Source organism: Enterobacter sp. UCD-UG_FMILLET (assembly GCF_000762975.1).
Lineage (GTDB): Bacteria > Pseudomonadota > Gammaproteobacteria > Enterobacterales > Enterobacteriaceae > Enterobacter > Enterobacter dykesii.
The window spans coordinates 517807-748492 of sequence record NZ_JRJC01000036.1 but is presented as its reverse complement, the minus strand read 5'-3'; the positions used below and the strand labels follow the sequence as shown (position 1 = coordinate 748492).

The following is a 230686-nucleotide window of genomic DNA, read 5'->3' as shown; positions in this document are numbered from 1 at the left end:
GCCAGCAGAGCCTGGAAGAAGCGATGACCGACCCTAACGTTCACGCCGTGCTGATCGCCTCCGCGACCGATACCCACGCGGATCTGATTGAAATGGCCGCCCGCCACGGCAAGGCCATCTTCTGCGAAAAGCCGGTACATCTCGACCTCGCCCGCGTGCGCGACTGCCTGAAGGTGGTCAAAGAGTACGACGTGCCGCTGTTTATCGGCTTTAACCGCCGCTTTGACCCGCAGTTCCGCCGCGTGAAAACCGACGCGCAGGCCGGGCGCATCGGCAAACCGGAATCGCTGCTCATCATCTCCCGCGACCCGTCTCCCCCGCCTGCTGAGTACGTGCGCGTCTCCGGCGGCATGTTCCGCGATATGACCATTCACGACTTTGACATGGCGCGCTTCATCATGGGCGAAGAGCCGGTGTCGGTGTATGCCCAGGGCAGCAACCTGGTGGATCCGGCGATTGGCGAGGCGGGGGATATCGATACCGCGTTTATCGTTCTGAAATATGCCTCCGGCGCGATGGCGACCATCGTCAACAGCCGCCGTTCATCTTACGGCTACGACCAGCGCCTGGAGCTGCACGGCTCCGAAGGGCTGCTGTGCGCGGGCAACATTCTGGAAAACCAGGTGCAGCACTACGGCAAACAGGGCTGCACCAGCGCGCTGCCGGAACATTTCTTCCTGCAGCGCTACAAATCCGCTTACGCCGCGGAATGGGAACACTTTGTCGCGGTCCTGCGCGGGGAAGCGGTGCCTGACTGCAGCGGCGATGATGGTGAACGTGCGCTGTACCTCGCGGATAAAGCGCTGGAGTCACTGCGCAGCCAGCGCGAGATCGTCCTCTAAACACAACAACCCTACACAGAGAGACATAATAATGAAAAAACTGATCGTAGCCGCCCTCATCGCCATGACGTCCGGGGCCGCCCTCGCCGAAAACGAGCAAATCGTCTTCAGTACGCCAAACCTGGCCATGCCGTTTGAAGTTCACATGCAGCGCACGGCGGTGAAAGCCGCAAAAGAGATGGGCGTGAAGCTTCAGGTGCTGGACGGGCAGGGCAGCTCGCCGAAGCAGGTAGCTGACCTGGAAAACGCCATCACCCGCGGGGCGCAGGGCTTTATCGTCTCCCCGAACGACGTCAACGCGGTCTCCAGCGCGGTGGATGAAATTCAGGATGCGAAGCTGCCGGTGGTCACCCTTGACCGCTCCGTCGACAGCCAGAAGAAAGTGCCGCACTTTGGCGCCAACAACTACAAGGGCGGCCAGGCGATTGGCGATTTCGTCAAAACCAAATTCCCCAACGGCGCGGAGATCATTCTCCTCACCGGCCAGCCGGGCTCCTCTTCCAATATTGAACGCACCAAAGGGATCCGCGACAGCCTGAAGGCGGGCGGGGATAAGTACAAGATCGTCGCCGATCAGACCGGCAACTGGATGCGTTCTGAAGGGATGCGCATCGTTGAAAGCGTTCTGCCTTCGCTGCCGAAACGTCCGCAGGTAATCCTCTCCGCCAACGACGACATGGCGCTGGGGGCGATTGAAGCCCTGCAGAGCCAGGGCGTGAAGCCGGGCGAAATCCTCGTGACCGGGTTTGATGCGGTGCCGGAAGCGCTGGCCCGCGTGCGCGACGGCTGGCTGGCGGTAACGGCGGATCAGCGTCCGGGCTTTGCGGTGCAGACGGCGATGAGCCAGCTGGTGGCCAACGTGCGCGAGAAGAAAGCCATTACCGGGGCCGACTACCCGCCGACGCTGATCACCAAAGAGAACCTGCAGCAGGCTGAGCGTATCGGTGAGGCCGGTAACTGATATGTCCCGAGCCGCCTCCGGCGGCTCAACATGAGGAGGAGCAGACCGATGTCGCAACCCTTACTGAAAGTGACCGACCTGGCAAAAAGCTTTTCCGGCGTCTGGGCGCTGAGCAGCGCCCAGCTGACCGTCGGCGCGGGGGAGATCCACGCCCTGCTGGGGGAAAACGGAGCGGGAAAATCCACGCTGCTGAAGGCGCTCGCGGGCGCGCAGCCGCAAACGCGCGGGGAGATCTGGTTCAACGGCGAAACGCTGCCGGTGGACGACTCCCCGGTGGAACGGCAGAACAAGGGCATTATCACCATCTATCAGGAGTTCAACCTGCTGCCCAACATGACCGTCGCGGAAAACATGTTTCTCGGACGCGAGCCGCGTAAACGGAACCTGATCGTCGACGAAAGGGCGGTCAACCAGGAGGCGCAGGTCATTCTCGATTACCTGCAACTGAACGTTGCGCCGACCACGCCGGTCGCCCGCCTGAGCGTCGCCCAGCAGCAGATGGTGGAGATCGCCCGGGCGCTGACCCTCAACGCCCGCCTGATCATCATGGACGAACCCTCCGCCGCGCTGAGCGACAGCGAGGTGGAAAGCCTGCACCGCGTGGTGCGGGAGCTTAAAAACCGCGGCGTGAGCATTATTTACGTTACCCACCGTCTGCATGAAGTTTTCCAGCTCTGCGATCGCTTCACCGTTTTCCAGGACGGCCGCTTTACCGGCACCGGCGCGGTGGCGGAGACCAACGTCGAGCAGTTGATTCGCCTGATGGTCGGGCGCGACGTGGCCTTTAACCGTCGCCCCGCCAGCGAAACCCATCATGAAGACAAGCCCGTCCGCCTGGCGGTGAAGGGGCTGAGCCGCGAAAAGCCGCCGCTGGATCCGCACGGCATCGCCCTGCACGACATCAGCTTCCACGTCCACGCCGGGGAAGTTCTGGGCATTGCCGGGCTGGTGGGCGCGGGACGTACCGAAGTGGCGCGCTGCCTGTTTGGCGCAGACGCCTTTACCGCCGGGAGCTTTGAGCTGGACGGCGTGCCGTACCAGCCGCGCGACCCGCTCTATGCCCTCGATCAGGGCGTGGCGCTGGTACCGGAAGACCGCAAAAAAGAGGGGGCGGTGCTGGGGCTGTCGATTCGCGACAACCTGTCGCTCTCCTGCCTCTCCTCGCTGCTGCAGTGGCGCTGGTTCGTAAACACCCGCAAGGAGGACGACCTGATTGAGTCCTACCGCAAGGCGCTGCAGATCAAAATGGTCGACAGCGCGCAGGAGGTGCGCAAGCTCTCCGGCGGCAACCAGCAAAAGGTGATCCTCGCGCGCTGCATGGCGCTCAACCCGCGGGTGCTGATCGTCGATGAGCCGACGCGCGGCATCGACGTGGGGACCAAATCGGAAGTGCACCAGGTGCTGTTTGACATGGCGAAAAAGGGCGTGGCGGTGATCGTGATCTCCTCCGATCTGCCTGAGGTGATGGCGGTGTCCGACCGGATCATCACCCTCAGCGAAGGCCGGGTGACCGGCGAGATCCACGGCGACGACGCTAACGAAGAACGGCTGATGACGATGATGGCCATCAACCACAACGCCCTGAACGCGGCATAACGGAGTTTCTCATGACGCAGATGATTTCTAAAACGCAGGCCCCGGCCAAACGCGCCGGACGCATCGATCCCATCGCCTTCTTCGAGCGCTTCGGGGTGCTGATTTTCATGATCCTGCTGCTGATCTTCTTCCAGTCGCAGAACAGCAACTTTTTCTCTGAACGCAATATTTTCAACATCCTAACCGAAGTCTCCATCTACGGGATCATGGCCGTGGGGATGACCTTCGTTATTCTGACCGCCGGGATTGACCTCTCCGTGGGCTCCATTCTGGCGGTGTGCGCCATGACCGCGGCGTACGTCATTAAGGGCGACAACTTCACCACCGTCGATCCGAACGCCTGGGGGGGCATGAGCTGGCTGATTGGTCTGGGGATTTGTCTGGCGATGGGCACGGCGATTGGCTTCCTGCACGGTCTGGGCGTGACCCGCCTGCGCCTGCCGCCGTTCATCGTGACCCTCGGCGGGATGACCATCTGGCGCGGCCTGACGCTGGTGATCAACGACGGCGCGCCGATCGCCGGTTTCGACCCTGGCTACCGCTGGTGGGGGCGCGGGGAGCTGCTCGGCATCTCCATTCCGATCTGGATCTTCGCCATCATCGCCCTCGGCGGCTATCTGGCGCTGCATAAAACCCGCTGGGGCCGCTTCGTCTACGCCATCGGCGGTAACCCGGAGGCGGCTCGCCTGGCGGGGGTGAACGTGAAGCGCGTGCTGGTTAGCGTCTACGTGCTGATCGGCTGTCTGGCCGGGCTGGCGGGCTTCATTCTGAGCGCGCGTCTGGGGAGCGCCGAGGCGGTGGCCGGGATCTCCTTTGAGCTGCGCGTCATCGCCTCGGTGGTGATCGGCGGCACCTCGCTGATGGGCGGCTACGGGCGCATCGGCGGCACCATTATCGGCTCCATCATCATGGGGATTCTGATTAACGGCCTGGTGCTGATGAACGTCTCGGCCTACTACCAGCAGATTATCACCGGATTAATTATCGTTCTGGCGGTGGCATTCGATACCTATGCCAAAAGCCGTCGCGGCGCACTGTGAGGATCACGATGAAAGAGGTTCGTATTGGATTAATTGGCACCGGTTATATCGGCAAGGCGCACGCTATCGCCTATGCCCAGGCCCCGACGGTGTTCAACCTGCGCGGCAGGCTGGTGCGCGAGATGGTGGCGGAAGTCACGCCGGAGCTGGCGGCAGAGCGCGCGCGGGCGTTTGGCTTCAACCGCTCCACCGGGGACTGGCGGGCGCTGGTGGCCGACCCGGCCATTGACGTGGTGGATATTTGCTCGCCGAACCACCTGCATAAAGAGATGGCGCTGGAGGCGATCCGCCACGGCAAGCACGTCTACTCGGAGAAGCCGCTGGCGCTGAACGCCCACGACGCGCGCGAGATGGTAGACGCGGCGAAGCGGGCCGGGGTGAAAACGCTGGTGGGGTTCAACTACATGAAAAACCCGACGGCGCAGCTGGCGAAGGAGATTATCGCGCGCGGCGAGATTGGCGAGGTGATCCACTTCTACGGCACCCACAACGAAGATTATATGGCCGACCCGCTCTCGCCTGTTCACTGGCACTGCTTCAAAGAGACCGCCGGGCTGGGGGCGCTGGGCGACCTCGCGGCTCATATCGTCAATATGGCCCAGTACCTGGTCGGGGAGATTGAGCAGGTCTGCGGCGACCTGAAGATTGTGGTCCCGGAACGTCCGGCGAAGGCCGGATCGTCTGAGATGATTGCCGTCGAAAACGAGGATCAGGCCCACGCGATGGTGCGCTTCGCGGGCGGGGCGCAGGGCGTGATTGAAACCTCCCGCGTTGCCTGCGGCCGCAAGATGGGGCTGTCGTACGTCATCACCGGGACGAAAGGTGCCATCAGCTTCACCCAGGAGCGCATGGCCGAGCTGAAGCTCTATTTGCATGACGATCCGGTGAACCGTCAGGGGTTCCGCACGCTGCTCGTCGGCCCGGCGCATCCGGACTACGCCGCGTTCTGCATGGGCGCGGGCCACGGGATTGGCTTTAACGATCAAAAAACGGTGGAGGTGCGCGACCTGGTGGACGGGATTGCCGCCGACGCGCCGATGTGGCCGGACTTCGAAGAGGGCTGGAAGGTGTCGCGCGTGCTGGACGCGATTGCGCTCTCGCACCGGGAAGGCCGCTGGCTGAACGTGAACGACATTGTCTGATGAGGTATCAACGTGGAAAAGCAGTTTGATGTGATATGCATGGGCCGCGTGGCGGTAGACCTCTACAGTCAGCAGATTGGTGCCCGTCTGGAGGATGTGTCGAGCTTCGCCAAATACCTCGGCGGGTCGTCGGGTAACGTGGCGTACGGCACCGCGCGCCAGGGTTTACGTTCGTCGATGCTGGCGCGCGTCGGCGATGAACATATGGGCCGCTTCCTGCGGGAAGAGCTCAACCAGGTGGGCTGCGATACCAGCCATCTGATTACCGATAAACAACGCCTCACGGCGCTGGTGCTGCTCGGCATTAAAGACCGGGACACCTTTCCACTGATTTTTTATCGCGATAACTGCGCGGACATGGCGATTACCGCCAGCGATGTGGACGAAAGCTACATTGCCTCCGCACGTTGTCTTGCCATCACCGGGACTCATCTTTCTCATCCGCAAACCCGCGAGGCGGTGCTGACGGCGCTGGGCTATGCCCGCCGTCACGGCGTGCGCACGGTGCTGGACATCGACTATCGTCCGGTGCTGTGGGGGCTCACCGCCTTAGGCGACGGTGAAACGCGCTTTATCGCCGCCGATAAGGTCACCCGCGAGCTGCAGGAGGTGCTGCACCTCTTCGACGTCATTGTCGGCACCGAGGAGGAGTTTCACATTGCGGGCGGCAGAACGGATACCCTGCAGGCGCTGGAGCAGGTGCGCGCCGNGCTGACGGCGCTGGGCTATGCCCGCCGTCACGGCGTGCGCACGGTGCTGGACATCGACTATCGTCCGGTGCTGTGGGGGCTCACCGCCTTAGGCGACGGTGAAACGCGCTTTATCGCCGCCGATAAGGTCACCCGCGAGCTGCAGGAGGTGCTGCACCTCTTCGACGTCATTGTCGGCACCGAGGAGGAGTTTCACATTGCGGGCGGCAGAACGGATACCCTGCAGGCGCTGGAGCAGGTGCGCGCCGTCAGTGAAGCAACGCTGGTCTGCAAACGCGGCGCGCTCGGCTGCTCGGTCTATACCGACGCCATTCCGTCGCGGCTGGACGACGGCCTGACGGTGACCGGCGTGCGCGTGGAGGTGCTGAACGTCCTCGGGGCGGGGGACGCGTTTATGTCCGGCCTGCTGCGCGGCTACCTGAACGACGAAGGCTGGGAGCAGGCGTGCCGCTACGCCAACGCCTGCGGCGCGCTGGTGGTTTCGCGCCACGGCTGCGCCCCGGCGATGCCGAGCAAAATCGAGCNCGGCGCGCTCGGCTGCTCGGTCTATACCGACGCCATTCCGTCGCGGCTGGACGACGGCCTGACGGTGACCGGCGTGCGCGTGGAGGTGCTGAACGTCCTCGGGGCGGGGGACGCGTTTATGTCCGGCCTGCTGCGCGGCTACCTGAACGACGAAGGCTGGGAGCAGGCGTGCCGCTACGCCAACGCCTGCGGCGCGCTGGTGGTTTCGCGCCACGGCTGCGCCCCGGCGATGCCGAGCAAAATCGAGCTGGATGACTATCTCTCCCGCGCCGCGAACGTGCCGCGCCCGGACCTTGACCCGCGTCTTAACCACCTCCACCGGGTGACCACCCGCCGCCGCGAATGGCCGGAGCTGTGCGTGATGGCCTTCGACCACCGCAGCCAGCTTGAGGACATGGCATTGCAGTGCGGCGCGTCGCTTAAGCGCATTCCCGTGCTGAAGCAGCTGATCCTGCAGGCCAGCCGCGAGGCGGCGAGCCGCGCCGGGCTGGAGGGCAAAGCCGGCCTGCTGTGCGACGGCACCTTTGGTCAGGACGCGCTGAACGCCATCACCGGGGAAGGGTGGTGGATTGGTCGTCCCATTGAGCTGCCGGGCTCTAGGCCGCTGGAGATGGAGCACGGCAACATCGGTACCCAGCTTATCAGCTGGCCGCAGGAGCACGTGGTGAAGTGCCTGGTCTTCTTCCACCCGGAAGATGCCCACGGCCTGCGCCTGGAGCAGGAGCAGAAAATAGCCGAGGTGTACCACGCCTGCTGCCGGTCCGGGCACGAGCTGCTGCTTGAGGTGATCCTGCCCGCGACCATGCCGCGCAGCGACGAGCTCTACCTGCGCGCTATATCCCGCTTCTACAACCTGGGCATTTACCCGGACTGGTGGAAGCTGCCGCCGCTCTCCGCCGACGGCTGGACGGCGCTGAGCGAGATTATCGAACGCCGGGACCCGCACTGCCGAGGGGTGGTGATCCTCGGCCTGGACGCCCCGGCGGAACAGCTGCGCGCGGACTTCAAAGCCGCAGCGGGGCAGACGGTAGTAAAAGGCTTCGCCGTGGGGCGCACGCTGTTTGGCGATGCCTCCCGCGCGTGGCTGAAGCACGATATTGACGATGCGCAGCTGGTGGCGCGCATCCGGGACAACTACCTGCAGCTTATCGCCTGGTGGCGCGAGCGCGGACACGCATAATGGAGACGACAATGAGTGTGCAATTAGGCATTAACCCGCTGACGTGGACGAACGACGATCTGCCTTCTCTCGGCGCGGAGACGTCGCTGGAGACCTGTCTGAGCGAAGGTAAAGAGGCCGGTTTTGCCGGCTTCGAGCTGGGCAATAAATTCCCGCGCGAAGCGCGCCTGCTTGGCCCAATCCTGCAGCGTCACGACCTGCAGCTGGTCTCCGGCTGGTACTCCGGCCGCCTGCTGGAGCGCAGCGTGGAGGAGGAGATCGCCGCCGTGCAGTCCCACCTGACGCTGCTGCGCGAGCTGGGGGCGAAGGTGCTGGTGTTTGCGGAAGTGAGCGGCTGCATTCACGGCGAGCAGCAGACCCCGGTGCATCTGCGCCCGCGCTTCCCGCAGGAACGCTGGAAGGAGTACGGCGAGAAGCTCACCGAATTTGCCCGCTATACGCAGCAGCAGGGCGTGCAGATTGCCTACCATCACCATATGGGCACGGTGATTGAGTCTGCCGAGGACGTGGACAATCTGATGACTCACACCGGGGAAGCGGTCGGACTGCTGCTGGATACCGGCCATCTGACCTTTGCCGGGGCCGATCCTCTGGCGGTGGCGCAGCGCTGGGCGTCGCGCATCAATCACGTTCACTGCAAAGACGTGCGCGCCGACGTGCTGGCGGACGTCAAAAACCGCAAAACCAGCTTCCTCGATGCGGTGCTGAGCGGCGTGTTCACCGTGCCGGGCGACGGCTGCGTCGATTACCCGCCGATTATGCGGTTGCTGAAGGCGCAGGATTATCACGGCTGGCTGGTGGTCGAGGCCGAGCAGGATCCGGCGATTGCCCATCCGCTGACCTACGCCCGTCTGGGGTATAACAACCTGAGCCGCCTGGCGCGCGACGCCGGACTGATTTGAGGAGGGAACATGTCACGTCTGTTATCAGGCTGGCAACAGCCGAACGCGGAGGGGCGCACCCAGTCCGTTACGCCGGAAAGCGCAGGGTGGGGCTACGTCGGCTTTGAGGCGTATGAGCTGCAGGAGGGGCAGACGCTGACGCTGCCCGCCGTTAGCGAAGAGCGCTGTCTGGTGCTGGTCGCCGGACGCGCCTCCATCCGCACGCCTTCCGCACAGTTTAACGACATCGGCGAGCGGATGAGCCCCTTCGAGCGCATCAAGCCGTGGGCGGTTTACGTCACCCCGCAGGAGTCGGTGCAGGTGAAGGCGCTGACGACGCTGGAGCTGGCGGTCTGCGCCGCGCCGGGCAAAGGCACCTATCCGACGCGGCTGATTGCCCCGCAGGATATCGACGGTGAAGCGCGCGGCAAATGTCATAACCAGCGCTACGTGCATAATATTTTGCCGGAAGATAAGCCCGCCGACAGCCTGCTGGTGGTGGAGGTGTGGACCAGTGAAGGCTGCACCAGCTCGTACCCGAGCCACAAGCACGACACGGATAACCCGCCTCAGGAGACCTATCTGGAGGAGACCTACTACCATCGCCTCAACCCGGAGCAGGGGTTCTGCATGCAGCGCGTCTATACCGACGACAGAACGCTGGATGAGTGTATGGCGGTTTATAACCGTGACGTGGTGATGGTGCCTAAGGGCTACCACCCGGTGGCGACGATGGCCGGGTATGACAGCTACTACCTCAACGTGATGGCCGGTCCGGTGCGTAAATGGATGTTTACCTGGGAAGAGGACCACGCGTGGATTAATCGGGATTATCCCGCGAACAGGGAGCGCTGAAGCGGTCTTTTTTGCCGGGTGGCGCCGTGCTTACCCGGCATAAAGTCCGCAAAAATACTACTTTGCTTCAACCGCCTGCGCAATCGTCCGGGCGATAGCCTCCGGCTGGCTGACCATAGACACGTGGCTTGCCGCCACCTCGGCGGTTTTCGCATGGATCGTCTTCGCCATCGCCCGTTCAAGATCGGGGTTGATCATTCGGTCATTCTTGCTGACCACATACCAGCTAGGTTTGTCATGCCACGCCGCGTGGGCAACCTTTTCACCAAACGCCTCGGCCTTAATTGGCCCCTGCGTGGCCGCAATGGTCTGTTGTTCTACCGGTTTCGCGTCAGGCGCGAAATCCTTCCTGACGGCGTCCGCTGGCAGGTATAAATAGCCGTCCGCCGATTTAGCAATGCCCGCGCTGCCCGGCGGGGCAGGGAAGCTTCCTGCCAGATCCGCCGTCGACTGGCCGGAGTTCGGCGCGAACGCCGCCACGTACACCAGCGATTTTACCCGCGCATCGTTGCCCGCCTCGCTAATCACGGTGCCGCCCCAGGAGTGGCCTACCAGCACCACGTCACCCTCGGCGCGGGCGATGGCCCGCCGCGTGGCCGCAACGTCATCCTTAAGCGACGTGAGCGGAAGCTGGACGGCAATGACTTCTGCGTGCTGCTTCTGCAAAAGGGTAATTACCTTATTCCAGCTGCTGCCGTCGGCAAACGCGCCGTGCACCAGCACGACGCTGGTATTACTCTGCGCAAAGGCGCTGGCGGAAAGTGCCAGCAGGCCTGCCGTGACTACAGACAGTGCTTTCATCTTCAGACTCCTTAAAAATGGTGGACCGCCGCATGGGGCGGGACGGTGAATTCAACGGTTTTGTGGTCGAGCGGCTTATGCGTCGGGTCGGCCAGAATTATCGTCACCTTGTGTTTACCGGCGGGCAGCCCTACCAGGATCACCGGTTCTCCGCTGGCGTCAGCCCAGTGCCATGGCGCGTCATCCACCACCACGTGAATGTGCCCGATGCGCGGGGTGACCTTGAGCGCGTCGGGGCCGAATACCGGCTCGATGCGCAGGTTTTCGGCCCGATACTGTATAAACACCGCGCCTTTGCTCAGCGGCCCGGCAAGCGGGGGATCGACGATCAGCCTGGCAGGCGGCTGCGGGTGTTCCAGCGGCGCAACGGCTGCGGGGCCGTTCACGTCCGCGGCGCTCAGGTTGTCCAGCGGTGTGGCCTGGGCATGGGCTACAGAGGCCAGGACAAGCAGGGGGATAAGTGCATAGCGATGAATCATGGGTTCTCTCCTCATCGGTTCTGAATGGCGACAGGGAAAGAAAACCATTTTTATGTATCGGAGATATTTGCCGGAGGCGGGGTTTTGTACCCGTTTGTCAGCGTGGCGCTCTGGATACAGTGCGATACAGTTTGCCTGCGTGGACGGCGCACAATCGCTATCGCCAGCCCGGCAATCACCAGCGTCAGGCCCGTTGATATCCACATTGCACCCGCTATCCCCAGCGTTTTATTCAGCCACGCATAGGCGAACGGTGAGGCTGCCGCCATCAGCTGGCCGGGGATAAGCAGCATGCCCGTGCGGCGGGCATAGCTTTCGGTACTAAACAGCTCCAGCGGCAGGGTGGCTTTTACGATGGTGACCAGCCCGTTGATGGCGCCATAGCCCAGCACAAACCCGGCCGCACACCACGCAAACAGGGCGCTGCTCATCCCCAGAAGAAAGCAGAGCGGCATGGCGAGGGCGGTGAAAAGGGTCAGCCTGAACGGCGTTAAGCGAGCGCCCGCCAGCACCTCCACAGAACGAGCGCCCGTCTGGCCGATCCCCCACAGCATCCCGATGGCGACCGGCAGGCCGAAGTGGGCAATAAACTCCGGCAGATGGGTGGACGTGCCGTTAGAGACAAAGGTGATGAGGGCAATGAAGGCGGCATAAAGCCAGCCGTTACGCCGCTCGTTGTCCCGCGGCGGCGCGGCGACCCTTGTCGTCACCGTCAGCCGCTGTCGGGGAAGCGTTCGAATCAGCATCGCGCTCAGCAGGCCGAAGAGAGCGTAGACGCGCAGCGCCTCCTGCCAGCTCATGACCTGAAGCAGAGCATCGCCCAGCGGCCAGAAAACCGCGGAGGCCAGCCCGCCCGCCAGCGTGACGCGTGAGATCGTTCTTCGCGCCTGCTGCCCGTAGAGGTTTACCAGCGCGGCGAACAGCGCATCGTACAGCGACAGGCGCATCCCTGTGCCGCCGATAAGCCAGGCGCAGTACCAGCCAAAAAGCGTCTGGCTGTACGCCATCCCCGCGCAGCTTGCGGCGATCAGCAACGTGCCGCTCATTACCACCTTCTGACCGCCAAAGCGTGCCAGCAGGCGGGCGACAAATGGAGAAATCGCCGCCATCACCAGCATCGCCAGCGTCAGACCGAGGTAAATCTGCGGTGATGACCATCCCCGGTCGGCTGAAATCGCCAGCGCAAAGGTGCCGGGCATATAAAACGAGATCCCCCAGTTGATGAGCTGATGACATCCCGCCGTGAGGGCGAGGCGGCGTGGCAGGGCGGGTGTTTCCATTAGTTTTCATTCCGTTATGCAGTTGTCCTGAGCATAACTCGCGCGCTATTGTGCTGGCAGGGCAGCAACCTTATGCGCGGTATAAGAGAAACTTTGAATGACAACGCTTAATCTGGGCTATCTCGCCACGTTCCGTCTGGTGATCCAGCGCGGCAGTTTTTCAGCGGCAGCGGATGCGCTGGGTATCTCCCAGCCCGCCGTCAGCCTGCAAATACGCCAGCTGGAGCAGTTTCTGCAAACGCGGCTGGTGGAGCGTACCGGGCGGGGGATTAAGGCGACGGCTGCCGGGCAGGCGTTGCTGGCGCACGGAGAGCGTATTCAACTGGCGGTGGATGACGCCATCCGGTCCGTGAGCGCATTCAGCCACGATGTGAGCGGCACCATTACGCTTGGCACGGGGGCAACGGCCTGCATCCATCTTCTGCCGCCGCTGCTGGAGAAGTTGCGGCGCGACTATCCGCTCCTGAGGGTGGGGGTGACGACGGGCAACACGCTCGATATCGTCAGGGCCATCGAAGAGAACCGGCTCGATATGGGACTGGTGACGCTGCCGGTAAGTGGCAGATCGCTGGACGTCATGCCGGTAATGGACGAAGAGTTTGTTTTTATCGCGTCGCGTGAGCAGCAGGATGCTTTCAGGGACTTTACCCCGGAGGCGCTGCACGCTCAGCCGCTGATTGCCTTTGAATCAGGCAGCGGTACCCGGGCGCTGATCGATGGCTGGTTTGCGGCTAATGGATTAGCGATCGCACCGGTGATGCAGCTTGGCAGCATCGAGGCGATCAAACGCATGGTTCGCGCGGGACTGGGCTACAGTATTGTGCCGCGAATGGCGGTCGAAAAGGATGTCGATCGCGAAGGGCTACGCGTGATGTCGCTTACGCCCATGCTGCAGCGGCAGCTGGCGGTGGTAATGCGGCAGGATAAAATCCTCAGCAAAGGGATCGCGGCCATTATTCGGCTCGTGCAACATCCTTCGGCTGTTTAGCGATCGGCGGTGTCGACGGTCAGGCTGGATTGCTGCGACTGGGTTTTGTCCTGATGGTGGTACCAGGCGCCAATTGAAGAGTAAACGAAGCGGCCAAAGAAAAACAGGAAGCTGATGAGCAGTATGATGCGGGTCATTCGGGTATTAAATTGATGTCGTTTTCGCATACGCGTGACCTGACTCACTCTGTTTTTCCTGGATAAGCCCTTTTGGGCGACAAGGATATTAAGGCACAGCGGGAAGACGGGGTCAATTCTGCTGTGTGTAAATAACCGTCAATGTTTACATTAATTAGTGTTATTGAAATTAGTTAAGGCATTTACCACATTGATAATATGAAGAAAATGATTTCAAAAAAACGCCGCAAACAGATATTTGCGTAAAATAGTTTGATTTAAGTCAACGGCTTCCCGGCCCTTATATTTAAAATCCTTCCTCCACACAGTTCGCCCGCACGCTGCCGGGCGGCGCGTACGTCAGGTTGGATGCCTGTCTTTATTTTCCCTCTGGAGCGAAAGGGGTTTAACCGGGCATCTATGAACATTCTGGCTTTCCTGAAAAAAAATGAAAACCGCTGGTGGGCATTACCGCTTATTTTGCCTGTGGTTTTACTTCCCGTGCTGAGTATCGCGAATACCTTCACACAGCTGGGCGACGGCATTGCGGCACTCTATTATTTACCCCTCTCATTTTTGCTTTCGCTGATGATGTTTTTTGGCCTGGAAGCGCTGCCCGGGATCGTATTGTCGCTGTTTATCCGCTATTACCCGTCGGTCGGGATGTTTGAAACCTTCGCGGGGATCCTCCATTTTGTCGTTCCATTAGTGCTGAGCTGGGGTGGCTACCGGGTATTTGCGCCCAGACGGAATATGACCGCGTACGGCGACGTGCGGCTGATGGCGCAGCGCATCTTCTGGCAGGTATTCTGCCCCGCGACGCTGTTTCTGGTGCTGTTTCAGTTTGCGGTGTATTTAGGCGTGTATGAGAGCCGTCAGAGCCTTGCGGGATTAAACCCCCTTAATGTTCGCACGCTTATCAACTATCAGACGCTGCTGGTCAGCGGTCTGACGGGCGTGCCGCTGAGCTATCTGCTGATCCGCCTGCTTCGTCATCCGCGCTATCTCAAAAGCCTTCTCTCGCAGATCCGTTCCGGGATAGACAAAAAGGTGACGGTCGTTGAGTTGTTGGTGTGGGCTATAGCGCTTGGCGGACTGCTTTCGCTGCTGCTGATTCCGATGAATGAGAACAGCTCCATTTTCACCACCAACTACACCCTTTCCCTGCTGATGCCGGTGATGCTCTGGGGCGCGATGCGTTTTGGCTATAAGCTGATTTCGCTTATCTGGACGCCGATACTGCTGGTATCTATTCACTATTTTTACCGCTATATCCCGGTGAACCCGGGGTATGACATTCAGCTGGCGATCACCTCTTCCAGTTACCTGGTCTTCTCGTTCGTGGTGATTTATATGTCGATGCTGGCGACCCGGCAGCGCGCGGCGAACAAACGCTCCCGCAGGCTGGCGCTGCTCGACCCGGTCGTCCATATGCCTAACCTGCGGGCGCTGTCGCGCGATCTGGCGAAAAACCCGTGGTCGGCGCTCTGCCTGCTGCGCATTCCGGAGCTGGAAATTCTCGGCCGAAATTACGGTGTGTTGCTGCGGATTCAGTACAAGCAGCAGCTGGCGCAGTGGGTGAATGGCATTCTCCAGCCCAATGAGCTGGTCTATCACCTGACCGGGTATGACCTGGCGGTACGGCTTAACGCGGAATCGCACCAGCAGCGTATTGAAGCCCTGGACGAGCATATCAAGCAGTTCCGCTTTGTCTGGGACGGCATGCCGCTGCAGCCGCAGGTGGGCGTGAGCTATTGCTATGTCCGGTCCCCGGTTAACCATCTTTATCTGGTGCTGGGCGAGCTGGGCGTGGTCGCCGATCTGTCGCTCTCCTCCAACCATCCGGAAAATCTTCAGCAGCGTGGGGCCGTCCATTTGCAGCGCAACCTTAAGAATAAAGTCGCAATGATGAGCCGCCTGCAAAAGGCGCTGGATAACGACGAATTCACCCTGCTGGTTCAACCCGTTCGCGGCATGCGTGGCGATTGCTATCACGAGGTCCTGCTCCGGATGCCGGATATCAACGGGCTATTGATTTCCCCCGACCAGTTCCTGCCCGTCGCGCAGGAGTTTGGCCTCTCCTCGCGGGTAGATTTGTGGGTGCTGGAGCACACCCTGCGCTTTCTCGCCGCGCATCGCGAAAGACTGCCCGGCCAGCGCTTTGCCATTAATCTTGCCCCGTCGACCGTGTGTCGGGTGCAGTTTCCGCTTGAGGTGAGTCGCCTGCTGGCGAAATACGCCATTGAGCCGTGGCAGCTGATCTTTGAAGTGACGGAGTGCAGCACTTTTTGCAATGCGGAGCAGGGGCTCTACATCCTCCGGCAGCTGCAGAAAATGGGGGTACGTATTGCGATTGATGATTTTGGCACCGGCTATGCGAGCTATGCGCGGCTGAAAAGCGTGGACGCGGATATTCTCAAGATTGACGGCAGCTTTATCCGAAATATCGTCAACAACAGCCTGGATTATCAGATTGTTGCGTCTATCTGCCATCTTGCGCGCATGAAGAAAATGCTGGTGGTGGCGGAGTATGTCGAAAGCGAAGAGATACGTAGCGCGGTTCAGGCGCTAGGCATCGATTATGTGCAGGGTTATCTGGTTGGCAGGCCGGCACCGCTTGAGTCACTGCTGGAAGCAGAGGCGTCCACCGCGGACGCCTGATCCGTTACGCGGCGACGTCGGCGCTCTCTTCTTCAATTTTGAGCAGCCAGCCGGTGACGGCTTCCCAGTACTGCTGCTCTTTTTCCAGATCCAGCAGGACCAGCGCGTTCTGGCTGAACCAGTCGTGCGGGAAGCTCAGCGTCCAGTGATGGTCGTCTGTTTTCAGTTTTAACGTTGGCGGCGTCGTTGTCGCCTGACGCTGGTTATTGAGCAGCACGCCCAGACGCAGCAACTGAATAAGCGGCAGGAACTGTTTTTTCTTGAACAGCGTAAAGCGCGGCAGGTCGTCGAGCTTGATGGCCTTGCGGTGATAACGCACCAGGGTCGCCATCATGGTTTGCTGCTCCTGGTTGAAGCCAGGCAGATCGCTGTTTTGCAGAATGTAGGCCGAATGGCGGTGCATCCCGCTGTGGTTGATGTTCAGCCCCACCTCGTGCAGCATCGCGGCCCATTTCAACAGCGCGGCAAGCTGCGGGTGCGCGAGCTTCGGATTCTGCTCCTGCCACTGTTCGTACATCTGCACCGTGGTGTCCAGCACGCGCTTCGCCTGTTCACGGTCGATGTTGTACTGGTTGGCGAGACTTTGCGCGGTGCGGCTGCGAATATCCTGATGGCGGAAGCGGCCTTCCATCTCATACAGCACGCCTTCACGCAGCGCGCCGTCCGACAGACGCAGCTCTTTTATGGCGAGGGCATCAAACACGCCGCAGAGAATAGCCAGCCCCGGCACGAATACCGCTTTACGCTCGTCGGAAAGACCCGGCAGGCTTAAGGCGTCAAAACTTTTATGCTTCAGCACCTCTTCGGTCAGCAACGTCAGGCGTTCGGGCGTGATAAACCCGTCTTTTTCACCCATCGCCAGCAGCACTTCATGCGCCGCCTTGATGGTGCCCGACGCGCCCAGCGCCACGTTCCAGCCCTGAATACGGTACTGCCAGGCCAGGTTTTCCAGCTTCTGGACGGCCGCCATACGCGCGCGCTGGAAGTTCTCGCGGGTGATGGTGCCGCCCGGGAAATACATCTGCGCGAAGCTGACGCAGCCCATACGGCGGCTTTCCACCAGGCGCGGCTCAAAGTCTTCGCCGATCACCAGCTCCGTTGAGCCACCGCCGATATCGATAACCAGCTTGCGCCCTTTTTCCGGCTGGGTGTGCTCAACGCCCATGAAAATCAGACGCGCTTCTTCGTTGCCGGAGATGATCTCAATCGGGTAGGGGATCACCTTTTCGGCCCGCTTGAGGAACTCCGGGGCATTCAGGGCCTGGCGCAGGGTGTGGGTGCCCACGATGCACACGCTTGAGGGAGAGAAGCCCTGCAGGCGTTCAGCAAACAGCGACAGGCAGTTTAACCCGCGCTCCATCGCCTCTTCGCTGAGCATGCTGCGTTCATCAAGACCATCCGCCAGGTGTACGCGCTGCTTCAGACGACCGATGATCTGCAGCGCGCCATCCACCTCACGGGCGATGACCATGTGGAAACTGTTAGAGCCAAGGTCGACCGCGGCGAATTCCTGCGGGCGTGGGGTCTTATCATTTATCGGCATAGGTTAATCGGGTTGCTCGAGTGATTTGATATAGTCGTAAATCGCCAGTTGCGACCGCACTTTGCGGCGGTTGCCGCGCGGTACATAGCGGTTACTGAGTTCTTTGTCGATATAGCGTGCTTTCACGGTATCGCTGAACAGAATCTCGATGATGTCGAGGATCTGCTGCTTCAGACGCGGATCCAGCAGCGGTGCCGCGACTTCAATACGGTAGTCAATATTGCGCGTCATCCAGTCTGCCGAAGAGAGATAGACCTGTTTATCACCCGCATTATCAAAAATATAGATCCGATCGTGTTCCAGGTAACGGTCAACAATGCTGATCACGCGAATATTGTCGCTGATGCCTTCCAGTTCTGGGATCAGCGAGCACATGCCGCGGATCAGCAGGTTAACCGGCACGCCTGAGCTGGACGCTGCATACAGCCTGTCCACAAGCCCTTTGTCGACAAGGTTGTTAAGCTTCAGCGTGATGCCGGACGACAGCCCTTTCTGGGCATTGGCGATCTCTTTATCGATCATATCGTACAGCAGGCGGCGCGAGTTCTGCGGCGAGACCAGCAGATAGTCAAAGCTCACCGGACGGTACGGGTTTTCGATAAAGTTAAAGACCCGGCGCACTTCGTTAGTGATGCGGGCGTCGGCGGTTAAGAGCGAGTAGTCGGTATAAATTCGCGCCGTTTTCTCGTTAAAGTTCCCGGTACCGATGTGGGCATAACGCACCACATCGTCTCCCTCTTTACGGGAGATCAGGAACAGCTTGGCGTGAATTTTCAGCCCCGGCGCGGAGAAGATGACGTGTACACCGGCTTCCGTCAGACGGCGCGCCCAGTGAATGTTGGCCTCTTCGTCGAAGCGCGCCTGCAGCTCAACCACCACGGTGACCTTTTTGGCGTTGTGCGCCGCGTGGATCATCGCATCGATGATGCGGGAATCTTTTGCCACGCGGTAAATATTGATTTTAATCGCCAGCACGCTCGGGTCGAACGAGGCCTGACGCAGCAGTTCCAGCACGTGCTCAAACGTGTGGTACGGATAGTAGAGCAGCACGTCACGTTCGCGAATGGCGTCAAATCCATTGCGGAATTTATCGAACCACAGATGGCGCAGGCGCGGCAGCGGTTTATTGACCAGATTGGCTTTGCCGACGTTCGGGAAGCCAATAAAGTCTTTAAAGTTGTGGTAGCGACCACCCGGCACGATGGAGTCATAGCGCGAAATGGTCAGTTTCTCGCGCAGCATCTCCACCATGGCGTCCGGCATATCGCGCTGATAGACAAAGCGAACCGGTTCGGCCGTCAGGCGCTGTTTCAGGCTGGAGGACATCAGCTCCATCAGGCTGGCTTCCATCTCGTGCACCAGGTCATATTCGGCGTCACGGGTCATCTTCATCGAGTAGGCGTTTAACGCATCGTAATCGAAGAAGCCTTTGAAGATGTCGTCCAGACAGTAGCGCAGGATGTTGTCCAGCAGGATCATCGGCTTGCGTCTGCGCGGGGTTTCCGGCGGCAGGTTCACAAAGCGCGGCACCTTGTCGGACGGGATCTCCAGCAGCGCGTAACGGATGGATTCACCGCGAATAATTTCCACCGCCAGGTAGGTGTAATCATCTTTCAGGAACTGAACCAGATCGGTTTCGCGGTTGATCAGAATCGGGGTAATGTGCTGGCGCAGATAGTGTTTGAAGTAGTGGCGCAGCCAGTTTTGTTGGTTAACGGAAAGCTGACGTTCGTTAATGAGGAAGATTTGATTGCGCGCCATCTCCAGCAGCAGTTCGTTATACAGGCCGTCAAATTCCTGATCGGCTTTCAGCACGCGGGACTGGATTTTACCCAGCAAATGCCGCGAGTGCGAGTTTAAGCCCTGTTCTTCACTGATGATGATGCGTCTTTTCAGCTCGGCAAAGCGAACCTTGTAGAACTCATCCAGGTTGTTGGAATAAATGCCCAAAAAACGCATGCGCTCGATCAGCGGGTTACTTTTGTCTGCCGCTTCCTGGAGTACACGTTCGTTGAATGCTAACCAGCTTAGCTCTTTCTCGATATATAACTTTTCCTGACCCATTACAGCTCACACTCCAGTTCAATCACAGGACGTGGTAAATCCGTCTCGTCCTTATTATGGCGAGCATTTCCACGATATGTCCAACAGTGCCAGAAAAGTATGACAGTTATTTTTTTTGTTGGGGATTTTAGAAGGTTGGAGAAGGGAATATCGGGTAATGCAATGAACAGGTCGGGTAAGCGCAGCAGCGCCACCCGACATAGCAAACTACTCTTCGGCCGCATAACCCTGCGGGGGTAACTTCACGCCGTCCAGCCAGGCTGCGCCGTCGCGCATCTCGAGACGCCCGTCGACAAACCAGCTGACCACCAGCGGGTAAATGGCGTGTTCCTGGGTCTGCACGCGTTCGGTCACGTCTTCTTCGCTGTCGCCGTCAAAGACCGGAACTTTGGCCTGCAGGATCACCGGGCCGCCGTCCAGCTCGTCGGTAACGAAATGCACGGAGGTGCCGTGCTCCTCATCGCCGTTTTCCAGAACCTGACGATGGGTGTGCAGGCCGGGATATTTCGGCAGCAGGGAAGGGTGGATATTCAGCAGACGTCCGGCGAAGTGTTCGACGAAGGCCGGGCTTAGAATACGCATATAGCCCGCCAGCACGACCACGTCCGGCGCGTAGGCATCAATCTCCTGAACCAGCTCGCGGTCAAAGGCTTCACGCCCGGCGAACTGGCTGGCCTCCAGCGCGTGCGCGGGAATGTTCGCTTCCCGCGCGCGCTCAAGGCCGAACGCGTCGGCCTTGTTGCTGAAAACTGCCCGAATGGTGCCATTGATTTTCTTCTGTTTGCAGGCGTCTATGATGGCCTGCAAATTGCTTCCGTTGCCGGAAATGAGCACCACGATGTTTTTCATTCAATGACCACGCGCTGTTCGGAATCGGAAGCTTTAATCGTACCGATTTTCCACGCGTTTTCACCTTTTTCAGTCAGCAGCTTAACCGCTTTATCCGCTTCGCTTGCCGGCAGGGCGATAACCATGCCCACGCCGCAGTTAAAGGTGCGGTACATTTCGTGAGAGCTCACGTTACCCGCGGTCTGCAGCCAGTTAAACACGGCTGGCCACTGCCATGAGGATTCGTCGATCACCGCCTGGGTGTTGTCCGGCAGGACGCGCGGGATGTTTTCCCAGAAGCCGCCGCCGGTCAGGTGAGCGATAGCGTGAACCTCGACGTTCTCGATAAGCTCAAGCACGTTTTTCACGTAGATGCGGGTCGGCGCCAGCAGATGGTCAGCCAGCGGTTTACCGTCAAGCTCGGTAGTCAGCGGATCACAACCGCTCACTTCGAGGATTTTACGCACCAGGGAGTAGCCGTTGGAGTGCGGGCCGCTGGAAGCCAGCGCGATCAGCACATCGCCATCGGCCACTTTGCTGCCGTCGATAATTTCTGATTTTTCTACTACGCCGACGCAGAAGCCCGCGACGTCATAATCTTCGCCGTGATACATGCCCGGCATTTCTGCGGTTTCACCACCGACCAGCGCACAGCCGGACTGCAGACAGCCTTCGGCGATACCGTTAATCACGCTGGCAGCGGTATCCACGTCCAGTTTGCCGGTTGCGTAGTAATCGAGGAAGAACAGCGGCTCTGCGCCCTGTACTACCAGGTCATTCACGCACATCGCGACCAGATCGATACCGATCGTGTCGTGACGTTTTAAATCCATCGCCAGGCGCAGTTTGGTGCCTACACCGTCAGTTCCCGAGACCAGAACAGGTTCACGATATTTTTGCGGCAGCGCGCACAGTGCGCCGAATCCACCCAGACCACCCATCACTTCCGGGCGGCGGGTTTTTTTCACCACACCTTTGATTCGGTCAACCAGCGAATTACCTGCGTCAATATCAACACCGGCATCTTTGTAGCTGAGAGAAGTTTTGTTGGTCACGGCTTAAATCCCCACGCGATTGCATAGCTAGTAAGAAAAATCGGCGCAATTCTAACAGTCCAGGCAAACGTTTGCGAGCCTATTCTGGACGTAGGGATCTTTTTTTCTGCGTACCTTGTGAATGCAGCCAAACTTGACTCTGTTCACGAAAATGAAACCGGTTTCTGAGAACTGCTTGCAACAGCTATGCCCTTTGCACATCATCGAACTGAAACCGGTTTCTGTAATTGTTTTTGCAGAAAATAACGCAGAATGAGGGAAAGCGAATGTCAGGATTTAAAGCAGATTTTCTGTGGGGCGGGGCCGTTGCGGCGCACCAGCTGGAAGGCGGCTGGAAAGAGGGCGGCAAGGGCGTGAGCGTCGCCGACGTCATGACCGCGGGGGCGCACGGCGTGCCGCGTGAAATCACCAACGGCGTGCTGGACGGGAAAAATTACCCTAACCATGAAGCCATCGATTTCTACCACCGCTATAAAGAAGACATCAAACTCTTTGCCGAGATGGGGTTCAAATGCTTCCGCACCTCTATTGCCTGGACGCGGATCTTCCCGAAAGGCGACGAGCTTGAGCCTAACGAGGCTGGCCTGAAATTCTATGACGATCTGTTCGACGAATGCCTGAAGTACGGCATCGAACCGGTGATCACTCTTTCTCACTTCGAGATGCCTTTCCATCTGGTCACTGAATACGGCGGCTGGCGCAACCGTAAGCTGATCGACTTCTTCGTTCGTTTTGCAAAAGTGGTGTTCCAGCGCTACCAGCATAAGGTGAAGTACTGGATGACCTTCAACGAGATCAACAACCAGGCTAACTTCCACGAAGACTTTGCGCCATTCACGAACTCCGGGCTGAAGTACGCGCCGGGTGAAGACCGTGAACCGGTGATGTTCCAGGCGGCGCACTACGAGCTCGTGGCCAGCGCCCTGGCGGTGAAGGCGGGGCGCGAGATTAACCCATCGCTGCAGATTGGCTGCATGATTGCCATGTGTCCTATCTACCCGCTGACCTGCGCGCCGGACGATATGATGATGGCGATGAACGCCATGCACCGCCGCTACTGGTTCACCGACGTGCACGTGCGCGGCAAGTACCCGCAGCACCTGCTCAACTACTTCGAACGTCGCGGCTTCGCGCTGGATATTACCGAAGAAGATAAAGCCGCGCTGACGCAGGGCTGCGTCGATTACATCGGCTTCAGCTACTATATGTCCTTCGCCACCAAGGCGACGGCGGACAACCCGCAGCTGGATTACGACGAAAGCAAAAGCCTGGTCTCCAACCCGTACGTGCAGAAATCCGACTGGGGCTGGCAGATTGACCCGGTCGGGCTGCGCTACTCCCTGAACTGGTTCTGGGATCACTACCAGCTGCCGCTGTTTATCGTTGAGAACGGCTTTGGCGCGATCGACGTACAGGAGAGCGACGGCACGGTTAACGATCAGTACCGTATTGATTATCTGGCTGCCCACATCAGCGAGATGAAAAAAGCGGTGGAGGAAGATGGCGTAGACCTGATGGGCTACACTCCGTGGGGCTGCATCGACCTGGTGTCTGCCGGAACGGGCGAAATGAAAAAACGCTACGGCTTTATCTTTGTCGATAAAGATAATGAAGGCAACGGCACGCTGAACCGCAGTAAGAAGAAATCGTTCGACTGGTATAAGCAGGTGATTGCCAGCAACGGAGAGCAGCTCTAAGCGCCGCCCGGCAGAACCCCGCAATTAAGCCGGAGCCCAGTCTCCGGTTTTTTTGTCTTTGCTTGATCCCTGTCAAGCAACATGGGTATGGCCTAATCTGAAAAAAGCGGTATAATCCCGCGATTTTTTTGCGGACGCCACCTCAGAGGAGAAAGAGAATGAAGATTGTGGAAGTGAAACACCCACTCGTTAAACACAAGTTGGGCCTGATGCGTGAGCATGACATCAGCACGAAGCGTTTTCGCGAACTGGCATCTGAAGTCGGCAGCCTGCTGACCTACGAAGCGACCTCTGATCTGGAAACCGAAAAAGTCACCATCGAAGGCTGGAACGGCCCGGTGCAGGTTGAGCAGATCAAAGGTAAGAAAATTACCGTGGTGCCAATCCTGCGTGCCGGTCTCGGTATGATGGAAGGCGTGCTGGAGCACGTGCCAAGCGCGCGTATCAGCGTGGTGGGTATCTACCGTAACGAAGAGACCCTCGAGCCGGTTCCTTACTTCCAGAAGCTGGTGTCTAACATCGACGAGCGCATGGCGCTGGTGGTTGACCCAATGCTCGCGACCGGCGGCTCAATGATCGCCACCATCGACCTGCTGAAAAACGCGGGCTGTAACAGCATTAAGGTGCTGGTACTGGTTGCCGCTCCGGAAGGGATCGCGGCGCTGGAAAAAGCGCACCCGGACGTTGAGCTGTATACCGCCTCTATCGACCAGGGCCTGAACGAGCACGGGTACATCATCCCGGGGCTCGGCGATGCCGGCGATAAGATCTTTGGTACGAAATAATCAAATAACGATAAATAAGCCGACTTTGATAGTCGGCTTTTTTTTGAATAAAACACCAACAATACTACACAGAGGAAAACACTATGACGCGCCGTGCTATCGGGGTGAGTGAAAGACCGCCGCTTTTACAGACTATCCCGCTTAGTTTGCAGCACCTGTTCGCCATGTTTGGCGCAACCGTGCTGGTGCCAATCCTGTTCCACATTAACCCGGCCACCGTGCTGCTGTTCAACGGCATCGGTACGCTGCTGTACCTCTTTATCTGTAAAGGCAAAATCCCGGCGTATCTCGGGTCGAGTTTCGCCTTTATCTCGCCGGTGTTACTGCTGCTGCCGCTGGGTTATGAAGTCGCGCTGGGCGGCTTTATCATGTGTGGCGTCCTGTTCTGCGTGGTGTCCTTCATTGTGAAGAAAGCCGGTACCGGCTGGCTGGACGTGATGTTCCCGCCTGCGGCGATGGGCGCCATCGTTGCGGTTATCGGTCTGGAGCTGGCGGGTGTGGCGGCGAATATGGCCGGCCTGCTGCCTGCTGACGGTCAGTCACCGGATTCCAAAACCATTATCATCTCGCTGGTAACGCTGGGCGTGACGGTGTTTGGCTCCGTGCTGTTCCGCGGCTTTATGGCGATTATCCCGATCCTGATCGGCGTGCTGGCGGGCTATGCGCTCTCCTTCGCGATGGGCGTGGTGGACACCACTCCGATCGCTCAGGCGCACTGGTTCGCCCTGCCAACCTTCTACACGCCGCGCTTCGAATGGTTTGCTATTTTCACCATTCTGCCTGCGGCGCTGGTAGTGATTGCGGAGCACGTCGGCCACCTGGTGGTGACGGCGAACATCGTTAAGCGCGATTTAATCCGCGACCCGGGCCTGCACCGCTCCATGTTTGCGAACGGTTTCTCCACCATCATTTCCGGTTTCTTCGGCTCGACGCCAAACACCACCTACGGCGAGAACATCGGCGTGATGGCGATTACCCGCGTCTACAGTACCTGGGTTATCGGCGGCGCGGCGATTATCGCCATTCTGCTCTCCTGCGTCGGTAAACTGGCGGCAGCGATTCAGATCATTCCGGTGCCGGTAATGGGCGGCGTTTCTCTGCTGCTGTACGGCGTGATCGGCGCCTCCGGTATTCGCGTGCTGATTGAATCCAAAGTGGATTACAGCAAGGCGCAAAACCTGATCCTGACCTCCGTTATCCTGATCATCGGCGTGAGCGGTGCGAAGGTGCACATTGGTGCGGCCGAGCTGAAGGGCATGGCGCTGGCGACCATCGTCGGCGTGGGCCTGAGCCTGATCTTCAAGCTGATCTCGGTCATTCGCCCGGAAGAAGAAATTCTGGACGCGGACGAAAGCGAAAAAGCGTCACATTGATCGTATTACCGGGCGAGGGATCGCCCGGTTCTCTCCTTGCAGGTTCCGTGTTAAACTCCATTCCGATTTTACGTAGGATCTCTGGTTGAGGTATTTCTGAACGGACCGGCACAGCTCTCTCTGCCACTCTATCTCCCTGACGACGAAACTTTTGCGAGTTTCTGGCCGGGTGATAACCCCTCTTTACTGGCTGCACTGCAAAACGTGCTGCGCCAGGATCACAGCGGATACATCTATATCTGGTCACGCGAAGGCGCGGGGCGCAGCCATCTGCTGCATGCCGCCTGCGCGGAGCTTTCGGCGCGCGGTGATGCGGTAGGCTACGTGCCGCTGGATAAACGCACCTGGTTCGTACCTGAGGTGCTGGAGGGAATGGAACATCTCTCGCTGGTCTGCATCGATAATATCGAATGCGTGGCGGGGGACGAGCCGTGGGAAATGGCGATCTTTAACCTCTACAACCGCATTCTGGAATCGGGTAAAACCCGACTGCTGATCACCGGCGATCGTCCACCGCGTCAGCTCAATCTGGGGCTGCCGGACCTGGCGTCTCGTCTGGACTGGGGGCAAATCTACAAGCTCCAGCCGCTGTCGGATGAAGATAAGCTTCAGGCGTTACAGCTGCGCGCAAAGCAGCGCGGGTTTGAGCTGCCGGAGGACGTGGGGCGTTTCCTGCTCAAGCGTCTGGATCGCGAAATGCGCACGCTGTTTGACACGCTCGATCAGCTCGATCGCGCCTCCATTACCGCCCAGCGCAAGCTGACCATTCCGTTTGTGAAAGATATTCTCAAGCTGTAGTTGTGCCGGGTGGCGGCTAAAGATCTCCCATCAGGTGTTCAACCAAAAGTGGAATTGGTCTTCCCGATGCCACGCTCCTGCCGCTCTCTCGCCACAGCGCCGTACCGCTGATATCCAGATGCGCCCACGGAATGGTCGGTGGGCAGAAGTGGTGCAGCAGCCACGCCGCCGAGGCGCTGATCGCCGCATTGTTGGTCGGCGTGTTGCACAGATCGGCAATGGCGCTGTCGGTCTGTTTTTTCAGCCGCGCGTCCAGCGGCAGGGACCACACTTCATCGCCGCTCTGCTTACCCGCCAGCGTCAGCGCCGCGCGCAGCGGTTCATCCTGCGTCATCAGCCCGCTCAGCTCATACCCCAGCGCCTTAACGACCGCACCGGTTAATGTCGCCATATCAATAATATAGCGCGCCTGCGGATGGCGCTGGCTGGCCCAGGCGATGGCATCCGCCAGCACCAGTCGGCCTTCGGCATCGGTATTGTTGATTTCAACCGTGGTGCCATTGCAGGCCGTCGCCACCGTGCCGGGCTGCATGGCGTCCGGGCCAATGGCGTTTTCCGCCAGCGCCAGCACGCCCATGATGCGTACGGGCAGCGCCAGCTCTGCGACGGTCAGCATCAGGCCCAGCACGTTAGCCGCACCGCACATGTCGTATTTCATGGTGTACATGCCCGCGCCTTCCTTCAGCCACAGGCCGCCGGTATCGAAGGTAATGCCTTTACCCACATAGCAGCGCACCGGGCCGTCGTTGACACCGTCATAATGAAGAGCCAGCAGGCGCGGCGGACAGGTCGCCCCTTTGCCAACGGCGTGCAGCAGCCCCAGACCCTGCTCAGCAATAGCCTTTTCGTTCAGCACTTCGCAGCGCAGGGCGGGGAAGGCGGCACAGAGCCTTTGCGCCTGTTCCACCACAAACTGCGGCGTGCAGCGATCAGACGGGATATCCGCCAGACGTCGCGCCGCGACCATGCCGTGGGCGATGGCCTGCTGCTGGCGGAAGATCCCCTCCAGTTTTGCCTGCTGTTCCGGCAGGCAGAGGGCGGTAATGTGCGTAAGGCGCACCGCCGATTCATCCGTTTGCTTCAGCTTCAGGTCGCTCAGCCTGTGCGCCTGATTAAAGAGAAAGCGCAGCACCTGCGCCAGCACCACATCGTCGATATCGGTAACGTCCAGTATCAGCTCGGGACTGGCGGGCGAGGCCAGCAGCGGGCGCAGCGCCGTAAGCAATCCTTCGGTCAGGCTGTCCAGCCAGAGGGCATCCGGCAGCAGGGTGATCCGGGCAAACGGGGCGCAGCCAAAGCGGGTATCAGCGATGCTGGCAGACTCGCGCATTTCCGCGACAAGCGCCGTTTCGGGTAGGTACGTACAGGAGGCGGCCGCAATCAAATGGCTTTGCGGAGCCGCGTCGGAAAGCGCACTGATAAACTGATACGTAATCATCATGACTCCTCAATCGGCGCGCGGATCCGCGCGGCATAGGCCTGCATCCACGCATCGTCTACCGGGTGATAATGCGTTTTCTCCCGCAGGCGTTCGGTACGAAAAACGGTGAGGGGCTGGCGAGCTGTCGCCACCACAAACGAGAAGGTTTTGATGTTGGTGGCGGCCCCGAATTCGCCCCTGTTGTTCATGCACACCACGGAGAGATCGCCCGCGCGGCCAAAGCGCGACATCAGCTTATCTTCCAGCTCGAACACCATCGAATCCGCCGCCTGCTGCGGCGTCATACCCTGCGCCATGCGGCGGACAATTTCGTAGCTGGTGCACCCTTTCATCAGATCTTCACCGACGCCCGTTGCGGTGGCAGCGCCGGTTTCACTGTCGCAGTAAAAGCCGGAACCAATAATCGGCGAATCCCCGAGTCGGCCGCGCTTTTTCATGAACAGGCCGCTGGTGGAGGTGGCGACGCTCATTGACCCCTGTTTATCGAGGCCGATAACGCCGACGGTGTCATGCCCGTCGTAAGGGCTTAAGCCCTTATCCAGCGTCTCGCGGCAGCGTTTGCGGTAGTGCTGCATGGCGCGCTCGGTGAGCATAGTTTTGTCGGCAAAGCCCTGGCTCAGCGCCCATTCCCGCGCGCCCTGGCCGACCAGCAGGCTGTTGTAGCGCTGGCGGCTAAGCGCCTGCGCCACGCGCACCGGGTTGGCGATATCCACCAGGTTGCCCACGGCGCCAAACGCCAGCGTATCGCCGTCCATGTAGGCGGCGTCCAGCTCCACTTCGCCATTTTCGGTGGGCAGCCCGCCGTAGCCGACGGATTTATAAAACGGAAAGTCTTCGACGGCGGCGACGGCATCCACCACCGCTGCAGAGACTGGTTTACCCGCAGCCAGCGCAGACGCAGACTCCGTAACGCCTTCAAGCGCCATTCTCCAGGTCGCGATAATTCCCCACATGCTTTACTCCTGTTTTGCAAGGGTGGTGTCGGTTTGCGTAACGGTGGCCATTTCCGCCGCGCGGTACTGTTTGTCCACGATACGCATAAAAGGCAGGTACAGCATGGCGCCAATCAGCAGATTGATAAGCTGCATGACGCTGCCGCTCAGGTGTCCGGTGACGATAAAACCGCTGATGACCGGCGGCAGCGTCCAGGGAATAAACACCCCGGTGGTGACGGCAACCGCGCCAATCTTCATCGCCGCATACTGCACGGTGACCAGCACCAGCGGCACCAGGTTGAACGGGATAAGCATGATCGGGTTCATGATCACCGGCAGGCCAAACAGGATCGGTTCGTTGATGTTAAACACCGACGCTCCGGCGCCGAGGCGCGCCACTTCACGCATGTTTTTGCTGCGGGCGAAAATCAGCATCGCAATCACCAGCGACAGCGTGGCCCCCGCGCCGCCCATCCAGATCATGTCAAAAAACTGTTCAGTGATAATGTGCGGCGGCGTCGTGCCTGCCTGAATCGCGGCGATGTTGTCGGTCTGGTTCTCCATCCACAGCGGGCGAATGATGCCGTTGATCATCGAGCCGGAGTTAATGCCCACTGACCACAGAATGGTGATACTGAATACCGTCATCAGCGCGCCAAAGTAAGAGGTGCCGTAGTGGCGCACCGGCGTGGCAACCACTTCGTAAATAAACTGGTGGATGGTGTTGTAGTGGGTGTTTTCAAACACGATGCGGATACCCAGCACCAGAATCATCACCAGCAGGGCCGGGATCAGCGCGGCGAACGACTCCTGCACCGCCGGAGGCACGCCGTCCGGCATTTTGATCACCAGTTTTTTGCGCTTGAGCCAGCAGAACAGCTCCGTCCACAGCAGGGAACCAATCATCGCTACGAACAGCCCTTTGCTGCCAATCCACTCCACCGGAATGACGGTAATACCGCCGTTTTCCGCCACTTTGATAAAAGGCGTCAGGATGAGAAAGGCGACCAGCGCCAGGATACCGCAGGAGATGCGGTCTTCACCGTAGTGTTCCGCCAGGCGGAAGGCGACCAGGAAGCTGATGAACAGCGACATGGTGGAGAACACCGCGTTGAAGGGGATTTCAATAATGGCGCTCCAGCTCTCACCAAAGGCCTGAGACATAAACTGCTGGTAGGCTTGATTCGGGAACGACGAAATCACCAGCAGAATAGAGCCGACGATGATAAACGGCATGAAGGACACGTAAGCGCCGCGAATGGCCCCGAGATGACGCTGCTGGGCCGTTTTGGCCGCCAGCGGCATCAGTTTTGCTTCAAGAAATCCCAGAACATTGTTCATTGTGAACTCCGTACAAGATTGAGGGGTGTTGTTTGTGTTATGTCTTAGGATTATCAGTGAAGCGCGGCGAGCGAAAGGTGAAATCGGTCACAAAGCAATCGCTGGTGTAGTATAAATCTCATAAGATTGGTTCTGAGGATCCTGCGATGGAAATTAAACTGCATGCTAATGCCACCACGACGCCGCGCATCCGTCGCTATCTTCAGCAGTCAGATAAAAGCGACAGGGAGCTGGCTACCGAGCTGGGCATTTCGGTCACTACCGTCAGGCGCTGGCGCAACCGCGACCAGGTTTCGGATAACCACACGACGCCAAAAGTGATACACAAAGCATTGAGACAGGAACAAGTTGCGCTGGTCAATGCCCTGCGGGATATCACGGGCGCCCCGCTGGACGAACTGCTGCAGATGGTCAATAGCGGATTCGGGATCGCCGTGTCCCGCGCGACCCTGAACCGCTACCTCAAACCGGCTTCGATAAAGCAGAAGGGCGCGACGTTGCGGGGAAAAAAGGCGCTGAAGGCAGGTATCGTGCCGCAAAAACTCCTTTTACATCATCAGCCTCTGTCGCTGCATATGGACGATGGCGGAGAACAGTATCTGCTGTGGGCGCGTGAACCCGTGAGTGGCTGGTGCTACGCCCGGCTGTACGCGGGCATTTCTCCGCAGCTGCTGGCCCGCTGGGCGAACGACGCGCTGGAAGCCTGTCCGGCTGATATTCAATCTGTTGAGACTTTTGGTTTTGAGGTGAAGCTTGAGGAGCGTAATACCACCGTAACGGTGCATCCGCAGCAGTACCGCACCGTTCAGGTTGATCTGCCGCTATGTGAAATCATCCCACGTCTGAACAGCGAACCGGCAGGCGAGCTGTTGATCCAGCTGTGCGAATTTTACAACCGCGGAAAAGCGCAGAAAAAGCTGGGAGAGAGTACGCCGCAGGCCTTTCTGGAAGCGCTGCGGCATAAGGACTAGAGGATCTCGAGCACGTCTTCCGGCGGGCGTCCAATGCGCGCCTGGCCGTTCGCCACCACAATCGGGCGCTCAATCAGCTTTGGATTTTCAACCATCGCCTGGATCAGCTCAGCCTCGGTGAGACGGCTGTCATCCAGGTTAAGCGACTTATACAGATCTTCTTTCTGGCGCATCAGCTCTCTTGCACTGCCCATTCCCAGCATGTGCAGCAGCTGGCGGAGGGTTTGCGCGTCAGGTGGGGTGTCGAGGTACAGCACCACTTCCGGCTCAACGCCGTTAGACTTCAGCAGGCTCAGGGTGTCGCGGCTCTTGGAGCAGCGAGGGTTGTGATAAATTTTTACGGCGTCTGTCATGACGTGAATTCTCCTTTATTACATCTTCTCGTACGGCTTAAAGCGCTGCTGCAGGCCGCGCAGCTGATCGATACGCGCGTCGTAACGGGCCTGCTGTAGGCTGCCGAGCTTGACCTGCGAGCTGGCGCTGCTGAGCGCGGAAATCGCCTGATCGAGACGGCCCACCAGGGCAAAACCTTCGGCACGCGCCGCCAGCTCCTGATCGCGATTGCCAAGCTGCGCTTGCGCCTGAGCGAGCAGATCCCAGCCGTTTTGATCGTCTTTATTATTAAAGGTGTAGCGGTTCAGAATGGTCGCCGCTTCGCCAGGCTGGCCGCCCTGTAAGTAAGCGTTCGCCAGGTTAAGCTGCAGCACCGGGTTGGTACGGACGTCTTTCGCCCCTTTCAGACGGTTAATCGCATCGGCCGTTTTCTTCTGCCCCAGATCGATATCCGTCGAGAGATCGAGATACCACGGGTTGTTCGGGTCGGCGGCCAGGAGCGGTTGCAGCGCTTTACGCGCCTCGTCGTATTTGCTGGCTTCCATCGCCTGGAGCGCCTGACCATACTGCGCGGCGTTTTTCTCACGCACGTTGCCTTTCGCCAGGGTATCCAGCAGGTCGCTGGTGAGCTGGTTACGCCCGGAATTGTACATTCCAAGCGTTCTCACTTTCGCCATGTAGAAATCCTGCGAAGACTGGACCACCACCGGACGCATCTGGTTGGCACGGTTACGCGCGTCCGACAGTCGGCTTTCCGGCAGCGGGTGAGTGAGCAGAATTTCCGGCGGACGGGAAGAGTAACGCGCCTGATCGAGCAGTTTTTCCAGGAAACTCGGCATGGCCTGCGGGTCAAAGCCCGAACGCTGCAGCACCTGAATCCCGATGCGGTCCGCTTCCTGTTCGTTTTGCTGGGTAAAGCTGATCATCCCCTGGCGCGTTCCCGCCAGCGTACCGGTCAGAGCCGCCATCCCGGCCTGCGGGCTGGCCATCGCCAGCAGAATAGAGCCCAGCGCGCCCACCCAGGTGAGGGGGGCGTTACGTTTCTGGTCTTCCATCGCTCGCGCCAGGTGGCGCTGGGTAACGTGCGAAATTTCGTGCGCCATCACCGAGGCCAGCTGGCTTTCGTTGTCAGAGTAACGGAATAATGCCGAATGCAGCACCACGTTACCGCCAAAGAAGGCGAAGGCGTTGATTTCGTCATTATTGATTAAATAGAAATGGAAGGGCGTTTTTACCGAGTCGGCGTGCGCCACCAGACGCATTCCCAGCCCGTTGATGTACTGTACCAGCAAAGGGTCGTTGATCAGCGGGGCGCTGCCGCGCAGCTGGCGAACATAGTAATCCCCCATTTGCATCTCTTGCCCAATAGAGAGCGTGCTTCCTGCTGTGGTGCCCATGTCCGGCAATGAATCGGACGAGTCAGCAAAAGCGGGCAACACCTGACCGACCGTCACCGCGGCAATCAGCGTTGCAACCAGTGTTTTTCTCAACTGCCTGAACATAACCACTGTCCTGTATGTTGGATGTGCTAATTTGACCGATGAACCGGCATAACGTTCATCTCTGCTGCTCTGCGAGTGTAGCCGTGTTACAGCATGAAGAAAATCCCATTCATCAGGCTTTTGCGGATTACGATCGGGATACAAAAAGCGAAAGTCTTTTTTGTGACAGTTAGATACAATTCACCGTCTCACTCCCGCCATTCGATTCAGGGAAGGGTTGTATGCTCGAAATGTTAATGCAGTGGTACCGGCGTCGGTTCAGCGACCCGGAAGCCATTGCTTTGTTGGTTATTCTGGTTGCCGGGTTCGGTATTCTGTTCTTCTTCAGCGGCCTGCTCGCTCCCCTGCTGGTGGCGATCGTGCTGGCGTACCTGCTGGAGTGGCCGACGGCGCGCCTGGAGCATATCGGCTGTTCCCGCCGCTGGGCGACCAGCATTGTGCTGGTGCTGTTTGTCGGCATCCTGCTGTTGATGGCCTTTGTGGTGATGCCGGTCGCCTGGCAGCAGGGCATTAACCTGATCCGCGATATGCCCGGCATGTTGAATAAACTCTCTGATTTTGCCGCCACGCTGCCGCGCCGTTACCCGGCCCTGATGGATGCCGGGATTATTGACGCGATGGCCGAAAATATGCGCGCCCGCATCATGACGATGGGCGATTCGGTGGTGAAGTACTCTCTGGCCTCGCTGGTCGGGCTGCTCACGCTGGCGGTTTACCTTGTGCTCGTGCCGCTGATGGTCTTCTTCCTGGTGAAAGATAAAGATCAGATGCTCAACGCCGTGCGCCGTATTCTGCCGCGCAACCGCGGGCTGGCAGGGCAGGTCTGGGAAGAGATGAACCAGCAGATCACCAACTACATTCGCGGCAAGGTGCTGGAGATGATTGTCGTGGGGGTAGCTACCTGGATTGGCTTCCTGATTTTCGGCCTGAACTACTCGCTGCTGCTGGCGGTGCTGGTCGGATTTTCGGTTTTGATCCCCTACATCGGCGCGTTTGTGGTGACCATTCCTGTTGTTGGCGTCGCGCTGTTCCAGTTTGGGCTGGGGACAGAGTTCTGGAGCTGCTTTGCGGTGTACCTGATTATTCAGGGCCTGGACGGTAACCTGCTGGTACCGGTGCTGTTCTCTGAAGCGGTGAACCTGCATCCGCTGGTGATTATCTTATCGGTTGTGATTTTCGGCGGGCTGTGGGGATTCTGGGGCGTGTTCTTTGCGATTCCGCTGGCGACGCTGATCAAAGCCGTGGTCCACGCGTGGCCGGATGTGCCGGCGGTGGAAGAGAAGTAGGTTTTGTGAGGCCTGATGCCCTCACTCCGACCTTCTGGGGAAAACACGAAAAACGGCAACCTGGGTTGCCGTTTTGCTGTTTATCAGGCGCTTGCTTTCAGCCAGTTCAACACCACGTCGTGGTGGTTGCTGGTTTTGAAGTCGTCAAACACATGTTCAACTTTACCGTCAGCGTCAATCAGGAAGCTGATGCGGTGAATACCGTCGTAGGTTTTACCCATAAACGTCTTTTCGCCCCAGACGCCGAACTGCTCGCACACCTGATGATCTTCATCGGAAAGCAGCGTGAAGTTCAGTAGCTCTTTTTCAGCAAATCGTGACAGCTTTTCTGGTTTATCCGTGCTGATACCCAGCACTTCCACGCCGACTTTTTTCAACTCGTCCATGTTGTCGCGTAAGCCGCAGGCCTGTACGGTGCAGCCGGGGGTCATGGCTTTCGGGTAGAAATAGACCAGAACACGCTGTCCCTGGAAGTCGGTCAAATTTACTTGCTCGCCGTCTTGATCCGGTAAGCTAAATTTCGGTGCGATGTCACCGGCTTTCAGTGGGTTCATTACTCAACTCCATCCTGTTCGTGCTGCGAATAATTGACGACGCTTATACTGCCCTGCGCGTTTAATTCTGTACAGAGGGCTTTGAACGCTTGCTCGATATTTGACGCATCCTGTGAGGCAGGGCTGTGCGCGGTAATTTGAATAAACAGCACCGGAAGACCATGGTCATCGCTTGTCTGCGTACGGGAAACCAGTTCGGCAATATTCATCTGATGATTGTCAAAAAGCGCGGTGAAACGCTCAATCAGATGCGGTGAATCAGGCACTTCAACCTGCACCCAGACGGTAGAAGGCAGTGCCGGACGCGGACGCGCAGTGGTGCGCTTCATGACAATCAGCAAATCCAGTTCGGCCCCCTTCAGCGGCAGGGTCGATTCAATCAACGTAATGGCGTTCCATGTCCCGGAAAGCAACATAATAAATGTGAACTCTTCGCCAAGCATCGCCAGACGGCTGTCTTCGATATTACAGCCGCAGCTGCTTACGTGACGGGTGATGGTGTTCACGATACCCGGCCTGTCGGCACCCAGCGCAGTGATAACCAGGTAATGTTGTGATGAGGTTGTCAAACCTGTTCTTCCTTTGCATGGTTAAGTCTTCCTAAGGAAAGCATAAAAAAAACATGCATACAACCGCCTGAGAGCCTCAGGTCGCTTGCTTTTATTACAGTTCCAAACGTAACATTGAGGCTCTTGTTCGCACAGAGGATGGCTCATGTTCACGGGAAGTATTGTCGCGCTTGTAACACCGATGGATGAAAAAGGTAACGTCTGCCGGTCAAGCATGAAGAAGCTCATTGATTACCATGTCGCCAACGGAACCTCGGCGATCGTTTCGGTAGGGACTACCGGTGAATCCGCAACGCTGAGCCACGACGAGCACGGCGATGTGGTTATGCTGACCCTGGAACTGGCTGACGGACGTATTCCGGTTATCGCGGGCACAGGCGCGAATGCAACCGCAGAAGCGATCAGCCTGACCAAACGTTTTAACGACAGCGGCATTGTTGGCTGTCTGACGGTGACCCCTTATTACAACCGTCCTACTCAGGAAGGTTTGTTCCAGCACTTCAAAGCCATCGCTGAACATACTGACTTGCCACAAATTCTGTATAATGTGCCGTCCCGTACCGGTTGCGATATGCTGCCGGAAACCGTTGGTCGTCTCTCGGAAGTAAAAAATATTATCGGTATTAAAGAGGCGACAGGGAACTTAAGCCGCGTTCATCAGATCAAAGAGCTGGTTTCAGACGACTTTATCCTGTTGAGTGGTGATGATGCGACCGCGCTGGACTTTATGCAGCTCGGTGGCCATGGCGTGATCTCCGTAACGTCAAACGTTGCGGCGCGCGATATGGCTGAAATGTGCAAACTGGCCGCAGCCGGTCACTTTGATGAAGCGCGCGTCATTAATCAGCGTCTGATGCCGCTGCACAATAAATTATTTGTCGAACCCAATCCGATCCCAGTGAAATGGGCATGTAAGGAGTTGGGGCTTGTAGCAACCGATACGCTGCGTCTGCCAATGACACCGATTACCGACCACGGTCGTGACATCGTCAGGGCGGCGCTGAAGCATGCCGGTTTGCTGTAGAGTTTAGGGAGATTTGATGGCTTATTCAGTACAGAAGTCGCGCCTGGCGAAGGTTGCGAGTGTTTCGCTTGTTATGCTGCTCGCTGCCTGTAGTTCAGATTCGCGCTACAAGCGCCAGGTGAGCGGTGATGAATCCTATCTGGATGCGACCCCGCTTGCTGAACTTCACGCACCGGCTGGTATGATCCTGCCGATTCAGAACGGCGATTATAATATTCCCGTGACCAACGGCAGCGGCCCGGTCGGTAAAGCGCTTGATATTCGTCCGCCAGCACAGCCTCTGGCGCTGGTCAACGGGGCGCGTACCCAGTTCACCGGTGATACGGCGTCTCTGATGGTTGAGAGCGCGCGCGGTAGCACGCTGTGGCCGCAGGTTGTCAGCGTCATTCAGTCGAAGAACTACACCATCGATAAACGCGATGACGCCAGCCAGACGTTAACCACCGACTGGATCGAATGGAACCGTCTGGATGAAGACCAGCAGTATCGCGGTCGTTATCAAGTCTCCGTTAAACCACAGGGTTACCAGCAGGCGGTTAACGTTAAGCTGTTGAACCTGGAGCAGGCGGGTAAACCGGTTGCGGATGCCGCGTCCCTGCAGCGTTACAGCACCGAAATGCTGAACGTCATTGCCGCAGGTCTGGATAAGACCGCTACCGATGCCGCCAACGCCGCGCAGAGCCGCAACGGCGCGACCTTCGATGTGCAAAGCGGTGCGGATGATACCGGCCTGCCAATGCTGGTGGTGCGTGCACCGTTTAACCAGACCTGGCAGCGTCTGCCAGCGACGCTTGAAAAAGTGGGCATGAAAGTGACCGACAGCACGCGTTCAACCGGCAGCATGACGGCAACGTATAAGCCGCTCTCCGACAGCGCATGGCAGGAACTGGGCGCGAAAGATCCTCAGCTTGCCTCCGGTGACTACAAGATTCAGGTAGGCGACCTTGATAACCGCAGCAGTCTGCAGTTTATCGATCCAAAAGGTCATACGCTGACCCAGTCGCAGAACGATGCGCTGGTCGCTGTCTTCCAGGCAGCATTCAGCAAATAAATACGAGGGCTGGTGAATCCAGCCCTTTTTATTTTAGTGCCACGCAAACGTGTGCGTGGCATAATATCCCCAGTTTTGAACACAAATCATCACACCAGGAGTAATGAAGATGCAGAAGCAAGCTGAGTTGTATCGTGGCAAAGCGAAGACCGTATACAGCACGGAAAACCCGGATCTGTTGGTGCTCGAGTTCCGCAATGATACGTCAGCAGGGGATGGCGCACGCATTGAGCAGTTCGATCGTAAAGGCATGGTGAACAACAAGTTCAACCACTTCATTATGACCAAACTGGCCGAAGCGGGCATCCCGACCCAGATGGAAGCGTTGCTGTCCGATACGGAATGTCTGGTGAAAAAACTGGATATGGTTCCGGTTGAGTGCGTTATTCGTAACCGCGCGGCGGGCTCCCTGGTGAAGCGTCTGGGCATTGAAGAAGGTATCGAACTGAACCCACCGCTGTTCGACCTGTTCCTGAAAAACGACGCGATGCACGACCCTATGGTCAACGAATCCTACTGCGAAACCTTCGGCTGGGTGAACCAGGAGAACCTGGCGCGCATGAAAGAGCTGACCTACAAAGCCAACGACGTGCTGAAAAAACTGTTTGATGACGCGGGCCTGATCCTCGTCGACTTTAAGCTGGAGTTTGGTCTGTTCAAAGGCGAAGTGGTGCTGGGTGATGAGTTCTCACCGGACGGTAGCCGCCTGTGGGATAAAGAAACCCTGGATAAAATGGACAAAGACCGTTTCCGTCAGAGCCTGGGTGGCCTGATTGAAGCGTACGAAGCGGTTGCTCACCGTTTAGGCGTTAAGCTCGACTAACTCCCTCACTTGCCAAAGGATGTTCCCATCCTTTGGCGTCTTACCCTTGTTTCCTATGGTAATCTTGCCGTTAACCGCCTACGATCATAGCTATTATAAATGGAATAGTTCGAGGTGGTTATGCGCTGGCAAGGGCGTCGTGAAAGTGACAATGTAGAAGACAGACGCGGTGATGGCGGCGGCGGTCCTTCAATGGGGGGACCTGGCTTCCGGTTACCCAGCGGCAAGGGCGGGATAATCCTGCTGATTGTCGTGCTGGTTGCGGGGTATTACGGCGTCGATCTCACTGGTTTAATGACCGGTCAGCCGCTGCAACAGCAGGAGCATTCTCAGCGCTCCATCAGCCCGAATGAAGATGAAGCGGCCAAATTTACCTCCGTTATTCTCGCCACAACAGAAGACACCTGGAGTCAGCTGTTCGAAAAGATGGGGCGTACCTACCAGCAGCCGAAGCTGGTGATGTACCGGGGGGCAACCCGCACCGGATGCGGTACCGGGCAATCTGTGATGGGACCGTTCTACTGCCCGGCAGACGGCACCGTCTATATCGATCTCTCTTTTTACGATGACATGAAACGCAAGCTTGGCGCTGACGGTGATTTTGCCCAGGGCTACGTGATCGCGCATGAAGTCGGCCATCACGTGCAAAAGCTGCTGGGGATTGAGCCTAAGGTGCGCCAGCTCCAGCAAAATGCGTCTCAGGCTGACGTGAACCGCCTTTCCGTTAAAATGGAGCTGCAGGCCGACTGCTTCGCGGGCGTCTGGGGTCACAGCATGCAGCAGCAGGGCGTGCTGGAATCGGGCGATCTTGAGGAGGCATTAAATGCCGCTCAGGCTATCGGTGACGACCGCCTTCAGCAGCAGAGCCAGGGGCGCGTCGTACCCGACAGCTTCACTCACGGTACCTCACAGCAGCGGTACACCTGGTTTAAACGCGGCTTCGACAGCGGCGATCCGGCGCAGTGTAATACCTTCGGCAAAGCGATGTAATGCTGGCGTTTGAACAGCTGATAAGCGAGCTTGAGCGCACCGGCCATCGTCGGCTGGTGGTGCTCAGCGGTGAGGCGCAGTGGACGTTAACCCAGGCGCTGGCCCTGCGTGATGCCTTGCCCGGAGACTGGGTAAGGCTTGACGAACATCCTTCAAAAGCCATCAGCGGCCTGCTGGGACGCGAGTTCCGGCATGCCGTTTTTGACGCCAGCGCCGGGTTTGATGTAGCCGCATTTGCCGCCCTGAGCGGAACGCTTAGCGCCGGAAGCCTTCTGGTGCTGCGGGTTCCGCCGCTCGACGCGTGGCCCGGGTTGCCTGACAGCGATTCACTACGCTGGAGCGACAGCGCCGAAGCGATAGCCACGCCGCATTTTGTCCACCATTTCTGCCGGACGATTGACGCCGATCCCGACGCGATTGTCTGGCTTCAGGGCCGCGCGTTTTCCCTTCCGCCTTTACCCGACGCGCCAGACTGGCAGCCTGCCAGCGGCGCCCCACAGCGCGAGCAGGCTGAGATCCTGGATGTGCTGCTGGGGATGCCGGGTGGCATTGTGGCCGTCACCGCCGCGCGCGGGCGCGGAAAATCAGCCCTGGCGGGCATGTTGCTGAACCGCATTGCGGGCAGCGCCGTGGTTACCGCGCCGTCGAAGGGGGCGACGGATATCATCGCCCGCTTTGCCGGAGATCGTTTTCATTTTATGGCCCCGGACGCGCTGCTTGCCTCTTCACGCCAGGCTGACTGGCTGATTGTCGATGAAGCTGCTGCTATCCCCGGACCTCTGCTGGAAAAGCTGGTTGCCCGTTTCCCTCGCGTGCTGTTGACCACCACGGTGCAGGGCTATGAAGGGACGGGCCGGGGATTCCTGCTTAAATTCTGCGGTCGGTTTACCGGGCTGCAGCGCTACAGCTTATCTACACCGGTACGCTGGGCGGCGGGCTGCCCGCTTGAGCGGGTCGTCGCCAGCGCGCTGCTGTTTGACGACACGCTGATCGACCGACGTCCGGAAGGGGAGGTGCGTTTAACGTCTTTGACGCCGACTGAATGGGAAAGCCGCCCGGCGCTTGCGGCGAGCGTATACGAGCTCCTCTGCGCGGCGCATTATCGCACCTCGCCGCTCGATTTACGCCGCATGATGGACGCGCCCGGGCAGCAGTTTTCCGTTGCCGAGACGAATCCCGTTATCGCCGGGGCGCTCTGGCTGGTGGAGGAGGGCGGGCTCTCACCTGAGCTTAGCCGCGCCGTTTGGGCAGGGTACCGGCGTCCGCGCGGTAACCTGGTGGCGCAGTCTCTGGCGGCGCACGGCGGCTCTCCGCTGGCGGCGACGCTCAGAGGACGACGGGTGACCCGCATTGCCGTCCATCCTCACCGTCAGCGGGAAGGGATTGGCCAGGCGCTTGTTCGCGGCGCCAGCGGTGAAGATTATCTTTCGGTGAGCTTTGGTTATACCGATGAGCTGTGGCGTTTCTGGCAGCAATGTGGGTTTGTTCTGGTGCGGATGGGCAGCCATCGTGAAGCCAGCAGCGGCTGCTACACCGCGATGGCGTTGCGGCCGCAGAGCGAGGCCGGGCGTCAGCTATGTGAAAAGGCGCAGCAGCGTCTGAAGCGCGATGCGCGGGTGTTATCGGCCTGGAACGGTGAAAAGATCCCCGTGGAAGACGGCTGGGAAGCTACCCTTAATAATGACGACTGGCTGGAGCTGGCGGGGTTTGCGTTTGCACACCGGGCGTTTTCAACCTCGGTTGCCGCGCTGACGCGGCTGTTGTTAGCCGTGGACATGCCGCTTCCGGCCCTGCGTGGGAAAATGGACGGAAAAACGGAAGACGTCGGGCGAAAAGCGTTGCTGGCAACGTTGCGAAATGAAACCGCGCAAGCGCTTGAAAGCCTTGATTATCCGCACTGCCAGCAGTTGAAAGAAGACATTTTGCAATGGCAATTTTTTCAATGACTTCTTCAGTAAAGTGGCATGGTCATTCACGTCGGGAGGCGTAGAATCCAGGTCATCTATTAAGGAGACCACCATGAAACACGACCATTTTGTTGTTCAAAGCCCTGACAAACCGGCTAAACAGTTACTGCTTCTGTTTCATGGCGTAGGTGATAATGCCGTCAATATGGGGCAGATTGGCAGCTGGTTTGCGCCCGTTTTTCCGGAGGCATTGATTGTCAGCATCGGTGGCGTAGAGCCATGTGGTCCGAACGGACGCCAGTGGTTCTCTGTGCAGGGCGTGACGGAAGAGAACCGTCAGGCTCGCATTGACGCCATCATGCCGACCTTTATCGACATCGTCCGCTACTGGCAGCAGCAGAGCGGCGTGGGTGCTGACGCGACCGCGCTGATTGGCTTCTCGCAGGGGTCAATCATGTCGCTGGAAAGCGTAAAAGCGCAGCCGGGTTTGGCTTCACGGGTGATAGCGTTTAACGGCCGCTTTGCGACGTTACCGACAAGCGCGACCACGCAGACCACGATCCACCTGATCCACGGTGGCGAAGACCGGGTGATTGAGCTCTCGCATGCGGTTGCCGCTCAGGAAGCGCTGATTCGCGAAGGGGGAGACGTGACGCTGGATATCGTGGACGATCTGGGCCACGCGATTGACGACCGTAGCATGCAGTTCGCGCTCGATCGTTTGCGCTATACCGTACCAAAGCACTACTTTGATGAAGCGCTCAGCGGCGGCAAGCCGGATAACGATGATATTGTAGAGTTTATGTGAGGTTTCCCCCTCTCCCGGGGAGAGGGGAAACTTAACGATTACTTCTTCTGGTCCTTGTTCGGCCAGTCGTCGTCATCGTCCCACTTGTCGTTAAAATCACGGTGCGGGGGAAGATCCGGTTTGTTGGCGAGAAATTTTTTATGGTCAACGCGCTTAAGATCTTTAATCACGTTAAGCAAAACGCCAACCAGAAAAACTAACACCAGAATCCACCAGTACTTTGAAAGCCAATCCATTCGCTATTCCTCTCAGAGCGTTCGTCAGGCGACGAGTTGCTCCATAATACGTTGATACATACGGGCCAGCAGTTGCAAATCTGCCGCATTGACACACTCATTGATTTTATGAATGGTTGCGTTCACTGGACCCAGTTCGACAACCTGGGCACCCATACGGGCAATAAAGCGTCCGTCTGAGGTGCCACCCGTTGTCAGCAGCTGTGGCTTAATTTCATTATAGTGCTCGATGGCGTTCACCACCGCATCCACCAGTTTGCCACGTTGCGTCAGGAACGGCTGGCCTGAAAGCCACCACTCCACGGTGTAGCGCAGGTGGTATTTTTCCAGCAGGGCGACGACGCGCGCCTTGATCATCTCATCGGTCAGTTCGGTGCTGAAGCGGAAGTTAAACTGGACGAAGTAATCACCCGGGATCACGTTATTGCTGCCGGTCCCGGCCTTGACGTTCGCAATTTGCATGCTGGTCGGCGGGAAGAATTCGTTGCCTTTGTCCCACTCGATACCCACCAGCTCGCTCAGCATCGGCGCAGCGCGATGGACCGGGTTATCGGCCAGGTGCGGATAAGCAACATGCCCCTGAACGCCGTGAATGGTCAGGTTACAGGTCAGCGAGCCGCGACGACCGTTTTTGACGACGTCACCCACCACTTCGGTACTGGACGGCTCACCGACCAGGCAGTAGTCGAGACGCTCGTTACGGGCCATCAGCGCCTCAACGACCTTCACGGTGCCGTTATGGGCGCTGGCTTCTTCGTCGGAGGTGATTAAAAACGCGAGACGGTTTTTGTGGTTCGGATGCTGAGCCACAAAGCGCTCTGCCGCCACGACCATTGCCGCCAGAGAGCCTTTCATGTCTGCCGCGCCGCGACCAAACAGCATACCGTCGCGGATAGTCGGCTCAAACGGTGGGTTAATCCAGCGATCCGCGTCACCGGCGGGAACGACGTCAGTATGCCCGGCAAAGGCCAGCGTTTCGCCCTGGCCGCGCCACGCCCAGAAGTTCTGGGTATCGCCAAAATCCATGCGTTCAACGGTAAAACCGATGGCACGCAGGCGTTCAATCATAAGAGCCTGACAACCTGCGTCGTCCGGGCTAAGGGAAGGACGGCGAATAAGCTGCTGAGTCAGCTCAATGACCGGGCATGACATAAACTACACCTCAACGAAAAAAGTCGGAATAAAGGGTTTCACTGAAACCCAGCAGCATAGGCTGCCCTGGCGCGCAGAGCAATGGGCGTTTGATAATTGCCGGCATCTCGAGCATCAGTTTTGCCGCGCTGTCAGCGTCGTTGATGCTGGCGCGCAGAGATTCGTCCAGTTTACGCCAGGTGGTACCGCGGGTGTTCAGCAGTGCTTCCCACCCCAGTTCGCCGATCGCGCTATGCAGAAATTCTGCATCAAGCCCGTCGGCTCGGTAATCGTGGAAGCGGTACTCTACGTTGTTTTCTTCCAGCCAGCGGCGGGCTTTTTTGATGGTGTCGCAATTTTTAATGCCGTACATCACAACCATGGTGAATCCTTTTGACCTAATGATGATTAAATGTTCAGTAAATTCGAAGATATATCCTTAAGTAGAATATAACACATTGAGGAATCGTCTGGATTTACGCTTCATCTTAATTCAACTCACATCTGTACGCTGAATATTCTTTCATCATTTAAGCATAGATGTCCATAAGGTTTAAATTTCGAATAAACTCAGCGGGTAAAATAAAACTCACCCGTCCGTGGGGTTATTTCAAAATATTGCTAGCCGTCACAAAAAATTGAGGCCTCTCCGTTCATATTTATCATAAATCCCCGCAGGACGTGGGGTACAATCACAGCAATTGGTTAAATAGTCTTCACAATGATGGTCCGTTTTTGTAGAATGCGCATAATAATAAGAGAGGTTGTTATGATTGAACGTGAACTGGGGAACTGGAAAGATTTTATCGAAGGCATGCTTCGTAAATGACATTCAGTAAGAATTGCAAGAGCACTAAAATAAGTAAAATAACCATAGTGTGAATTAATCACACAATAAAAAGGCGGCCGATAAAGCCGCCTTTTTTTATTTCAATCACTTACTCAGCACGTTCCTTTAGCGGGAAGCGGCGACGCACCAGCACAAAGAACAGCGGAACGAAGTAAATGGCCAGAATGGTGGCCGAAATCATGCCGCCCATGACCCCTGTGCCGACGGCATGCTGGCTGCTGGAGCCTGCGCCCGTACTGGTTGCCATCGGCAGCACACCAAAAATAAACGCCAGCGACGTCATCAGGATCGGGCGTAAGCGCTGACGGCAGGCGTGCAGCGTGGCGGCCATCAGTTCATGGCCTTTAGCATTCATCTCGTTGGCAAACTCAACGATCAGAATGGCGTTTTTCGCCGATAGCCCAATGACGGTGAGCAGGCCCACCTGGAAGTAAACATCGTTCTCGAGGCCGCGCATCCAGGTCGCGAGCAGCGCACCGATAACCCCAAGGGGCACGACCAGCATGACCGAGAACGGGACCGACCAGCTCTCATACAGTGCGGCAAGGCAGAGGAAGACCACCAGCAGCGAGAGCGCGTAAAGGGCCGGGGCCTGCGCCCCTGAGAGACGCTCCTGGTAAGACATGGCCGTCCACTCGAGACCAAAACCAGCCGGCAGCTGCTGGACCAGTTTTTCCATGGTGTCCATGGCGGTACCGGTGCTGACGCCCGGCGCGGCTTCCCCGACGATTTCAACCGCAGAATAGCCGTTATAGCGCTCCAGGCGTGGCGATCCGCTCTCCCAGTGCGATGTCGCAAAGGCAGAAAACGGCACCATGCCGCCAGCGTTATTCCTGACAAACCAGCGGTTTATATCATCCGGCAGCATGCGGAACGGCGCGGCGGACTGGACATACACTTTTTTCACGCGGCCGCGATCCATAAAGTCATTCACATAGCTCGAGCCCCACGCCGTTTGCAGGGTGTCGTTGATATCGTTGATCGACACGCCCAGCGCCTGCGCCTTACGCTGATCGATATCCACCTGGAGCTGCGGGCTGTCATCCAGACCGTTATGGCGAACGCGGGTCAGGCCGGGATCGTTGCCTGCCAGCGCTAACAGCTTATCGCGTGCCGCCATCAGCGCCGTGTGGCCCGCGCCGGCGTGATCCTGGAGCTCCATATCAAACCCGGCGGAACTGCCCAGCCCGCTTATGGCTGGCGGGCTGCTGGCAAAGACGCGCGCCTCTTTGATGTGCGCAAAGGCTTTTGTCGCGCGTTCAATAATGGCAAACGAGGTGCCCGTCCGGGTATCGCGCTCGTCCCAGTCCTTCAGGCGGACGAACATGCGGGCGACGTTCTGCCCGTTTCCACCCGGCCCGGAGCCGACGGTAGAGAAGACCGACACAACGTTATCTTTCTCTTTGGTGAAGAAGTACTGCTCCACTTTCTGGACCACTTTCAGCGTCTGCTGCTGCGTTGCGCCGCTCGGGAGCTGCACCGAGGTGGTGAACATCCCCCTGTCTTCCATAGGCAGGAACGAGGTGGGGAGATGCATAAACAGCCAGACCATGCCGCCCAGCAGCACAACGTAAATCATCATCCAGCGCAGGCTGCGATGGAGCACGCCACCGACGGCAGATTCATAGCGCGCGGCATTGCGGTTGAACATCCGGTTAAACCAGCCGAAGAACCCTTTTTGCCCGTGCTGCTCTCCTTTGTGCAGCGGTTTCAGAATGGTGGCGCACAGCGCGGGAGTGAGGATCAGCGCCACCAGCACGGAGAGCACCATCGCCGAGACGATGGTTATCGAGAACTGGCGGTAAATCGCCCCGGTTGTGCCGCCAAAGAAGGCCATCGGGATAAAGACGGCCGACAGCACCATCGCGATTCCAACTAACGCCCCCTGAATTTGCCCCATGGACTTGCGCGTCGCCTGGCGCGGAGAGAGTCCTTCTTCGCTCATGATGCGCTCGACGTTTTCAACCACCACGATGGCATCATCCACCAGAAGGCCAATCGCCAGCACCATCGCAAACATCGTCAGGGTATTAATGCTGTACCCGAACGCGTAAAGCACCGCAAAGGTCCCCAGCAGCACCACCGGGACGGCAATGGTTGGGATCAGGGTTGCGCGGAAGTTTTGCAGGAACAGGTACATCACCAGGAACACCAGCGCGATGGCTTCCAGTAGGGTCTTCACCACGTCCTCGATCGACGCTTTAACGAAGGAGGTGGTTTCATAGGCGACTTTGTACTCCAGCCCGTGCGGGAAATACTGTGAAAGCTCGTCCAGACGGTCTAACACCAGTTTCGCCGTGGCCATTTCGTTTGCGCCGGAGGCCAGTTTAATCCCCAGACCGGAGGCCTGATTGCCGTTAAAGCGGCTCAGGTAGTCGTATTTTTCGGCCCCCATTTCCACCGTGGCAACATCGCCCAGACGCACTTCCGACCCGTCCTGATTCACGCGCAGGGTGATGTTGCGGAACTGGTCCGGCGTCTGCAGCAGGGATTGCGAATTAATGGTGGCGTTAAGGGCCTGCTTATCGACGGAAGGCGTTCCCCCCAGTTGCCCCACGGCAATCTGGGCGTTCTGGGCCTTGATGGCATCCGTCACGTCGGTTGCCGTCATCTGATAGCTGTTGAGCTTGTTGGGATCGAGCCAGATACGCATGGAGTACTGTGAGCCGTAGGCGTCGATATCCCCGACACCGTTAATCCGGCTGATGGGATCCTGAATATTACTGGCGACGTAGTCCGCAATGTCCTGTTTATCCATCGAGCCATCCGTCGAGACAAACGCGATGGTCAAAATATTGGTATCGCCGGTTTTACGCACGGTCACGCCCTGGTTCTGCACCGCCTGGGGCAGCTTGCGCATGGCCGACTGCAGCTGGTTTTGCACCTGCTGCACCGCTTCGTCCGGGTCGGTGCCCGCCTTAAAGCTCAGGGTAACCGTCGCCTGACCCGTGGCGCTACTTTGCGAGGACATGTACATCAGGTTATCCAGACCCGTCATGTTCTGCTCGATAACCTGCGTCACGGTGTTTTCCAGCGTTTGTGCGGAAGCGCCGGGGTAGTTTGCTGTTACGCGCACGTTAGGCGGTGCCAGATCGGGGTATTGCTCAACAGGAAGTGAAGTAATCGCCAGGACACCTGTAAGACACAACAGGATGGCAAGCACCCAGGCAAAAATGGGGCGATCGATGAAAAAATTCGCCATGAAAGAGTGACCTCGTTTTGCTGCACGTCATTATTGTTTATTGCCCGCATAACTTTAGCGGTAAGGCCCAGGTCAAACGTGGAGAAATAAAGGAGATAATGTAAATTATCATGCGCTTTTTCCTGCGCGTCCTCCTTTACCGTTATTTACCCGTTAACGGCGCGGGCGCCGGGAACGTCACGCTGACCAGCGTGCCGCCGTTTTGCGGCTGCGAGAAGTGCAGCATCCCGCCGAGCCGTTGCGTGCGTTCGCGCATAATGTTCAGCCCATAGTGTCCCGGCGGCTCGCTGGCTTCGCCAATCCCGATGCCGTTATCGCGAATGCTGACGCTGTGCGTACCGTCCACGGCGGTCACGCAGCTTACGGTGATCTCGCTGGCCTGCGCGTGCTTAATGGCGTTCAGCACGGCCTCACGCACGATCTGCAGCAAATGCACCTGCTTTTGCGCGTCCAGCGCCAGCGAGGAGAGGCGGCAGTCGAGATGCAGCTTCGCCTGCGTCTGGCGCTGCAGGACGTCGAGGGACTCCTGCAGCGCCGCGGGTAAGTTCGCGTGGTTCAGCGTCAGGCGGAAGGTGGTGAGCAGCTCGCGCAGCTGCTGCCAGGCATTGTTCAGCTCGCGGGAGAAGTCGGTGATGATGGTCTGCGCCGGGGTATTTTCCTCGGGCACGGCGCGTTTGAGCAGCGCAAGCTGAATGCGCAGATACGACAGGACCTGCGCCAGCGAATCGTGAAGCTCGCGGGCAATGGTGGCGCGCTCTTCCATCAGCAGCAGCTGCTGGTAATGTTTTTGCGCCTGGTTAAAGTACAGCCCGCGCCCGAGCATGGTCGCCACGCTTCTCATCAGCGGAAGGGGAACGCTGTCCGTCTCGCTTTGCCAGCGCAGCTCGCCATAAAGGGTGTCCTGCATCAGTACCGGCAGGTGCTGCAGAGGAATGCCATGTGACTCCGTCCCTTCATACAGCCGCCAGTCGTCGCTGGTGCGCAGTTCGAGATAATTCATCTGCGTATAGTCATGGACAATCTGCAGGATATGCCGGAAGCAGTGGCTGTCTATCTGGCCGGTATTCAGCGCCTGAGAGCATTTGAACAGCATGTCGAGCTGCTGGTGGGCTTCATGCAAATGCCGCGTCTTTTCTGCGACCGAGGCTTCAAGCGAGCGGTAGAGCGTAGCCAGCTCGGCGGACATGTGGTTGAAGGCGCGCGAGAGCTGGCCCAGCTCGTTCGGCAGGGCGGTGTCCGGCGCCGGGGTTGTAAATTCGCCACGCTCAACCCGTTCGCTGGCCGCCACCAGATTGTTAAGCGGCAATACCACCTGGCGACGGATGCGTCGCAGCGTAAACAGCGTCAGCAGCAGGATCCCGAGAGCGCCCGCCAGCGAGAGCAGGGTCACCGTCTGAATTTTATGTTCGGTGTAGTGCTGAAGGGCGAGCACAAAGGCATCAATGCGGCCGACAAAATCCTCAATGTGGGTTTGATACCACGCGCTGTCGCCGCGGGCGATGCGCGCATCCATTTCCAGCCACGCCACGTGCAGCTGCTGGTAGCGCGCTTTTACATCGTCCGGGACGTACCAGCGGTTCAGCTTCTGCAGTGCAGGCGCGTTCAGCGTCTGTTGCCAGCTGTCGCGATGCGCGACAAGGGCAGGGCTGTTGCGCTGCATCTCGTAGCCCAGACGATAGCTCTGCATGCGCAGCGAACCCGCGATATTAATGGCTTCGGCATCACGCTGGCTGCTGGCAAGCGTCAGCAGCGCGACGGTGCTGGTCAGCACGGATAAGGCAATTATCGAAAAGAAAGCCCAGGCAAGGCTTCCGGAAACGGGTCGTTTGACGGTCACAGAACGGCTCTCTGAATAAAATTGATCTGCTACAGGTTCACTGTAAATAATTCGGCATTCCGGGCAGTTGAACATTGCCCGATCGCGCCGTGATGCGTAAATACCATATTCATACAAAGAATAAGGTTATTGAACCAAAAACAGGTGTGGTTATGAATCGTTTTATTATGGCTAACAGCCAGCAGTGCATCGGGTGTCGCGCCTGCGAAGTGGCCTGCGTGATGGCGCACAACGATGAGCAGCACGTCCTGAGCGAGCGCCATTTTCATCCCCGTATTACTGTCCTGAGAACCGGCGAGAAGAGTAGCCCCGTCACCTGCCATCACTGTGAAAACGCGCCCTGCGCGCAAAGCTGCCCGAACGGCGCCATCAGCAAATGCGATGACAGCGTACAGGTGAATCAACAAAAATGCATCGGCTGTAAGGCCTGCGTGGTGGCCTGCCCGTTTGGCACGATGGAGATTATCGTCACTCCGCTCGACAGCGGCGGCGTGAAGGCCTCGGCGAATAAATGCGATCTCTGCCTGACGCGGCCACACGGCCCGGCCTGTATCGAAAATTGCCCGGCAGATGTCCTCTCACTGGCGACGCCTGCTGTCCTTGATACTCTGGCGAAATCGCGCCGCCAGCGCACGGCCAGCCTGGAAGCGCAGCCCTGGCATGCGGAGGTCGTCAGAGAAGACGCTTCGCGCACCAAACTGCATCAGATGCAAACAACCCCGCCACGCGGCGAGCCCGACAAACTGGCTGCCGCCGCACGCGTGGGCCATTTTAACGAAATTTACCTGCCGTTCCGGGCCGAACAGGCCGCCCGCGAGGCGTCGCGTTGCCTGAAGTGCGGAGAGCACAGCATTTGCGAATGGACCTGCCCGCTGCATAACCACATTCCGCAGTGGATCGAGCGCCTCAACGCGGGGGATATCGCCGGCGCGGTCGAGCTTTCTCATCAGACCAACTGTTTACCTGAAATTACCGGCCGCGTCTGTCCGCAGGATCGATTATGCGAAGGCGCCTGCACAATACGTGACGAGGCGGGATCTGTGACCATCGGTAACATCGAGCGCTATATCTCCGATCGGGCGCTGGCGATGGGCTGGCGGCCGGATATGTCCGCCGTCACGCCGTCAGGTAAACGAGTCGCGATCGTCGGCGCGGGGCCTGCCGGGCTGGCGTGCGCCGACGTGCTGGCGCGCCACGGCGTGAGCGTGGCGGTCTATGACCGGCATCCGGAAATTGGCGGATTGCTGACCTTTGGCATCCCGGCATTTAAGCTGGACAAATCGCTGCTCGCGCGGCGCAGAGAGATATTTACCGCGATGGGGATCCGCTTCGAGCTGAACTGCGAGGTGGGCCAGGACGTGTCGATGTCTCAGTTAAAGAACGATTACGACGCCCTGTTTATTGGCGTGGGAACCTATCGCTCGATGAAGGCGGGTATCCCGCATGAGGACGCGCTAGGGGTCTACGACGCGCTGCCTTTCCTGGTGGGCAATACGCGGCACGTTATGGGGCTGGGGTCGACGGCCAGCGAACCGTTCATCGACACCCGTGGCTTAAACGTGGTGGTGCTTGGCGGGGGCGATACCGCGATGGACTGCGTCCGCACCGCGTTACGCCACGGCGCGGCGAAGGTGACCTGCGCCTATCGTCGGGATGAGGCCAATATGCCGGGCTCGAAGAAAGAGGTGAAGAACGCCAGAGAAGAGGGCGCGGCGTTTGAATTTAACGTTCAGCCGGTCGAGCTGACGCTGGATCCCGACGGAAAGGTCAACGGTATCCGGATGCTGCGTACCGAGCTCGGAGAGCCGGACGCGCAGGGACGGCGTCGGCCCGTTCCGGTAGCGGGCAGCGAGTTCGTGATGGCCGCTGACGCGGTCATCATGGCGTTTGGTTTTAACCCGCACGCCATGCCGTGGCTTCAGGCGCAGGGTGTCGAAACGGATGACAGGGGGCGGATCGTTGCTTCGGTCGAGAGCCGCTACCGTTACCAGACGACCAACCCACAGATCTTCGCCGGGGGCGATGCGGTACGCGGCGCGGATCTGGTGGTGACCGCAATGGCGGAAGGGCGTCATGCGGCGCAGGGGATACTCGACTGGCTTGGGGTTAACGCGCCAAAACATCATTAATCCGGCGGGCGACAAAGCGGGATTCACGGCGTAGTATAGGACGACTCATTGTGTTGTGGAGCCCGTATGACCCTGAAAATTGACGTTATCAAAGACAAAATTCTCTCTGAAAACTACTTTGTCCTGCGTAACATCACCTATGACCTTACGCGTAACAACGGTGAGGTGATCCGCCACAAACGCGAGGTCTACGACCGCGGCAACGGGGCAACTATTCTGCTCTATAACCGTGAAAAGCAGAGCGTGGTGCTGATCCGTCAGTTCAGGGTGGCGACATGGGTTAATGGCAACCCTGACGGACGTCTGATTGAAACCTGCGCGGGCCTGCTCGATGATGATGAGCCGGAAGTTTGTATCCGCAAAGAGGCCGTGGAAGAGACCGGCTTCGAAGTGGGCGAGGTCAAAAAGGTCTTCGAGCTGTTTATGTCGCCGGGCGGCGTAACGGAAATTGTGCATTTCTTCATCGCGGAATACAGCGACGCGCAGCGCACTCACCGCGGCGGTGGCGTGGAGGATGAAGATATCGAAGTGCTGGAGCTTCCCTTTACCCGGGCGCTGGAGATGATGCGTTCAGGCGAAATCAGGGATGGTAAAGCGGTGATATTACTGCAGTATTTACAGACAACCGGGCTGATGAAGACCACTTTCGAACGGATATAGCCTGTTTTTCGGGTATATCTGATAAATCCGATTGAGCAACCCCGGCGGGAACACGAAGATACTGCCCAGTTAAGCGTTTTCGTTCCGGGATTGTGTCATTCATGCGCTACAGCGTCTTTTTGTTTTACCTGTTCTGTGTGCTCCTCGCGCCGCAGGTGCGGGCTGCACCTGCCCAGCAAGCCTTCTCTGACTGGCAGGTAACCTGCAATAACCAGAATTTTTGCCTCGCACGCAATACCGGTGAACACCGTGGTCTGGTCATGACGCTCACCCGTAGTGCCGGGGCGAAAACGGACGCCACGCTGCGTATCGATCTTGGCGGTCTTGATGCGCCCCCGGTCAAAGAGCCAGAGATTGCTCCCCGGCTGCTGCTGGATAACGTTCCCCTGAAGCTGGACAAACAGCGCTGGCAGCTCACGCCCTGGCATCTGAAAACGGACGATGCGGCCACCATCACCGCCTTTCTGAAAAACATCCAGGAAGGGAAGGCCCTGACCCTGCGCGGCGGTAAGCAGGTCATTTCACTGAGCGGTCTGAAAGCCGCGCTGCTGTTCATTGATGCGCAGCAAAAGCGCGTTGGTAGCGAAACAGCATGGATCAAGAAAGGTGACGATCCGCCGTTAAGCGTTCCGCCTGCTCCCGCCCTAAAAAAGGTGGCGGTCGTTAACCCGACCCCGACGCCGCTCTCCCACGCCGAACTGAACGACCTGCTGGACTATGGTACCGGACGGATGAACACCAGCCAGTGCTCTCTGGATCCTAACCGTCGCGAAGTGCGCGTCACCGCGTTAACCGATGATAAAGCGCTGCTGATCGTCAGCTGCGAGGCGGGGGCCTATAACACGGTCGATCTGGCGTGGCTGGTATCGCGTAAAAAACCGTTCACCGCACGTAGCGTCAGGCTGCGCCTGCCGTTTACGCCGTCAGACGACGGCAGCGAAATGGAGTTGATGAATGCCAGCTTCGATGAAAAGACGCGCGAGCTGACAACGCTCGCGCTGGGGCGCGGTTTGGGCGATTGCGGGATCCAGACGCGCTGGCGTTTTGACGGCCAGCGTTTCCGCCTGGTGCGTTACGCCGAGGAGCCCAGCTGCGACAACTGGAACGGGCCAGATGCCTGGCCCACGCTGTGGATCACGCGGTAAAGCACTACAACACGCTCAGCGCCTTCTCCACCACGTTTTCTACGGTAAAGCCGAAGTACGGGAACAGCTTGTCGGCAGGGGCGGATTCGCCGTAGCCCCGCATGCCGACAATCGCCCCTTTGAGCCCGACATACTTGTACCAGTAGTCGGCAATACCGGCTTCCACCGCCACGCGAGCCGCGACGCTGGACGGCAGGACCGATTCCCGGTACGCCTCGTCTTGGGCGTCAAAGATATCCGTTGAGGGCAGGGATACGACCCGAACCGCGTGTCCTTCGGCAGTCAGTTTCTCCGCCGCTTTCACCGTGATTTCCACCTCTGAACCGGTCGCAATCAGGATCACGTCCGGCTTGCCGCCGCTGTCCTTCAGGATGTAGCCGCCGCGGGCGATGTTTTTCACCTGTTCCGGGGTTCGCTCAATCTGCGCCAGGTTCTGGCGTGACAGAATCAATGCCGTTGGGCCATTGTGGCGTTCTACCGCCAGCTTCCAGCCCACCGCCGCTTCGACCTGATCGCACGGACGCCACGTGCTGAAGTTTGGCGTTAAGCGCAGGCTCGCCAGCTGTTCCACCGCCTGGTGAGTAGGCCCGTCTTCCCCCAGACCGATGGAGTCGTGGGTATAGACCATAATCTGCCGCGCCTTCATCAGCGCCGCCATGCGCGCCGCGTTACGGGCGTACTCGACAAACATCAGGAAGGTGGCGGTGTACGGCACAAACCCGCCGTGATGGGCGATGCCGTTGGCAATCGCGGTCATCCCAAACTCGCGCACGCCGTAGTGGATGTAGTTCCCGCCGATGTCCTCTTTCAGCGATTTTGAGCCCGACCAGATGGTCAGGTTGCTGGGCGCCAGATCCGCCGAGCCGCCGAGCAGTTCGGGCAGAAGAGGGCCAATTGCGTTCAGGGTATTTTGCGACGCCTTGCGGGTGGCGATTTTCGCCGGGTTGGACTGCAGGTTTTCAATCAGCGCCTGGATTTTATCGTCCCAGTCCTCCGGCAGGCCGCCGCTCATGCGGCGGGAAAACTCGGCGGCGAGATCCGGGTGCGCTTTTTTGTAGGCGGCAAACTTCTCGTTCCAGGACTGCTGGGCCTTTTCGCCCGCCTCACGGGCATCCCAGGCTCTGTAGATCTCTTTCGGGATCTCAAACGGTGGATGTTTCCAGCCCAGCTTCTGCCGGGTCAGCGCCACTTCTTCCTCGCCCAGCGCCGCGCCGTGCGCCTCCTCTTTGCCCGCCTTGTTCGGCGAGCCGAAGCCGATAACCGTGCGGCAGATAATCAGGGACGGTTTATCCTTCACGCTCTGCGCTTCCTGAATCGCTTTTTTCACCGCTTCAGGGTCGTGGCCGTCGATCTCGTGCACCACGTGCCAGTGGTAGGCTTCAAAGCGTTTTGCCGTGTCGTCGGTAAACCAGCCTTCGGTCTCCCCGTCGATGGAGATGCCGTTGTGATCGTAGAAGCCAATCAGCTTTCCGAGCCCCAGCGTGCCCGCCAGGGAGCAGACCTCATGGGAGATCCCTTCCATCAGGCAGCCGTCGCCCATAAACACGTAGGTGTAGTGGTCGACAATCTCGTGGTCCGGCTGGTTAAACTGCGCCGCCAGCGTACGCTCGGCAATCGCCAGTCCAACCGCATTGGCCAGTCCCTGACCGAGCGGCCCGGTAGTGGTCTCCACGCCTGGCGTATAGCCAATCTCCGGGTGACCCGGCGTTTTGGAGTGCAGCTGGCGGAAGTTTTTCAGCTCCTCAAGCGGCAGATCGTAGCCGGAAAGGTGCAGCAGGCTGTAAAGCAGCATTGAGGCGTGACCGTTGGAGAGAATAAAGCGGTCGCGATCGTACCAGGTAGGGTCAGTGGGGTTGTGCTTCAGAAAGTCGTTCCACAGCACTTCGGCAATATCAGCCATGCCCATCGGCGCGCCGGGGTGGCCGGAATTGGCTTTTTGCACGGCATCCATGCTGAGGGCGCGAATGGCATTGGCTAGCTCTTTACGGGACATAGTTCACTCCGTGGCAAGGTTAAAGTTTGGCGGCGAGAAGATCTTCAAGTTTGCGCTGGTCGACGGCGAACTGGCGGATGCCGTCCGCCAGTTTTTCCACGGCCATCGCGTCCTGATTGTGCTCCCAGCGGAACTCCGCTTCGGTCATGGCTTTCGGTTTTGGCAGAACGGTGGAGGTCGGCACCAGCTTGCGGATCACCGTTTCTTCTTTGTCCTGTAGCTCCTGGAGCAGGTTAGGGGAGATGGTCAGACGGTCGCAGCCTGCCAGGGCGAGGATCTGCTCGGTACGGCGGAAGCTGGCCCCCATGACGATGGTTTCGTAGCGGTGCTGTTTGTAGTAGTCGTAGATATTACGGACCGATTTCACGCCCGGATCCTCATCCACCACGTACGGATCCATCGGCTGTTTCGCCTGATACCAGTCGTAGATCCGCCCGACAAATGGCGAGACGAGGAACACGCCCGCTTCAGCGCAGGCGCGCGCCTGGGCAAACGAAAACAGCAGCGTCAGGTTGCAGTGAATGCCCTCTTTTTCCAGTACCTCCGCCGCGCGGATGCCTTCCCAGGTAGAGGCGAGTTTGATCAGAATGCGTGATTTATCGATCCCCTGTTCCTCGTAGAGTTCCACCAGGCGACGCGCCTTATTTATGCTCTTTTCTTTATCGAACGAGAGGCGGGCGTCGACTTCAGTCGAGACGCGGCCCGGGATGCTTTTAAGAATTTCCGCACCAAAATTAACCGCCAGCTTGTCGCTGGCTTCGGCAACCTGCTGCTCCTGCGTTTTCCCGCGCTGTTTACCGTAGGCAATAGCGTCATCAATCAGATGGCTAAAATGGGCAAGCCCTGCCGCTTTGAGCAGTAGCGAAGGGTTAGTGGTCGCGTCCTCCGGCTGATAGTGGCGAATCGACTCGATATCGCCGCTGTCTGCCACCACCGTGGTGAATTGTTTGATGCCGTCTAGTTGGTTCATAAATGATTACTCCTTGGAAATAAAAGAGTTAGATGAGTGCGTTAGTTCACACTTCTGGAAAAATCATGATGGACTTAACAAAAAAGCATAGCAGACGGGGGAGGCATTGCTTTTGAGACGGGTAACATGGCTGTTATAAATTGATAACAATTTTTAATGTGTGATGGTGAGAGTTTGGCAGCCTTCAAAGTTTATGCGCTGTCCTGCGGCGATACTATCTGACCGATACGTAAAAGGAATAACAAGATGGACGATCAGTTGAAACAGAGTGCCCTCGATTTTCACGAGTTCCCTGTCCCGGGCAAAATCCAGGTCTCCCCAACCAAGCCGCTGGCAACCCAGCGCGATCTGGCGCTGGCCTATTCGCCGGGCGTGGCTGCACCGTGTCTGGAAATCGAAAAAGACCCGCTGGCGGCCTACAAATACACCGCGCGCGGTAACCTTGTCGCCGTGATCTCTAACGGCACGGCGGTGCTGGGGCTGGGCAATATCGGCGCGCTGGCCGGTAAGCCGGTGATGGAAGGGAAGGGGGTACTGTTCAAGAAATTCGCCGGCATCGACGTGTTCGATATTGAGGTGGATGAACTCGATCCTGACAAATTCATCAACGTGGTGGCCGCGCTGGAGCCGACCTTTGGCGGGATCAACCTGGAAGACATCAAAGCGCCGGAATGTTTCTATATCGAGCAGAAGCTGCGCGAGCGTATGAACATTCCCGTGTTCCATGATGACCAGCACGGCACCGCGATTATCAGCACCGCCGCGATTCTGAACGGCCTGCGCGTGGTAGAGAAAAATCTCTCCGACGTGCGCATGGTGGTCTCTGGCGCAGGCGCCGCGGCCATTGCCTGTATGAACCTGCTGGTGGCGCTGGGTATGCAGAAACACAACATTGTGGTCTGCGACTCCAAAGGCGTTATCTATAAAGACCGCGAGCCGAACATGGCGGAAACCAAAGCGGCGTATGCGGTGGAAGACGACGGTAAACGCACCCTGGACGACGTGATCGACGGCGCGGATATCTTCCTTGGCTGCTCGGGTCCGAAAGTGCTGACCCAAGAGATGGTGAAGAAGATGGCGCGTGCGCCAATGATCCTGGCCCTGGCGAACCCTGAGCCGGAAATCCTGCCGCCGCTGGCGAAAGCGGTGCGTGAAGACGCCATCATCTGTACCGGTCGTTCGGACTACCCGAACCAGGTCAACAACGTGCTCTGCTTCCCGTTCATCTTCCGCGGCGCGCTGGACGTTGGCGCAACGGCGATCAACGAAGAGATGAAGCTTGCCGCCGTTCACGCCATCGCGGAGCTGGCGCACGCCGAGCAGAGCGAAGTGGTTGCCTCTGCCTACGGCGATCAGGATCTGAGCTTCGGCCCGGACTACATCATTCCAAAACCGTTCGACCCGCGTCTGATTGTTAAAATTGCGCCAGCCGTTGCCAAAGCGGCGATGGACTCCGGCGTGGCGACGCGTCCGATTCATGATTTCGACGCGTACGTCGATAAGCTCACCGAGTTCGTCTACAAAACTAACCTGTTCATGAAGCCGATCTTCTCCCAGGCGCGCGCCGACGCGAAGCGCGTGGTGCTGGCGGAAGGGGAAGAGGCGCGCGTGCTGCACGCCACCCAGGAGCTGATCACCTTAGGCCTGGCGAAACCGATCCTGATTGGTCGTCCGAGCGTGATTGAAATGCGTATCCAGAAGCTGGGCCTGCAGATTAAGCCGGGCGTCGACTTCGAGATCGTTAACAACGAATCCGATCCGCGCTTCAAAGAGTACTGGAGCGAATACTACGCGATCATGAAGCGCCGGGGGATCACCCAGGAGCAGGCGCAGAAAGCCGTCATCAGCAACACGACGGTGATCGGCGCGATCATGGTGCATCGCGGCGAGGCGGACGCGCTGATCTGCGGCACCATCGGCGACTACCACGAGCACTTTAGCGTGGTGCAGGAGATCTTCGGCTATCGCGACGGCGTCCATACCGCCGGGGCGATGAACGCGCTGCTGCTGCCAAGCGGCAACACATTTATTGCGGACACCTACGTTAACGACGATCCGACCCCGGACGAGCTGGCGGAGATCACCGTGATGGCCGCCGAGACCGTGCGTCGCTTTGGTATCGAGCCGAAGGTGGCGCTGCTGTCGCACTCTAACTTTGGTTCGTCTAAATCCGCGGCGGCCTGCAAAATGCGTCAGACGCTGGAGCTGGTGCGCGAGCGTGCGCCGGAGCTGATGATTGACGGGGAGATGCACGGCGATGCCGCGCTGGTGGAGAGCATCCGCAACGAGCGTATGCCGGACAGCCCGCTGAAGGGATCGGCCAACATACTGATTATGCCGAACGTGGAAGCGGCGCGTATCAGCTACAACCTACTGCGCGTCTCCAGCTCTGAAGGGGTGACCGTAGGGCCGGTACTGATGGGCGTGGCGAAACCGGTGCACGTGTTAACGCCGATTGCCTCTGTGCGTCGTATCGTGAATATGGTGGCGCTGGCGGTGGTTGAGGCGCAGACGCAGCCGCTGTAATTTTTACCCTCACCCTAACCCTCTCCCAAAGGGAGAGGGGATAAGGGCTACACCCAGTCCCGAACCTGAATAAACTCACGCAAGGCAGCCTCCGGGCTGCCTTCTTTTGGTTCGTAGCAGTACTCCCAGCGCACCAGCGGGGGCATCGACATCAGAATCGACTCCGTGCGCCCGCCGGTCTGCAGACCGAACAGCGTCCCGCGATCCCACACCAGGTTGAACTCCACGTAGCGCCCGCGGCGGTAAAGCTGGAACTCGCGCTCGCGCACGCCGTAGTCGGTATTTTTACGACGCTCGACAATCGGCAGATAGGCGTCGGTATACCCTTCGCCCACCGCTCGCATAAAGCTGAATGTGGTATCAAAATCAGGGGTGTTGAGATCGTCAAAGAACAGCCCGCCGATGCCGCGCTGCTCGTCGCGGTGCTTCAGGTAAAAGTAGTCGTCGCACCACTTTTTGAATTTCGGGTAGACGTCTTCACCAAACGGCAGACAAAGGTCCCGCGCGGTGGTGTGCCAGTGCACGGCATCCTCTTCGAAGCCGTAGTAGGGCGTTAAATCGAAACCGCCACCGAACCACCAGACCGGGTCGGCGCCCGGTTTTTCCGCAATGAAAAAGCGCACGTTGGCGTGGCTGGTGGGCACGAACGGGTTGTGCGGGTGCACCACCAGCGAGACGCCCATCGCTTCGAAGCTGCGGCCCGCGAGTTCAGGACGATGTGCCGTCGCAGAGGCGGGCATGGCGTCGCCGTGAACGTGGGAAAAATTCACGCCCGCCTGTTCGAAGATGCCGCCGTTTCGCAGCACGCGGCTGCGCCCGCCGCCTCCGGCCTCGCGCTGCCAGGTATCTTCCTGAAATTCACCGCCGTCTGCGGCAGCCAGTTTCTGGCAGATCTCATCCTGCAGCTGCAGCAGGAAGGTTTTGACCAGTTGAGCATCGGGTTTCATCAACGTTTCCTGGAGTGCGCTTTTTGGTTATCGAACCAGTTGAAGTAACTGATAATGCCGGAGGCGATAGCGTTGGCGATCTTCTGACGAAACGCCGTGGTGCCGAGGAGCCGCTCCTCTTCCGGGTTGGTAATGAAGGAGGTTTCCACCAGCACGGACGGGATGGACGGTGATTTCAGGACCACGAACGCCGCCTGCTCGGTGCTTTTGCTGTGCAGGCGGTGCACCGGCTTAATCCGCTTGAGGATATGCGAGCCGAGCGTCAGGCTGTTTTTAATCGTATCCGTCTGCACGAGGTCGAACAGCACCTGCTGTAGCAGATGATCTTTGTCGGTGGCTTTCTTCCCGGCGACTTCATCCGCCCGGTTTTCGCGGTCGGAAAGGTATTTTGCCATGGCGCTACTGGCCCCGCGGTTGGAAAGCGCAAACACCGAGGCACCGGCCGCAGAAGGGTTGGTAAAGCCGTCGGCGTGAATCGACATAAACAGATCCGCACCGTGCTGGTGGGCGATCTCAACGCGGTCATACAGCGGAATAAAGGTGTCGCCAGAGCGCGTCAGACGGGCGTCAATGCCGTTGCTGCGTAAAATTGCGCGCACGTTTTTTGCAATTGCCAGCACGACGTGTTTTTCTTTCGACCCGTTTTTGCCGATAGCGCCGGTATCAATACCGCCGTGGCCCGGGTCGAGCATTACCAGACGCTTCGCGCCCGGCTTTTTGGTTTTCGGTTTGCTGTGTCCGTTACTGGTTTTGAGCGTGCTCTCGTCTTTCGCCTGAGCCTGCTTTGCGATGCCCGTTAACGTTAAGGCCGCCAGCCCCGCTTTGAGAACCTGACGACGCGATGTGAGTGCTTTTAATGGTTTGAATGTGCTCATGCGGCCTGAATACTAAAAAATGAGGTCCTGGTGTTATATCGTATCGTGTTTCCCGTTACGACAGTCCATGTTGAGAATTGTTTTACTTTTCATTTCAATACGTGACAAAGTGACATTATGCCAAATTTTGGCGAGATTTTCCCCGGTTATTGGCGAAAGGCGAGCTTCGCGCCATAATCACTGTTTTTAAACCCGAAAAGGCGGTTAATACCATGGAGATACGCGTTTTTCGCCAGGAAGATTTCGAAGAGGTGATCACCCTTTGGGAGCGCTGCGATCTGCTGCGTCCGTGGAACGATCCGGAAATGGATATCGAACGTAAGGTGAATCACGACGTCAGTCTGTTTCTGGTCGCGGAAGTCAATGGCGAGGTTGTGGGGACGGTAATGGGCGGTTACGACGGCCACCGCGGCTCGGCCTATTATCTGGGCGTCCACCCCGAATACCGTGGCCGCGGCATCGCCAATGCGCTGCTGAACCGGCTCGAGAAGAAGCTGATTGCCCGCGGCTGCCCGAAAATCCAGATCATGGTGCGGGAAGATAACGACGTGGTGCTGGGCATGTATGAGCGTCTGGGCTACGAGCATTCCGACGTGCTGAGTTTAGGAAAGCGTCTGATCGAAGATGAAGAGTACTGAGATCCATCCGGCAGACTATGACGCGCAGGGCCGCGTCAGGCTGCCCTTTTTATTCTGGTGCGTTCTGCTGCTCCAGGCCCGAACCTGGGTGCTGTTTGTGATGGCCGCCGCGTCGCGCGGGCAGGGCGACACATTGCTGAATCTCTTTTATCCCGATCACGACGCCTTCTGGCTCGGCTTGCTGCCGGGCGTACCGGCGGTGGTCGCTTTTTTATGCAGCGGACGACGGCATGCGATCCCCCGTTTTTGGGGCGCGCTTCGCTGGCTGCTGATCCTCGCCCAGGTTGCGCTGCTCTTCTGGCAGCCGGTACTCTGGTGGTACGGTGAACCGCTGACGGGCACCGGCGTTGCGCTGGTGGTTGCCGATATTGTGGCCCTGCTGTGGCTGCTGACCAACCCGCGTCTTCGCGCCTGTTTTGCGCCTCACGATGATTAATCCGGCACTTTTTGCCGATGTCGCACTCCAACAAGCGTTGATTTAACAAGTAAGGACGTTTCAATGAAATCGCTGCGTTTACTTTTATGCGCTCTCCCGCTGGCGTTAACCGGCTGTTCGACGCTCTCCTCCATTAACTGGTCCGCCGCGTATCCGTGGAACTGGTTTGGCTCATCAACGGAAGTGACCGAGCAGGGCGTGGGGAAAATTACCGCCGCGACGGCGCTGGATCAGGACGCCATTCAGAATGCGCTCAGCGGCGATTACCGCCTGCGCAGCGGCATGAAAACGGAGAATGGCAATATTGTTCGCTATTACGAAGCGCTGAAGGGCGACAAGCTGGCGCTGGTGATCAACGGCGATAAAGGCACCGTAAACCGCATTGCCGTGATGGATGAAGATATTCCGACGGCGAGCGGTGTGAAGGTGGGTACGCCGTTCAGCGACCTTTATAAGCAGGCCTTTGGCAACTGCACCAGCCTGCCGTCTGACGACAAGGTCGCGGTGGAATGTAAGGCTGAGGGCAGCCAGCACATCAGCTATGTCTTCACCGGAACCTGGAGCGGCCCGGAAGGTCTGATGCCGTCTGACGACACGCTCAGGAGCTGGAAAGTGAGCAAAATACTCTGGCAGCAGTAATTTGCGCCTGAACAAACCGCCTCGCTGAAATCCGGGTATAATACCCGCCATCAATGCCACGCTGACGTGGCATCTTTATTTCAGGAGGAGCGATGTCTCAGGTTCAGAGTGGCATTTTGCCAGAACATTGCCGCGCGGCGATTTGGATTGAAGCCAATGTTAAAGGGGACGTGGATGCCCTGCGTGCGGCCAGTAAAGCGTTTGTTGATAAGCTGGCTACCTTCCAGGCCAAATTCCCGGAAGCGCACCTCGGCGCCGTTGTCGCCTTTGGCAATAACGTCTGGCGTCAGCTGAGCGGTGGCGAAGGGGCGGAAGAGCTGAAAGACTTCATCCCTTACGGCAAAGGTCTGGCTCCGGCAACCCAGTACGACGTGCTGATCCACATTCTCTCCCTGCGTCACGACGTGAACTTCTCCGTTGCCCAGGCGGCGGTAGCGGCCTTTGGCGACAGCATTGAGGTGCAGGAAGAGGTTCACGGCTTCCGCTGGGTGGAAGAGCGCGATCTGAGCGGCTTCGTCGACGGGACGGAAAACCCGGCGGGTGAAGAGGTTCGTCGCGACGTGGCGGTGATTAAAGACGGCGTGGACGCGGGCGGCAGCTACGTGTTCGTGCAGCGCTGGGAGCACAACCTCAAGCAGCTTAACCGCATGAGCGTGCACGATCAGGAGATGATGATTGGCCGCACTAAAGAAGCCAACGAAGAGATCGACGGTGACGATCGCCCTGTGACCTCTCACCTTACCCGCGTTGACCTCAAAGAGGACGGCAAAGGGCTGAAGATTGTCCGCCAGAGCCTGCCGTACGGTACCGCAAGCGGCACGCACGGCCTCTACTTCTGCGCCTACTGCGCGCGCCTGTATAACATTGAGCAGCAGCTGCTGAGCATGTTCGGCGATACCGACGGCAAGCGCGACGCCATGCTGCGCTTCACCAAACCGGTGACCGGCGGTTACTACTTCGCACCGTCCGTTGAGCGTCTGCTGGCGCTGTAATGTCCTTTCTCCCTCTCCCTGCGGGAGAGGGCTAGCATCAGGCCTCACCCTTATTCCCTTTTCTGCTTCTAAATCACCAAACGGTATATAAAACCGTTACTCCTTTCATCCCCGTTATAAATATTATGACTATAAGATAGTCATCACATTTATAAGGGTGCGCAATGGCCGTTACTGTACTGAAAAAAGGAACTCTGGCGCTGGCAGGTTTACTGCTGGTTGCCCAGGCGCAGGCGACTGAACTGTTAAACAGTTCGTATGACGTTTCCCGCGAGCTGTTTGCCGCCCTTAATCCCCCGTTTGAACAGCAGTGGGCAAAAGACAATAACGGCGACAAGCTGACCATCAAGCAGTCCCACGCCGGCTCGTCCAAGCAGGCGCTGGCGATTTTGCAGGGCCTGAAAGCGGATGTGGTGACCTACAACCAGGTCACTGACGTGCAGATCCTGCACGACAAAGGCAAGCTCATCCCGGCGGACTGGCAGAGCCGCCTTCCGAACAACAGCTCCCCGTTCTATTCCACCATGGGCTTCCTGGTGCGTAAGGGCAACCCGAAGAATATCCACGACTGGAGCGACCTGGTGCGTTCCGACGTGAAGCTGATTTTCCCGAACCCGAAAACCTCCGGTAACGCGCGCTACACCTATTTAGCCGCGTGGGGCGCGGCGGACAAGGCTGACGGTAATGATAAAGCCAAAACCGAGCAGTTCATGACCCAGTTCCTGAAAAACGTCGAAGTGTTTGATACCGGCGGCCGCGGGGCGACAACGACCTTCGCGGAGCGCGGTCTCGGCGACGTGCTGATCAGCTTTGAATCGGAAGTGAATAACATCCGCAAACAGTATGAAGCGCAGGGCTTCGAGGTCGTTATCCCGAAAACTAACATCCTGGCCGAGTTCCCGGTGGCGTGGGTGGATAAAAACGTGCAGGCGAACGGTACCGAGAAAGCGGCAAAAGCCTATCTCAACTACCTGTACAGCCCGCAGGCGCAGACCATCATTACCGATTACTACTACCGCGTGAATAACCCGGACGTAATGAACAAGCTGAAAGATAAGTTCCCGCAGACCGATTTGTTCCGCGTGGAAGATCATTTCGGCTCCTGGCCTGACGTGATGAAAACGCATTTTGCCAGCGGCGGTGAGTTAGACAAACTGCTGGCGGCGGGGCGTAAGTAATGTTTGCAGTCTCGACTAAACGCGTGCTGCCGGGCTTTACCTTAAGCCTCGGGACCAGCCTGCTGTTCGTCTGCCTGATCCTGCTGTTGCCGCTCAGCGCGCTGGTGATGCAGCTTGCTCAGATGAGCTGGGCGCAGTACTGGGACGTGATCACCAACCCGCAGGTGGTGGCGGCATATAAGGTGACGCTGCTGTCGGCGTTTGTCGCCTCCATTTTTAACGGCGTGTTTGGCCTGCTGATGGCGTGGATTTTAACCCGCTATCGCTTCCCGGGCCGCACGCTGCTTGACGCCCTGATGGATCTGCCGTTTGCGCTGCCGACGGCGGTGGCGGGCTTAACCCTCGCGTCGCTTTTCTCCGTGAACGGGCTGTACGGCGAGTGGCTGGCGAAATTTGACATCAAAGTGACCTACACCTGGCTCGGTATCGCGGTGGCGATGGCCTTTACCAGCATCCCGTTTGTGGTCCGTACCGTGCAGCCAGTGCTGGAAGAGTTAGGTCCGGAATACGAAGAAGCGGCGGAAACGCTGGGCGCCACGCGCTGGCAGAGCTTCCGCAAGGTGGTTTTGCCTGAACTGTCACCGGCGCTGATGGCGGGCGTCGCGCTGTCGTTTACCCGCAGCCTCGGAGAGTTCGGCGCGGTGATTTTTATCGCCGGGAACATCGCCTGGAAAACAGAAGTCACCTCGCTGATGATTTTCATCCGTTTGCAGGAGTTTGATTATCCGGCGGCGAGCGCGATTGCTTCGGTGATCCTGGCGGCCTCGCTGCTGCTGCTGTACTCGATTAACACTCTGCAAAGTCGCTTTGGTCGACGTGTGGTAGGTCACTGATGGCGGAAGTTACGCAATTGAAGCGATACGATGCACCCCGTATTAACTGGGGCAAATGGTTTCTCATTGGGGCGGGCGTGCTGGTTTCCGCCCTCATTCTCGTCGTGCCGACGATCTATATCTTCGTTCAGGCGTTCAGCAAGGGCCTGATGCCCGCGCTGGAAAACCTGGCGAACCCGGATATGCTGCATGCCATCTGGCTGACCGTGCTGATTGCCTTGATCACCGTGCCGGTGAACCTCGTGTTCGGTACCCTGTTGGCCTGGCTGGTGACCCGCTTTAACTTCCCGGGGCGTCAGCTGCTGCTGACCCTGCTGGATATTCCGTTTGCCGTGTCGCCGGTGGTGGCCGGTCTGGTGTACCTGCTCTTTTATGGCTCCAACGGTCCGCTGGGCGGCTGGCTGGATGAGCATAACCTGCAGATCATGTTCGCCTGGCCGGGCATGGTTCTGGTCACCATCTTCGTGACCTGTCCGTTTGTGGTGCGCGAGCTGGTGCCGGTGATGTTAAGCCAGGGGAGCAACGAAGACGAAGCTGCGGTGCTGCTGGGCGCGTCAGGCTGGCAAATGTTCCGTCGCGTGACGCTGCCGAATATCCGCTGGGCGCTGCTTTACGGCGTGGTGCTGACCAACGCACGCGCGATTGGCGAGTTCGGTGCCGTTTCCGTTGTTTCCGGCTCCATCCGGGGTGAAACCCTGTCGCTGCCGCTCCAGATTGAGCTGCTGCAGCAGGACTACAACACCATCGGCTCGTTTACTGCCGCAGCGTTGCTGACGCTGATGGCCATTTTGACCCTGTTTTTGAAGAGTGTGGTGCAGTGGCGTTTAGAAAATCAGGAAAAACGTCAGCATCAGGAGGGAAATCATGAGCATTGAGATTGCCAATATTAAGAAGTCTTTTGGTCGCACCCAGGTGCTGAATGATATCTCGCTGGATATCCCTTCCGGACAAATGGTGGCGCTGCTGGGGCCGTCCGGCTCGGGCAAAACCACGCTGCTGCGTATTATCGCCGGGCTTGAGCATCAGACCAGCGGGCACATCCGCTTCCACGGCACCGACGTGAGCCGCCTGCACGCCCGCGATCGTAAAGTAGGCTTTGTGTTCCAGCATTACGCGCTGTTCCGACACATGACCGTGTTCGACAACATCGCGTTTGGCCTGACCGTGCTGCCGCGTCGCGAGCGCCCGGATGCGGCAACCATTAAAGCGAAAGTGACAAAACTGCTGGAGATGGTGCAGCTGGCTCACCTTGCGGATCGTTTCCCGGCCCAGCTGTCCGGCGGGCAGAAACAGCGCGTGGCGCTGGCGCGCGCGCTGGCCGTTGAGCCGCAAATTCTGCTGCTGGATGAACCCTTCGGCGCGCTGGATGCGCAGGTGCGTAAAGAGCTGCGTCGCTGGCTGCGTCAGCTGCATGAGGAGCTGAAATTCACCAGCGTCTTCGTGACCCACGACCAGGAAGAGGCGATGGAAGTCGCGGATCGCGTGGTGGTCATGAGCCAGGGCAACATTGAGCAGGTTGACGAGCCTGAACAGCTGTGGCGCGAGCCGGCGACCCGCTTCGTGCTGGAGTTTATGGGCGAAGTGAACCGTCTGCAGGGCACCATTCGCGGCGGCCAGTTCCACGTTGGCGCGCATCGCTGGCCGCTGGGCTATACCTCCGCGCATCAGGGGCCGGTCGATCTGTTCCTGCGTCCGTGGGAAGTGGACGTGAGCCGCCGAACCAGCCTGGATTCACCGCTGCCGGTGCAGGTCCTGGAAGCTAGCCCTAAAGGTCACTACACCCAATTGGTGGTACAGCCGCTGGGCTGGTATACCGAGCCGCTGACCGTGGTCATGCGTGACGACGTGCCGCCGCACCGGGGGGAGCGCCTGTTTGTCGGGCTGCAGCATGCCCGTATTTATCACGGGAAGGAGCGTATTGAGACGCGCGAGGATATTGCTCTGGCGGAGTCAGCCTGATAGGTTAATGCGTATGTTTTTCGCCCGGTGGCGTAATGCTTACCGGGCTTTTTATTGAGCAAAAATCGTGAATACACTCGAACACACCATCGGCAACACTCCTCTGGTCAAACTTCAGCGCATGGGGCCGAACAACGGCAGCGAAATCTGGGTCAAACTCGAAGGCAATAACCCGGCGGGATCGGTAAAAGACCGTGCGGCGCTGTCGATGATTGTCCAGGCCGAAAAACGCGGAGAAATTAAGCCAGGAGACGTGCTGATTGAGGCTACCAGCGGCAACACCGGTATCGCCCTGGCGATGATTGCGGCGCTCAAAGGCTACCGCATGAAGCTGCTGATGCCGGACAACATGAGCCAGGAGCGCCGCGCCGCGATGCGTGCCTACGGGGCCGAGCTGATTCTGGTGACCAAAGAGCAGGGGATGGAAGGCGCACGCGACTTAGCGCTGGAGATGGCCGAGCGTGGCGAAGGTAAGCTGCTGGATCAGTTCAACAACCCGGACAACACGTACGCGCACTACACCACCACCGGCCCGGAAATCTGGCAGCAGACCGACGGGCGTATCACCCATTTTGTCTCCAGCATGGGCACCACCGGCACCATTACGTGGGGTCAGTTCGGGTGGTGCTGTAGCAGGGGCAATCCGCGTTGCAAATGAAAACCCTGGCGCGGTTGTCGTGGCGATTATCTGCGATCGCGGCGATCGTTACCTGTCTACCGGCGTCTTTGGCGAAGAGAGTTATTCGCAGGGGGCGGGGATTTAAGCGTCATGGAGATGATTTTATTCCGGGATAACACCCGGGCGCAGCAAACCGATATTGTCGCGGTTCAGTCGCAGGTGGTTTACGGCAGCGTGGGGAACAGCATTGCGGTACCGAATATTCGTACCCACAGGCTGAACGTCACCGCCGTGCCGACGGTGCTGTTTAGCAACACGCCGCACTATGACACCTTCTACGGCGGCGTGATCCCCGACGAGTGGTTCAGCGGTTATCTTAAGGCGCTGGAAGAGCGCGAGATCCTGCGCGAGCTTAAGGCAGTCACCACCGGCTATATGGGCAGCGCCAGCCAGATCGTCCTGCTGGCGCAGTGGTTGAAGGCGGTCAAAGTGCAGCATCCTGACCTGCTGGTGCTGGTCGACCCGGTTATCGGCGATATCGACAGCGGTATGTACGTGAAGCCTGAGATCCCGCAGGCGTATCGGGAGCATCTGCTGCCGCTGGCGCAGGGGATTACGCCAAACGTCTATGAGCTGGAAGTGTTAAGCGGCAAACCGTGCCGTACGCCGGAAAGCGCCATCGCTGCGGCGCAGGGACTGCTCTCAGATAGCCTGAAATGGGTGGCGATCACCAGCGCACCGGTGGCCGATGACCCGGAAAACATCCACGTGGTGCTGGTGACGAATGAAGGCGTGACCGTCAGCGCGCATCCGCGCGTAGAAACCGATCTGAAAGGGACGGGCGACCTGTTCTGTTCAGAGTTGGTGAGCGGAATTGTTGAGGGGAAAACCGTTGCTGATGCCATTCACATGGCCGGCGATCGGGTGACCGACGTGATGCTTTATACCCAGTCGAAAGGCTACGACGAGCTTATCCTCCCGGCATAAACAAAAATGGCGCCCGAAGGCGCCATTTTTCTGTGCGGCAAGAATTACTTCTTGATGCGGATAACCGGGGTTTCACCCACGGTGACGCTGCCAGACAGTTTGATCAGTTCTTTGATTTCGTCCATGTTGGAGATAACAACCGGCGTCAGGGTAGACTTGGCTTTTTCTTCCAGCAGTGGCAGATCGAATTCAATTACCGGGTCGCCAACTTTAACACGCTGGCCTTCTTCCGCGATACGTTTGAAGCCTTCGCCTTTCAGTTCAACGGTGTCGATACCGAAGTGAACGAACAGTTCGATACCGCTATCAGATTCGATAGAGAACGCATGGTTGGTTTCAAAAATTTTACCGATGGTGCCGTCAACTGGAGCAACCATTTTGTTGCCAGTTGGTTTGATAGCAATGCCATCACCAACGATTTTCTCAGCAAACACTACATCCGGCACGTCTTCGATGTTGACGATCTCGCCGGAGAGCGGAGCAACAATCTCAATAGTTCCGGAGTCTTTCTTATCATCAGAAACCAGAGATTTCAGTTTATCGAACAAACCCATGATCTTCTCCTAAGCAGTAATTTGGGCCGCATCTCGTGGATTAGCAGATTGTTTTTTCTTCAATGAACTTGTTAACCAGCGTCATTAACTCGTCCGTTGTCGGTTGAGCAAGAGCCTGCTCTGCTAACACCTTCGCATCTTCGAAGTTCGTGTTACGGATAATCTTCTTAATGCGCGGGATGGAAATGGCGCTCATAGAGAATTCGTCCAGACCCATACCCAGCAACAGAAGTGTAGCACGTTCGTCGCCTGCAAGCTCACCACACATGCCAGTCCATTTACCTTCTGCATGAGAAGCATCAATAACTTGCTTGATCAAGTTCAGTACGGACGGTGACATTGGCTGGTAGAGATGTGAAATCATATCATTACCACGGTCAACTGCCAGGGTGTACTGCGTTAAATCATTGGTACCGATACTAAAGAAATCAACTTCTTTGGCTAAATGACGCGCAATGGTCGCCGCCGCAGGTGTTTCCACCATCACGCCGATCTCGATTGACTCGTCAAACGCTTTACCTTCGTCACGCAGTTCCTGTTTGTAGATTTCGATCTCTTTCTTCAGTGCACGCACTTCTTCAACAGAGATGATCATCGGGAACATGATGCGCAGTTTACCGAACGCAGAGGCACGCAGGATCGCGCGAACCTGGTCACGCAGGATCTCTTTACGATCCATCGCGATACGGATTGCACGCCAGCCCAGGAACGGGTTCTCTTCTTTCGGGAAGTTCATGTACGGCAGCTCTTTGTCGCCACCGATGTCCATGGTACGGACGATAACCGCCTGAGAGCCACAGGCTTCAGCCACGGCTTTATAGGCAGCAAACTGCTCTTCTTCCGTTGGCAGCGCGTCGCGGTCCATGAACAGGAATTCTGTACGATAGAGACCGACGCCTTCCGCACCGTTGCGCTCAGCGCCATCAACGTCGCGGACGGTACCGATGTTTGCGCACACTTCTACCTGATGGCCGTCCAGGGTGATGGCTGGCAGGTCTTTCAGCTTAGCGAGTTCCGCTTTTTCAGTCGCAACCTGCTCCTGAACCGCGCGCAGTTTATCGATCTCTTCATTGGTTGGATTGACGTAAACCAGATTGTTTACGGCATCCAGAATCAGATAGTCGCCGTTTTTCACCTGAGAGGTGACGCTACCGGTACCCACGATGGCAGGCAGTTCCAGAGAGCGCGCCATGATAGAGGTGTGGGAGGTACGGCCACCCGCGTCGGTGATGAAACCGAGGACCTTTTTCAGGTTCAGCTGTGCGGTTTCAGACGGGGTGAGGTCAGCGGCAACCAGGATGACTTCATCCTGAATCGCGCTCAGGTCGATAATGGCCAGACCCAGGATGTTGCGCAGCAGGCGCTTACCGATGTCACGTACGTCAGCCGCACGCTCTTTCAGGTATTCATCATCCAGTTCTTCCAGGGCAGTTGCCTGACCTTCGATAACTTCATGCGCAGCCGCGTCGGCCGTCATGCCTTTATCTTTAATCAGGGCTATGATTTCCTGCTCCAGCTCCTCATCTTCGAGCAGCATGATGTGCCCTTCGAAGATGGCTTCTTTTTCTTCACCGAAAGTTTCGCCAGCTTTAGTTTTGATTGCTTCCAGTTGCGCAGATGCCTTGGCACGACCGCTCAGAAAACGTTCAACTTCCTGATCAACCTTGTCGGCAGAAATTTTTTTCCGGTCGATGACGATCTCGTCTTCTTTCAGCAGCAGTGCTTTGCCGAAAGCGATACCCGGGGATGCTAAAATGCCTGAAATCATAACCCTACCTTACTTGTGACTGATATTTAAAAGAACCCGGAAACTTACTCGAGCTCAGCCATCAGTTTTACCAGATGCTCAACTGCTTTCTGCTCGTCTTCACCTTCTGCAGAGATGGTGACAACGGTGCCCTGAGTCAGGCCCAGAGTCTGCAGTTTGAACAGGCTTTTTGCGCTCGCGCTTTTGCCGTTGGAAGTCACAGTGATTTCAGAAGTGAAGCCTTTTGCTTCTTTAACAAACTGAGCAGCAGGGCGGGTGTGCAGACCGTTCGGAGCGGTAATGGTAACTTCTTGCTGGAACATTGTATTTCCCCAACTTATAGGTTTAGTGTTGTGGAACTAAAGTCTAGCCTGGCGACTGAACTTTAGCCTGTATTGTTAGCGCTGACGTTTCGATCGTCATTAAACATTATGCAGCGAAAGCAAGACTTGAACCAAATCATAAAATCGATTCAGCAAGGCTATTTCATTCACCGATTAATTTCACGCATCAAAATAATTGCTGGTTTAAATACCAGACCCAACGGGGTGAAGCAATGCCAGGAGGGGCAAAAGTTTGAAGCAGGCCACAAAAAAGCACCTGAAAAGGTGCTTTTTTACGCGTTATTAACATGCTGGCACTACTGTTGCAGTTCTTTTTCGGTAAACAGATCGGCAAACAGTGCGGTGCTCAGGTAACGCTCGCCCGAAGAAGGAAGGATAACCACAATGTTCTTGTTGGTAAAGGCTTCATCTTCCTGAAGCTTGAGCGCTGCCGCAACGGCCGCACCGGAAGAAATACCCGCCAGAATGCCTTCTTCATCCATCAGGCGACGCGCGGTCGAGATGGCTTCTTCGTTAGTGATAGTCACCACTTTATCGATCAGCTTCAGATCCAGGTTGCCCGGAATGAAGCCTGCGCCAATACCCTGAATTTTATGCGGGCCTGGTTTAAGCTCTTCACCCGCCAGTGCCTGGGTGATAACCGGTGAGTCTGTTGGCTCAACGGCAACGGTGATCAGGTCTTTTTTACCTTTTGTGCCTTTAATATAGCGTGACACGCCGGTCAGCGTACCGCCGGTACCCACGCCGGAGATAAAGACGTCAACCTGGCCGTCGGTATCTTCCCAGATTTCCGGACCGGTGGTCTTCTCGTGAATTTCCGGGTTAGCCGGGTTGCTGAACTGCTGCAGCAGCAGATATTTCGCCGGATCGCTGGCCACAATCTCTTCAGCTTTCTGAATGGCGCCCTTCATGCCCTTCGCGCCCTCGGTCAGCACCAGGTTTGCGCCCAGCGCTTTGAGCAGCTTACGACGCTCGATGCTCATGGTTTCTGGCATGGTCAGCGTCAGCTTGTAGCCACGCGCGGCAGCCACATAGGCCAGAGCGATACCGGTATTACCGCTGGTCGGTTCCACCAGCTCAACGCCAGGCTTCAGTACGCCACGTTTTTCAGCATCCCAAATCATGTTTGCACCGATACGGCATTTTACGCTGAAGCTCGGGTTACGTGATTCGACCTTCGCCAGAATGCGTCCATTACCGATACGGTTCAGTCGAACCAGGGGCGTATGACCGATAGTCAGCGAGTTGTCTTCATAAATCTTACTCATGGCCTGTCCTTAACTGTATGAAATTGGGATACCGACCCAGCATACCTGCTAAGCAGGTAGGGGGAAGTAAGGAATTCGCATATCTATATACTGCAAGGAAATAATGGGGATCAGTATGGAATAAGGGGCGGCATAAGCCACCCCTGCTTTACACATTTTTGCATTATTTCCATAACGCGTGCTTAGCACGGTAGCAGTCGACCCACATCGCCGTCGCGCCGCAGACGGCGACGGGCATGATGAACAGATTCAGGAAGGGAATCATGGTGAACAGGCTGGTCAGCGCGCCAAACTGCATATTGGCGACCTTCTGGCTGCGCAGGGCGGTGCGCATCTCTTTAAACGGCACCTTGTGGTTATCGAACGGATAATCGCAGTATTGAATAGCCAGCATCCAGGCGCTGAACAGGAACCACAGCACCGGCGCCACCGTCTGGCCGATGCCTGGCACAAAATAAAGGATAAGCAGCACGACCGCGCGGGGCAGGTACCAGGCAAACTTCTGCCACTCGCGCTTCATGATGCGTGGCAGGTCTTTCATGATCCCCAGCACGCCCGTGTCCGGCGGCGTCGCACCGGTAAGCCGCGCTTCAAGCTGTTCCGCCAGCAGACCGTTAAACGGCGCGGCTATCCAGTTGGCAATCGTCGAAAAGAAGTACCCAAACACCAGCAGCACGGAGATCACCGCTACCGGCCAGAGCAGGTAGTTAAGCCACTGCAGGCAGTCCGGCACGTAACTCATCAGCGACGGGATCCAGCTCTCCAGCTTTGTGAACAGCCACCAGAACGCGCCGCCCATCAGAATAATGTTGATCAACAGCGGCAGAATGACGAAGCGTCGAATCCCCGGCAGGGAGACCAGTTTCCAGCCCTGAGAAAAATACCAGACGCCGCTGCGCGGGGGGGAAGAAGATGTTGAAACCATAGCCAGGCTGTACTCCTTTTTACACAACCAGTGGAATTGCCCGCCTATATTATCCACTTACGGAGCAATGACCAGTTCGGAAATGTTCGAAAAACCAGCAAAAAGCACGATTTCCTTCATCTTTATGCTGTGAATGCTCTGCACACACTTGCACTTGACGTAAACGGCAAATACTCTTAGTGAGTAAATGTTTGCCGTGGTGGCAAGGTGTTAGAACAACAGAGAATATAATGATGCAGGATTTGCGTCTGATATTAATCATTGTTGGCGCGATCGCCATAATCGCTTTACTGGTACATGGTTTCTGGACCAGCCGTAAAGAGCGTTCCTCGATGTTTCGCGATCGCCCACTGAAGCGCATGAAGTCCAGTCGTGACGACGATGACAGTGAAGATGACATCGACGGCAGCGATGACGACGGCGTGGGTGAAGTTCGTGTTCATCGGGTCAATACTGCGCCCGGCGCAGGCCATGGGGAGCATGAAGCGCCTCGTCCTTCGCAGCACCAGTATCAACCGCCGTATGCTTCTGCACAGCCGCGCCAGCCAGCGCCGCAGCCAGTGGAAGAGCCGGTGCGCCAGCCGCCGCAACAGCCTGTTTATCAGCAGCCTGCAGCGCCACAGCCGGTTCAACAGCAACCAGTGCAGCAGCCCGTGCCGCAACAGCCTGCTCAGCCGGTACAACAACCGCAGCAGCCTGTTCACGTACAGCCTGCGCCTCAGCCTGCTCCGGCCCCGCACGTTGAGCCTGAGCCCGTTGTAGAGCCAGAGCCGGTTGTTGAAAAACCGCAGCGTAAAGAAGCGGTGATCATCATGAACGTGGCCGCGCATCACGGCAGCCATCTCAACGGTGACGTGCTGCTCAACAGTATTCAACAGGCAGGATTCAAGTTTGGCGATATGAACATTTTCCATCGCCATCTGAGCCCTGACGGTAGCGGTCCGGCGCTGTTCAGCCTGGCCAACATGGTTAACCCTGGCACCTTTGATCCGGAAATGACCGGTGATTTCGTGACCCCGGGCGTCACTATCTTTATGCAGGTGCCTTCTTACGGCGACGAACTGCAAAACTTTAAGCTGATGCTGCAGTCCGCTCAGCACATTGCTGACGAAGTTGGTGGTGTGGTGCTCGACGATCAGCGTCGAATGATGACCCCGCAGAAGCTGCGCGAGTATCAGGACCGCATCCGCGAAGTTAAGGAAGCTAACGCGTAATAGTCGCGCTTACTTCAACTCCTCCTTAACCCCCGCCTGTCGGGGGTTTTTTCTCATTGATGGTGCGATATGGACTCAATCGAACAACAACTCACTGAACTGCGAACCACGCTTCGCCATCATGAATACCTCTATCATGTTATGGACGCGCCGGAAGTCCCGGATGCCGAATATGACCGACTGATGCGCGAGCTGCGCGAACTAGAGGCGCAGCATCCGGAGCTTATCACGCCGGATTCCCCCACCCAGCGCGTCGGCGCTGAGCCGCTGGGCGCTTTCAGCCAGGTGCGCCATGAGGTGCCGATGCTGTCGCTGGATAACGTCTTCGATGAAGAGAGCTTCCTCGCGTTTAACAAGCGCGTGCAGGATCGCCTGAAAAGCAGCGACTCCCTCACCTGGTGCTGCGAGCTCAAGCTGGATGGCCTGGCGGTCAGTCTTCTCTATGAAAACGGCGTGCTGGTGCGTGCCGCAACGCGTGGCGACGGTACGACGGGCGAAGACATCACTACCAACGTGCGTACCATCCGCGCGATCCCGCTGAAGCTGCAGGGTGACAACATTCCCGCGCGTCTGGAAGTGCGCGGCGAGGTGTTCCTGCCCCAGGCGGGCTTCGAGAAAATTAACGAAGAGGCGCGTCGCACCGGCGGTAAGGTGTTTGCTAACCCGCGTAATGCGGCGGCAGGCTCTCTGCGCCAGCTTGACCCACGTATTACTGCGAAGCGACCGCTTACTTTCTTCTGCTACGGCGTCGGTATTCTGGAGGGCGGCGAGCTGCCGGATACGCACCTGGGACGTCTGCTGCAGTTTAAAGCGTGGGGCCTGCCGGTGAGCAACCGCGTTCAGCTCTGCGACTCGCCGGAAGCGGTGCTGGCGTTCTACCACAAGGTGGAAGAGGACCGTCCTACGCTCGGTTTTGATATAGATGGCGTCGTCATCAAGGTGAATTCACTGGCGCTGCAGGAGCAGCTGGGCTTTGTTGCTCGCGCGCCCCGCTGGGCGGTGGCGTTTAAGTTCCCTGCTCAGGAGCAGATTACCTTCGTTCGCGATGTGGAGTTCCAGGTTGGTCGTACAGGGGCGATTACCCCGGTCGCCCGTCTGGAGCCCGTGCAGGTTGCGGGCGTGCTGGTGAGTAACGCCACGCTGCATAACGCCGATGAAATAGAACGTCTGGGCTTGCGTATTGGTGACAAAGTGGTGATTCGCCGCGCCGGCGACGTTATCCCGCAGGTGGTTAACGTCGTGGAGTCAGAACGTCCTGCCGATACGCGCGAGATCGTCTTCCCGACCCACTGCCCGGTGTGCGGCTCCGACGTTGAGCGTGTGGAAGGTGAAGCGGTGGCGCGCTGTACGGGGGGCTTAATCTGTGGTGCGCAGCGTAAAGAATCGCTGAAACATTTCGTCTCCCGTCGGGCGATGGACGTCGACGGCATGGGCGACAAGATTATCGATCAGCTGGTTGAGAAAGAGTATGTCCACACGCCAGCGGATCTCTTCAGACTGACGGCAGGTAAACTGACCGGCCTGGATCGCATGGGGCCAAAGTCAGCCCAGAATGTGGTTAACGCGCTGGAAGCCGCCAAAGAGACGACCTTTGCCCGCTTCCTGTATGCGCTGGGCATTCGTGAAGTGGGTGAGGCGACGGCGGCGGGCCTGGCGGCGTACTTTGGTACGCTGGAGGCGCTGGAAAAGGCAAGCATCGACGAGCTGCAGAAAGTCCCTGACGTTGGCATTGTAGTCGCCACGCACGTCTTTAACTTCTTCGCCGAAGAGAGCAACCGTGAAGTCATCGGCAAGCTGCTGGAAGAGGGCATCAAGTGGCCCGCGCCGGTGGTGGTTAACGCCGAAGAGATCGACAGCCCGTTCGCCGGTAAAACGGTGGTCCTGACCGGCAGCCTGAGCCAGCTTTCACGCGACGATGCGAAAGCGCGCCTGGTGGCGCTGGGGGCCAAAGTGGCGGGCAGCGTGTCGAAGAAAACCGACCTGGTGATCGCCGGGGAAGCGGCGGGCTCTAAGCTGGCGAAAGCCCAGGAGCTCGGCATTGATGTTATCGACGAAGCGGAAATGATGCGTCTGTTAGGAGAGTAACGTGGAGAAAGAACAGCTCGTTGAGATTGCCAATACGGAGATGCCGTTCGGTAAATACAAGGGCCGCAGGCTGATTGATTTGCCGGAGGAGTATCTGCTGTGGTTTGCCCGCAAGGATGAATTCCCGGCAGGGCGACTGGGCGAGCTGATGGCTATCACGTTACTGATCAAAACCGAGGGGCTGACCCAGCTGGTTCAGCCCCTGAAACGTCCTTAAGCCTTCGCGGCGCGGGTCTCTTCCTGCGCCAGCTTTTCGGTCTGGCGCTTGTAGCGACGCGCCAGCACCGCGCAGACCATCAGCTGGATCTGGTGGAAAATCATCAGCGGCAGCACCATCATCCCAATCACCGAGGTCGGGAACAGAATATTGGCCATCGGGATACCGTTAGCCAGGCTTTTCTTCGAACCGCAGAAGACAATGGTGATTTCATCCGCTTTGCTGAAGCCGCACCTGCGTGCCACAAAGACGTTTACCGCAATCACAATCGCCAACAGCACGAGGCTGACTACCACGATAAACAGCAGCGAGCCTGCGCCTACCTTATGCCAGATCCCGTTCACGACCGCTTCGCTGAAGGCGGAATAGACCACCAGCAGAATCGATGACTGGTCGGTTTTGGAGATCCATTTTTTGTGCTTCGCCACGAACGCCCCGGTCCATGGACGGGATAGATGTCCCAGGACAAACGGGAGCAGCAGCTGCAGGCAGATTTTTCCAACCTGCTCGAGATTGCCTTCCGCGCCGTGCATGTTCATCAGCAGGCCCACCAGCAGCGGGGAGACGAAAATTCCAAGCAGGCTGGATGCCGAGGCCGAGCAGACCGCGGCCGCAACGTTCCCTCCGGCGAGAGAGGTAAAGGCAATGGCGGACTGTACGGTAGCCGGCAGAATACAGAGATACAGGAAACCGGTGTAGAGCGCCGGGTCGACGTTAACCGGCGCCCACCAGGCAAACAGCACTCCGAGGATTGGGAACAGAATGAACGTGCTGCACATCACCCAGAGATGCAGCCGCCAGTGGCTACCGCCGGCAATAATCGCTTCGCGGGAGAGCTTTGCGCCGTGCATAAAGAACAGCAGCGCGATGGCGGCCGTCGTCAGCCCTTCAAAAAACGGGACAAAGCCCCCGCGTGCGGGGAAGAACGAGGCCAGTAAAACGGTAACAACCAGGGTGAGCGTAAACGGATCAACAATACGAAATAGTTTCATAATGACTCCTGAAAACAGATGTCGCTATTGTGCTTTTTTCCATTTGAGAAATAAAATTGATTTATTGCATCCATTCATGAATGAAACAGATGAATTACTCCTTACGTCAGCTTCGTATTTTCGTCACCGTCGCCCACGCCCGCAGCTTTAGCCGGGCAGGGGAGACGATTGGCCTGAGCCAGTCGGCGGTCAGCCACAGCGTGAAAGAGCTGGAGAATCAGACCGGGGTGAAGTTGCTTGACCGCACCACGCGTGAAGTGGTACTGACCGAAGCGGGGCAGCAGCTCGCCCTGCGTCTTGAACGATTGCTGGATGAGCTGAACAGCACGCTCAGAGACGTGGGGAGGCTGGGGCAGCAGCTTTCGGGGACCGTGCGCGTCGCGGCCAGCCAGACGATATCAGCGCACCTTATCCCGCAGTGTATTGCCGAGGGAAATCATCGCTACCCGGACATTGATTTTGTCCTGCATGACAGGCCGCAGCAGTGGGTGCTGGAGAGCATCCGCCAGGGCGATGTGGATTTTGGTATTGTTATCGATCCCGGCCAGGCGAGCGACCTGGCGTGCGAAAGCGTACTTTCCGAGCCATTCTTGCTGCTCTGCCGTGACGACGACCCGCTGGCCACGTTGCCGGAAGTCAGCTGGCAGTCCCTGACCGGCGCGAACCTGGTTTTACAGGATTATGCCTCGGGCAGCCGTCCGCTGATTGATTCCGCGCTGGTGAATCAGGGCGTAAAGGCAACGATCGTGCAGGAGATTGGGCACCCGGCAACGCTGTTTCCCATGGTGGAAGCAGGGATTGGCATCAGCGTGTTGCCCGCCCTGGCGCTTCCCCTGCCGCAGGGGAGTCGACTGGCCGTCAGGCGATTAACGCCCGTTGTTGAGCGAAAGCTGATGCTGGTGCGGCGAAAAAATCGTTCACTCTCGGGGGCGGCGCAGGCCATCTGGGAAGTGGTGCGCATCCAGGCACAGCGATTAACCGAGGCCCGAATACGCGACCCACTGTTTAATGCATCAGACGATTAGATGTAGATATCGATCTGATGATCGTCTGACGGGTTATTCACACCTTCGACCTTGCCCAGATTTAGATCCTGCTTCTTCTGGGCCTCTTCGGCCTGCTGGCGCTGCAGCGCGGCGAGCTGCGCCTGCAGCACTTTGATCTGGGTCTGAATAAGCTCCTGCTGCTTCTTCTTCTCATCAGCGCTGCCGGTGTTGTTCGCCAGTTCTTTTAGCTGCTGAGTCAGCTTATTGATCTTGTCAATAATACTGCTGATCTGGGAAGCGATGTCGTTGCTGCCAGAAGCACCACTCCCACCGCTGCTGGTTTGAATCATTTGGGTTGAAGCCTGAATGGTCGTCATAGTATTTCCTCGCGTTATAAAACAGAGGTATCGACACCAACGGGATTAGCTTGAGCAAAACTGCCATATCTGGCAGGCAGTTACATTTATACATAATCAGTATTATTGATGCGGTAAAAGTGTACTGGAAGGCGAAAGTAGACAAACTGCAGATAGCAAAAAAGCGCCTTTAGGGCGCTTTTTTACATTGGTGGGTCGTGCAGGATTCGAACCTGCGACCAATTGATTAAAAGTCAACTGCTCTACCAACTGAGCTAACGACCCGAAATGGTGGGCGATGACGGGCTCGAACCGCCGACCCCCTCCGTGTAAAGGAGATGCTCTACCAACTGAGCTAATCGCCCATTTCGGAACTGCTGCGATAAGGTGAGAATGGTGGGCGATGACGGGCTCGAACCGCCGACCCCCTCCGTGTAAAGGAGATGCTCTACCAACTGAGCTAATCGCCCAATCTCAATTCTTATCTACACTGCGAGCCTACCGAAGTAGATGGTGGGTGATGACGGGCTCGAACCGCCGACCCCCTCCGTGTAAAGGAGATGCTCTACCAACTGAGCTAATCACCCCCGCTGTGTGGAGTCGCATTATAGGGAGAGTTGAAAATGAGTCAACGCATTTTCTAAAGTTTTTATTCGTTCGTCGTAAAATTAAACAAAACGATCGCGAAACGGGCAATGGCGCATGATTTCTAAACAAAAATCGCAAACTCGGTCACGATAAAGGGATCAACATTGAGGAATCCCCCCACAGTGATAGAATATTGCCCATCGTTTTTTCCCCAGGATTTGCCGATTGCCGGCATCTTTATAACGTAAGGCCATTTCATGAAAATCAAAACTCGCTTCGCGCCGAGCCCGACAGGCTATCTGCACGTCGGTGGTGCACGTACCGCTCTCTATTCCTGGCTTTTCGCACGCCACAACAAAGGTGAGTTCGTGCTGCGTATTGAAGACACCGATCTTGAGCGCTCCACGCCAGAAGCAATTGAAGCCATTATGGATGGGATGAACTGGCTGAATCTGGAATGGGATGAAGGTCCTTATTTCCAGACCAAACGCTTTGACCGCTATAACGCCGTCATTGATGAGATGCTGGTCGCGGGCACGGCGTATAAGTGCTACTGCTCTAAAGAGCGTCTGGATGAACTGCGTGAAGCGCAGATGGCGAACGGTGAAAAGCCGCGTTATGACGGCCGCTGCCGACACGACCATAGCGAGCATGCTGCAGATGAGCCTTGCGTGGTGCGTTTTGCTAACCCGCAAGAGGGATCGGTGATCTTTGACGACCAGATCCGTGGCCCAATTGAATTCAGCAACCAGGAACTGGACGATCTGATCATCCGTCGTACCGACGGTTCCCCAACCTACAACTTCTGCGTTGTGGTTGACGACTGGGATATGGAAATCACCCACGTTGTCCGTGGTGAAGACCATATTAACAATACGCCACGTCAGATCAACATCCTGAAGGCGCTGAACGCCCCTGTGCCAGTTTATGCGCACGTTTCCATGATCAACGGCGATGACGGGAAAAAACTGTCTAAACGTCACGGTGCGGTAAGCGTTATGCAGTATCGCGACGACGGTTATCTGCCGGAAGCGCTGCTGAACTATCTGGTGCGTCTGGGCTGGGCCCACGGTGACCAGGAGATCTTCAGCCGCGAAGAGATGATCGAACTGTTCTCTCTGAGTTCTGTAAGCAAATCAGCGAGCGCCTTTAATACCGACAAGCTCCTGTGGCTGAACCATCACTACATTAACACCATGCAGCCAGAATATGTGGCGACGTATCTGCAGTGGCATATTGAGCAGGCAAATATTGATACCCGCACTGGCCCTGAGCTGGCGGACCTGGTGAAACTCCTCGGCGAGCGCTGCAAAACGCTGAAAGAGATTGCCGAAAGCTGCCGCTACTTCTATGAAGAGTTTGAAGAGTTCGACGCGGACGCCGCGAAGAAACACCTCCGTCCGGTTGCGCGTCAGCCGCTGGAAGTGGTGCGCGACAAGCTGGCGGCCCTTACCGAGTGGACCGCTGAGAATGTGCATCAAGTGATTCAGGCGACGGCAGACGAGCTGGAAGTCGGTATGGGTAAAGTCGGCATGCCACTGCGCGTTGCGGTGACCGGGGCGGGGCAGTCTCCGGCGCTGGATGTGACGGTTCACGCGATCGGCAAGTCACGCAGCGTGGCGCGCATTAACAAGGCGCTGGACTTTATCGCTGAACGTGAAAATCAGCAGTAATTAGGCCCCAGATAAAAAACGGCAGGTTACCCTGCCGTTTTTTATGCCTCTTTTTCCGCGATACCGAGCCGCGTAAGAAAACCGTGAATGCCTTCTCGTTTCAATAACGCGTCCAGACGCTTCTGCTCTGACGCAGTCATACTCTCCAGCGTCTCAATAATGCCTGGAGACAGGTTTGAAGAGGGTTCACTGTATGACGCGGTGACCTCAGCGAGATGGTAAACCGCCTGACGGTTACGGATCGCCGGGAGGCTCATAATATGTTCCTTCACGCGCGCATCGACATGAATGAGCCGCGCGCGACCGCCTTTCACGCCGTTGAGCCCTTCAGTTTTCCACCCCTGCTGGCGTATCCAGCGATTAACCGTTTGTCTGGCAACGCCCAAACTCTCCGCCAGCTCTTCCGTGGTCATTTTGCTGCGTAATCTTTTCATATCAGTCCCGATCGCGTATCCCTAAACGTTGCAACAAGCCGGTAATCCCTTCCCGTAATAACAGCGATGTCATCTGCTTCTGCTCTTCCGGCGTCATTTCATTGGCCAGCGTCAGGAGCAGCGTGTGAAGCGAACTGTCATGACCGACGCCTTCAGGCAGTTCGGACGTTTCACTTGCCCGACGTGCGCTGCGGATAAAGTCACGGACTTTTTCGTTCACATGTACCAGGCGAGCTTTCCCGCCCTGGACGCCTGGTTTTGGTGATGTAATCCAACCCTCTTTGCGTACCCATTTATTGATGGTCTGGCGGCTATAGCCAGTGAGGAGGGCTAACTCTTCTGGCGTCATTCGTTCCTTGATCATGCAATTTCCTGAATATCAGTGGGGTTAATTAACGGCTCATTTTATAGCACCGTTTTACGTGAAAACGTGACAGGCTTAACTCCTGACTGCGAGCAGGCTCGCAAAGTGATTCATTTGCATGAATTTTCGGCGATTGAATGGCTGGGATTGATTTTGCCGTTGACACTCCGCGGCGGAATTCATATTATGCCGCCCGTCAACATGACAGCTTTACGATGGGGCTATAGCTCAGCTGGGAGAGCGCTTGCATGGCATGCAAGAGGTCAGCGGTTCGATCCCGCTTAGCTCCACCAAACTCTGAACCCAACAGAGTGCGGTCAGTAAAGTTACATGTGGGGCTATAGCTCAGCTGGGAGAGCGCTTGCATGGCATGCAAGAGGTCAGCGGTTCGATCCCGCTTAGCTCCACCAAAATTGTAAACCCTCGTCGAAAGACGAGGGTTTTTTTTATGTGTTTGTAACACAGTCTCCTGCATTTTGTTATCAAAAAGAAGGTATTCCCGTACCTCACCTCAATCGGCATCAATTAACCAGTCTAAAAATAGACTTGAACTTGATTCGCGCAATTAATAAACCTATTATCCATCCGGTCAATAATTCTCTCGGAAAATAACGCCCAGGTTAATGAATAGAAAAGCTTACAATAATGTAAAGATATTTATGATTGCTCTGGCTTTATGCCTGATTGCGGTACCTGTCTCCCGTTATCTCTCTCCCCGCGCAATTGTTAATGGTCACGACGTTTATTTAGCATGGTTACCTTTAAGCGTGATGCTGGCGGTAATCCTGCTATTTGGACGCAGGGCTATTCTTCCCATTTTGTTAGGTTTTACTGTCACTAATTTATTCTATGTAAATTTAGCACCGCTACAATATTTAGTATTACTGTTCTGTCAGACCTTTGCGTTGTTCGCGGCGTGCGGCCTTCTGCGTATCATGCTGGGTAAGCGTTGGCGTTACTGCATCCCTAACAAGCACATCGGATTACGGATATTCTGGCTCGGTTTTATGGTGCCAATAGGGATTAAGCTGTCAATGTATTTGGCAGGCTATTTGTTTGATTTTCCGGTGACAATTTCGACATTTTTCGGCGAAGGAACGGTAATTTATAACGTTGTGGATATACAAAGCCTGATATGTGCGGCATTGATTTTTACCATGATGTTCTATTACCCGTTAAGAATGATAATTAATCCTCGTTATGCAATGAGTTTCTGGCGACGAAGCGTGAAGCCCGTGTTTTTTCACAAGAATTCATTATATATTTTTGCCTGGCTGGTGCTTTTAAGTTTCATTCTCATCATTTTATGTGGTCCTTTTGAATCTCCCGTCATTGCGGGCTATTTGATGCCGCTGATTTTTATTCTTTTTACCTTAGCGATAAGCCGACTGACCTATGCGTTGATTTCTCTGCTCTGGGCTGTATCTGCGCTCCTGCTGTTGACCTACAACTACAACTTCCTTAACGGGGTGGAATCGGGCCATTCGCTCTCTTTTATTCTGTCCGTGCTTATCTCGTTCGCGATCTGCCTGCTTTACATGTCGCGTATTTACCAGCGCAGCGAGTGGCTTAAGCGGGGCTGGCAGGGGAGGGCGCTCACCGATCCGCTGACCGGATTGCCCAATATTCGTGCGCTTGAAGATTATCTTGAGATTCACCCGGATGCAAAAGTGAGCATTCTGCGTATGGATAACCTGGAATTTTTGAGTCGCCACTATGGGATCCTGATGCGGGTACACTGCAAACGCACGATCGCCACGTCGCTGCAGCCTCTCCTGCAAAAAGATGAGACGCTCTTCCAGCTCCCCGGAAGCGAGCTTGTGCTGGTATTACTGGGCCCGGGAACCGCTGAGCGCCTTCAGCATATGGTTGATCGGCTGAACAGCCGTAAGATTTTCTGGAACAACACCGGGCTGGATATTGAATTTGGCGCGTCCTGGGGAATGGTGGAAGACGGCGAAAAGTTGCACCATACGCTGGGGCAACTGAGCTGGCTGGCCGAGCAATCCTGCGGAACAACAAACAACGTGCTTGCGCTCACGAATAGCCTCGAGGCGGCATCAGGGCAAACGACAGAGCGAGTCCTGATGCTGGCGCGGATTAAGCATGCCCTGGAGGCGGGCCAGTTCCATTTGTACGCGCAACCGATCCAGAAGGCGGACGGGAGCGGCTACTACGAAATTCTGGCGCGTATGGAGAGCGAGGGAGAGATCTTCACTCCTGACCGCTTTATTCCGTTGATTGCCCAGTTCAACCTCAGCCACCGGTTTGATATGTGCGTCATGGAGAAATTACTGCTGTGGCTGCGCGATCACCCTTCAACGCAGGCTGGCGCCCGTTTCTCCGTCAATCTGATGCCGCTCACGCTGATGCAAAAAGAGGTGGCGACCGAGATTTGCGCGCTCTTTGAACGCTACGGCGTTGCGCCTCAGTCTGTCGTGATTGAGATTACCGAAGAGCAGGCCTTCTCAAATTCAGGCTGCAGCATCCACAATATTCAGCAGCTGCGGGATTACGGTTTCCGGATTGCCATTGATGATTTTGGTACCGGCTACGCCAACTACGAGCGCCTCAGACGCCTGCAGGCGGACATCATTAAAATTGACGGCTGCTTTATTAAAGACATTTGTACTGATGATATGGATGCGATGATCGTGCAGTCGATGTGTAATCTGGCGAAGACGAAATCGCTGTGCGTCGTAGCGGAATACGTCGAAACACCGGCGCAGCGGGAGATGCTGCTTCGTTTCGGCGTGGATTATCTGCAGGGCTACCTGATAGGCAAACCCAAGCCGCTGGAAGAATTGCGGGCATAAAAAAACCGGGAGCCAGGCTCCCGGTTTTTGTTTAACGCTAAAGGTTAGAGCACCAGTGCCGCGATAGAAGCAGACAGGACGCTCACCAGCGTAGAGCCGTAAACCAGCTTCAGGCCAAAGCGAGAAACCACGTTGCCTTGTTCTTCGTTCAGACCTTTAATCGCGCCCGCGATAATCCCGATGGACGAGAAGTTCGCGAAGGAGACCAGGAACACGGACAGAATGCCTTCCGCGCGTGGAGAAAGCGTGCTGGCAATTTTCTGCAGATCCATCATCGCAACGAATTCGTTAGAAACCAGTTTGGTTGCCATGATACTGCCCACCTGCAGCGCTTCGTGAGCCGGAACACCCATCACCCATGCAACCGGGTAGAAGATGTAGCCCAGAATTCCCTGGAAGGAGATACCCAGCACCGCGGCGAACAGGGCGTTCAGCGCAGAAATCAGCGCAATGAAGCCGATCAGCATGGCTGCAACGATAATCGCCACTTTGAAACCGGCCAGAATGTACTCACCCAGCATTTCGAAGAAGCTCTGGCCTTCGTGCAGGTTAGACATCTGGATGTTCTCTTCGCTGGCATCAACGCGGTACGGGTTGATCAGCGACAGAACGATAAAGGTGCTGAACATGTTCAGAACCAGCGCCGCAACAACATACTTTGGCTCCAGCATGGTCATATACGCGCCCACAATAGACATGGAAACGGTAGACATTGCGGTTGCCGCCATGGTGTACATACGGTTGCGGGACATTTTGCCGAGAATATCTTTATACGCGATGAAGTTCTCAGACTGACCGAGGATCAGGGAACTGACTGCGTTGAAGGATTCCAGCTTGCCCATGCCGTTCACTTTGGACAACAGGAAACCAATTCCACGAATAACGAACGGCAGAACGCGGATGTGCTGCAGAATACCGATCAGCGCGGAGATGAAGACGATAGGGCAGAGAACCTTCAGGAAGAAGAACGCCAGGCCTTCGTCGTTCATTTTACCGAAGACAAAGTTGGTCCCTTCATTGGCGAATCCGAGCAGTTTTTCAAACATTTCGGAGAAGCCTTTCACGAAGCCGAGGCCTACGTTGGAGTTCAGGAAGAACCACGCAAGTAAAACTTCAATGACCAGCAGCTGGACAACATAACGGATACGAATCTTTTTGCGGTCTGTGCTGACCAGCAATGCAAGTGCAGTAACGACAACAAGTGCCAGGACAAAATGAAGGACGCGGTCCATATTTGCTCCAAATATGAGGCAGGTTTAATTTTCGTGCACATTCTATGTAACAAGCGAAAAGAAAACGAGATCGAGGACACACTATAGTTACATCCTGTGACGAGTCTCAAAAATAGTGATCCACAATACATTTTTGTTATGTTAGGTAAATGAGTGAAAAGTTAAGTTTGTGTGCTAGTCTTCACAAAAGCGCGCGCAATTCAGTTTCTGTTTGAACGCCCACTTACCCGCCCGTCTATCGTTCAAAGCTATCAGAGAAATCACTGTAAACATCATAAATGATCTTGATAATCATTCTCATTTTGATAGCATTAAACATAGCAAAGGCTATATTTCAGAGGCAGAAATGACAAACAGTCGCGTAGAGGGTAGCAGTGGCAGAGCCGCGCGCAAGTTGCGGTTCGCATTAATGGGACCTGCGTTCATCGCTGCCATTGGCTATATCGATCCAGGTAACTTTGCGACCAATATTCAGGCCGGGGCCAGCTTCGGCTATAAGCTGCTTTGGGTGGTCGTCTGGGCTAACCTGATGGCGATGCTGATTCAGATGCTCTCTGCAAAGCTGGGGATTGCCACGGGTAAAAACCTGGCAGAGCAAATTCGCGACCATTATCCGCGTCCGGCCGTCTGGCTCTACTGGGTTCAGGCGGAAATCATCGCCATGGCCACAGACCTCGCTGAATTTATCGGCGCAGCGATCGGCTTTAAACTGATTCTGGGCGTGTCGCTGTTGCAGGGGGCGGTACTGACCGGGATTGCCACTTTCCTGATCCTGATGCTGCAGCGTCGTGGTCAAAAACCGCTGGAGAAGGTTATCGGCGGTCTGCTGCTGTTTGTCGCGGCGGCCTATATTGTCGAGCTGATTTTCTCACAGCCGAACCTGGCGCAGCTCGCTAAAGGAATGGCAATCCCAAGCCTGCCAACCTCGGAAGCAGTGTTCCTGGCCGCTGGGGTACTGGGGGCGACCATCATGCCGCATGTGATTTACCTTCACTCCTCGCTGACCCAGCATCTCCATGGTGGAACGCGCAAAGAGCGTTACTCCGCTACCAAATGGGACGTGGCGATTGCCATGACCATCGCGGGGTTTGTCAATCTGGCGATGATGGCTACCGCTGCCGCCGCTTTCCACTTTAACGGCCACACCGGTATTGCCGATCTCGACCAGGCCTATCTCACGCTTGAGCCCTTACTGAGCCATGCTGCCGCCACGATATTTGGTCTCAGCCTGGTGGCTGCCGGTCTTTCTTCTACGGTGGTGGGCACGCTGGCAGGCCAGGTGGTGATGCAGGGGTTTGTCCGCTTCCATATTCCGCTGTGGGTTCGTCGCTCCGTTACCATGCTGCCGTCATTTATCGTGATTCTGATGGGGCTCGATCCTACGCGAATTCTGGTTATGAGCCAGGTGCTGCTGAGCTTTGGTATCGCGCTGGCGCTGGTGCCGCTGCTGATCTTTACCAGCAACAAAAACCTGATGGGCGAACTGGTTAACTCAACGCTGGTGAAACGGACCGGGTGGGCCATCGTGGTGGTGGTCGTTGCGCTGAACCTGTGGTTGTTGGTGGGAACCGCACTGGGTCTTTAACAAAAAAAGGAGCCTCCATGGCTCCTTTTTTATTAGTGGTGATGGCCGTGACCATGACCTTTCCCGCGACCCCAGCCGCCGCGGCGGTCGTCACGGTCGTTCCAGCCTTCACGGTAACCGCGCTCGTATGCGTTGTCTTTATACCAGCCGCGGTGTCTGCCGTTATCATGTTTCCACCAGCGGTCTCCGCGCCACTCATAGTGACGGTTCCAGTAGTCACGGTCGCGCCAGTAGCCACCGTCCCAGTATCTGCCGTAGTCGTCACGATCGCCAATTTGTAATTTTACTGATGGCAACAGGGTGATTTCGCCCGCATTGGCGACCAGCGGGGCTGAAGCCAGTAATACCGCTGCAAGAATCAGTGACCTGAACATACTCTTTCTCCTTCACGATCGGGGCCCTTGTGGGGCCTGTTAACGCAATATTACGAGTTGGTAAAGCCTCGTTTCATCGCCTCAACTCCGAATTCCTGGGTGGGAGCACTTTTTGCTAAAATTGATTCTATTTTGAGCTGGTCAGGATCGTGTCAATACGGACAAGTTCTTCTGCAGAGAAAAGGCGGTTTTCCAGCATCCCCACGGCATCATCAATCTGCGCCGTTTTACTTGCTCCAATCAGCACTGACGTCACATTCTCATGGCGTAATACCCAGGCCAGCGCCATCTGGGACAGCTTCTGACCGCGCTCTTCCGCCATGGCATTCAGCTTTCTTACCTTCTCCAGCTTCTCTTCGGTGATCTGGTCAGGGTTCAGGAACTGACTGCCGCTTGCCGCGCGTGAGTCTGCCGGAATGCCGTTGAGATAGCGGTTGGTCAGTTGTCCACCAGCTAGCGGCGAGAAGGGAATGCAGCCGACTCCTTTTTCCTGCAGCACGTTCAGCAGCCCCTCTTCCGGCGCACGCTCAAACATAGAGTATTTCGGCTGGTCGATCAGGCAGGGGGTACCGAGATCGTCAAGGATATCAATCGCCTTGCGGGCCAGTTCTGCAGGGTAGTTGGATAACCCGACATAGAGGGCTTTTCCCTGGCGCACCGCATGGTCAAGCGCTTTCATGGTTTCCAGCAGCGGCGTTTGTGGGTCAGGACGGTGATGATAGAAGATATCCACATACTCCAGCCCCATGCGCTTCAGGCTTTGATCGAGGCTTGCCAGCAGATATTTACGTGACCCCCAGTCGCCGTAAGGGCCTTCCCACATGGTATAACCTGCTTTGGTAGAGACGATCAGCTCGTCGCGCCAGGGCAGGAAATCCTCCTGCAAAATACGGCCGAAATTACGTTCGGCCGATCCCGGCGGCGGGCCATAGTTGTTGGCAAGGTCGAAATGCGTAATGCCCAGATCGAACGCGCGCTGTAAAAGTTGACGGCTGTTTTCGATAAGCGTGGTGTCGCCAAAGTTATGCCACAGCCCAAGCGAGATGGCGGGCAACCTGATTCCGCTTCGCCCGCAGCGACGATACTCCATTGTCCGATAACGATTTTTGTCCGGCTGATAACCCATTCTCATGACCTCTGGCGCTGAAGAAAAAAATCAGTGTATGCGTTTACATGAACGTGAAAAAAAGCAGCATAGCGCAGCCTTTTTTGTAAAGCATTCTTTCCATGCTCTTCTTATCGCCAATTCTGGACAGTCATCACGCTTATTTAATACTCAAGGTGAGGTCAACATTAGAAGGATACCTGTTCATGCGTACCCCATACTGCGTCGCCGATTACCTGCTGGACCGTCTTACAGATTGTGGAGCCGATCATCTGTTTGGCGTGCCGGGCGACTATAACCTGCAGTTTCTCGACCACGTGATAGACAGCCCGGATATCTGTTGGGTGGGCTGTGCCAACGAGTTAAACGCCTCTTATGCCGCAGACGGATATGCCCGATGTAAGGGCTTTGCCGCGCTGCTGACGACATTTGGTGTAGGAGAGTTGAGCGCCATGAACGGCATTGCGGGCAGCTACGCTGAGCACGTTCCGGTACTGCATATTGTAGGCGCGCCGGGTACGGCGTCGCAGCAAAGAGGAGAGTTGCTGCACCATACGCTGGGCGACGGTGAGTTTCGTCACTTTTACCATATGAGCGAGCCGATCACCGTTGCACAGGCGATTCTGACTGAACAAAACGCCTGTTACGAGATTGACCGGGTATTAACTACCATGCTCCGGGAACGCCGCCCCGGCTATCTGATGCTGCCTGCCAATGTGGCAAAAAAAGCCGCCACGCCTCCTGTAAACGCTCTCACTCTCAAACACGCGCATGCCGATAGCGCCTGCCTGAAAGCGTTTCGGGATGCCGCTGAGAACAAGCTGACCATGAGCAAGCGTACTGCGCTCCTGGCTGATTTCCTTGTGCTGCGCCACGGCCTGAAGCATGCCCTACAGAAATGGGTCAAGGACGTGCCGATGGCGCACGCCACTATGCTGATGGGTAAAGGCATATTTGACGAGCGTCACGCCGGTTTTTACGGCACATACAGCGGTTCGGCGAGCGCCGATGCGGTAAAAGAGGCGATTGAAGGGGCAGACACGGTGCTGTGCATTGGGACGCGATTTACCGATACACTGACCGCCGGCTTCACGCATCAGCTAACCCCGTCACAAACAATTGAAGTTCAGCCTCATGCCTCACGCGTCGGTGACGTCTGGTTTACCGGCATCCCCATGCTTCAGGCAATCGAAACGCTGGTAGAGCTCTGTAAACAGCACGTGCACGATATGCCGGTACCGTCGTCTCAAAGCGCGATGGAATATCCGCAGCCGGATGGCTCGCTGACGCAGGAGAATTTCTGGAAAACGTTGCAGACGTTTATCCGCCCGGGAGACATCATCCTTGCGGATCAAGGCACTTCGGCCTTCGGCGCGATCGACCTTCGTCTGCCGGCTGACGTAAATTTTATCGTCCAGCCGCTGTGGGGATCGATTGGCTATACGCTGGCGGCGGCGTTTGGCGCACAAACGGCCTGCCCGAACCGGCGCGTGATTGTCCTGACGGGAGATGGCGCGGCGCAGCTCACCATACAGGAGCTTGGCTCGATGCTGCGGGATAAACAACACCCGATCATTCTGGTCCTTAACAACGAAGGGTACACGGTGGAAAGAGCGATCCACGGGCCGGAACAGCGATATAACGACATTGCGCTATGGAACTGGACGCAAATCCCGCAGGCCCTGAGCCTTGATCCTCAGGCCCAGTGCTGGCGGGTCAGTGAAGCGGAGCAGCTGGCGGACGTCCTTGAAAAAGTGGCGCACCACGAGCGGCTCTCGTTGATTGAGGTGATGCTGCCGAAAGCGGATATCCCGCCGCTGTTGGGGGCGATCACCAAAGCGCTGGAAGCGCGCAATAGCGCCTGATTATTTGTCGTTTCGCCAGGCCATCATCATCGGTTTGCCCGCCAGCAGGAGCCAGGCGGGCAACATCACGATGCATAGCAGGGGGAAAAGCGTTGAATCCGGTACCACCACCGCAGCCATAAACAGGCTGAGCCACGCGTCGCGCGTGACAACCAGAACCAGCCCCAGAATAGAGCAGGAGACGGTAATGGCCGCAGGCACAGCATCGACGTGTTCGTGCAGCATCAGCCCCAGCGCTACGCCGACAAAGACCGCCGGGAAGATGCGTCCACCGCGGAAACCGCAGGCGGCCGCCACCACCAGCGCGCCCAGCTTGATCGCGGCAAACAGCAGATAGTCGGACACGCTAAACACCTGGCTGAAGGCCAACTGCTGCATCTCGTCCAGACCTTTGAACAATGTCACCGTTCCGCCGATTGCCCCTAAGATACCGAGGATCAAACCACCAGCCCCCAGAACTAACACCGGGTGTTTGAGTTTATGCATCAGCCGGTGCAGGCGAGGAAGACACCATACCGCCACCATTCCCAGCGCGATGGCGATCGCGACGACGATGGCGCCGCTGAAAATATCGGCTATCTGCATTTGGCCGTAGTGGGGGAAGGAGAGTGAAAAATGGGGATGGAAAAACAGGCTGGTCGTCAACGCCCCGGCGGCTGCGGCCATCAGCGGGGCAAACAGCTTATCCCACAGCGGGACGTCGTTATTGCTGCTGAGCGTCTGCGAAAAGATCAGTGCGGCAGCGACGGGCGTGCCGAAAAGCGCACCGATGGTGCCTGCGGAGGCGAGGATGGTCCAGTCCAGCGCGCCGACGCGGGGCAAAATCCGTGAGCCGAGGAAAACCGCCAGGCCAATATTCACCGCCATAATCGGATGCTCCGGCCCCAGGCTGACGCCGCCGGCCAGACCGATAATCAACGCAATGAGCAGCCCGGGCAGTGCCGAAGGGGGAACAGGGGCGCCAATCAGCGGTTCCTGCGCCGGGTCTGGCCCTGCATGGCCGGGACTGAAACGGATCACCAGGCCTACCGCAATACCGGTCAACGTCAGCATCACAATGATCCAGGCAGGAGAATCAGTGCTGACGCCCAGTTTTGTCGGAAGCGCTGTCCATAACATGGCTTGCAGCACCGACGCGACTTTCATCACAACAATGAGCACCAGACTTGAGGCCACGCCAATAATTAGCGCCGGAATTGCCAGCAACAGCATGGTTCTGGCTCGCGGGTGGAGCATGATGATTTCCTTGTACAAAACGGTATTACGTTACTTTGCACATTAAGCTTTATGGCAATAGTGCAAAAGGTGCTGAAACGGTAAAGTTATTCTGTGACGAAGATCGATAATCCATGGGCATTCACCTTATGGCCGTTGTTGTTATCACGCCTTGAATTTACAGTGTCCCAAAGATTTATTCTGACTTTAGCGGAGCAGTAGAAGAATGACAAAGTATGCTTTGGTAGGTGATGTGGGCGGCACGAACGCGCGCCTTGCATTGTGCGATGTTAGTAGCGGTGAGATTTCCCGGGCGAAAACCTACTCAGGACTGGATTATCCAAGCCTTGAGGCCGTTGTCCGCGTCTATCTGGAAGAGCATCAGGTGAGCGTTGAAGACGGCTGCATCGCGATAGCCTGCCCGATAACCGGCGACTGGGTCGCCATGACCAACCATACCTGGGCATTCTCTATCGCCGAGATGAAAAAAAACCTCGACTTTGCGCATCTTGAAATCATCAATGACTTCACCGCGGTGTCCATGGCGATCCCGATGCTGAAGCCTGAGCATCTGATCCAGTTTGGCGGCGCTGAACCGGTCGAAGGCAAGCCGATTGCGGTCTACGGGGCCGGTACCGGTCTGGGCGTGTCGCATCTGGTGCATGTTGCTCAGCGCTGGGTAAGCCTGCCGGGTGAAGGCGGCCACGTAGACTTTGCGCCAAACAGTGAAGAAGAGGGCATTATCCTCGAAGAGTTACGCGCGGAGATCGGCCACGTCTCCGCCGAGCGCGTCCTTTCAGGGCCGGGGCTGGTGAACCTGTATCGGGCGATTGTGAAGTCAGACGGTCGTCTGCCGGAAAACCTGCAGCCGAAAGACGTCACCGAACGCGCGCTGGCGGACAGCTGCATTGACTGCCGTCGTGCCCTGTCGCTGTTCTGCGTGATTATGGGACGCTTTGGCGGCAACCTGGCGCTGACGCTGGGCACCTTCGGAGGCGTTTATATCGCGGGCGGAATTGTGCCGCGCTTCCTGGAGTTCTTTAAAGCCTCCGGCTTCCGCGGCGGGTTTGAAGATAAAGGGCGTTTCAGAAGCTACGTGCAGGACATTCCGGTTTATCTGATCGTGCATGACAACCCAGGACTGCTGGGTTCCGGAGCCCATCTGCGTCAGGTTCTCGGTCAAATCCTGTGATGCAGAGCCCTCTCCCGCAGGAGAGGGCCTTTTCTTTACAGGTGCATCAGCTGACGAAACTCTTTCACCTTGCTGCGGCTTACCGGCACCTGAAAATCCAGATCCTTCAGACGCAAAATGTAGGTGTTGTTAAACCACGGTTCGATCTCGCGGATCTTGTTTAAATTCACGCAGAATGACCGGTGGCAGCGGAAAAAGTGCGACGCAGGCAGCTTGCTGCAAAACTCGGTGATATTCATCGCCATCACGTAAGATTCCCGCCGCGTATAGACAAACGTCATCTTTTCGTGCGCTTCGGCGTAATAGATATCGTTGACCGGGGTCACGATGATGCGCTCGTCTTTAACCAGATTTATGGTGTCGTTTTCGCGTACCGTCGGGCTGGCGGGAGCGATTTGCTGCTGCCAGGCGGCCTCCAGCTTTTGCAGCATGCTGACAATCCGCGACTCCTGATAAGGCTTAAGAATATAGTCAAACGCCTCCAGCTCGAAGGCCTCTACGGCGTGCTCTTTCCAGGCGGTAACGAACACAATAAACGGCTTATGGGCAAACTGATTGATGTTTTGCGCCAGCAATACGCCATCCAGCGACGGGATATTGATATCCAGGAAAATGGCGTCGACCCGGTTATGCTGCAAAAATTTCAGCACGTCCAGACCATCATCAAACGTGCCCACAATCTCCATCTGGCTGTGGGTTTTGATAAGCCAGGTGAGCTCCTGCTGAGCCAGGAATTCATCTTCTACGATGATAACTTTCATGGGTCACTCCACCTGGGGCAATAGTGATGTCGTTGTATGCGCGAGAGAGCGCTCATTCGGAACGTAAAAAGCAATTTCTGTGCCCGGCTCAAGACGTTGAATATGCAGCCCGTCGCCGTAAAGCAGCTTGACCCGGTGGTGCACGTTTAGCAGGCCGATTTTATTCCCCGGCATCTCGTTAGACTCCACGCGCTCAATGACTTTAGGATCAATTCCGTGGCCGGTATCGCGCACGGCAATCCGCACCCGGTTGCCGCTTTCGGTGACGCTGATGGTGACGACGCCTTTGCCTTTACAGGGCTGAATACCGTGAACAATCGCGTTTTCAACCAGCGGCTGGATAAGCAGGCTCGGGATCACGCAGTTGACCTCTTCATCAATATCGTAAATGACCGTGAGCTTGTCGCCAAAGCGGGCCTGCTCAATCGCGATGTAGTCCTTGATCTGATAAAGCTCTTTTTTGATATCGATCTGCTCGTCATCTTTCAGCTCGATGTTGTAGCGCAGATAGCGCGACAGGTTAAAAATCAGCTGGCGCGCGGTGTCCGGATTAAGGCGAATGGACGAGGAGATAGCGTTCAGCGCGTTAAACAGGAAATGGGGATTGATTTTACTCTGCAGCGCGCGCAGTTCTGCCTTATTTGCCATCTCGCGCAGCTGTTCCGCCCGCGAAACCTCAAGCTGGGTGGAGATAATCTGCGACAGGCCGATGGCCATCTCCTGCAGCGTCGAGGTGATCTGATGCGCGTGGCAGTAATAAATTTTCAGCGTGCCCGTCACGACGCCTTTCTCCCACAGCGGGATGACCAGCATGGAGTGGATTTCCGGCGTTCGGTGGGCTTCGTCATTGTTTTTAATAATGATTTTACCGTAGTTGATCGCCTGTCTGGTGGTCGGGCTAATAGTGTCATCATTGTCGCGATAGTTGTGCTCCCCGACGCCAACGTAGGCCAGCACGTGGTCAATATTGGTGATGGCGACAGCGTCAGCGTGGATGTCGTGGCGGATAATTTCGCAGACCTGACGCAACGATTCCGCGTTAACGTGGCGGAAGAGCGGCAGCGTTTTGTTGGCGATATCCAGCGCCAGCTTGGCCTGACGGGCGGCACTGGCCTCTTTTTCCCCTTCAACGCTTTGCACCAGCAGCACGATAAAACCGATGCACACGCTGCCCAGGATCATCGGAATACCGATTTTCGAGACGATATCCAGCCCCAGCGCGGTGGTGGGGGCCCAGACGACGACAAGGATCATGGTCAGCGTTTCGCACACCATGCCTGCGACGATCCCGGCGCGCCAGCGCTGTTTTTTCGGGATTTTGCGGCTGATCCAGCCGGAAAGCACCCCGGCGATAATGCTGGTAATAAAGCACGGCACCGCCGTTACGCCACCGATATCAATCAGGTAGCGGTGCGTCCCGGCAATCAGGCCGGTAATAACGCCGACCCAAGGACCAAACAAAATGCCGCCGGACATGACGGCGATAATGCGCACGTTTACCAGCGAACCCTCTACCGGCACGCCGGACCAGGTGCTGAACAGGGCGAACAGCGAAAAGATGGCGGTAACGGCCAGCAGCTCTTTTGGCGAGTGGGCTGATTTGTGCAACAGCTCGCGAAACAGGCGAATGCGAATGAGGAAGAACAGGCAAATCAGCATTAATGCCGCACGGTCAAAAACCGCCAGGAGCATATTGAATATTTCGTGCACGAGTAGACCTGGGAAAACGGGAAAGAACTATGATAAAAAACCTGACGCGTATTGACCAGCTATCCGTCAGGTTTATCAAATGAGGATAAACCATAATTTTCAAAGGGGATTATCTGGCCATGACCGATGCGTCCTGTTTTTTTCTTAACGGCGCATCCTCAGGTAACTGGTTTGATATCGTCCTGTTAAATAACAGCTACCAGAAAGCCGATCCCGAAACAAAGGCTTCCGCTTTTAGGCTCAGCCGGGTTCCTGTTTTCAGACGATCGCTTTTTTTTCATTTCCCTCTCGACAGCATGATTTTTTTCAGGTTATTTTTCTAAGCATGCCACATCGGTGGCAGCGTCGCTCGGACGGTCCGGGCGCTAACGTTAATCTGAGGAATCTATGGCTGAATTCAGTCCTGAACGCCGTTTTACGCGTATCGATCGTCTCCCCCCTTATGTTTTCAATATCACTGCTGAACTGAAAATGGCTGCGCGTCGGCGCGGCGAAGATATTATCGATTTCAGCATGGGTAACCCTGACGGCCCAACGCCACCGCATATCGTTGAGAAGCTCTGCACGGTTGCCCAGCGCCCAGATACGCACGGCTACTCAACCTCTCGCGGTATTCCCAGGTTACGTCGCGCGATCTCGCGCTGGTATCAGGATCGCTATCAGGTTGATATCGATCCGGAAAGTGAAGCGATTGTCACCATCGGCTCGAAAGAGGGGCTGGCACACCTAATGCTGGCCACGCTGGATCATGGCGACACGGTGCTGGTGCCGAATCCAAGCTACCCGATTCACATCTACGGCGCGGTGATTGCCGGGGCGCAGGTCCGTTCTGTGCCGCTGGTGGAAGGTGTCGATTTCTTTAACGAACTGGAACGTGCGATTCGCGAAAGCTATCCGAAACCTAAGATGATGATCCTCGGTTTCCCGTCGAACCCAACGGCGCAGTGCGTGGAACTCGATTTCTTCGAGAAAGTGGTAGCCCTGGCCAAGCGTTATGACGTGCTGGTGGTTCACGATTTAGCCTATGCTGATATCGTCTATGACGGCTGGAAAGCCCCGTCGATCATGCAGGTCCCGGGCGCGCGTGATGTGGCGGTAGAGTTCTTCACCCTTTCGAAAAGCTACAACATGGCGGGCTGGCGTATTGGCTTTATGGTGGGTAACAAAACGCTGGTGAGTGCCCTGGCGCGCATTAAGAGTTATCACGACTACGGTACCTTCACGCCGCTGCAGGTCGCGGCTATCGCTGCCCTGGAAGGCGATCAGCAGTGCGTTCACGAGATTGCCGCCCAGTATAAGCGCCGCCGCGACGTGCTGGTAAAGGGGTTGCATGAAGCGGGCTGGATGGTGGAAATGCCGAAAGCGTCCATGTACGTCTGGGCGAAGATTCCGGAGCCCTATGCGACGATGGGATCGCTGGAGTTTGCCAAAAAGCTGCTGCAGGATGCGAAGGTGTGCGTATCACCGGGCATTGGCTTTGGTGATTATGGCGATACCCATGTGCGTTTTGCCCTGATTGAAAACAGCGATCGTATTCGTCAGGCGGTGAGGGGCATCAAGAGTATGTTCCGGGCCGACGGTCTTCTGACCTCAAAGAGCGCCGCTGAACATCCCGCATCGTCATGACATAAAAAAAACAGGAGCCGATGGCTCCTGTTTTTTTGACTGCATGTTCTTCACTAGATCATCAGGGCAAAGGTTCCGGCCCAGACTAAAACAATCACCGACATGCCCATAAAGAAATATTTCACGTTTCATCGCTCCGCGTATCTTGTGGTACGCATTTAAAAACAGAGTCCACCTGATTATAGAGAACTGAAATCCGGTCAAAACGGAAATGAGAATTTTCCCGTTACGCCGCTCACTCCAGCTCAGAATTCTGTGCTTTCCTGTTGCCAGACGGCGCTAATGTACGCTTAAAAATGAGGGGTGACAAGAGGGATTTTTTTAAATAATTTCCGTCACTTACGAGTGTCGTGGAACGGCGACAGTTTGATTTCACTTCGCAATAAATTCACTTTGGGCGACGCAATGAAAGACGATTTCTTAACGGGATGACAGGTGATTGAAAAGGTTAGTTTCTTAGCGAAACTAACCTTAATGAAAGGCTTAAATATAGAGCGAGGCTTCGCCAAGAGGGCGTGTTTTAAAACGACGATGCATCCACAGATACTGCTCTGGCGCACGCATGATTTCAGTTTCGATGACTTTATTAATAAACGCCGCGGCTTCGCACTCGTTTTCCGGATAGTTAGCCATTTCAGGAGAGATGTGCAGACGATAGCCTGATTTATCTGCTTTTCTCACCATCGTTACGGTCAGCATGGAGGCACCTGACAAACGAGAAATGACAAAGGTGCCGTTAGTCGTCGCAACATCTTTAACCGCAAAGAAAGGCGCAAAGCTGCTACCTTTACGTCCATAATCCTGATCGGGGGCAAACCAGACAGCCTCTCCTTTCTTGAGAGCTCCGACCATACCGCGCAGGTTATTACGGCTGATCATCGCCTTATTGGAACGCATGCGGCCTCGCGTCTGCACCCACTCCATCAGAGCACTGTTGTGCGGTCTGTAAGTTGCCATCATTGGCTGACAAAGCCCCATCACGCGGCCTCCCAGCTCCAGCGACATAAAGTGAACGCCGACGACCATCACGCCGCGTTTTTGCATCTGCGCGCGTTTCAGATTATCCAGTCCTTCCACGTCAAACCACTTGCGGACACGCTCATCAGGCCAGAACCAGGCCATGCCGGTTTCAAGCAGCGCCATGCCGATAGACTTGAAGTTTTCAGCGATGAGTTTTTCGCGCTCTTCGGCATTGTACTGCGGAAAACAAAGCTCAATATTTTTACGCGCGATGGATTCGCGACGTTTCAGGAAAACGCGGGAAGCGCTGCCCAGTTTCGACCCCAGCAAGCGCAGGACAGGGTAGGGAAGTTGAACCAGCAGCCAGAGTACGCCAAGGCCAAACCATGTAAACCAGTAACGCGGGTGTAAAAACGCGCGTTGAAATTTGGATTGAGACAAAATAGTAGAACCTATGTGAAGCCTGTAAAGGTAGCGCAGAGTTTGCGATACGACGTGCCGATAAGACCGTTCTTCAAGGTGATGGTTGCAGGCTTTACCGAACTTTACGGCGGCGTTGCCTGGCCACTGCTGATTTGGGCGGGCGGCGTAATGTAGCACCGTTATACGATATGTGCTATTACTCGTTTTTGATTAAAAAAGCGGCGATCCGGGAGGTTTTTGATTTTACACTGTATAAACTCCAGAAAGGAGAGCAGTTTTCATGCCTGAGAGGAGAACTGAAGTCTTTGCGCAAGGAGGAGTGGGCCGACAAAAGAGCAGCAGTGTTTATTTTCGGACCCGCATCGACATTTTATTTTCCTTCGAATAATAAATAAGAATTTTCTTTGTGAAAATTCTTATTTATTATTCATGTCATCAATCAATTCGTCACTCTTCTTAATTGATTAGCCTCTTTACTTTATCTGCTTACAATAACCTGTTTCCGTTCCTTCATCTTTTTTTAATATCATGTTGTGATGCAAGTCAAAATAAGATGGTTTTATTAGCATCTCTCAGGTTACGATCCTTCTTACGGTACAAATATTCACTTTGCGTGAAAAAAGCAGTGTCTTTCCCTGAGGTGAGTGGATAATCCGCAATAATATATTGGTGGAAAATTCTTAAGAAATTTCTCATTGCGGATAAAAGATCTGTGTATTTGATTTTGTGTCGATCATTATTCTAATATTGCGCATCAAGAACGATACCGTGAATTTGGCGTAGCAAAAACAAAGAGGGATGATGAGATGGCTGACAGTTTTCAGAATGAGGTGCCTAAGGCACGTATTAACCTGAAGCTTGATCTGCATACAGGCGGGGCAGGCAAGAAAATGGAATTACCGCTGAAATTACTGGTTGCGGGTGATTTCAGCAATGGGCAAGAGTCTGCTCAAATATCTGAGCGTGAGAAAGTTAACATCACGAAAAATAATTTCGACAGTGTTCTTTCTGAATACTCCCCAAAACTTAATCTAACCGTTAAAAATACGCTCTCTGATGATGGTGGTGAGGAAAATGTTCAGCTGACTTTCCAGAGTATGAAAGATTTTACGCCAGAGCAGGTGGCCGCTCAGATACCGCAGCTGAAGGCGATGCTGGCGATGCGCAATTTGCTCCGCGATCTGAAGGCCAATTTGCTGGATAACCAGACCTTCCGAAAAGAGCTGGAAAAAATCCTTCTGGACCAGTCCCTTAGTGCTGAACTGCGAAATGAACTATCCGCACTTGCATCAAGAAAATAGTAACCATCACGCTGTTTCAACGGATTAATCAAGGAATGCTCATGTCTGTACAAAATAATATTGCCGGTACTGAAAGCGTGGTGCTGGAACGTCCTGCTGCGGGTAGGGTTTACGCCTCCCTGTTTGAGAAAATCAATCTGAACCCTGTCTCTGAGCTGAGCGCGCTGGATATCTGGCAAGATGCGCAGGCGATGTCGGATGCGACCGCTGACGAGCGTCTGACCGCAGGTATGCAGGTCTTTCTGGAATGCCTGACCAAGGCAGGCGCGAAGGTCGAAAAACTGGATAAAAGCCTGATCGATCACCATATCGCTGAGCTCGACTACCAGATAAGCCGCCAACTGGACGCCGTTATGCACCATGACGAGTTTCAGGCGGTTGAGAGCCTGTGGCGCGGAGTGAAGTCGCTGATTGATAAAACAGATTTTCGCCAGAACGTGAAAATTGAGCTTCTGAGCATGTCTAAAGAAGAGCTGCGCCAGGACTTTGAAGACAGCCCGGAAGTCATCCAGAGTGGTTTGTATAAACATACCTACATTGATGAATATGATACCCCAGGCGGCGAGCCGATTGCGGCGCTGATTTCCGCTTATGAGTTCGATGCTTCAGCGCAGGATGTCGCTCTGCTGCGCAACATCTCAAAAGTATCTGCGGCTGCACATATGCCATTTATTGGCTCAGCAGGCCCGAAATTCTTCCTCAAGGAGTCAATGGAAGACGTTGCTGCGATTAAAGATATTGGTAACTATTTTGACCGCGCAGAGTACATCAAGTGGAAATCGTTCCGCGATACGGACGACGCCCGTTACATCGGCCTGGTCATGCCGCGCGTGCTGGGACGTTTACCGTATGGCCCGGACACCGTTCCGGTTCGCAGCTTCAACTATGTCGAAGAAGTCAAAGGTCCGGATCACGACAAATACCTGTGGACCAATGCATCGTTTGCCTTCGCGTCCAACATGGTGCGCAGCTTTATCAATAATGGCTGGTGCGTACAAATCCGTGGCCCGCAGGCTGGCGGTGCGGTCCAGGACCTGCCTATCCATCTGTACGATCTCGGTACCGGCAATCAGGTAAAAATCCCGAGCGAAGTGATGATCCCCGAAACCCGCGAATTCGAATTCGCGAATCTGGGCTTCATTCCTTTGTCCTACTACAAAAACCGCGACTACGCGTGCTTCTTCTCGGCCAACTCCACTCAGAAACCGGCGCTGTATGACACCGCTGATGCGACGGCGAACAGCCGCATCAACGCCCGTCTTCCGTACATCTTCCTGCTGTCGCGTATCGCCCACTACCTGAAGCTGATTCAGCGCGAGAACATTGGTACCACTAAGGATCGCCGACTGCTGGAACTGGAGCTGAATACGTGGGTCCGCAGTCTGGTGACCGAAATGACCGATCCGGGCGACGAGTTGCAGGCTTCTCACCCGCTGCGCGACGCGAAGGTGGTAGTGGAAGACATCGAAGACAATCCGGGCTTCTTCCGCGTGAAATTGTATGCGATTCCGCACTTCCAGGTGGAAGGCATGGACGTCAACCTGTCGCTGGTTTCCCAGATGCCGAAAGCCAAATCGTAATAACAGGCAGGAAGCCGATGAAAACGGAACAACCGTTATGGGGGAGGGGCATCATGGTCGCTCCCCAGCATTTTCAGCAACAGGTCGCGTATGCGGCCTGGTCTGCCGAGTGTATTGCCCGGCTGGGTCTTTCCTGCCCGTGGGGGGTGATCAATGCCACCTTCGAGCCTGACGCTCTCAGGCTTGGACGTCTGCAGGCCCGTCATATGCATGTCCGTTTTCAGGACGGTACTCTGATTGATACTGACAATGCTGATTCGCTGCCACCGGTACTGTCGCTTGAAAGTGAACCGCAGGAGGTGACGGTGGTGCTGGCGCTCCCGCTACTGCGGGCGAACGGCGGCAACTGCCTGAAACCCGATGAGGTGGCCGAGCGTCCGGTGCGATATCGTCAGTGCTGGCGGGATGTACGCAATACCTTTGGGGAAGACACTCGGCAGATTGCCGTGATTCAACCGGAACTGACGCTGCGTTTTGCCCATCAGAACAACAGCGATTATCTGACTTGTCCGGTCGCCCGCCTGCAGCAGGACTCTCAGGGGATGTGGTTACTGGATGAGACGTTTCTCCCTCCGCTGTTGACCCTCCAGGGCAGCCGTTGGCTGGTAACTCAGCTGGAACAGCTGATGACCCAACTGCGGGCCCGACTGTGCCGTCTGATGGCAATGCGGCGTGAAAGCAATGAGCGTATGGCAGACTTCGCCGTGGCTGATGTATCACTGTTCTGGCTGCTAAATGCGCTGAACAGCGCCGAGCCCGTGCTCGGACAGTTTCAGCGATACCCGCAAAACCCACCGGAGCGTCTGTACCCGGAGCTGGCCCGCCTGGCGGGCAGCCTGCTGACCTTCTCGCTTGAGCATCAGGTGAGTGCTATTCCGGTCTGGCAACATGAGCAACTGAATAATGTCTTCCCGCCGCTGTTTGATTTACTGGGCGATCTGCTTGAAGCCAGTCTGCCGTCCCGCGTGGTTGCACTGGCACTCGACTATGACCCACGGCTGCACTTCTGGCAGGCTCGACTGCATGACCCGCGTCTGCGCGAAGGGGCTGATTACTATCTTTCTGTGCGCTCGCCGATCCCAGTAGCGCAACTGCAGGAACAGTTCCCGCGTCAGTGTAAGGTGGGCAGTCCTGACCATGTGCGGGGGATCGTCAACTCTTCCCGCGTGGGCGTACCATTGATGCCATTGCGCCATGTACCAGCCGCCATTCCGCTGCGCCTGGAAAATCAGTATTTCAGTCTCGATCTCTCCCATCCTCTGGCGACTGAGATGCTCCAAAGTGGGACGTGTATGTTTTACGTCCCGGGGATGCTCGGAGAGCCTGAACTTGAACTCTTTGCGGTATTGAGAACATGAGTGAACATAAACACGGCGCTGTCGTGTCTGTTGATATTGACGCACTGCTGCAGGATACCTGGCTTCAGGTCATCAGCCTTCGCCATGGCCCGCAGTTTCAGGAAGGCGAAGGTCGGATCTTGTGGGAACGCTGTATTGCTGATGTGGAGCGCGTTCAGCGTGAGCTGAAAGCGAGTGAACTTGATGAAGCCAGCTGTAAGCATATCCTCACTGCACAATGTGCATTGCTTGATGAGGCAGTCAAAGGGCGCGGTGTAGAGGATGATGCCTGTGTGCAATGGTATGACATTCCTTTGCAGGGATACTTCCTTGGCACGATGGACGCCGGTGACACTTTGTGTGACAGGATGCGCGATGTGCTGCGCGAACCTGCACCAGACAATGCCGTACTGACCTGCTTCCAGCGGGTAATGATGCTTGGATTCCTGGGGGGCTATCGCGCGCTGAACGATCCTGAACGCCAGAGGCTGGTCAGCGCGCTCAGTGAACATGTCGCGCCGTTCAGCTATCCGCAGACCCACCCTGTTCTGGCAGAAAGCCGTGCCGGGAGGGGAATGGGCGGATGGCTCGCATCATGGCCTGCACGTATTGGACTAAGCGTGATTATTCTTGCCGCGCTCTGGTGGGGACTGGATCGTTGGCTCGATCAGATGCTGCTGACCCTGCTGCCGGGAGCCATAAAATGAGTCCTGTACAACAGCGCCTTCTTGCGCTGTGGGCCGCCCTGCTGAGTGCCGTGGTCTGTCTGGCTTTTCTGCCGGTATCCCGGCTGGCTTCAGTGCTCGTTCTGCTGGCGATGCTCGGGGTTATCTTCATGTTCTGGTATATCACCAAACCTCCTGCGGAGCATGACGTCACCCTGCTTCTGGATGACCTTCCTGAATCCTCTTACCGGCAACCCGTGGTGCTGGTTTGTGGCGATATGCCTCTGACCTGGCCTCAACAGTCACCAGTACTGATGGTCACGCAGGGATGCTGGATCCGCGTTGAGGACCATCAGGATCTGGAGCAGGTTGCCCGTCAGATTCTGTGGCAGCGCCCGGACTGGGGGCGTCAGCTGTCGGTGATGATCAGTGTATGCCCGCAGAAACACCTCGACAGCGAAGCCCTGACAAGTCGTCTGCTGGCTCTGCGCTGGCAAATCAGCCAGTTGCGTAAAGAAACGGGACATTCTGTGCCATTGATTCTGAATGGTCAGATCGGCAGCGCGATGACGGATGACATGCTCTGGCAGGCCGCTATTTCGGGTGAAGGGTCGACTGTCTGGCGTGAGTCGAATGCGCCTTGTTCAATTGCAGCGTGGGTCACCACTGGCGGTGCGCCTGTCATGCAAAAGCAGGTGCTGATGAATAGCCTGATGAGCTGGTTCCATCAGCATGTCCAGGCGGTATTCATCGATGATAATTCTGATGTTCCGGCCATTGCACCTGCAGCGCTGCTGTGGGGAATGGGGCCGATTCTTGCCGGAAGCCTTGCGTCATCAGCCTGGACGGCGTGGTTATCGCGTCATACCGCCATGCAGCAGGTGGCTGGCTGGCAACCGGTAGGGACGGACAGTACGGTGATCTCACCCTTACCGGATTTCATACTGCCGCTACTACCTGAGGGAAGTGGACTCACTCCCCGGGCCCGCACCTGGCGCTGTGTCCTTGGTCTATTCACCCTGGCGGCCATCGCCGCGCTGCTCAGCAGTGGCTGGAACAATCGTCAACTACTGCATCGCGTGAGCTTCGATATAGCCCGTTACGACAGCCTCTCCATGGATGACTATGTCCCGAAGGCTAGCGCCGTTGCTGTCCTTCGTGAGAATGCGGCGCTGCTGGATGACTATGCACGTAACGGCGTACCGGCCCGGCTGGGTCTGGGGCTTTATCAGGGGGAACGTCTACGGATGCCCTTTCTGGTAGCGATCCGTTCGTATGTGCCGCCGCCTCCTAAACCGCAGCCAACCCCAAAACCGGTTCCGAAAATAGTAAGGCTGGACAGCATGTCGCTGTTCGATTCCGGCAAGTTCGAGCTGAAGGCGGGCTCCACCAAAATGCTGGTGAATTCACTGGTTGGCATTAAAGCGAAGCCAGGCTGGCTGATCGTCGTGTCAGGGCATACCGATAACACCGGCAATCCGCAACTAAACCAGACGTTGTCTCTGAAACGTGCCGAAGCGGTGCGCAACTGGATGCGTGACACCGGCGACGTGCCGGAAAGCTGTTTTGCGGTGCAGGGCTATGGCGAAAGCCGCCCTGTCGCAACCAACGACACCCCGGAAGGGCGTGCGCTTAACCGCCGTGTCGAAATCAGTCTGGTACCGCAGGCAAGTGCCTGTCAGATACCCGGCAAACACATGGCGCCATCGCAGGATGATGGCGTCTCAGAAAATAAAACGGAGTAATTAACATGGCAATTCCTGTTTATCTTTGGCTGAAAGACGACGGCGGCGCGGACATTAAAGGGTCTGTTGACGTTCAGGATCGTGAAGGCAGCATCGAAGTTGTCGCTCAGGAGCATAACCTGTACATCCCGACCGACAACAACACCGGCAAGCTGACCGGTACCCGTATCCACACCCCGTTCCTGTTCACCAAGGAAATCGACTCGTCCAGCCCGTACCTGTACAAGGCGGTGACCACCGGTCAGACCCTGAAATCCGCTGAATTCAAGTGGTACAAAATCAACGACGCGGGTCAGGAAGTGGAGTACTTCAACACCAAACTGGAAAACGTGAAGGTAGTGAAAGTGAATCCTGAAATGTATGACATCAAGGATCCATCTAAAGAGAAGCACAACCACCTTGAACGCGTAGAACTGCGTTACGAAAAAATCACCTGGACCTACAAAGACGGCAACATCATTCATTCCGACTCCTGGAACGAACGCGCCACGGCGTAATCCTGATGCGGGCAGGTTTTCCTGTCCGCAGTTTTTTGCTGAGTGCCTGAGATGCGGGTACTCAGCAAAGAAAAAAACAATCTGCCTGCCTGACCTTATGCGCTTTGGTGAACAGCGAGGGGCGGTAGCGTGTCCAGGAACCGACAAAGAGAGAATCTCATGGAAAATCCAGCCATCCTGTTACGTCGTCTGAATCCTTACTGTGCCCGAGCGATGGAAGGCGCAGCTTCGCTCTGTCAGACCCGTGCCCATGCCGAAATCCTGCCGGAGCACTGGCTGCTGAAGCTGCTGGAGCAGGGGGAAGGTGACCTGACGGTGCTGGCGCGTCGCTATGAATGGGATATGGATGGCATCTGGCAGGATTTGCTTGGCTGGCTCGACAGACAACCTCGCTCCGTGCGCCATCGGCCCCAGCTCTCAGAGGATATCCAGACTCTGATGCAGCAAGCCTGGCTACTGGCCTCACTCAATGGCGAAGAGCACATTCGCAGCATCCATCTGCTGATGGCCCTGGTGGAAAAACCAAAACTAACGCGTTGTGACGGCATGTGGCCGTTGTTAACGCTTGGTCAGAGCCAACTGGAGCGTCTGCGACCTTTGCTGGATGCGCAATCGGATGAACGTCCGGAAATGCAGCGCGAAGCCGAGCTGGCACAGAGCCACGGTGGTGAGGTGGAGTTTGTCGGGCGCCCGGCTGGTATGGAAATGGAAGAGGGGGAGCTGAGCCCTGCGCTGCAGAACGCGCTGGATAAATTTACCCTCGATGTCACCGCCAAGGCTAAGGAAGGGAAGATCGATCCTGTGTTTGGCCGTGACACGGAAATCCGCCAGATGGTGGACATCCTTTCTCGTCGTCGCAAAAACAACCCGATTCTGGTCGGCGAGCCGGGTGTGGGGAAAACTGCACTGGTTGAAGGTCTGGCGCTGCGCATTGCCGAGGGTAATGTGCCTGAATCTCTGAAAACGGTCACTTTGCGTACCCTCGACCTGGGCCTGCTGCAGGCCGGTGCAGGCGTGAAAGGTGAGTTCGAACAGCGGCTGAAAAACGTCATCGATGCGGTGCAGCAATCACCGTCCCCGGTCCTGCTATTTATTGATGAAGCGCATACTATCATCGGCGCGGGCAACCAGGCGGGTGGTGCAGATGCGGCCAACCTGCTGAAACCGGCGCTGGCGCGTGGCGAACTGCGTACTATTGCGGCCACCACATGGTCTGAATATAAACAATACTTCGAGCGCGACGCCGCGCTGGAGCGCCGTTTCCAGATGGTAAAAGTGGATGAGCCTGACGATGACACCGCCTGCCTGATGCTCCGTGGACTGAAATCCCGCTATGCCGAACACCACAATGTGCATATTACCGACGATGCGGTTCGTGCGGCAGTTACTCTTTCGCGTCGTTATCTGACGGGCCGCCAGTTGCCGGATAAGGCGGTTGACCTGCTCGACACCGCCGCAGCGCGCGTCCGCATGTGCCTCGACACGGTGCCGGAACAGCTGACCTGCATTCGCTCGCAGATTACCTCTCTTGAAATGGAGAAGCAGGCACTGCTGGAGGATTTTGCTGTCGGCAATCAGAGCCATGGTGAACGCCTGACCGTCATTGAGCAGGAAGAGCACGCTCTTATCGTTGCTCTCGATGAGCTTGAAACTCAGTACGGGCAGGAACTGAAACTTACCGAACAACTGCTGGAAAGCCGCCAGGATATCTCCCGTCAGAGCGAGACGCGCATGCTGCAGCAGGAACTGAACGGCATTCAGCACAGCAATCCGCTGCTTTCCGTGGACGTGGATGTACGAACGGTTGCCAACGTGATTGCCGACTGGACAGGCGTACCGCTGTCATTGCTGATGAAAGATGAGCAGACCGAACTGCTGACCCTTGAAAATGAAATCGGTAAACGTGTGGTCGGGCAGAATGTGGCGCTCGAGGCCATCGCCCAGCGTCTGCGTGCTGCAAAAACGGGTCTCACATCCGAGAATGGCCCGCAGGGCGTGTTTCTGCTTGTTGGACCGAGCGGTGTTGGCAAAACCGAAACCGCACTTGCGCTGGCCGATGTCATGTACGGCGGCGAGAAGTCACTCATTACGATTAACCTTTCTGAATACCAGGAGCCGCACACGGTTTCCCAGCTGAAAGGCTCGCCGCCGGGCTACGTGGGTTACGGCCAGGGCGGTATCCTCACCGAAGCTGTGCGCAAGCGTCCGTACAGCGTGGTGCTGCTGGATGAAGTGGAAAAGGCGCACCGCGACGTGATGAACCTGTTCTACCAGGTTTTCGATCGCGGCTTTATGCGCGACGGTGAAGGGCGTGAAATCGACTTCCGCAACACCGTCATTCTGATGACCTCGAATCTCGGCAGCGATCACCTGATGCAACTGCTCGATGAACAGCCAGAGGCCAGCGAAGGCGATCTTCACGAGCTGCTGCGTCCGATCCTGCGCGATCACTTCCAGCCCGCGCTGCTGGCCCGCTTCCAGACCGTGATTTACCGCCCCCTCTCGGAAGCAGCCATGCGTACCATCGTGGAAATGAAACTCTCACAGGTCAGCAAGCGCTTGCACCGCCACTACGGGCTGACCACGCAAATTGACGAGAGTCTCTATGACGCGCTGACCACAGCCTGCCTGCTGCCGGATACGGGGGCGCGTAACGTTGATAGTCTGCTAAATCAACAAATTTTGCCGGTGCTGAGCCAGCAATTACTCACCCACATGGCCGCCAGGCAGAAACCAGCGTCGTTACGCCTTAGCTGGAGTGAAGAGGAGGGGATCAGCCTGGAGTTTGATCGGATACAGGGAGTAAACGCATGAGCAACAATCCTCCGTTAAGATTCAGCCATAACCACCACCTTCTGGTGGTGAAGGGCTGTGAGGCCGAACCCGACGTGCTGGCTTTTGAAGGCGACGAAGCCCTGAGCCGACCATTCAGCTACCGTGTTGAGTTCACCAGCCGCGACCACGGCATCAGCAAAGAGATGATGCTGATGAAGCCCGGCTCGCTGAGGCTGCAGGCTCCGGTAGACCAGGGGTACGGCATCAAAATCCAGCAGCCGCTGCGGGTGATTCAGGGGGTGGTGACTGGTTTTGAACGCCTTGGCACCTCAAAAGATGAAACGCACTACGCCCTGACGCTGCAGCCGCGTCTGGCTCTGCTTGACCGTTCGCACCAGAACGCCATTTACCAGGATATGTCGGTCCCGCAAATCGTGGAAAAAATCCTGCGCGAGCGTCACGGCATGCGTGGTCAGGATTTTCTGTTCTCGCTGTCAAAAGAGTACCCGCGCCGTGAGCAGGTGATGCAGTACGGCGAGGACGATCTGCACTTTATCACCCGCCTGCTGGGTGAGGTCGGTATCTGGTTTCGCTTCACCACCGACACGCGCCTCAACATTGACGTGGTGGAGTTTTACGACAGCCAGCAGGGGTACGAGAAAGGTCTGACGCTGCCGTCGGTACCGCCATCGGGCCAGCATTCAAAAGGCGTGGATTCGGTCTGGGGAATGGAATGCCATCACAGCGTGGTGCAGAAGCAGGTCAGCACCCGGGACTACAACTACCGTCAGGCCACGCAGGACATGAACACCCTGGTGGATGCGACCCGCGGGGATGTCACCACGTACGGTGATGCCTATCACTGGGCGGATAACTACCTGACGCCGGGCAGCATCTATGACCGCAATCCGGCCCCGGAGTCCGGAGCCTTTTATGCCCGCCTTCGTCACGAACGCTACCTGAATGGTCAGACCCGGGCGCAGGGCATCACCAGCTGTCCGACGCTCTCGCCGGGTCAGGTACTGAAAGTCACCGGCGGGTATGAAGTGGCTGACGTGTATGCGCAGGGCGTGGTTATCACGGCGATGCACACGTATGCCCGCCGTGATAAGGACTTTGCGGTTGCTTTTGACGGCGTTCCGGACAGCACTGATTTTAGTTTCCGTCCTGAGCCGGGGGCACGCCCGGTGATAGCGGGCACACTTCCGGCCCGCGTCACCAGCACCACCGAAAATGACATCTATGGTCACATCGATAAAGACGGTCGCTATCGCGTCAACATGCTGTTTGACCGTGATAACTGGGAAACCGGGTTCGAGAGCCTGTGGGTGCGCCAGTCCCGCCCGTATGCAGGGGATACCTACGGTCTGCACCTGCCGCTGCTGGCGGGCACTGAAGTGGCGATTGGTTTTGAGGATGGTAACCCGGACCGGCCGTACATCTCCGGCGTGCTGCACGACTCGGCGCACGGCGACCACGTCACCATCCGCAACTACAAACGTAACGTCCTGCGCACCCCGGCTAACAACAAAATCCGCCTCGATGACGAGCGTGGAAAAGAGCACATCAAGGTCAGCACGGAGTATGGCGGCAAGAGCCAGCTCAACCTCGGGCATCTGGTCGACAGCGAAAAACAGCAGCGTGGTGAGGGGTTTGAGCTCAGGACGGACAGCTGGGGTGCTATCCGTGCGCAGAAAGGGCTGCTTATCAGCGCTGACGGCCAGACCAGGGCGCAGGGGCAGGTGCTGGAGATGCAGGCAGCGATGAGCCAGCTGGAGCAGGCGCGGTCACTGGCTGAATCGTTACGCAGCGCGGCAGAGGCGGCGAGGGCTGAACTGGCAGATGTGCAGATGCAGAAGGCGCTGCTGTCAGACGCGCTGACGGATTTAAAGAAAGCAGCGCTGCTGGTCTCGGCGCCGGAAGGGATAGCGCAGGTGACGGGGAAAAGCCTGCAGCAGTCGGCGGGAGACAACATCATCAGCACCAGCGGCGGGCACACAGATTTCAGCGCACTGAAAAGATTCACGGTGGCGGCCGGGGAGCGGGTAAGTCTGTTTGCGCAAAAGCTGGGCATCAAAATGTTTGCCGGCAAAGGGAAGGTGGAGATCCAGGCGCAGGGGGATGAGATGACGCTGGATGCGCTGAAGGATATCCGCATCAGCAGCAGCGAAGGCAGGCTGGTCATCAGCGCGAAGCAGGAAATTATTCTCACCAGCGGAGGCGGCTATATCCGTATTGCTGATGGTGTCGTGGAGTGTGCGGCACCGGATAAAATTATCCAGCGGGCAGCAGTGTGGCAGAAGTTTGGCGGGCAAAGTATGAGCCAGGCAATGCAGAGCTGGGAAAACGCGAATTTTTCTTATACGCCTAAGGCGATTGATGCCTACGATGGGTCAGCTCTGGCAGCGCAGAAAATGGCCATTCAGGGTGAGGATGCAGCGAGTCAAACCGTCTCAACCTCTGAAGATGGAAAAGGCGATTTAATGAAGCAGGTTAATATGGTGACGGACAAACTGCGGTTCGAGGGAGAAAAATAGCCATGACTCTAGCAGCAGAAAACGAGATCGTGAGCCGACCAGAATATGATGAAAATGGGCGAGTGTACTACAGTCTGCCTAATGGCAGAGCGGAAGACAATTTGGTGGTTGCCTGTCCTAAGGTGGCGGAAAAGGTGATCCCGGTTATTTTTCTGCCGGGAGTCATGGGAACGAATCTCAAAAAGATAAAATCCCCTGAAAAAGTCTGGCATGCTGACATGTTTCAGGGCTCAGATGCGCTGGCATGGCTGTATAAGTCTAAAGAACAAAGAAAAGCCTTGCTGGATCCTCTTACCACCGAAGTCGATTTAACGGGAAAGGTACTTTACGACGATCTTGACGGTAGAGGGTTTCCCTCCAGAGTTGCCCGTGGCTGGGGCAGTGCGCTTTACAAAAGCTATGGTGAACCTCTCCATGTGCTTCAGTGCATGCTGAATGACGGTCATATTCTGATTGATAACCTGATCAATGGCACCAGCAGGCGAACGCCGCGGCAGTTACTGATTGGTAAAAATTTAGGTGCAGAGAAAGGAGAAGATGCGCTTACTGAGTCTGAGGTCAGGCGGAGTTATGATTACCTTTTTCCCGTGCATGTTTTTGGCTATAACTGGCTGCAGTCAAACGCCGATTCGGCCGCCTTTCTCGAGCGATATATCAGTGAGACGTTAGGCACTTATCACGGCAGGCTTGCCACCAATAAAGTCATTCTGGTCACCCACTCCATGGGCGGCCTGGTGGCCCGACATTATTCAGAACAAATGAACGGCAGAGACAATATTCTGGGCATCGTTCACGGCGTTATGCCTGATCTGGGATCGCCGGCGGCATATCGCCGAATGAAGACCGGAGAGCGGGATATTGTCGGAGCAGTAATTGGCGCTGACGCGGCAAACCTGATGCCAGTACTGGCCCAGTCGCCCGGTCCGCTGCAGCTGCTGCCGGGTAAAGCCTACGGGCCGGGTTGGCTGAAAATTAAAGGCGGAACGGAAACAGCGTATAAGCCGGAGTCTGACCCTTACACGGAAATTTATCTGAATGAAAGTGACTGGTGGCGGCTGTGTGAAAAAGGGCTGCTGCTGGATGATGTGGGTAAGGGTTGGAAGGCCTATCAGAGCAGGATAAAAAAGGATGTGCAAAAATTTATAGAAAATTTAAACGGCAAATATCATCCCAATACCTATGCATTTTATGGTGCCAGTGAAAAATATCCTTCAGACGATCATCTGATATGGCAGCAAATTCCTGCTCCCAGACCGGTTATGGGAGTGCCGCTGGAACTTCCCGTGTATCGTCAAGTAGCAGGTAATACGTTTGAATTGACCTCCTCCGGCAGCGCCGGCGACGGTACCGTACCTGTACGAGCCGGCCGTATCAGATTTTCCGGGATCCGCTCTTTGCTTGCGACTGAAGTCGATCATGAAGGTGCCTATGCCGTGGGGGATACCAGTACGGAAAACGGTCTTTCCGTTGCGATAAAGTTCACGCTACGCTCGATTATAAAAATGACCGGGGAGGTTACCTCATGCAGGTAAGGCATTTATGGATGGGCTTACTTGCTGTCGTCCTTATTCTCTCTACCATTTTCTGGTTACTCACCCGTTCGTGGCCGGTAGCCCCTTTAACGGCAAAGGAAAAACAAATGACGGATAAACTATTTGAACAGACCAAACCTCAGTGCATTGGCCGCTATCTTTTTGATGTGCCCGTTTCATTTAACAACGCTGCGATGGGTCAGGTAAAGATTAATGAAATGAGAATTACCAGCAAGCGGCTGTATCCTCCGGCGTTTGCACAACGTATCCGTTTACGGGAACAGGAGTTAAACAACAGTCCTGCAGCTGATCCCAAAGACCTTCCTTATCTGAAACAGGTATATCGGATAAATGACAATGCAGTCATTTTTGATCGAAATGAAAACGAGAGTGTTCCTGGTTTTGGGAGAGTTCTTGAAGGGCATCTTTATAGTAATGGCGTGGCATTCATCATAACAACTGAGATTACTGACCTGTCCGACCCAAAATATAAAAAGGACAGAGAGGATTATTTAAATAGTGGTTCGAAGGAAATCGATTTAAACGATAAGCATCAGAAGTTGGTGGAAATGCAAAGCCTGCTATCCAGACTAAAGGGAAGGGAGGATGAAGAGGTGCCAACACTGCCTGGTATCTGTATTCCGGAAGGTATTATTAATGATTCGGGAGTGATTTCGAACGATGTCATCAACATTATATATAACAGTGATGACTTTGGCCTTATTGTTAATAGTGATAATACGCTTCGAAAATCTGAACCGCTCTTAGAAAGGTCTGATGAAATCAATGCTACCCTCATCAGAGTTGGCGCACATACTCTGAAGAAAGGGGCAGTAAAACTACCGGAGATAAATGCAGAAGAGTGGCTGATGAAAGGTAAGCAGGACATTTATCAACCAAAAGAGAAAATAGTTCCTGCCTACAGATTCGCCTTTTATGGGAATGAGGATATAGCCGATTTAAGGCATCCGGTATTTTCCGTTGAGTTGAATAATTCTGGTTTGGAAACAAAAAACTATACGGATTCACAACTGGTTGATATCTGGAACAGAATCACAAGAACGTTCAGGTATCGAACTGGAACAGCTCCGGTAAACACCAAGCAATAAGTGTATCTTCAATAAGAGAGAGGTCTAAATATGCCCGCATTCGTCATGAACGCTACCTGAAGGGCCAGATCCGGACGCAGGGCATCACCAGCTGCCCGGTCCTCTTTCCGGCCCAGGTGCTGAAAGTGGCCGACGTGTTTGCGCATGGCGTGGTCATCACGGCGATGCACACGTATGCCCGCCGTGATAAGGACTTTGCGGTTGATTTTGACGGCATTCCGGACAGCACTGATTTTAGTTTCCGTCCTGAGTCGGGCGCACGCCCGGTGATGGCGGGCACACTTCCGGCCCGCGTCACCAGCACCACCGAAAATGACACCTATGGCCACATCGATAAAGACGGTCGCTATCGCGTCAATATGCTGTTTGACCGTGATAACTGGGAGACTGGGTTCGAGAGCCTGTGGGTGCGCCAGTCCCGCCCGTATGCCGGCGACACCTACGGACTGCACCTGCCGCTGCTGGCGGGCACTGAAGTGGCGATTGGTTTTGAGGATGGTAACCCTGACAGACCGTACATCTCCGGCGTGCTGCACGACTCGGCCCACGGCGACCACGTCACCATCCGCAACTACAAACGTAACGTGCTGCGTACCCCGGCGAACAACAAAATCCGCCTTGATGACGAGCGCGGGAAAGAGCATATCAAGGTCAGCACGGAGTACGGCGGCAAGAGCCAGCTGAATCTCGGTCACCTGGTCGACAGCGAAAAACAGCAGCGTGGTGAGGGGTTTGAGCTCAGGACGGACAGCTGGGGCGCGATACGGGCGCAGAAAGGGATATTTATCAGCGCTGATGGCCAGACGAAGGCGCAGGGTCAGGTGCTGGAGATGCAGGCAGCGATGAGCCAGCTGGAGCAGGCGCGGTCGCTGGCTGAAGCGTTACGCAGCGCGGCAGAAGCGGCGAGGGCTGAACTGGCAGATGTGCAGACGCAGAAGGCGCTGCTGTCAGAGGCGCTGACGGATTTACAGAAAGCGGCGCTGCTGGTCTCGGCGCCGGAAGGGATAGCGCAGGTGACGGGGAAAAGCCTGCAGCAGTCGGCGGGAGACAACATCATCAGCACCAGCGGCGGGCACACAGATTTCAGCGCACTGAAAAGATTCACGGTGGCGGCCGGGGAGCGGGTAAGTCTGTTTGCGCAAAAGCTGGGCATCAAAATGTTTGCCGGCAAAGGGAAGGTGGAGATCCAGGCGCAGGGGGATGAGATGACGCTGGATGCGCTGAAGGATATCCGCATCAGCAGCAGCGAAGGCAGGCTGGTCATCAGCGCGAAGCAGGAAATTATTCTCACCAGCGGAGGCGGCTATATCCGTATTGCTGATGGTGTCGTGGAGTGTGCGGCACCGGATAAAATTATCCAGCGGGCAGCAGTGTGGCAGAAGTTTGGCGGGCAAAGTATGAGCCAGGCAATGCAGAACTGGGAAAACACTGATTTTGCCATAACTCCTGAAGTCAGAAGGTTATCGGATGACTCGCCGGTGGCCGGTCTGAAGCTGGGTTTAACAGGCGGGGATGGCACGCAGCAAAGTTTAGCGACCTCCGCTTCAGGGACCACTGCGGTGCAGAATAATATTAATATCGATTCTCTCAACGCCTCTTTGCTGGATAAAACATAAGGCGTTGCGTTATTTCGAAGTATATCTTCGGGGAAAGCACCGTGTTGATTGTCACGAAGGTCTTTCTGAAGATTATTTTCCTGAACGGAAAAAGGAAGGAATTCATGACGGAAGAAAATACGACAGGTAATGAGAGCAGTCCCTCGACGATCTACATAAAACCAGAATGGGACGACAATGGAAAGGTCTACTGGCCCGGCATACAGAATCAAAAAAAATCAGAGAATGCTAAAGCCGTTTTGCATCAGCCGCCTGTCAAAGCGATCCCCGTTATCTTCCTGCCTGGGGTGATGGGGACTAATTTGATGGGTACTGACGAAGGAAAGGAAAATGATATCTGGCGTGGCGATAGTTTGGGAGGAGTATTTCTTAAATGGGCACGCAAGGATGGTACTGAACGAAGAGAGTTGCTTAATCCCGACACCACAAAGATGGATGACCGTGGGGATATTAACCAGACCATCTATTCTCCGATTTCCGATGATGGGAAATTATTTACAACCCGCCGGGAGCGGGGCTGGGGGGAGGTTTTATCCTTCAGCTACGGTAAGTTTTTAAGTGTTTTACAAGGTGCGCTGTTGGATGACTGGCAGCAGGATCTGTTCACTATGGTAAATCAACGTCGGAGAAAAACGGGGTATTAAGTCAGCTGGTCGGCAAATCGCTGTCTGAAGAGAAAGATACTGAGATTACCGGCGAATCCATCCTGACTCAGCAGGAACTGAACCATTTCAAGAACTTTTTATTCCCGGTTCACGTCTATGGCTATAACTGGCTGCAGGATAATAAAACCTCGGCGCAAGGACTGGTTGCCTTTATCGACAGGACTATCAGCCTCTACAAAAATCAGCGCGGCCACGGCATGCCCTTTCACGCCGGGCAGGAAAAAGTCATTATCGTTATCCATTCCATGGGCGGGCTGGTGGCTCGTTACGCGTCCCAGGTTTTGGGCGCAAAAGATAAGATTCTGGGGATAGTGCATGGGGTGATCCCCGATCTTGGCTCACCGGCAGCATACCGCCGCATGAAGGTTGGCGCAAAACAGGAAGGCATGGCCGGAGCCGTGTTGGGTAATACCGCAGAAGAGCTGATGCCGGTCCTGGCCAGGGCTCCTGCGCCGCTTCAGCTCTTACCTTCGGCGAAATACCTTTCCGGAGCGCCCTGGCTGAGCGTGGAAAGGGCTGGCGAAGACGGCAGCGATGTAAAACTATCGCAAGCCGGGGATCCTTTCGGGGAGATTTACCTCAACAAGACGCTGTGGTACCGCCTGTATGAATCCGACATTATCGATAAGTATGAGGCAGTTAGTCAGAGCAACTGGACTAACTATGTACGTTTAGTTGATAAGGCTGTCCGCAAGTTTATTTCTCTAATGGATAGTAAAGGCTATCATCCTAATACTTACGCTTTTTACGGTCATAAAATCGACTCCGACGGTACTTTAGCGTGGCGGAAAACCTCCATCACATATCCGAAAAATATGCATGAAAATGACAGGAGGCTACCCAACAACTATCGGGAAATCCCCCTGCCATTTAATCGTTCCCAGCTTTATGTGGTCACCTCGTCAAAAACGCCGGGTGATGGCACGGTGCCAGTGGAGTCGCTGAGCGCCATATGCCGCAACAGCGAAATCAAAAGTGTTCTGGCAACCGGCGTTGACCATCAGGGAGCCTACGACGTCAGCAGCCTGAAGGATATTAAAGACAGGCCAGCCCTTCAGTTTACCCTAAGGGCCATTATGAAAATGGTTCAGGAGATCCCTATCCCATGAATGCGATTCGGCAGCTTACAGCGCTATCTCTTATGGCGGGCAGTATATTTTTCATTGCCCAGGCTACGGCAACCACGCCAGTGCAGAAGGACAGTCCAGTGATAAATACTTTGTTTGCGCAAACCAAACCACAGTGCATCGGGCGCTATGTGATTGACGTTCCCGAGTCGTTTAACAACCGGCTTCACGATATAATTTTTATCGATGATTTTAAAATTGAAAGTAAACCTCTATATCCGCCTGCATTTAAACAGCGGGTGCAATTAAGAGAGCAGGAACTGCGTGATGCTATAAATAAGCCTGAAAATGAGTCTGTAAATGCACCGTTTATAAAAGAAAAAATTGAGCTGTCTGATGGTAAGGGAGTTATTTTTGACAGGAATATTTCAGGGGAAGATGACCTCGGAAGAGTTTTAGAAGCACATGTATTTGTAAATGCAATAGCTTTTATTATTACGACGGAAATACTTGATTTATCCAGTCCTAAATATAGGGAAAGAAAAAAACATACACTAAAGCTGGTTTTACCGAGGCTCAAATGAATGAGAAGCCAGCCAAACTGGCCGCCCTGCAGTCTCTGATATCACGGCTTAGCGGCAGAAAAGATGAGGATATTCCGCCTGCTAAAGGCGTGTGTATACCGAATGGGTTTATCCGGGATGATGGCGAAAAGCATCTGGAAAAAATTACATTTAGTTATGAAAATGACGACTTTATTTTAGGTGTATATACAAACAATAAATATCCTGGTTCTGAGGATACCCTGTTTAATCGTAGCGCACAAATTAATGAAGCGCTTAAAACCTCAAATCAGTACACCATAAAGAAAATAGCTCTCTCTCCGAACGGTATTCCGGCGGAATCATGGTTGTTTGGTGGTATCCGAACCATCAGAAATCCGGCGACGGGGCAGGATGAGAAGACTACATGATTTTGATTTTAAAGCCAATGAGCGTGATGCTACAGCAGATAAGCCAAGGTTTGGTATTGGACTCACCAGCGAGTATAAAAAAACGCGTTACAGCGAAGAGCAGATGATTGAAATCTGGGACAGGCTAGTGAATTCCCTTCGTTATAAGTAGCGCTGGTAAAATTAGTCATGCTGTCCGTATACATTCACAATATTTGAAAATAGAGGATGCGCAATGAGTGTCGGTTACTTTTTACGAGTCGGTGATAGCACCACCTGTGGTGGGAAGATCCTTACCGGCGATCCAACATTTCAATGGTATGGCGTTTCTGCTGCAAGAGAAGGAGATATGGTTAACTGCGGTAAGCACCCGGGAACATACAAAATCTTAGGCGGAGTTGCAGATACATTCGATGGAGGCTCGGTTCTGGCGGGGTCACTCGATAGCTTTAGTTCCTGCCCATGTCACGCGAAATTTATCCCTGGTATTCCGGATAGCTATTCTAAGGCCTGAGGAAGGTATGGGGAATTAGAAAAAACATCGCCACTGAAAAAATTAAAACAATGCATCCCTCTAAGGTAGAAGATAAAAAGGAATGATTAATGAAGGATAAATCTCAATGTAGCTTACTGCTTGCTGGCCTGATGTCTCTGATTTTCATTATTGCTTGTCAAACGAAGGCGGTCACCGTTGAACGTAATAAAAACATTCAGATAGTTAATCCATTCTCGGGTTCAAGCCCTGATGGGCAATGCTATAAAATAACTGCTGAAAATAAAGATTATTATGGTCGTCTGGATAAATATGGTCATCCATTACAAATTCCTGAAATTGAAAATAAGGATATCAAAATTAGCCTGAGATTATTAAACGATAGAGATTGCAGAGAAAAAGGAATCTAATGTTCACTGGCAGTCAAGTAATGAGCAGGGCTGAGCGGCAGGCAGTCCGTTGAAGGAAAATGAGAAGTTTACAACGTGGAATATAAACTAGTTTACTTCGATTTATGTGGCGCACTATCAGGTACATTTTTAGATAACAAAGTTGATTTCAAATACATTTCCTCAATGGAGAAAAATTTCCCTGTTACTATAATTGAAGAGCTTTTATTTGAATAAGTTGCCCCCTTTGCTTCACGAATCTTATGATCCCAGCACCTTCGGTATGGAGTGGGTTTGATAAAAAAGCGTTATTGATTGATATTTGCGACTATAGAAATAAAACGGTTTTGCCGAAAAGTGTAAGCATAAGCTTCTCGTGTATATTCTCAAAATAACTTACAGGAAAGAATGGCTTACTCTGAAAAATGAAACGCTACAGCGTTACCTCTAAAATAACGTATGGTTAATATTTTATTTGAGTTTTTAATGAATGGCATGACATTTAGTTAATCTGGATCGTTGTGCATGATTTTTTAAATTCTTTTTTAGTCTTTAATAAAACATACAAATATCGAGTTTTACTATGGCATGGCCTATACCTGATATTCCTGATAAAAAATCTCTTCCACCACCAAAGTTATGGTTCTGGATAATAGTATTGGTACTGATGTTGATAGTGGGGGCTATTTCCAGCTTATGGATCTGGAATAAGGCAACTTATGCTGAAGTTTTCTTCTACGGTGCTCTCCCCGCATTGTTGATTTGGTTATGCTTATTCGGGGTGCTGTTTAATCGCTACGAGCAGTCTGTCGCAGCTAGTCGGGCCTGGGATTTCGAAAGAGAACAAACCAAAGCTGAATGGCGCAACTGGAGTCGACAGCAGCTTGCCGTGGTTGGTAATGTTTTGTTTTCTCCGGAAGAGAAAGGAATGGAGGCACTACTTGACGAGTTGGAAAAGGTTCCTGCATTTCCTAAAAAAGCTCGCCCATTATTCAACTCCCAGCATAGCTTTCAAGATTTTATGAAGGAAACAGACAGAAAGCTGGAGTTACAACATCCCGGATATCGTTATTCCCTGCACTCTGTTTATGTTTACCAGTCGCCAGATAGGATTGATGAAAAAAGCATTGAGTTAATTTCTCAACAATGGGATCTCATTCCCAATTTAATCTATTCCATGAAGACTCTAGATTCTTTCTATGATGAAAAGAATTTTGATGGACTGGTATTAATGCTTTGTCTTCAGGACTGGCCTCATCGGCGCAGCGGGCAGTCAAGTGAGTTTATTTCTGCTCAGCTCCTTACGTCATCTGCTTATGCTCATCAGCATTCATTGCCTGTTATCGCTGGCATAACTCGTACGATGCCACTGGAAGAGGGTAAGCTTAACAATGAGTTAGATATGTTATTCGAATATGTTCAGCCCGATAAGCAGAGTCTGGAATACGTTTGGCTGTTGGGAGCGGCTCAAAAAGCTGCTACAGAAATAATGCAATATGCAACTCTTCATCACTGGCCGCTGCCGGAGAAAAGACCTCTGCATTCTATCGATCTCTCCTTTGGACCTCCCGGAGAGATGGCCTTGCCACTTTCCCTCGCGATGCTGGCCGAGGCCGCCAATAAAACGGGTAAGGATCAACTGCTGGTAAATCAGACGCCGCAGAAAACAGGGACACTTTGCTTGATTGCCAGGGAGCTTTACGCATGACCGAACAAAAAATAATGCCAAATGCACGCTATGGCTCATGGGGGTATTTCCTTCTGATTGTCGGTCTGGCGGGGATAATCGCATTTTTAATTTTTATCAATCAGGAGAGTTTGAACAAACTTGGGATTTCAGCTCAAAAAATCTGGACGATTTGGGGAACTGTGTTTGCCGTTTTACTCTTTGGCCTGATTGGTTCACCTGTTTGGTGGCGATGGAAGCAGAGAAGAAATCAGGCTGTCTATAAGCCGCAGATGTCAGGGGAAAAGCTCGCTCCTTCCTCAGTTGCGAGCGGTGACAGTGGTCAATTATTCTCCAGTCTTAAAAATCATCTTCGAATTCGTTACAGATTTTTCTGGCGCAACAAAGTCCGCCTCCTGCTTGTTACCGGCGACGAAACTGCCATCAATCAGTTAGTACCCAACCTTCAGGCCAGCCAGTGGCTAGAAGGTAACCGTACGGTCTTGATTTACGGCGGCAACCTTGCGGCAGATATTGATGCGGAAAAATATGCCTCACTTCGCAAATTGCGTCGTGGTCGTCCTCTGGACGGTATCGTCCGGGTAATAGGCGAAGGCCAGTACCTTACCCCGCAAATGAGCGACAACGATCTTCGCGGTCTGGAGAAAATCAGCGAGGCGCTGCGCTATTCCGCCCCGGTTTATCTCTGGCAACTGTGCGACAGCGCATGGGCGCAGGCGGCGCGCCAGCCTCAGGCTGTCGGCGTGACGCTGCCGCTGCGGGCGAAACCGGACGAGGTGACGGCTCAGCTCAACAGCCTGCTGCCGCAGCTGCGCGAGCAGGGGCTGTCACAAATTGCGGATAACAACCGCTACGATTTTTTACTGCGTCTGGCGCAGCAGTTTGAGCAAGGGTCCAGCACAGGCTGGGCCGACCGGCTGACGCCGTGGCTGTTCAGTTCACAGCAGCGGGTACCGCTGCGTGGGCTGGTATTCAGCCAGGACGGGAAAGAAGATCCTTCCGCCGAAGTCCTTAAAGTAGCATCGCTTCCTTCGCATAAACACGCGCTGACTTTCCCGGCCAGCTGGCAGGGCGTTATCGACGATTGCACTCGCGTGCGTGGTCGTCGCGTGGGCATGGCGTGGGAACAGACCCTCGCCTGGACGCTGATGACCATTATCGGGATTTGGGGAGTCGGGCTGTTGCTCTCTTTTGCCCTGAACTACAGTCAGATTTCCTATGTGGCAGATCGGGCCCGCAATCTGGTGGAGCATCCCTCGGTCTCGGATTATCAGTTGGCAGCCCTGCATGCCCTGCACAATGACGCGAGTCGCCTGCAGCATCATGTTCGTGACGGTGCTCCGTGGTATCAGCGCTTCGGTCTTGACCATAATCAGCAGTTGCTCAACGCATTGCTGCCCTGGTACGGCGTGGCGAACAACCGGCTAATACGCGACCCGGCAAATGCTGCCCTGGCGCAAAAGCTCACCGCCCTGATCAACTCAGCGCCAAACAGCGACCAGCGTGCACAGCTGGCGAGGCCGGGTTATGACCAGCTTAAAGCCTGGCTGATGATGTCTCGCCCGGATAAAGTCGACGGCGCGTTTTATGCACAAGCTATGAAAACCGTGCAGCCAACGCGTATGGGGATCTCCACCGGCTTATGGCAAAGCCTGTCGCCGGATTTATGGTCCTTCTATATCTCTGAACTGCCCAAGCAGCCACAGTGGAAAATCACGCCGGATGAACAACTGGTCAGCCAGAGCCGCCAGGTGCTGTTACAGCAGATTGGCCGCCGCAATGCTGAAAGCACGCTGTACGAGAATATGCTCAAATCCGTGCGTCGTAACTTTGCCGATGTGTCTCTGGAAGACATGACCAGCGGAACCGATGCGCGGCGGCTGTTCACCACCGAGGAAGTGGTCCCGGGCATGTTCACCCGTCAGGCATGGGAAGGTGGCATTCAGCAGGCTATCGAAAAGGCCGCAAATTCACGCCGGGATGAAATCGACTGGGTGCTGAGCGATTCCCGTAAAGCCGTATCGGCGGACATGTCGCCGGAAGCGCTCAAAGCACGCCTGACAGAGCGTTATTTCACTGACTTTGCCGGCAGCTGGCTGAACTTCCTTAACAGTCTGCGCTGGAATTCTGCGAACAATATTGCCGATGTGACCGACCAGTTGACGTTAATGAGTGATATCCGCCAGTCGCCACTGATTGCCCTGATGAACACCATCGCCTGGCAGGGGCAGACCGGTCAGCAAAGCGAAGGCCTTTCGGACTCCATTATCAAATCGGCTAAAGATCTGGTTGGTGGAAAAGACAAACCCGCAATTGACCAGTCTGCGATAGGTCCACAGGGACCACTGGATGAAACTTTCGGTCCGCTGCTTCAGCTTCTCGGCAAAAACACGGGCAGCAACGTCATGTCGGCTGACAACTCACTGAGCCTGCAGACGTATCTGACCCGTATCACCCGCGTGCGTCTTCGCTTGCAGCAGGTGGCCAGCGCTTCTGACCCGCAGGAGATGATGCAAACCCTGGCGCAGACCGTATTTCAGGGAAAAAGTGTGGATCTGACCGACACCCAGCAATATGGCAGTCTGATTTCGGCAAGCCTTGGTGAAGAGTGGAGTGGTTTTGGTAGCTCGATGTTTGTACAGCCGCTGACCCAGGCCTGGGAGACCGTGCTTCAGCCGTCGGCGGCGAGCCTGAATGACAAATGGAGCCGCTCCGTGGTGGCGAACTGGCGCACCGCCTTTGACGGACGCTTCCCGTTCGCTGCGAGCAAGAGTGACGCCTCTTTGCCGATGCTGGCAGAGTTCATCCGTAAAGACAGTGGGCGCATAGATCGATTCCTGACCACAGAACTCAATGGAGTGCTTCACAAAGAAGGCAGCCGGTGGGTACTTGATAAGGTCAACAGCCAGGGGCTGAGCTTTAACCCGGCCTTCTTGCGTGCCATTAACCAGCTGAGTGAGTTGTCAGACATTCTGTTTACCGATGGCAGTCAGGGCATCAGCTTCGAGCTGCAGGCACGTCCTGTGCCGCGGGTAGTGGAGACGCAGCTAACAATTGATGGACAAAAGCTGCACTACTTTAATCAGATGGCTGACTGGCAGTCCTTCCGCTGGCCGGGAGAGACTTACAAGCCGGGAACCATGCTGACCTGGACCACGGTCAACGCCGGCGCGCGTCTGTTCGGGGATTACCGAGGGACCTGGGGCTTTATTCGCTGGCTGGATCGGGGCAAACGGCAGCAGCTTGACCACAGTCAATGGATGGTGAGTTTCACCGCCCCGGATGATAGTACGTTGCAGTGGGTATTGCGTTCACAGCTGGGCAACGGGCCGCTTGCATTACTGGCACTGCGCGGCTTCACGCTGCCGGATCAGATTTTCAGCGTTGACAGCGCGGCCACGGCTCAGGCTCTGATGGCCAATACGGAAATCAGTGACATGGATGGAATCGAATAATGAGCACTCTTCAGAATCTGGTTGCCGCCTGTCAGGCGGACGAAACTGAGCTGCGGCAGCAGGCGCAGGCGCGTACGGAACGCTGGCATCCCTGGCTTTCCCCTGTCAGCGATACCCGTCCTGCTGGGGAAGAACCAGGATATGACGATGATTTCCAGCGTATAAGAGAGGAGGTGAATAAACTCTCCGGCATCGATACCGGGCTGATTTGTACGCTTGCTGAAAAACTACTGACCACCACTGCCAAAGATATCCGTATTGCGACCTATTACTGCTGGGCCCGTCTGCACCAGGACGGAGAAGCTGGCTTTGCCGAAGGGCTTGAACTGCTGGCGGGATTACTGCAGCGCTACGGAGCGCAGCTTTATCCGCAGCGGGAGCAAAGCCGTAAACCGGCGCTGGAGTGGCTTGCAGGCTCTCGTCTGCTTGATAGTCTGTCCTTGTGGCCTGAAGTGGTACGCCATGATGCTATGCGCACTACCGGTGCGCTGCTGCTCATCCGCAGCAGTCTGGACGCTGAGTCAGAAGCGTCCTGTCCGGATCTGAATGCGCTTTACAGCGCGCTGGAATCCCGCCTGTTGAAGGCCGGTGGTGTGGATGCTTTGGTTCCGCAGAACGCCAGTAACAACCCTCAGTCAAAGGCCTCTGCACACACGACTGAGCATGACGCTCCAGCCCTGAGCCGCATCACGTCCGGTCAGGATTTGTTGACTCAGGCCCGTACACTGGCGGGGTATTTGCGTGAACAACCCGATGGCTGGCTTCCCGCACACCGGCTGATGAAAAGCCTGCGTCACGACACGCTGAGAGCGATTCCTGCGCCGGATGCCGAAGGAAAAACGCGTATCGAACCACCGCGGGCTGACCAGCGGTCCATGCTCAAGCGGTTGTACCTGCAGCAGAGCTGGCTGGAGATACTGGAGCAGGCGGACAGCACTTTTTCGCGTGGCGCCAATCACCTCTGGCTGGATTTGCAGTGGTATATCCACCAGGCACTGATGAAATCGGGGCAGGATCTACTAGCTGATATCATCGCCGCCGACCTGAAAGGACTGCTGCGCCGACTCACAGGACTTGAAACGCTGGCCTTTAATGACGGAACGCCGTTTGCCGATGAGGTCACGCTCAACTGGATAAATCAAAGCGTGCTGGACGATATGTCCAACTGGCGTGATGAGCCGGTCAGTGCTGTCAGTGAGACGGGCAACGATATTCTGGCCCTCGAGCCGGAAGCGCTGGAGAAAGCGGACACTGACGGTCTGGACGCCACACTCCACTGGCTGCAGACACGCCCGGGTACGGACTCCACGAAAGACAAATGGCTGCTGCGTCTGCTGATGGCCCGCGTGGCCGAGCAAAAGGGCAGGAATGAACTGGCGCTGCACCTTCTGGGTGAGCTCGATAGTGCTGCGCAGTCCATCACCCTCACACAGTGGACACCGGCGCTGTTATTTGAAGTGAAATCCCGTCGCCTCAGACTGCTGCGTATGAAAGCAACACGCAGTGAAACCGATAAATCACGTCTTCAGCCTGATATGGACCAGCTACTGGCCGGTCTGATTGCGCTCGACCCGGCAAGCAGTGCGGTGCTCTGCGGGTAAAAACGCCTGGCCTACTTTTAAAATTCATCTATTCAGGTTTTTTATGGACGACTTAACCCTGCGTTATTACGACGCCGAAATGCGCTATCTTCTGGAAGCCGGTGAAGAGTTTGCCCGTGCTCACCCCGAGCAGGCAGCAATGCTCAACCTCGATAAAGCGGGTGCGCGCGACCCGTACGTAGAGCGGCTGTTCGAGGGCTTTGCCTTCCTGGTGGGCCGGTTGCGTGAGAAGCTTGATGACGATCTGCCTGAACTGACCGAAGGGCTCGTCAGCCTGCTGTGGCCGCACTACCTGCGCACCATTCCGTCGATGTCGGTGGTGGAATTCACCCCTGACTGGCGCGAGATGAAAGAGCAGATGCGCATCGTTAAAGGCTTTGAGGTGAACTCAAGGCCGATCGGTGAGAAGGGCACGCGTTGCCGGTACACCACCACCAAAGAGATTACCCTTCAGCCATTGTCGCTTGAGAGTGCCCGACTGGCGACCGATCCTGATGGCCGCTCGGTCATCACGCTGCGCTTTAACTGCAGCCATCTCGCCGACTGGAGCCGTGTCGATCTTAGCCACATCCCGTTCTACTTCAATGCTGACGCACCGCTGGCCTGCGCCATGCATGAAGCCTTTACCATGAACACGGCGCGCCTCTGGCTGCGGATGCCGGGCGACATGGACAGAAAACCGCTCGACGGGTATTTCACCGCTCTGGGATTTGGCGATGATGATGACCTGTGGCCGAAGGGAAGCAGCAGCTTTAGCGGTTACCAGCTGTTGCTGGAGTACTTCACCTTCCGTGAGAAATTCATGTTCACAGGGCTGCGTGGGCTGGAGACCGTGGCATTTCCGGCCGAGCTCCCCTGGTTTGAAATCGACGTGGTGCTGGCAGAACGCTGGGAGCATGACTTCAGCTTTACCGAAAAGCATTTGCGCCTGAACTGTGTGCCGGTAATTAACCTGTTCCCGCTGGAATCTGACCCGCTGACGCTCAACTCCCTGCAGACCGAATACATGCTACGCCCGATGCGCGTGCAGGATGGCCATACCGAGATATACGCCGTCGATTCTGTGATGTCATCGAGCCAGCATACCTACGTGCCGTTCTCCAGCTTCCGCCACAAAGGCGGAATGATGCGCCATGAAGCCCCGGAATATTACTACCACACCCGCGTGCGCCGTAGCCCGTCGGGATTGCATAACACCTGGCTTATCCTCGGCGGCGAAGCGTTTGATAACCACACCGTCCCGGAAGATGAAAGCCTGTCGCTGACCCTCACAGGTACCAACGGCCAACTGCCGCGACGTGCGTTGCAAAGTACCGTGCTCGATACGGTAATGAAAACCACGTCGGCCAGTATTGCCGTCCGCAACCTGTGTGCGCCGACACTGCCCTGTTATCCACCTGCGCAAGACCGTTTCCACTGGCGCGTGCTGAGTCACCTCGGCAGCGGGTTCCTGTCGATGATGGATAATGCCGATGTGCTGCGCGGTACCCTCGCGCTGTACGAGTGGACCGACAGCGAGATGAACCGCCGTCGTCTGGAGGCGATTGTCGATGTGAAGCACAGTGAAACTGAGCGATTTGAGCAGGGTTACCTGGTGCGCGGCGTGCAGATTGAGGTGACGCTGGACAGCCATGGCTTTGCCGGGCGAGGCGATATCTGCCTTTTCGGCGAGATGCTGAGCCGCTTCTTTGCACTCTACACCGATATCTATCTGTTTAATCGCCTGATTATTATTCTGCAACCGACCGGAGAACGCCTGGAATGGGAAGAGAAGCACAACCGCCGTATTCCCGGCTGACCCCGCGGCTGGAGGCCGATCTTCACCGCATCAACTTTTATCGTTTATGCCAGCTACTGGAGAAGCGCCATCCGGACGGGCCGCTGATGGGCTCTACCAGCCATCCGGCGGATGACCCGGTACGCTTTGCACCACACTCTGGAATGGGGTTCCCGGCCAGTGAACTGAAGGCTGTCGAGTATGACGAGGATGATGACAGCACGCCACCGCTTATCCGCACGACCTTTATGGGGATGTACGGTGTTGATTCGCCTCTACCGACCGCCTATCTCGATGACATTTCCCAGCGCCGGGAAGGACATGAGGCGCTGCAGGGCTTTCTGGATATTTTCAGTCATCGCATCCTGACGCAGTTTTACCGCGTCTGGCGTAAATACTCTTATCCCGCCACGTTTGAGCCGGGCGGAACCGATAGCATTTCACAGTCGTTATTGGGTCTGGTGGGGCTTGGAATACCGGGCACGGCAAATCACATTGCCACGCCAGTGTCGCGCTTTCTGGCCCTGCTGGGAGTTCTGCAACAACCGGGCAAAACTCAGGAAGGGATGCAGGCACTGGTGAGCCTGCTGGCCCCCGAGACGAAGGTACAGGTGAGTCCGTATTGTCTCCGGCCTGTAGAGATCGACAGGCCGCTGGGTTTTTACGGTGACGAAGATTTTCTGCTTGATGGCAATACGCCGCTGGGTGACGAGGCGATGGATGCCGGCAGCCAGCTGCTGATTGCTCTTGCGACGGACAACGAACAGGAGGCGCAAGGCTGGAAACCGGATGGCCAGTTGTACATGGATTTCCTGGTGATGCTGCGGGTGTATCTGGGCTGGCGGTTTAAGGCCAGAATAACCCTGACGACGTCTGTTCGACTGCTGGCCGTACCCCCGCTGGGTGAGAACCCTTTCTGGCTGGGAATGAACGGCGTGCTGGGAGCAGAAGATGATAGCCATCCTGATGACATTCCTGAAACCTTTACGACAGAACTGGGCTATTACAGCGGGCTGGAGCCCGCGAAACCACAACAAGGAAACCGACGTGTCACGTACAAGTTTAACTAAAACCGTGCGCTGGATGATGCCTCTCATGGCGCTTATTCTGACCGGTTGCGGGGTGACGCAGAGCGTTACCGACGGTACCAAATCGGCGTTTAATTCTGTGTTCTATAAACAAATTAAAATCCTGCATCTGGATTTCACCGCGCGTGAAGCACTGAACACCGACTCTCGCGAAAATAACTCGCTGTCTGAGCCTGTCGTGGTCAGAGTTTACCAGCTCAAAGACCGCAAAACCTTTGATAAGACGGTTTATCAGCAATTGCTTCAGGATGATGCCAGTATTCTGAAAGACGACATGCTGGGTAGTCGTAATATCGTGGTGAAGCCGGGTGGTGATGCAAGCCTTGATATGCCGATGGAAGAAGAGGCGCAGTTTGTCGCGGTAGTGGGGCTGTTCCGCCATCCGGACATGACCAACGACACCTGGAAGCTGGTTATCAAGCGCAGCGATCTGGATCCCGATAAACCGCGCATTCTGGAAGCCGGTGAGAACCATCTGACGCTGCAACCGCTTAAGGACAATTGATGCCTCAGGGACATAACACGCCTTCGCTGTATGAAATGCTAACCGGGAATTTTAGCGGTGGCCTCGACCTTAAACAGGTCAGTGAAGAAAACCAGGTCATCCTTTCGGTTCTGGATAACATGCTGCGCGTTCTCAACTGTCGCGCCGGCACGCTGGCGCATCTGCCTGACTACGGGCTGCCCGATATGACCAAAATCCTGCAGGGCATGCCGGGAACGGCTCATGAGCTCATGGGCACATTGTCTGCCGTTCTGCTCAAATATGAACCGCGCCTGAAAAAGATAGACGTTGTTCTGCTGGAGCAGAACGTCCCCGGCGAGCTGCGCTATGCCATTGATGCTGAACTTAAAGGGATTGGCCTGGTACGCTACGGGACTGAGTTTATGCCCGAAGGGCGTGTCCTGTTGCGGCATCTCAGGCAACAGCAGTATCTCGACACAACTCTCCGTATATAAGGCAGATAACACCATGTCAGTAAAATCACATTTCCTGAAGAAGCTGCAGGCCAGACAGCCTGCACCCGTTCCCGCAGCTAATAAAAGCCAGGCTGATATTGCAGAGTTTCGCCAGCGAATGGCTGAGCTTCAGAATGAGATGGACGCATGGCTGACAGATACGGGACTTAATACGGAGCCACGGACGGTATGCGTTCCGGACCTGCTGGTGGAGAGCGGGGCTTTTGATATTTCCGGTATCGTCCTGCGTTATGGTAACCGGGCGGTTAAGTTTATGCCGATATTTCTTTATGGACAGGGAGTCGCAGGTTGTATCGAGGTGACTTTGTGTTTCGGGGATAAGGTGATTTCTCAGGGACGGCTGTTCATGCGGGTGGGGAGCGTAAATGACTGGATCTATACTCCCCCTGATACATCACCTCAGTCAGGAAAACTATTTGATGAAGGTGTTTTTTTCGGTCTGATTTTAGCGCTGCTGCCATAGCAATAACATTCATTTCTTTATTAGTCATTGCGTTTCTACACGCAAAACTGTCTTACACATCAACTGACGATATTAACCGACACGGATATGCAGGCCCTGCAGAATGACCAAACATATAACGTTAAAAACCGGCGGCGACCCGCGTACGCTGCCAGATTATGCCGCTCTCCGCGATGAACTCAGCAAGCTGACGCATCCTGCTCGCCCTGATGTGAACTGGCAATATGTTCAAAGACTCTGTCTCTCAATGTTTGAACAAAACGGCGTGGAGTTGCAGACAGCAGCCTGGTACACCCTTGCCCGTACTCACCTGTCTGGATTAGCTGGCCTGAATGAAGGGCTGGCGATTCTGGAGGCCCTGATTAGCCGCCAGTGGCACACCTTATGGCCGAAGACACAACACGCTCGTATGGAAATCCTTAGCGGCCTTAGCCAGCGCCTGCAGCAGCGCATGCGTATGCTTCCATTCAACAACAGCCATCTTAGTGAGCTTTATCGTGCAGAAGCGTTACTTACCAGCCTGAGCGCGGTGCTCCAGCGCCTGGAACTCAAACACCTTAGCCAGCTCGACACGTTACGAACGTTGATACGTACAAATGCTGAACGGCTGGAAAGCAGTAATGACGCATCAGATTTGAATGTGAATATTAAGCCCGATAGCGAATCGCCTCTGGATAAAGCCGAACCGATCGAAGAGGTGAAATGGATATATGTTGTGCATCAGGAAAATCAGCCGAATGGAGAGGATCGCACGACAGCCCCCGTGCCAGTCAGACAGTGGAAGCCCTTTTTTGCCGGGATGTGTTCTACGCTGGTGGTTTGCATCGCTGTGGCTTGGGGATGGGTTTCTTTGTCCAGACCCGACCCCCTGGCGACTCAGGCTTTTGCCTCTCTGGCTCCGTTACCTGAAGTGCTCACGCCCGTGCAGCAAAACGCGTTAACACTGCGAGGCACTTTATCGTCCACCTTTATCACAGACACGCAGCAGCAGCTTGCCCGCCTGGATAAACTGCCTCCTGACTGGAATATTTCCTACAGCCTTCAGCTGTTAGAACAGCTCCAGGCATTGCGGCCGGAGGAGGCGAAATCGCTCACAATGCAGTGGCAGCAAAAATTTAATGCGGCTGCGTTGCCTGTGGACGCCATGAATAGCTGGTATCAGGGAATGATGACGCTTCAGCAACTGAGTCACCGGCTGAGTAGTCTGGACGAGCAAAAAGGAAAATACATCACGGTAAGCGAGCTTAAATCGGTGGTTTTTTCGACTATACAGTCCTTTAACCAAACGATACCGGCTGAAGAACAACTCAGGCGTCTGTCACAGCATCCAGCAGGACATGCGCTTCCTGAAGCTGAAAAGACTCAACTGGAGTTACGTCTTAAACAGCTGGCAACGCGTTACGCTCAAATAAAACAGGATTCTTCTGCTCAGTGAATTCTGGCGTTGGACAGACGAATGTGCTGAAAAAAGCGCGAGGGTAAAGTGTCCCCTGCAGGAATCGAACCTGCAACTAGCCCTTAGGAGGGGCTCGTTATATCCATTTAACTAAGGGGACGAGGCGGCACGAGTATAGCCTTATTTACACTTTGCGTTAAGCGCATCGCCGCCTGACTGCTCAAAGAGTCACCATTCAGGCCGATTTTTTTGTCGATTTATCATCATTTTCCCGTGCCTTAAGTTCAGCTTTGCGTTTGTTCGACATGTCGTTACGAATTTGGGCATGGCTTAACAGCGCGAAGATAAACGTTCCGCCGCAAATGTTTCCCGCCAGCGTCGGAAGGGCAAACGGCCAGAAAAAATCGCTCCAGTGAAGCGTACCGTTAAAGACCAGATAGAGGATTTCAACAGTACCGACCACTATATGCGTGGTGTCCGCCAGCGCAATCAGCCAGGTCATCAATATGATCACCACAATTTTGGCGCTTCCCGCTGAAGGAAACATCCAGACCATCGTGGCGATAATCCAGCCAGAAATGATGGCGTTTGAGAACATCTCGACCGGCGTGTTTTTCATTACGTCCATACCGATTTTCACAAACGCATCCCGGGTGGGTTCATCAAAGATCGGCATATATTCAAACGCCCATGCCGCGATGCCCGTGCCGATAATATTACCCAGCAGGACCACGCTCCAGAGCCGCATCAATAAACCGAAATTACCGAGTGTGGGGTTTTGCATCACCGGCAGAACAGCGGTCACTGTGTTTTCGGTAAACAGCTGCTGGCGGGCCATGATGACAATAATAAAGCCGAAGGTATAGCCGAGATTTTCCAGTAAAAATCCACCGGGTACGCCTTCCAGCTGCACATGAAATATCCCTTTCGCAAGCAGAGATGCGCCCATTGAGAGCCCGGCAGCGATGGCTGACCAGAAGAGGGCCATCGCGTCGCGCTCCATCTCCTTTTCACCATCCTGGCGTATATGCTCGTGGATGGCCATTGCGCGGGAGGGGAGGCGATCTTCATCAATTTCTATCTTCTCGCCGCGCGCTTTCTCCTCACTTTCAATTTCAAGATCCTCAGTGTTCTCGCCAATTTTTTCTTCGCCTACATCTTTCATATCTGCTCCCGGAGGTTGTCTTTCTTTTAAGCGTAGCGGCTTTTATCGGGATGCCTGTGGGGATGCTCTTAAATAGTCAGCAATGACAACAAAGGTGATACATCTCTTTCAAAGACATTATAAAATTGCCAGCGAAACGAATTCCAAAAGCCAGGCTATGCTGAGATCAGAGTCACGGTGGTTACTGCCCGTAATTGTGCTCATAGACATCGGTAAACGTGCTGTTACAATCGCTTGCACGTTTACAGACGGAGCATTAACGGCTCCGTTACGGATGGCAATCAACGATAGCCATACTGAACAGGGAGATATTTATGAAACTTCGGCTGTCGGCGCTTGCGCTTGGCGCGACGATGCTTGTGGGCTGCGCCAGCTCCGGTGAGCAAACGGGACGCTCCGATCCTCTCGAAGGATTTAACCGCTCAATGTATAGCTTCAACTACAACGTACTGGACCCGTATGTGGTTCGTCCGGTAGCAGTAGCATGGCGCGATTATGTTCCACAACCTGCGCGTAACGGGTTAAGTAACTTTACCAGCAACCTCGAAGAGCCTGCGGTAATGGTGAACTACTTCCTGCAGGGCGACCCGTATCAGGGGATGGTCCACTTTACCCGCTTCTTCCTGAACTCCATTTTGGGTATGGGCGGCTTTATTGATGTAGCAGGTATGGCTAACCCGAAACTGCAGCGTGAACAGCCGCACCGTTTCGGTAGTACGCTGGGTCATTATGGTGTCGGTTACGGTCCTTACGTTCATCTGCCGTTCTATGGCAGCTTCACCGTGCGTGATGATGGCGGCGATATGGTGGATACGCTGTATCCGGTTCTGTCGTGGCTGACCTGGCCGCTGTCGGTGGGTAAATGGACGGTGGAAGGGATTGAAACCCGCGCGCAACTGCTCGACTCTGATGGTCTGCTGCGCCAGTCTTCTGACCCGTATATTATGGTGCGTGAAGCGTACTTCCAGAATCATGACTTTATTGCCAACGGCGGCAAGCTGAAGCCGGAAGAGAATCCAAACGCGAAGGCGATCGAAAACGAACTAAAAGATATCGATTCGGAGTAAATAAAAAAGGTGAGCAATGCTCACCTTTTTTGATTTCAACGCGATTTAGAACGCGTAGTTGAAGTTCATGCCGTACAGCCAGGCTTTACCTTCGGAAGAGAACTCATACGGACCTTCCTTGAAGTTAACTTTTTGACCGTGCATATAAGAGATGCCTGCATCAATAGAGGCATCTTTATTGAATGCATAGGTCGCACCTGCGCTCAGCCAGAAGCGGTCCTGATCCGGAATTGAGATAGAGCGTTTGTCTGCTGGTACCGGACTATCATCGAAGGCAATACCGGTACGGAATGTCCAGTTGTCATCCATATAGTAGGTGGTCCCCAGCGCGATGCGGTAAGCATCACGGAAGCTCTCATCTTTATAGAAGAGCGTGTCGCCGTTGCTATTGGTCGCCTTCAGCTCCTGGAACTGGCTCCAGCTGGTGTAGGTCAGGCTATAGTGAACTGCCCACTGTGGCGCCACTTTGTTATAACCTGACAATTCCCACATTTCTGGTAAGTGCAGGCTCAGAGAGCCGCCAGTGGTTTGGCCATTGGTGCCCATCGGCAGACCGAAGTTGCCGAGGATCTGGTTATAGGCAGAAGGGAGGCTGCTTTTGTAATCTCCATCAAAGTCGATTTTTACTTCGGAACGGTAGGTTAAGCCGTAACGGTTGTTTTTATCGAGTTCATAAAGGATACCGGCGTTCCAGCCAAAGCCCCACTCATCGCCCTTCAGATAAGCGATCTGAGTGTCTGCCGGGATACCAGCCACTCGCTGTGCCAGGGCTGGAGGAAGTGCGCCTGAGCCAGCGACGACTTTACCCAGGTCGCCCGCATAACGTTCGATCTTGGCTTTAGCATACACAGCGTCAAAGCCAACGCCGAAACTCCAGTGACTATCCAGACGGTAAGCACCGCTCAGGTTCAGGTTCAGGGTTTCCAGGTCGGTTTTACCGCCAAACGCTCCAGCTGCATAGTCGTTATTGAACTCGGTTGCTAAACCATAGTTAGAGGTCACGGATGCGCCCCAGCCGAACTGGTCGTTAATCGGCGCCACGAAGTGCATGTTTGGAACCCATGCTGTTGGGGCAATGTTATCCGATTTCAGATCGGCACCTGTCGGAGAACGGCCCGATATATCAACACCTGGATCGACAAAAATTGCACCGGCAGAGAAGGTCGGACGATCGAACATCATGATCAACGCGGGGTTACGACTCGCGTTACCCGCATCATCAGCAATAGCGCCTTCCCCTGAATACGCACGGCCAAGGCCAGAGGAAGAAAATTCGTTTAACTGAAAGCCCGCTGACCAGGCGGAAGTGGAGACGAGTGCCACTGCGACTGCCAGCGCAGTCTTGTTGAACAGGGTTTTCTGGCTCATGACCATAACCTCATTGAGTTATTTTTATTCAATAATTGTTACATACCGTAACAGGAGCGCGAAGTGTAGGGTCTGAGGTATGACAGACAAATCAGACCAGTGGCCAGAGTATAGGTCTGACCAGCCGGAATGTTGCAAGTTTGTTTATTAATATTTTCAAACATGTTTCGTGAAACGAGATCTGGTTGGCAAAATTGTGACCATCAATACTCACCCAAAAGGGTGGTTTTTGTTTTAGATCATTTTTTAGTGTGATATTGGTCACTTATCCGCTTTTACGCCATTAACGGCTGGAGAGCGCCCGCTCCGGGGCGTAAAATAGCAGCATCGTGTTTATCTCGCGCGCTGCGCGAATACAGAGGAAATTGAGCTATGAGTAAATGCAGTGCTGATGAAACCCCGGTTTGCTGCTGTATGGATGTTGGGACCATCATGGACAACACCGATTGCACCGCCTCTTACAGCCGTGTATTCACCAACCGTGCCGAAGCGGAAGAGACCCTGGCCGCGCTGAGCAAGCGTGCGCGTGACGTTGAATCCGATCCGTGTGAAATCAAGTCTACCTTTACCGAAGTGGAAGGTGGAGTGAAGCTGGACATCGACTTTGTCTTCGCCTGTGAAGCAGAAACGCTGATTTTCCAGCTGGGCCTGCGTTAATCTCTGTGGCCTGATGCCCTCAACCCCAGCCCTCTCCCACGGGAGAGGGTGCAAATACTAAAAACGGTAACCTATGGGTTACCGTTTTGCTTTTTCCTTGGGGCATTTTCTTTTTCTTCTCTGTGTTTTAGCTCGCACTTTTTCGTTTCCCCGATTGGCTGAATGTAAAAAAATGGTTAAGACTATTATCAGGTCAGACCACTTTATGTTTGCGAAAATTTTTTACAGGGGAGTGTTATGAGTCAGGCATTACCGCTTATTACCCGTCAGGGCGATCGCATTGCCATAGTCAGTGGGTTGCGCACGCCGTTTGCGCGTCAGGCAACGGCGTTTCATGGCATACCGGCCGTCGACCTGGGGAAAATGGTAGTGGGGGAGATGCTGGCTCGCAGCGAAATTCCGCCTGACGTCATCGAACAACTGGTATTTGGTCAGGTTGTGCAGATGCCTGAAGCCCCCAATATTGCGCGTGAAATCGTCCTCGGTACCGGGATGAACGTGCATACCGATGCCTACAGCGTCAGCCGCGCCTGCGCAACCAGCTTCCAGGCCGTAGCTAACGTCGCTGAAAGCCTGATGGCGGGCACGATTCGCGCCGGGATTGCGGGTGGGGCGGACTCCTCTTCGGTGCTGCCGATTGGGGTCAGTAAAAAGCTGGCGCGCATCCTTGTGGATGCCAATAAAGCCCGTACGACGAGTCAGAAACTCAAACTCTTCTCGCGTTTACGTCTGCGCGACCTCATGCCTGTACCACCTGCCGTCGCGGAATACTCCACCGGCCTGCGCATGGGCGATACCGCCGAGCAGATGGCAAAAACGTATGGCATTACCCGTGAACAGCAGGATGCCCTGGCGCATCGCTCGCATCAGCTTGCGGCAAAAGCCTGGTCGGAAGGTAAGCTGACTGACGAGGTCATGACCGCCTATATTCCCCCCTACCGTGAACCGCTTGCGGAAGATAACAATATTCGCGGCACCTCAACGCTGGCGGATTACGCCAAACTGCGCCCGGCGTTTGACCGCAAACACGGCACGGTGACGGCGGCGAACAGCACGCCGCTGACGGATGGCGCCGCCGCCGTGATCCTGATGACCGAATCCCGCGCGAAGGAGCTGGGCATCACTCCCCTGGGCTATTTACGCAGCTATGCTTTCACCGCTATTGATGTCTGGCAGGACATGCTGTTAGGTCCGGCGTGGTCCACGCCGCTGGCGCTGGAGCGCGCGGGGCTGACGCTGGCTGATTTAACCCTGATTGATATGCACGAAGCGTTTGCCGCGCAAACCCTGGCAAACGTCCAGCTGCTGGCAAGCGAGCGTTTCGCGCGCGATGTGCTGGGCCGCGCCCATGCCACGGGCGAAGTGGATCAGAGTAAATTCAACGTGCTGGGCGGCTCTATCGCCTACGGTCATCCCTTTGCCGCCACAGGGGCGAGGATGATCACGCAAACATTACATGAACTCCGTCGCCGTGGCGGCGGGTTTGGCCTCGTTACCGCCTGCGCGGCGGGTGGCCTTGGCGCAGCAATGGTTCTGGAGGCTGAATAATGGATATGCCATCTGCATTTAATCTGACGGTTCGCCTCGATAACGTGGCCGTTATCACTATTGATGTGCCTGATGAAAAGATGAATACCCTGAAGGCCGAATTTGGTGTTCAGGTGCGCGCGATGCTAAAGCAGATCCGCGACAACAAAGCGATTCGTGGTCTGGTCTTTATCTCTGCCAAGCCGGATAACTTTATCGCCGGCGCGGATATCAACATGATCGCCCGGGCGCAAAGCGCCCTGGAAGCCGAAGAGCTGGCGCGTCAGGGGCAGCAGGTGATGTCGGAGATCAACGGCCTGCCAATCCCGGTCATTGCCGCGATCCACGGTGCCTGTCTGGGCGGTGGGCTTGAGCTGGCGCTGGCCTGTCACAGCCGGATTTGCACCGACGATGCGAAAACGATACTGGGTCTGCCGGAAGTGCAGCTGGGACTTCTGCCTGGCTCCGGCGGAACGCAACGGCTGCCGCGCCTGGTGGGTGTCAGCACGGCGCTGGAGATGATCTTAACCGGTAAACAGCTGCGTGCCCGTCAGGCGCTGAAAGCCGGTCTGGTCGATGATGTTGTGCCGCAGTCCATTTTGCTGGAGGCCGCCGTTGAGCTTGCGCTGAAAGGGCGTCAGGCAAAACGTCCTCTGCCGGTTCGCGAGCGCGTGCTGGCCGGCCCGTTGGGAAGAACCCTCCTGTTCAACATGGTGGGCAAAAAGACCGAACAAAAAACCAAAGGCAATTACCCGGCGGCAAAGCGGATCCTGGACGTGATCGAAACCGGGCTGTCGCAGGGCAGCAGCAGCGGTTATGCCGCGGAGGCCAAAGCCTTTGGCGAACTGGCGATGACGCCGCAGTCGCAGGCGCTGCGCAGCATCTTCTTCGCCAGCACGGACGTGAAAAAAGATCCGGGCAGCGAGGCTGAGCCTGCGCCGCTGCGTGGCGTTGGCGTACTGGGTGGGGGACTCATGGGCGGCGGTATCGCTTTTGTTACCGCCAGCAAAGGCAAATTGCCTGTACGAATCAAAGACATTAATCCTAAGGGGATCAACCACGCGCTGCAGTACAGCTGGCTGAACCTTGATCTAAAGGTCAAGCGCCGCCATATCAAGGCAAGCGAGCGTGATAAAACCCTGGCGATGATCTCCGGTACGACGGATTACAGCGGTTTTGCGCACCGCGATCTGGTGATTGAAGCCGTGTTTGAAGATCTGGCGCTTAAACAACAGATGGTGGCAGACGTTGAGCAACATTGCGCCCCGCACACCATTTTTGCCTCTAACACGTCGTCATTACCGATTGGCGATATCGCGGCGAAAGCCGTGCGTCCGGAACAGGTGATCGGACTGCACTTCTTTAGCCCGGTAGAAAAAATGCCGCTGGTGGAGGTTATTCCGCACGCGACTACCAGTCCGCAAACAGTTGCCACCGTGGTGAAGCTGGCGAAAAAACAGGGCAAAACCCCGATTGTGGTAGCGGACAAAGCTGGCTTCTACGTCAACCGCATTCTGGCGCCCTACATTAATGAAGCCATGCGGCTGCTGACGGAAGGGGAGAAGATTGAGCACGTCGACGAGGCGCTGGTAAAGTTTGGTTTCCCCGTTGGCCCAATCCAACTTTTGGATGAGGTGGGAATAGACACCGGCACTAAAATTATACCAGTGCTGGAAGCTGCATATGGCGATCGTTTTAGCCCGCCTGCAAACATTGTTTCTGCGATTTTGAAGGACGATCGCAAAGGCAGAAAAAATGAACGCGGTTTCTATCTTTACGGCGCGAAAGGGCGTAAAAGCAGGAAACAGGTCGACCCTTCAGTATATGGACTCATTTCGACCACAGGTCAGGGAAAACTGTCCGCCGTTCAGTGCGCTGAGCGCTGCGTGATGATGATGCTCAATGAAGCGGCGCGCTGCTTTGATGAGCAGGTGATCAAGAGTGCACGCGATGGTGACATCGGCGCGGTATTTGGTATTGGTTTCCCGCCGTTCCTTGGCGGCCCGTTCCGTTACATGGATACGCTCGGCGCGGGTGAAGTGGTTGCAATCCTGCAACGTCTGGCTTCGCAATATGGTCCCCGGTTTACGCCGTGTGACGAATTATTGCAGATGGCGGAACGCGGCCAGACATTTTGGCCTGCAAGGGAAACTGTCCTCGTAAGCTGAGGTCAAAGAAGGGTAAATCCTGAAGTGAATGGACCTGTTCTGGCGATTTTGTAAACAGAGATTGACTATACTTACGCCATTGAGGTAAAAAACAGCGTTTCATTCACCGAATGGATCAGGCACAATGCCCGGCCATCGGGTTTTCTACCTCTTAGCATTTATCGCGGGTAGTTAACGCCGGTGATTCTGGTTAACAAAAGCGGTGCAATATGCAAGTTTTTATCATGCGTCACGGCGACGCGGCACTCGATGCCGCCAGTGACTCAGTACGTCCTTTGACCGTCTGTGGCTGCGACGAATCTCGTCTGATGGCGACCTGGCTTAACGGTCAAAAAGTGGACATCGAACGCGTTCTGGTGAGTCCGTTCCTGCGTGCAGAACAGACGCTGGATGTGGTAGGTGAATGTATGAACCTGCCGACCAGTGTGGATATTCTGCCTGAACTCACACCGTGTGGCGATGTAGGCCTTGTCAGCGCTTATCTTCAGGCGCTGTGCAATGAAGGTGTCGCTTCCGCGCTGGTCATTTCCCACCTGCCACTGGTTGGCTATCTGGTATCTGAGCTGTGCCCGGGCGAGACCCCGCCGATGTTCACGACATCCGCCATTGCCAACGTTTCTCTCGACGAAACGGGCAAAGGTGTCTTCAACTGGCAAATGAGTCCGTGCAACCTGAAGATGGCAAAAGCCATCTGACGTGACGTGCGATATGGCGGGGTGCAATGTGCTTCCCGCCATTCTGTCAGGGCAACTCTGGCGGCTGCCACTCTTCCACTTCAATCAACACCAGCAACGCGGCATCTCCGCCGTACTCTTTCGGTGCCTGATGAAAAGCCATGACGTGTGGGTGCTGAGCCAGCCACAGCGGCGTCTGTTGCTTGAGGATATGTTTACCGTGGCCATGCATCACGCAGGCGCAAAAAACATGTTCACGGCGACAGGCAGCGATCAACGCCCCCAGCTCCTGTTTCGCCTGCATCTGCGTTAAACCGTGCAGATCGAGAAACAGCTCCGGCGAATAATCCCCGCGGCGTAATTTTTTCAGCTCAAAATGGCTGACGTCTTCGCGTACATACTTAACAGCCCCTTGCGTATTAAGCAGCGGCTGAAATTCATCTGAAAAATAGTGGCTGTTATCCGCCTGCTCCTGCAGGAGCCGTTTGACCGGTACTTCGCTGATTTTTTTACGCAGCGGGCGATGGACGATGGTGTCCTGCGCGATTTTACGCGTCCCGGTCATCAGCTGACGGAAGAGCGCCTGATCCTCCTCGCTGAGCGATGTTTTCTTTTTCATTCGTCATTCTCATCTCGTATTTCCGACAGTGTACCCGACTAAACGCATTTTTTAACCTCAAGCGCGACGCGTCATTGCTGATTTATCGCCGTCTTCATGGCAAACTAGCCGCCGAAAATTATGCGAGCATGCCCTGGAGGAAAGAGTGGATAAAATATTTGTCGATGAAGCAGTAAACGAGCTGCATACCATACAGGACATGTTGCGCTGGTCGGTTAGCCGCTTCAGCGCCGCCAATATCTGGTACGGTCACGGTACCGATAACCCGTGGGATGAAGCGGTGCAACTGGTGCTGCCGTCCCTCTACCTGCCGCTGGATATCCCGGAAGACATGCGCACCGCGCGCCTGACCTCCAGCGAAAAACACCGCATCGTTGAGCGCGTGATCCGCCGCGTGAACGAGCGCATTCCGGTCGCCTATCTGACCAACAAAGCCTGGTTCTGCGGCCACGAGTTCTATGTCGATGAACGCGTGCTGGTGCCGCGCTCGCCGATTGGTGAGTTGATTAACAACCACTTTGAAGGTCTGATTGGCCATCAGCCGCAGCACATTCTGGATATGTGTACCGGCAGCGGCTGCATCGCGATTGCCTGCGCGTACGCCTTCCCGGAAGCGGAAGTAGACGCCGTTGATATCTCCACCGACGCGCTGGCCGTGACCGAACACAACATCGAAGAGCATGGGCTGATCCATCACGTTACGCCAATTCGCTCCGACCTGTTCCGCGACCTGCCGACGCTGCAGTACGATCTGATCGTCACCAACCCGCCGTACGTCGATGCGGAAGATATGTCCGATCTGCCGAACGAATACCGTCACGAGCCGGAGCTCGGTCTGGCGTCAGGCTCTGACGGCCTGAAGCTGACCCGCCGCATTCTGGCCTGCGCGCCGGATTACCTGACCGACGACGGCGTTCTGATTTGTGAAGTGGGCAACAGCATGGTACATCTGATAGAGCAGTACCCGGATGTGCCGTTCACCTGGCTTGAGTTCGACAACGGCGGTGACGGCGTCTTTATGCTGACCAAGGCGCAGCTGCTCGACGCGCGCGAACACTTCAGCATCTATAAAGATTAATCCAGCGGGCTTCGGCCCGTTTCACAACGCTCAAACACAAACAACAACATCGGAGCCGTGATGGCAGGAAACAGTATTGGACAGGTATTCCGCGTGACCACCTTTGGGGAATCACACGGGCTGGCGCTGGGCTGTATCGTTGATGGCGTACCGCCAGGCATCGAACTGACCGAAGCCGATTTACAGCACGACCTCGACCGTCGTCGCCCGGGCACCTCTCGCTACACCACGCAGCGTCGCGAGCCGGACCAGGTCAAAATTCTCTCCGGCGTCTTTGAAGGCCGCACCACCGGCACCAGCATTGGTCTGCTGATCGAAAACACCGATCAGCGCTCCCAGGACTACGGCGCCATCAAAGACGTGTTCCGTCCGGGCCACGCCGACTACACCTACGAACAAAAGTACGGCTTCCGCGACTATCGCGGCGGCGGACGTTCTTCCGCGCGTGAAACCGCGATGCGCGTGGCGGCAGGGGCGATTGCTAAGAAATACCTGCAGCAGAAATTTGGCATCGTCATCCGCGGCTGCCTGACCCAGATGGGCGACATTCCGCTGGCGATTAAGGACTGGGATCAGGTTGAACAAAACCCGTTCTTCTGCGCCGATGCCGACAAGCTTGAGGCGCTGGACGAACTGATGCGCGGCCTGAAAAAAGAGGGCGACTCCATTGGCGCGAAAGTGACCGTGGTGGCCGACGGCGTCCCGGCTGGCTGGGGCGAGCCGGTATTCGACCGTCTCGACGCCGACATTGCCCACGCGCTGATGAGCATCAACGCGGTGAAGGGCGTAGAGATTGGCGACGGCTTTGACGTGGTTCAGCTTCGCGGCAGTCAGAACCGCGATGAAATCACGAAAGCGGGCTTCCAGAGCAACCATGCGGGCGGCATCCTGGGCGGTATCAGCAGCGGGCAGCAGATTGTTGCCAACATCGCGCTGAAGCCAACTTCCAGCATTACCGTGCCGGGCCACACGATTAACCGCGATGGCGAAGAAGTTGAGATGATCACTAAAGGACGTCACGATCCGTGCGTGGGGATCCGCGCGGTGCCGATCGCAGAAGCGATGCTGGCGATCGTGCTGATGGATCACTTCCTGCGCCAGCGCGCGCAGAATGCGGATGTGACGACCACCATTCCACGCTGGTAAACATGAAAAAAACCGCAATTGCTCTGCTGGCGCTGCTTGCCAGTGGAGCCAGTCTGGCCGCCACACCGTGGCAAAAAATCACCCACCCGGTGGCGGGGAGCGCGCAGTCCATTGGCGCCTTTTCCAACGGCTGTATCGTCGGTGCCCAGGAGCTTCCTCTCCAGTCTGATACCTATCAGGTGATGCGCACCGACCAGCGTCGTTATTTCGGCCACCCGGATCTGGTGCTGTTCATCCAGCGTCTGGGAAACCAGGTGCATAACCTGGGGCTGGGCACGATGCTGATTGGCGATATGGGGATGCCTGCCGGCGGGCGTTTTAACGGTGGACACGCCAGCCACCAGACCGGACTGGATGTTGATATCTTCCTGCAGCTGCCGAAAACGCGCTGGACCTCCGCCCAACTGCTGAAACCGCAGGCGCTGGATCTGGTGGCGAGCGACGGCAAGCGCGTTGTGCCTTCCCTGTGGACGCGGGACGTATCCAGCATGATCAAGCTGGCGGCAGAAGATAACGACGTCACGCGGATTTTCGTCAACCCGGCCATCAAGCAGCAGCTCTGCCTGGATGCAGGAACCGATCGCGACTGGCTGCGCAAAGTGCGCCCGTGGTTCCAGCATCGTGCGCACATGCACGTTCGTCTGCGCTGCCCGGCGAATAGCCTGGAATGTGAAGATCAGCCGCTTCCGCCGCCAGGCGATGGCTGCGGTGCGGAACTGCAAAGCTGGTTTGAACCGGCAAAACCTGGAACCTCTAAGCCTGAGAAGAAGACACCGCCTCCGTTGCCGCCTTCCTGCCAGGCGCTACTGGATGAGCATGTACTTTAATGGATAATTTCGTCGATCTGTTTATGGTGTCACCGCTGCTGCTGGTGGTGCTGTTCTTTGTGGCCATGCTGGCCGGTTTTATCGACGCGCTCGCGGGCGGCGGCGGGTTGTTAACCGTGCCCGCTCTGCTGGCGGCGGGCATGAGCCCGGCGCAGGCGCTTGCCACCAATAAGCTTCAGGCCTGCGGCGGCTCGCTCTCGGCGTCGCTCTATTTTATCCGCCGTAAGGTGGTGAGCCTGGCCGATCAGAAGCTCAATATCCTGATGACCTTTATCGGCTCCACGTCGGGCGCGCTGCTGGTTCAGCACGTGCAGTCCGATATTTTGCGCCAGATCCTGCCGATTCTGGTCATCTGCATCGGGCTTTACTTCCTGCTGATGCCAAAGCTTGGTGAAGAAGACCGCCAGCGTCGCCTGTACGGCCTGCCGTTTGCCCTGATTGCCGGGGGCAGCGTGGGTTTTTACGACGGTTTCTTCGGGCCGGGTGCCGGTTCATTTTACGCGCTGGCGTTCGTGACGCTGGCCGGGTTTAACCTCGCCAAATCCACCGCCCATGCCAAAGTGCTCAACGCGACCTCAAACGTCGGCGGCCTGCTGCTGTTTATCATTGGCGGCAAGGTTATCTGGGCAACCGGGTTTGTGATGATGGCAGGGCAGTTCCTGGGCGCGCGCGCGGGCTCGCGTCTGGTATTAAGCAAAGGACAAAAACTTATTCGCCCGATGATCGTCATCGTCTCGGCCGTAATGAGCGCCAAACTTCTTTATGACAGCCATGGACAGGAGATCCTCACCTGGTTGGGGATGCACTAATGAACAGTACGCATAAATACGAACAGCTGATTGAGATTTTCGACGGCTGTTTTGCTGACGATTTTAATACCCGTCTGATTAAAGGCGACGACGAACCGATCTATCTTCCCGCTGATGCGGAGGTTCCGTATAACCGCATTGTCTTTGCCCACGGCTTTTATGCCAGCGGCTTGCACGAGATTTCGCACTGGTGCATTGCGGGTAAAGCGCGGCGCGAGCTGGTGGACTTCGGTTACTGGTACTGCCCGGACGGACGTGACGCCGCCACTCAGGGCCAGTTTGAAGATGTGGAAGTGAAGCCGCAGGCGCTGGAATGGCTATTCTGCGTCGCGGCGGGTTTCCCGTTCAACGTCAGCTGTGACAACCTCGAAGGCGACTTCGAGCCAGACCGTATCGTCTTCCAGCGCCGCGTTCACGCGCAGGTGATGGAATATCTTGAGAAAGGCATCCCGGAACGTCCGGCACGTCTGATCGAGGCCTTACAGAATTATTACCACACGCCGGTTATCACGGCGGAATGCTTCCCTTGGCCGGAAGATCTTTAACAGAGGAAAGAAGATGATCGCAGAATTTGAATCACGCATTCTGGCGTTAATTGATGACATGGTGGAACATGCCAGCGATGATGAGCTGTTCGCCAGCGGTTATCTGCGTGGTCACCTGACGCTCGCGGTAGCCGAGCTGGAAGCGGGGGACGATCACTCTGCTGATGCCGTTCACGCTGAAGTCACTCGCAGCCTGGAAAAAGCCATTCTGGCCGGGGAGCTCTCTCCGCGCGACCAGTCACTGGTGCTGGGCATGTGGGACAAATTGTTCCAGCAGGCGAAAGCGAAGTAAGTGTTTCACCACCCTCTCCCTGTGGGAGAGGGACGGGTGAGGGCACCAGGCCGCACCTACTTAACCTTCTTCCCCTTCAGCAGTTTCCGTACCCACAATCGATTCGGATTCAGCCCTGCAAGCGTAACCCTGTCCAGCGGGCTCGGCTCGCCGCTCATTTGCGCGGCTAACGCTTCTGCCAGCAGCGGCGCAGAACAGAGCCCACGAGACCCTAATCCACCCAGCATATACAGCTCCGGATAAACCGGCGCGCTTACCGCGTTATCCCGGTTATCAGCCAGATCCTGATAGGCCTCAAGCGTCGCGTCGTAGTCCGGCACATTTCCCGCCATCGGCAGATGATCCCGGGTGGCGCAGCGCACGCCGCAGCGCGCGTCACCCTCACTGACGTCAACCTCTTTCGCCCACGCCGCATCCGGGAAACAGTCAATCAGGCGCTGGCGGTTCTGGGCCTGATCCGCGTCGCTGTAGCGCATATCCGTTTCGCCACGATGATAGCTGGCCCCGATGCAGTGATGGCCGTTAGACGGATTTTGCGGCGTCAGATAGCCGTCATAGCACAGCACCTGACGCAGTTTGCTCAGTTCGGGCGCGGAAGGAATATGGCTCACCTGGCCGCCGACGGGATAAACCGGCAACGTCTCTGTCTGGGTAAACTGGCTGATGTTATGTCCGTTTGCCAGAACAACGCTGGCATGGCTCGCCGCTTTGCCATCGGCAAAACGCAGATTCCAGCGTTCTGTCCGGCTCAACGATTCAACATTGTGAGCATAATGCGTCGTCAGCCCGCGCGACTGCGCCAGCGCAATGACCGCCGCGGTCAGTTCAGCCGGGCACAGCCAGCCGCCGAGCGGATACTGAATGCCCCCACATCCGGTTTCCACGCCAGCAGTGTCTGCCACCTCTTGCGCACTTACCGCGCGGGCAATCTCGTCAGGCAGACCCAGCGACAGCATCTGCGTGATTTTTTGCTGGCTCTTTTCATCCCAGCCGAGCTGCGTGACGCCGCACCAGTCATGATCGAACGCCACCGGCAGGGCGTCGTACAGGCGACGAGCGAAGGTAAACGCCGCGGGGAAAAACTGGAACAGGGCCGGATCGTGCGCGCTTAAAAGCGGATAGAGCGCACCCTGGCGGTTGCCGGACGCTCCACAGGCGGGTGCGTAGTCAGCACAGTAGAGCGTGACCTGCCAGCCGCGGTGGAGAAGCGCGAGGGACAGCAGAGCGCTGGCGATCCCCCCGCCGACTATCGCCACCTCACGGGATGCGCTGGCGCGGCGCGCAAACCAGGGCGTCTGAGCGGGGATGTCCAGCGTCTGCTCCATTCTGCCGACCAGCATGTCGCGCTTGCGGCCAAAACCTTTGGTCTTCTGCATGGTAAAGCCCGCCTCCTGCAGCCCGCGGCGGACAAAGCCTGCCGAGGTGAAGGTGGCAAGCGTTGCGCCCGGGCTCGCCAGCCGCGCCATCGCGCTAAACAGATGCTGGCTCCACATGTCCGGGTTTTTAGCGGGGGCAAAGCCGTCAAGGAACCACGCGTCCACCGTCTGATTCATCGAATCGTCGAGGGTATCGGTCAGGTCATTGATGTCGCCAAGCCATAAATCCAGCGTCACGCGTCCGCCGTCCAGAATCAGACGGTGGCAGCCGCCGATGTGGGGCGGCCACTGCGCCTGAAGCTGCTCCGCCCATGCTGCAAGCTCTGGCCAGCGCTGATGAGCTAGCCGCAGATCGTGCGCGGTGAGCGGGAATTTTTCGAAACTGATGAAATGTAATCTTTGTAGCGTAGCCTCAGGGTGGGCAGCGTGAAACTGGTTAAACGCCTGCCAGAGGGTCAGAAAATTGAGTCCGGTACCGAATCCGCTTTCCGCTACAACGAACAGGCTCCGCGGATGCGCCGGGAAGCGGGTGCTGAGCTGGTTTCCGTCGAGGAAAACATAGCGAGTTTCTTCGAGTCCGTTATCATTAGAAAAATAGACGTCATCAAAATCTCGGGAAACAGGTGTACCCTCAGCGTTGAATTCGAGGTTGGCGGGTTGTATAGCGTTTTGTTTCACGTAAGTTACTCGTCTGACAGGCAGTGGCACGATCTTAACGATGTGAGTCCATCGGTGCAAATTTCCGCAGAAAATGTCTGATCGGACTTGTTCGGCGTACAAGTGTACGCTATTGTGCGACTCGAAACTTACTATAGTGCGACTTACAGAGGTATTGAATGAAACGTGCAGTGATTACTGGCCTGGGCATTGTTTCCAGCATCGGTAATAACCAGCAGGAAGTCCTGGCATCTCTGCGTGAAGGACGCTCCGGGATCACTTTCTCTGAAGAGTTTAAAGATTCAGGTATGCGTAGCCACGTATGGGGTAACGTCAAACTGGACACCACCGGTTTGATTGACCGCAAAGTGGTTCGTTTCATGAACGATGCCTCTATTTATGCTTATCTCTCCATGCAGGAAGCGATCAAAGATTCCGGCCTGAGCGAAGAGGTTTATCAGAACAACCCGCGCGTGGGTCTGATCGCCGGTTCCGGCGGCTCATCAAAAGCGCAGGTATTCGGCGCTGACGCAATGCGTAGCCCGCGTGGTCTGAAAGCAGTAGGTCCGTACGTGGTAACCAAAGCCATGGGTTCTGCGGTTTCCGCGTGCCTGGCGACCCCATTCAAAATCCACGGTGTGAACTACTCCATCAGCTCTGCGTGTGCGACTTCCGCGCACTGCATCGGTAATGCTGTTGAGCAGATCCAGCTGGGTAAACAGGACATCGTATTTGCTGGCGGCGGCGAAGAGCTGGGCTGGGAAATGGCCTGTGAATTCGACGCGATGGGCGCACTGTCCACCAAATACAATGAAACCCCGGATAAAGCCTCCCGTACCTATGATGCGCACCGTGACGGTTTCGTTATCGCTGGCGGCGGCGGTATGGTTGTGGTTGAAGAGCTGGAGCATGCCCTGGCACGTGGCGCGCACATCTACGCTGAAATCGTGGGCTACGGCGCAACGTCTGACGGCGCCGACATGGTTGCGCCATCCGGTGAAGGCGCGGTGCGCTGCATGAAGATGGCGATGCACGGCGTTGACACCCCAATCGACTACCTGAACTCCCACGGTACCTCTACTCCGGTAGGCGACGTGAAAGAGCTGGGTGCGATCCGTGAAGTCTTCGGCGACAACAGCCCGGCAATCTCCGCGACCAAAGCCATGACCGGTCACTCTCTGGGTGCGGCTGGCGTGCAGGAAGCGATCTACTCTCTGCTGATGCTGGAAAACGGCTTTATCGCGCCAAGCATCAACATTGATGAGATGGACGAGCAGGCTGCAGGCCTGAACATCGTGACCAAACCAACGGACGCGACGCTGACTACCGTCATGTCAAACAGCTTCGGCTTCGGTGGCACCAACGCCACGCTGGTTATGCGTAAGCTGAAAGCATAAGTTTTACGTTTGATTCCGGAAGGGAGCCATAAGGCTCCCTTTTTTTATGCGTTGACAAGCGGCTGATCTCACAGGCAAACTTCACCCTCAACATTATCCTCACGATAATGCGTAAGCGTTTAACGTCAACCAACGCACCTTAATCCTGATTATCAGGTAGAGGGGGCGTGGCATTTCCCCGCCTTACTCTTCATTTCGGAGTAAAGCATGACTGCAGTAACTCAAACAGAAACAACCCCTTCAGCGAACGTCTCGCTGTTCCGTATCGCTTTTGCGGTATTTTTGACCTATATGACCGTTGGCCTGCCGCTGCCGGTGATCCCGCTGTTCGTTCATCAGGAGCTGGGCTATGGCAATACCATGGTCGGCATTGCAGTGGGCATTCAGTTTTTAGCCACGGTATTGACCCGCGGTTACGCCGGACGGCTGGCGGATCAGCACGGTGCAAAACGTTCGGCGTTACAGGGAATGTTTGCCTGCGGGCTGGCGGGCGGCGCATGGCTGCTGGCTGCTCTCCTGCCCGTAGACGCCGCGTATAAGTTTGCGCTGCTGGTGCTGGGCCGTTTAATCCTTGGATTCGGTGAAAGCCAGCTGCTGACCGGCACCCTGACGTGGGGAATGGGGCTGGTGGGTCCTGCGCGTTCCGGCAAGGTGATGTCCTGGAACGGTATGGCCATCTATGGCGCGCTGGCCGCAGGCGCACCGCTTGGGCTGCTGATCAATAGCCAGTTTGGGTTTGCGGCGCTGGCTGCCACCACCATGGCTTTACCCCTGCTGGCGTGGGCGTTTAACGGCTCGGTGCGTAAGGTGCCCGCGCACAAAGGCGAGCGTCCTTCCCTGTGGAGCGTGGTCGGCCAAATCTGGCAGCCGGGTCTTGGCCTGGCGCTGCAGGGCGTGGGTTTTGCGGTGATTGGTACCTTCGTCTCGCTCTATTTTATGAGCCGCGGCTGGGCGATGGCCGGTTTTACGCTCACCGCGTTTGGCGGCGCGTTTGTGCTAATGCGCGTCTTCTTCGGCTGGATGCCGGATCGCTTCGGCGGCGTGAAGGTCGCGGTCGCGTCGCTGATGATAGAGACCGTGGGTCTGCTGCTGCTGTGGAATGCACCCGTGGCATCCGTTGCGCTGCTTGGCGCGGCGCTGACCGGGTGCGGCTGTTCACTGATCTTCCCGGCGCTCGGTGTTGAAGTCGTGAAGCGCGTGGCCCCGCAGGTGCGCGGCACGGCGCTAGGCGGCTACGCGGCGTTTCAGGATATCTCATACGGGGTAACCGGGCCGCTGGCCGGGGTATTAGCTACCTCGTTTGGTTATCCGTCCGTCTTCCTGGCCGGTGCGGTTTCTGCGGTCGTAGGGATCGTGGTGACGCTGGTGGCGTTTCGCAGGACTTGAGCCGCTGTAGGCCCGGTAAGCGCAGCGCCACCGGGCAAAACCTCAGGCAACCAGCCAGAAAATCGCCAGCGCAATCAGTAGCGCAATAAACATCAACCCCGGACGCGCAGAGAGCGTTCTGAACGTCTCGACGACCGGCGCAAACAGCGGGCTGTAGATCGGCTGAATGTTTCTCACCTCCGGCACGCCGCCCTCGCGCTCGGCGCGGCGAACGAAGATTTGATTGAGCAGATCCTGCACCTGCGCGGTGGTCAGTACCGTTTGCGGCGTGGCCTGCCAGTTTTGCTGGGCGTAATCCCGGATAACTTCAAATTCGTGCGGCTCAAGCGGCTGCTTCAGTGCCGCCTGGACGGTATGCAGGGTAGGGGCATTCTGGGTGCTGAGCGTCTGGCGCGCCTGAAGCCAGGTCACCAGATGCGTAAACTGTTTGGCCGGGATCAGCTCACCCGCCTTCACGCCGGACAGCTCCAGCATGGATTGCCAGATAAGCTTCGTCGGTTCGCCGGTGGCCGCAGCCAGCTTCGTCACCATCTGCTTGAGCGTATTGTGTTCGGCCGGCAGCAGCGGACGTTCGGTCGCCGGTCGCACCTGAGGTTGTGGAATAGAAAGCTCGTTGTTCTGCAGCAGGGTCAGCACGGTTTTAAGCTGGTCGGGCGTCAGCTGGCCCAGCGCGGTTTGACCATACTGCTGGCGAATAAAATCACTCACCGCCTGGCGGTTATTACCCTGGCCCAGCAGCTCCGTCAGCTGAGAAACAATCTGGCGCGTGGTGTGATTCTGCTGCGCGGTCGTAATACGCTGGTTCAGGTTTTGTTCGGCCGCAGGGAAATGGCGCGACTGCAGCGGTGCGTCGTTCCTCACGCCTAAATCATGCTTTACCCCGGCCCAGACTTCCGCGTTTTGCTGCGAAGTCAGCGCAATCAGGCGCGTGATCAGTCGCTCCAGCACGGTGCGCTGTTGCGTGGATAGCGGTTGTTCACCGGCAACGTTTGGCGTGACGGGGCCTTCACCCGGAGGGCGTGGCGGCGTACCTGAAATGGGCTGCATCGTCAAAAATCCTTAAAGTCAAAACTCAGCGTAAACCTGGCGAACGTATATGCCTGGCGGCCAGATTATGGCACACTTGGCAGGTTTTCTTCCTCTCAAACAGGTACTCAGACGTGAAAATCCTCGTTGATGAAAATATGCCTTATGCCCGTGAGCTGTTTAGCCGCCTGGGTAACGTTAAGGCTGTCCCTGGTCGCCCGATCCCGGTCAACGAACTGGATGACGCCGACGCGCTGATGGTGCGCTCGGTGACCAAAGTAAATGAGGCGTTGCTCGCCGGTAAGGCAGTTAAGTTCGTTGGGACCGCAACGGCAGGGACCGATCATGTGGATGAGCAATGGCTGAAGCTGGCCGGAATCGGTTTTTCCGCCGCGCCGGGCTGTAACGCCATAGCCGTCGTGGAATACGTCTTCTCCTCGCTGCTGATGCTGGCCGAACGCGACGGTTTTGCCCTAAAAGACCGCACCGTGGGGATTGTCGGCGTGGGTAACGTCGGCGGGCGCCTGCAAAAGCGCCTTGAAGCCTTAGGGATCCGCACGCTGCTGTGCGATCCGCCGCGTAAAGACAACGGTGATGACGGCGATTTCCGCTCGCTGGATGAGCTGGTCGAACAGTGTGACGTGCTGACTTTCCACACGCCGCTGTTTAAAGAGGGGCCGTATAAGTCGCTACATCTTGCTGACGAGGCGCTTATTCGCCGTCTGAAGGCTGGCACTATTCTGATAAATGCCTGCCGTGGTCCGGTGGTAGATAACGCCGCGCTGCTGACGTGTCTGAACGAAGGACAAGACCTCAGCGTGGTGCTGGACGTCTGGGAGCCGGAGCCGGATCTCAACGTTGAGCTGCTTAACAAGGTGGACGTGGGTACGGCGCATATCGCCGGTTATACCCTGGAAGGCAAAGCCCGCGGTACCACGCAGGTCTTTGAAGCCTACAGCGCTTTTATCGGCCATCCGCAGCAGGTGGCGCTGGATACCTTACTCCCCGCGCCTGAATTTGGCCGTATTACCCTGCACGGCCCGCTCGATCAGGCAACGCTGAAAAGGCTGGTGCATTTGGTGTATGATGTGCGCCGCGATGATGCGCTGCTGCGTAAAGTGGCGGGGATCCCGGGTGAGTTTGATAAGCTGCGCAAGAACTACGTTGAGCGCCGCGAGTGGTCTTCCCTGTATGTAATATGCGACGACGCCCCGGCAGCGACGCTGCTGCATAAACTGGGATTTAACGCCGTTCATCACCCGGCGCATTAATGTCTTCTTAATGCTCCCTGTCGGATACTCCGACAGGGACGCTTTTTTATTTCTGGAGTAAACCACCATGTCTGAAGGCTGGAACATTGCCATTTTAGGTGCCACGGGTGCCGTGGGCGAAGCCCTGCTCGAAACCCTTGCTGAGCGTCAGTTCCCGGTGGGCGATATCTATGCGCTGGCCCGTACCGACAGCGCAGGTGAGCATCTGCGTTTTAACGGTAAATCCGTCATGGTCCAGGACGCGGCCGCGTTCGACTGGACGCAGGCGCAGCTGGCGTTTTTCGCCGCGGGCGCAGAAGCCACTGCGGCGTATGTTGAAGAGGCGACTAACGCAGGCTGCCTGGTGATCGACCTGAGCGGTCTGTTCTCAATGGAGCCGGATGTGCCGCTGGTGGTGCCGGACGTGAACCCGTTTGTGCTGGCTGACTACCGCAACCGTAACGTCATTGCGGTGCCGAACAGCCTCACCAGCCAGCTGCTGACCGCCCTGAAACCGCTGATCGACGACGGCGGCCTGTCGCGCATTTCCGTCACCAGCCTGCTGTCCGCGTCCGCTAACGGCAAAAAGGCCGTTGACGCGCTGGCCGGGCAGAGCGCGAAGCTGCTGAACGGTATCCCGATTGACGAAGATGATTTCTTTGGCCGCCAGCTGGCGTTCAACATGCTGCCGCTGCTGCCGGATCGCGAGGGCTCCGTGCGCGAAGAGCGCCGTATCGTCGATGAAGTGCGTAAAATTCTGCAGGACGATGGCCTGACGATCTCCGCGAGCGTCGTGCAGTCTCCGGTCTTCTACGGCCACGCGCAGATGGTCGGCTTTGAAGCCCTCCGTCCGCTGGCGGCAGAAGAGGCGCGCGACGCGTTTGGCCGCGGTGACGACATCGTGCTCTCTGAAGAGAGCGAGTTCCCGACGCAGGTTGGTGATGCCACCGGTAGCGCGCATCTTTCCGTTGGCTGCGTGCGTAACGATTACGGGATGCCGGAGCAGGTTCAGTTCTGGTCCGTTGCCGATAACGTTCGCTTCGGCGGCGCGCTGATGGCGGTCAAAATCGCTGAAAAACTGGTGCAGGAGTACCTGTACTGATGTCAGACGTGGAACAAAAGCCGGTTCATAAAATTGCCCTCGGTATTGAGTACGATGGCAGTAAATATTATGGCTGGCAGCGTCAGAATGAGGTGCGCAGCGTCCAGGAGAAGCTGGAGAAAGCGCTCTCTCAGGTGGCAAACGAGCCGATTAACGTCCTGTGCGCGGGACGTACGGACGCGGGAGTTCACGGCACGGGGCAGGTGGTGCACTTTGAAACCACCGCCGTGCGTAAGGATGCCGCCTGGACGCTGGGTGTAAATGCGAATTTGCCTGGTGACATTGCGGTGCGTTGGGTAAAAGCTGTGCCGGATGATTTTCACGCGCGCTTCAGCGCCACGGCGCGTCGCTACCGTTATGTCATCTACAACCAGCGCCTGCGTCCTGCGGTGTTAAGCCAGGGCGTGACGCATTTTTATGAACCGCTTGATGCAGAACGTATGCATCGCGCGGCGCAGTGTCTGATTGGTGAAAATGACTTTACGTCGTTTCGTGCGGTGCAGTGTCAGTCCCGCACGCCGTGGCGCAACGTCATGCACATAAACGTCAGCCGTTTTGGCGCGTATGTGGTGGTGGATATCAAAGCCAATGCCTTTGTACATCATATGGTTCGGAATATTGTAGGCAGCCTGATGGAAGTGGGTGCCGGACACCAGCCGGAGAGCTGGATTGCAGACCTGCTGGCAGCGAAGGACAGAACGCTTGCGGCAGCCACGGCGAAAGCGGAAGGATTGTATCTGGTCTCAGTAGACTATCCGGATCGATTTGACCTGCCGAAACCGCCAATGGGTCCGCTGTTTTTAGCGGACTAAACAAAGGTGCAATTAGGGCTTAGACAATATGGACGTAATACGTTTTCTGATTGATTTCATTCTGCATATTGATGTTCACCTGGCGGAGCTGGTCGCGCAGTATGGCGTCTGGGTTTACGCCATACTGTTCCTCATTCTGTTTTGTGAAACCGGTCTGGTCGTTACCCCATTCCTTCCAGGGGATTCACTGCTGTTCGTGGCCGGGGCGCTATCGGCGCTGCCCACTAACGATCTGAACGTGCATCTTATGGTTGTGCTGATGGTGATTGCCGCCATTGTCGGTGATGCGGTCAACTATACGATTGGACGAGTGTTCGGTGAGCGGCTTTTCAGCAATCCTGATTCCAAAATTTTCCGTCGCAGCTATTTAGATAAAACCCATGCGTTTTATGAACGCCATGGCGGGAAAACCATTATCCTTGCGCGCTTTGTGCCTATTGTGCGCACATTTGCACCGTTTGTGGCGGGAATGGGGCATATGTCCTATCGTCATTTTGCGGCATACAACGTGGTTGGCGCGCTGCTGTGGGTACTGCTGTTTACCTATGCAGGCTATCTCTTTGGCGATCTCCCGGTGGTGCAGGAAAACCTTAAGTTACTGATTGTAGCGATTATTGTGCTTTCCGTACTGCCTGGCGTTATCGAAATCATTCGTCACAAACGTGCCGCGGCAAAACAAGCGAAGTAAATGCACACTGGCGGTTCGACCACTTTTTTATCCAAAGTTTCGGGCTGTTATGTTTTAATGTGCAACATTCATGGTCTGTTGGAGGCAAAAATGGCATTATTCGCCTCTTATAGCAAAACTGGCATACGACCAGGTTCAGGCAGAAAGGTTATCAATGAGCTGGATTGAACGAATTAAAAGCAACATTACCCCAACGCGCAAAGCGAGCATTCCTGAAGGGGTATGGACGAAGTGTGATAGCTGCGGTCAGGTTCTGTATCGCGCAGAGCTGGAGCGCAACCTTGAGGTGTGTCCGAAGTGTGACCACCATATGCGTATGTCGGCGCGCAACCGCCTGCATAGCCTGCTGGACGAAGGCTCTCTGGTAGAGCTGGGTAGCGAACTCGAGCCAAAAGACGTGCTGAAGTTCCGCGATTCCAAAAAATACAAAGATCGTCTGGCCTCTGCACAGAAAGAGACCGGCGAGAAAGACGCGCTGATCGTCATGAAAGGCACCCTGCATGAGATGCCGGTTGTCGCCGCTGCCTTTGAGTTCTCCTTTATGGGCGGCTCAATGGGCTCCGTGGTCGGTGCGCGCTTCGTGCGTGCCGTTGAGCAGGCGCTGGAAGACAACTGTCCGCTAATCTGCTTCTCTGCCTCCGGCGGCGCGCGTATGCAGGAAGCGCTGATGTCGCTGATGCAGATGGCGAAAACCTCTGCAGCGCTGGCGAAAATGCAGGAGCGCGGTCTGCCGTATATCTCTGTGCTGACCGACCCAACCATGGGCGGTGTCTCCGCGAGCTTCGCGATGCTGGGCGACCTGAACATCGCTGAGCCAAAAGCGCTGATCGGCTTTGCGGGTCCTCGCGTTATCGAGCAAACCGTTCGTGAAAAGCTGCCGCCGGGCTTCCAGCGCAGTGAGTTCCTCATTGAGAAAGGCGCTATCGATATGATCGTCCGCCGTCCGGAAATGCGCCTGAAGCTGGCGAGCATCTTGGCGAAGCTGATGAATCTGCCAGCGCCGAACCCGGATGAGCCGCGCGAAGGCGTGGTGGTACCGGATCAGGAACCCGAGGCCTGATAACTGAAAAGGGCAGGGCCGGTTGGCGCTGCCCTTTTGCTTTCTAATCTGTTAATGACAACCGGGCATTATGGAAAATAAAAGCATTCCCCAAGCCACGTCGCCCCTGGCCGCGTGGCTTTCTTATCTGGAAAACCTGCACAGTAAAACCATCGATATGGGGCTTGAGCGCGTAAGCCAGGTCGCCGCGCGTCTTGATGTGCTCAAACCGGCACCTTTTGTGTTTACCGTCGCGGGCACCAATGGTAAAGGCACCACCTGCCGCACGCTGGAATCTGTCCTGATGGCTGCGGGTTACAGAGTAGGCGTGTACAGCTCTCCACACCTGGTCCGCTACACCGAGCGGGTTCGCGTGCAGAACAGCGAGCTGCCGGAATCGGCGCATACGGCGTCGTTCGCGGAAATTGAAGCCGCGCGCGGTGAGATCTCATTAACCTATTTTGAATACGGTACGCTTTCCGCGCTGTGGCTGTTTAAGCAGGCGCAGCTGGATGTAGTGATCCTTGAGGTTGGCCTCGGCGGACGTCTTGATGCGACTAATATGGTGGATGCGGACGTGGCGGTGGTCACCAGCATCGCGCTGGACCATATCGACTGGCTGGGGCCGGATCGTGAAAGCATTGGCCGCGAGAAGGCCGGTATTTTCCGGGCGAATAAACCTGCCGTGGTCGGCGAGCCGGACATGCCGCACACCATTGCTGACGTGGCAAACGAGAAGGGCGCGCGTCTGCTGCGCCGCGGCGTTGACTGGCAGTATGAGGTTCAGGATAACGGCTGGCGCTTCAGCGATGGTCAGGGCACGCTGGACAACCTGCCGCTGCCGCAGGTGCCGCAGCCGAATGCGGCAACCGCGCTGGCGGCACTGCGCGCCAGCGGATTAGCGGTCAGCGAGCAGGCTATCCGCGACGGCATTCAGAGCGCAATTCTGCCCGGGCGTTTCCAGATTGTCAGCGAATCACCGCGCCTGATTCTGGACGTGGCGCATAACCCGCATGCGGCGGCGTATCTCGCGGGACGTCTCAAATCGTTACCAAAAACCGGGCGCGTGCTGGCGGTTATCGGTATGCTTCATGATAAAGATATCGGCGGGACGCTGGCCTGCATGGAGACTGTGGTCGATAGCTGGTATTGTGCTCCTCTGGAAGGGCCGCGCGGCGCGACGGCTGAGCAGTTGATGGAACATCTCGGCAAAGGCGCAATCTATAGTAGCGTGGCTCATGCCTGGCATGCCGCGATGGCGGATGCTAAACCAGAAGATACCGTGCTGGTGTGTGGTTCATTCCACACGGTGGCACATGTCATGGAAGTGATGGACGCGGGGAGAACCGGTGGCGAGTAAGTTTCAGAACCGTTTAACAGGAACCATTGTGCTTGTCGCGCTCGGGGTGATTATTCTCCCCGGGCTGCTCGACGGGCAGAAAAAGCATTATCAGGATGAGTTTGCCGCTATTCCGCTGGTGCCGAAGCCGGGTGACCGCGATGAGCCGGATATGCTGCCCGCGGCGACGCAGGCGCTGCCTGCCCAGCCGCCGGAAGGGGCGGCGGAAGAGGTGCGGGCAGGCGATGCCGCCGCACCGTCACTCGATCCGTCTCGCCTGGCGGCAGCGAGCAGCAGCGATATCGATCCGGTGCCGGTAGAGCAGCCTAAACCTGTGGAAAAACCGAAGCCGGTTGAGAAGCCGCAGCCGAAACCCCAGCAACAGCCACAGCGGGATAAAGCAGCGGAGCAGCTGGCTGCCGCATCAGAAACCCCTCCGCCGGCAAAACAGGACGCGGCACCGACCGGAAAAGCTTACGTTGTGCAGCTCGGCGCGCTGAAAAACGCCGACAAAGTTAACGAGGTGGTGAGCAAACTGCGCAGTGCGGGATATCGTGTTTACACTTCACCTTCCACGCCGGTGCAGGGTAAAATTACCCGCATCCTCGTGGGGCCAGAAGCGTCCAAAGATAAGCTTAAAGGTTCGCTGGGCGAGCTGAAGCAGATCTCCGGCCTGAGCGGCGTGGTGATGGGCTACAGCGCGAACTAAGTACGACCTGCTCCTTAAAGAGAGAGGCGATAAGCCACGGCGTTGAACATTTTTTCAGCGCCTTTTTTATTTACGCGCGGGAAGGAAATCCCTACGCAAACGTTTTCTTTTTCTGTTAGAATTCGCCCCGAACTGGATGACAGGGCGTTTAATCGTGGGACACATATGGTCTGGATTGATTACGCCATCATTGCGGTGATTGGTTTTTCCTGTCTGGTTAGCCTGATCCGTGGCTTTGTTCGTGAAGCGTTATCGCTGGTGACTTGGGGTTGTGCTTTCTTTGTCGCCAGTCATTACTACACTTACCTGTCTGTCTGGTTCACGGGCTTTGAAGATGAACTGGTCCGAAATGGAATCGCTATCGCGGTGCTGTTTATCGCAACGCTGATTGTCGGCGCTATCGTGAATTACGTGATAGGTCAGCTGGTCGAGAAAACCGGTCTGTCAGGAACGGACAGGGTACTCGGGATCTGTTTCGGGGCGTTGCGAGGCGTGCTGATTGTGGCCGCGATCCTGTTCTTCCTGGATACCTTTACCGGGTTCTCCAAAAGCGAAGACTGGCAGAAATCGCAGCTCATTCCAGAGTTCAGCTTCATCATCAGATGGTTCTTTGACTATCTGCAAAGCTCGTCGAGTTTTTTGCCCAGGGCATAAACCCTGAGATGTGGCTTAACGAGGAAAAGACGAATGTGCGGTATTGTCGGTATCGCCGGTTTCATGCCGGTAAACCAGTCGATTTATGACGCGTTAACGGTGCTTCAGCACCGTGGGCAGGATGCTGCGGGTATCATCACCATTGATGCAAACAACTGCTTCCGTTTACGCAAGGCGAATGGCCTGGTGAACGATGTGTTTGAAGCCCGCCATATGCAGCGTCTGCAAGGTAATATGGGGATCGGTCACGTTCGTTATCCTACTGCTGGCAGTTCCAGCGCCTCTGAGGCACAGCCTTTCTACGTCAACTCACCGTATGGCATCACCCTTGCTCATAACGGCAACCTGACCAACGCGCATGAGCTGCGTAAAAAGCTGTTCGAAGAGAAACGTCGCCACATTAACACCACCTCTGATTCTGAAATTCTGCTCAATGTGTTCGCCAGCGAGCTGGATAACTTCCGCCACTACCCGCTGGAAGCAGACAACATCTTTGCTGCCATTGCTGCGACCAACCGCCAGATCCGCGGCGCGTATGCCTGCGTGGCGATGATCATCGGTCACGGCATGGTGGCCTTCCGCGATCCAAACGGCATTCGTCCCCTGGTGCTCGGCAAACGCGACCTCGGCGATGGCCGTACCGAATATATGGTTGCCTCTGAGAGCGTGGCGCTGGATACCCTGGGCTTTGAGTTCCTGCGCGACGTTGCGCCGGGCGAAGCGGTTTATATCACCGAGAAGGGCCAGCTGTTTACTCGCCAGTGTGCCGATAACCCGGTCAGCAACCCGTGCCTGTTTGAATACGTTTACTTTGCCCGTCCGGACTCCTTCATCGACAAGATTTCCGTCTACAGCGCGCGCGTGAACATGGGCACCAAGCTGGGCGAGAAGATTGCCCGCGAGTGGGACGATCTCGACATCGACGTGGTGATTCCTATCCCGGAAACCTCCTGCGATATCGCGCTGGAAATCGCCCGCATTCTGGACCAGCCATACCGTCAGGGCTTCGTGAAGAACCGCTACGTTGGCCGCACCTTTATCATGCCGGGCCAGCACCTGCGCCGTAAATCCGTGCGCCGCAAGCTGAACGCCAACCGCGCTGAATTCCGCGACAAGAACGTTCTGCTGGTGGATGACTCCATCGTTCGCGGCACCACCTCTGAGCAGATCATCGAGATGGCGCGCGAAGCGGGCGCGAAGAAAGTCTACCTGGCCTCTGCTGCGCCGGAGATTCGCTTCCCGAACGTGTACGGCATCGATATGCCAACCGCTAACGAGCTGATCGCTCACGGCCGTGAAGTGGATGAAATTCGCCAGATCATCGGTGCCGACGGCCTGATTTTCCAGGATCTGAACGACCTCATCGACGCGGTGCGTGCCGAGAACCCGGAAATTCAGCAGTTCGAATGCTCCGTGTTCAACGGTATTTACGTGACCAAAGACGTTGACCAGCAGTACCTCGACTATCTTGATTCGCTGCGCAACGACGATGCGAAAGCCGTCCAGCTGCAGAACGATCTCGAAAGCTTAGAGATGCATAACGAAGGTTGATGCTCCGGCAGGTGAGGGCGAATGCCCTCACTTGCAACTCCCCGCAAAATCCTGCACAGTCTGCCCTGAAATCAGTAAGGGCGAAAATCATGAAACGACTCATTGTTGGGCTCAGCGGCGCCAGCGGCGCGATTTACGGCGTACGTCTGTTACAGGTTCTACGTAACGTGGCGGAAGTCGAGACCCATCTGGTGATGAGCCAGGCGGCGCGGCAGACCCTCTCTCTGGAAACCGAACTCTCCCTGCGCGATGTCCAGGCACTGGCGGACGTGGTTCACGATGCCCGTGATATCGCCGCCAGCATCTCCTCAGGCTCGTTTAAAACGGCCGGCATGGTTATCCTGCCCTGTTCCATTAAAACGCTCTCCGGCATTGTGAACAGCTATACCGACACCCTGGTAACGCGCGCGGCGGATGTGGTGCTGAAGGAGCGGCGTCCTCTGGTGCTCTGCGTGCGGGAAACGCCGCTGCACCTCGGCCATCTGCGTTTAATGACCCAGGCCGCTGAGCTTGGGGCCATCATCATGCCGCCGGTACCGGCGTTTTATCATCGCCCGACCTCGCTGGACGACGTGATCAATCAGACCGTCAACCGCGTGCTGGATCAGTTTGACATCGACCTGCCTGAAGATCTCTTCACCCGCTGGCAAGGGGCCTGATTCTGTGCACAAACAGAGTGCATGAAAAGAGACGTTGCCCTGTTTCAGGGCAATTATGCAACGGCGATCATATCCTCGACATTTAATTCGTTTTTTCCCTTTTTCTCTTTCCGGTTCGTTCGGCAGACCTGCTATCTTTCACCATTAAGGCAATATCGCAACGTTTTATTAACATATTTAACGTCGAAGTTTCGACCAGACGGCAATGTGGCATAAGACCTGCAAGATGAAGCCTGCAACACAACACACAACACAATACATAATAAAATCACGGTACTTGAGGGTAAATGTATGAAGAAGACGGTTCTGGCTCTGTCTTTGCTCGTGGGGTTAAGTGCGGCGGCAGGTAGCTACGCAGCGCTTCCACAGACGGTTCGTATCGGTACAGACGCAACCTACGCGCCATTCTCTTCCAAGGATGCGAAAGGCGATTTCGTGGGGTTTGATATCGATCTGGGAAATGAAATGTGCAAACGCATTGCGGTGAAATGCACATGGGTGGGCAGCGACTTTGACGCGTTAATCCCGTCGCTGAAAGCCAAGAAAATCGATGCCATTATCTCTTCTCTCTCCATCACTGAAAAACGCCAGCAGGAGATTGCCTTCTCTGACAAGCTCTACGCTGCGGATTCGCGTCTGATTGCCGCGAAAGGTTCCCCGATTAAGCCCACCATCGACTCGCTGAAAGGCAAACACGTCGGCGTGCTTCAGGGATCGACGCAGGAAGGTTATGCCAATGCGACCTGGCGTGAGAAGGGCGTAGACGTGGTGGCTTACCAGAACCAGGATCTGATTTACTCTGACCTGGCCGCAGGCCGTCTGGATGCGGCATTCCAGGATGAAGTCGCCGCGAGCGAAGGCTTCCTGAAACAGCCTGCGGGTAAAGACTATGCATTTGCTGGCCCGTCGGTAAAAGACAAAAAATACTTTGGTGACGGCACCGGTATTGGCCTGCGCAAGGATGATACCGAGCTGAAAGCCGCCTTCGACAAAGCCTTTGCAGAGCTGCGTAAAGACGGTACTTACGACAAACTGGCGAAGAAATACTTCGACTTCAACATATACGGTGAATAATACCTGACGCTAACGCACCGAAAAGATGCGTTACGGGAGCGGTTGACCCAGTACGGTGCATGTGTTGCACCGTATTGGATCGCTTTGTGCATACTTACGCATTTATAATGCAAAAATTCCCGCCTGAAGGGCATTAGTCTTTGCCTGACAGAGGGGATTAATGGCACATTAGCACCAGCCCGTCGTCGTAAAAATCCCGTATGAAGACAGTTTGTTGAGGATAAATATGAAAAAACTCGTGTTGTCACTATCTCTGGTACTGGCCTTTTCCAGCGCCACCGCGGCATTCGCAGCCATTCCGCAGAAAATCCGAATTGGTACCGATCCAACCTATGCGCCGTTCGAATCGAAGAATTCAAAGGGTGAACTGGTCGGTTTTGACATCGATCTGGCCAATGAGCTGTGCAAACGCATCAAAGCACAGTGTACCTACGTTGAGAACCCGCTGGATGCGCTGATCCCGTCCCTGAAAGCGAAAAAAATCGACGTGATCATGTCCTCACTCTCCATCACCGAAAAACGCCAGCAGGAGATTGCCTTCACCGACAAACTCTACGCGGCCGATTCTCGTCTTGTAGTGGCTAAAGCTTCTGACATTCAGCCAACGCTGGAGTCGCTGAAAGGCAAACGCGTCGGCGTGCTGCAGGGCACCACGCAGGAAACCTACGGCAACGAACACTGGGCACCGAAGGGGATTGAAATCGTCTCCTATCAGGGCCAGGAAAATATCTACGCTGACCTGACGGCAGGCCGAATTGATGCGGCATTCCAGGATGAAGTCGCGGCAAGCGAAGGCTTCCTGAAAACGCCGGTGGGTAAAGATTACAAGTTTGGCGGCCCGTCAATTAAGGACGTGAAGTTGTTTGGTGTGGGCACCGGCATGGGCCTGCGCAAAGAAGACAACGAGCTGCGTGAGGCGCTGAACAAAGCGTTCGCAGAAATGCGCGCTGACGGTACCTACGACAAGCTGGCGAAAAAGTACTTTGATTTTAATGTTTACGGTGGCTAATCGCCCCGTCATATAACGTGCGGCCCCTCCCGCTGCGGGAGGGGAAAAGACACGGTTCCACCACTCACGATACGACAGGGCTCGCGGTATGCTGTACGGATTTTCTGGCGTTATTTTACAGGGCGCGCTTGTCACCCTTGAGCTGGCTATCAGCTCCGTGGTGCTGGCGGTGCTGATAGGTCTGGCAGGCGCAGGGGCGAAGCTTTCAGCTAACAAACCGCTGGCGCTCATATTTGAAGGCTACACCACGCTTATTCGCGGCGTTCCCGATCTGGTGCTAATGCTGCTTATCTTTTACGGTCTGCAGATTGCGCTGAACAGCGTAACGGACGCGATGGGCATGGGACAAATTGATATCGACCCGATGGTGGCCGGTATTATTACCCTCGGTTTTATCTACGGTGCCTACTTCACCGAAACCTTCCGCGGTGCCTACATGGCCGTGCCGAAAGGCCACATTGAGGCGGCAACCGCATTTGGTTTTACCTCTTCACAAACGTTTCGTCGGATTATGTTCCCGGCCATGATGCGCTATGCGCTGCCGGGTATCGGCAACAACTGGCAGGTTATCCTCAAAGCGACAGCGCTGGTCTCGCTGCTCGGCCTGGAAGACGTCGTGAAAGCGACTCAGCTGGCGGGTAAGAGTACCTGGGAGCCGTTCTACTTTGCGGTGGTCTGCGGCGTGATTTATCTGGTCTTTACGACCGCCTCCAATGGTGTGCTGCTTCTGCTCGAGCGTCGCTACTCCGTGGGTGTGAAGAGGGCTGACCTGTGATTGAGATTATTCAGGAATACTGGAAATCGCTGCTGTGGACGGATGGCTACCGCTTTACCGGCGTGGCGATTACCCTCTGGCTGCTGATCTCCTCCGTGGTGATGGGCGGTATTCTGGCGGTGTTTCTTGCCATTGGCCGCGTGTCGAACAATAAATTTATCCAGTTCCCGATCTGGCTGTTCACCTACGTGTTTCGCGGTACGCCGCTGTACGTGCAGCTGCTGGTGTTCTATTCGGGGATGTATACGCTTGAGATCGTAAAAGGCACTGAGATACTGAACGCGTTCTTCCGCAGCGGTCTGAACTGTACGGTGCTGGCGTTGACGCTCAACACCTGCGCCTACACCACCGAGATTTTCGCCGGGGCAATTCGCTCTGTTCCTTACGGCGAGATTGAAGCGGCGCGCGCGTACGGCTTTTCCTCGGTGAAACTTTATCGCTGCATTATTCTGCCGTCGGCGCTGCGTATCGCGTTACCGGCGTACAGTAACGAAGTGATTTTGATGCTGCACTCCACCGCGCTCGCCTTTACCGCGACGGTGCCGGATCTGCTCAAAATCGCGCGCGATATTAACTCCGCGACCTATCAGCCGTTTACCGCGTTTGGCATTGCGGCGGTGCTCTATTTAATTATCTCTTATGTTCTGATTAGCCTGTTCCGTAAGGCTGAAAAACGCTGGTTGCAGCATATAAAACCTTCTTCGACGCACTGAGAAAGATGATGGCTGAGAACAAATTAAACGTTATTGATTTGCACAAACGCTACGGCGAACATGAAGTGCTGAAAGGGGTGTCGCTGCAGGCGAATGCGGGCGATGTAATCAGTATCATCGGCTCATCCGGCTCGGGTAAAAGTACCTTCCTGCGCTGCATTAACTTCCTCGAAAAGCCGAGCGAAGGCTCGATTGTGGTGAGCGGGCAGAATATTAACCTGGTCCGTGACAAAGACGGCCAGCTGAAGGTCGCGGATAAGCACCAGCTGCGCCTGCTGCGTACGCGCCTGACGATGGTGTTCCAGCACTTCAACCTCTGGAGCCACATGACGGTGCTGGAGAACGTGATGGAAGCGCCGATTCAGGTGCTGGGCCTGAGCAAGCAGGAAGCCCGCGAGCGCGCGGTGAAATACCTGGCGAAAGTGGGTATCGACGAGCGCCAGCAGATGAAATATCCGGTGCATCTCTCCGGCGGTCAGCAGCAGCGCGTCTCTATCGCCCGCGCGCTGGCGATGGAGCCAGAAGTGCTGCTGTTCGACGAACCGACTTCCGCGCTGGACCCTGAACTCGTCGGCGAAGTGCTGCGCATCATGCAGAAGCTGGCCGAAGAGGGCAAAACGATGGTGGTGGTGACGCACGAGATGGGCTTCGCCCGTAACGTCTCGAACCACGTGATTTTCCTGCATCAGGGGAAAATTGAAGAGCAGGGACACCCGGACGAGGTGCTGGCGAACCCGCAAAGCCCGCGCCTGCAGCAGTTCCTGAAAGGGTCGTTGAAGTAGGTTTTAACTTTCCCCCTCTTCCTGTGGGAGAGGGCATCAAGCCGCACCGCACTCCAGCCGATACACCCAGTCGTCATAGCGCACGCCGTCAATTTCATACGCCTTTTCCAGCACCTGCGTGCGCACAAACCCGGCTTTCTCCAGCACCCGCACCGAACCGCCGTTATCTGCCAGCACGTACGCGTTAATCGCCTTCACGCCGGTCTGGTTAAACGCGTAATCACACACCGCGCGCAGCGCCTCGCTGGCGATACCTTTCCCCTGCGCGGCAGGCACAACCGTATAGCCGATATCGGCCTCTTCACGATTCTCAGGGCTGATTTGCAGGCCGATATCGCCAAGCGGCGTATCGTCCTCAAGAGAGCGGATCACGAAGACATGCTCCGCCATCAGGCGTGCAGCAAACACGCGGCGGGTCTCTTTTTCCGGCGCGATGGCGGCCATGTAGCGCATGATGCGGCGATCTTCTCGCAGCGAGCGGAAGAAGGCCCAGTCAGTGGGTTCGAAAGGTGTGAGGTGAAGCCGGGGAGTGGTTATCGTTGCCATTGTTACGCCATATCTTCGGAACATGGCCTGTCACTGTAACATATTCACCGCACCACATCCCCCAGCGCCTCTTCTAATTCGTACCAGCGGAACGCAAAGCCGGCCGCTTCCAGCCGTTTTGGCAGCGCTCGCTGTCCGCCTAATACCAATACAGACGCTTCACCCATCATCAGGCGAATCACCGTGGCAGGCACGCGTAATATCGCCGGGCGGTGCAGGGCATGCCCCAGCGCGTGGGCAAACTGTTCGTTACGCACCGGATAGGGAGCAACCATGTTAAACGGCCCGCGCAGGTCGTTATCCAGAAGCCAGAGAATCCCGTTGACCATATCGTCGATATGGATCCACGCCAGGTACTGACGACCATTGCCGATGGGGCCGCCGAGCCCGAGCCGGAAAGGGGGAAGCATCTTCGCCAGAATGCCGCCCTTCGGCGCAAGCACGACGCCGGTCCGCAACAGGCAGACGCGGGTGCGATCGCTCTGTGCCGCGCAGGCGATACGCTCCCACTGGGCGCAGAGCTTATGGGTAAACTCATTATGCGGCGGCTCTTCCTCGGTCACTACCACCTCGCCGAGATCGCCGTAATAGCCTACCGCTGAACCTGAAATCAGTACCGAAGGCGGCGTGTGGCTATTGCGGATCAGCTCGACCAGCTTTTCGGTAATGTTCCACCGGCTGCTGCATAACAGCTGTTTTTGCTCTTCCGTCCAGCGCTTATCGGCGATGGGTTCACCCGCGAGGTTAATGACGGCGTCGAAGCCGTCCAGATTTTGCTGCTCGGCCAGATTTTTCCAGATATCGACACCCGCCCCCAGCACCTGGCGCGCTTTCTCCGGGCTGCGCGTGACCACGGTGATGTCGTGATGCAGGGCCTGCAGACGCGCAATGAGGTGACGACCAATAAGGCCCGTGCCGCCGGTCAGCAAAATCTTCATACAACCTCCAGGATTACGCCTGGCGTCGCCAGCTTAGCGTCATGGAGACGGAATCGGCGTAGCGCAGGGCGTGAAGTTTATCGATCTCAACTTCAGCATAAGTGACCCAGTGATGTTCGCGTGCGATATCGAGCACATCCTGAGTTAATTTTTCCAGCAGAGAGAAGCGGTTATTCTCCACGTACTGAATGATGTTTTTGGTTATTGTGCGGTAGTTCAGCGCGTCGTTGATATCTTCGCTGGCCCGCGCTTTGTCTGCGGGATAGTGAATTACCACGTTAATGACAATATCCTGACGGTTGGCGATCTCTTCCTCTTTGATGCCGATGAAGGTGCGCAAGCGTAAATTTTTTATACGAATAATGGCGTCTGGCTGTGACATTGCAGGTCTTCTCCGTGTCAGTATTTCCTGCTCATAATACATGAGAGGCTCGCAGGCACCCAGCCTCATAGCGGGTTAAATCTGCTGGATTTTTTGCATTGCCCGCTCGGTGGCTGGCCGGGTCCGGATGCGCTCAAACCAGTTGTTCACCGCCGGGTAAGCAGCCAGGTCAATTCGATGTTTTTCATGCGTATTCACCCACGGCCAGCAGGCGATGTCGGCAATACTGTAATGATCGCCCCCGAGCCACGGCGTTTTCTCCAGCCGACGGTTCAGAACGTCATAGAGTCGCTGCGTCTCGACCTGATAGCGCTCTATCGCGTAAGGAATGGGCTGCGGGGCGTATGCGGTAAAGTGATGATTTTGACCCAGCATGGGCCCCAGCCCGCTCGCCTGCCAGAAGAGCCACTGCAGGGTATGGTGACGCTCGCGCAGTTCGCCGCTCAGCAGTTTGCCGGTTTTCTCCGCCAGATAGAGCAAAATTTCACCGGATTCAAACAGGCTCAGCGGCCTGCCCCCGTCCGCCGGCTGGTTATCTATAATGGCCGGGATTTTATTATTCGGCGAGATAGCCAGAAAGAGAGGGCTGAACTGTTCGCCTTTGCTGATATCCACGCGAATGATCCTGTAATCCAGCTCGGCTTCTTCAAGAAAGAGGGTGATCTTATGGCCGTTTGGGGTAGGGGCGTAATAAAGGTCGATCATTCTCAACTCCTGTCCATGCGAAGAGTGGTGCCATGACAAATGAGTATAGGTGGTTGTTGTAAATCGTGAGTTTTCATCAAGTGACAGCGGGGCAAAGAGATTATATGTTGAGTAAAAACCGATCAGCCTATGAGGATGTTATGAACCAGCCCGTCATCACGTTGTGGTCCGATGCGAATTTCTTTTCTCCCTATGTTATGAGCGTATACGTTGCGCTGGCCGAAAAAGGGCTTACTTTTACGCTGAAGACCGTCGATCTCGACGGCGGTGAACATCTTAAACCGCAGTGGCAGGGCTACGACCTGACCCGACGCGTGCCGGTGCTGGAAATTGATGGTTTTGCCCTGAGCGAATCGTCGGCGATCGATGAATATCTGGAAGATCGGTTTGCGCCGCCCGAGTGGGAACGCATCTATCCTCACGACCTGCAAAAACGCGCGCGGGCGCGGCAGATCCAGGCGTGGCTGCGTAGCGATCTGATGCCGATTCGCGTGGAACGCTCGACGGACGTCGTGTTTGCCGGCGTGAAAAAGCCAGCGCTCAGCGCAGAAGGCCGCGAAAGCGCGCAAAAACTCATTGAAACCGCCACCTCGCTGCTCGCCCACGGCAACCCGAACCTGTTCGGCGAGTGGTGCATTGCCGACGCCGATCTGGCGTTGATGTTAAACCGCCTGATCCTCAACGGCGACGAGGTGCCGCAGCTGCTGGTGGATTATGCCGCGTTTCAGTGGCAGCGCGCCTCCGTGCAGCGCTATGTGGCACTCTCGGCTAAGCGCGCGGGCTGATAAGCCCTGACGCTTCAGGTATGATGGGGGCAGTCTGTTTTCCCGAGGAGTGACTGATGAAACTGATGTTTGCGTCGGATATCCATGGATCGCTGCCCGCTACCGAGCGTGTCCTTTCCCTGTTTGCACAAAGCGGCGCGCAGTGGCTGGTTATTCTGGGGGATGTGCTCAACCACGGCCCGCGCAACGCGCTGCCGCAGGGCTATGCCCCGGCGCAGGTCGCGGAAAAGCTCAACCCGTACGCCTCGCGCATCATCGCCGTTCGCGGCAACTGCGACAGCGAAGTGGACCAGATGCTGCTGCATTTTCCCCTTACCGCGCCATGGCAGCAGGTGCTGCTGGAACAAAGCCGCCTGTTTCTGACGCACGGGCATCTTTTCAGCCCGGATAATCTCCCGGCCCTCGCGGCTGGCGATGTCCTGGTTTACGGTCATACTCATATTCCGGTTGCTGAAAAGCGCGGTGAGATTTATCACTTCAACCCGGGATCGGTCAGCATACCGAAAGGCGGTTATCCAGCGAGCTATGGCATGCTGGATGGAAATACCCTGCGCGTTATCGCACTTAATGATCAGCAAGTTATTGCGCAGGTAGCGATTAATCCGTAAGTTACACCTCAACTGCAAACGCGCCGAAAGAGCGCTTAGAAGAGAAGGTTTCCCGATGGTGGAGCAGAGTCATTTGGCAAGTACAGAGTGGGTTGACATTGTCAGCGAAGAGAATGAAGTGATCGCGCAGGCCAGCCGCGAACAAATGCGTGCGGAGCGTTTACGTCACCGCGCAACGTATATCGTTGTGCATGACGGGATGGGCAAAATTCTGGTCCAGCGCCGCACGGACACCAAAGATTTTCTCCCGGGTATGCTGGATGCCACCGCAGGCGGTGTTGTCCAGGCTGATGAAGTGCTGCTGGATTCCGCGCGTCGAGAAGCAGAAGAAGAGTTAGGCATCGCCGGTGTGCCGTTTGCCGAGCACGGTCAGTTCTATTTCGAAGACGAAAACTGCCGCGTCTGGGGCGGGCTGTTTAGCTGCGTCTCCCACGGGCCGTTCGCTCTGCAGGAAGAAGAGGTGAGTGAAGTCAGCTGGATGACGCCGGAAGAGATCACCGCGCGCTGCGACGAGTTCACGCCGGATTCGTTAAAAGCGCTGGCGCTGTGGATGACCCGCAACGCCAAAAACGAATTGACCAAATCAGAGAAAGAGGAAGAGGCTGAGTAAGCGTCAGCAACTCTCTCTCAGACACAGACTGGACGCGATGGGCTTTTGATCGCGCCAGTCCCCGTCATTCAGACGCTCCAGCAACGCTTTCCCGGCTTCAATTCCAATCTTACGATGCGGCACCGCCATCGTCGTCAGCGGCGGCTGACAGACGCGGCTCACGTCGCTATCGCCAAAACCTACCACCGCCAGATCGTCCGGCACTTTGATTCGCCTGCGCTGACACTCGTACAGCGCCCCGCACGCCAGCTCGTCTGAGACGCACACCAGCGCATCCAGCTCAGGCCACGCCAGCAGGAATTCTGGCAGCTGTGCCGCGCCGGTCGAGAAGCTCGGCGGCATCGCCGCGTTAATCACCCGGTTCGGCGACATATGGTGGCGAAGCATGGCTTTGTACCAGCCCTGCAGATGCTGCTGGAAAATCCACTGCTCCTGGTTGGCGCACAGCAGGCCAATATTTTGATAGCCGCGCTTAATCACCATTTCCGTGAGTTCATACATGGCCGCTACGTTATCAATCCCGATATTCATATCGATCGGGTCGGCACGCATGGCACCCATCTCCATCACCGGAATAGAGGCGTTTTTCAGCCAGTGGCGAACGGTATCGGTATGTTCAACGCTGAGCAGGATTGCGGCGGCAATATTCGACGCCAGCAGCGTCTCCAGTAATTTCTCCTCCTGCTCCAGGCGATGCTGGGATTCTGCCAGCATGATCTGATACCCGGCAGGCTGTAGCACCTGCTGTAGCCCGGCGAACATCTCCGAGCATCCGGCTTCGGAGAGATTAGGCACCACCATAGCGATCGTCCATGACGACGCAGAGGCCAGCGCGCTGGCGGCAAGATTAGGCATATAACCCAGCTCCTGCACGGCAGCTTCAATTTTTTCTCGTAGTTTATCGGAAACCTGTTCGGGCGTGCGGAGTGCACGGGACACGGTCATCGTGCCCACACCGGCAAGCTGTGCGACATCGGCGAGTGTCACTTTACCGGTACTGCGCCGTTTTCGGGTTAGAGACATACACCTTCCTGCTGACCAGACGCGTTCTTCTTTTCCTTCGCTTCACGTGACAGGCAGTATACGCCTTAAATCCCTTTTTTTGCTGTGATTTAGCGCCGTGATTGCAATTTGATAGCGCTATCACATTTCTGCATGTTAGCGATTGGTAGCGCTATCTTTGTGATCGCGATCGCAGTCATCCAGCGATGTGTTGAATAAAGTTTGCTCATCTTTAGCGTGTAGCGGGAGTGAAAAGTGCTCAAAAAATGGATATATGATACAACCATCACGCTGCAGGATAGCGTGGAAAACTGGCCGCAGGCGCTGGAGCTGTGCGCGAAGCCGCTTCTTGATTTGCAGGTGATTGAGCCTGAATACGTCACGGCCATCATCCAGCAGCATCACACGTTAGGACCCTATTATGTGCTGGCACCAGGGCTAGCAATGCCGCATGCGCGGCCGGAGGAAGGCGCCAAAGGACTGGGGTTGTCGTTATTAAAACTAAAACAGGGCGTCTCGTTTGGTGCCGGTGAGTTTGACCCTGTCGATGTCATTATTATGCTCGCGGCACCGGACAAACATAGCCATATCGAAATGATATCCGCACTCGCAGAATTATTTTCCAGCGACGAGGATATGGAGAAACTGCATCAGGCGAATACTCTGGAGGAAATTAAAACGATTATTGACCGCTTCTGATTTAATTCTGTAATCCGATTATTCACAACATTACGCGCCAGCGTGATGGGGCGTGCTCTACTCAAAATAAGGGGACAACAATGAAAATCATGGCTATTTGCGGCTCCGGCCTGGGCAGCAGTTTTATGGTCGAAATGAATATTAAAAAGGTGCTTAAAAAACTGGAGATTGAGGCTGAGGTTGAACATTCCGATCTCTCCTCGGCCACGCCGGGCGCAGCCGATCTTTTCGTGATGGCAAAAGACATTGCGGCCAGTGCCAGCGTGCCGGAAAGCCAGCTGGTAGTGATTAACAACATCATCGACATCAACGAACTTGAAGCGCAGCTGCGCGCCTGGTTCGACAGACAATAACCCTGATAAGGCGAGGTGGATATGTTTATCCTTGAAACGCTGAATTTCGTTGTTGATATTTTAAAAGTCCCTTCGGTGCTGGTCGGTTTAATTGCGCTTATTGGTCTGGTTGCGCAGAAGAAAGCGTTTTCGGACGTGGTGAAAGGAACGATTAAAACCATTCTCGGCTTTATTGTACTGGGCGGCGGCGCCACGGTGCTGGTGGGGTCATTAAATCCTTTGGGCGGTATGTTTGAACACGCCTTTACGATTCAGGGCATTATTCCAAACAATGAAGCCATTGTGTCCATTGCGCTGGAAAAATACGGTGCGGCGACCGCGCTGATTATGGCTTTCGGCATGGTGGCGAATATTATCGTCGCGCGCTTTACCCGCCTGAAGTATATCTTCCTGACCGGACACCACACGTTTTATATGGCGTGCATGATTGGCGTGATCCTGACGGTGGCGGGCTTTGAGGGCGTGGGGCTGGTCTTTACCGGCTCGCTGATCCTCGGCCTGATCATGGCTTTCTTCCCGGCGATTGCGCAGCGCTACATGAAGCGCATTACCGGCAACGATGAGATTGCCTTCGGCCACTTCGGCACGCTGGGCTACGTGCTGTCCGGCTGGATTGGCAGCAAGGTCGGCAAAGGCTCCCGCTCAACCGAAGAGATGAACCTGCCGAAGAACCTGAGCTTCCTGCGCGACAGCTCGATCTCCATCTCCCTGACCATGATGATTATCTACCTGATCATGGCGGTGAGCGCCGGGCGCGAGTACGTGGAGGCCACCTTCAGCGGCGGTCAGAACTACCTGGTCTACGCCATCATCATGGCGATCACCTTCGCGGCGGGCGTGTTCATTATCCTGCAGGGCGTGCGCCTGATTCTGGCGGAAATCGTTCCGGCCTTTACCGGCTTCTCGGAGAAACTGGTGCCGAACGCGCGTCCTGCGCTGGACTGCCCGGTGGTGTATCCCTATGCGCCAAACGCGGTGCTGATTGGCTTCCTGTTCAGCTTCCTCGGCGGGATTGTAGGGTTGTTCATCTGCGGTCAGTTTAGCTGGGTGCTGATCCTCCCGGGTGTGGTGCCGCACTTCTTCACCGGCGCAACCGCTGGCGTGTTCGGTAACGCCACCGGCGGACGCCGCGGGGCAATGATTGGCGCCTTTGCTAACGGCCTGCTGATCACCTTCCTGCCGGTCCTGCTGCTGCCGGTACTGGGCGCCATTGGCTTTGCCAACACCACCTTCTCGGACGCCGACTTTGGCGCGGTCGGGATTGTGCTCGGCAACCTGGCGCGCTTCCTTTCGCCGCTCGCCATCACCGGGCTGGTCGTGGCGCTGTTCGCGCTGCTGGTGGCGTACAACGTCTTCGCGAAAAACAAACCTGCGGGCGGTAACGCGCAGGAAAACACCGGAGCCAAATCATGAATGAGAAAGAGATAACCGAACTCGCGCGTCAAATCCGTCTTGAGACGCTGAAAACCCTGACGCAGCTGGGCTTTGGGCACTACGGTGGCAGTATGTCGGTGGTTGAAACCCTGGCCGTGCTGTACGGCGCGGTGATGAAAATCGACCCGGCGGATCCGGACTGGCCGGAGCGAGACTATTTTGTCCTGTCAAAAGGTCATGCGGGCCCGGCGCTCTACAGCACGCTGGCGATCAAGGGCTACTTCCCGGTGGAAGAGCTGAGCACCCTGAACCAGAACGGCACGCGCCTGCCAAGCCACCCGGACCGCCTGAAAACGCGCGGCGTGGACGCCACCACCGGTTCGCTGGGGCAGGGGATCTCCATTGCGGGCGGCATGGCGCTCTCGCACAGGCTGGCCGGGCGACCGAATCGGGTCTTCTGCATCGTTGGTGACGGCGAGCTGAACGAGGGGCAGTGCTGGGAGGCGTTTCAGTTTATTGCCCACCATCGCCTGAACAACCTGACGGTGTTCGTGGATTGGAACAAACAGCAACTCGACGGCGAACTGGACGAGATCATCAGCGCGTTCGACCTGGAGGGGAAATTCCGCGCCTTTGGCTTTGACGTGGCGACGGTGAAGGGCGACGACATTCCGGGTCTGCTGGCGGTGACGTCGCGGGTCCCGGCTGCCGACGCGCGTCCGTTAGTCGTCATCCTCGACAGCATCAAAGGGCAGGGGGTGCCGTACCTGGAACAGCTCAGCAACTCGCACCACCTGCGATTAACCGCGGAGAGTAAAGCGGCCCTCAACGAGACGATTCGCCAACTGGAGGCTTCACATGATTAAGGTTGCACCGGCAGGAGAGAAAGACGCCGTTGAGATGCGCAAGGTCTACGCGGGCTTTGTGGCAAAGCAGATTGAGGCGGGAAGCGAGATTATCGCCCTTGAAGCGGATCTGATGAGCTCGATGGCGATGGACGGCGTGGCGCGCGATTATCCGCAGCACGTGATTAACTGCGGCATTATGGAAGCCAACGTCATCGGCACGGCAGCCGGGCTGTCGCTTACCGGACGCAAGCCGTTCGTTCACACCTTCACCGCGTTTGCCAGCCGTCGCTGCTTTGACCAGCTGTTTATGTCCCTGGACTATCAGCGTAACAACGTGAAGGTGATTGCCTCGGATGCGGGCGTGACGGCCTGCCATAACGGCGGAACGCATATGTCGTTTGAGGATATGGGCATCGTACGAGGTCTGGCGCATTCGGTGGTGCTGGAGGTGACCGACGCGGTGATGTTTGAGGACGTGCTGCGCCAGCTTATCGACCTCGAAGGCTTCTACTGGGTACGCACCATCCGTAAGCAGGCGCCGAGCGTGTATGCGCCGGGCTCAACCTTCACCATTGGTAAAGGCAACGTGCTGCGCGAAGGAACCGATATCACCCTGATTGCCAACGGCATCATGGTGGCAGAAGCGCTGGAAGCGGCGCGCCAGCTTGAGCAGGAGGGGGTAAGCGCGGCGGTCATCGACATGTTTACCCTGAAGCCTATCGACCGGATGCTGGTGAAAAACTACGCCGAGAAAACCGGTCGCATCGTCACCTGTGAAAACCACAGCATTCACAACGGGCTGGGATCGGCTGTGGCGGAGGTGCTGGTGGAAACCTGCCCGGTGCCGATGCGGCGGGTGGGCGTCAAGGAGCGTTACGGTCAGGTGGGGACGCAGGATTTCCTGCAGAAGGAGTATGGCCTGACGGCACATGACATTGTGTCGGCGGCGAGAGAGCTGCTGTAAATAAAAAAGGCGACCCGTTAAGTGGTCGCCTTTTTGTTGCCCGGTAAGCGCTAGCGCCACCGGGCTTTTTAACATTACTGCTGCTGTGAAGACTGGATCGCGGTCAGCGCGATGGTGTAGACGATATCGTCAACCAGCGCACCACGAGACAGGTCGTTCACAGGTTTGCGCATGCCCTGCAGCATTGGCCCGATGGAGATCAGGTCTGCTGAACGCTGCACCGCTTTATAGGTGGTGTTACCGGTGTTCAGATCCGGGAAGATGAACACGGTAGCGCGACCTGCAACCGGCGAGTTCGGCGCTTTGGATTTCGCAACGTCGGCCATCACGGCGGCGTCGTACTGCAGCGGGCCGTCGATCATCAGGTCAGGACGTTTTTCCTGCGCCAGACGGGTCGCTTCACGCACTTTCTCTACGTCGCTACCAGCACCAGAGGTACCGGTGGAGTAGGAGAGCATCGCTACGCGCGGTTCGATACCGAAGGCAATCGCGGAGTCCGCGGACTGGATAGCGATTTCGGCCAGCTGTTCTGCGGTTGGATCCGGGTTGATCGCGCAGTCGCCGTAAACGTAAACCTGTTCAGGCAGCAGCATGAAGAACACGGAAGAAACCAGAGAGCTGCCTGGAGCGGTTTTGATCAGCTGCAGCGGTGGACGGATGGTGTTCGCCGTGGTGTGAACCGCACCGGAAACCAGACCGTCAACTTCGTCCTGCTCCAGCATCAGCGTACCCAGCACCACGTTGTCTTCCAGCTGTTCGCGCGCCACGGCTTCGGTCATGCCCTTGCTCTTACGCAGCTCGACCAGACGGGCAACGTAGCTCTCGCGAACCACTTCCGGGTCAACGATTTCGATGCCAGCGCCCAGCTCAACGCCCTGAGACGCCGCAACGCGGGTGATCTCATCCGGGTTACCCAGCAGCACGCAGGTCGCGATGCCGCGCTCTGCACAGATAGCAGCCGCTTTAACGGTGCGTGGTTCGTCGCCTTCTGGCAGAACAACGCGTTTGCCCGCTTTACGCGCCAGCTCGGTCAGCTGGTAACGGAATGCTGGAGGAGACAGGCGGCGGCTGCGCTCGGAGGTCGCAGTCAGGGATTCGATCCAGTCTGCGTTGATATAGCCCGCTACGTATTCCTGAACTTTCTCGATACGCTCGTGGTCATCAACCGGCACTTCCAGGTTGAAGCTCTGCAGGCTCAGGGAGGTCTGCCAGGTGTTAGTATTCACCATGAAGACCGGCAGGCCGGTCGCGAACGCGCGCTCGCACAGCTTGCTAACGCGTGGGTCCATCTCGTAGGCACCGGTCAACAGGATCGCACCGATTTCTACGCCGTTCATCGCGGCCAGGCAGGCTGCAACCAGCACATCAGGACGATCTGCGGAGGTCACCAGCAGGGAACCTGCGCGGAAGTGTTCCAGCATGTGCGGAATGCTGCGCGCACAGAAGGTCACGGACTTCACGCGGCGGGTGTTGATGTCGCCTTCGTTAACGATGGTAGCGTTCAGGTGACGCGCCATATCGATTGCACGGGTGGCAATCAGATCGAAGCTCCATGGCACCGCGCCCAGAACCGGAAGCGGGCTGGATCCCTGCAGCTTAGCCGGGTCAACTTTGATAACTTTCGCTTTGGAAGAGTCGTCGAAGATCTCGGACAGGTCAGGGCGAGTACGGCCCTGCTCATCCACCGGTGCGTTCAGCTTGTTCACGATCACGCCGGTGATGTTGGTGTTTTTCGCGCCGCCGAAGCTGCTGCGCGTCAGTTCGATACGCTCGTTCAACTGCTCTGGGGTGTCGGTGCCCTGAGACATCACGAAAACGATCTCTGCGTTCAGGGTTTTCGCGATTTCAAAGTTCAGAGACTGGGCAAACTGGTGTTTGCGCGTCGGGACCAGACCTTCAACCAGCACCACTTCCGCGTCTTGCGCGTTAGCATGGTAGTTGGCGATGATCTCTTCCATCAGCACGTCTTTCTGGTTGCTGGACAGCAGAGACTCAACGTGGCTCATCTTCAGCGGTTCAGCCGCCGGCAGATTGGAGTTCTTGCGAACGATGGTGGTGGTCTGGTCTGGCGCATCGCCACCGGCACGTGGCTGGGCGATTGGCTTAAAGACGCTCAGACGAACGCCTTTGCGTTCCATAGCACGGATAACGCCAAGGCTGACGCTGGTCAGGCCGACGCTGGTTCCGGTAGGGATCAGCATAATAGTACGGGACACGGTTTATCCTCTTTCGTTACCGCCGCAATTGGGCGGGTTACAAAACAGCACCGCCAGCATTGCTGGCGGTGTGGAATCAGGCAGTCAGGCGGTGCGCGTCTTGCGCAATGACCAGTTCTTCGTTAGTTGGGATAACGAGAGCAGGGCGGGTGCCTTCTTTGTTGATGAAGCCAGACTTGCCGAAGCGGGCAGCCAGGTTACGCTCGTGATCAACGTCGAAGCCCAGAACGCCCAGTTTGCCCAGGGACAGTTCACGAACCATTGCCGCGTTCTCACCGATACCACCGGTGAAGATAACCGCGTCCAGACGGCCTTCCATCAGCGCAGTGTAAGAGCCGATGTACTTCGCCAGGCGGTGGCAGTAAACGTCCATGGCACGTTTAGCGTCTTCTTTCTCTGCGTAGTTGTCTTCAACGTAACGGCAGTCGCTGGTAACTTCGGTCAGACCCAGCAGGCCAGACTCTTTGGTCAGCATTTTGTTGATCTGGTCAACGCTCATGCCCAGGGTGTCGTGCAGGTGGAAGATGATCGCCGGGTCGATGTCACCGGAACGGGTACCCATCACCAGACCTTCCAGCGGGGTCAGACCCATGGAAGTATCAACACATTTACCGTTGCGGATAGCAGAAACAGAACCACCGTTGCCCAGGTGGCAGGTGATGATGTTCAGTTCTTCAACCGGCTTGTTCAGGACTTTAGCGGCTTCCTGAGTCACGTAGAAGTGGCTGGTGCCGTGCGCGCCGTAGCGACGTACGCCGTGTTCTTTGTACAGGCTGTATGGCAGGGCATAGAGGTAAGACTCTTCCGGCATGGTCTGATGGAACGCGGTGTCGAATACGGCCACGTTTTTGTCTTTCAGATTCGGGAAGGATTTCAGCGCTTCAGCGATACCGATCAGGTGAGCCGGGTTGTGCAGCGGTGCGAAGGACGCAGAGTCCTTGATGCCCTGGATCACAGATTCGTCGATCACGACGGAGCTGGTGTATTTTTCGCCGCCGTGGACGATACGGTGACCAATCGCAGTCAGCTGAGCAGACAGTTCTGGTTTTTGTGCCAGAATAGTGTTAACGATAAAGTTCAGCGCTTCACTGTGAGCGGCGCCTGCACCTAAAGCCGCTTCTTGTTTGCTGCCGTCCATCTTCCACTTGATACGTGCTTCAGGCAGATGGAAACATTCGGCCAAACCAGAGAGGTATTCGTCACCGTTGAGCGCATCGATGATGGCGAATTTCAGTGAGGAGCTACCGCAGTTCAGAACCAGTACTAACTTACTCGACATGGAAGTACCTATTATTGATACGTGGCTAAAAAAACGTCAGTGAGTCTAACAGCGTAACGCATGAGGACTCGGACATTTATGATTAACATCATGCCAAACAAACATTGTGGCATGATGGAAGAAATAACTATGATTTTATGCCATTTTGCACAATTTTCAGCCAATGGCATAATGTGCAATAATTTGACGAGTTAATGATTCTCGTCTAAGGCCCTATCAGGCTGGCACAGGATACCCGATACGGGGTAGAGATGACAAAATATTTTGAACGTTGTCATAGCTTGTTGTGGTTTTGCACGAAAATTTTAATTTTTATATGTGAAGTTGAGGTACAGCCATGTCGACACCAGAGAACCCGTCCGTAAATTTTTTTAGTCTGTTTCGTCGGGGACAGCATTACGCAAAGACGTGGCCGATGGAAAAGCGCCTTGCGCCGATGTTCATTGAGAATCGCACTATCCGCGCCACGCGCTATGCGATTCGCTTTATGCCGCCTGTCGCTGTCTTTACGCTGTGCTGGCAGATTGCGTTGGGCGGCCAGCTTGGCCCTGCGGTCGCGACGGCGCTCTTCGCCTTAAGCCTGCCGATGCAGGGCCTGTGGTGGTTAGGTAAACGCTCCATCACCCCACTTCCCCCATCTATTTTACACTGGTTTTATGAAGTGCGCGGAAAACTGGAGGAGGCCGGACAGGCGCTCGCCCCGGTTGAAGGCAAGCCGGACTACCAGGCGCTGGCGGACACGTTAAAGCGTGCTTTTAAGCAACTGGATAAAACATTCCTCGATGACTTGTGATTGATCATCGAAACGACGACGAAAAGAAGGCACAGTAACAATCAGTTACCGTGTCTTTTTTTTAAGTGCAATGCGCTACAGGAGTCGAAAGATGGAAATGACCCATGCTCAACGTCTGATTTTGTCTAACCAGTACAAGATGATGACTATGCTTGATCCCGATAACGCTGCGCGCTACAGCCGCCTGCAAACCATCGTCGAACGCGGTTTTGGTTTGCAAATGCGCGAACTGGACCGCGAGTTTGGCGAGCTGAAAGAAGAAACCTGTCGCATCGTGATCGACATTATGGAGATGTATCACGCCCTGCACGTGTCCTGGACGAATCTCAAAGATCGGCAGTCCATTGACGAGCGCCGCGTGACCTTCTTAGGCTTTGATGCCGCAACGGAAGCGCGTTATCTGAGCTATGTTCGCTTTATGGTGAATACAGAAGGGCGCTATACCCACTTTGACGCGGGCACCCACGGCTTCAACGCGCAGACCCCTATGTGGGATAAATATCAGCGTATGCTAAGCGCGTGGCACGCCTGCCCGCGCCAGTACCATTTAAGCAGCAACGAAATTCAACAAATCATTAATGCCTGACGGAGGTGCGTGTGCAGTGTAAAGGTTTTCTGTTTGATCTGGACGGTACGCTGGTGGATTCGCTGCCGGTTGTGGAGCGTTCATGGTGCCATTGGGCTGACCGACATGGCATCGACCATCAGGACGTGCTGAATTTTATCCATGGCAAACAGGCCATTACCTCGCTACGGCACTTCCTGGCCGGACGCTCTGAGGACGAAATTCAGGCGGAGTTCAAATACCTGGAACACATTGAAGCCACGGATACGGACGGCATCACAGCCTTACCGGGCGCGCGCGAGCTGCTTGAGCATCTGAACGAGGCGCAGATCCCGTGGGCTATCGTCACCTCAGGCTCCATTCCCGTCGCCCACGCCCGTCATAAGGCGGCAGGTTTACCGAAGCCGGAAGTGTTTATTACTGCGGAGCGCGTAAAGCGTGGTAAACCGGAGCCCGACGCGTTTTTACTGGGCGCTGAACTGCTGGGCCTCGCGCCCGCAGAGTGCGTGGTGGTGGAAGATGCTGCCGCTGGCGTACTGGCCGGGCTGAACGCCGGAAGCCACGTTATCGCCGTTAACGTTCCGGCGGGATCCCCGCGGCTGGAGGAGGCAGACTTTGTGCTGAATTCACTGACGGTACTGGCTGTTTCGAAAGCCTCTGACGGAGTGGTAACCGTCTCGCTAAAACTGTAATCCCATGATACAGCCCCACATTGCTGGGGCTTTTTTATGGCACAATTCCTCATCTCCCACTGACAAGGACATGTTGTGAACGGTGAACTGATTTGGGTCCTGAGCCTGCTTTTAATCGCCATCCTTCTTTTTGCAACGGGCAAGGTACGCATGGACGCCGTCGCCTTGTTTGTCATCGTCGCGTTTGTGCTGAGCGGAACGCTCACGCTGCCGGAAGCCTTCTCCGGGTTTAGCGATCCCAACGTTATCCTGATTGCCGCCCTGTTTATTATTGGTGATGGGCTGGTGCGTACCGGCGTGGCGACCATCATGGGGTCGTGGCTGGTGAAGGTGGCGGGCAGCAGCGAAACCAAAATGCTGATCTACCTGATGGTGACCGTTGCCGGGCTGGGGGCGTTTATGAGCTCAACGGGCGTGGTCGCCATCTTTATCCCGGTGGTGCTGAGCGTCTCCATGCGGATGCAGATCTCGCCGTCGCGCCTGATGATGCCCCTGAGTTTTGCCGGATTGATCAGCGGCATGATGACGCTGGTGGCAACGCCGCCGAACCTGGTCGTCAACAGCGAGCTTATCCGGGAAGGATTTCAGGGCTTCAGTTTTTTCAGCGTCACCCCGCTTGGGCTGGTCATTCTGGTGATGGGCGTGGTCTACATGCTGCTGACCCGGTTTGCCCTGAAAGGTGAAAAACAGGACAAAAATAAAGAAGGGTGGAAGCGACGCACCTTCCGCGATCTGATTAAAGAGTACCGTCTCACCGGGCGCGCGCGCCGTCTGGCTATTCGTCCCGGTTCGCCGATGGTGGGACAGCGTCTTGACGACCTGAAGCTGCGTGAGCGCTATGGCGCGAACGTGATCGGCGTAGAGCGCTGGCGTCGTTTTCGCCGGGTTATTGTCAACGTCAACGGGGTGTCGGAATTCCGCGCGCGGGACGTCCTGCTGATTGATATGTCCACCGCGGACGTGGATCTGCGCGAGTTTTGCAGCGAACAGCTGCTGGAACCGATGGTGCTGCGCGGGGAGTATTTCTCCGATCAGGCGCTGGATGTCGGCATGGCCGAAGTATCGCTGATCCCGGAATCGGAACTGTTGGGTAAAACCGTGCGGGAAATGGGATTCCGAACCCGCTATGGCCTGAATGTCGTGGGGCTGAAGCGCGATGGCGTGGCGATCGAAGGGGCGGTGGTGGATGAGCCGATCCTGCTGGGCGATATCTTCCTCGTTGTCGGTAACTGGAAGCTGATTAGCCAGCTCGGGCAAAAAGGGCGCGATTTTGTGGTGCTCAACATGCCTGTCGAGGAGAGCGACGCATCGCCGGCGCACAGCCAGGCGCCCCATGCGATTTTTTGTCTGGTGCTGATGGTGGCGCTGATGCTGACCGATGAAATTCCCAATCCGGTCGCGGCAATCATCGCCTGCCTGTTGATGGGGAAATTCCGCTGCATTGACGCCGAAAGCGCGTATAAAGCCATTCACTGGCCGAGCATTATTCTCATCGTCGGGATGATGCCCTTCGCTCTGGCGCTGCAAAAAACCGGCGGGGTGGATCTGATCGTTAAAGGCTTAATGGACGTTGGCGGCGGGTATGGGCCGTACATGATGTTGGTCTGTCTGTTTATCATGTGCGCCACCATCGGTCTGTTTATCTCCAACACCGCGACGGCGGTACTGATGGCGCCGATTGCGCTGGCGATGGCCAAATCCATGGGCGTGTCGCCGTATCCCTTTGCGATGATGGTGGCGATGGCTGCTTCCGCGGCATTTATGACGCCGGTCTCTTCACCGGTTAACACGCTGGTGCTGGGGCCCGGGAATTATAGGTTCAGTGATTTCGTGAAGCTGGGCGTGCCGTTCACCGTGCTGGTGATGGTGGTGTGCGTGATATTGATACCGGTCCTGTTCCCGTTCTGAGCATTTTGCCGGGTGGCGGCTTCGCCTTACCCGGCAAAAATTACAACGGCGAATCCTGACTAATCTCGTCCAGCGATAAATGGAAGCTCGGCACAAACACCTGCATAAAGTAATCCATCTCTGCGCTGCGGCGGGATTCCAGCGTTTTTTCCAGACGCGTTTTCGCCAGTAAAAATTCGTTATTCCCCGCGGACAGCTCTTCCAGACACTTCAGGTAGGCGCAGAGCGCGTCGGCCTGTTTGACCAGCGACTTTTCATCTTCCGTGTACTGATGCTCATCGATGAGCGGCTCAAAAATGTCGCGCAACTCATCCGGCACCATGTCAATCAGCTTCTGCTGGGCAATCTTCTCGATAGCCTTATATTCCTGCGCAATTTGCGAGTTGAAATATTTCACCGGCGTGGGCAGGTCGCCGGTCAGCACTTCTGACGCATCGTGGTACATCGCCAGCAGGGCGATGCGCTCTGGATTGACCTGACCGTTGAATTTGCGGTTTTTAATGGCGGCCAGCGCATGAGCAACCATGGCAACCTGTAGACTGTGCTCTGACACGTTCTCTGTGCGCACGTTGCGCATCAGCGGCCAGCGGTTGATGAGTTTTAGGCGGGAGAGGTGGGCGAAGAAATGACTCTGACTCATAGGTTACCTTTTGTCTTCACTGCGACAGGCGTTCATTGTGCGGGGAGGGGAGGGAAGATGCAAATCAGGCTACCGAAGTAGCCTGATTTTAAGATTACTGATGGTACCCGGAGAGGAAGCGCCCGAAGCGGCTGATGGCCATTTCGAGGTCATCTTCGCGCGGCAGCGTCACGATACGCACGTGATCCGGCCACGGCCAGTTAAACGCCGTCCCCTGAACCAGCAGCACTTTTTCCTGCAGCAGGAAATCCAGCACCATTTTCTGGTCGTCATGAATATTAAAGCGCTTTGCGTCAATTTTCGGGAACATATAGAGCGCGCCATTCGGCTTCACGCAGGAGACGCCCGGAATATCGTTGATCAGCTCCCACGCGCGGTTGCGCTGTTCGTACAGGCGACCACCGGGAACGATGAACTCGCTAATGCTCTGATAACCACCCAGCGCCGTCTGGATCGCGTGCTGCGCCGGAACGTTGGCACATAAACGCATGGAGGCCAGCATTTCCAGCCCTTCAATATAGCCTTTGGCATGCTTTTTCGGACCGTTTAATACCATCCAGCCCTGACGGAAACCGGCCACGCGGTAGGTTTTTGACAGGCCGTTAAAGGTGACGGTCAGCAGATCCGGGGCCAGCGCGGCGATGGAGTGGTGCTGTGCCGCGTCGTACAGGATCTTGTCGTAAATTTCGTCGGCAAAGATGATCAGGTTGTGCTGGCGGGCGAGCTCGACGATCTCCATCAGCAGCTCTTTTGAGTACACCGCGCCCGTTGGGTTGTTCGGGTTAATGATCACGATGCCGCGCGTGCGGGGGGTGATTTTTGCTCGAATATCATCGAGGTCCGGGAACCAGTCGGAGGACTCGTCGCACAGATAGTGCACGGCTTTCCCGCTCGACAGTGATACGGCAGCCGTCCACAGCGGATAGTCCGGCGCGGGAACCAGCATTTCGTCCCCGCTGTTCAGCAGCGCCTGCATCGCCTGCACGATCAGTTCAGAGACGCCGTTGCCGATATAAATATCTTCAACGGTAACATCGCGCATACCGCGTGCCTGATAATGCTGCATGATGGCTTTACGTGCGGAGTAAAGTCCTTTGGAATCGCAATAGCCTTGCGCAGTAGGAAGGTTGCGGATCACGTCAACCAGAATTTCATCCGGCGCTTCAAAACCAAATGGCGCAGGGTTACCAATGTTGAGTTTCAGAACCTTGTTGCCTTCCTCTTCAAGGCGTTTTGCCTCTTTCAGAACCGGGCCGCGGATGTCATAACAGACGTTATCTAGCTTGCTGGATTTTTCGATAGGGGACATGAACCTTTAACCTTTTCGCTATTATTGCCACTCCCTGCCGTGGAAGTCAGCACGGAATAATGTACTCCCCCCTCGCTTCGTTTTGAAGGGTGTGCAGTAGAAGATTTTGTGCCGGAAGCAAAATTTTGATAAATCTTTTTCTCTGCGCGTTAGCTTTTTCACTGTCTTAAAGTTGTGCTCATCGCGATATGACAGGTTAAATATGCTATTCCTTTGACAAAATTCTGTATATTGTGCTGGTGAAAATAAGTGGTGAACCTGACAACGGTAGCAATCACCCTGAGTGACTTTTCGTAAAACCTGAATGCTTGATACATGTGCCTGTAAAAGCATAATGTGGCTAAAAGTTACTCATGTGAAATTAATGTTAAGTGCCATTAATGAATGGTCTTAATCTAAATTAAAATTTATTTATTATTAACCTATAAAATGCAACTTTAGTTAATTTTAATAAAATTAGTTTAGAAGCTTAACATTCTTCTTTAATCCTCAATATTGCAATAATACTTATAAATAAAGTGGATTTGGGTTAAGATGTCTTTCAGGAAAGCAGAGGACAGATGCAAAAATTTTGTATATCTGGTACTGACTTTTCGATTTAATTGATTGTTATTGTTGGAGTTATCTCTGGCTGGAGTGTGTCGAACATCTCCTGCTACGTTGACAGCGCTGCGATAAAGATGGCAGAAAAGGTGTTATACCTTTAATGTAATTTACATAAACCTGCGAACATCTAAATATCCTTAACGTTTAAGAGAATAAAAATAACGTCATGAAACGTGCTTTCTGACTGTTGATATAAAGCAGCACAATAACTATCTGTCAGGCAGTCTGCCGGGCCGGGATGCGAGGGAAAACCTTCAGAGGGAATTGCTTAACTGTTACACACAGCTTCAACCCGGGCAGCTCCGCACGAGCAACCTGAAAGTGAATAGATATGATAAATGCAAATCGTCCGATAATGAATCTCGACCTCGATCTGCTGAGAACGTTTGTTGCGGTCGCCGATCTCAACACTTTTGCAGCTGCTGCTGCCGCCGTTTGCCGAACTCAGTCCGCCGTTAGCCAGCAAATGCAGCGGCTGGAGCAACTGGTTGGTAAAGAGCTTTTTGCACGTCACGGGCGTAATAAGCTCTTAACGGAACACGGTATTCAGCTACTGGGTTATGCCAGGAAAATTCTTCGCTTTAATGATGAAGCATGTATGTCATTAATGTTTAGCAACCTTCAAGGGGTGCTAACGTTAGGCGCATCTGATGAGTCAGCGGATACAATATTGCCGTTTCTTCTCAACCGTATTAGTTCGGTTTATCCGAAGCTTGCGCTGGACGTTAGCGTAAAACGTAATGCCTTTATGGTTGAGATGTTAAATGAGCATAAAGTCGACCTTGTAGTGACTACGCATCGTCCCGGGCAGTTTGATTGCCTGACGTTGCGCACATCACCTACGCACTGGTATTGCGCAGCCGAGTACGTGCTGCAAAAAGGGGAGCCGGTTCCGCTGGTCTTACTGGATGACCCGAGCCCTTTCCGCGATATGGTGCTTACGGCGCTGAATGAGGCCAACATTCCGTGGCGTCTGGCGTACGTGGCTTCCACGCTGCCAGCGGTTCGTGCCGCCGTGAAGGCCGGTCTGGGCGTAACGGCCCGTCCGGTAGAGATGATGAGTCCCGATCTGCGCGTCCTGGGGAAATCCGATGGTCTCCCTGCGCTGCCGGATACGGAGTATCTGCTCTGCCACAATTCGTCCAGCCATAACGAGTTGGCCAAAGTGGTGTTCGAGGCGATGGAAAACTACCATAACCCGTGGCAGTTTGAGCGCGTTACCTCCGAAGGGGGGGATGACTCCCTGATCGTTGAAGGGGATTTTGAGTGATCGATAGCTCAATATTCTGGTAACAAAATGTAAGTGTAAAAAAAAGCCACTCGTGTGATTTTCACATGCAGTGGCTTTTTTTAAACAACAATACCCGCTTAAGGGGCATGGATTTTCAGGGTGCTATCTTACTTATCAATGAGTTGGATGCTTTAGCTTAAAACTTGTCCACTTTCCGTTCTAACTTCAACCATATCCCTCTCATGTTAAAAAAACAGGAAATATGTTGCCGTTTTCCATGTCGAATTAACAAAAGCGTGTCGCAGATCAAGAAAATACTCCTATTTGGGGGGAGGAATCGTTGGCAAATCCTGTCAAAATAGGAGGGTTATTTTTTTTACTTCCGAAACGGACACGATTCAACAACATACATTTGACGGAAAGTCATGCACCCACCAGGGTTAAAGGGCACCAAATGTTAATGAGAATCGCTCGATGTAATTTAATGTGAAGAAACCTTTGTTAAAGTTGACAATAGGTTATAGAAAGGAGTAAAAAACCCCATCATTTTGCTGTCTACGTCTCATTTCTGACAGTTAGTGTAAGGTTATTTGTTCCTCCCCATGAATCGATGTGATGCCCATCTGCCAGCAAGAGCAGTGTCGTAGGTATCACTTTTGATGAGTAAGCAATGAGTATGTCAACATCCACAGAAGTCATCGCTCATCACTGGGCATTCGCAATCTTTCTTATTGTAGCCATTGGCCTGTGCTGCCTGATGTTAGTCGGCGGCTGGTTCCTGGGCGGTCGCGCCCGTGCAAGGCACAAAAACACCCCTTTCGAATCAGGTATTGATTCGGTAGGTACCGCTCGCTTACGCCTGTCTGCCAAGTTTTATCTGGTAGCCATGTTCTTCGTCATCTTCGACGTGGAAGCGCTTTACCTTTTCGCATGGTCAACGTCCATCCGCGAAAGTGGTTGGGTGGGCTTTGTCGAGGCCGCAATTTTCATTTTAGTGCTACTGGCCGGTCTGGTTTATCTGGTGCGTATTGGCGCGCTTGACTGGACGCCTGCGCGTTCACGTCGTGAACACATCAACCCGGAAAACAGTATCTCTAATCGTCAGCAGTAACAGCGAGGCAATAAGATGGATTATACGCTCACCCGCATAGATCCTAACGGTGAGAATGACCGTTACCCCCTGCAAAAACAGGAGATCGTAACCGACCCCCTGGAGCAAGAAGTCAATAAAAGCGTGTACATGGGCAAACTCGAACATGCCATGCACGATATGGTCAACTGGGGTCGTAAGAACTCCATCTGGCCTTACAACTTTGGCCTTTCTTGCTGCTACGTTGAAATGGTGACGTCATTCACTGCGGTGCATGACGTTGCGCGTTTTGGGGCCGAGGTACTCCGTGCTTCCCCGCGTCAGGCTGACCTGATGGTGGTTGCCGGTACGTGCTTTACCAAGATGGCACCTGTTATTCAGCGTCTGTATGACCAGATGCTGGAGCCAAAATGGGTTATCTCCATGGGCGCATGTGCAAACTCTGGCGGTATGTACGACATTTATTCCGTCGTGCAGGGCGTAGATAAATTTATCCCAGTGGATGTGTACATCCCGGGTTGTCCGCCACGTCCGGAAGCCTACATGCAGGCGCTGATGCTGCTGCAGGAGTCTATCGGTAAAGAACGTCGCCCACTGTCGTGGGTGGTTGGCGATCAGGGTGTGTATCGCGCGAACATGCAGTCTGAGCGCGAGCGTAAACGTGGTGAACGTATTGCCGTCACCAACCTGCGTACGCCTGACGAAATTTAATTTGCGCCTGTAGGCCTGGAGAACACCTTCGCATATCACTACTCAAATAGCGCGAAGCCAGGCTCAACAGTCACCACGGACCATTTGCAATGGTGAACAATATGACCGACTTAACCGCGCAAGAAGCCGCCTGGCAGACCCGGGATCATCTGGATGACCCAGTCATTGGCGAACTGCGCAACCGTTTTGGGCCGGATGCCTTTACTGTTCAGGCTACCCGCACCGGGGTACCCGTTGTTTGGGTGAAGCGTGAGCAATTGCTGGAAGTTGTCGATTTCCTCAAGAAATTGCCAAAACCGTACGTCATGCTGTTTGACTTACACGGCATGGATGAACGTCTGCGTACCCACCGCCAGGGTCTCCCTGCTGCGGATTTTTCCGTTTTCTACCACCTGATCTCAATAGACCGTAATACGGATATCATGCTCAAGGTGGCATTGTCTGAAAACGACATGCATCTGCCGACGATCACCAAACTTTTCCCGAACGCGAACTGGTATGAGCGTGAAACCTGGGAAATGTTCGGCATGACCTTCGACGGCCACCCGCATCTGACGCGCATCATGATGCCGCAGACCTGGACCGGCCACCCGTTGCGTAAAGACTACCCTGCGCGTGCAACCGAATTCGATCCGTTTGAGCTGACTAAAGCCAAGCAGGATCTGGAGATGGAAGCGCTGACCTTCAAACCGGAAGACTGGGGTATGAAGCGCGGTACCGACAACGAGGACTTCATGTTCCTCAACCTCGGTCCAAACCACCCGTCAGCGCACGGTGCATTCCGTATTATTCTTCAGCTTGATGGCGAAGAGATTGTCGACTGCGTGCCTGACATCGGCTACCACCACCGTGGCGCTGAGAAGATGGGCGAGCGTCAGTCCTGGCACAGCTACATTCCGTATACCGACCGTATCGAGTACCTCGGCGGCTGCGTCAACGAGATGCCATACGTGCTGGCCGTTGAGAAACTGGCGGGTATCGTTACGCCGGATCGCGTTAACGTGATTCGCGTTATGCTCTCAGAACTGTTCCGTATCAACAGCCACCTGCTGTACATCTCCACGTTCATTCAGGACGTCGGCGCGATGACCCCGGTCTTCTTCGCCTTTACCGACCGTCAGAAAATCTACGATCTGGTGGAAGCGATTACCGGTTTCCGTATGCACCCGGCCTGGTTCCGTATCGGCGGCGTGGCACACGATCTGCCGCGCGGCTGGGACCGTCTGCTGCGTGAGTTCCTCGACTGGATGCCAAAACGTCTGGCGTCATACGAGAAAGCCGCGCTGCGTAACACCATTCTGAAAGGCCGTTCCCAGGGCGTTGCTGCCTACGGCGCGAAAGAAGCGCTGGAGTGGGGGACGACAGGTGCAGGTCTGCGTGCGACCGGTATTGATTTCGACGTGCGTAAAGCCCGTCCTTACTCTGGCTACGAGAACTTCGACTTTGAAGTCCCGGTGGGCGGCGGTGTCTCCGACTGCTACACCCGCGTGATGCTGAAAGTGGAAGAGCTGCGCCAGAGTCTGCGCATCCTTGAGCAGTGCCTCAACAACATGCCGGAAGGCCCGTTCAAGGCGGATCACCCGCTGACGACGCCGCCACCGAAAGAGCGCACGCTGCAACATATCGAAACCCTGATCACCCACTTCCTGCAGGTTTCATGGGGTCCGGTCATGCCGGCGCAAGAATCCTTCCAGATGATTGAAGCGACCAAGGGTATTAACAGTTACTACCTGACCAGTGACGGCAGCACCATGAGCTACCGTACCCGCGTGCGTACGCCGAGCTTTGCGCACCTGCAGCAGATCCCGTCCGCCATCCGCGGCAGTCTGGTCTCCGACCTGATTGTGTATCTGGGTAGTATCGATTTTGTTATGTCAGATGTGGACCGCTAATTATGCACGAGAATCAACAACCACAAACCGAGGCTTTTGAGCTGAGTGAAGCAGAACGTGCCGCCATTGAGCACGAGATGCACCACTACGAAGACCCGCGTGCGGCGTCCATTGAAGCGCTGAAAATCGTACAGAAACAGCGTGGTTGGGTGCCGGATGGGGCGATCTATGAGATCGCGAAAGTGCTGGGTATTCCGGCAAGCGACGTAGAAGGCGTGGCCACGTTCTACAGCCAGATCTTCCGTCAGCCGGTTGGCCGCCATGTGATCCGCTACTGTGACAGCGTGGTCTGCCACATTACCGGTTATCAGGGTATTCAGGCTGCGATTGAGAAAAAACTCAATATCAAGCCGGGCCAGACCACGTTCGATGGACGCTTTACTCTGCTGCCAACCTGCTGCCTGGGTAACTGCGACAAGGGGCCGACCATGATGATTGATGAGGACACTCACAGCCATCTGACGCCGGAAGCGATTCCTGACCTGCTGGAGCAGTACAAATGAAAACTGTAATTCGTACTGCTGAGACGCATCCGCTGACCTGGCGTCTGCGCGATGACAAACAGCCGGTATGGCTCGACGAATACCAGAGCAAAAACGGCTATGCCGGCGCGCGTAAAGCCCTTGGCGGCATGGCGCCGGACGACATCGTTAACGCGGTGAAAGACTCCGGCCTGAAAGGGCGCGGCGGTGCGGGCTTCTCCACCGGTCTGAAGTGGAGCCTGATGCCGAAAGACGAATCCATGAACATCCGTTACCTGCTGTGTAACGCCGATGAAATGGAGCCGGGCACCTATAAAGACCGCCTGCTGATGGAACAGCTGCCGCACCTGCTGGTGGAAGGCATGCTGATCTCCGCGTTCGCGCTGAAAGCCTACCGTGGCTACATCTTCCTGCGCGGTGAGTACATTGAAGCGGCGGAAAACCTGCGTCGCGCGATTGCCGAAGCCACCGAAGCGGGCCTGCTGGGCAAAAACATCCTGGGTACCGGGTTTGACTTCGAACTGTTCGTGCACACCGGTGCCGGGCGTTATATCTGCGGTGAAGAAACCGCGCTGATTAACTCCCTGGAAGGCCGCCGCGCGAACCCGCGTTCCAAGCCACCGTTCCCGGCAAGTTCCGGCGTATGGGGTAAACCGACCTGCGTAAACAACGTTGAAACCCTGTGTAACGTTCCGGCTATTCTCGCCAACGGCGTGGAGTGGTATCAGGGCATCTCCTCAAGCAAAGATGCCGGTACCAAGCTGATGGGCTTCTCTGGTCGCGTTAAAAATCCTGGCGTCTGGGAACTGCCGTTCGGTACCACCGCACGCGAAATTCTTGAAGATTATGCCGGCGGCATGCGCGATGGCCTGAAATTCAAAGCCTGGCAGCCGGGTGGGGCAGGGACAGACTTCCTGACCGAAGCCCACCTCGACCTGCCAATGGAATTCGAAAGCATTGGTAAAGCAGGCAGCCGTCTGGGTACGGCGCTGGCGATGGCCGTCGACCACGAGATCGGCATGGTCTCGCTGGTGCGTAACCTGGAAGAGTTCTTCGCCCGTGAGTCCTGCGGCTGGTGTACACCGTGCCGTGATGGTCTGCCGTGGAGCGTGAAGATCCTGCGTGCAATCGAACGTGGCGAAGGCCAGCCTGGGGATATCGAGACGCTTGAGCAACTGTGTCGATTCTTAGGCCCGGGTAAAACCTTCTGTGCCCACGCACCGGGTGCCGTCGAACCTCTGCAGAGCGCGATCAAATATTTCCGCGACGAGTTCGAAGCAGGCATCAAGCAGCCGTTCAGCAATACCCATGCCATCAATGGGATTCAGCCGAACCTGCTTAAAGCGCGCTGGTAACGACAAGAATTTTGATTAACGCTCGGTTTCGACCGAGCCAACTGGAAGCATGCTAATGGCTACGATTCATGTAGACGGCAAAGAATACGAAGTCAACGGGGCGGACAACCTGCTGGAAGCTTGTCTGTCTCTTGGCCTCGATATTCCGTACTTTTGCTGGCATCCGGCGCTGGGCAGCGTCGGTGCTTGCCGCCAGTGTGCGGTGAAGCAATATCAAAACGCGGAAGACACGCGTGGTCGCCTGGTGATGTCCTGTATGACGCCAGCCACCGAAGGCACTTTTATTTCGATTGATGACGAAGAAGCCAAACAGTTCCGCGAAAGCGTTGTGGAATGGTTGATGACCAACCACCCGCACGACTGTCCGGTCTGTGAAGAGGGAGGTAACTGCCACCTTCAGGATATGACCGTGATGACCGGCCACAGCTTCCGTCGCTATCGCTTTACCAAGCGTACCCACCGTAACCAGGACCTGGGGCCGTTCATCTCTCACGAAATGAACCGCTGCATCGCCTGCTACCGCTGCGTGCGTTACTACAAAGACTACGCAGACGGTCAGGATCTGGGCGTGTATGGCGCGCATGACAACGTCTACTTTGGTCGTCCGGAAGACGGTACGCTGGAAAGCGAATTCTCCGGTAACCTGGTAGAAATCTGCCCGACCGGCGTATTCACGGATAAAACCCACTCCGAGCGTTACAACCGTAAATGGGACATGCAGTTTGCGCCAAGCATCTGCCAGCAGTGTTCCCTCGGCTGTAACACCAGCCCGGGTGAGCGTTACGGCGAGCTGCGTCGTATCGAAAACCGTTACAACGGTACCGTTAACCACTACTTCCTCTGCGACCGCGGTCGTTTCGGCTATGGCTATGTGAACCTGAAAGACCGTCCGCGTCAGCCGGTTCAGCGCCGTGGTGACGACTTCATTACCCTGAACGCTGAGCAGGCGATGCAGGGCGCGGCAGATATTCTGCGCCAGTCGAAGAAAGTGATCGGTATCGGCTCCCCGCGCGCCAGCATTGAAAGCAACTTCGCGCTGCGCGAGCTGGTTGGCGCGGAAAACTTCTATACCGGTATCGCCCAGGGTGAGCAGGAACGTCTGCAGCTGGTACTGAAAGTGCTGCGTGAAGGCGGTGTCCACACTCCTGCGCTGCGCGAAATCGAATCTTATGATGCGGTTCTGGTGCTGGGTGAAGACCTGACGCAGACGGGCGCACGCGCGGCTCTGGCGGTTCGTCAGGCGGTGAAGGGGAAAGCACGTGAAATGGCAGCGGCGCAGAAAGTGGCTGACTGGCAGATTGCAGCAATCCTCAACATCGGCCAGCGCGCGAAGCATCCTCTGTTTGTGACCAACGTCGACAATACCCGTCTGGACGATATCGCCGCGTGGACCTACTGCGCGCCGGTTGAAGATCAGGCGCGCCTCGGCTTTGCCATTGCCCACGCGCTGGACAGCAACTCGCCGGCCGTTGAACTGGATCGCGACCTGCAAAACAAGGTTGACGTGATTGTTCAGGCCCTGGCGGGTGCGAAGAAACCGCTGATTATTTCCGGTACTAACGCCGGTAGCGCCGAGATCATTCAGGCGGCAGCCAACGTTGCCAAAGCCCTGAAAGGCCGCGGTGCGGACGTCGGCGTGACCATGATTGCCCGTGCGGTGAACAGCATCGGTCTGGGTATGATTGGCGGCGGCTCGCTGGAAGCAGCGTTAAGCGAACTGGAATCCGGTTCCGCTGACGCCGTTGTGGTGCTGGAAAACGATCTGCATCGCCACGCCTCTGCCGCTCGCGTTGACGCCGCGCTCTCCAAAGCGCCGCTGGTAATGGTCATTGACCATCAGCGCACCGCTATTATGGATAAAGCGCACCTGGTGCTCTCTGCGGCAAGCTTCGCAGAAAGCGACGGTACCGTTATCAACAACGAAGGTCGCGCCCAGCGTTTCTTCCAGGTTTATGACCCGGCGTACTACGACAGCAACACCGTGATGCTGGAAAGCTGGCGCTGGCTGCACTCCCTGCACAGCACCGTGCAGAGCCGTGAAGTGGACTGGACGCAGCTCGACCACGTTATCGACGCGGTAGTCGAAAAACTGCCTCAGCTGGCAGGCATTAAAGATGCCGCACCTGAAGCAAGCTTCCGCATTCGCGGCCAGAAACTGGCGCGTGAACCGCACCGCTACAGCGGCCGTACCGCGATGCGCGCCAATATCAGCGTGCACGAACCGCGTCAGCCGCAGGATAAAGACACCATGTTCGCCTTCTCTATGGAAGGGAACAACCAGCCGTCTGCGCCGCGTTCGCAAATCCCATTCGCATGGGCGCCGGGCTGGAACTCCCCGCAGGCATGGAACAAGTTCCAGGCTGAAGTGGGTGGTTCCCTGCGCCACGGCGATCCGGGCGTGCGCCTGATTGAAGCCTCCGAAACCGGTCTGGACTTCTTCACCACCGTTCCAGCGAGCTTCCAGGCGCAGGAAGGTAACTGGCGTATCGCCCCGTACTACCATCTGTTCGGTAGCGATGAGCTGTCCCAGCGTTCACCGGTCTTCCAGACCCGTATGCCGCAGCCGTACATCAAGCTTAACCCGGCTGATGCCGCGAAGCTTGGCGTTAACGCGGGCGCGAACATTGCCTTTAGCTATGACGGCCAGACCATCAGCCTGCCGCTGATTATTTCTGAAAGTCTGACAGCAGGGCAGGTCGGTCTGCCGATGGGTATGCCTGGCATCGCGCCGGTTCTGGCGGGTGCGCGTCTTGATAATCTGCAGGAGGCAAAAGCATGAGTTGGTTAACGCCGGATCTTATCGACATCCTGCTGAGCATTCTGAAAGCGATTGTTATCCTGCTGGTGGTGGTCACCTGCGGCGCGTTCATGAGCTTTGGTGAACGTCGTCTGCTCGGTCTGTTCCAGAACCGTTACGGACCGAACCGCGTGGGCTGGGGTGGTTCACTCCAGCTGGTCGCGGACATGATCAAGATGTTCTTTAAAGAGGACTGGATCCCGCGCTTCTCGGACCGCGTGATCTTTACTCTGGCACCGATGATCGCCTTCACCTCGCTTCTGCTGGCGTTTGCTATCGTTCCGGTCAGCCCGACCTGGGTGGTCGCCGATCTGAACATCGGCATTCTGTTCTTCCTGATGATGGCAGGCCTCGCGGTTTACGCGGTGCTGTTCGCAGGCTGGTCCAGTAACAACAAATACTCGCTGCTGGGTGCGATGCGTGCTTCCGCGCAGACGCTGAGCTACGAAGTGTTCCTGGGGCTCTCCCTGATGGGCGTGGTGGCGCAGGCCGGTTCATTCAACATGACCGACATCGTCAATAACCAGGCCGACATCTGGAACGTTATCCCGCAGTTCTTTGGGTTTATTACCTTTGCTATCGCGGGCGTGGCGGTGTGTCACCGTCATCCGTTTGACCAGCCAGAAGCCGAACAGGAACTGGCCGACGGTTACCACATTGAATATTCCGGTATGAAATTCGGTCTGTTCTTCGTGGGCGAGTACATCGGTATCGTCACCATTTCCGCGTTGATGGTAACGCTGTTCTTCGGTGGCTGGCATGGCCCGTTCTTACCGCCGTTCATCTGGTTCGCGCTGAAAACCGCGTTCTTCATGATGATGTTCATTTTGATTCGCGCAGCGTTACCGCGTCCGCGTTACGACCAGGTAATGTCCTTCGGCTGGAAAGTGTGCCTGCCGCTGACGCTCGTCAACTTGTTGGTAACGGCCGCTGTCATTCTCTGGCAGCAGCCATAAGGGGCTATAGACCATGACCTTAAAAGAATTACTGGTAGGCTTCGGTACCCAGGTACGCAGTATCTGGATGATCGGCCTGCACGCGTTTGCCAAACGCGAAACCCGGATGTACCCGGAAGAGCCGGTATATCTGCCGCCGCGCTACCGTGGTCGTATCGTGCTGACGCGCGACCCGGACGGTTCCGAGCGCTGCGTTGCCTGTAACCTGTGTGCGGTAGCGTGTCCGGTAGGCTGTATCTCTCTGCAGAAAGCAGAGACGGTAGACGGCCGCTGGTACCCTGAGTTCTTCCGCATCAACTTCTCACGCTGCATCTTCTGCGGTCTGTGTGAAGAAGCGTGCCCAACCACGGCGATTCAGCTGACTCCAGACTTCGAGCTGGGTGAGTACAAGCGTCAGGACCTGGTGTACGAGAAAGAGGATCTGCTGATTTCCGGTCCGGGCAAATACCCGGAATATAACTTCTACCGGATGGCGGGTATGGCAATCGACGGCAAAGATAAGGGTGAAGCAGAGAACGAAGCTAAGCCTATCGACGTCAAGAGCCTGTTACCGTAAGGAGAGGGCAATGGAATTCGCTTTTTATATCTGTGGCCTTATCGCCATCCTGGCTACGCTGCGAGTGATTACACACACCAATCCGGTGCATGCGCTGCTGTACTTAATCATCTCCCTGCTGGCTATTTCCGGAGTGTTCTTCGCACTGGGCGCGCACTTCGCCGGTGCGCTGGAAATCATCGTCTACGCCGGGGCCATTATGGTGCTGTTCGTGTTCGTGGTGATGATGCTGAACCTGGGCGGCTCTGAGATTGAGCAGGAACGTCAGTGGTTAAAACCGCAGGTGTGGATCGGCCCGGCAATTTTGTCGGCCATCATGCTGGCGGTGATTGTTTACGCCATTCTGGGCGTCAACGATCAGGGCATCGACGGCACGCCGATCGGCGCTAAAGAGGTCGGTATTACCCTCTTTGGACCATACGTTCTGGCGGTTGAACTGGCCTCAATGCTGCTGCTGGCTGGTCTGGTTGTTGCTTTCCACGTTGGCCGCGAAGAGCGTGCTGGCGAGGTGCTGAGCAACCGCACTGACGACCGCGCGAAAAGAAAAACGGAGGAGCGCGCATGATCCCCTTAACACATGGACTGATCCTCGCTGCGATTTTATTCGTTCTGGGTCTGACCGGTCTGGTTATCCGCCGCAATCTGCTGTTTATGCTGATCGGTCTGGAAATCATGATTAACGCCTCCGCGCTGGCCTTCGTGGTCGCCGGAAGCTACTGGGGCCAGACCGATGGTCAGGTGATGTACATTCTTGCCATCAGCCTCGCGGCTGCCGAAGCGAGTATTGGCCTGGCGCTGTTGCTGCAGCTCCATCGTCGCCGCCAGAACCTGAACATCGATTCAGTAAGTGAGTTGCGTGGATGAACATGCTTGCCTTAACCATTATTTTTCCGCTGATTGGCTTCGTGCTGCTGGCGTTTTCTCGCGGCCGCTGGTCTGAGAATCTGTCTGCGACCGTGGGCATTGGCTCCATCGGCCTGGCTGCGCTGGTAACAGCGTATGCAGGTATCGACTTCTTTAACAACGGGCGTCAGCCTTTCGGCGTGCCGCTGTGGACCTGGATGTCGGTCGGTGATTTCAACATCGGCTTCAACCTGGTGCTGGACGGCCTCTCGCTGACCATGCTCTCCGTGGTCACCGGCGTTGGCTTCCTGATCCACATGTTCGCCTCCTGGTATATGCGCGGTGAAGAGGGTTACTCCCGCTTCTTCGCCTATACCAACCTGTTTATCGCCAGCATGGTGGTTCTGGTGCTGGCCGATAACCTGCTGCTGATGTATCTGGGCTGGGAAGGCGTAGGTCTCTGTTCTTACCTTCTGATCGGTTTCTACTACACCGATCCGAAGAATGGCGCAGCGGCCATGAAAGCGTTCGTCGTGACCCGCGTGGGTGACGTCTTCCTCGCTTTCGCGCTGTTCATTCTTTACAACGAACTGGGCACGCTGAACTTCCGCGAAATGGTGGAACTGGCGCCGGCACACTTCGCTGCAGGCAACAATATGCTGTGGTGGGCAACGCTGATGCTGCTGGGTGGCGCCGTGGGTAAATCCGCGCAGCTGCCGTTGCAGACGTGGCTGGCCGACGCGATGGCGGGTCCAACCCCTGTCTCCGCGCTGATCCACGCCGCGACCATGGTAACCGCCGGTGTTTACCTGATTGCGCGTACCCATGGCCTGTTCCTGATGACCCCGGAAATTCTGCATCTGGTGGGTATCGTCGGTGCGGTCACGCTGGTGCTGGCAGGCTTTGCCGCGCTGGTGCAGACCGACATCAAACGCGTTCTCGCGTATTCCACCATGAGCCAGATTGGCTACATGTTCCTGGCGCTGGGCGTTCAGGCGTGGGACGCAGCCATTTTCCACCTGATGACGCACGCGTTCTTTAAAGCGCTGCTGTTCCTCTCGTCTGGTTCCGTGATTCTGGCCTGCCATCACGAGCAGAACATCTTCAAGATGGGCGGACTGCGTAAGTCCATCCCGCTGGTTTATGTCTGCTTCCTGGTGGGCGGCGCGGCGCTGGCGGCACTGCCGCTGATCACCGCGGGCTTCTTCAGTAAGGACGAAATCCTTGCGGGTGCCATGGCGAATGGTCATATCAATCTGATGGTTGCGGGTCTGGTCGGTGCGTTCATGACCTCCCTGTATACCTTCCGTATGATTTTCATCGTATTCCACGGTAAAGAACAAATTCATGCTCACGCAGGGAAGGGGATTACCCACCACCTGCCGCTGATTGTGCTGCTGGTACTGTCCACCTTCGTTGGCGCGATGATTGTGCCGCCGCTGCAGGGCGTACTGCCAGACACCACCGAGCTTGAGCACGGTCGCGTTCTGACGCTTGAAATCACCTCCGGTGTGGTCGCTATCGCGGGCATCCTGATCGCTGCATGGCTGTGGCTGGGCAAACGTACGCTGGTGACTGCCGTTGCCAACAGTGCGCCGGGCCGTCTGCTGGGCACCTGGTGGTACAACGCGTGGGGCTTCGACTGGCTGTACGACATGATCTTCGTTAAGCCGTTCCTGGGCATTGCGTGGCTGCTGAAGCGCGACCCACTAAACAGCCTGATGACTATCCCGGCGATCCTTTCCCGCTTTGCAGGTAAAGGCCTGCTGTATAGCGAGAACGGTTACCTGCGCTGGTATGTAGCGTCAATGAGCATCGGTGCGGTTGTCGTGCTGGCGCTGCTGATGGTGTTGCGTTGATCGTTAAGTGAATTTTATTCGAATTCGTTGAAAATCAGGCCCCTGCTGGGGGCCTTAAAAAGGAATGTAAATCGCCATGTTACTACCCTGGCTAATATTAATTCCCTTCATCGGCGGCTTCCTGTGCTGGCAGACTGAACGCTTTGGCGTGAAGATGCCGCGCTGGATCGCGCTGATCACCATGGGATTGACGCTCGCGCTTGGTCTGCAACTGTGGTTGCAGGGCGGTTACTCACTGACCCAGTCTGCGGGCATTCCGCAGTGGCAGTCTGAGTTCATCCTGCCGTGGATCCCGCGTTTCGGCATTACGATCCACCTGGCGATTGACGGTCTGTCGCTGCTGATGGTGGTGCTGACCGGTCTGCTCGGCGTTCTGGCGGTACTTTGCTCCTGGCGAGAAATCGAAAAATACCAGGGCTTCTTCCACCTGAACCTGATGTGGATCCTGGGCGGCGTGATCGGCGTGTTCCTTGCCATCGACATGTTCCTGTTCTTCTTCTTCTGGGAGATGATGCTGGTGCCGATGTACTTCCTGATCGCGCTGTGGGGCCACAAGGCGTCCGACGGTAAAACGCGTATCACGGCGGCAACCAAGTTCTTCATCTATACCCAGGCGAGTGGCCTGGTGATGCTGATTGCCATTCTGGCGCTGGTGTTTGTTCACCACAACGCGACCGGAACCTGGACCTTCAACTACGAAGATTTGCTGAAGACGCCAATGTCCCACGGCGTTGAATACCTGCTGATGCTGGGCTTCTTCATCGCGTTCGCGGTGAAAATGCCGGTCGTTCCGCTGCACGGCTGGCTGCCAGACGCGCACTCTCAGGCACCAACGGCGGGTTCCGTTGACCTGGCGGGCATCTTGCTGAAAACGGCTGCCTACGGTCTGCTGCGTTTCGCACTGCCGCTGTTCCCGAATGCCTCCGCAGAGTTCGCACCGATTGCCATGTGGCTGGGTGTGATCGGTATCTTCTACGGTGCCTGGATGGCCTTCACGCAGTACGACATCAAGCGTCTGATTGCCTATACCTCCGTTTCCCACATGGGCTTCGTGCTGATTGCTATCTACACCGGCAGCCAGCTGGCGTACCAGGGCGCGGTGATCCAGATGATTGCGCACGGTCTGTCCGCAGCCGGCCTCTTCATCCTGTGCGGCCAGCTGTACGAACGTCTGCATACCCGCGACATGCGTATGATGGGCGGCCTGTGGAGCAAAATTAAATGGCTGCCAGCGCTCTCCATGTTCTTCGCGGTTGCCACCCTGGGGATGCCGGGTACCGGTAACTTCGTCGGCGAATTTATGATTCTGTTCGGCAGCTTCAAAGTGGTACCGGTGATTACCGTGATCTCCACCTTTGGTCTGGTGTTCGCTTCCGTGTACTCGCTGGCGATGCTGCACCGCGCATACTTCGGTAAAGCGAAGAGCGAAATTGCTGCACAAGAACTGCCGGGGATGTCGCTGCGTGAGCTGTTCATCATCCTGCTGCTGGTCGTACTGCTGGTGCTGCTGGGCTTCTTCCCGCAGCCGATTCTGGATACCTCGCACAGCGCGATGGGTAACATCCAGCAGTGGTTTGTTAATTCTGCTTCTACTACAAGGCCGTAATTCGCCATGACAATAACTCCACAACAACTGATCGCGCTGCTACCGCTGCTGATCGTCGGATTGACGGTGGTGGTTGTGATGCTCTCCATTGCGTGGCGACGCAATCACTTCCTGAATGCCACGCTGTCGGTCATCGGCCTGAACGCCGCGTTAGTCTCTCTCTGGTTTGTTGGCCAGGGTGGGGCGATGGACGTCACCCCGCTGATGCGCGTTGACGGTTACGCCATGCTGTATACCGGTCTGGTGCTGCTGGCGAGCCTGGCAACCTGTACCTTTGCGTACCCGTGGCTCGAAGGCTACAACGACAACAAAGAAGAGTTTTACCTGCTGGTTCTGATTGCCGCGCTGGGCGGCATTCTGCTGGCGAATGCGAACCACCTGGCCGCGCTGTTCCTCGGTATTGAGCTGATCTCTCTGCCGCTGTTCGGCCTGATTGGTTACGCCTTCCGTCAGAAGCGCTCCCTGGAAGCAAGCATCAAGTACACCATTCTGTCTGCTGCTGCGTCCTCGTTCCTGCTGTTTGGTATTGCGCTGCTGTACGCACAGTCCGGTAACCTCTCCTTTATGGCGCTCGGCAAGAGCCTCGGTGACGGCATGCTGCATGAGCCGCTGCTGCTGGCAGGTCTGGGCATGATGATTGTTGGCCTCGGCTTCAAACTCTCACTGGTGCCGTTCCACCTGTGGACGCCAGACGTATACCAGGGCGCTCCGGCTCCGGTGTCGACCTTCCTGGCGACGGCGAGCAAAATCGCTATCTTCGGTGTGGTCATGCGTCTGTTCCTGTACGCGCCGGTTGGTGACAGCGAAGCGGTTCGCGTGGTGCTGGGCATTATCGCGTTCGTCTCCATCATCTTCGGTAACCTGATGGCGCTGAGCCAGACCAACATCAAGCGTCTGCTGGGCTACTCGTCTATCTCTCATCTGGGCTACCTGATGGTGGCGCTGATTGCGCTGCAGAGCGGTGAGATGTCGATGGAAGCCGTGGGCGTCTATCTGGCCGGTTACCTGTTCAGCAGCCTCGGTGCCTTCGGCGTGGTGAGCCTGATGTCCAGCCCGTACCGTGGCCCGGATGCCGATTCACTGTTCTCCTACCGTGGTCTGTTCTGGCACCGTCCAATTCTGTCCGCGGTAATGACCGTGATGATGCTCTCTCTGGCGGGTATCCCGATGACGCTGGGCTTTATCGGTAAGTTCTACGTGCTGGCCGTCGGTGTGCAGGCGAACCTGTGGTGGCTGACTGCAGGCGTGGTTATTGGCTCCGCGATTGGTCTGTACTACTACCTGCGCGTGGCCGTGAGCCTGTACCTGAGCGCGCCTCAGCAGCTCAACCGTGATGCCCCAACCAACTGGCAGTACAGCGCCGGCGGTATTGTGGTGCTCATCTCCGCACTGCTGGTGCTGATCTTCGGTATCTATCCGCAGCCGCTGATTGATATCGTGCAGCGAGCGATGCCGCTGATGTAAAAACAAAAAACCCGCCTCGGCGGGTTTTTTAATGGTTTTCTCCCTCTCCCCGTGGGAGAGGGACGGGCACCAGCCCGCACCAGACTTAAGCCAGCTGCTTGCGGCTAATCAACGGCCCGTCAATCTTCTTCATCGAGCGGTCCAGCACTTCCTCAATCACTGACGACAGTTCGTTCAGCTCAAACTTCGCCACATACCCGTCCGCCTTCACCTTGCGAATATGGTCTTCGTTGGCGTTACCGGAAAGGGAAGAGTGGATCACCACCGGAATGTCCTTCAATATCGGGTCGGTTTTGATTTTGCGCGTCAGCGTAAAACCGTCCATCTCCGGCATTTCAAGGTCGGTCAGCACCAGGGCGATCTTATCGGTGATGGGAACCCCCTCAGCCTGCGCCTGCGCGGCCAGAACCCCAATTTTCTCCCACGCGTCTTTGCCGGTGATATGCAGCTGCGCGGGGATCTCCATCGCCTGCAGACCTTTTTCCAGCATCGAGCGCGCCACCTTGGAATCTTCCGCGACGATGGCGACAGCGCCCGGTTTGATATGGAATTTGGTTGTCTTTAGATTCGTGGCGTGCAGATCGTGATTGGCCGGAGTGATGTCATACAGGATCTGCTCAACGTCCAGCACCATCGCCAGATCGTTGGTATCGGTCTTCTCGTCAAGACACGCAATGCTGGTGATGTAGCGACCGCTGACGGCGGTTTCCGCCGCATGCACCTGCTTCCAGTCCAGACGCATGATGTTCTCAACCGATTCCACGGCAAACGCCTGCACGCTGCGTGCGTATTCGGTGATCAGCAGGATGTTCAGCCCGGTGGTAGGCTTACAGCCCGCCACGGCGGCCAGGTCAATCACCGGGATCACCTGATCGCGAATATTCACCATTCCCATCAGCGGTGACTTCATCCCGGCGGGTTTCGTGAACTCCGGCATCGGCACAATTTCACGCAGCTTAAAAACGTTAATGCCAAACAGCTCGGATTTATTTTCGTTAAGAGAGGTGCCAAGACGGAACAGCAACAGTTCAAAACGGTTCGACAGGGTCAGATTCGCCCTGTATGAGCCTCCCGACGCCCGCGTCACGGGCAAGCTGCGCCGCCTGACGCGTGGAGCTGTGGCCCCGGCTGTTGGCTTTCTCTTCCATCGCCGTTTCAAGCGTCGCTTCATGCACCATCACGTCCACGCCCTGGGCCAGCGTGAGCGCCGCCGGGCACGGGGCCGTATCGCCAAAAATCGCCAGCTTTTTGCCGGGCTGCGGTGCGGCGAGATAATCCCGGCCGTTAATGACGCGTCCGTCCTCCAGCGTGACGGTCTCTCCGTGCTTCAGACGCTGGAACAGCGGCCCGGGTTTTACGCCGTCTGCCATCAGCGCGGCGGCGTCCAGCGAGCCGGGTTTTTCATGCGCCTCAATGCGGTAGCCATAGCACTCCACAGGATGATTGAGCGGTTGAGCGGTAACCCGATAATCCCCGTCATCGAATACCAGGCCTTCGGTAATCTCAATGACCTCCAGCGGATAATCCGTCCACGACCCGCTCAGACGCAGCGTAGTTTCTACAAATTCACGAATACCCGCTGGCCCGTAAATCGTCAGCGGGTTGGCGTTACCGGCCATCGAGCGGCTGCACAGCAGGCCGGGAAGGCCAAACAGGTGGTCGCCATGCAGATGGGTGATAAAAATTTTATCCAGCTTGCCGGGGTGATAAGCGGTGTGTAACAGCTGATGCTGCGTCCCTTCACCGCAGTCAAACAGCCACAGCCCGCCGCGGGTGGGATGCTTAAGATCCAGCAGGATCGCCGTCACGTTCCGTGAGCGGGTTGGCACGCCAGCGGACGTACCCAGAAAAATCAGTTCCATAACGCAATCAGCCCTTTGCCGAACGGGGAGGGGTTTAGTATAACGTGATGGACCCCAGGAAGGAGACTGACATGATCCAGTGGCAAGATTTACATCATAGCGACCTCACCGTAAATGAACTTTACGCGCTGCTTAAACTGCGCTGTGAAGTATTTGTTGTAGAACAGACCTGCCCGTATCAGGACATCGACGGCGATGACCTCGTTGGTGAGAACCGCCATATCCTCGGCTGGCGGGATAACGAGTTGGTGGCGTATGCGAGGATTCTGAAAAGCGAAGACGATTTTGAGCCCGTGGTGATTGGTCGGGTCATCATCAGCGGCAACGCGCGGGGTGAAAAACTGGGCTATCAGCTGATGGAAAAAACGCTGGAGGCGTGCCGGAAACAGTGGCCGGACAAGGCGTTATATCTGGGCGCGCAGGCACACCTGCAGTCCTTCTACGGCCACTTTGGTTTTGCGCCGGTGACGCAGGTCTACGATGAAGATGGCATTCCGCACGTCGGCATGGCGCGGGAAGTGAAACAGGCGTAATGGCATGTCGTTGGCTATAGTTAGCGGACTGGTGCACTAACATGGAGAAAACTATGTCATTTCAATCCTGGGATACCCGTATCGACGACGACCTGGCCTTGCTGAGCGAAACGCTGGAAGAGGTGTTACGTTCCTCGGGCGACCCTGCCGATCAGAAATATATTGAGCTAAAAGCCCGTGCCGAGCAGGCGCTGCATGAAGTGAAAAACCGCGTCAGCCATGCGTCTGATACCTACTACTACCGTGCCAAAAAAGCGGTGTACCGTGCCGATGATTACGTGCATGAAAAACCGTGGCAGGGTATTGGCGTGGGGGCTGCCGTAGGGCTGGTGCTGGGGCTGCTGCTGGCCCGTCGTTAAGCCGCTTAACCACTCCCTATACGTGGGTACTGCTATTTATGGCCAGTACCCCGTATAATACGAGGTTTTAACAGGGAGAGGTTCGCGTGAATTCGATTTTCCTCGCGCTGGAGCAACTGCGTACCCAGCTTTCGCAAGCGTTACCCGCAGCACCCGGCATACGTCATTTCGACGTCTCTTTCCCGTTAAACGACGCCTTCGATCCCCTCGCATGGCTTGGCGAGCAGCGGTGCTATCCGCAGTTTTACTGGCAGCAGCGTAACGGCGATGAAGAGCTGGCCGCGCTGGGGGCGGTCAACCAATTTTCCTCTCTGGCATTAGCCTCGCAGTTTTTGCGCGAGCAAAATGCGGCAAGTGATACTCGTATCTGCGGCCTGAACGCCTTTAACCCCGAACAGGGGAGCCTATTTTTACCGCGACTGCTCTGGCGACGTATCGCCGGCAACGCCACGCTGCGCCTTCAGCTCTGGAGCGACCACTCGCTTGTGGAGGATGCCCGCGCCGCGCAGGATTTTTTACAGCAGCTCCGTCCTGCGAGATCTATCCGTCCGCTCTCCGTTCAGGTTGAGCACGAAACCCATCAGCCGCAGCAGGCCGAATGGCTGAAACTTATCCGCAGGGCGACGGAGACCATCGCGCGCGGTGAGTTTGAAAAAGTGGTTCTCGCCCGGGCAACCGATCTGCAGTTCTCGCAGCGCGTTAACCCTGTCGCGCTAATGGCCGCCAGCCGCGCCCTGAATTTACATTGCTATCATTTCTGCATGGTATTTGACGCCAGCAACGCGTTTCTCGGCTCTACGCCCGAGCGTCTCTGGCGGCGGCGCGGCAAGCTGCTGCGCACGGAAGCGCTCGCTGGCACCGTCGCCAGCCATAGCGATGATAGCCAGGCGCAGCGTCTCGGCGAGTGGCTGCTGAATGATGATAAAAACCAGCGCGAAAATATGCTGGTGGTGGAAGATATCTGCCAGCGTCTTCAGCACTCTACACAGACGCTTGAGGTACTGCCCCCCCAGGTGGTACGCCTGCGTAAGGTGCAGCATTTGCGCCGCTGTATCTGGACCGAGCTCAAACAGGCCGACGACGAGCAGTGCCTGCTCATGTTGCAGCCGACCGCGGCCGTTGCCGGATTACCCCGACAGCTCGCGCGCGAGTTTATCCAGAAGGTTGAACCCTTTAACCGCGAGTGGTACGCCGGTTCGGCCGGGTACTTATCCCCCGAACAGAGTGAGTTCTGCGTGGCGCTGCGCTCCGCGCGCGTTCAGGAGGACTCCCTGCGGCTCTACGCCGGCGCCGGTATTGTCAGCGGGTCTGACCCGGAGCAGGAGTGGCAGGAGATTGAAAACAAAGCCGCCGGATTGCGCTCTCTGCTCCTAAGGGATTAATACATATTCGCGCAATCCCGATTCATATCAAAATTCCAATTTTTTCTATTATTTATACTGTGTCGCATTCTTGATACCGGACAATCTCATGTCAGTAAGTTCTTTTAACCGACGCTGGGCGGCGGTGATCCTTGAAGCCCTGACGCGCCATGGCGTCAGGCACGTGTGTATTGCGCCGGGTTCTCGCTCCACGCCGCTGACGCTGGCGGCCGCAGAAAACCGGGCGTTGATTCACCACACCCACTTTGATGAACGCGGCCTCGGCCATCTGGCGCTGGGGCTGGCGAAGGTCAGCAAAGAACCTGTGGCGGTGATCGTCACCTCCGGTACCGCCGTGGCGAACCTCTATCCGGCCCTGATTGAAGCCGGATTAACGGGTGAAAGACTGATCTTACTGACGGCCGATCGTCCCCCTGAGCTTATCGACTGCGGCGCCAATCAGGCCATTCGCCAGCCGGGGCTCTTTTCTTCGCATCCTTCGCAGACGATTTCGTTACCGCGTCCCACCCAGGATATTCCGGCAAGCTGGCTGGTCTCCACTGTCGATCACGCCATGGAGACGTTGCGCAGCGGGGCGCTGCATATCAACTGCCCGTTTGCCGAGCCGCTGTACGGCGAGCTGGACGACACGGGTCTTGACTGGCAGCAGTCTCTCGGCGACTGGTGGCAGAGTGAAAAACCGTGGCTGCGCGAGCAGACGCATCTTGAGAGCGCGAAGCAGCGCGACTGGTTCTTCTGGCGGCAGAAGCGCGGCGTGGTGATTGCCGGTCGCATGAGCGCCGCCGAAGGCAAGCTGGTCGCTGAATGGGCGCAAACTCTCGGCTGGCCGCTGATTGGCGACGTGCTTTCCCAGACCGGTCAGCCGCTGCCGTGTGCCGACCTCTGGCTGGGTAACGCGAAAGCGGTCACCGAGCTTGCGCAGGCGCAGATTGTGGTCCAGCTTGGATCGAGTTTGACCGGCAAACGGTTACTGCAGTGGCAGGCCACCTGCACGCCGGAAGAGTACTGGCTGGTGGACGCGCTGGAAGGACGGCTTGACCCGGCGCACCACCGCGGCCGTCGTCTGGTCAGCAGTATCGACGCCTGGCTGACGCTTCATCCGGCTGAGAAACGCAAGCCCTGGGCGGTGGCCATCCCGGACCTTTCGCGCCAGGCGTGGGAACTGACCAAAGCGCACTGTGAAGCGTTTAGCGAAGCCGGGCTGGCGCACCGCATTCGCCAGTACCTGCCTGAACAGGGGCAGCTGTTTGTCGGCAACAGCCTCGTCGTGCGGTTAATTGACGCTTTCTCGAAGCTGCCCGCGGGCTACCCGGTGTACAGCAATCGTGGCGCCAGCGGCATCGACGGGCTGATCTCTACGGCGGCGGGCGTGCAGCGCGCTAGCGCGAAATCGACCCTGGCGATCGTGGGCGATCTCTCCGCGCTCTACGATCTTAACGCGCTGGCGCTGCTGCGTCAGGCGTCAGCCCCGTTTGTGCTGATTGTGGTCAACAACAACGGCGGGCAGATTTTTTCCCTGTTGCCAACGCCTCAGAGCGAGCGCGAGCGTTTCTATCTGATGCCGCAGAACGTGCAGTTCGAACACGCCGCGGCGATGTTCAGCCTGCAATACCACCGCCCGGAAAGCTGGGAACAGCTGGAGGCGGCGTTAAGCAGCGCCTGGAAACAGCCGGGCGCGACGCTGATTGAGCTGGTGGTGAACGAGGCTGACGGTGCGCAGGCCCTGCAAAGCCTGCTGGCGCAGGTGAGCCAGCTGTGATCCTCTCTGGCGTGCGGCAGGCTGGCAAACCCGGCTATCCCTGGCTGGTCTTTTTGCACGGTTTTTCGGGCGACCGCCGCGAGTGGCAGAGGGTCGGTGAAGGGCTCGACGATTATCCCCGGCTCTATCTGGATCTGCCGGGTCACGGTGGATCCAGGAATCTGGGCGTGACGGGGTTTGACGAGATGAGCACGTTGCTCACGCGAACCCTTCTTAGTTACAACATACTGAAGTTCTGGCTTATCGGGTACTCCCTCGGCGGCCGTATTGCGATGTTCCATGCCTGCCAGCAGCCGAAGGGGCTGCTCGGGGTGATTGTTGAAGGTGGACATCCGGGCCTGCAGGATGCCGATGCGCGAAATGCGCGGCTGGCGTCCGACCGCCGCTGGGCAACGCGTTTTCGCACCGAACCGCTGGATAAGGTGTTCGCTGACTGGTACCAACAGCCCGTGTTCGCCTCCCTTACGAACGCCCAGCGCGAGGCGCTTATTACCCTGCGCAGTCAGAACAACGGCGCGACGCTAGCGATGATGCTCGAGGCGACCTCGCTGGCCGTGCAGCCGGATTTGCGTGCCGCGCTTAGCGCACGCGATTTCTCTTTTGATTATCTCTATGGCGAACGTGATGAGAAGTTCGCGGCCCTTGCCGCGGAAGTGAACGCCGTTCGCCATGCCATTCCAGACGCCGGACACAATGCCCACCGGGAAAACCCCGATGCGGTTATCGCGAGTCTGGCTCAGATACTGCGTTATCGAATAAAGGACACTCTATGATCTACCCTGATGAAAACATGCTTTACGCCCCGGTTGAATGGCAGGACTGCTCCGAAGGCTACACCGACATTCGTTACCACAAATCCACCGACGGCATTGCCAAAATCACCATCAACCGTCCGCAGGTGCGTAACGCCTTCCGTCCGTTGACCGTGAAAGAGATGATTCAGGCCCTGGCGGATGCGCGCTACGACGACAACATCGGCGTGATTGTTCTGACCGGCGAAGGCGACAAAGCGTTCTGCTCCGGTGGCGATCAGAAAGTGCGCGGCGACTACGGCGGATACCAGGACGATGCGGGTACCCACCACCTGAACGTCCTCGATTTCCAGCGTCAGATCCGCACCTGTCCAAAACCGGTGGTGGCGATGGTAGCGGGCTACTCCATCGGCGGCGGTCACGTGCTGCACATGATGTGCGATCTGACCATCGCCGCAGAAAATGCCATCTTCGGCCAGACCGGTCCGAAAGTGGGATCCTTTGACGGCGGCTGGGGCGCCTCCTACATGGCGCGCATCGTCGGGCAGAAAAAAGCCCGCGAAATCTGGTTCCTGTGCCGTCAGTACAACGCCCAGGAAGCGCTGGATATGGGCCTGGTGAATACCGTGGTGCCGATTGCCGATCTCGAAAAAGAGACCGTTCGCTGGTGCCGTGAAATGCTGCAAAACAGCCCGATGGCGCTGCGCTGCCTGAAGGCCGCGCTCAATGCCGACTGTGACGGTCAGGCGGGTCTGCAGGAGCTGGCGGGCAACGCCACCATGCTGTTCTACATGACCGAAGAGGGTCAGGAAGGGCGCAACGCGTTTAACGAAAAACGTCAGCCGGACTTTAGCAAATACAAACGGAACCCGTAATGCGTCGCGCGCAGGTTTACCGCTGGCAGATACCGATGGACGCGGGCGTGGTGCTGCGTGAACGGCGGTTAAAAACCCGTGACGGCTTCTTCGTGCATCTGCAGCAGGGCGAGCGGGAAGGCTGGGGCGAGATTTCTCCTCTGCCGGGATTTAGCCTGGAGTCGCTGGATGACGCGCAGTCTGTATTGCTGGCGTGGGCAGACGCGTGGCGTGAGGGGGCGGATCCGGCGTTGCCGGACGTGCCTTCCGCGGCTTTTGGCATCAGCTGCGCGCTGGCGGAGCTGGACGGTAGCCTGCCTGAAGAGGCTAACTACCGTGCGGCACCGCTTTGCACGGGCGATCCGGACGAACTGTTCGCGCTGCTCTCCGCCATGCCGGGCAAGAAAGTGGCGAAAATTAAAGTCGGTCTCTACGAGGCGGTGCGCGACGGCATGGTCGCTAACCTGCTGCTGGAAGCGATCCCCGACCTTCATCTGCGTCTGGACGCTAACCGCGCCTGGACGCCGCTCAAGGCGCAGCAGTTCGCAAAGTACGTCAATCCGGCGTACCGCAGCCGCATTGCCTTCCTCGAAGAACCGTGCAAAACCCGCGACGATTCGCGCGCGTTTGCCCGCGAAACGGGGATTGCCATCGCCTGGGATGAAAGCCTGCGCGAGGCCGATTTTGAATTTGTCGCCGAGCCCGGCGTCAGTGCGGTGGTGATTAAACCGACGCTGACCGGTAGCCTGGCGAAGGTGCGCGAGCAGGTCGCGGCGGCGCACGCCTTAGGGCTGACGGCGGTCATCAGCTCGTCGATTGAGTCCAGCCTGGGGCTGACCCAGCTGGCGCGCATTGCCGCCTGGTTAACGCCGGATACCATCCCTGGTCTCGACACGCTGAACCTGATGCAGGCTCAGCTTCTTCGCCCGTGGCCGGACAGCGCGCTGCCGCGCCTTGATGTCGCGTCGCTGGAGCCGCTGCGATGAGTTTTTCCGACTGGCCGTGGCGGCACTGGTGCACGCAGTTTGCCAATAAACCGGCCCTGAGGCTGAACGACGAGGTGCTCAGCTGGCAACAGCTGTGCGCGCGCATCGACAGCCTTGCGGCGGGCTTTCATCGTCAGGGCGTGGAGGAGGGCGACGGCGTGCTGCTGCTGGCCCATAATCATCCGCACACCCTGCTGGCGTGGCTGGCGCTGCTCCAGTGCGGGGCGCGTATTCTTCCCGTGAATCCGCAGCTGCCGCGTCCGCTGCTGGACGTGCTGCTCCCGCAGATGACGCTGCGCTTTGCGCTGGTGCTGGACGGTACCTGCGACGGTCTTCCTGCCCTGAGCATGCGCGGGGCAGCCGATGCGTATTGCGCTGCCTGGCAACCGGCGCGGCTGGCGTCGATGACGCTAACCTCCGGCTCCACCGGGCTGCCGAAAGCGGCAGTGCATACCTGCGAGGCCCATCTTGCCAGCGCGCGCGGCGTGCTGGCGCTGATGCCCTACGGCGAAGACGACGACTGGCTGCTCTCGCTGCCGCTGTTTCACGTTTCCGGCCAGGGGATTTTATGGCGCTGGCTGCAGGCCGGCGCGCGGTTAACCGTGCGCGAGAAACAGCCGCTGGCGCAGGCTTTGCGCGGCTGTACGCACGCTTCGCTGGTGCCGACCCAGCTCTGGCGTCTGCTTAATGCCCACCAGCCTGTTGCACTGAAAGCGGTGCTGCTGGGCGGTGCCGCCATCCCTGTTGAATTGACGCAGCAGGCGCGCGAGCAGGGAATTCGTACCTTCTGCGGCTACGGCCTGACCGAGTTTGCCTCTACCGTCTGCGCGAAAGCGGCGGACGGCGAGCCGGACGTAGGCTATGCGCTGCCGGGCAGAGAGGTGCAGGTGGTTAACGGCGAGGTCTGGATCCGGGCGCAGAGCATGGCCTCAGGCTACTGGCGGGACGGCGAACTGGTTCCGCTGACCAACGCGCAGGGATGGTTCGCCACCCGCGATCGCGGTGAATGGCATGACGGTCGCCTGACGATCCTGGGCCGCATGGATAACCTCTTTTTTAGCGGCGGAGAAGGGATCCAGCCGGAGAGCCTTGAGCGCGTTATCGCCCGCCATCCGCAGATTAACCAGGTGTTTATCGTCCCGCTGGACGATGCCGAGTTCGGGCAACGCCCGGTGGCGGTGGTGGAGTGCGAGCCGGGAACGGATATCACCTGTTTACCCGACTGGGTCAGGGACAAGGTGGCGCGTTTTGAGCAACCCGTCCGCTGGCTGCTGTTGCCGACCGAACTCAAAAATGGCGGCATTAAAGTCTCGCGCCGCGCGTTGCAGCAGTGGGTGAACGCCTCGCTGAAGGGATAATAGCCGTTTCAAATAATTACAATCTACTGACCTGCCGCACGCAGAGTGCTTGATCCCCGGGAGACTCCGGTTAAAATCTCGCGGTTTTGGGACTTCTTTATAATAATTGTGTGGGATCACGACAATGAAAAAAGTGGCATTAGTGGGCTTCGGCCTGATGGTTGTATCTGCGGCGGCGAACGCCATCAGCATTAACGGCTCGGCGGGTCAGGATTATACCCATCTGGGTTTTGGCATGGGTACCGAGACATCCGGTCTGGCGATGACTGGCGGCTGGACGCATAACGATGACGACGGTGACGCGGCAAGCCTCGGCCTGGGTCTGAACGTTCCTCTTGGCCCGTTCCTGGCCACCGTCGGCGGTAAAGGTATCTACACCAACCCAAATGACGGTGACGAAGGGTACGCGGCGGCAGTGGGCGGCGGCCTGCAGTGGAAAATTGGCGACAGCTTCGGCCTGTTTGGTGAGTACTACTATTCGCCGGATTCCCTCTCAAGCGGTATCGAAAGCTATGAAGAGGCCAACGCCGGCGCGCGCTGGACCATCATGCGTCCAATTACCATCGAAGCGGGCTATCGCTATCTGAACCTGGCCGGTAAAGACGGAAACCGCGACAACGCGTTGGCCGACGGCCCGTACGTGGGCGTCAGCGCAGGCTTCTAATCACTCCGGCGCGGCGTTCTGTCGCGCCAGTTTCTCTCTTCTCCACCCCGCGTTTGCGCTATAGTGTTTTGACCAAATAAGCGGGAGAACATAATGATTAACGTGGAGATGTTATCCACCGGCGACGAAGTGCTGCATGGACAAATTATTGATACCAATGCTGCCTGGCTTGCCGATCTTTTCTTTGAGCAAGGATTACCGTTAACGCGCCGCAATACGGTGGGCGACAATCTTGAGTCGCTGGTCGCTATTCTGCGCGAGCGCAGCGAACGCTGCGACGTGCTGATTGTGAATGGCGGACTCGGCCCCACCGGTGACGATCTCAGCGCGCTGGCCGCCGCGACCGCAAAAGGCGAAGGGCTGGTGCTGGACGAGGCGTGGCTCTCGCAGATGGAGCGCTTTTTCTCCGAACGTGGCCGCGTCATGGCCCCCAGCAACCGCAAACAGGCTGAAATTCCCGCCAGCGCCGAGCTGGTCGATAACCCGGTGGGTACCGCGTGCGGGTTTGCCATGCAGCTGAACCGCTGCCTGATGTTCTTCACGCCGGGCGTGCCCTCAGAATTTAAAGTGATGGTCGAGCAGCAGATCCTGCCGCGCCTTCGCGATCGTTTTACCCTGCCTGAACCGCCGCTGTGCCTGCGTCTGACCACCTTTGGCCGCTCGGAAAGCGATCTGGCCCAGAGCCTTGACCCTCTCCCGCTGCCGCCGGGCGTCTCCATGGGCTACCGCTCCTCCATGCCGATCATTGAACTTAAGCTGACAGGCCCGGCCGAGCAGAAAGAGGCGATGCTGGCCCTGTGGCCCGAGGTGCAGCGCGTGGCGGGCGAAAGCCTGATCTTTGAAGGCACGGAAGGGCTTCCGGCGCAGATTGCGACGCATCTGCAGTCGCGTCAGCTGAGCGTGACCTTAAGCGAGCAGTTCACCGGTGGCCTGCTCGCGCTGCAGCTGTCGCGCGTCAACGCGCCGCTGCTCGCCAGCGAAGTGGTGCCGTTCCAGCAGGAGACTCTGGCGCAGACCGCCCGCTGGGCGTCCGAGAGAAGGGTGAAGCATTTTGCCGGTCTGGCGCTGTTTGTCGGCGGGCTGGACGAGGAATACCTTAACTTCGCGCTGGCGACGCCGGAAGGCACCTGGGCCCTGCGGGTAAAAATGAGTATCACCCGCCACAGCCTGGCGGTGCGTCAGGAGGTTTGCGCGATGATGGCGCTGAACATGCTGCGCCGTTGGCTGAACGGTAAAGAGGTTGCCAGCGAGCACGGCTGGATCCATGTGGTCGAGTCGCTGTTTATCGAGTAAACCCAGTGCCGGGGCCTTTCACCCCGGCACTGTTCAGCCCAGCGCCTTCGCCAGCAGGCTGATTGGATGTTCGCAGCGCTTGCCGGTGGACATCTCAATCTGCCACTTGCAGGTTTCGCAGTCCGTTACCACGATATCCGCGCCGCTCTCTTCAATCTGACGGAACAGCGGGGCGCCGATCGCCTGCGACGTTTTGTAGTTTTCACGCTTAAAGCCATAGGTTCCCGCAATCCCGCAGCAGCGCGAATCCAGCACCGTCAGCTCCAGGCCCGGAATTAACCGCAGCAGCTCAAGCGTATAGAGCGACCAGCCCATTTTCTCCATATGACACGGCGTGTGATACACCACTTTCAACGGTAATGTCCCCAGCGGCAACGTCTGCCCGCTATCCAGTTTGCGCCACAGGAAGCGTGTCGCCAGCTCGATGTGCTCGCGCAGGCCGGTATTATCCACGTCCAGCAGATGCGGGTACTCATCGCGCAGGGTGAAGGTACAGGTGGACGAGGTCGCCAGCACCGGAATACCTTTATCGACAATCGCTTCGCGCAGTGACGTGACATTGCTCTGAGCCTGCCTGCGCGCTTTATCGGTAAACCCGTTGGCGATCAGCGGTACGCCGCAGCACTTCTCTTTGTTCAGTAACTGAACGCCTGTTCCCATGGCGTTTAGCACCTTCAGCAGATCTTTACCCAGCTGCGGGTGGTTGTAATTCACATAGCAGCCGTGGAAAAAGGCCACCTGGTCGGCATACTTCGCTTGTTCCGCCGCGACGGATTTGTACCAGCGGCGGAAGGTGCCGTGAGAATATTTCGGCAGGCTGCGGTGATGGTCTATCTTCAGCGTCGCATCCAGCAGCTGGCGCACCGGTTTGAGAGAGGTCGCGGCATTCACCAGCGGGGCAAAGGGCGTCGAGACGCTGCCCATCAGATCTGTGTGGCTCAGAATAGCGTCACGCAGCGTCGGCTTTTGCGTGCTGTAGCGCGCCCGGGCGCGCTGGATGATATCGCCGATTTTCACATCCGACGGGCAGGCGACTTCGCAGCGTTTGCAGTTGATGCAGTATTTCAGCGCCTCGTCGTAAAGCTTGCCGTCCTTCAGGCGCAGACGCTCGCCGTCCGGCCCGGCCTGCTTTGGCCCGGGATAGCGTGGGTTCACCCCGCTCACCGGGCAGACGGTGGTACACACCGTGCATTTAATGCAGCTTTCAAAACGGGTATCGTTCATTGTTCAGCCTCCGCGCGCTGGCTAATCTGCTCTGCCACATACAGCGCCGTGACGGCGCAGACCCCGCCACCGCATCCCTGGGCAATGGGATCGTAACCGCCCAGCAGCGAGCCGATTGCAAAAAGATTACTGACGGGCTTACCAGAAAGTTGCGGATGCAGCTGGTTATCGACAATCACGCCGAACTGCTGCCAGGGCTGCGGCGAGAAGAAATCACTCTGATACCAGTCCGCGCGGGAGGCTCGCTGGCGAACATCCAGCCCCATAATGGCTTCCCGGATGCCCTCCCGGCTGCTCAGCAGCCCGTTGCTGAAGAAACTGCCGCTTGCCAGCACCGTATAGCGGGCGCGAAGCGGAATATCCTCGTGGTTTCGCGTCCAGATTTCGCTTACCGCGCCGTCCACCAGCGTAATTTTCTTCACCTCATCCCCCGCCATCCACACGCCGCCCTGGGCAACAAACTGGCGCTGGAGCTGGGTGTGCAGGCGAATGCCGGGGACGGAAGGGGGCAGGGTTGGCAGGAGGCCGAGCGTGCAGGGCAGACGATCCGAGAGCCAGCGCCAGAGACGGTTGTCGCGTAAACCAAAGCAGGCGGGCATTAGCAGGGCGTCACAGCTGTCGCTGAGCGGCCTGAGTGCGTCATACAGCAGCGGCCATTTGTCCTCGTTATCCAGAAAACGGGCGATATTCACCGCGCGAAACTCGCTCGGGTTGTCGCGCAGGACATCCAGCTCAGGCAGCTCAATTTCTGCCGTTTCGGCATTGACGCCCTGGCGACAAAGCGACGCCGCCGCGAGATGGGGCTGAAAATCCAGAAAGCCGCTAATACCCACGACCCGCACGCGTGCGGCGTTGAAGGGAGCAACGGGCACTTCTTCCGGGCTGAGCCAGGCAGAGCGCAGGGTGCCGAGCGGCGTAACGCGCTGGTGATTGAACCTGGCGCTGCCCTGCAGACGCGCGCCGCACTCCGCCAGCAGCGCTTCGGTTTCCAGCGCAAAGCGGTCAATATGCTGGGCGCCAATCAGGTGATACGGGTGCTCCGGCGGGAGCTTATCGCGGTACGCTTCGTCCACCAGATCCAGAGAGCCCGACGAGAAGTGCAGGGCGCTCTGCCCCCGGGTGATAATGGCGCAGCGCAGTCCCTGCTTCGTGAGCCTGATGCCGCAGAGCAAGCCAGCCAGCCCGCCGCCGACAATCACGGTATCAAATTTCATCGTGTTGCTCCTTCTCCAGACCGCAAAGCCCCTGGTAGACCCAGCGGGTAAACTCGCTTTCGCGCAGGGCATCGCCCCAGGCGACAGGCTGAATGCCTTTCCAGCGCTCGTTTAAAAACGCGCTGAGCTGATCGAGCGACTGGGTGGCGGTGGTGGTATGAAAACGCTGCAGCAACCCGGCGGCACGACAGGCGCACAGCTCGCCCTGACAGGTCCCCATTCCGACGCGGGTGCGGCGGCGGAGATCGAGCAGGCTGTTGACCGTCAGGTTCTCCACCGCGTACTGCACCTCACCGGCCGTCACGGCTTCGCACTCGCACACCAGGCTGCGGCTCAATCTTCCTTCACCAAGCCACGGTGGCGTTCTGTCGCCGTGGCGGTATACCGCGGATCCGCGCAGCGGCGCGGGCAGGGAGATGATTTTTTGCAGCGTTTTTTCGGTGGACTGACGTGAGCCGGGCAGAGCTTGTTCTGCCGTCACGCATCGTTCGGTATTGCCCAGCTTGCGGCAGACGGCGTCGGTCGCCCACTCGGCCATCAGGCGGTAGGTCATCAGCTTGCCGCCGGTGATGGTGATAAACCCGTCCATACCGTCGCGCTCGGCGTGATCGAGCAGCACGATGCCCCGGCTGACGTTACGCCCGCTCGGGTCGTTGTCGCTGGCAACCAGCGGACGCACACCCGCGTAGGCGCGCAGAATACGCGTCTGGGCCATCACCGGGGCCAGTTTTTCCCCTTCGCGCAGCAGGACGTCGACTTCTTCGGCGGTCACGCGGTTGTAGTCAATCTCGCTGTAGTCGACGTGGGTTGAGGTGGTACCGATTAACGAAATGGTGTCGCCCGGTACCAGGATATCGGCATCAGACGGTTTGCGGCAGCGGTTAATCACGTGGTTATTGATGCGGTGGTCGAGGATTAGCAGCGAGCCTTTCGCCGGGAACATGCGCACCGACAGGTCCGCGTATTCCGCGATGCGCTGCCCCCAGATCCCCGCCGCGTTGACCACCACGGCGGCATACAGCTCGCTGTGTTCGTTATATTGCGTATCAAGGATCCGCACGCCGCAGATACGATGACCTTCACGGATAAGCCCGGTCACTTCGTGCCCGGTCAGAATGCGTGCGCCATGCTCGCGGGCGTCCAGCATATTGGCGGCGGTCAGGCGGAAGGGATCAACGGTGCCGTCAGGCACTTTCACCGCGCCGATAATCGCCGGGTTAACAGACGGTTCCAGCCGTCGCGCCAGCGTCGGGTCCATGGCCTCAGCCTGAATGCCTGCCGCAGTGCAGGCGGTAATAAAGGTGTCCTGAAAGGTGAGGTCATCTTCGGGAAGAGTAATAAAGAGGCCGTCGGTCGGCTCAATGCAGTGGCGGGCGATACGCTTGAGGATCTGGTTTTCAGCAATACATTCGCGTGCGGATTCACCGTCGGTAACCGCATACCGCGCGCCGCTGTGCAGCAGGCCATGGTTACGCCCGGTTGCGCCCGTGGCGATATCGTGGCGCTCCAGCAGCGTGACGCTTAAGCCGCGAAGGGCGCAGTCGCGTGCGATCCCGGCGCCGGTTGCGCCACCGCCAATGATTATCACATCGCTGTAGCGAGGATCGTGAATGGTCATTGTTTACCCTCTATGTTCGTTTTTCTATCATTTAGCCATATCAATAGTGTGGTTTGTTTGATTTCGAACATAAACGCGCGAAATTCGAAAGTGAAACGTGATTTCATGCGCTTTTTTGCGCATTCTGTCATATTTCTGTAACAATCTGTGCGTTGATTCACAGTAACAATCACCGTGATTTCTTAACATCCCCGCCTCTGGAATTCAGGTGCGAGCCACCTGCCCATTCAATTCAAGGCCACGGAGGCTGTTATGCTCAGTATCTTCAAACCTGCGCCGCACAGGGCGCGTCTGCCAGAGGCAGAAATTGATCCGCTATACCGCCGTCTGCGCTGGCAAATTTTCCTGGGGATCTTCTTCGGGTACGCGGCGTACTACCTTGTACGTAAAAACTTCGCGCTCGCGATGCCGTATCTGGTGGAGCAGGGCTTCTCCCGCGGCGATCTGGGGTTCGCGCTGTCGGGGATCTCAATCGCCTACGGTTTTTCCAAATTCATCATGGGGTCGGTATCGGATCGCTCGAATCCGCGGGTGTTCCTGCCCGCCGGCCTGATCCTGGCGGCCGCGGTCATGCTGTTCATGGGCTTTGTGCCGTGGGCAACCTCCAGCATCGCCGTCATGTTCGTCCTGCTGTTCCTCTGCGGCTGGTTCCAGGGGATGGGGTGGCCGCCGTGCGGACGCACCATGGTTCACTGGTGGTCGCAAAAAGAGCGCGGCGGCATCGTGTCGGTGTGGAACTGCGCGCATAACGTCGGTGGTGGTATTCCGCCTCTGCTGTTCCTGCTGGGGATGGCCTGGTTCAACGACTGGCATGCGGCGCTCTATATGCCTGCCTTTGGCGCCATTCTGGTGGCGATTATTGCCTTCGCGCTGATGCGCGATACGCCGCAGTCCTGCGGCCTGCCGCCGATTGAAGAGTACAAAAACGACTATCCGGATGATTACAGCAAGGAGCACGAAGAAGAGCTGACCGCAAAACAGATCTTCATGAAGTACGTCCTGCCGAACAAGCTGCTGTGGTACATCGCGGTGGCGAACGTGTTCGTTTATCTGCTGCGCTACGGCATCCTCGACTGGTCGCCAACCTACCTGAAAGAGGTGAAGCACTTCGCGCTGGATAAGTCCTCCTGGGCCTATTTCCTGTATGAATATGCCGGGATCCCGGGCACGCTGCTTTGCGGCTGGATGTCAGATAAGGTGTTTAAAGGCAACCGCGGCGCGACGGGCGTGTTCTTTATGACCCTGGTGACCATCGCGACCGTGGTGTACTGGCTCAACCCGCCGGGCAACCCATCAGTAGATATGGCCTGCATGATTGTTATTGGCTTCCTGATCTACGGTCCGGTGATGCTGATTGGCCTGCACGCGCTGGAACTGGCGCCGAAAAAAGCGGCGGGCACGGCGGCAGGCTTTACCGGTCTGTTCGGCTATCTGGGCGGTTCGGTCGCGGCGAGCGCCATCGTGGGCTACACCGTTGACTTCTTCGGCTGGGACGGCGGCTTTATGGTGATGATCGGCGGCAGCGTGCTGGCGGTACTGCTGCTCATTGTGGTCATGATCGGTGAGAAACGTCACCATGCGGAAGTGCTGGCGCGTCGTCAATAAGGAGTATTGCGATGAAATTATCTTACGTAACAACCGGCCTGCTGCTGGCGGGCCTGATGACAGGCTCTGCGCTGGCGGCGGATAAAATCGTGATCGCCCACCGCGGCGCGAGCGGCTATCTGCCGGAGCATACGCTCCCGGCGAAGGCGATGGCCTATGCCCAGGGCGCGGATTATCTGGAGCAGGATCTGGTGATGACGAAGGACGACCAGCTGGTGGTCCTGCACGATCACTATCTGGACCGCGTGACGGATGTGGCGGAGCGTTTCCCGGACCGCGCGCGCAAAGATGGTCGTTTCTACGCCATCGACTTCACGCTGGCGGAGATCCGCTCTCTGAAGTTTACCGAAGGCTTTGAGATTGAAAACGGCAAGAAGGTGCAGGTCTATCCGGGACGTTTCCCGATGGGCAAATCTGACTTCCGGATCCATACCTTCCAGGAAGAGATTGAGTTTGTTCAGGGGTTGAATCATTCAACCGGTAAAAATATCGGTATCTACCCGGAAATCAAAGCGCCGTGGTTCCACCATCAGGAAGGGAAAGACATCGCCGCGAAAACGCTGGAGGTGCTGAAACAGTACGGCTACACCAGCAAGCAGGACAAAGTTTACCTCCAGTGCTTTGATGCCGCCGAGCTGAAGCGCATCAAAACCGAGCTGGAGCCGAAAATGGGGATGAACCTCAATCTGGTGCAGCTGATTGCCTATACCGACTGGAATGAAACCCAGGAGAAACAGCCGGACGGCAAGTGGGTGAACTATAACTACGACTGGATGTTTAAGCCGGGTGCGATGAAGCAGATTGCGCAGTACGCCGACGGCATCGGGCCGGATTACCACATGCTTGTGGCGGAAGGCTCCTCCCCGGGTCACGTGAAGCTGACGGCGATGGTGAAAGAGGCGCACGCCAGCAGGATGCAGGTCCACCCGTATACGGTGCGTGCAGACCAGCTGCCGCCATATGCCACGGATGTGAATCAGCTTTATGAGGTGTTGTATAACCAGGCGGGCGTGGACGGGCTGTTTACCGATTTCCCGGATAAAGCGGTGACGTTCTTAAAATAGAAAAAGGGCCGGAAGGCCCTTTTTTACATCTCGATCTCAATATCGCCTTTTGCCCGGCAGCAGCAGGGCAAAATTTCCCCTTCGTTGATAAAGGCCAGCGGCTCGGTCAGCCAATCTACCTGGCCTGCGACCAGACGGCAGCGGCAGGAGCCGCAGTAGCCGGAACGACACTGGTACTCTACTTCTACCTGATGCGCCTCAAGCGCCACCAGCAGAGAAGGGTGTTCCTCCCGACACAGCACCTCAGTGCCGGAAAGACTTAACGTGACGCGTGACATCAGAGCTGGAAGTTGCTCAGGTCGTCGGTGTTGACTTCAGAATCAATCTGACCGACCAGATAAGAGCTGACTTCAACTTCCTGCGGCGCAACCTGCACGTTATCGGACACCAGCCAGGTGTTGATCCACGGAATCGGGTTAGAGCGCGTCTGGAACGGCAGGTCAAGACCGACAGCCTGCATGCGGATGTTGGTGATGTACTCAACGTACTGGCACAGGATGTCTTTGTTCAGGCCAATCATGGAGCCGTCGCGGAACAGGTAGTCTGCCCACTCTTTCTCCTGCTGAGCCGCCAGCACGAACAGGTCGTAGCACTCCTGCTTGCACTCTTCGGCGATTTCCGCCATCTCCGGATCGTCCATACCGCTGCGCAGCAGGTTCAGCATGTGCTGGGTACCGGTCAGGTGCAGGGCTTCATCACGAGCGATGAGACGGATGATTTTGGCGTTGCCTTCCATCAGCTTGCGCTCGGCAAAGGCGAAGGAGCAGGCAAAGCTCACGTAGAAACGGATCGCTTCCAGGGCATTGACGCTCATCAGGCACAGGTACAGCTGTTTTTTCAGCGCGCGCAGGTTCACGGTAACGGTTTTACCGTTCACGTTGTGCGTACCTTCGCCCAGCAGGTGCCAGTAGCTGGTCATTTCGATCAGCTCGTCGTAGTAGTGGGCAATGCCTTCCGCGCGCTTCTGGATCTGCTCGTTGGTGACGATATCGTCAAACACCACCGCCGGATCGTTCACGATGTTGCGGATGATGTGGGTGTAAGAGCGGGAGTGGATTGTCTCGGAGAACGCCCAGGTTTCCACCCAGGTTTCCAGCTCCGGAATGGAGATCAGCGGCAGCAGCGCCACGTTCGGGCTACGGCCCTGAATGGAGTCCAGCAGCGTCTGGTACTTCAGGTTGCTGATGAAGATATGTTTTTCGTGATCCGGCAGCGACTGGTAATCAATACGGTCGCGGGAGACGTCCACTTCTTCCGGGCGCCAGAAGAAGGAGAGTTGCTTTTCAATCAGCTTTTCGAAGATGTCATATTTTTGCTGATCGTAGCGTGCCACGTTGACCGGCTGGCCGAAGAACATCGGCTCTTTGAGCTGGTCGTTTTTCGTCTGTGAAAAGGTGGTATATGCCATGAGTGTGTCCTGTCTTACGAAATAAAGGCGGGGATATCCCCGCCCTTCATTAGATCTTACATGCGCCGCTTTCGCAGCCATCGTCCTGAATTGACGGTACCAGGTCGTCCTGCGCGTCTTCCGCACCATCACGGGTGTTGTGATAGTACAGCGTTTTCACGCCAAATTTGTAGGCGGTGAGCAGGTCTTTCAACAGCTGCTGCATCGGTACCTTGCCGGACGGGAAGCGCGTCGGGTCATAGTTGGTATTGGCAGAGATCGACTGGTCGATAAACTTCTGCATGATACCCACCAGCTGCAGGTAGCCGTCGTTGTTTGGCATTTCCCACAGCAGCTCGTAGTTATTACCCAGCGTTTCGTAATCCGGTACCACCTGACGCAGGACGCCGTCTTTCGACGCTTTGATGCTGACGTGGCCGCGCGGTGGTTCAATACCGTTGGTGGCGTTAGAGATCTGCGAAGAGGTCTCGGACGGCATCAGGGCAGAGAGCGTAGAGTTGCGCAGGCCATGGGTCTTGATGGACTCGCGCAGACCTTCCCAGTCGAGGTGCAGCGGTTCGCTGACGATCGCATCCAGGTCTTTCTTGTAGGTGTCGATCGGCAGAATGCCTTTCGCGTAGGTGGTTTCGTTGAACCACGGGCACGCGCCTTGCTCTTTCGCCAGCTCGTTAGAGGCCTTCATCAGGTAGTACTGAATCGCTTCGAACGTCTGGTGCGTCAGGTTATTAGCGCTGCCGTCGGAGTAACGCTTGCCGTTTTTCGCCAGCCAGTAGGCGAAGTTGATCACGCCGATACCCAGGGTACGGCGGCCCATCGCACCGCGTTTAGCGGCCGGGATTGGGTAATCCTGGTAGTCCAGCAGAGCGTCGAGCGCGCGAACCGCGAGCACGGCCAGCTCTTCCAGCTCATCCAGGCTCTTAATTGCGCCCAGGTTGAACGCGGACAGCGTACACAGCGCGATTTCGCCGTTTTCGTCGTTCACGTCTTCCAGCGGTTTGGTTGGCAGGGCGATCTCCAGGCACAGGTTAGACTGGCGCACTGGCGCAACCACCGGATCAAACGGGCTGTGGGTGTTGCAGTGGTCCACGTTCTGGATGTAGATACGACCGGTAGAGGCACGTTCCTGCATCATCAGGGAGAACAGGTCTACCGCCTTCACGCGCTGCTTGCGGATGCTGTCGTCTTTTTCGTATTTGGTGTACAGACGCTCGAACTCGTCCTGATCGGCAAAGAACGCGTCATACAGGCCCGGAACGTCGGACGGGCTGAACAGGGTGATGTCTTCGCCCTTCAGCAAACGGGTGTACATCAGCTTGTTGATCTGCACGCCGTAGTCCATGTGACGCACGCGGTTGCCTTCCACGCCGCGGTTGTTTTTCAGAACCAGCAGGCTTTCCACTTCCAGATGCCACATCGGGTAGAACAGGGTCGCAGCACCGCCGCGCACGCCGCCCTGAGAGCAGGATTTTACTGCCGTCTGGAAGTGTTTATAGAACGGGATACAGCCGGTGTGGAACGCTTCACCGCCGCGAATCGGGCTGCCCAGCGCACGGATGCGACCGGCGTTGATGCCGATACCGGCACGCTGGGAGACGTATTTCACGATGGCGCTGGAGGTGGCGTTGATGGAATCCAGGCTGTCACCACACTCGATCAGTACGCAGGAGCTGAACTGACGGGTTGGGGTACGCACGCCAGACATAATTGGCGTCGGCAGAGAAATCTTGAACGTGGATACCGCATCGTAGAAACGCTTCACGTATTCCAGACGGGTGTCACGCGGGTAGTTAGAGAACAGGCAGGCGGCCACCAGAATATAGAGGAACTGGGCGCTTTCGTAGATCTCACCGGTTACACGGTTCTGAACCAGGTATTTGCCTTCGAGCTGCTTCACCGCCGCGTAGGAGAAGTTCATGTCGCGCCAGTGATCGATAAACCCGTTCATCTGCTCGAACTCTTCTTCCGTATAGTCTTCCAGCAGATGCGTGTCGTATTTACCCAGCTCAACCATTTTCACCACGTGATCGTAAAGCTTCGGCGGCTCAAACTGGCCGTAGGCTTTTTTACGCAGGTGGAAAATCGCCAGACGTGCAGCGAGGTACTGATAATCCGGTGCTTCGCGGGAGATGAGGTCTGCCGCTGCTTTAATGATTGTTTCGTGGATATCAGACGTTTTGATGCCGTCGTAGAACTGAATGTGGGAACGCAGTTCGACCTGGGAGATAGATACGTTGTTCAGTCCTTCTGCTGCCCAGTCGAGAACTCGATGGATTTTGTCCAGATTGATACGCTCGGTAGTACCGTCGCGCTTTGTCACCAGCAGACTCTGATTCATGTGGGTTTTACCTGTCCGTGAAATAAAAAATATCCCCCGTTTATCCACAGATCCGCCTTGTGACTAACTCTGTGGATAAATACTACATGTAGGGGGTTTGCGATAAGAAAAACGCTATATGGTGAGTATTCTAGTATCGAATCTTTTCAGCACAAGGGTTGATTTTGGCGTTAAATTGAGGTTGTGAAAGGGTAAAAAAGGCTAAGTCCTCGTACCGTAAGGCCTGGAAGACATGTCAATAATTAAGAAAAAAAATTCAAAATTTGATCGAGTGCTGATTTCTTCAACGGGAGGTCAGAATTGCGCAACATGATGTCGCGCAATCTTTATAAGAATAAGGAATGACGTTAGTCGTTTTTGGCGGTTGTATGCAACATATAGTTAACATCAACGCCCCGTGCGAGTTTGAATTTATTGGTCAGCGGATTGTAGTGCAGGCCGGTGATGTGCTGCTCTTTGAGCCACGTCTGGTCAACCCAGCCTAACAGCTCCGCAGGCTTGATGAATTTCTTCACGTCGTGCGTCCCTTTCGGCACCATGCGCAGCACATACTCCGCGCCGACGACGGCCATCAGCCAGGCTTTACCGTTACGGTTGATGGTTGAGAAGAAGACCTGGCCGCCCGGTTTCACCAGTTTTGCACAGGCGTGCACCACCGACTGCGGATCGGGAACGTGCTCCAGCATCTCCATGCAGGTCACCACATCGTACTGATGGGCGTGTTTTTCCGCGTGCTCTTCCACGGTTTCCTGCACGTATTCCACCTGTATGCCGGACTCCAGCGCGTGAAGGCGGGCCACCTGAAGCGGTTCAAAGCCCATATCCAGGCCAGTAACATTCGCCCCTTCGCGCGCCATGCTCTCAGCCAGGATGCCGCCGCCGCAGCCGACGTCGAGCACTTTCTTACCGAACAGACCGCCGGAACGCTCCGCGATATAGCCCAGACGCAGCGGGTTAATGCGATGCAGCGGTTTGAACTCACCTTCGAGATCCCACCAGCGGGACGCCACCGCTTCAAATTTGGCAATCTCTTCGTGGTCAACGTTGTGAGCCACCGGGGATTTTTCGGCATTCATAGGCGCTTTTACTCCTTATTTAGCAAGACAAAGGAGTATATCAGGCAATCCCCGTGAATAAAGCGTATAGGTTTACCTCAATCACCTCGGCTGTGTTATAATTTGCGACCTTTGAATCCGGGATACAGTAGAGGGATAGCGGTTAGATGAGCGACCTTGCGAGAGAAATTACACCGGTTAACATCGAGGAAGAGCTAAAGAGCTCCTATCTGGACTATGCGATGTCGGTCATTGTTGGCCGTGCGCTGCCGGACGTCCGCGATGGCCTTAAGCCGGTACACCGTCGCGTACTATACGCCATGAACGTATTGGGCAATGACTGGAATAAAGCCTATAAAAAATCTGCCCGCGTCGTCGGTGACGTCATCGGTAAATATCACCCGCATGGTGATACCGCCGTTTATGACACCATCGTTCGTATGGCGCAGCCATTCTCCTTGCGCTACATGCTGGTAGATGGTCAGGGTAACTTTGGTTCTGTCGACGGCGACTCCGCTGCGGCGATGCGTTATACGGAAATCCGTATGTCGAAAATCGCTCATGAGCTGATGGCCGACCTGGAAAAAGAGACCGTTGATTTCGTCGATAACTACGACGGCACCGAGCGCATCCCAGATGTGATGCCAACCAAGATCCCGAACCTGTTGGTTAACGGTTCGTCCGGTATCGCGGTCGGTATGGCAACCAACATTCCGCCGCACAATATCACCGAGGTGATCAACGGCTGCCTGGCCTATATCGACGATGAAGACATCAGCATTGAAGGGCTGATGGAACACATCCCGGGTCCGGACTTCCCAACGGCGGCGATCATCAACGGTCGTCGCGGTATTGAAGAAGCGTACCGCACCGGCCGCGGCAAGATTTACATCCGTGCCCGCGCCGAAGTGGAAGCGGACGCCAAAACCGGCCGTGAGACCATCATTGTTCACGAGATCCCGTATCAGGTGAACAAAGCCCGTCTGATTGAAAAAATCGCCGAGCTGGTAAAAGAAAAACGTGTTGAAGGCATCAGCGCGCTGCGTGACGAGTCTGACAAAGACGGTATGCGCATCGTGATTGAGATCAAACGCGACGCGGTGGGTGAGGTTGTGCTGAACAACCTGTACTCCCAGACTCAGCTTCAGGTCTCCTTCGGTATCAACATGGTTGCGCTGCACCATGGTCAGCCGAAGATCATGAACCTGAAAGAGATCCTGAGCGCGTTCGTGCGTCACCGCCGTGAAGTGGTGACCCGCCGTACCATCTTCGAACTGCGCAAAGCGCGCGACCGTGCGCACATCCTTGAAGCGCTGGCGGTTGCGCTGGCCAATATCGACCCGATCATCGAACTGATCCGTCGTGCGCCAACCCCGGCGGAGGCGAAAGCCGCCCTGATTTCCCGTCCGTGGGATCTGGGTAACGTCGCCGCGATGCTGGAACGTGCGGGGGATGACGCAGCGCGTCCTGAGTGGCTGGAACCTGAATTCGGCGTGCGTGACGGTCAGTATTACCTGACTGAACAGCAGGCTCAGGCGATTCTGGATCTGCGTCTGCAGAAACTGACCGGCCTTGAGCACGAAAAACTGCTCGACGAATACAAAGAGCTGCTGGAACAGATTGCTGAACTGCTGCATATCCTGGGCAGCGCAGAGCGTCTGATGGAAGTGATCCGCGAAGAGCTGGAGCTGGTCCGCGATCAGTTCGGCGATGCTCGCCGCACCGAAATCACCGCGAACAGTTCTGATATTAACATTGAAGATCTGATCAACCGCGAAGACGTGGTGGTCACCCTGTCTCACCAGGGCTATGTGAAGTATCAGCCGCTGACCGACTACGAAGCACAGCGTCGTGGCGGTAAAGGCAAATCTGCGGCACGTATTAAAGAAGAAGACTTTATTGACCGCCTGCTGGTGGCGAACACCCATGACACGATCCTCTGCTTCTCCAGCCGCGGTCGTCTGTACTGGATGAAGGTCTATCAGCTGCCGGAAGCGAGCCGCGGCGCGCGTGGCCGTCCAATCGTTAACCTGCTGCCGCTGGAAGCGAATGAACGTATCACCGCTATCCTGCCGGTACGCGAGTACGAAGAGGGCGTGAACGTCTTTATGGCGACCGCTAGCGGTACCGTGAAGAAAACCGCGCTGACCGAATTCAGCCGTCCGCGTTCTGCCGGTATTATCGCCGTGAACCTGAACGAAGGCGACGAGCTGATTGGCGTGGATCTGACCTCCGGTTCTGATGAAGTGATGCTGTTCTCTGCGGCCGGTAAAGTGGTGCGCTTTAAAGAGAACGCCGTTCGTGCAATGGGCCGTACCGCGACGGGCGTTCGTGGTATCAAACTGGCTGGCGAAGACAGCGTTGTTTCTCTGATTATTCCGCGCGGTGAAGGGGCTATCCTGACCGTGACGCAGAATGGTTACGGTAAACGTACGGCGGAAGGGGAATACCCAACCAAGTCTCGCGGCACGCAGGGCGTTATCTCTATCAAAGTGACCGAGCGCAACGGTTCCGTTGTGGGCGCGGTACAGGTAGACGATGCCGACCAGATCATGATGATCACCGATGCCGGTACGCTGGTGCGTACCCGCGTGTCTGAGATCAGCGTGGTGGGGCGTAACACCCAGGGCGTGATCCTCATCCGTACAGCGGAAGATGAAAACGTGGTGGGTCTGCAGCGCGTTGCTGAGCCGGTGGATGACGAAGAGCTCGATTCCATCGACGGTAGCGTTGCGGAAGGCGATGATGATATCGCGCCGGAAGCCGACACCGACGATGACGTAGCGGATGACGCTGACGAGTAATGTCTCCTGATGCAAAAAAGGGCCGGATTCCGGCCCTTTTCTTTTGCACAAGCAGACAAGTCAACGTTGCGACCTGGCGCGTTTACCGCTACCTTAACCACATTCTTTTGACCCCGACGGCGGAGCCTCGCCCCCTTGAAATACCTCGTCTCCTTTCGTACTACGCTGAAAGTTTCTCGCTACCTGTTTCGGGCGCTGGCGCTCTTGCTTTGGCTGCTGGTGGCCTTGTTCTCGGTGTTTTACATCGTTAACGCGCTACACCAGAAAGAAGCGGAGATTCGCCAGGAGTTTAACTTAAGCTCCGACCAGGCCCAGCGCTATATTCAGCGAACGTCTGACGTGATGAAGGAGCTGAAGTATATTGCCGAAAATCGTCTGACGGCGGAAAACGGCATCCTTGCGCTTCGCGGACGCAACGACAAAACCGAAGTCCCGGACTTCCAGCCGCTGTTCCCGGACTCCGATTGCTCCACCATGAGCAATACCTGGCGCGGGTCGCTGGAATCCCTTGCCTGGTTTATGCGCTACTGGCGCGATAATTTCTCCGCCGCCTATGACCTGAACCGCGTCTTCCTGATTGGCAGTGAAAATCTCTGCATGGCTGATTTTGGCCTGCGCGACGTGCCCGTTGAGCGTGACGATGCGCTGAAAAGCCTGCATGAACGAATTGTGAAATACCGCAATGCGCCGCAGGACGAGCGCGGGAATAACATCTTCTGGGTTAGCCAGGGCCCGCGCCCGGGCGTTGGCTATTTCTATGCCCTGACGCCGGTGTATCTGGGCAATCGCCTGCAGGCGCTGCTGGGGATTGAGCAGACCATTCGCATGGAAAACTTCTTCACCCCGGGTAGCCTGCCAATGGGGGTGACCATTCTGGATGAGAACGGTCATCAGCTGATCTCACTCGCCGGGCCGGATAACCGGTTAAACGTCGAACCGCACTGGATGCAGGAGCGGTCGTGGTTTGGCTATACCTCGGGCTTCCGCGAGCTGGTGCTGAAGAAGAGCCTGCCGCCTTCGTCGCTGAGTATTGTCTATTCGCTGCCGGTGGATATGGTGCTTGAGCGGATACGCATTCTCATCATGAATGCCATTCTGCTGAACCTGATCGCGGGTGGGGCGCTTTTCACCCTGGCGCGCATGTATGAGCGGAAAATCTTTATTCCGGCCGAAAGCGACGCCCAGCGGCTGGAGGAACACGAGCAGTTTAACCGGAAGATTGTTGCCTCGGCGCCGGTGGGGATCTGCATTCTGCGTACCCAGGACGGAACCAACATCCTGAGTAACGAGCTGGCGCATAACTACCTGAACATGCTGACGCACGAAGACCGACAGAGGCTGACGCAAATTATCTGCGGTCAGCAGGTTAACTTTGTCGACGTGCTCACCAGCACGCACACCAACCTGCAGATCAGCTTTGTGCATTCCCGCTATCGCAATGAAAACGTGGCGATTTGCGTGCTGGTGGATGTCTCCGCGCGCGTGAAGATGGAAGAGTCGTTGCAGGAGATGGCGCAGGCCGCGGAGCAGGCCAGCCAGTCGAAATCTATGTTCCTTGCCACCGTCAGCCACGAGCTGCGTACGCCGCTGTACGGGATTATCGGTAACCTCGACCTGCTGCAGACCAAAGAGTTGCCGAAAGGCGTCGACCGGCTGGTGACGGCGATGAACAACTCTTCCAGCCTGTTGCTGAAGATCATCAGCGATATTCTCGACTTCTCTAAAATCGAGTCTGAGCAGCTGAAAATCGAACCGCGGGAGTTCTCGCCTCGCGAGGTGATGAACCATATCAGCGCCAACTATCTGCCGCTGGTGGTGCGTAAACAGCTGGGGCTCTACTGCTTTATTGAACCGGACGTGCCGCTGACGCTGCACGGCGATCCGATGCGCCTGCAGCAGGTCATTTCTAACCTGCTCAGCAACGCCATTAAATTCACCGATACCGGCTGTATCGTGTTGCACGTCTGCCGGGCGGGGGATTACCTGAGCATTCGCGTGCGCGACACGGGCGTCGGCATCCCGGCGAAGGAAGTGGTCCGCCTGTTCGACCCGTTCTTCCAGGTCGGGACCGGCGTGCAGCGTAACTTCCAGGGCACCGGACTGGGGCTGGCGATTTG

General features: G+C 56.4%; 202 protein-coding genes, 7 tRNA genes and 7 pseudogenes (2 of these 216 running past the window's edge). 147 read left to right on the top strand and 69 right to left on the bottom strand.

Annotated features, from left to right (window positions below):
• The 10 genes and pseudogenes from iolG to iolB all read left to right on the top strand — a co-directional run.
• Nucleotides 1–842, top strand: partial view of an inositol 2-dehydrogenase gene (iolG, locus tag LA04_RS18480; RefSeq protein ID WP_047652665.1) — the 3' portion only. 145 nt of this gene lie to the left of the window's left edge; 842 of the gene's 987 nt are visible here — the last part of the coding sequence; the start codon falls outside the window, past its left edge; the stop codon is at nt 840–842.
• 31 nt (nt 843–873) lie between these two features.
• A complete protein-coding gene (locus LA04_RS18475; protein ID WP_021241824.1) occupies nt 874–1803 on the top strand; it encodes a sugar ABC transporter substrate-binding protein in 930 nt (309 codons plus the stop codon).
• A 48-nt stretch (nt 1804–1851) separates the two neighbouring features.
• Nucleotides 1852–3399: a sugar ABC transporter ATP-binding protein gene (locus LA04_RS18470; protein WP_047652664.1), complete on the top strand. Its 1548-nt coding sequence runs from the start codon at nt 1852–1854 to the stop codon at nt 3397–3399.
• Between the two features lie 11 nt (nt 3400–3410).
• Nucleotides 3411–4439 (top strand): ABC transporter permease, encoded by a 1029-nt coding sequence (locus LA04_RS18465; protein ID WP_047652663.1) that lies wholly within the window; start codon nt 3411–3413, stop codon nt 4437–4439.
• An 8-nt stretch (nt 4440–4447) separates the two neighbouring features.
• Complete coding sequence (locus tag LA04_RS18460; RefSeq protein WP_047652662.1) at nt 4448–5581, top strand: Gfo/Idh/MocA family protein; 1134 nt, start codon at nt 4448–4450, stop codon at nt 5579–5581.
• Nucleotides 5582–5620: 39 nt separating this feature from the next.
• Nucleotides 5621–6286 (top strand): annotated as a pseudogene (locus LA04_RS25330) (PfkB family carbohydrate kinase); the annotation flags it as partial.
• 198 nt (nt 6287–6484) lie between these two features.
• Nucleotides 6485–6799, top strand: a pseudogene (locus tag LA04_RS25325) (PfkB family carbohydrate kinase); the annotation flags it as partial.
• Nucleotides 6800–6817: 18 nt separating this feature from the next.
• Nucleotides 6818–7996: pseudogene (locus tag LA04_RS25320) on the top strand (PfkB family carbohydrate kinase); the annotation flags it as partial.
• Nucleotides 7997–8007: 11 nt separating this feature from the next.
• Nucleotides 8008–8898: a myo-inosose-2 dehydratase gene (gene iolE / locus LA04_RS18445; protein WP_047652661.1), complete on the top strand. Its 891-nt coding sequence runs from the start codon at nt 8008–8010 to the stop codon at nt 8896–8898.
• Nucleotides 8899–8907: 9 nt separating this feature from the next.
• Entirely contained in the window at nt 8908–9732 is an 825-nt protein-coding gene (iolB, locus tag LA04_RS18440; RefSeq protein WP_047652660.1) for a 5-deoxy-glucuronate isomerase, read from the top strand.
• Between the two features lie 57 nt (nt 9733–9789).
• On the opposite strand, the gene LA04_RS18435 is transcribed toward iolB, so the two are convergent.
• Genes LA04_RS18435 through LA04_RS18425 form a run of 3 tightly spaced genes read right to left on the bottom strand, consistent with a single transcriptional unit; the run spans nt 9790 to nt 12292 of the window.
• Nucleotides 9790–10533, bottom strand: coding sequence for an alpha/beta fold hydrolase (locus LA04_RS18435; RefSeq protein WP_047652659.1), 744 nt, complete (start codon nt 10531–10533; stop codon nt 9790–9792).
• A gap of 11 nt (nt 10534–10544) precedes the next feature.
• Nucleotides 10545–11012 (bottom strand): DUF6130 family protein, encoded by a 468-nt coding sequence (locus LA04_RS18430; protein WP_047652658.1) that lies wholly within the window; start codon nt 11010–11012, stop codon nt 10545–10547.
• Between the two features lie 50 nt (nt 11013–11062).
• Nucleotides 11063–12292 (bottom strand): MFS transporter, encoded by a 1230-nt coding sequence (locus tag LA04_RS18425; protein ID WP_047652657.1) that lies wholly within the window; start codon nt 12290–12292, stop codon nt 11063–11065.
• A gap of 72 nt (nt 12293–12364) precedes the next feature.
• On the opposite strand from LA04_RS18425, the pseudogene LA04_RS18420 reads away from it, so the two are divergent.
• Nucleotides 12365–13280, top strand: a pseudogene (locus LA04_RS18420) (LysR family transcriptional regulator).
• Here the strand turns inward: LA04_RS18420 and LA04_RS18415 are convergent.
• Complete coding sequence (locus LA04_RS18415) at nt 13277–13447, bottom strand: YfgG family protein (protein ID WP_023333002.1); 171 nt, start codon at nt 13445–13447, stop codon at nt 13277–13279. The pseudogene LA04_RS18420 and the gene LA04_RS18415 sit on opposite strands and share 4 nt — an antisense overlap.
• A gap of 369 nt (nt 13448–13816) precedes the next feature.
• Here LA04_RS18415 and LA04_RS18410 point away from each other — a divergent pair, with 369 nt between their 5' ends.
• On the top strand, nt 13817–16057 hold the full coding sequence (locus LA04_RS18410) for an EAL domain-containing protein (protein WP_047652655.1): 2241 nt from the start codon (nt 13817–13819) through the stop codon (nt 16055–16057).
• Nucleotides 16058–16061: 4 nt separating this feature from the next.
• On the opposite strand, the gene ppx is transcribed toward LA04_RS18410, so the two are convergent.
• From ppx to purM, 4 genes are all read right to left on the bottom strand, one after another.
• A complete protein-coding gene (ppx, locus tag LA04_RS18405; protein ID WP_023308773.1) occupies nt 16062–17600 on the bottom strand; it encodes an exopolyphosphatase in 1539 nt (512 codons plus the stop codon).
• A 3-nt stretch (nt 17601–17603) separates the two neighbouring features.
• On the bottom strand, nt 17604–19664 hold the full coding sequence (gene ppk1, locus LA04_RS18400; protein WP_033146179.1) for a polyphosphate kinase 1: 2061 nt from the start codon (nt 19662–19664) through the stop codon (nt 17604–17606).
• A gap of 207 nt (nt 19665–19871) precedes the next feature.
• Nucleotides 19872–20513 carry a phosphoribosylglycinamide formyltransferase gene (purN, locus tag LA04_RS18395; protein WP_032643559.1) on the bottom strand — a complete coding sequence of 214 codons (642 nt, stop codon included), beginning with the start codon at nt 20511–20513 and terminating at the stop codon, nt 19872–19874.
• Nucleotides 20510–21547: a phosphoribosylformylglycinamidine cyclo-ligase gene (gene purM / locus LA04_RS18390; protein ID WP_047652654.1), complete on the bottom strand. Its 1038-nt coding sequence runs from the start codon at nt 21545–21547 to the stop codon at nt 20510–20512. The genes purN and purM overlap by 4 nt, the downstream gene beginning before the upstream one ends.
• A 266-nt stretch (nt 21548–21813) precedes the next feature.
• On the opposite strand from purM, the gene LA04_RS18385 reads away from it, so the two are divergent.
• The 4 genes from LA04_RS18385 (at nt 21814) to LA04_RS18370 (ending at nt 26200) form a co-directional block, all read left to right on the top strand.
• Nucleotides 21814–23244: a 6-phospho-beta-glucosidase gene (locus LA04_RS18385; RefSeq protein WP_047652653.1), complete on the top strand. Its 1431-nt coding sequence runs from the start codon at nt 21814–21816 to the stop codon at nt 23242–23244.
• A gap of 158 nt (nt 23245–23402) precedes the next feature.
• Nucleotides 23403–24029 (top strand): uracil phosphoribosyltransferase, encoded by a 627-nt coding sequence (upp, locus tag LA04_RS18380; RefSeq protein WP_023308769.1) that lies wholly within the window; start codon nt 23403–23405, stop codon nt 24027–24029.
• Between the two features lie 83 nt (nt 24030–24112).
• Entirely contained in the window at nt 24113–25402 is a 1290-nt protein-coding gene (gene uraA / locus LA04_RS18375; protein ID WP_047060720.1) for a uracil permease, read from the top strand.
• A 96-nt stretch (nt 25403–25498) separates the two neighbouring features.
• Nucleotides 25499–26200, top strand: a complete 702-nt coding sequence (locus LA04_RS18370; RefSeq protein WP_211438414.1) for a DnaA inactivator Hda — start codon at nt 25499–25501, stop codon at nt 26198–26200.
• Nucleotides 26201–26216: 16 nt separating this feature from the next.
• On the opposite strand, the gene LA04_RS18365 is transcribed toward LA04_RS18370, so the two are convergent.
• From LA04_RS18365 to celB, 3 genes are read right to left on the bottom strand one after another with little or no spacing between them, the layout of a single operon-like run.
• Nucleotides 26217–27638 (bottom strand): leucyl aminopeptidase family protein, encoded by a 1422-nt coding sequence (locus LA04_RS18365; protein WP_047652652.1) that lies wholly within the window; start codon nt 27636–27638, stop codon nt 26217–26219.
• Nucleotides 27638–28594 carry a N(4)-(beta-N-acetylglucosaminyl)-L-asparaginase gene (locus tag LA04_RS18360; RefSeq protein ID WP_047652651.1) on the bottom strand — a complete coding sequence of 319 codons (957 nt, stop codon included), beginning with the start codon at nt 28592–28594 and terminating at the stop codon, nt 27638–27640. Before LA04_RS18360 ends, LA04_RS18365 begins: the two co-directional genes overlap by 1 nt.
• Before the next feature lie 3 nt (nt 28595–28597).
• Nucleotides 28598–29917, bottom strand: coding sequence for a PTS cellobiose transporter subunit IIC (gene celB, locus LA04_RS18355; protein WP_024907562.1), 1320 nt, complete (start codon nt 29915–29917; stop codon nt 28598–28600).
• A gap of 146 nt (nt 29918–30063) precedes the next feature.
• Here celB and LA04_RS18350 point away from each other — a divergent pair, with 146 nt between their 5' ends.
• Nucleotides 30064–30888: a helix-turn-helix domain-containing protein gene (locus LA04_RS18350; protein ID WP_047652650.1), complete on the top strand. Its 825-nt coding sequence runs from the start codon at nt 30064–30066 to the stop codon at nt 30886–30888.
• Here the strand turns inward: LA04_RS18350 and arsC are convergent.
• Complete coding sequence (gene arsC / locus LA04_RS18345; RefSeq protein WP_023308762.1) at nt 30885–31241, bottom strand: arsenate reductase (glutaredoxin); 357 nt, start codon at nt 31239–31241, stop codon at nt 30885–30887. The two genes, LA04_RS18350 and arsC, sit on opposite strands and share 4 nt — an antisense overlap.
• Before the next feature lie 18 nt (nt 31242–31259).
• Nucleotides 31260–32723 (bottom strand): beta-barrel assembly-enhancing protease, encoded by a 1464-nt coding sequence (gene bepA / locus LA04_RS18340; RefSeq protein ID WP_047652649.1) that lies wholly within the window; start codon nt 32721–32723, stop codon nt 31260–31262.
• A gap of 221 nt (nt 32724–32944) precedes the next feature.
• On the opposite strand from bepA, the gene LA04_RS18335 reads away from it, so the two are divergent.
• Nucleotides 32945–34009: an AI-2E family transporter gene (locus LA04_RS18335; protein WP_047652648.1), complete on the top strand. Its 1065-nt coding sequence runs from the start codon at nt 32945–32947 to the stop codon at nt 34007–34009.
• Between the two features lie 83 nt (nt 34010–34092).
• On the opposite strand, the gene bcp is transcribed toward LA04_RS18335, so the two are convergent.
• On the bottom strand, nt 34093–34563 hold the full coding sequence (bcp, locus tag LA04_RS18330; RefSeq protein ID WP_032659360.1) for a thioredoxin-dependent thiol peroxidase: 471 nt from the start codon (nt 34561–34563) through the stop codon (nt 34093–34095).
• On the bottom strand, nt 34563–35132 hold the full coding sequence (locus LA04_RS18325; protein WP_033146171.1) for a glycine cleavage system transcriptional repressor: 570 nt from the start codon (nt 35130–35132) through the stop codon (nt 34563–34565). Before LA04_RS18325 ends, bcp begins: the two co-directional genes overlap by 1 nt.
• Before the next feature lie 145 nt (nt 35133–35277).
• Here LA04_RS18325 and dapA point away from each other — a divergent pair, with 145 nt between their 5' ends.
• The 6 genes from dapA to ypfH all read left to right on the top strand — a co-directional run bounded on the left by dapA (nt 35278) and on the right by ypfH (nt 41735).
• Nucleotides 35278–36156, top strand: a complete 879-nt coding sequence (gene dapA, locus LA04_RS18320) for a 4-hydroxy-tetrahydrodipicolinate synthase (protein WP_033146170.1) — start codon at nt 35278–35280, stop codon at nt 36154–36156.
• A 16-nt stretch (nt 36157–36172) separates the two neighbouring features.
• The gene (gene bamC / locus LA04_RS18315; RefSeq protein WP_023308756.1) at nt 36173–37207 is read left to right on the top strand and encodes an outer membrane protein assembly factor BamC; all 1035 of its coding nucleotides are present in this window, start codon (nt 36173–36175) and stop codon (nt 37205–37207) included.
• Nucleotides 37208–37316: 109 nt separating this feature from the next.
• Nucleotides 37317–38030 carry a phosphoribosylaminoimidazolesuccinocarboxamide synthase gene (gene purC, locus LA04_RS18310; RefSeq protein WP_032659350.1) on the top strand — a complete coding sequence of 238 codons (714 nt, stop codon included), beginning with the start codon at nt 37317–37319 and terminating at the stop codon, nt 38028–38030.
• Between the two features lie 120 nt (nt 38031–38150).
• Nucleotides 38151–39020, top strand: coding sequence for a KPN_02809 family neutral zinc metallopeptidase (ypfJ, locus tag LA04_RS18305; protein ID WP_047652647.1), 870 nt, complete (start codon nt 38151–38153; stop codon nt 39018–39020).
• On the top strand, nt 39020–40966 hold the full coding sequence (locus LA04_RS18300) for a tRNA(Met) cytidine acetyltransferase TmcA (RefSeq protein WP_047652646.1): 1947 nt from the start codon (nt 39020–39022) through the stop codon (nt 40964–40966). Before ypfJ ends, LA04_RS18300 begins: the two co-directional genes overlap by 1 nt.
• A gap of 73 nt (nt 40967–41039) precedes the next feature.
• Nucleotides 41040–41735: an esterase gene (gene ypfH / locus LA04_RS18295; RefSeq protein WP_047652645.1), complete on the top strand. Its 696-nt coding sequence runs from the start codon at nt 41040–41042 to the stop codon at nt 41733–41735.
• A 38-nt stretch (nt 41736–41773) separates the two neighbouring features.
• On the opposite strand, the gene LA04_RS18290 is transcribed toward ypfH, so the two are convergent.
• From LA04_RS18290 to LA04_RS18280, 3 genes are read right to left on the bottom strand one after another with little or no spacing between them, the layout of a single operon-like run.
• Nucleotides 41774–41971 carry a hypothetical protein gene (locus LA04_RS18290; protein WP_023308751.1) on the bottom strand — a complete coding sequence of 66 codons (198 nt, stop codon included), beginning with the start codon at nt 41969–41971 and terminating at the stop codon, nt 41774–41776.
• Nucleotides 41972–41995: 24 nt separating this feature from the next.
• A complete protein-coding gene (gene dapE, locus LA04_RS18285) occupies nt 41996–43123 on the bottom strand; it encodes a succinyl-diaminopimelate desuccinylase (RefSeq protein WP_047060712.1) in 1128 nt (375 codons plus the stop codon).
• Between the two features lie 10 nt (nt 43124–43133).
• On the bottom strand, nt 43134–43484 hold the full coding sequence (locus tag LA04_RS18280; protein ID WP_047652644.1) for an ArsC family reductase: 351 nt from the start codon (nt 43482–43484) through the stop codon (nt 43134–43136).
• Nucleotides 43485–43871: 387 nt separating this feature from the next.
• Between LA04_RS18280 and ypfM the strand changes: the two genes are divergently transcribed.
• A complete protein-coding gene (gene ypfM, locus LA04_RS24545) occupies nt 43872–43931 on the top strand; it encodes a protein YpfM (RefSeq protein ID WP_015572204.1) in 60 nt (19 codons plus the stop codon).
• A gap of 109 nt (nt 43932–44040) precedes the next feature.
• Here ypfM and acrD read toward each other — a convergent pair whose 3' ends face one another.
• Complete coding sequence (gene acrD, locus LA04_RS18275) at nt 44041–47154, bottom strand: multidrug efflux RND transporter permease AcrD (protein WP_047652643.1); 3114 nt, start codon at nt 47152–47154, stop codon at nt 44041–44043.
• Between the two features lie 142 nt (nt 47155–47296).
• A complete protein-coding gene (gene narQ, locus LA04_RS18270; RefSeq protein WP_047652742.1) occupies nt 47297–48991 on the bottom strand; it encodes a nitrate/nitrite two-component system sensor histidine kinase NarQ in 1695 nt (564 codons plus the stop codon).
• Between the two features lie 152 nt (nt 48992–49143).
• Between narQ and aegA the strand changes: the two genes are divergently transcribed.
• From aegA to LA04_RS18255, 3 genes are all read left to right on the top strand, one after another.
• Entirely contained in the window at nt 49144–51120 is a 1977-nt protein-coding gene (gene aegA, locus LA04_RS18265) for a formate-dependent uric acid utilization protein AegA (RefSeq protein ID WP_047652642.1), read from the top strand.
• 66 nt (nt 51121–51186) lie between these two features.
• A complete protein-coding gene (gene nudK, locus LA04_RS18260; protein WP_047652641.1) occupies nt 51187–51780 on the top strand; it encodes a GDP-mannose pyrophosphatase NudK in 594 nt (197 codons plus the stop codon).
• A gap of 101 nt (nt 51781–51881) precedes the next feature.
• Nucleotides 51882–52925: a DUF1176 domain-containing protein gene (locus LA04_RS18255; RefSeq protein ID WP_047652640.1), complete on the top strand. Its 1044-nt coding sequence runs from the start codon at nt 51882–51884 to the stop codon at nt 52923–52925.
• A gap of 4 nt (nt 52926–52929) precedes the next feature.
• Here the strand turns inward: LA04_RS18255 and tkt are convergent, their stop codons facing one another.
• Together tkt and tal are read right to left on the bottom strand one after the other, a co-directional pair.
• Nucleotides 52930–54918, bottom strand: coding sequence for a transketolase (tkt, locus tag LA04_RS18250; RefSeq protein WP_047652639.1), 1989 nt, complete (start codon nt 54916–54918; stop codon nt 52930–52932).
• Between the two features lie 19 nt (nt 54919–54937).
• Nucleotides 54938–55888 (bottom strand): transaldolase, encoded by a 951-nt coding sequence (tal, locus tag LA04_RS18245; protein ID WP_047652638.1) that lies wholly within the window; start codon nt 55886–55888, stop codon nt 54938–54940.
• Nucleotides 55889–56134: 246 nt separating this feature from the next.
• Between tal and maeB the strand changes: the two genes are divergently transcribed.
• Entirely contained in the window at nt 56135–58414 is a 2280-nt protein-coding gene (gene maeB / locus LA04_RS18240; RefSeq protein ID WP_047652637.1) for an NADP-dependent oxaloacetate-decarboxylating malate dehydrogenase, read from the top strand.
• Nucleotides 58415–58461: 47 nt separating this feature from the next.
• Here maeB and hemF read toward each other — a convergent pair whose 3' ends face one another.
• Nucleotides 58462–59361: an oxygen-dependent coproporphyrinogen oxidase gene (hemF, locus tag LA04_RS18235; RefSeq protein ID WP_047652636.1), complete on the bottom strand. Its 900-nt coding sequence runs from the start codon at nt 59359–59361 to the stop codon at nt 58462–58464.
• On the bottom strand, nt 59361–60236 hold the full coding sequence (gene amiA / locus LA04_RS18230) for an N-acetylmuramoyl-L-alanine amidase AmiA (protein WP_047652635.1): 876 nt from the start codon (nt 60234–60236) through the stop codon (nt 59361–59363). Before amiA ends, hemF begins: the two co-directional genes overlap by 1 nt.
• 212 nt (nt 60237–60448) lie before the next feature.
• Between amiA and LA04_RS18225 the strand changes: the two genes are divergently transcribed.
• The 10 genes and pseudogenes from LA04_RS18225 (at nt 60449) to pdxK (ending at nt 68517) form a co-directional block, all read left to right on the top strand.
• Nucleotides 60449–60874: a GNAT family acetyltransferase gene (locus LA04_RS18225; protein ID WP_023308738.1), complete on the top strand. Its 426-nt coding sequence runs from the start codon at nt 60449–60451 to the stop codon at nt 60872–60874.
• Complete coding sequence (locus LA04_RS18220; protein ID WP_047652634.1) at nt 60861–61310, top strand: DUF2919 domain-containing protein; 450 nt, start codon at nt 60861–60863, stop codon at nt 61308–61310. The genes LA04_RS18225 and LA04_RS18220 overlap by 14 nt, the downstream gene beginning before the upstream one ends.
• A gap of 63 nt (nt 61311–61373) precedes the next feature.
• On the top strand, nt 61374–61949 hold the full coding sequence (locus LA04_RS18215) for an RpoE-regulated lipoprotein (protein ID WP_047652633.1): 576 nt from the start codon (nt 61374–61376) through the stop codon (nt 61947–61949).
• Nucleotides 61950–62041: 92 nt separating this feature from the next.
• The gene (locus LA04_RS18210) at nt 62042–62941 is read left to right on the top strand and encodes a Dyp-type peroxidase (protein ID WP_023332959.1); all 900 of its coding nucleotides are present in this window, start codon (nt 62042–62044) and stop codon (nt 62939–62941) included.
• Nucleotides 62942–63105: 164 nt separating this feature from the next.
• Nucleotides 63106–64119 (top strand): sulfate ABC transporter substrate-binding protein, encoded by a 1014-nt coding sequence (locus LA04_RS18205; protein WP_047652632.1) that lies wholly within the window; start codon nt 63106–63108, stop codon nt 64117–64119.
• The gene (gene cysT / locus LA04_RS18200; RefSeq protein WP_008501609.1) at nt 64119–64952 is read left to right on the top strand and encodes a sulfate/thiosulfate ABC transporter permease CysT; all 834 of its coding nucleotides are present in this window, start codon (nt 64119–64121) and stop codon (nt 64950–64952) included. The genes LA04_RS18205 and cysT overlap by 1 nt, the downstream gene beginning before the upstream one ends.
• Complete coding sequence (gene cysW, locus LA04_RS18195; protein ID WP_028016163.1) at nt 64952–65827, top strand: sulfate/thiosulfate ABC transporter permease CysW; 876 nt, start codon at nt 64952–64954, stop codon at nt 65825–65827. Before cysT ends, cysW begins: the two co-directional genes overlap by 1 nt.
• On the top strand, nt 65817–66911 hold the full coding sequence (gene cysA / locus LA04_RS18190) for a sulfate/thiosulfate ABC transporter ATP-binding protein CysA (RefSeq protein ID WP_008501607.1): 1095 nt from the start codon (nt 65817–65819) through the stop codon (nt 66909–66911). Before cysW ends, cysA begins: the two co-directional genes overlap by 11 nt.
• 67 nt (nt 66912–66978) lie before the next feature.
• A pseudogene (locus LA04_RS18185) lies at nt 66979–67675 on the top strand (pyridoxal-phosphate dependent enzyme).
• A 5-nt stretch (nt 67676–67680) separates the two neighbouring features.
• Entirely contained in the window at nt 67681–68517 is an 837-nt protein-coding gene (gene pdxK, locus LA04_RS18180; RefSeq protein WP_047652631.1) for a pyridoxine/pyridoxal/pyridoxamine kinase, read from the top strand.
• 44 nt (nt 68518–68561) lie between these two features.
• On the opposite strand, the gene crr is transcribed toward pdxK, so the two are convergent.
• From crr to cysZ, 5 genes are all read right to left on the bottom strand, one after another.
• Nucleotides 68562–69071: a PTS glucose transporter subunit IIA gene (gene crr, locus LA04_RS18175; RefSeq protein ID WP_003861316.1), complete on the bottom strand. Its 510-nt coding sequence runs from the start codon at nt 69069–69071 to the stop codon at nt 68562–68564.
• Nucleotides 69072–69111: 40 nt separating this feature from the next.
• Nucleotides 69112–70839: a phosphoenolpyruvate-protein phosphotransferase PtsI gene (gene ptsI / locus LA04_RS18170; protein WP_023332954.1), complete on the bottom strand. Its 1728-nt coding sequence runs from the start codon at nt 70837–70839 to the stop codon at nt 69112–69114.
• A 44-nt stretch (nt 70840–70883) separates the two neighbouring features.
• Nucleotides 70884–71141, bottom strand: a complete 258-nt coding sequence (gene ptsH / locus LA04_RS18165) for a phosphocarrier protein Hpr (RefSeq protein WP_000487600.1) — start codon at nt 71139–71141, stop codon at nt 70884–70886.
• A gap of 317 nt (nt 71142–71458) precedes the next feature.
• Entirely contained in the window at nt 71459–72430 is a 972-nt protein-coding gene (gene cysK, locus LA04_RS18160) for a cysteine synthase A (protein WP_014884739.1), read from the bottom strand.
• Between the two features lie 163 nt (nt 72431–72593).
• On the bottom strand, nt 72594–73355 hold the full coding sequence (cysZ, locus tag LA04_RS18155) for a sulfate transporter CysZ (RefSeq protein ID WP_047652630.1): 762 nt from the start codon (nt 73353–73355) through the stop codon (nt 72594–72596).
• Nucleotides 73356–73585: 230 nt separating this feature from the next.
• Here cysZ and zipA point away from each other — a divergent pair, with 230 nt between their 5' ends.
• The 3 genes from zipA to LA04_RS18140 all read left to right on the top strand — a co-directional run bounded on the left by zipA (nt 73586) and on the right by LA04_RS18140 (nt 76871).
• Entirely contained in the window at nt 73586–74569 is a 984-nt protein-coding gene (gene zipA / locus LA04_RS18150; protein WP_047652629.1) for a cell division protein ZipA, read from the top strand.
• A 69-nt stretch (nt 74570–74638) separates the two neighbouring features.
• Nucleotides 74639–76654, top strand: a complete 2016-nt coding sequence (ligA, locus tag LA04_RS18145; RefSeq protein ID WP_047652628.1) for an NAD-dependent DNA ligase LigA — start codon at nt 74639–74641, stop codon at nt 76652–76654.
• Between the two features lies 1 nt (nt 76655).
• Complete coding sequence (locus LA04_RS18140) at nt 76656–76871, top strand: DUF3820 family protein (RefSeq protein WP_003861328.1); 216 nt, start codon at nt 76656–76658, stop codon at nt 76869–76871.
• On the opposite strand, the gene LA04_RS18135 is transcribed toward LA04_RS18140, so the two are convergent.
• On the bottom strand, nt 76868–77863 hold the full coding sequence (locus LA04_RS18135) for a bile acid:sodium symporter family protein (protein WP_047060698.1): 996 nt from the start codon (nt 77861–77863) through the stop codon (nt 76868–76870). The two genes, LA04_RS18140 and LA04_RS18135, sit on opposite strands and share 4 nt — an antisense overlap.
• An 89-nt stretch (nt 77864–77952) precedes the next feature.
• Between LA04_RS18135 and LA04_RS18130 the strand changes: the two genes are divergently transcribed.
• On the top strand, nt 77953–78888 hold the full coding sequence (locus tag LA04_RS18130) for a LysR family transcriptional regulator (protein ID WP_047652627.1): 936 nt from the start codon (nt 77953–77955) through the stop codon (nt 78886–78888).
• On the opposite strand, the gene LA04_RS18125 is transcribed toward LA04_RS18130, so the two are convergent.
• The 5 genes from LA04_RS18125 to LA04_RS18105 form a co-directional block, all read right to left on the bottom strand.
• Nucleotides 78885–79226, bottom strand: a complete 342-nt coding sequence (locus LA04_RS18125; RefSeq protein WP_047652626.1) for a FlxA-like family protein — start codon at nt 79224–79226, stop codon at nt 78885–78887. The genes LA04_RS18130 and LA04_RS18125 overlap by 4 nt on opposite strands.
• A 188-nt stretch (nt 79227–79414) precedes the next feature.
• A tRNA-Lys gene (locus tag LA04_RS18120) sits at nt 79415–79490 on the bottom strand.
• Between the two features lie 4 nt (nt 79491–79494).
• Nucleotides 79495–79570: transfer RNA gene (locus LA04_RS18115), tRNA-Val, on the bottom strand.
• A gap of 29 nt (nt 79571–79599) precedes the next feature.
• Nucleotides 79600–79675, bottom strand: a tRNA-Val gene (locus tag LA04_RS18110).
• Between the two features lie 41 nt (nt 79676–79716).
• A tRNA-Val gene (locus tag LA04_RS18105) sits at nt 79717–79792 on the bottom strand.
• Between the two features lie 258 nt (nt 79793–80050).
• On the opposite strand from LA04_RS18105, the gene gltX reads away from it, so the two are divergent.
• On the top strand, nt 80051–81466 hold the full coding sequence (gene gltX / locus LA04_RS18100) for a glutamate--tRNA ligase (RefSeq protein ID WP_047652625.1): 1416 nt from the start codon (nt 80051–80053) through the stop codon (nt 81464–81466).
• A gap of 41 nt (nt 81467–81507) precedes the next feature.
• Here the strand turns inward: gltX and LA04_RS18095 are convergent, their stop codons facing one another.
• Together LA04_RS18095 and LA04_RS18090 are read right to left on the bottom strand one after the other, a co-directional pair.
• Nucleotides 81508–81900: a YfeC-like transcriptional regulator gene (locus LA04_RS18095; RefSeq protein WP_047652624.1), complete on the bottom strand. Its 393-nt coding sequence runs from the start codon at nt 81898–81900 to the stop codon at nt 81508–81510.
• Nucleotide 81901: 1 nt separating this feature from the next.
• Nucleotides 81902–82264, bottom strand: a complete 363-nt coding sequence (locus LA04_RS18090; RefSeq protein WP_047652623.1) for a YfeC-like transcriptional regulator — start codon at nt 82262–82264, stop codon at nt 81902–81904.
• 217 nt (nt 82265–82481) lie between these two features.
• Between LA04_RS18090 and LA04_RS18085 the strand changes: the two genes are divergently transcribed.
• The 3 genes from LA04_RS18085 to LA04_RS18075 all read left to right on the top strand — a co-directional run bounded on the left by LA04_RS18085 (nt 82482) and on the right by LA04_RS18075 (nt 85080).
• Nucleotides 82482–82557 (top strand) — tRNA-Ala (locus LA04_RS18085).
• Nucleotides 82558–82598: 41 nt separating this feature from the next.
• A tRNA-Ala gene (locus tag LA04_RS18080) sits at nt 82599–82674 on the top strand.
• 213 nt (nt 82675–82887) lie between these two features.
• Nucleotides 82888–85080 (top strand): sensor domain-containing phosphodiesterase, encoded by a 2193-nt coding sequence (locus LA04_RS18075; RefSeq protein ID WP_047652622.1) that lies wholly within the window; start codon nt 82888–82890, stop codon nt 85078–85080.
• 44 nt (nt 85081–85124) lie between these two features.
• On the opposite strand, the gene LA04_RS18070 is transcribed toward LA04_RS18075, so the two are convergent.
• The gene (locus tag LA04_RS18070) at nt 85125–86312 is read right to left on the bottom strand and encodes a NupC/NupG family nucleoside CNT transporter (RefSeq protein WP_008501591.1); all 1188 of its coding nucleotides are present in this window, start codon (nt 86310–86312) and stop codon (nt 85125–85127) included.
• Between the two features lie 346 nt (nt 86313–86658).
• On the opposite strand from LA04_RS18070, the gene LA04_RS18065 reads away from it, so the two are divergent.
• Nucleotides 86659–87897: an Nramp family divalent metal transporter gene (locus LA04_RS18065; RefSeq protein WP_047652621.1), complete on the top strand. Its 1239-nt coding sequence runs from the start codon at nt 86659–86661 to the stop codon at nt 87895–87897.
• 32 nt (nt 87898–87929) lie between these two features.
• Here LA04_RS18065 and LA04_RS18060 read toward each other — a convergent pair whose 3' ends face one another.
• Together LA04_RS18060 and mgrA are read right to left on the bottom strand one after the other, a co-directional pair.
• The gene (locus LA04_RS18060; RefSeq protein ID WP_047652620.1) at nt 87930–88271 is read right to left on the bottom strand and encodes a DUF2502 domain-containing protein; all 342 of its coding nucleotides are present in this window, start codon (nt 88269–88271) and stop codon (nt 87930–87932) included.
• A gap of 127 nt (nt 88272–88398) precedes the next feature.
• A complete protein-coding gene (gene mgrA, locus LA04_RS18055) occupies nt 88399–89397 on the bottom strand; it encodes an L-glyceraldehyde 3-phosphate reductase (protein ID WP_047652619.1) in 999 nt (332 codons plus the stop codon).
• 185 nt (nt 89398–89582) lie between these two features.
• Here mgrA and ipdC point away from each other — a divergent pair, with 185 nt between their 5' ends.
• The gene (gene ipdC, locus LA04_RS18050) at nt 89583–91241 is read left to right on the top strand and encodes an indolepyruvate decarboxylase (RefSeq protein ID WP_047652618.1); all 1659 of its coding nucleotides are present in this window, start codon (nt 89583–89585) and stop codon (nt 91239–91241) included.
• Here the strand turns inward: ipdC and LA04_RS18045 are convergent, their stop codons facing one another.
• Nucleotides 91242–92477 carry an ion channel protein gene (locus tag LA04_RS18045; protein ID WP_047652617.1) on the bottom strand — a complete coding sequence of 412 codons (1236 nt, stop codon included), beginning with the start codon at nt 92475–92477 and terminating at the stop codon, nt 91242–91244. It lies immediately after the preceding gene.
• Nucleotides 92478–92682: 205 nt separating this feature from the next.
• On the opposite strand from LA04_RS18045, the gene glk reads away from it, so the two are divergent.
• The gene (gene glk, locus LA04_RS18040; RefSeq protein WP_047652616.1) at nt 92683–93648 is read left to right on the top strand and encodes a glucokinase; all 966 of its coding nucleotides are present in this window, start codon (nt 92683–92685) and stop codon (nt 93646–93648) included.
• A 35-nt stretch (nt 93649–93683) separates the two neighbouring features.
• On the opposite strand, the gene LA04_RS18035 is transcribed toward glk, so the two are convergent.
• Together LA04_RS18035 and LA04_RS18030 are read right to left on the bottom strand one after the other, a co-directional pair.
• Nucleotides 93684–94409: a LytR/AlgR family response regulator transcription factor gene (locus LA04_RS18035; protein ID WP_047652615.1), complete on the bottom strand. Its 726-nt coding sequence runs from the start codon at nt 94407–94409 to the stop codon at nt 93684–93686.
• Nucleotides 94410–94412: 3 nt separating this feature from the next.
• Nucleotides 94413–96119 carry a sensor histidine kinase gene (locus LA04_RS18030; protein WP_047652614.1) on the bottom strand — a complete coding sequence of 569 codons (1707 nt, stop codon included), beginning with the start codon at nt 96117–96119 and terminating at the stop codon, nt 94413–94415.
• Between the two features lie 387 nt (nt 96120–96506).
• Between LA04_RS18030 and alaC the strand changes: the two genes are divergently transcribed.
• Nucleotides 96507–97745 carry an alanine transaminase gene (gene alaC, locus LA04_RS18025; RefSeq protein ID WP_047652613.1) on the top strand — a complete coding sequence of 413 codons (1239 nt, stop codon included), beginning with the start codon at nt 96507–96509 and terminating at the stop codon, nt 97743–97745.
• Between the two features lie 53 nt (nt 97746–97798).
• Here alaC and ypdK read toward each other — a convergent pair whose 3' ends face one another.
• Both ypdK and lpxP read right to left on the bottom strand, forming a co-directional pair.
• On the bottom strand, nt 97799–97870 hold the full coding sequence (gene ypdK, locus LA04_RS25315; RefSeq protein ID WP_126330041.1) for a membrane protein YpdK: 72 nt from the start codon (nt 97868–97870) through the stop codon (nt 97799–97801).
• Nucleotides 97871–98228: 358 nt separating this feature from the next.
• Nucleotides 98229–99149, bottom strand: coding sequence for a kdo(2)-lipid IV(A) palmitoleoyltransferase (gene lpxP, locus LA04_RS18020; protein ID WP_024907634.1), 921 nt, complete (start codon nt 99147–99149; stop codon nt 98229–98231).
• A gap of 12 nt (nt 99150–99161) precedes the next feature.
• Between lpxP and LA04_RS24870 the strand changes: the two genes are divergently transcribed.
• The 28 genes and pseudogenes from LA04_RS24870 (at nt 99162) to LA04_RS17905 (ending at nt 131875) form a co-directional block, all read left to right on the top strand.
• Entirely contained in the window at nt 99162–99302 is a 141-nt protein-coding gene (locus tag LA04_RS24870; RefSeq protein WP_162531704.1) for a hypothetical protein, read from the top strand.
• Between the two features lie 632 nt (nt 99303–99934).
• On the top strand, nt 99935–100429 hold the full coding sequence (gene tssB / locus LA04_RS18015) for a type VI secretion system contractile sheath small subunit (protein ID WP_047652612.1): 495 nt from the start codon (nt 99935–99937) through the stop codon (nt 100427–100429).
• A 35-nt stretch (nt 100430–100464) separates the two neighbouring features.
• A complete protein-coding gene (gene tssC / locus LA04_RS18010) occupies nt 100465–102009 on the top strand; it encodes a type VI secretion system contractile sheath large subunit (RefSeq protein WP_047652611.1) in 1545 nt (514 codons plus the stop codon).
• Nucleotides 102010–102026: 17 nt separating this feature from the next.
• A complete protein-coding gene (gene tssK / locus LA04_RS18005) occupies nt 102027–103367 on the top strand; it encodes a type VI secretion system baseplate subunit TssK (protein ID WP_047652610.1) in 1341 nt (446 codons plus the stop codon).
• The gene (gene tssL / locus LA04_RS18000; RefSeq protein ID WP_047652609.1) at nt 103364–104053 is read left to right on the top strand and encodes a type VI secretion system protein TssL, short form; all 690 of its coding nucleotides are present in this window, start codon (nt 103364–103366) and stop codon (nt 104051–104053) included. The genes tssK and tssL overlap by 4 nt, the downstream gene beginning before the upstream one ends.
• Entirely contained in the window at nt 104050–105756 is a 1707-nt protein-coding gene (locus LA04_RS17995) for an OmpA family protein (protein WP_047652608.1), read from the top strand. The genes tssL and LA04_RS17995 overlap by 4 nt, the downstream gene beginning before the upstream one ends.
• 5 nt (nt 105757–105761) lie before the next feature.
• Nucleotides 105762–106253 carry a type VI secretion system effector Hcp gene (gene hcp, locus LA04_RS17990; RefSeq protein ID WP_023325816.1) on the top strand — a complete coding sequence of 164 codons (492 nt, stop codon included), beginning with the start codon at nt 105762–105764 and terminating at the stop codon, nt 106251–106253.
• A 159-nt stretch (nt 106254–106412) separates the two neighbouring features.
• Entirely contained in the window at nt 106413–109067 is a 2655-nt protein-coding gene (gene tssH / locus LA04_RS17985; protein WP_047652607.1) for a type VI secretion system ATPase TssH, read from the top strand.
• Entirely contained in the window at nt 109064–111565 is a 2502-nt protein-coding gene (locus LA04_RS17980; protein WP_047652606.1) for a type VI secretion system Vgr family protein, read from the top strand. The genes tssH and LA04_RS17980 overlap by 4 nt, the downstream gene beginning before the upstream one ends.
• A 2-nt stretch (nt 111566–111567) precedes the next feature.
• The gene (locus LA04_RS17975) at nt 111568–113097 is read left to right on the top strand and encodes an esterase/lipase family protein (RefSeq protein ID WP_047652605.1); all 1530 of its coding nucleotides are present in this window, start codon (nt 111568–111570) and stop codon (nt 113095–113097) included.
• 11 nt (nt 113098–113108) lie between these two features.
• Complete coding sequence (locus LA04_RS17970; protein ID WP_052119560.1) at nt 113109–114206, top strand: T6SS immunity protein Tli4 family protein; 1098 nt, start codon at nt 113109–113111, stop codon at nt 114204–114206.
• A gap of 29 nt (nt 114207–114235) precedes the next feature.
• Nucleotides 114236–115822, top strand: a pseudogene (locus LA04_RS17965) (DUF2345 domain-containing protein); the annotation flags it as partial.
• 41 nt (nt 115823–115863) lie between these two features.
• Complete coding sequence (locus LA04_RS24865; RefSeq protein WP_200882534.1) at nt 115864–116466, top strand: hypothetical protein; 603 nt, start codon at nt 115864–115866, stop codon at nt 116464–116466.
• Nucleotides 116467–116684: 218 nt separating this feature from the next.
• Nucleotides 116685–117596 (top strand): acetyltransferase, encoded by a 912-nt coding sequence (locus LA04_RS24860; protein WP_200882533.1) that lies wholly within the window; start codon nt 116685–116687, stop codon nt 117594–117596.
• Nucleotides 117593–118138, top strand: coding sequence for a hypothetical protein (locus tag LA04_RS25065; RefSeq protein ID WP_235211346.1), 546 nt, complete (start codon nt 117593–117595; stop codon nt 118136–118138). Before LA04_RS24860 ends, LA04_RS25065 begins: the two co-directional genes overlap by 4 nt.
• Nucleotides 118135–118527, top strand: coding sequence for a T6SS immunity protein Tli4 family protein (locus tag LA04_RS25060; protein WP_268747278.1), 393 nt, complete (start codon nt 118135–118137; stop codon nt 118525–118527). The genes LA04_RS25065 and LA04_RS25060 overlap by 4 nt, the downstream gene beginning before the upstream one ends.
• Complete coding sequence (locus tag LA04_RS25120) at nt 118511–118678, top strand: T6SS immunity protein Tli4 family protein (protein ID WP_268747277.1); 168 nt, start codon at nt 118511–118513, stop codon at nt 118676–118678. The genes LA04_RS25060 and LA04_RS25120 overlap by 17 nt, the downstream gene beginning before the upstream one ends.
• 63 nt (nt 118679–118741) lie before the next feature.
• Nucleotides 118742–119020 carry a PAAR domain-containing protein gene (locus LA04_RS23820; protein ID WP_072015550.1) on the top strand — a complete coding sequence of 93 codons (279 nt, stop codon included), beginning with the start codon at nt 118742–118744 and terminating at the stop codon, nt 119018–119020.
• 89 nt (nt 119021–119109) lie between these two features.
• The gene (locus tag LA04_RS17950; protein WP_047652603.1) at nt 119110–119409 is read left to right on the top strand and encodes a hypothetical protein; all 300 of its coding nucleotides are present in this window, start codon (nt 119110–119112) and stop codon (nt 119407–119409) included.
• Between the two features lie 562 nt (nt 119410–119971).
• Complete coding sequence (locus LA04_RS17945) at nt 119972–121096, top strand: hypothetical protein (RefSeq protein WP_047652602.1); 1125 nt, start codon at nt 119972–119974, stop codon at nt 121094–121096.
• Entirely contained in the window at nt 121093–124530 is a 3438-nt protein-coding gene (locus tag LA04_RS17940) for an ImcF-related family protein (RefSeq protein WP_047652601.1), read from the top strand. The genes LA04_RS17945 and LA04_RS17940 overlap by 4 nt, the downstream gene beginning before the upstream one ends.
• Nucleotides 124530–126131 carry a type VI secretion system protein TssA gene (gene tssA, locus LA04_RS17935; RefSeq protein ID WP_047652600.1) on the top strand — a complete coding sequence of 534 codons (1602 nt, stop codon included), beginning with the start codon at nt 124530–124532 and terminating at the stop codon, nt 126129–126131. The genes LA04_RS17940 and tssA overlap by 1 nt, the downstream gene beginning before the upstream one ends.
• Before the next feature lie 43 nt (nt 126132–126174).
• Entirely contained in the window at nt 126175–127929 is a 1755-nt protein-coding gene (gene tssF, locus LA04_RS17930) for a type VI secretion system baseplate subunit TssF (RefSeq protein ID WP_047652599.1), read from the top strand.
• The gene (gene tssG / locus LA04_RS17925; RefSeq protein WP_047652598.1) at nt 127893–128978 is read left to right on the top strand and encodes a type VI secretion system baseplate subunit TssG; all 1086 of its coding nucleotides are present in this window, start codon (nt 127893–127895) and stop codon (nt 128976–128978) included. Before tssF ends, tssG begins: the two co-directional genes overlap by 37 nt.
• Nucleotides 128956–129501, top strand: coding sequence for a type VI secretion system lipoprotein TssJ (gene tssJ / locus LA04_RS17920; RefSeq protein WP_047652597.1), 546 nt, complete (start codon nt 128956–128958; stop codon nt 129499–129501). The genes tssG and tssJ overlap by 23 nt, the downstream gene beginning before the upstream one ends.
• A complete protein-coding gene (tssE, locus tag LA04_RS17915) occupies nt 129501–129956 on the top strand; it encodes a type VI secretion system baseplate subunit TssE (protein ID WP_047652596.1) in 456 nt (151 codons plus the stop codon). Before tssJ ends, tssE begins: the two co-directional genes overlap by 1 nt.
• Nucleotides 129957–129969: 13 nt before the next feature.
• A complete protein-coding gene (locus tag LA04_RS17910) occupies nt 129970–130440 on the top strand; it encodes a hypothetical protein (RefSeq protein ID WP_047652595.1) in 471 nt (156 codons plus the stop codon).
• Between the two features lie 103 nt (nt 130441–130543).
• Nucleotides 130544–131875, top strand: a complete 1332-nt coding sequence (locus LA04_RS17905; protein WP_047652594.1) for a VasL domain-containing protein — start codon at nt 130544–130546, stop codon at nt 131873–131875.
• A 49-nt stretch (nt 131876–131924) separates the two neighbouring features.
• Here the strand turns inward: LA04_RS17905 and LA04_RS17900 are convergent.
• Both LA04_RS17900 and LA04_RS17895 read right to left on the bottom strand, forming a co-directional pair.
• Nucleotides 131925–131996: transfer RNA gene (locus LA04_RS17900), tRNA-Arg, on the bottom strand.
• A gap of 75 nt (nt 131997–132071) precedes the next feature.
• Nucleotides 132072–133001, bottom strand: a complete 930-nt coding sequence (locus LA04_RS17895) for a formate/nitrite transporter family protein (RefSeq protein ID WP_047652593.1) — start codon at nt 132999–133001, stop codon at nt 132072–132074.
• A 314-nt stretch (nt 133002–133315) separates the two neighbouring features.
• On the opposite strand from LA04_RS17895, the gene mlaA reads away from it, so the two are divergent.
• Nucleotides 133316–134068, top strand: a complete 753-nt coding sequence (gene mlaA, locus LA04_RS17890) for a phospholipid-binding lipoprotein MlaA (protein ID WP_023336447.1) — start codon at nt 133316–133318, stop codon at nt 134066–134068.
• 45 nt (nt 134069–134113) lie between these two features.
• Here the strand turns inward: mlaA and fadL are convergent, their stop codons facing one another.
• On the bottom strand, nt 134114–135436 hold the full coding sequence (fadL, locus tag LA04_RS17885; protein WP_047652592.1) for a long-chain fatty acid transporter FadL: 1323 nt from the start codon (nt 135434–135436) through the stop codon (nt 134114–134116).
• A 372-nt stretch (nt 135437–135808) separates the two neighbouring features.
• On the opposite strand from fadL, the gene LA04_RS17880 reads away from it, so the two are divergent.
• The 4 genes from LA04_RS17880 (at nt 135809) to sixA (ending at nt 140483) form a co-directional block, all read left to right on the top strand.
• Nucleotides 135809–136093 carry a YfcZ/YiiS family protein gene (locus LA04_RS17880; RefSeq protein WP_023336445.1) on the top strand — a complete coding sequence of 95 codons (285 nt, stop codon included), beginning with the start codon at nt 135809–135811 and terminating at the stop codon, nt 136091–136093.
• Between the two features lie 237 nt (nt 136094–136330).
• Nucleotides 136331–137641 carry an acetyl-CoA C-acyltransferase FadI gene (gene fadI / locus LA04_RS17875; RefSeq protein WP_047652591.1) on the top strand — a complete coding sequence of 437 codons (1311 nt, stop codon included), beginning with the start codon at nt 136331–136333 and terminating at the stop codon, nt 137639–137641.
• On the top strand, nt 137641–139788 hold the full coding sequence (fadJ, locus tag LA04_RS17870; RefSeq protein ID WP_047652590.1) for a fatty acid oxidation complex subunit alpha FadJ: 2148 nt from the start codon (nt 137641–137643) through the stop codon (nt 139786–139788). Before fadI ends, fadJ begins: the two co-directional genes overlap by 1 nt.
• Nucleotides 139789–139997: 209 nt before the next feature.
• Nucleotides 139998–140483, top strand: a complete 486-nt coding sequence (sixA, locus tag LA04_RS17865) for a phosphohistidine phosphatase SixA (RefSeq protein ID WP_047652589.1) — start codon at nt 139998–140000, stop codon at nt 140481–140483.
• A gap of 46 nt (nt 140484–140529) precedes the next feature.
• Here sixA and smrB read toward each other — a convergent pair whose 3' ends face one another.
• A complete protein-coding gene (smrB, locus tag LA04_RS17860; protein ID WP_023344606.1) occupies nt 140530–141081 on the bottom strand; it encodes an endonuclease SmrB in 552 nt (183 codons plus the stop codon).
• Nucleotides 141082–141226: 145 nt separating this feature from the next.
• Between smrB and prmB the strand changes: the two genes are divergently transcribed.
• Genes prmB through LA04_RS17830 form a run of 6 tightly spaced genes read left to right on the top strand, consistent with a single transcriptional unit; the run spans nt 141227 to nt 145778 of the window.
• Entirely contained in the window at nt 141227–142159 is a 933-nt protein-coding gene (gene prmB / locus LA04_RS17855) for a 50S ribosomal protein L3 N(5)-glutamine methyltransferase (protein WP_008502612.1), read from the top strand.
• 60 nt (nt 142160–142219) lie between these two features.
• On the top strand, nt 142220–143305 hold the full coding sequence (gene aroC / locus LA04_RS17850) for a chorismate synthase (protein WP_045888688.1): 1086 nt from the start codon (nt 142220–142222) through the stop codon (nt 143303–143305).
• A 2-nt stretch (nt 143306–143307) separates the two neighbouring features.
• Nucleotides 143308–144132, top strand: a complete 825-nt coding sequence (mepA, locus tag LA04_RS17845) for a penicillin-insensitive murein endopeptidase (RefSeq protein WP_024908935.1) — start codon at nt 143308–143310, stop codon at nt 144130–144132.
• On the top strand, nt 144132–144941 hold the full coding sequence (locus LA04_RS17840; RefSeq protein ID WP_038417370.1) for a sulfite exporter TauE/SafE family protein: 810 nt from the start codon (nt 144132–144134) through the stop codon (nt 144939–144941). The genes mepA and LA04_RS17840 overlap by 1 nt, the downstream gene beginning before the upstream one ends.
• Nucleotides 144941–145486 (top strand): elongation factor P hydroxylase, encoded by a 546-nt coding sequence (locus LA04_RS17835; protein ID WP_033146101.1) that lies wholly within the window; start codon nt 144941–144943, stop codon nt 145484–145486. Before LA04_RS17840 ends, LA04_RS17835 begins: the two co-directional genes overlap by 1 nt.
• A gap of 13 nt (nt 145487–145499) precedes the next feature.
• Nucleotides 145500–145778, top strand: coding sequence for a YfcL family protein (locus tag LA04_RS17830; protein ID WP_047652588.1), 279 nt, complete (start codon nt 145500–145502; stop codon nt 145776–145778).
• 56 nt (nt 145779–145834) lie between these two features.
• Here LA04_RS17830 and mnmC read toward each other — a convergent pair whose 3' ends face one another.
• Complete coding sequence (gene mnmC, locus LA04_RS17825; protein WP_047652587.1) at nt 145835–147832, bottom strand: bifunctional tRNA (5-methylaminomethyl-2-thiouridine)(34)-methyltransferase MnmD/FAD-dependent 5-carboxymethylaminomethyl-2-thiouridine(34) oxidoreductase MnmC; 1998 nt, start codon at nt 147830–147832, stop codon at nt 145835–145837.
• A 158-nt stretch (nt 147833–147990) separates the two neighbouring features.
• Between mnmC and fabB the strand changes: the two genes are divergently transcribed.
• Both fabB and LA04_RS17815 read left to right on the top strand, forming a co-directional pair.
• A complete protein-coding gene (gene fabB, locus LA04_RS17820; RefSeq protein WP_047652586.1) occupies nt 147991–149208 on the top strand; it encodes a beta-ketoacyl-ACP synthase I in 1218 nt (405 codons plus the stop codon).
• Nucleotides 149209–149415: 207 nt separating this feature from the next.
• On the top strand, nt 149416–150594 hold the full coding sequence (locus LA04_RS17815; protein ID WP_047652585.1) for an MFS transporter: 1179 nt from the start codon (nt 149416–149418) through the stop codon (nt 150592–150594).
• Nucleotides 150595–150636: 42 nt separating this feature from the next.
• Here LA04_RS17815 and flk read toward each other — a convergent pair whose 3' ends face one another.
• Nucleotides 150637–151641 (bottom strand): flagella biosynthesis regulator Flk, encoded by a 1005-nt coding sequence (flk, locus tag LA04_RS17810; protein ID WP_047652584.1) that lies wholly within the window; start codon nt 151639–151641, stop codon nt 150637–150639.
• A 113-nt stretch (nt 151642–151754) separates the two neighbouring features.
• On the opposite strand from flk, the gene pdxB reads away from it, so the two are divergent.
• The 15 genes from pdxB to hisP all read left to right on the top strand — a co-directional run bounded on the left by pdxB (nt 151755) and on the right by hisP (nt 165776).
• Nucleotides 151755–152891: a 4-phosphoerythronate dehydrogenase PdxB gene (gene pdxB / locus LA04_RS17805; RefSeq protein WP_047652583.1), complete on the top strand. Its 1137-nt coding sequence runs from the start codon at nt 151755–151757 to the stop codon at nt 152889–152891.
• A gap of 67 nt (nt 152892–152958) precedes the next feature.
• Entirely contained in the window at nt 152959–153972 is a 1014-nt protein-coding gene (locus tag LA04_RS17800) for an aspartate-semialdehyde dehydrogenase (protein WP_047652582.1), read from the top strand.
• Entirely contained in the window at nt 153972–154784 is an 813-nt protein-coding gene (truA, locus tag LA04_RS17795) for a tRNA pseudouridine(38-40) synthase TruA (protein WP_008502600.1), read from the top strand. Before LA04_RS17800 ends, truA begins: the two co-directional genes overlap by 1 nt.
• Before the next feature lie 28 nt (nt 154785–154812).
• A complete protein-coding gene (locus tag LA04_RS17790; protein WP_039263236.1) occupies nt 154813–155472 on the top strand; it encodes a DedA family protein in 660 nt (219 codons plus the stop codon).
• A gap of 154 nt (nt 155473–155626) precedes the next feature.
• Nucleotides 155627–156532, top strand: coding sequence for an acetyl-CoA carboxylase, carboxyltransferase subunit beta (gene accD / locus LA04_RS17785; protein ID WP_003861408.1), 906 nt, complete (start codon nt 155627–155629; stop codon nt 156530–156532).
• A gap of 70 nt (nt 156533–156602) precedes the next feature.
• On the top strand, nt 156603–157871 hold the full coding sequence (gene folC, locus LA04_RS17780) for a bifunctional tetrahydrofolate synthase/dihydrofolate synthase (RefSeq protein ID WP_047652581.1): 1269 nt from the start codon (nt 156603–156605) through the stop codon (nt 157869–157871).
• Entirely contained in the window at nt 157861–158559 is a 699-nt protein-coding gene (gene dedD, locus LA04_RS17775) for a cell division protein DedD (protein WP_047652580.1), read from the top strand. Before folC ends, dedD begins: the two co-directional genes overlap by 11 nt.
• A gap of 165 nt (nt 158560–158724) precedes the next feature.
• A complete protein-coding gene (gene cvpA / locus LA04_RS17770) occupies nt 158725–159213 on the top strand; it encodes a colicin V production protein (protein WP_000262116.1) in 489 nt (162 codons plus the stop codon).
• Nucleotides 159214–159246: 33 nt separating this feature from the next.
• Nucleotides 159247–160764: an amidophosphoribosyltransferase gene (gene purF / locus LA04_RS17765; protein WP_047652579.1), complete on the top strand. Its 1518-nt coding sequence runs from the start codon at nt 159247–159249 to the stop codon at nt 160762–160764.
• Between the two features lie 89 nt (nt 160765–160853).
• A complete protein-coding gene (locus LA04_RS17760; RefSeq protein WP_047652578.1) occupies nt 160854–161423 on the top strand; it encodes a UbiX family flavin prenyltransferase in 570 nt (189 codons plus the stop codon).
• A 291-nt stretch (nt 161424–161714) separates the two neighbouring features.
• Nucleotides 161715–162497, top strand: a complete 783-nt coding sequence (argT, locus tag LA04_RS17755) for a lysine/arginine/ornithine ABC transporter substrate-binding protein ArgT (protein WP_047652577.1) — start codon at nt 161715–161717, stop codon at nt 162495–162497.
• A 226-nt stretch (nt 162498–162723) separates the two neighbouring features.
• Nucleotides 162724–163506 carry a histidine ABC transporter substrate-binding protein HisJ gene (hisJ, locus tag LA04_RS17750; protein WP_023336423.1) on the top strand — a complete coding sequence of 261 codons (783 nt, stop codon included), beginning with the start codon at nt 162724–162726 and terminating at the stop codon, nt 163504–163506.
• A gap of 88 nt (nt 163507–163594) precedes the next feature.
• Nucleotides 163595–164281 (top strand): histidine ABC transporter permease HisQ, encoded by a 687-nt coding sequence (locus LA04_RS17745; protein ID WP_023336422.1) that lies wholly within the window; start codon nt 163595–163597, stop codon nt 164279–164281.
• Nucleotides 164278–164994 (top strand): ABC transporter permease, encoded by a 717-nt coding sequence (locus LA04_RS17740; RefSeq protein ID WP_047652576.1) that lies wholly within the window; start codon nt 164278–164280, stop codon nt 164992–164994. The genes LA04_RS17745 and LA04_RS17740 overlap by 4 nt, the downstream gene beginning before the upstream one ends.
• An 8-nt stretch (nt 164995–165002) precedes the next feature.
• Nucleotides 165003–165776, top strand: coding sequence for a histidine ABC transporter ATP-binding protein HisP (hisP, locus tag LA04_RS17735; RefSeq protein WP_023312558.1), 774 nt, complete (start codon nt 165003–165005; stop codon nt 165774–165776).
• 36 nt (nt 165777–165812) lie between these two features.
• Here hisP and LA04_RS17730 read toward each other — a convergent pair whose 3' ends face one another.
• The 4 genes from LA04_RS17730 to yfcG all read right to left on the bottom strand — a co-directional run bounded on the left by LA04_RS17730 (nt 165813) and on the right by yfcG (nt 168347).
• Nucleotides 165813–166322: a GNAT family N-acetyltransferase gene (locus LA04_RS17730; protein ID WP_047652575.1), complete on the bottom strand. Its 510-nt coding sequence runs from the start codon at nt 166320–166322 to the stop codon at nt 165813–165815.
• A 44-nt stretch (nt 166323–166366) separates the two neighbouring features.
• On the bottom strand, nt 166367–167260 hold the full coding sequence (locus LA04_RS17725) for a TIGR01777 family oxidoreductase (RefSeq protein ID WP_047652574.1): 894 nt from the start codon (nt 167258–167260) through the stop codon (nt 166367–166369).
• A 13-nt stretch (nt 167261–167273) separates the two neighbouring features.
• Complete coding sequence (gene folX / locus LA04_RS17720) at nt 167274–167642, bottom strand: dihydroneopterin triphosphate 2'-epimerase (protein WP_023312555.1); 369 nt, start codon at nt 167640–167642, stop codon at nt 167274–167276.
• Nucleotides 167643–167717: 75 nt separating this feature from the next.
• On the bottom strand, nt 167718–168347 hold the full coding sequence (gene yfcG / locus LA04_RS17715) for a GSH-dependent disulfide bond oxidoreductase (RefSeq protein ID WP_008502585.1): 630 nt from the start codon (nt 168345–168347) through the stop codon (nt 167718–167720).
• Between the two features lie 140 nt (nt 168348–168487).
• Between yfcG and yfcF the strand changes: the two genes are divergently transcribed.
• From yfcF to yfcD, 3 genes are read left to right on the top strand one after another with little or no spacing between them, the layout of a single operon-like run.
• A complete protein-coding gene (gene yfcF, locus LA04_RS17710) occupies nt 168488–169132 on the top strand; it encodes a glutathione transferase (RefSeq protein WP_047652573.1) in 645 nt (214 codons plus the stop codon).
• 56 nt (nt 169133–169188) lie between these two features.
• Complete coding sequence (gene yfcE / locus LA04_RS17705) at nt 169189–169740, top strand: phosphodiesterase (protein ID WP_047652572.1); 552 nt, start codon at nt 169189–169191, stop codon at nt 169738–169740.
• Nucleotides 169741–169795: 55 nt separating this feature from the next.
• Nucleotides 169796–170350 (top strand): NUDIX hydrolase YfcD, encoded by a 555-nt coding sequence (yfcD, locus tag LA04_RS17700; protein WP_047652571.1) that lies wholly within the window; start codon nt 169796–169798, stop codon nt 170348–170350.
• A gap of 3 nt (nt 170351–170353) precedes the next feature.
• On the opposite strand, the gene LA04_RS17695 is transcribed toward yfcD, so the two are convergent.
• Nucleotides 170354–171373: a LacI family DNA-binding transcriptional regulator gene (locus tag LA04_RS17695; protein ID WP_029741925.1), complete on the bottom strand. Its 1020-nt coding sequence runs from the start codon at nt 171371–171373 to the stop codon at nt 170354–170356.
• Nucleotides 171374–171607: 234 nt separating this feature from the next.
• On the opposite strand from LA04_RS17695, the gene LA04_RS17690 reads away from it, so the two are divergent.
• The 5 genes from LA04_RS17690 (at nt 171608) to LA04_RS17670 (ending at nt 175590) form a co-directional block, all read left to right on the top strand.
• A complete protein-coding gene (locus tag LA04_RS17690) occupies nt 171608–172051 on the top strand; it encodes a PTS sugar transporter subunit IIA (RefSeq protein ID WP_047060619.1) in 444 nt (147 codons plus the stop codon).
• An 80-nt stretch (nt 172052–172131) separates the two neighbouring features.
• Entirely contained in the window at nt 172132–172404 is a 273-nt protein-coding gene (locus LA04_RS17685) for a PTS sugar transporter subunit IIB (RefSeq protein WP_023336413.1), read from the top strand.
• Nucleotides 172405–172425: 21 nt separating this feature from the next.
• Nucleotides 172426–173817, top strand: coding sequence for a PTS ascorbate transporter subunit IIC (locus LA04_RS17680; protein ID WP_023312548.1), 1392 nt, complete (start codon nt 172426–172428; stop codon nt 173815–173817).
• Nucleotides 173814–174644 (top strand): transketolase, encoded by an 831-nt coding sequence (locus tag LA04_RS17675; protein ID WP_047652570.1) that lies wholly within the window; start codon nt 173814–173816, stop codon nt 174642–174644. Before LA04_RS17680 ends, LA04_RS17675 begins: the two co-directional genes overlap by 4 nt.
• Entirely contained in the window at nt 174637–175590 is a 954-nt protein-coding gene (locus tag LA04_RS17670; protein WP_023312546.1) for a transketolase family protein, read from the top strand. The genes LA04_RS17675 and LA04_RS17670 overlap by 8 nt, the downstream gene beginning before the upstream one ends.
• 74 nt (nt 175591–175664) lie before the next feature.
• On the opposite strand, the gene pta is transcribed toward LA04_RS17670, so the two are convergent.
• Nucleotides 175665–177806, bottom strand: coding sequence for a phosphate acetyltransferase (gene pta / locus LA04_RS17665; RefSeq protein ID WP_047652569.1), 2142 nt, complete (start codon nt 177804–177806; stop codon nt 175665–175667).
• Nucleotides 177807–177882: 76 nt separating this feature from the next.
• Nucleotides 177883–179085: an acetate kinase gene (gene ackA, locus LA04_RS17660; RefSeq protein ID WP_023312544.1), complete on the bottom strand. Its 1203-nt coding sequence runs from the start codon at nt 179083–179085 to the stop codon at nt 177883–177885.
• Between the two features lie 337 nt (nt 179086–179422).
• On the opposite strand from ackA, the gene yfbV reads away from it, so the two are divergent.
• From yfbV to LA04_RS17640, 4 genes are all read left to right on the top strand, one after another.
• Nucleotides 179423–179878 (top strand): terminus macrodomain insulation protein YfbV, encoded by a 456-nt coding sequence (gene yfbV, locus LA04_RS17655; RefSeq protein ID WP_023312543.1) that lies wholly within the window; start codon nt 179423–179425, stop codon nt 179876–179878.
• A 91-nt stretch (nt 179879–179969) separates the two neighbouring features.
• Nucleotides 179970–180464 (top strand): YfbU family protein, encoded by a 495-nt coding sequence (locus LA04_RS17650; RefSeq protein WP_023617380.1) that lies wholly within the window; start codon nt 179970–179972, stop codon nt 180462–180464.
• Between the two features lie 11 nt (nt 180465–180475).
• Nucleotides 180476–181135 (top strand): sugar phosphatase, encoded by a 660-nt coding sequence (locus LA04_RS17645; RefSeq protein WP_047652568.1) that lies wholly within the window; start codon nt 180476–180478, stop codon nt 181133–181135.
• A gap of 75 nt (nt 181136–181210) precedes the next feature.
• Entirely contained in the window at nt 181211–183043 is a 1833-nt protein-coding gene (locus LA04_RS17640) for an SLC13 family permease (RefSeq protein WP_047652567.1), read from the top strand.
• Nucleotides 183044–183083: 40 nt separating this feature from the next.
• Here the strand turns inward: LA04_RS17640 and yfbR are convergent, their stop codons facing one another.
• The gene (yfbR, locus tag LA04_RS17635; protein WP_029741932.1) at nt 183084–183683 is read right to left on the bottom strand and encodes a 5'-deoxynucleotidase; all 600 of its coding nucleotides are present in this window, start codon (nt 183681–183683) and stop codon (nt 183084–183086) included.
• A 94-nt stretch (nt 183684–183777) separates the two neighbouring features.
• Nucleotides 183778–184992 (bottom strand): alanine transaminase AlaA, encoded by a 1215-nt coding sequence (alaA, locus tag LA04_RS17630; protein ID WP_008500204.1) that lies wholly within the window; start codon nt 184990–184992, stop codon nt 183778–183780.
• Nucleotides 184993–185929: 937 nt separating this feature from the next.
• Between alaA and lrhA the strand changes: the two genes are divergently transcribed.
• The 14 genes from lrhA to nuoN all read left to right on the top strand — a co-directional run bounded on the left by lrhA (nt 185930) and on the right by nuoN (nt 202440).
• Complete coding sequence (gene lrhA, locus LA04_RS17625) at nt 185930–186868, top strand: transcriptional regulator LrhA (protein ID WP_029741933.1); 939 nt, start codon at nt 185930–185932, stop codon at nt 186866–186868.
• A gap of 631 nt (nt 186869–187499) precedes the next feature.
• On the top strand, nt 187500–187940 hold the full coding sequence (nuoA, locus tag LA04_RS17620; RefSeq protein ID WP_006176516.1) for an NADH-quinone oxidoreductase subunit NuoA: 441 nt from the start codon (nt 187500–187502) through the stop codon (nt 187938–187940).
• A 15-nt stretch (nt 187941–187955) separates the two neighbouring features.
• A complete protein-coding gene (gene nuoB, locus LA04_RS17615; RefSeq protein ID WP_003861482.1) occupies nt 187956–188630 on the top strand; it encodes an NADH-quinone oxidoreductase subunit NuoB in 675 nt (224 codons plus the stop codon).
• 89 nt (nt 188631–188719) lie between these two features.
• On the top strand, nt 188720–190522 hold the full coding sequence (gene nuoC / locus LA04_RS17610) for an NADH-quinone oxidoreductase subunit C/D (RefSeq protein WP_023312537.1): 1803 nt from the start codon (nt 188720–188722) through the stop codon (nt 190520–190522).
• Between the two features lie 2 nt (nt 190523–190524).
• Nucleotides 190525–191025: an NADH-quinone oxidoreductase subunit NuoE gene (gene nuoE / locus LA04_RS17605; protein ID WP_006176513.1), complete on the top strand. Its 501-nt coding sequence runs from the start codon at nt 190525–190527 to the stop codon at nt 191023–191025.
• A complete protein-coding gene (gene nuoF, locus LA04_RS17600; protein WP_023312536.1) occupies nt 191022–192359 on the top strand; it encodes an NADH-quinone oxidoreductase subunit NuoF in 1338 nt (445 codons plus the stop codon). The genes nuoE and nuoF overlap by 4 nt, the downstream gene beginning before the upstream one ends.
• Before the next feature lie 55 nt (nt 192360–192414).
• On the top strand, nt 192415–195138 hold the full coding sequence (gene nuoG / locus LA04_RS17595) for an NADH-quinone oxidoreductase subunit NuoG (protein ID WP_047652566.1): 2724 nt from the start codon (nt 192415–192417) through the stop codon (nt 195136–195138).
• The gene (nuoH, locus tag LA04_RS17590) at nt 195135–196112 is read left to right on the top strand and encodes an NADH-quinone oxidoreductase subunit NuoH (RefSeq protein WP_008500211.1); all 978 of its coding nucleotides are present in this window, start codon (nt 195135–195137) and stop codon (nt 196110–196112) included. Before nuoG ends, nuoH begins: the two co-directional genes overlap by 4 nt.
• Before the next feature lie 13 nt (nt 196113–196125).
• A complete protein-coding gene (nuoI, locus tag LA04_RS17585; protein WP_003861491.1) occupies nt 196126–196668 on the top strand; it encodes an NADH-quinone oxidoreductase subunit NuoI in 543 nt (180 codons plus the stop codon).
• A 10-nt stretch (nt 196669–196678) separates the two neighbouring features.
• Entirely contained in the window at nt 196679–197233 is a 555-nt protein-coding gene (nuoJ, locus tag LA04_RS17580) for an NADH-quinone oxidoreductase subunit J (RefSeq protein ID WP_023312534.1), read from the top strand.
• The gene (nuoK, locus tag LA04_RS17575) at nt 197230–197532 is read left to right on the top strand and encodes an NADH-quinone oxidoreductase subunit NuoK (RefSeq protein WP_003861496.1); all 303 of its coding nucleotides are present in this window, start codon (nt 197230–197232) and stop codon (nt 197530–197532) included. Before nuoJ ends, nuoK begins: the two co-directional genes overlap by 4 nt.
• A complete protein-coding gene (gene nuoL / locus LA04_RS17570; protein WP_047652565.1) occupies nt 197529–199370 on the top strand; it encodes an NADH-quinone oxidoreductase subunit L in 1842 nt (613 codons plus the stop codon). The genes nuoK and nuoL overlap by 4 nt, the downstream gene beginning before the upstream one ends.
• A 76-nt stretch (nt 199371–199446) precedes the next feature.
• Nucleotides 199447–200976: an NADH-quinone oxidoreductase subunit M gene (gene nuoM / locus LA04_RS17565; protein WP_023312532.1), complete on the top strand. Its 1530-nt coding sequence runs from the start codon at nt 199447–199449 to the stop codon at nt 200974–200976.
• A gap of 6 nt (nt 200977–200982) precedes the next feature.
• Entirely contained in the window at nt 200983–202440 is a 1458-nt protein-coding gene (gene nuoN / locus LA04_RS17560) for an NADH-quinone oxidoreductase subunit NuoN (RefSeq protein ID WP_047652564.1), read from the top strand.
• Between the two features lie 85 nt (nt 202441–202525).
• On the opposite strand, the gene LA04_RS17555 is transcribed toward nuoN, so the two are convergent.
• Together LA04_RS17555 and rnz are read right to left on the bottom strand one after the other, a co-directional pair.
• Complete coding sequence (locus tag LA04_RS17555) at nt 202526–203527, bottom strand: chemotaxis protein (RefSeq protein WP_047652563.1); 1002 nt, start codon at nt 203525–203527, stop codon at nt 202526–202528.
• Nucleotides 203502–204302 (bottom strand): annotated as a pseudogene (gene rnz / locus LA04_RS17550) (ribonuclease Z); the annotation flags it as partial. The pseudogene rnz and the gene LA04_RS17555, both read right to left, overlap by 26 nt.
• Nucleotides 204303–204373: 71 nt before the next feature.
• On the opposite strand from rnz, the gene LA04_RS17545 reads away from it, so the two are divergent.
• The 10 genes from LA04_RS17545 (at nt 204374) to LA04_RS17500 (ending at nt 214242) form a co-directional block, all read left to right on the top strand.
• Nucleotides 204374–204835, top strand: a complete 462-nt coding sequence (locus LA04_RS17545; protein ID WP_047652562.1) for a GNAT family N-acetyltransferase — start codon at nt 204374–204376, stop codon at nt 204833–204835.
• A gap of 53 nt (nt 204836–204888) precedes the next feature.
• Nucleotides 204889–205194, top strand: coding sequence for a stress response protein ElaB (gene elaB / locus LA04_RS17540; RefSeq protein ID WP_008500219.1), 306 nt, complete (start codon nt 204889–204891; stop codon nt 205192–205194).
• Between the two features lie 86 nt (nt 205195–205280).
• A complete protein-coding gene (gene menF / locus LA04_RS17535) occupies nt 205281–206576 on the top strand; it encodes an isochorismate synthase MenF (protein WP_047652561.1) in 1296 nt (431 codons plus the stop codon).
• Between the two features lie 88 nt (nt 206577–206664).
• On the top strand, nt 206665–208335 hold the full coding sequence (menD, locus tag LA04_RS17530) for a 2-succinyl-5-enolpyruvyl-6-hydroxy-3-cyclohexene-1-carboxylic-acid synthase (protein WP_047652560.1): 1671 nt from the start codon (nt 206665–206667) through the stop codon (nt 208333–208335).
• Nucleotides 208332–209108, top strand: coding sequence for a 2-succinyl-6-hydroxy-2,4-cyclohexadiene-1-carboxylate synthase (menH, locus tag LA04_RS17525; RefSeq protein WP_047652559.1), 777 nt, complete (start codon nt 208332–208334; stop codon nt 209106–209108). Before menD ends, menH begins: the two co-directional genes overlap by 4 nt.
• A complete protein-coding gene (gene menB / locus LA04_RS17520) occupies nt 209105–209962 on the top strand; it encodes a 1,4-dihydroxy-2-naphthoyl-CoA synthase (RefSeq protein WP_023312524.1) in 858 nt (285 codons plus the stop codon). Before menH ends, menB begins: the two co-directional genes overlap by 4 nt.
• Nucleotides 209962–210927, top strand: a complete 966-nt coding sequence (menC, locus tag LA04_RS17515) for an o-succinylbenzoate synthase (RefSeq protein ID WP_047652558.1) — start codon at nt 209962–209964, stop codon at nt 210925–210927. The genes menB and menC overlap by 1 nt, the downstream gene beginning before the upstream one ends.
• Nucleotides 210924–212285 (top strand): o-succinylbenzoate--CoA ligase, encoded by a 1362-nt coding sequence (gene menE / locus LA04_RS17510; RefSeq protein WP_047652557.1) that lies wholly within the window; start codon nt 210924–210926, stop codon nt 212283–212285. Before menC ends, menE begins: the two co-directional genes overlap by 4 nt.
• Nucleotides 212286–212409: 124 nt before the next feature.
• Nucleotides 212410–212949: a YfaZ family outer membrane protein gene (locus LA04_RS17505; RefSeq protein WP_029740927.1), complete on the top strand. Its 540-nt coding sequence runs from the start codon at nt 212410–212412 to the stop codon at nt 212947–212949.
• Between the two features lie 93 nt (nt 212950–213042).
• Nucleotides 213043–214242 (top strand): nicotinamide mononucleotide deamidase-related protein YfaY, encoded by a 1200-nt coding sequence (locus tag LA04_RS17500; RefSeq protein WP_047652556.1) that lies wholly within the window; start codon nt 213043–213045, stop codon nt 214240–214242.
• Between the two features lie 33 nt (nt 214243–214275).
• Here the strand turns inward: LA04_RS17500 and glpC are convergent, their stop codons facing one another.
• The 3 genes from glpC to glpA are packed head-to-tail and all read right to left on the bottom strand — an operon-like array spanning nt 214276 to nt 218298.
• Entirely contained in the window at nt 214276–215466 is a 1191-nt protein-coding gene (gene glpC, locus LA04_RS17495; protein ID WP_047652555.1) for an anaerobic glycerol-3-phosphate dehydrogenase subunit GlpC, read from the bottom strand.
• On the bottom strand, nt 215463–216680 hold the full coding sequence (gene glpB, locus LA04_RS17490; RefSeq protein ID WP_047652554.1) for a glycerol-3-phosphate dehydrogenase subunit GlpB: 1218 nt from the start codon (nt 216678–216680) through the stop codon (nt 215463–215465). The genes glpC and glpB overlap by 4 nt, the downstream gene beginning before the upstream one ends.
• A complete protein-coding gene (gene glpA, locus LA04_RS17485; RefSeq protein ID WP_047652553.1) occupies nt 216670–218298 on the bottom strand; it encodes an anaerobic glycerol-3-phosphate dehydrogenase subunit A in 1629 nt (542 codons plus the stop codon). The genes glpB and glpA overlap by 11 nt, the downstream gene beginning before the upstream one ends.
• 252 nt (nt 218299–218550) lie before the next feature.
• On the opposite strand from glpA, the gene glpT reads away from it, so the two are divergent.
• On the top strand, nt 218551–219903 hold the full coding sequence (glpT, locus tag LA04_RS17480) for a glycerol-3-phosphate transporter (RefSeq protein ID WP_047652552.1): 1353 nt from the start codon (nt 218551–218553) through the stop codon (nt 219901–219903).
• 11 nt (nt 219904–219914) lie between these two features.
• Entirely contained in the window at nt 219915–220967 is a 1053-nt protein-coding gene (gene glpQ / locus LA04_RS17475; RefSeq protein WP_047652551.1) for a glycerophosphodiester phosphodiesterase, read from the top strand.
• Nucleotides 220968–220990: 23 nt separating this feature from the next.
• Here the strand turns inward: glpQ and yfaE are convergent, their stop codons facing one another.
• From yfaE to ubiG, 4 genes are all read right to left on the bottom strand, one after another.
• Nucleotides 220991–221245 (bottom strand): class I ribonucleotide reductase maintenance protein YfaE, encoded by a 255-nt coding sequence (gene yfaE, locus LA04_RS17470; protein WP_008500234.1) that lies wholly within the window; start codon nt 221243–221245, stop codon nt 220991–220993.
• Nucleotides 221245–222375 carry a class Ia ribonucleoside-diphosphate reductase subunit beta gene (nrdB, locus tag LA04_RS17465; protein ID WP_047652550.1) on the bottom strand — a complete coding sequence of 377 codons (1131 nt, stop codon included), beginning with the start codon at nt 222373–222375 and terminating at the stop codon, nt 221245–221247. Before nrdB ends, yfaE begins: the two co-directional genes overlap by 1 nt.
• A gap of 49 nt (nt 222376–222424) precedes the next feature.
• Complete coding sequence (nrdA, locus tag LA04_RS17460) at nt 222425–224710, bottom strand: class 1a ribonucleoside-diphosphate reductase subunit alpha (RefSeq protein ID WP_045402753.1); 2286 nt, start codon at nt 224708–224710, stop codon at nt 222425–222427.
• A 347-nt stretch (nt 224711–225057) separates the two neighbouring features.
• A complete protein-coding gene (gene ubiG / locus LA04_RS17455) occupies nt 225058–225786 on the bottom strand; it encodes a bifunctional 2-polyprenyl-6-hydroxyphenol methylase/3-demethylubiquinol 3-O-methyltransferase UbiG (RefSeq protein WP_047652549.1) in 729 nt (242 codons plus the stop codon).
• 146 nt (nt 225787–225932) lie between these two features.
• Between ubiG and gyrA the strand changes: the two genes are divergently transcribed.
• Complete coding sequence (gene gyrA, locus LA04_RS17450; RefSeq protein WP_039263204.1) at nt 225933–228569, top strand: DNA topoisomerase (ATP-hydrolyzing) subunit A; 2637 nt, start codon at nt 225933–225935, stop codon at nt 228567–228569.
• A gap of 135 nt (nt 228570–228704) precedes the next feature.
• Nucleotides 228705–230686, top strand: the 5' portion of a protein-coding gene (gene rcsC, locus LA04_RS17445) for a two-component system sensor histidine kinase RcsC (RefSeq protein ID WP_047652548.1). Its footprint extends 865 nt past the window's final position; only the first 1982 of its 2847 coding nucleotides appear in the window; its start codon is at nt 228705–228707; its stop codon lies beyond the right edge, outside the window.

Coding starts and splice junctions, on each gene's coding strand:
- cysA (WP_008501607.1), top strand. CDS start 65,817: ATGAGCATTGAGATTGCCAATATTAAGAAGTCTTTTGGTCGCACCCAG.
- LA04_RS18465 (WP_047652663.1), top strand. CDS start 3,411: ATGACGCAGATGATTTCTAAAACGCAGGCCCCGGCCAAACGCGCCGGA.
- LA04_RS23820 (WP_072015550.1), top strand. CDS start 118,742: ATGAGTGTCGGTTACTTTTTACGAGTCGGTGATAGCACCACCTGTGGT.
- LA04_RS18035 (WP_047652615.1), bottom strand. CDS start 94,409: ATGAAAGTTATCATCGTAGAAGATGAATTCCTGGCTCAGCAGGAGCTC.
- LA04_RS17790 (WP_039263236.1), top strand. CDS start 154,813: ATGGACGTAATACGTTTTCTGATTGATTTCATTCTGCATATTGATGTT.
- iolE (WP_047652661.1), top strand. CDS start 8,008: ATGAGTGTGCAATTAGGCATTAACCCGCTGACGTGGACGAACGACGAT.
- yfcD (WP_047652571.1), top strand. CDS start 169,796: ATGGTGGAGCAGAGTCATTTGGCAAGTACAGAGTGGGTTGACATTGTC.
- LA04_RS18300 (WP_047652646.1), top strand. CDS start 39,020: ATGCTGGCGTTTGAACAGCTGATAAGCGAGCTTGAGCGCACCGGCCAT.
- LA04_RS17730 (WP_047652575.1), bottom strand. CDS start 166,322: ATGGCAACGATAACCACTCCCCGGCTTCACCTCACACCTTTCGAACCC.
- LA04_RS18060 (WP_047652620.1), bottom strand. CDS start 88,271: ATGTTCAGGTCACTGATTCTTGCAGCGGTATTACTGGCTTCAGCCCCG.
- LA04_RS18290 (WP_023308751.1), bottom strand. CDS start 41,971: ATGGATTGGCTTTCAAAGTACTGGTGGATTCTGGTGTTAGTTTTTCTG.
- menD (WP_047652560.1), top strand. CDS start 206,665: ATGTCAGTAAGTTCTTTTAACCGACGCTGGGCGGCGGTGATCCTTGAA.
- argT (WP_047652577.1), top strand. CDS start 161,715: ATGAAGAAGACGGTTCTGGCTCTGTCTTTGCTCGTGGGGTTAAGTGCG.
- ubiG (WP_047652549.1), bottom strand. CDS start 225,786: ATGAATGCCGAAAAATCCCCGGTGGCTCACAACGTTGACCACGAAGAG.
- yfcG (WP_008502585.1), bottom strand. CDS start 168,347: ATGATCGACCTTTATTACGCCCCTACCCCAAACGGCCATAAGATCACC.
- LA04_RS17980 (WP_047652606.1), top strand. CDS start 109,064: ATGAGCAACAATCCTCCGTTAAGATTCAGCCATAACCACCACCTTCTG.
- mlaA (WP_023336447.1), top strand. CDS start 133,316: ATGAAACTTCGGCTGTCGGCGCTTGCGCTTGGCGCGACGATGCTTGTG.
- yfbR (WP_029741932.1), bottom strand. CDS start 183,683: ATGAGTCAGAGTCATTTCTTCGCCCACCTCTCCCGCCTAAAACTCATC.
- pdxK (WP_047652631.1), top strand. CDS start 67,681: ATGGAGATGATTTTATTCCGGGATAACACCCGGGCGCAGCAAACCGAT.
- celB (WP_024907562.1), bottom strand. CDS start 29,917: ATGAACAATGTTCTGGGATTTCTTGAAGCAAAACTGATGCCGCTGGCG.
- flk (WP_047652584.1), bottom strand. CDS start 151,641: ATGCAGCCCATTTCAGGTACGCCGCCACGCCCTCCGGGTGAAGGCCCC.
- ipdC (WP_047652618.1), top strand. CDS start 89,583: ATGCGTACCCCATACTGCGTCGCCGATTACCTGCTGGACCGTCTTACA.
- tkt (WP_047652639.1), bottom strand. CDS start 54,918: ATGTCCCGTAAAGAGCTAGCCAATGCCATTCGCGCCCTCAGCATGGAT.
- LA04_RS18335 (WP_047652648.1), top strand. CDS start 32,945: ATGCTCGAAATGTTAATGCAGTGGTACCGGCGTCGGTTCAGCGACCCG.
- LA04_RS18045 (WP_047652617.1), bottom strand. CDS start 92,477: ATGCTCCACCCGCGAGCCAGAACCATGCTGTTGCTGGCAATTCCGGCG.
- fadJ (WP_047652590.1), top strand. CDS start 137,641: ATGGATATGCCATCTGCATTTAATCTGACGGTTCGCCTCGATAACGTG.
- ligA (WP_047652628.1), top strand. CDS start 74,639: ATGGACTCAATCGAACAACAACTCACTGAACTGCGAACCACGCTTCGC.
- nuoC (WP_023312537.1), top strand. CDS start 188,720: ATGGTGAACAATATGACCGACTTAACCGCGCAAGAAGCCGCCTGGCAG.
- glk (WP_047652616.1), top strand. CDS start 92,683: ATGACAAAGTATGCTTTGGTAGGTGATGTGGGCGGCACGAACGCGCGC.
- mgrA (WP_047652619.1), bottom strand. CDS start 89,397: ATGGGTTATCAGCCGGACAAAAATCGTTATCGGACAATGGAGTATCGT.
- purN (WP_032643559.1), bottom strand. CDS start 20,513: ATGAAAAACATCGTGGTGCTCATTTCCGGCAACGGAAGCAATTTGCAG.
- LA04_RS18210 (WP_023332959.1), top strand. CDS start 62,042: ATGTCTCAGGTTCAGAGTGGCATTTTGCCAGAACATTGCCGCGCGGCG.
- bcp (WP_032659360.1), bottom strand. CDS start 34,563: ATGAACCCACTGAAAGCCGGTGACATCGCACCGAAATTTAGCTTACCG.
- tssA (WP_047652600.1), top strand. CDS start 124,530: ATGAGCACTCTTCAGAATCTGGTTGCCGCCTGTCAGGCGGACGAAACT.
- LA04_RS25060 (WP_268747278.1), top strand. CDS start 118,135: ATGAATGAGAAGCCAGCCAAACTGGCCGCCCTGCAGTCTCTGATATCA.
- LA04_RS18130 (WP_047652627.1), top strand. CDS start 77,953: ATGAATTACTCCTTACGTCAGCTTCGTATTTTCGTCACCGTCGCCCAC.
- tssB (WP_047652612.1), top strand. CDS start 99,935: ATGGCTGACAGTTTTCAGAATGAGGTGCCTAAGGCACGTATTAACCTG.
- dapE (WP_047060712.1), bottom strand. CDS start 43,123: ATGTCATGCCCGGTCATTGAGCTGACTCAGCAGCTTATTCGCCGTCCT.
- LA04_RS17695 (WP_029741925.1), bottom strand. CDS start 171,373: ATGTCTCTAACCCGAAAACGGCGCAGTACCGGTAAAGTGACACTCGCC.
- tssG (WP_047652598.1), top strand. CDS start 127,893: ATGGGAAGAGAAGCACAACCGCCGTATTCCCGGCTGACCCCGCGGCTG.
- ackA (WP_023312544.1), bottom strand. CDS start 179,085: ATGTCGAGTAAGTTAGTACTGGTTCTGAACTGCGGTAGCTCCTCACTG.
- nuoB (WP_003861482.1), top strand. CDS start 187,956: ATGGATTATACGCTCACCCGCATAGATCCTAACGGTGAGAATGACCGT.
- zipA (WP_047652629.1), top strand. CDS start 73,586: ATGATGCAGGATTTGCGTCTGATATTAATCATTGTTGGCGCGATCGCC.
- gyrA (WP_039263204.1), top strand. CDS start 225,933: ATGAGCGACCTTGCGAGAGAAATTACACCGGTTAACATCGAGGAAGAG.
- cysK (WP_014884739.1), bottom strand. CDS start 72,430: ATGAGTAAGATTTATGAAGACAACTCGCTGACTATCGGTCATACGCCC.
- ptsI (WP_023332954.1), bottom strand. CDS start 70,839: ATGATTTCAGGCATTTTAGCATCCCCGGGTATCGCTTTCGGCAAAGCA.
- cysT (WP_008501609.1), top strand. CDS start 64,119: ATGTTTGCAGTCTCGACTAAACGCGTGCTGCCGGGCTTTACCTTAAGC.
- LA04_RS18460 (WP_047652662.1), top strand. CDS start 4,448: ATGAAAGAGGTTCGTATTGGATTAATTGGCACCGGTTATATCGGCAAG.
- fabB (WP_047652586.1), top strand. CDS start 147,991: ATGAAACGTGCAGTGATTACTGGCCTGGGCATTGTTTCCAGCATCGGT.
- crr (WP_003861316.1), bottom strand. CDS start 69,071: ATGGGTTTGTTCGATAAACTGAAATCTCTGGTTTCTGATGATAAGAAA.
- LA04_RS18365 (WP_047652652.1), bottom strand. CDS start 27,638: ATGATTACGTATCAGTTTATCAGTGCGCTTTCCGACGCGGCTCCGCAA.
- lrhA (WP_029741933.1), top strand. CDS start 185,930: ATGATAAATGCAAATCGTCCGATAATGAATCTCGACCTCGATCTGCTG.
- LA04_RS18425 (WP_047652657.1), bottom strand. CDS start 12,292: ATGGAAACACCCGCCCTGCCACGCCGCCTCGCCCTCACGGCGGGATGT.
- tssH (WP_047652607.1), top strand. CDS start 106,413: ATGGAAAATCCAGCCATCCTGTTACGTCGTCTGAATCCTTACTGTGCC.
- LA04_RS18360 (WP_047652651.1), bottom strand. CDS start 28,594: ATGTGGGGAATTATCGCGACCTGGAGAATGGCGCTTGAAGGCGTTACG.
- LA04_RS17905 (WP_047652594.1), top strand. CDS start 130,544: ATGACCAAACATATAACGTTAAAAACCGGCGGCGACCCGCGTACGCTG.
- uraA (WP_047060720.1), top strand. CDS start 24,113: ATGACGCGCCGTGCTATCGGGGTGAGTGAAAGACCGCCGCTTTTACAG.
- menC (WP_047652558.1), top strand. CDS start 209,962: ATGCGTCGCGCGCAGGTTTACCGCTGGCAGATACCGATGGACGCGGGC.
- LA04_RS18470 (WP_047652664.1), top strand. CDS start 1,852: ATGTCGCAACCCTTACTGAAAGTGACCGACCTGGCAAAAAGCTTTTCC.
- cysW (WP_028016163.1), top strand. CDS start 64,952: ATGGCGGAAGTTACGCAATTGAAGCGATACGATGCACCCCGTATTAAC.
- ypfJ (WP_047652647.1), top strand. CDS start 38,151: ATGCGCTGGCAAGGGCGTCGTGAAAGTGACAATGTAGAAGACAGACGC.
- tssE (WP_047652596.1), top strand. CDS start 129,501: ATGCCTCAGGGACATAACACGCCTTCGCTGTATGAAATGCTAACCGGG.
- alaA (WP_008500204.1), bottom strand. CDS start 184,992: ATGTCCCCTATCGAAAAATCCAGCAAGCTAGATAACGTCTGTTATGAC.
- nuoM (WP_023312532.1), top strand. CDS start 199,447: ATGTTACTACCCTGGCTAATATTAATTCCCTTCATCGGCGGCTTCCTG.
- sixA (WP_047652589.1), top strand. CDS start 139,998: ATGCAAGTTTTTATCATGCGTCACGGCGACGCGGCACTCGATGCCGCC.
- bamC (WP_023308756.1), top strand. CDS start 36,173: ATGGCTTATTCAGTACAGAAGTCGCGCCTGGCGAAGGTTGCGAGTGTT.
- menB (WP_023312524.1), top strand. CDS start 209,105: ATGATCTACCCTGATGAAAACATGCTTTACGCCCCGGTTGAATGGCAG.
- LA04_RS17680 (WP_023312548.1), top strand. CDS start 172,426: ATGTTTATCCTTGAAACGCTGAATTTCGTTGTTGATATTTTAAAAGTC.
- folX (WP_023312555.1), bottom strand. CDS start 167,642: ATGTCACAGCCAGACGCCATTATTCGTATAAAAAATTTACGCTTGCGC.
- nuoJ (WP_023312534.1), top strand. CDS start 196,679: ATGGAATTCGCTTTTTATATCTGTGGCCTTATCGCCATCCTGGCTACG.
- LA04_RS17760 (WP_047652578.1), top strand. CDS start 160,854: ATGAAACGACTCATTGTTGGGCTCAGCGGCGCCAGCGGCGCGATTTAC.
- nuoE (WP_006176513.1), top strand. CDS start 190,525: ATGCACGAGAATCAACAACCACAAACCGAGGCTTTTGAGCTGAGTGAA.
- LA04_RS18135 (WP_047060698.1), bottom strand. CDS start 77,863: ATGAAACTATTTCGTATTGTTGATCCGTTTACGCTCACCCTGGTTGTT.
- folC (WP_047652581.1), top strand. CDS start 156,603: ATGGAAAATAAAAGCATTCCCCAAGCCACGTCGCCCCTGGCCGCGTGG.
- LA04_RS17650 (WP_023617380.1), top strand. CDS start 179,970: ATGGAAATGACCCATGCTCAACGTCTGATTTTGTCTAACCAGTACAAG.
- purF (WP_047652579.1), top strand. CDS start 159,247: ATGTGCGGTATTGTCGGTATCGCCGGTTTCATGCCGGTAAACCAGTCG.
- LA04_RS17835 (WP_033146101.1), top strand. CDS start 144,941: ATGAACAGTACGCATAAATACGAACAGCTGATTGAGATTTTCGACGGC.
- cysZ (WP_047652630.1), bottom strand. CDS start 73,355: ATGGTTTCAACATCTTCTTCCCCCCCGCGCAGCGGCGTCTGGTATTTT.
- hisP (WP_023312558.1), top strand. CDS start 165,003: ATGGCTGAGAACAAATTAAACGTTATTGATTTGCACAAACGCTACGGC.
- LA04_RS18095 (WP_047652624.1), bottom strand. CDS start 81,900: ATGAAAAGATTACGCAGCAAAATGACCACGGAAGAGCTGGCGGAGAGT.
- LA04_RS18255 (WP_047652640.1), top strand. CDS start 51,882: ATGCGCTACAGCGTCTTTTTGTTTTACCTGTTCTGTGTGCTCCTCGCG.
- LA04_RS18205 (WP_047652632.1), top strand. CDS start 63,106: ATGGCCGTTACTGTACTGAAAAAAGGAACTCTGGCGCTGGCAGGTTTA.
- fadI (WP_047652591.1), top strand. CDS start 136,331: ATGAGTCAGGCATTACCGCTTATTACCCGTCAGGGCGATCGCATTGCC.
- LA04_RS17940 (WP_047652601.1), top strand. CDS start 121,093: ATGACCGAACAAAAAATAATGCCAAATGCACGCTATGGCTCATGGGGG.
- LA04_RS17975 (WP_047652605.1), top strand. CDS start 111,568: ATGACTCTAGCAGCAGAAAACGAGATCGTGAGCCGACCAGAATATGAT.
- LA04_RS18090 (WP_047652623.1), bottom strand. CDS start 82,264: ATGATCAAGGAACGAATGACGCCAGAAGAGTTAGCCCTCCTCACTGGC.
- arsC (WP_023308762.1), bottom strand. CDS start 31,241: ATGACAGACGCCGTAAAAATTTATCACAACCCTCGCTGCTCCAAGAGC.
- hisJ (WP_023336423.1), top strand. CDS start 162,724: ATGAAAAAACTCGTGTTGTCACTATCTCTGGTACTGGCCTTTTCCAGC.
- amiA (WP_047652635.1), bottom strand. CDS start 60,236: ATGAGCACATTCAAACCATTAAAAGCACTCACATCGCGTCGTCAGGTT.
- accD (WP_003861408.1), top strand. CDS start 155,627: ATGAGCTGGATTGAACGAATTAAAAGCAACATTACCCCAACGCGCAAA.
- nuoF (WP_023312536.1), top strand. CDS start 191,022: ATGAAAACTGTAATTCGTACTGCTGAGACGCATCCGCTGACCTGGCGT.
- LA04_RS25065 (WP_235211346.1), top strand. CDS start 117,593: ATGAATGCGATTCGGCAGCTTACAGCGCTATCTCTTATGGCGGGCAGT.
- yfbV (WP_023312543.1), top strand. CDS start 179,423: ATGTCGACACCAGAGAACCCGTCCGTAAATTTTTTTAGTCTGTTTCGT.
- LA04_RS18350 (WP_047652650.1), top strand. CDS start 30,064: ATGGAAATTAAACTGCATGCTAATGCCACCACGACGCCGCGCATCCGT.
- LA04_RS17815 (WP_047652585.1), top strand. CDS start 149,416: ATGACTGCAGTAACTCAAACAGAAACAACCCCTTCAGCGAACGTCTCG.
- LA04_RS17895 (WP_047652593.1), bottom strand. CDS start 133,001: ATGAAAGATGTAGGCGAAGAAAAAATTGGCGAGAACACTGAGGATCTT.
- ptsH (WP_000487600.1), bottom strand. CDS start 71,141: ATGTTCCAGCAAGAAGTTACCATTACCGCTCCGAACGGTCTGCACACC.
- glpT (WP_047652552.1), top strand. CDS start 218,551: ATGCTCAGTATCTTCAAACCTGCGCCGCACAGGGCGCGTCTGCCAGAG.
- LA04_RS17670 (WP_023312546.1), top strand. CDS start 174,637: ATGATTAAGGTTGCACCGGCAGGAGAGAAAGACGCCGTTGAGATGCGC.
- LA04_RS18125 (WP_047652626.1), bottom strand. CDS start 79,226: ATGACGACCATTCAGGCTTCAACCCAAATGATTCAAACCAGCAGCGGT.
- LA04_RS18065 (WP_047652621.1), top strand. CDS start 86,659: ATGACAAACAGTCGCGTAGAGGGTAGCAGTGGCAGAGCCGCGCGCAAG.
- LA04_RS18435 (WP_047652659.1), bottom strand. CDS start 10,533: ATGAAAGCACTGTCTGTAGTCACGGCAGGCCTGCTGGCACTTTCCGCC.
- LA04_RS17995 (WP_047652608.1), top strand. CDS start 104,050: ATGAGTCCTGTACAACAGCGCCTTCTTGCGCTGTGGGCCGCCCTGCTG.
- LA04_RS17500 (WP_047652556.1), top strand. CDS start 213,043: ATGATTAACGTGGAGATGTTATCCACCGGCGACGAAGTGCTGCATGGA.
- LA04_RS17800 (WP_047652582.1), top strand. CDS start 152,959: ATGTCTGAAGGCTGGAACATTGCCATTTTAGGTGCCACGGGTGCCGTG.
- LA04_RS18075 (WP_047652622.1), top strand. CDS start 82,888: ATGAATAGAAAAGCTTACAATAATGTAAAGATATTTATGATTGCTCTG.
- LA04_RS17945 (WP_047652602.1), top strand. CDS start 119,972: ATGGCATGGCCTATACCTGATATTCCTGATAAAAAATCTCTTCCACCA.
- LA04_RS18475 (WP_021241824.1), top strand. CDS start 874: ATGAAAAAACTGATCGTAGCCGCCCTCATCGCCATGACGTCCGGGGCC.
- hcp (WP_023325816.1), top strand. CDS start 105,762: ATGGCAATTCCTGTTTATCTTTGGCTGAAAGACGACGGCGGCGCGGAC.
- tssC (WP_047652611.1), top strand. CDS start 100,465: ATGCTCATGTCTGTACAAAATAATATTGCCGGTACTGAAAGCGTGGTG.
- LA04_RS18215 (WP_047652633.1), top strand. CDS start 61,374: ATGAAATCGCTGCGTTTACTTTTATGCGCTCTCCCGCTGGCGTTAACC.
- nrdB (WP_047652550.1), bottom strand. CDS start 222,375: ATGGCATATACCACCTTTTCACAGACGAAAAACGACCAGCTCAAAGAG.
- LA04_RS17970 (WP_052119560.1), top strand. CDS start 113,109: ATGGGCTTACTTGCTGTCGTCCTTATTCTCTCTACCATTTTCTGGTTA.
- glpC (WP_047652555.1), bottom strand. CDS start 215,466: ATGAACGATACCCGTTTTGAAAGCTGCATTAAATGCACGGTGTGTACC.
- LA04_RS17685 (WP_023336413.1), top strand. CDS start 172,132: ATGAAAATCATGGCTATTTGCGGCTCCGGCCTGGGCAGCAGTTTTATG.
- ppx (WP_023308773.1), bottom strand. CDS start 17,600: ATGCCGATAAATGATAAGACCCCACGCCCGCAGGAATTCGCCGCGGTC.
- LA04_RS17830 (WP_047652588.1), top strand. CDS start 145,500: ATGATCGCAGAATTTGAATCACGCATTCTGGCGTTAATTGATGACATG.
- LA04_RS17880 (WP_023336445.1), top strand. CDS start 135,809: ATGAGTAAATGCAGTGCTGATGAAACCCCGGTTTGCTGCTGTATGGAT.
- tal (WP_047652638.1), bottom strand. CDS start 55,888: ATGAACCAACTAGACGGCATCAAACAATTCACCACGGTGGTGGCAGAC.
- tssF (WP_047652599.1), top strand. CDS start 126,175: ATGGACGACTTAACCCTGCGTTATTACGACGCCGAAATGCGCTATCTT.
- nuoG (WP_047652566.1), top strand. CDS start 192,415: ATGGCTACGATTCATGTAGACGGCAAAGAATACGAAGTCAACGGGGCG.
- alaC (WP_047652613.1), top strand. CDS start 96,507: ATGGCTGAATTCAGTCCTGAACGCCGTTTTACGCGTATCGATCGTCTC.
- nuoK (WP_003861496.1), top strand. CDS start 197,230: ATGATCCCCTTAACACATGGACTGATCCTCGCTGCGATTTTATTCGTT.
- LA04_RS18385 (WP_047652653.1), top strand. CDS start 21,814: ATGTCAGGATTTAAAGCAGATTTTCTGTGGGGCGGGGCCGTTGCGGCG.
- maeB (WP_047652637.1), top strand. CDS start 56,135: ATGGACGATCAGTTGAAACAGAGTGCCCTCGATTTTCACGAGTTCCCT.
- elaB (WP_008500219.1), top strand. CDS start 204,889: ATGTCATTTCAATCCTGGGATACCCGTATCGACGACGACCTGGCCTTG.
- aegA (WP_047652642.1), top strand. CDS start 49,144: ATGAATCGTTTTATTATGGCTAACAGCCAGCAGTGCATCGGGTGTCGC.
- LA04_RS18225 (WP_023308738.1), top strand. CDS start 60,449: ATGGAGATACGCGTTTTTCGCCAGGAAGATTTCGAAGAGGTGATCACC.
- cvpA (WP_000262116.1), top strand. CDS start 158,725: ATGGTCTGGATTGATTACGCCATCATTGCGGTGATTGGTTTTTCCTGT.
- purC (WP_032659350.1), top strand. CDS start 37,317: ATGCAGAAGCAAGCTGAGTTGTATCGTGGCAAAGCGAAGACCGTATAC.
- nuoH (WP_008500211.1), top strand. CDS start 195,135: ATGAGTTGGTTAACGCCGGATCTTATCGACATCCTGCTGAGCATTCTG.
- glpQ (WP_047652551.1), top strand. CDS start 219,915: ATGAAATTATCTTACGTAACAACCGGCCTGCTGCTGGCGGGCCTGATG.
- glpB (WP_047652554.1), bottom strand. CDS start 216,680: ATGAAATTTGATACCGTGATTGTCGGCGGCGGGCTGGCTGGCTTGCTC.
- yfcF (WP_047652573.1), top strand. CDS start 168,488: ATGAACCAGCCCGTCATCACGTTGTGGTCCGATGCGAATTTCTTTTCT.
- acrD (WP_047652643.1), bottom strand. CDS start 47,154: ATGGCGAATTTTTTCATCGATCGCCCCATTTTTGCCTGGGTGCTTGCC.
- yfcE (WP_047652572.1), top strand. CDS start 169,189: ATGAAACTGATGTTTGCGTCGGATATCCATGGATCGCTGCCCGCTACC.
- nuoA (WP_006176516.1), top strand. CDS start 187,500: ATGAGTATGTCAACATCCACAGAAGTCATCGCTCATCACTGGGCATTC.
- LA04_RS17505 (WP_029740927.1), top strand. CDS start 212,410: ATGAAAAAAGTGGCATTAGTGGGCTTCGGCCTGATGGTTGTATCTGCG.
- glpA (WP_047652553.1), bottom strand. CDS start 218,298: ATGACCATTCACGATCCTCGCTACAGCGATGTGATAATCATTGGCGGT.
- LA04_RS18430 (WP_047652658.1), bottom strand. CDS start 11,012: ATGATTCATCGCTATGCACTTATCCCCCTGCTTGTCCTGGCCTCTGTA.
- LA04_RS17910 (WP_047652595.1), top strand. CDS start 129,970: ATGTCAGTAAAATCACATTTCCTGAAGAAGCTGCAGGCCAGACAGCCT.
- smrB (WP_023344606.1), bottom strand. CDS start 141,081: ATGAAAAAGAAAACATCGCTCAGCGAGGAGGATCAGGCGCTCTTCCGT.
- LA04_RS17840 (WP_038417370.1), top strand. CDS start 144,132: ATGGATAATTTCGTCGATCTGTTTATGGTGTCACCGCTGCTGCTGGTG.
- hemF (WP_047652636.1), bottom strand. CDS start 59,361: ATGAAACCCGATGCTCAACTGGTCAAAACCTTCCTGCTGCAGCTGCAG.
- LA04_RS18410 (WP_047652655.1), top strand. CDS start 13,817: ATGAACATTCTGGCTTTCCTGAAAAAAAATGAAAACCGCTGGTGGGCA.
- ypfH (WP_047652645.1), top strand. CDS start 41,040: ATGAAACACGACCATTTTGTTGTTCAAAGCCCTGACAAACCGGCTAAA.
- LA04_RS24860 (WP_200882533.1), top strand. CDS start 116,685: ATGCCCTTTCACGCCGGGCAGGAAAAAGTCATTATCGTTATCCATTCC.
- LA04_RS17745 (WP_023336422.1), top strand. CDS start 163,595: ATGCTGTACGGATTTTCTGGCGTTATTTTACAGGGCGCGCTTGTCACC.
- LA04_RS18220 (WP_047652634.1), top strand. CDS start 60,861: ATGAAGAGTACTGAGATCCATCCGGCAGACTATGACGCGCAGGGCCGC.
- LA04_RS17545 (WP_047652562.1), top strand. CDS start 204,374: ATGATCCAGTGGCAAGATTTACATCATAGCGACCTCACCGTAAATGAA.
- nuoN (WP_047652564.1), top strand. CDS start 200,983: ATGACAATAACTCCACAACAACTGATCGCGCTGCTACCGCTGCTGATC.
- fadL (WP_047652592.1), bottom strand. CDS start 135,436: ATGAGCCAGAAAACCCTGTTCAACAAGACTGCGCTGGCAGTCGCAGTG.
- nrdA (WP_045402753.1), bottom strand. CDS start 224,710: ATGAATCAGAGTCTGCTGGTGACAAAGCGCGACGGTACTACCGAGCGT.
- nudK (WP_047652641.1), top strand. CDS start 51,187: ATGACCCTGAAAATTGACGTTATCAAAGACAAAATTCTCTCTGAAAAC.
- upp (WP_023308769.1), top strand. CDS start 23,403: ATGAAGATTGTGGAAGTGAAACACCCACTCGTTAAACACAAGTTGGGC.
- LA04_RS18070 (WP_008501591.1), bottom strand. CDS start 86,312: ATGGACCGCGTCCTTCATTTTGTCCTGGCACTTGTTGTCGTTACTGCA.
- LA04_RS25120 (WP_268747277.1), top strand. CDS start 118,511: ATGAGAAGACTACATGATTTTGATTTTAAAGCCAATGAGCGTGATGCT.
- yfaE (WP_008500234.1), bottom strand. CDS start 221,245: ATGTCACGCGTCACGTTAAGTCTTTCCGGCACTGAGGTGCTGTGTCGG.
- bepA (WP_047652649.1), bottom strand. CDS start 32,723: ATGTTCAGGCAGTTGAGAAAAACACTGGTTGCAACGCTGATTGCCGCG.
- LA04_RS17725 (WP_047652574.1), bottom strand. CDS start 167,260: ATGAAGATTTTGCTGACCGGCGGCACGGGCCTTATTGGTCGTCACCTC.
- tssK (WP_047652610.1), top strand. CDS start 102,027: ATGAAAACGGAACAACCGTTATGGGGGAGGGGCATCATGGTCGCTCCC.
- LA04_RS18280 (WP_047652644.1), bottom strand. CDS start 43,484: ATGGTTGTGATGTACGGCATTAAAAATTGCGACACCATCAAAAAAGCC.
- tssL (WP_047652609.1), top strand. CDS start 103,364: ATGAGTGAACATAAACACGGCGCTGTCGTGTCTGTTGATATTGACGCA.
- iolB (WP_047652660.1), top strand. CDS start 8,908: ATGTCACGTCTGTTATCAGGCTGGCAACAGCCGAACGCGGAGGGGCGC.
- nuoI (WP_003861491.1), top strand. CDS start 196,126: ATGACCTTAAAAGAATTACTGGTAGGCTTCGGTACCCAGGTACGCAGT.
- truA (WP_008502600.1), top strand. CDS start 153,972: ATGTCAGACGTGGAACAAAAGCCGGTTCATAAAATTGCCCTCGGTATT.
- ppk1 (WP_033146179.1), bottom strand. CDS start 19,664: ATGGGTCAGGAAAAGTTATATATCGAGAAAGAGCTAAGCTGGTTAGCA.
- nuoL (WP_047652565.1), top strand. CDS start 197,529: ATGAACATGCTTGCCTTAACCATTATTTTTCCGCTGATTGGCTTCGTG.
- LA04_RS17950 (WP_047652603.1), top strand. CDS start 119,110: ATGAAGGATAAATCTCAATGTAGCTTACTGCTTGCTGGCCTGATGTCT.
- dapA (WP_033146170.1), top strand. CDS start 35,278: ATGTTCACGGGAAGTATTGTCGCGCTTGTAACACCGATGGATGAAAAA.
- LA04_RS18415 (WP_023333002.1), bottom strand. CDS start 13,447: ATGCGAAAACGACATCAATTTAATACCCGAATGACCCGCATCATACTG.
- LA04_RS17675 (WP_047652570.1), top strand. CDS start 173,814: ATGAATGAGAAAGAGATAACCGAACTCGCGCGTCAAATCCGTCTTGAG.
- mepA (WP_024908935.1), top strand. CDS start 143,308: ATGAAAAAAACCGCAATTGCTCTGCTGGCGCTGCTTGCCAGTGGAGCC.
- menE (WP_047652557.1), top strand. CDS start 210,924: ATGAGTTTTTCCGACTGGCCGTGGCGGCACTGGTGCACGCAGTTTGCC.
- aroC (WP_045888688.1), top strand. CDS start 142,220: ATGGCAGGAAACAGTATTGGACAGGTATTCCGCGTGACCACCTTTGGG.
- gltX (WP_047652625.1), top strand. CDS start 80,051: ATGAAAATCAAAACTCGCTTCGCGCCGAGCCCGACAGGCTATCTGCAC.